Source organism: Paenibacillus sp. SJS-P3 (assembly GCF_056711585.1).
The window spans coordinates 3,787,737-4,017,279 of the sequence record NZ_CM160043.1; the positions used below are offsets into that span (position 1 = coordinate 3,787,737).

Here is a 229,543-nt window from a genome sequence, read left to right on the forward strand (position 1 = left end):
ACAGGATGCCGACTTGAGTCGCTACCGTGCGGCGCAGCTCGCCGGCGGTGAGGCCGATTTTGCGCAGCGCCTGGAACTGGCTCTGATCCTCCTGCAGCTCCGTGAACTGCTTGAAGTAAAGCAGGCTGCCTGCGGCGACGAAGAACAGGATGCTGATGAAGAGGCCGACGAAGATGGTCAGGCCGATCGACTGCTTCATGTCGCGGTAGCTCTCGACCCTGTAGCTCTGGACAAAGCTCTTCTGCTCTTTCGTGAGCGCCTTCTCGAAGGTTTGGACGGCCGGCAGGGCACGCTCCCAATCGCCAAGCTCGAAGCCGTATGCATAGAGGCGCTCCGCCGACGGAGCCCCGCCCTTCCATGCTCCGAGCGTGGAATCGGCGACGACCAGCAGATAAGTCGCGTCATTCACGGAACTGAAGACGCTGCCGTACACGATCTTCTGCAGCTTCAGCTCGAAGCTCTTTCCGCCAGCTTGGCCGGAGACGGTTTCGTTCGGCTTCGTTTTGTTTCCCTTCATTTCCTTATAAGGAAAGCTGATGACGGCCTCGCCCTCGGCAGGCTTCACCGCTTCCAATCCAACCCGCTCGGCCAGCCGATTGTAGTCGGAAGCCGACACCGCCATCGCCTTGCGGGAATCGTCGGATGTCCAGCCAGCCGCCGCCGCGGCGAGACCCTTCGCCACAACGCCTTGGAGCTCCACCTGCTCGGCGATGCGGCCTCCTCCGTCTTCGAGCAGCTTGCGGGCCTGCGCCGGGTCCATGACCGGATGGCCGCCGCCGCGCTCCACATATCCGACCGTGAACGGAGTATGCTCCAGGATCTGATCGCGCTGCAGCTTCTGGAACACAAACACCGTGCTGGCCGCGCTCATAACGACCGCGCTCAGGATCGTGACGACGAACAGCACCCGCGCGTTGTCCTTGATCCGGTAAGACATCTGGGAGATGACCAGCATGTTCGTCCGCTTGTAGAAAATGCCCTTGCTCCGCTTGAGCAGATTGAGAACGGCCACGCTCAGCTGCGTGTAGAGGAAGTACGTACCGAGCGTCGTCAGGCCGATGATCGGAAGCGCGAAAATCAGAAAGTTCATCAGCGTCATCCAGCAGGCCAGCCCATAACCCGCAGCGAGGGAAGCCGCAGCGAGAACAGACAGCCAGGGCGATGCGGCAGGCGCCTTCTTAGGCCGCCTCGCTCCGCCGAGCAGCTCGACGATTTGCTGCCTGCCTACGGTCATCGCCGTAATGAGGGCGATCACGAAGAACAGCAGCAGGAAGCCTCCGCCCGTAAGCAGCACCGCCTGGGTAGGAATGGCGAAGCGAATCGGCACATCGCTCTGCAGCAGCACCTCCAGCGCCATCAGGAACAGCTTGCTGAGCAGGATGCCCAGACCGAGTCCCGCCCCGATGGAGAGCACCGAGATGGCCATGCTTTCGTAGACGACCATCTTGCGGAGCTGGCCGCGTGTCGTGCCGAACAGCGACAGCAGGCCGAACTCCTTTTTCCTTGTCTTGAGGAAAGCGGAGCTGGAGTACAGCACGAAGAAGAACGAGAAGATGACGATCAGATATTCGCAGAACTTCATCATCGGCTTGACCTCGTTGGCATGGACGATGTGGCCTCTTGCCACATCGGGATGCATGAGGAAGGAGGCGTACAGATAGAAAATCATGACCGAGAACACGCTGCTGAGGAAAAAGGCGGCGTAGGAGCGCCAGCTGCCCCGGATGTTGTTAAGCGCGAGCGAACGGAACGTCATCGAAATTCCCTCCCAACACGCTGAGCGAGTCCAGAATCTGCTGGAAGAACGCCTGCCGGTTGTCCCCGCGGCGGATCTCCGAGAAGAAGCGGCCGTCCTTGATGAAAATGATCCGCTGGCAGTAGCTGGCGCTGAACGGGTCATGCGTCACCATCAGCACGGTCGCGCCGAGCCGTTCATTGAGGTCCTTCAGCGACTCCATGACGTCCTTGGCCGACTTGGAATCGAGATTGCCCGTCAGCTCGTCGGCCAGCAGCAGCGACGGCTGGTGGATGATCGCCCGCGCGATGGCGGCGCGCTGCTTCTGGCCGCCCGATACTTCATAAGGGCGCTTCGCCAATATCGGAGCGATGCCGAGCAGAGCCGCCACCGGCTCCAGCGCCGCTTCGATCTTGGACGGAGAAGCGCCGTCGAGCACGAGCGGAAGCGCGATGTTTTCCTTGAGGCTGAGCGTATCGAGCAGGTTGAAATCCTGGAACACGAATCCGAGCTCGCGGCGCCGGAACAGCGCCAGCTTGCGTTCGGACAGGCCGGCCGGGTTGATGCCGCGCACCTGGATCGTGCCGGATGTCGGCTTGTCGATCGTCGACAGCAGATTGAGCAGGGTCGTCTTGCCGCTGCCAGACGGTCCCATGATGCCGACGAACTCCCCTGCGCCGACGTTGAGATCGATGCTTTCCAGAGCTTTGTAGCTGACTTCGCCTTTGGTGCTGTATATTTTGCCCAGCGAGTTGACTTCGAGTATGTTCATGTCGTTTGGATCCTCCCGATTCTATCTTGTCTCTGTATGTGGCTTGGTTCCAAGTATAGCCGGGAGGCCGGAGCCGGCCCATTGATTCAGCTTACAGCCCGCCTTACAAAGTTGTCACCTGACATGGAGATCCTTATGGATGGCTTCCCCGTGGAAGGACAGAGTCGCGGTCGTCCCCTCTCCCGCCGCGGATTCCAGCTCCAGCCCGACGCCCATGCGCGAGGCGACCTCCCGGGCCAGATAGAGGCCCATGCCCGTCGACTCCTCCGTCTTGCGGCCGTTCTCTCCGGTGAAGAACGGATCGAACACTCGGGGAATATCCTGCGCCGGAATGCCGATGCCTTCATCCTGGACGGAGATGCTTGTCCGTCCGCCGGCCTGGCCGACGATCGCGATGACCAGCTTTTTGCTGCCGGGCTTGGGTCGAGAGTATTTGACGGCATTGGCCACCAGCTGCGCAAGCAGGAAATGCAGCCATTTCTCATCGGTCTCGACCCAGCCCTCCCCCGTGACGCGGGGATAGACGCCGGCGGCGATGATCAGCCTCTTGTGCGCGTTGACCGCCGTGCGGGCGGCCTCGTGAAGAGAGACGCGCCTCGGATGGAAGTCCATCGCGAATTCGTCCAGGCGGGCGGTGTGCATCATCTGCTCGAGGCCGCGGGTCAGCTTGTCCGTTTCCTCCCGGAGGCTGGCCGAGGCATCCTGAAGCTCCTGGCCGACAAGGCCCGGCTTGCTGGCCGCGTTCTGCGCGATCAGATCGATGACGGATACCGGCGTCTTCATATGATGCACCCATTGGAACACGAAATGCCGGTGCAGCTCCCGCTCGCGGTTATGCTGCTCGAGCCGGTCCTGGCTCTGATGGCCGAGCACCGAGATCAGCTCGGCCGTTTTTTTCTGCTCCGCCGTGACCGGCGACAGCAGCGGCTTCCAGCCGGCCGGCTGCCCGATCATCCGGAGCAGCTGCTTCAGGTAAGTCCTCTGGCGCAGGTAGCCGAGCGTCAGTCCGGCTCCTGTCACGCAGAGCGACAAGAGCAGGAAATAACCAAGAACCGCCCAATCGACGCCGGCGGAAGACATCACCCTTTCCAGGTACCAGATCGCCGCTCCGGTCAGCAGGGATGACGCCACGACGGCAAGACTGAACAACTGGCCGCGCAAATAAAGCAGCAGAGCCGAGTGCGACTTCATTCCTGTTTTTCTCCGGCAGTGGACGGACGGCCTGCTCCGGCTTCGCGAAGCGCGGCCTCATTCAGCCGGTAGCCCTGTCCGCGCACCGTTTCCAGCACGCCTCCAAGGCCGATCTCCTCCAGCTTGCGGCGGAGCCGGGTGACGTTGACCGTGAGCGTATTGTCATCGACAAAGCTGGTGTCGTCCCACAGATTTTCGAGCAGGCTGTCCCGGGATACGATCCGGCCTCCGCCCTCCATCAGGCTCTGCGCGAGCAGCCGCTCGTTTTTGGTCAGCTCCACGCAGCCGCCCTGCCATTCCAGCAGGCTGCGGCTCGCATCCAGGCCGAGAGCGCCCATGGCGACGGCTTGATCGGCATCGCCGGAGGCTGCGGCGTCAGCCGCAGTCGAGTACTCTCCGTAAGCGCGGCGCAGCGCGCTTTTGATTTTGGCCATGAGCAGATCCAGATGGATCGGCTTGGTCACATAGTCGTCCCCGCCGTTCTCGATCGCCATCACCTGATCCATCTCGCCCGAGCGCGCGGAGATGAACAGGACGGGAGCCTTGGAATGCTGGCGGAATTGGCGGCACCAATAGAAGCCGTCGAAATACGGCAGATTGATGTCCATCAGCACCAGATGAGGCGTGTGCTCGCGGAAGTCCTCGTTCAGATCCTTGAACCTGGCCGCCCGCTGCGGCTGGAAGCCATAACGCTCCAGCGCTCCCGCCAGCTGCTCGGCGATTTTGTCATCGTCCTCGACGATCGTGATTCGGTACATAGAATTCCCCTCCATATAAGGAAAGTTTACCACAAAGGGAAAAACCATGAGCCGGGCTTAGGTCGGGAGGTGAGAGGCCATGGAGAAGGCGGGGCGGAACCGACCAAGCGCAGCTCCCAAGAGAGGTCGATGGACCGGATGCGGCTTCTGATTCAAGATTGCTTTACAGTTTGGCATCTATTGGTTATGTTCAATGGTGAATGTTCGAGTCAGTTCCACCGGCAGGTTGGCAGGCCACATACAGAACGATTGAGTCAAACCCGTTCATGCTTGAAAACGCTTTATTCCGATATAGGGGGTCCATCCATGAACTACGACGTCATCGTAGTCGGAGCGGGGCTGGCCGGGCTCGCCGCCGTATCCGAGCTCGCCGCTGCCGGCAAGAAAGTGCTGCTCGTCGATCAAGAGCCGGAAGCGTCGCTGGGCGGGCAAGCCTGGTGGTCGTTCGGAGGGCTGTTTCTCGTTGATTCGCCTGAGCAGCGCAGGATGGGCATCAAAGATTCCCGTGAGCTTGCCCTTCAGGACTGGCTCGGCTCCGCCGGCTTCGACCGCGCGGAGGATGAAGACCGCTGGGGCCGCCAGTGGGCAGAGGCCTACGTGGACTTCGCCGCCGGAGAGAAGCGCGCCTGGCTGCGCTCCCTCGGCATCTCCTTCTTTCCTGTGGTGGGCTGGGCGGAGCGCGGCGGCTATCTTGCCGAGGGGCATGGCAATTCCGTGCCTCGCTTCCATATCGTCTGGGGCACGGGACCTGGAATCGTGAAGCCTTTCGAGGCCCGAGTCCGGGACGCCATAACGTCAGGGCTTGTCGATTACCGTCCCCGCCACCGGGTCGACGGCTTCATCAAGCAAGGGGCAGCCATCGCCGGGGTGCATGGAGCCGTGCTGGAGCCCAGCGTGGCCGGACGCGGCGAAGCGAGCTCGCGCGAGCCAATAGGCGATTTCGAATTCCATGCCTCAGCCGTGCTCGTGGCCAGCGGAGGAATCGGCGCGAACCACGAGCTCGTCAGGCAGAACTGGCCGGAGCGGCTCGGCCGCCCGCCCGCGACGATGCTGTCCGGCGTCCCGGCCCACGTCGACGGGCGGATGCTCGGCATCGCAGAGCAGGCGGGCGGCCGCATCGTCAACCGGGACCGGATGTGGCATTATACCGAGGGCATCAAAAACTGGAGCCCTGTCTGGGACCTCCATGGAATCCGGATTTTGCCCGGTCCATCCTCCATGTGGCTGAATGCCGAAGGAAGGCGGTTTCCCGCCCCCAATTTCCCCGGCTTCGACACGCTGGGCACACTCCAAGCCATCCAGGATACGGGGTACGATTACTCCTGGTTCATCCTGACCCATAAGGTCATCGGCAAGGAATTCGCCCTCTCCGGCTCGGAACAGAATCCGGATCTGACTGGCAAGAGCATCCGGGGCGTCCTGGGGCGGGCCCTCTCTTCCGTCCCCGGTCCGGTCCAGGCCTTCCTGGACCATGGCGAGGATTTCGTCACAGCCGGCAGCGTGGCCGAGCTGGCTGCAGGCATGAACCGGATAGCCGGCAGCTCGCTCATCCAATCCGCCGAGCTGGAACGGCAGCTTGTCGCCAGAGACCGCGAAATAGACAACAAGTTCTCCAAAGACCTGCAAATCGTGGCGCTCCGGGGAGCCAGGAGCTATCTCGGCGACAGGCTCATCCGTACGGCGGCTCCCCATAAATTCCTTGATCCGGCCCATGGCCCTCTCATCGCCGTACGGCTGCGGATCGTCAGCCGCAAGACACTGGGAGGCCTCCAGACCGATCTGACCGGGCGGGTGCTCGACTCCGAGGGAGCTCCCGTTCCCGGCCTCTACGCCGCAGGCGAAGCGGCCGGCTTTGGAGGCGGCGGCGTGCACGGCTACCGAGCGCTGGAGGGCACCTTCCTCGGCGGCTGCCTGTTCACCGGACGGCAAGCGGGACGGGCGCTCTCCGAGCAGCTTCATTAACAGAGCCTCAGCGGCCACATCAAGTTGGCGCACGGATTCAGCTGGCCGTGCTCTGGCTGGGCGTTCTCCTTTATCCTCTGAATATAAAAATGCCCCGGCGATCAAATCCGACGCCGGGGCTTCCTTATGAGTTCGAACAAAGATCATGACTGCAAGCTCGGCCCGTCCGAAGAGCACTTGCTTGCAAACGTCTTCGGGCCATGTGCCGTCGCCTGGCTGTTGGAACGTCAGTTGAACGTCCGCTGCTACCCGCGGCTGACGAAGAAAGGCAGCTTCTCGATGCCGGCCAAGCGCAGATAGACGAACAATTGGCCTTTATGGTGAATCTCATGATCCTTCGCGTTCTGAAGCAGGACATGTCCCGGCATCGCGTTTCCGAAGAAATCGATTTCCCGCTCCAATTGCTCCCCGCCGATCGAGCGAAGCAGCTCCTCCGCCTGTTCCGTTGCAGCTGCGGCAAACGCCCGAAGCTCATCGGCCGTATGGATTGGGTTCGGTTTGTCTCCCGGCTTGAAAGAGCCGTTCGCAACCGTCGCGGCAAACATGGCCATCGAGCCGGCGATGTGGACGACGAGCTCGGACAATGACATGGCCTGCTCCCAAGGCTTCATGCCCAGCTGCTCATCTGTTACCTGTTCCAGCATTTGAGGCAATACGTTGCGGTGGCTGCGCCACTCGGCGATAAATCCATTGATGTCAGTCATCTCATGGTTCTCCTTAGGTGAATGGGATTGGTCAATGATGAATAATTGCATTTCTAATTATAACGGACTGCAGCAGGCATTTCATCATGCGGCGCCTGCGCCATGCAGCTGCAATCTCTTAGCTGCGCTTCTTACACTCCATGGCGCTTCTTCCCCTATAGGTCCAGACAGAGCGGCACCGGCCCTGAACCTTGACATCCTGCAAGGGAACAAGCAAACTAAACATAAATGACTGACATTCATTCATAAGTGAAAAGGATCGTGCTTCCCTTGGATAAACGACAGCTTATCATCGATGCCGCCATTGCGGTCTTGCAGGAGAAGGGCATGGAAAAAACCAAAATCTCCGACATTGTAAAAGCGGCAGGAATCGCCCAAGGCACCTTTTATTTGTATTTTCCTTCAAAGCTGTCGGTCATGCCCGCGATCGCGGAGGTGATGGTCCAGAACATTCTCGTCCGCTTGCATGCGATCGATGACGGCGGCAGCGCCAGAGAGCAGCTGGACGGCATGGTGGAAGCGATCTTCGAGGTTACCGAGCAGCATCAGGATTTGTCCACACTGATCTACTCCGGCATTACGCAGACGGAGCATGTCCGGGAATGGGAAGTCATTTACGACCCTATTTACAAATGGATCACCGGACGGCTGGTCCAGTTCCAGCAACGAGGCGAAATACGCCCCTCCCTCGCGACCGGCTACGCAGCCAAGCTTGTCCTCGGGCTTATCGAAACCGCCGCCGAGCAGAATTATTTGTACGCCGCCACGGACAGCGCAGTCGTAGAGGAGCATGTTGCGGAGCTTAAAGCGTTTCTGGCCGCTGGGCTGGGAGTGAAATGACGGCTGTCCGTCTTTTCACAGCAGATAATGACTGACGTTCATTCATAAAAAGATTTTACTGATATCAGGACTTCATTCCTATGACGATTCATTCGTTTCACCCTTTTATTCGTTTAACCGTTTCATTCCTAAATGATTTCATTCATCTCGAAAGGTGTGTCTATCATGCATGCGCAACAAATCAAAGCCGCCAAGCCGCAATTAGGCTGGCTGTTCGTCGGACTGACCTGCCTCATGGAATGGATCTGGGTATATGGCTTCCATACCGCGAATCTGCCTTGGCACTTCGTCTTGATCGCCGCTCTCATCGTCATCGACTTCTACTTCCTTTATCGGGCTTGCCAGTTCATCCCTACCGGCACCGTTTACGCCCTGTTCGCCGCAGCCGGAACCATCGGCACGGCATTGATGGACGTCACCCTGTTCGGGGGCACCTTCAGCGTCGCCAAGAGCCTGTTCATGATTATGCTGCTGACCGGAATCGTCATGCTGAAGCTGGCGGACGGCAAAAGCGCCGATTCCTCCCCCAACAGCTAAAATAAACCGGCAAGCATCCAATGGCCGGTTCAAAGCATTTATAAAGACAACATGGAGGTTATCATCATGGGCTGGATCTTAGTTTTTTCCGCCGCTGTCTGCGAAGTGACCGGAGTCGTAGGACTCAGCCGCTTCTCCAAGCGCAAAAGCTGGCTGAACGCCTTGCTGTTCGCCGGAGGCTTCGCGGCATCGTTCATCCTGCTGTACGCTTCGTTTCAATATCTCCAACTAAGCGTTGCCTACACGGTATGGATCGGGCTCGGAACCTCGCTTGCCGTCCTGGCGAACATGATCTTTTTCGGCGAATCGAAAAGCAGGATGCGGATGCTGAGCCTGCTGCTGATCGTGATCGGCGTGAGCGGTCTGAAGGCGGTATCTTGAACTCAATTAAAAAAGCCCGGAACGAGAGGACTCGCTTCCGGGGCTCCAGTCGATTCAAAACCGCTCAGGTACTTGGCACTGTCGTTGCCCACAACGACCATCACGCCGTTGGCTGCTCATCGTCTTCGGAGTTGCGGGAATCTTTTTATTCGATTTTACGAAGCTTTCGAGATTTTAAAAGCGAACTCCCATGTCGCGGTATTTCCTGAATAGCGGCCGCGATTCTCGACGACGGTCACTTTAATTTTTTTTGTCACCGTGCCCTTTATATTAGACAGCTTGATGGTCGCGCTGCCTTGTCCGATGTCGGGAATCTTGTCCTGTTCCTCGACGTCCACTTTCAGCTTTGTGGTTTCGCTGCCTTTTAACGTCAGCGTGACAGAATGGCCCTCCTCAATCTCCTTGCTGCCCGCCCGGGCTTCATACCACCATTCGTTGCCGACATGATTGTTCTCGACGAGCTTCGCGCTTACGAATGTGACTTTGACGCTTGCAGCTTTGGGGGCCGCCAATAGCGGTTGGGCGGTAAAAGCAAACAAGAGCAGCAGAGCAAGCAGAGCACCTATTCCTTTTCTCTTCATGGGCATCTTCCTTTCCCTTTTGCCTAAAGATTATCACAGCATATATATGGATGGTATAAATATATCCATAAATGGAGATCTCGAAAGAACAATAAATATCTCCGCTGGAGGACCTATGACGCGGTTAAATGTCAGCCTCGGTATATCATCTCTTTTCAAAACGACTTCTGGTTGGAACTATTTGCTGTTTTCTGTTCAACACAAAAAAACCTCCCGAGTATGTATGTGCAACATACATACTCGGGAGGTGGAATTCACATCCCATAATTGTCGTGACGCGAATTGATAATATCAATCCAACAAATCGCGAATTGTTAAATTTCTAAATAACAATTTACAACTCTTGTGAAGCTCTTCTCGCACTATCAACATGCAGACCTTGGAACACTTATTTCCTGCTCAAGAGTCTCAGAGCCTTGTCTGCAAAGCTCCTCAGCACTCGTCCGGCTTCGGCTTGCCGGCGTCGCTCGCCGTGCGGAAGCTTGAGCCGCAGCCGCAGGTAACGGTGGCGTTGGGGTTGTGGATGGTGAAGCCGCCGCCCATGGCGCCTTCCTTCCAGTCGATCTCGAGGCCGCGCAGGTACTTGGCGCTGTCGTTGTCCACAACGACCTTCACGCCGTTGACGTCGAGCTCCTGGTCGTCGCTCTTCTGCTCGTCGTCGAAGCCCATGCCGTAGGAGAAGCCGCTGCAGCCGCCTTCCTTGACGCCGACGCGCAGGAACAAGTTCGCTGCTTCTTCGGCGGCGAGCATTTCTTTTATTTTATCCGAGGCCGTTTCACTGATCTCGATCATATCGTTTTCATCCTCCTGTCAAAGCTGGCGATTGATTCAAGTATACTCCTATTGCACCCGGGGCTCAAGCAAGCTGGAGCGGAAACAAGCGTCCGTCCGGCGCGCGCGGCGGTCAAGCCGGGCATGAGCCTGCACGGAACAGATGTCCGCGGGCGCTTTACCTCATTACCGCGTCCGCCCAAGGCGGACAACCCGTCTCCATAACTCCCTTGAAATCACTGATCTTTTGCCGTTTTCCTGTTGAAGCTTAACAACTCAAGGTTTATAATGAATACGATTTGTTTGCATACGACGCACGAATAAGTACTTTTTTTCACAAAGCAGGACGCTTGACCTGCAGCTTCCCACAACCGCGGGCCGGACCCGCCGAGGTGGCGCACGGGCCGCAGGAACTGGAACGGACAAGGAGGTCCTATTCATGAATATCATTACTCCGACGGAAGCCTCCGTCATGCAGGGCATCCGCGAGAAAGTAGCCGCCGGCGAGCGCCTGACGCTTGAAGACGGCGTGTTTATGTACCGCTCCGACGATCTGCTCAGCATCGGACAGATGGCCAACGAGGTCAACCTGCGCAAGAACGGCAAGAAGGTTTATTTCATCGATACGATGACGCTCTATTTCACCAACGTCTGCGAAGCCCACTGCGCCTTCTGCAGTTTCCGCAAGGATGAGGGGGACGAAGGCGCTTATACGCTCACCCCGGAAGAAATGATCCAATACGTCGACCAGCATATTACGCCAACCGTGCGCGAGTTCCACATCGTCGGCGGCCATAATGCCCATGTTCCCTTCCAATATTATGTGGATTCCCTCAAGGCGCTGAAGGAGAAATATCCGCATGTGACGCTCAAGACGTACACGGCGGCCGAGATCGATTTCTTCTCCCGCATCAGCGGCCTCAGCTATGAAGGCGTGCTGAAGGAGCTGCGGGACGCCGGCCTCGAATCCTTGACGGGCGGCGGCGCCGAAATCCTGTCGGACCAATACCGCAAGAAGATGAGGGTCGAGAAAGCGGACGTGAGCCAGTATCTGGACGTCCACCGGACCGCGCATAACCTCGGCATCAAGACACATACGACGATGCTGTACGGCGCCGTGGAAACCCACGAGCAGCGCATCCAGCACATGATGTCGATCCGCGAGCTGCAGGACGAGACGAACGGCTTCCTCGTGTTCATCCCGCTCTCCATGCAGCCGGCCAGCCCAAGGGCGGGCATCCGCCGCCGCAATTCGGCCTTCGAGGACCTCAAGACGATCGCGATCAGCCGCCTGATGCTGGACAACTTCAATCACATCAAGGCCTACTTCATTAATATCGGCCCTCAGCTGACCCAGGTATCGCTGGCGATGGGCGCATCCGATGTGCACGGAACGCTGGTTCGCGAGCGCATCAGCCATGCGGCTGGCGCCCTGACTCCGGAAGGTCTGTCACGTGAAGACCTGATCTGGTTAATAAAGGGTGCGGGACGTATTCCGGTCGAACGCGACACCTTCTACAATGAAGTCAAGGTATTTGAGTAAGAAGAACGGCTGGCGAGCATATTAGGTTCACATCAGCTGAATAGTGAAACAAGGGTTGGGATATCATGAAACGTTTTGTCATTTTGGGCGGCGGCTACGGCGGCATGGCTCTGGCTCAGGAACTGCTTGACGGGGACATTCCGTCCGATACCATCATCGTCCTGATCGACCGCATGCCTTTCCAAGGCCTCAAGACGGAATATTACGCGCTGGCTGCCGGCACTTCGCCGGAGATCGAGCTGCGCGTCGCGTTCCCTAACGACCCCCGTCTGCTGATCACCTACGGTGAAGTGACGGGTATCGATCTGGAGAACAAGCACATCCTATTGGAAGGCCAGGATCCCGTGTCGTACGATTGGCTGTCGATCGGGCTTGGCTGCACGGACAACTATCACGGCATTCCCGGCGCGGAGAAATATTCCAGCAGCATCCAGACGTTCTCCGCGACGCGCAGGACGTACCGCAGGATCGGAGACGTCAAGCCTTACGGCCAAGTATCCATCATCGGCGGAGGCCTCAGCGGCGTCGAGATCGCGGCTGAGCTGCGCGAGAGCAGAGGCGATCTCAACATCCGCATCATCGACCGCGGACCGAGCATTCTCTCGGCATTTCCGACGAAGCTGAAGACGTACGTGTCGTCATGGTTCCTGGAGCATCATGTGGAAATGAGGGGCAACGTCTCCCTCAAGCTGCTCGAGGGCGGCATTCTGCATGACGGCAACTCCCCGGAGCCAATCTATACCGATGCGACGATCTGGACGGCCGGCATCCAGCCGGTCGATGTCGTCCAGGATCTCAATGTGCCCAAAGACAACCAGGGCCGGCTCGTCGTGAACGAGCTGCATCAGCTCCCGGACCATCCGGAAGTGTTCGTCATCGGCGACTGCGCCTCGGTGCCGTTCTCTCCCAGCGGACAGCTGGCGGGAGCGATGGGCAAGCAAGTGGCCGACGTCATGCAGGCCGTATGGAAAGGCCGCACGCCCAAGCTTGGACAGATAAAGCTCAAGGGCACGCTCGGTTCGCTCGGCAAAAAAGCCGGTTTCGGCCTCATGGGCAAGACGGCCATTATGGGCCGTGTGCCCCGAGTGCTCAAAACCGGCGTGCTGTGGCGCTCCAAAAATCATTTCGGCTAAGCTCTATAAATCGTCGATCAGCTTGTCCAGCGCGGCGCGCTCGGCGGCGCTGACGGCGATTTTTGCTGAGATGGCGGCTTCAAGCTCCTCGACGCTCCCCGCGCTCACGATCTCTCCATCCACCATGGCGAACGGGAACAAATAGCATTCGCCGCAGTTGCCGAGACAGCCGTATTCGATGACTTCAAGCTCGGGATCGAGCTCGTATTGCTTCATCAGCCGGTCGGTGCCGTGATGCATATTGCTGGAGCAGAATTCGATGATCGGTTTCAACATGATGTCGTTTCACCTCTTTGCTTTGCCGTCCATTTTCAATTGAATGGCTTTGTATTATAATAGATAAGAAAGGAGTTGATTGCAATGAGCGAAAACGCACAAAGCACGATGTATGATGAGGTACTGGACGTTCTTGACAAGCTCCGTCCCTTCCTGCAGCGCGACGGCGGCGACGTTGAACTCGTCGACGTGGAAGACGGCATCGTCAAGCTTCGCCTGATGGGCGCTTGCGGCAGCTGCCCCAGCTCCACCATCACGCTGAAGGCCGGCATCGAGCGCGCCCTGCTTGAAGAAGTCGAAGGCGTGCAAGAGGTCATGCAAGTCTTCTAATTGCCCGCATCCATCATCATCGCGATATACAGACGAGCGGCCGATTGCCTCCTTGGAGGCGATCGGCCGCTCGTGCTTTTGTCTCAGGGCTGGACCGGCTTGATGCTCGTGCGAATCGGATCGAAGCCGCCTGTCACATCGATGATGTTGCCGGTCAGGAAGTCCGATTGCGGCAGGCAGAGGAACGAAATGACCCTTGCCACGTCTTCTCCGGTGCCAGGCCGGCCGAGCGGCGAATCCGGATCTCTCATTCCGTCGACGTCGGCAATGGACTTCTCCTTGAAGTCGCCCCGGATATCGCCGGGACAGACCATGTTGACCGTTATGCCATGCTCGCCTTCCTCGACGGCAAGCGTCTTGGTGAAGGAGACGAGGCCGGTCTTGGCCGCCGCATAGACGGCACGATGCGGCCACGCCCTGCCTTCCATCGCATGGCCGAACCCGAAATGGATGATGCGTCCCCAGCCGCTCTTGCGCATGCCTGGCAGCAATTTGCGGTCAAGCAGCATTGCGCCAAGCAGATTGCCATGAAGCAGGGAAATGATCTCCTCATCGTCATAATCGGCGAATACTCTCCGCTCCCGGATGAACGGGCCGGCATTGTTCACCAGAATATCGACGCTTCCGCTCAGCTTCAGCGCCTCCTCGGCCAGCCTGCCCGTGTCGCCGGGGTCGGCGATGTCCGCTTCCACCGCGGTCGCGCGCACTCCGTATTGCTGTGCCAAGCGCCGAGCGAGCTCATCGGCCTCCGCCCCGCTGGAACGGTAGTTCAGGACGATATCGCATCCCAGCCGGGCCAGCTCAGCGGCCGCCCGTTTGCCCAGCCCTTTGGCGCTGCCCGTTATGAGCGCCGTTTTTCCATGCAGCTCCACGCTTCTCCTCCTTGCCTCGACTCACTTGCTTACGGCAGGCTTCAATAGAGACAAAGCATAATCGAACACGAGATGGACGGTTCCCGCCGCCATGTCCAGGCATTGGGCCAGATCCTCCATCTGGCTGTTGATATCCTCCAGCTTCACTTCGTCTCCGAAGTTGAGATGCAGCTGCATCAGATCGTCCTGCAGCTCGGAGTTCATGCTGTGGATCTCGACATTCCGCCTTTTCCGCAATCGGACGATCGGCTCGTCATACTGGTTCTTGATATCCGTGAGCGGACCGGCAAGCCCCGGATGAAGCTTTTTGTCCCTCATCCGGTGCAGCACCGTAAAGTAGGAGAACTGCCTCTTGAATTGCTCCGTTTCCAGCGACAGCATGTCATTGAGCAGCGTGCCCAGCTTGTCCAGCAATGCGAACAGCCGGATGAAGGCATTTTTGTCGAAATAGACGTAGCGCCTGTAATTCAGCCGTTCATCCGGGCCCATGTCCTCGACGCTGGAGCTCGTGACCATCGCGCAGAAGCGTGATGCCGCGTAGCAGCTCTGCTCCAGCTCATCAAGGGAAGCGATCAGGCCGATCGTCCATACCTCGTAAGTCCGCGCCTTATGATTGCGGTCCTTGCCTTCCTCCACGAGCTTGTGGAGAAGGGAGGCATAATCGGCCATCGCTTGGACCGCTTCGGCCATCTTGCCCTCAGGCTTGGCCGGCGCTTCCCCGAACAACATTCTCAGCATGGACCTTCCTCCTCCGGATTTTCTTAGCTTCTGTGCAGCAGAGCCAAAAACCTTCAGGCATTCAGGATTTAGGGAAATATTCCTTCCATCTGCCGTCGACCAGAGAAACGATATCCTCCCGAGGGAACAGCTCGTCCGGATACCCCGGCTTCATGCGGGCATCGATGATGATCGGAAGGCGATAGGCCATATGATGGCGCCTCGCTTCGGACAGGGCATAGATATCGTCCGCGGGATTGAACCGGGTGAATACCGTCCACAGGAACGGCGTCTGGGCCGAAGCGACCGAGCTGGCGTCGTCCACCAGGACGATCAGCGGCCAGTCGGTTCCTTTCTCGGCGGCTCTCTCCAATACTTTGGACGCAAGCTCCGGATCCGAAGCATAGTCCGCTCCGGAGACGGTCAGGCAGCCGCGGCAATAAACCGCGATGTCGCTGATTTCGGCGATCGGGCCTTCCGTATACTCATGCGGCAGTTCACGCACAGGCTCGCCGACGCCCATCAAAAGCGCCTTGCTGCCATGGTTGAGCTTGCCGCTCGTGTAATCGAGCGTATCATGCGATGTGTTGTCGAAGACGAACAGGTCGGTCTCCGGGCGGAAGCGCTCCAAAATCGTCTCCAGCAGCATGTCGAAGCGGGACAGGTCGACCGGCTGGTCGGTCAGCATCAGGAACTTGGTCAGCGTCAGCTGGCCTTCGCCAAGAATGCGGAAGCCGGTCGCAAGCGCCTCGCGCGAATAGCTCTCCCGCACGACAGCGGCGGCCAAGGCGTGGACGCCGGTCTCCGCGTAAGCCCACAGATCCTTCACGCCAGGCATGGCCATCGGGAAAGCCGGGCTGAGCAGCCGCTGCAGATATTCGCCCAGGTAGTAGTCCTCCTGCCGCGGCTTGCCGACGATCGTCGCCGGGTAGATCGCATCCTTGCGGTGATGCACATGGCTGACATTGAATACCGGGAAATCATGCTGCAGGGAATAATAGCCGAAATGGTCTCCGAACGGGCCTTCGGGCCTGCGCAGATGCGGCGGCACGCTGCCGTGGATCGAGAACTCGGCTTCCGCCGGAATGCGGTGGCGTCCCAGCGGATCCTGGGTGACCGGGAGCTTGCTGCCGAGAATGAGCGATGCGATCATCAGCTCCGGCAGATGCTCCGGAACAGGAGCGATCGCCGAGGCGATCAGCGCCGGAGGTCCCCCGAGGAATACGCTTACCGGCAGCTCCTGGTTGTTCCTCTCCGCTTCGTGATAATGGAAGCCGCCGCCTTTGTGGATCTGCCAGTGCATGCCGGTCGTCGAGTCGTCGAAGATCTGCATGCGGTACATGCCGACATTATGCTTCTTCGGATGGGACGGATGCTCCGTATACACGAGCGGAAGCGTGACGAAAGGACCGCCGTCATCCTGCCAGCTGGTCAGGAACGGCAGCCCCTTCAGCGGGTTTTCCCTGCGGACGGCCTGCATGACCGGCGCGGCGCTGTTCGGAACGTTTTTGAGTCCTACCTTGAGCAGATCCTTCACCATGCCTCGCTCGCCCCATACGGCTCCGAGCGTTGGCGGCAGCAGGCGGTCCATCGCGCCGACGACCGTCTTCATCAGCTCCTCGGGCTTCGTGCCGAACGCCAGATCGACGCGGCGGGCGGTGCCGAACATATTGGTCAGGACGGGGAAGGTGCTGCCCTTCACGTTCGTGAACAGCAGGGCAGGTCCTTCCTCTTCGATCACGCGCCGGTGAATTTCCGCCAGCTCCAGATTCGGATCCACCGGAGCCTCGATGACGGCCAGGTCGTTGTCCTTGCGCAGCGCTTCTACGAATTGCCTTAGGTTTGCAAAAGTCATGATCGGCTCCTAACGTCTCTTCCGGGCTTGGACACCCAGGTCTATAAGGATGGAGAACAAGATCGTAATGATGAGATTGTGGACCATATTGGTGAAGATGAACCATTGGTCGTTGCCGATGGTCGCGGTCAGCCATGCGCCGCTGAAAATCTGGCAAATGACCAGAATGAGCACCCAAAGGGCAGAGCGCGCGGCCGGGTCGGCGCTTCCGGCTTGCTTGCGGACATGAAGGAAAAGGCCGAGAAGCACGAAGAAAAGAATCAGTCCGGCGATCCGGTGGACGAAGACGATGCCGGTCGCTCCATTGATCTCCGGAACGAGCTCGCCGTTGCACAGCGGCCAGCCGAGGCAGCCCCCTCCAGAGTCTGTATGGCGGATGAAGGCGCCGAGGTAAACGACGACGTAACAATAGATCGCCGCAGATAAAACCCTGGTATACACGGAGCCTGGAAGCATCGATGCCGAGGCGGGATCATGCCCCTTGTCCATCCGCCTCACCCACAGGACGAGCAGCACCGTCGAGGCGACCGCAAGCAGCGAGATGCCGAAGTGGAGCGCCATGACGGGAGGGCTCTGGTACCAGACGACGGCAGCGGCGCCCATCAGCGCCTGCACGATCGTGAAGAACAGCGTCAGGCCAGCGAACCAGAGCGGCTCGCGGAAGCGGCGGTAGACCATCACGGTCATGACAAAGGTAGCTACGACGATGATGCCGACCAGTCCGGTCACGACGCGATGCGAATATTCTATGGCTGTCTCGAGGGTAAAGGCGGGAATGAACTTGCCGTTGCATAGCGGCCAGTCATCGCCGCAGCCCCTTCCGGAGCCCGTATTGGTCACGAGAGCGCCTGCAAGCAGGACGAGGAACATGCCGATGCTGGACATCCATGCAAGCAGGCGGTATAGGCGGGAGATCATCGTTTGTTAGTCACCCCTTCGATGGATACAACCCTCATTATAGCGGCAAAAAAATGCAAAAGCCATGTTGAAAATGTGACGATAATGGCATCATTCCGCGTCGGATCAGACATGATTTGTACAAGCATTCCGGCGTTATTTTGTCCCGCTGAAGCTGGCAGCTTGCATGCCCTTAACGGGGAATAAATAACGCATGCAGCATAAAAGCCCATCAGAGAGTGGCCCCTGATGGGCTGGCTGCCAAGCCGGGCTGCGCCGAGGCTTACAGCGCGGCGGATACTTCGATCGCGCGGCCGAGGAACTGCTCGATCTCGTCCCTCGATTTGCGCAGCTTGCTGACGAAGCGGATGACTTCCTTGCCTTCGCGGAAAGCGATGAAGCTCGGAATGCCGAGAATGTTCAGCTCGGAGCATAGCTCGGGCAGATCGTCGCGGTCGATCTCGATGAACTCGATCTTGCCCGCGTAGTTCTGCTCGATCTCCGGCATGAACGGATCGATGAAGTGGCAATCGGGACACCAGGTCGTCTTGAAGACAGCCACCGTGACGCCGGAAGAGGCGACGGTTTCGCGGAACTGTTCGTCGGTCGTTACTTTGCGCATGTCAATCACCCTTTTTGTATGGATTTACTCTATCGTACCGAGTTTGAACCGTTTTGTAAAAGTCCTGCCGCCTAGCCTCCGGGAGGATCATTATCGGGAACCGTGCGCTTCCGTCTCCCGGCGCCCGAAGCGGCGGACCAGAGGAAGCAGAATCTTGCGCAGAGGGCCAGGGAAGGAGCTTGCGTCGGCTTCCCTGATGACGCCGAGCGCGATGAGCAGGAACAGGTAGAACATGCCCATCACGGCGCCAGTGGCGATGGTGCCGGCAAAAAAGACGAGCTTGGAAGGGAGAATCGAGCCGAGCACGCCTCTGACGGTCATGTCGGTCCCGTAGCCTGCCCCGGCGGCGATGACGATCGTCAGCAGGTATGCAGGCCAGCGGCGGCCGAGCACGTTCAGCTTCACCTTGTTCTGGATCGCCCTCATATTCAGCCAGGTGATGATCATGAAGCAGAGCATGGAAGCGATGATGAAGCCGTAGCCGCCCAGCAGCGGGCCGAGCGCCAGGCTGCCGACGATCTTGACGGCGTAGCCGATGATGGCGCTGATCATCGCCGGACGCGGATTGCCGAGTCCGAACAGGATCGAGTTGCTCGTCATCATCGTGATCTGGAAGATCGTGCCGATCGTCAGAGCGGCCACGACGCCGCTGGCGCCGGGATCCGAGAACAGGAGCCCGTTCACGGAATGCGCTCCAACCGTCAGCACCAGGGCGACAGGCACGCCGGTGAAGACGACGATGCGCATGACGAGCGAAGCCTGCTTGCGCACTTCATCCAGCCGTCCGACGGAATTGGCGGCGGACAGCACCGGAATGATCGACTGGCTGAGCGCGATCGCCAGAATCGGCGGGATGCCGGCAATCGACTGCGCGTTGAAGATGAGATAGTCGCGGATGCGGCTCGCCGTATCATAGGCGCTGTAATAGCTGTCCGTCCAACGGATGAAGAAGGTCGAGTCGATCAGATAGATGAACTGAACCGTCATCGCCGTGACGACGATCGGCACCGACATGGCGAAAATTTCCTTGTAGATGCTGCGCAGCCGCACCGGAGGAGCCGCTGCCTCGGACGCTGCCGCGCTCTCGCGGGCCGCCCGGCCGAGCGAGCGCTCCTCCTCCATGTCGGAGCGCTTCAGCTTGCGGGCGTAATACAGCATGACGAGGAAGGCGCCGATGCTGCCGAACACGCTGCCGAAAGTCGCGGCGGCGGAAATCCAGCGGTCCGTCCAGCCGAGATTGAGCACGATGAGCGCAAGTCCGATGCCGACGAGCACACGCGCGATCTGCTCGACGATCTGGGAAATGCCGCCTGCCGACATCATCTGCCTGCCCTGGAAGTACCCGCGCATCATCGCGATGATCGGGAACAGCAGCAGCGCCGGCGCGATCGCCCGGATCGATGAGGAGGCTTCCGGCGTGCGGACGAAGCTGGAGGCGTAGTAAGGCGCGAATATGTACAGCAGCGTCGACAGCAGGACGCCGGTGACGGCTCCGAACAGCAGCGCGGCGCGGTAGATCCGCTGGGCTTCGCGCGGCCTTCCGAGCGCGTAGCGTTCCGAAACCATCTTGCTGATGGCGCTCGGAATGCCGGCCGTGGCGATGATGAGCAGGTATAGATAGACCGTATTGGCGATGCCGAAATACCCGTTGCCGGGTCCGGAGAACATATAATCCAGCGGAACCCGCTGGAACAGTCCGAGCACCCGAGCGATGAGCGCGGCCGCCGCCAGAATCAGAGTGCCCCGGATGAGGGAGTCTTTTTTGACCATGTTGTCGGGTTCCTTCTTCCTTCACGAATAATACGAATGACCCTGCTAGTGTACCACAAAACGGTTCCCCCCCACACCCGTCCATCCCGAATCGGCCATGCGCTGCCGCGGCAATAAAAAATCCCGCAGAGAAATCTGCGGGATCGATGGGCTCTGCTGCAGCCGGGTTTGCCCCGCTGCTGGAACTATACGTTTTTAGGCGAGATCGGCTCCAGCGAAGGCACGCTCTGGCCGCGCACCGGAACAGCCGCTCCGGATGGTGCCGCCCATTTGACGGAGTTGGAGATGACCTTCAGCACGTTGGCATCGTAGTAAGTCGGATGCGTCTCGTGGCCCGGACGGAAGTAGAAGATCTTGCCTTGGCCGCGGTGGAACGTGCAGCCGCTGCGGAAGACGTTGCCGCCTTCGAACCAGCTGACGAACACAAGCTCGTCCGGAGCCGGGATATCGAAGTGCTCGCCGTACATTTCTTCCTGCTCCAGCGCGAACTGCTCCGGCAGGCCGGCTGCGATCGGATGCGCGGGATCGACGACCCAGATGCGCTCGCGCTCGCCGGCTTCGCGCCATTTCAAGTCGCAGCCCGTGCCCATGAGCTTCTTGAAGATTTTGGAGAAGTGGCCGGAGTGGAGGACGATGAGGCCCATGCCTTCCATGACGCGCTTGTGGACACGCTCCACGATGGCGTCCTCGACGCGGTCATGCGCCATATGACCCCACCAGATCAGGACGTCGGTGTTGTTCAGGACGTCTTCGCTCAGGCCATGCTCCGCTTCCTCGAGCGTTGCCGTCTTGATGTCGAGGCCGGAGTCTGCAAGCCCTTTGGCCAGCGTGTTGTGGATTCCGTCCGGATAGACGTTGCGGACTTCCTCATGTTCTTTCTCGTGGACGAATTCGTTCCAGATCGTCAGTTTGATCATTGATGGTGAACTCCTTTAAGTAGATATTGGGAAGATGGACATCAGAATGCGAGCCAGAGGATGAACAGGATGATCATGGCGAGCTGCAGGACGATCTTCACGGCCGTGCTCGACAGCAGGCCGACGACGGCGCCGATGCCGGACATGAAGGTGCGCTTCAGGATCGGTCCCGATACGGGCTCCTTGTCCATGACGATCTTGTACAGCTCCCCGATCATCGCTCCAGCCAGCGGGCCGATGATGAGGCCGAACGCCGGAATGACGAACGGGCCGACGATCAGCCCGATCGTGCTGCCGACGACGGATGCCCGGGAGCCGCCGAATTTCTTGACGCCCCATGCGCTCACGGCGTAATCGGCGATGAACAGGACGACGACGATGAGCGTCTGGATCGTCCAGAACATCCAGCCGAACGGCGAGAAGCTGATGAAGAGGCCGTAGACGAAAAAGGCCGCGTAGATGGCGAGCGCTCCCGGAAGGATCGGATAGACCGTTCCGGCCATGCCGACAAGGAACAGGATGACGACGAGAATCCAGCCGATAATTGCTAGCGTCATCGCCGGCTCACCCTTTCAGCAGCATGTCGCGGATGACATGCGCGACTCCATGCTCGTTGTTGCTCAGCGTAACGGCGTCAGCCGCTTCCTTGACCGCTGCCTGGGCATTGCCCATGGCGACGCCGAGCCCGGCTTGGCGGATCGCCTCGATATCGTTGAGGCTGTCTCCGACAGCGACGGCCTGGGACATCTCGATGCCGAGCACGCCGCACAGCTCGCGGATGGCGGTCGCCTTGTTCACTCCGGCGGGATTGAGCTCGAGATTCCACGGAGACGAGTTGGTGATCTCCAGCGAGCCCCAGCTCTCGACCTCGCGGCGGATCTCCTCGCGGATGGAGTCGTTCTCGGTATGATAGCCGAATTTGAGCCAGTGGAAATCATCGTAGCCGTCGGCCGGCTCGATCCACTTTTCCTTGTTGAAGACTCCCTCGACGGAGTACCCCCAGAACCAGGGCTCCGCATGCTGGACGGCAAGCCTGTGCAGACGCTTGATCTCCGAGGCGTTCATGAGCGTCCTCCGGTAGAGCACATGCGGCTTGCTCCAGATCTCGCTTCCGTTCACCGTAATCATCGGGGTGTCCAGCCCGAGCTGCTCCGCGAACGGCAAAGCTCCCTGGAAGCCCCTGCCGGTCGAGAAGCAGACGGTTATTCCCGCCTCCATCGCCCGGCGGATCCACTCCGCGTTCTCTTCGCTTATCGTCTGCTCGTCCGTCAGCAGCGTCCCGTCCATATCGAGGGCAAGCAGTTTGTAATCTCTCATATGTTCCTCCCTGCCAGATGGTGTTGCTTGATATTTTATCATATCGGACAAGGATTCCAAATGCGATTCAGCCGGCTGGATTCATTATACGCCGAGGCGCTGCGGCCGCGCGCCTGCCTATTTTGGCGCATCTGCATGGTATTTTGGCTACGGAGCCGCTCTTTCCGTCTGCGCAAATAAAAAACATCGACGGCATGCCGGCATCCAGCCGTCAGCCATCGATGAAAGAAAGAGCGGAACGAGAAGGCGGAATCCGCTCAGGCGGCTCCCTCCAGGCTTCTCCGCCTCCGCCGCAGCCGTCCCGCCATGAGGCCGTGCTTCGGCGAAAGGACGAATGCAGCCGCGAACAATGCCGCGGCAGCCGCCACGATGCAGCCGGCGATGGAAGCGTCCAGCCATACGGCGAGCAGGAAGCCCAGGAACGTGGAGAGCACGCCGCAAGCCGCGCTGATCGCGATCATCCTGCCGAGTCGGTCGGTGAGCAGATAGGCGGTGGACGGCGGGATGACGAGCAGTCCGACGACGAGAATCGCGCCTACGCTTTCGAAGGAGCTCACCGTCGTGATCGATACGAGGCCCATCAGCAAGTAATGGAACAGGGCGGCCGGAATGCCTAGCGCCGCCGCCAGCAGCGGATCGAACGCGCACAGCTTGAACTGCTTGTAGAACAGTCCGATGACGGCGAGGATCAGCGTCAGCGCTCCCCCGAGCAGCCATACGGAGCGCGGCCCGATGCCGACCCCGCCGATCTCGAGCGTATTCCAGGCCGCATAAGCGATCTCCCCGTAGAGGACGCAGTCCAGGTCGAGGTCGACCTGCCTGGCGTTCAGGCTGATGAGCACGACTCCGATCGCGAACAGCGAAGTGAAGATGACGCCGATCGAGGCATCGCTCTGGATTCCCCGCTGGTTGAACCATTGGATGAGAAAGACGCACAGCAGCCCCATGAAGGCAGCGGCGATGAGCATCAGGATCGAATCCCGCGATCCGCTGAACATATAAGCGATGACGATTCCCGGCAATACGGAATGGCTGATGGCATCTCCGATCAGAGCCATGCGGCGCAGGATGAGGAAGCAGCCGAGTACGGCGCAGCTCACGGCGGCCAGGGAGCCGGTCAGCAAAATCCAGAAATCCATCATGTCAGCCGGCCTCCTTTGCCTTGCTTGCAGACGTTGGCTCCAGGCTGCGCCGCATGCCCCTGCGGGTCAACGCGACGACAACGAGGCCCTTGCGGCTGCCGAAGGCCACGGATAAGAGAAAGATCGCCGCTGCCGCCAGCACGCTGACCGGGCCGGTCGGCAGCTGATTCACTTGCGAGCTGATCCACGCTCCCAGCAGGCCGCTGACCGTCCCGAACAGCCCTGACAGGAAGATCATCCGCCCGAGCCGCTCCGTCCAGAAGCGGGCCGATACGGCCGGGGTGATGAGGAGGGCGGCGACGAGCACGACCCCGACGGCCTGGATGCCGGCGACGACGGCCACGACGACGAGCGCCTGCATCAGAAAATCCAGCAGCCCTGTGGGGAATCCCGCTCCCCTGGCGAAGGCGGGATCAAACGAAAGAAGCTTGAACTCCTTGAAGAGCAGCGTGCATACGGCAGCCAGCAGCAGGCAGACCCCGGCCATAAGCCGCACGTCGCTGCCCACCATGGAAGCCGCCTGGCCGAACAGGAACTTGTCGAGGCCGCTCTGGCTCCCGTCTCCGCTGTGCTGGATCATCGTCAGCAGCACGATGCCGATTCCGAAAAACGAGGAAAGCACGATGCCCATCGCCGCATCCTCCTTGATGCGCGAGCGCGAGGTGATGAGCCGGATCGCCAGCGTGCCGGCGATGCCGGCCGCCACGGCGCCGAGCATGAATACCGGCAGCGACTTGACCCCCGTGAGCAGGAAAGCGACGCAGATGCCGGGAAGCGCGGTATGGGCGATCGTATCGCCCATCAGGCTCTGCCGGCGCAAGTAGGCGAAGCAGCCGATCATGCCGCTGCTCAGGCCGAGCAGCATGCAGCCGAGCGCGATCCAGCGCAGGTTGGGATCTGAGGCCAGCGCCTCGATGGAAGCCCATAACCCGGTCATGGCCGCCCTCCTCCATGAAGGGTAGGGACGGCTTCCTGCCGCGGAGCCGGATCAACCTGCCGCGGAGCCGGACCAGCCTGCCGCGGAGCCGGATCTGCCTGCCGCGGAGCCGGATCAGCCTGCCTCTGGCTGGCCGGTGCGGCAGCGCCTGCCCCGGCAAATCCAATCCGGCCTCCGTACGTGCGATGGAGGTTCTCTTCCGTGAAAGCCTTGGCGGTAGGGCCGAAAGCCTGGACCGTTACATTCAGGAGCAGCACGGAATCGAAATACTCCGGAACGGTTGCCAGATCATGGTGAACCACGATGACCGTCTTTCCGTCCGCGCGCAGCTTGCGGAGCAGCTCGACGATCGCTTTCTCGGTCGCCGCGTCGACGCCGGCGAACGGCTCATCCATGAAGTAGAGATCCGCATCCTGCGCCAGCGCCCTCGCCAGGAACACCCGCTGCTGCTGGCCGCCGGACAGCTCGCTGATCTGGCGCTCGGCGAATGCCTCCATGCCGACTCCCCTCAGGCACTCAAGAGCGATGGCCCGCTCCTTGCGGCCCGGACGGCGGAACCAGCCCAGCCGCCCATACCGTCCCATCATGACGACATCGAGCGCATGCGTCGGAAAGTCCCAGTCGACCGACTCGCGCTGCGGCACGTATCCGATCCGCTTGCGGGCGGCATCAATGGTCTCGCCGAATGCCTTCGCTTCCCCTCCAAGCGCCGGCGTAAGGCCGAGAATGCTCTTGATCAGCGTCGACTTGCCGGCTCCGTTCGGTCCGACGATGGCGACAAGCTCCCCTTCCGGAACCGCGAACGAAACCTCCCGCAGCACGGAACGGTTCCGGTAAGCCGTGCTCAGCCCTGCCACTTCGAGGACAATGCGCTTCGGCTTGCCCGCATCTCGAATGCCGTTATCGGCTGCTGCCTCTTCGTATACGTTCATAATTCGCTCTCTCCCTTCAAAGCTTCTGCGATCGTGTCGACATTATGGCGGAACATGCCGATATACGTTCCTTCCGGAGTTTCCTTCTCTCCCAGCGCATCGGAGAACAGCTCGCCCCCGATGACGACCTTATGGCCCATCCGGCCTGCCCCTTCTATGACCGATTCGATCGACTTTCGAGGAATGCTCGATTCGACGAAAACGGCGGGAATGTCGTTGTCGACCAGAAAATCCCGCAGCGCGGCGACATCCTTCGATCCAAACTCCGATGCCGTGCTCATTCCCAGCAGCCCCTTCACCTCCAGCCCGTAGGCCCGGCCGAAATAGCCGAAGGCGTCGTGGGCGGTCACGAGCACCCGCTGCCGCTCCGGAATCGAAGCGAGCTTGTCGGACGCATACTGATGGAGGCTCCGCAGCTCCGCCAAATAAGCGTCGGCCCGTTCCTTATAGGCCTGGGCATGCTCCGGATCCTTCGCCGCAAACGTATCCCGGATCTTCTCCACCGCATGCATCCACAGCTCCGCATCGAACCAGACATGAGGATCCGGGCTGCCGGGCTGGGTCTCCATCACCATGCCCTGCGGAATCCCGTCCGTGACGGCGACAACCGTCCGGGATCGGCCGAGCTTATGCAGCACCTCGGTCATCTTTCCTTCGAGATGCAGGCCTCCGTACAGGACGATGTCCGCTTTGTCGAGCTTGACCATGTCCCCATGCGAAGCCTTGTACAGGTGGGGGTCTACGCCCGGTCCCATCAGCGCCGCCACGCGCACCCGATCCCCGCCCACCGCCTCGGCCGCATCCGCGATCATTCCCGTCGTAACCGTCACGGCCAGCTCGCCCCCGCTCGCCCCGGTTCCGGCATCGCCGGCGCCCGAACAGGCCTGGGCAATCATGAGCACGGACAGAAGCAAGCCTGTCAGAGCCAGCCTCTCCCATTTCCATCTCCATCTCCCTGCCTTCAAATTCCTCTCCCCCTCGACGGCACAAGCCTTCGTTGTTGATTTCTTCAGTTGGGCTTAAGACTTATTTTTTATAGTATACAATAAAGTTTCCATAGTGCAACATATTTTTGTTATACCAACAGATATTCCGGCACATGAAAAAAAGCACTCCTAAGGAGTGCTTGGATACGAAAAACCTTTTATTTATCAAGTCATTTTCCGAATGCAAAAATGTTTACTTCCGAACCACTTCAAACCTTCCTGACATGGGTTTTGTCAAAGTCCGCCGTATCGAACCAATCGCCGGTCGAAGCCCAGGTCGCATCAAGCGGAATCCATTTGCCGCCTTCATCCGCCAGCTTGACCTCATTCCAGGCATGGCTGCCGAACCCTCCGCGGCCGTCGGCTCCAAGGCCCGTCACGACCCGGACTTCCAGTCCGGCCGACCGCGCCATGACCGCGTACAGACGAGCCGTATCGATGCACACGCCCTTGCGGGACTTGAACGTCTCCTCCGGCGTCTGCTCTTTCCATATGCCCTTGGACGTGTAATTGTCCGCCTTGTCCCAATCATAGGCGATCCGCTTGCCGAGCCATTCGTAGAGAAGCTCCGCCTTGTCCCGGTCACTCACTGCACCGGCTGTGACCTGCCTTGCGGCGTCCCCGATATCGGCCGGAATGTTGGAGTCGATGATCTCGTATCTCCGCTGCAGTACCTGCTGGAACTCACTGCCGACCGCTTCCGTAATGACCGGACCGCTGCCTTCGAGCAGCCCTCCGGCAACCGGCTGCAGCAGCTTGTCCGCTGCCTGGCGGTAGACCGGAGAGCTCTCGATGTTCCCGGCCAAGGGAGCTGTTGGAAATACCGATACATAGAGAAACAGAAGAGCAAGCAGCACGAGCGAGCGGCCGACCCCGTGCAGGCCGCCGATGACGGCTCCCGCAGCCCGGTTGGCCGAACGTCTGCTGCCGGCTCCGGCCTCTCCCCCGACTTCCTCTGCTGTACGGGCAGGATAAGCCGCGGCTCCGAACGCTCTCCACGCAAGAGGAGTCAAGGTCGACAGCAGCAGGCGAAGCAGCGCATAGCCGATCAGAAACAAGACGCCGAAGCGAAGCAGAGGCAGGTCCCTCACGCTTGTAAGGAAGGTATACCAGGCCTGCTCCAGGCCGGCCATCTCTTTCTGCGGAAGATGGACATGGGCCTGAAGCCAGCGGCTGGCGGGAGAGGAGAGCAGCTGCGCCAGCTTGGCCGCTCCGGCCAGAGCCGCGATCAGCAGCACTCCTTCCCAGATGAAATGAAACAGCCGCTGCGAGGAATTCCTCGCCCCTCGTCCGAATCCTTGAAGCAGGGAAACGGCGATGACAAGCAGCACGGCAAGCGATACCGGCTCCATATCAAGGAGCGGCTGAAGACTGTTCTGGATGATGGCCATAGACATATGCATGCCCCTCCCTTGTTGTCCTTTTACGTCGAAGTCCTATCGTTCTCTGCGGCAAAGAGCATCCGCTCTCCCTGCTCTCGCCGTCCTCCCGGCTACTTTCCTCGGGCGCCTTCGATCAGCGCTCTGATCGTGCCGTCTATGCTCCATGTTCCGAGCGGAGCCCCCTTGAACGACACATTCACCTTATCCTCGCCCTTCTTTCCTTTGAGCTCCAGATTGTCGGTCTTGACCGTGTAGGTGCCGTCGCCGTTGTCCATGTACTCGGCGCTGCCCGCTTCCCCGGCCATGGCGGTCACCGCCTGATCGCGGACCTTGCCTCCGAGACCCTTCAGATCCTGCAGGTTGTAGCCGCTGTACAGCACGAGACCGATGACGATGACCGCCGCAAGCGCCCATTTCGCCACTGTCCGCACGATGCCGATGACCAGCAGCAGGATGACGAGTCCTACCGCGAGCACAAGCCAGTTCTCCTTGAAAAAAGTGCTCCATGTCTCATAGTCGTAACCCAAGCTATCCATGACGCGCCATGCCCCCTGTCGCATATCCGCGTTCCCCGGGCCGGCATCCGGCCCCGCGGTCAATAGTCCCATTATAACCGACGCTGCCGGGAGCGTAAACGCGGCCGGAGAGGCGGCGATAAAGCATATCCTGTCCCGCAAGGGCGTACAAGTAGTAAAGTCCTGAACAAGCCGAGTCCGCAAGCCTGAAGGAGGGCAACAACGTGAGAACCGCCATGTGGCTGTACCTGTTTTTATTCGTCGCCTTTTTCGATCTGCATGCCCAGTACCCCATCCTGACTCCGTACGCCGTCTCGCTGGGGGCCGCGCCTTCGTTCATCGGGCTTATGATGGGCATGTACTCCCTCACCCATCTGCCGGGCAACATCATCGCCGGCTTCGGCATCGACCGCTTCGGCAGCCGCATGTTCATCGTGTTCAGCCTGCTCGGAGCCGGCGTCATCCTCCTGCTTCAGGCTCAGGTCACGAATCCATGGCAGCTGCTCGCTCTCCGCTCGATCAGCGGTTTCGTCCTGGCTTTCCTGTCCCCTGCCTGCAGCGCCTTGCTGGCCAGAATGGCGACGGACGCTCTCCAGCAGGGCAAGCTGATGAGCGGCAGCGGCTTCGTCCACACGCTCGCGTCGGTCGTCTCGCCCGCGGCGGGGGCTTTTCTTGTAGCCCGGATCGGCTTCTCCAGCGCCTTTTACCTGCTGGGCTGGATTTTGATCGGCACCAGCATCTGCGCGCTTCTGTTCATCCGCGACCGCAAGGAGACGGCCATGCTCCCGGCGGGTCCCCGGTCCTTGAGCCACGCTCCGCCAAAAGCCGCGCTCGCTTCGGTTGCGGCCGTCCCCGCCGGCGATTCCGGAGGCTTTCCGTGGATCGTCTTCCTGCTTCCCGTCGCCATCAGCTGCTCGCAAGGCATTCTCAGCTTCGAGCTCCCGCTCATGTCCACCACTTCCGAGGGCATGATGCGTACCGGATGGCTGTTCTCGGTCGTAAGCGCGGGAGGTCTCATCACCCTGAGCATGCTGTTCCTGAACCGCATTCCGGCTTTCCGCCGCACGCTCTGGGGCGCTTTGCTGCTGGCCATCGCCTATTTCGGCATCGCAGCCGGATTCAACGCCCCGCTCGTGTCGCTGCTTCTCGTCGTCGGCATGGCCAAAGGCGTCATCTTCCCCGCCCTCTCGACGCTGCTCATCGAGCTTAGCGGAACCGAGCGCTACGGCCGCACGTTCTCGATCCTGTCGATCGCCTTCTCCATCGGAGCTTTCCTCGGACCTATGATCGCGGGCCAGGTCCGGCATTTCGTCTCGCCCTACTATATTTCCTTCGTCTTCCTCATGCTCGCTCTCGCCGTGCTTCCCTTCCACGGAAGGGGAGGCCGGAACCGGATTCCTGCAGCGCCATCCGCCCAATTGCCGAGGACTGGGTGAATGCACAGGGCGCGCACCATGCAGGTACATACATTGAACAATGTCTGACGGACCGCCAGCTCGTTGCCCGCGGGCCGGCGCCCGGATGACCTCACCAAGCAGAAAGGGGTGACCAATACAATGTCTTATGTCGAAGGTGCAGGTGTAGGCTATGCTCCCGTAGGCGGAGTGGGAGGAGTCTGGACTTCCACTGGCGCAATCCTCGTTCTGTTCATCCTGCTCGTTATCATCATCAGCAGCTTCTGCTTCTAATGATATGAGAACTGGTTTCCCGCTCTCGTAAAACTTGAGGCCTGCCGAATTCGGCAGACCTCCTTTTTTTGTGGAAAAGACAAACGAGCAGCGTTGAATAACCGGCGGTCCAAGGTTAATCTTAGTGGATAAGGAGGCGATTCCCGTGGAAGAAGCCGTCATCATCGTCGAAGGCAAGAACGACCGGAGCCGCCTCCGGCGCGTGCTGTCGGAAGAAGTTCCGATCCTGTGCACCTTCGGCACTCCGGGCTCGAAGCAGCTGGAGACGCTGCGCAAGCAGGCCGGCGGCAGCCAGGTCTACATCTTCACCGACAATGATTCATCCGGCCGGCGCATCCGCGGCATCCTGCGCGATGAATTCCCGGACGCCGAGCATATCTATACCCGTCGCGGTTATCCCGGCGTCGAAGGAACTCCCGAGGAATATTTGCTGGAGCAGCTTCTCAAGGCAGGCTTCGAGTCCGAGCTTATCTTCCCCGATGCGGGACCGGAGCCGCGATGGTCCAAAGAGGACGGGCTCTAGGAACAAGAGCCATGCCGGAGCAGTTGTCCCTCCCCCATATAGCGAACCGGCCAGGAGCTGCTTTCTTGCAAAAGGCGCCATGCCTCAGCGGTCTCGCAAGCTCTTGAGCACAGCGGGCTTGCCTTTCCCAGCGGCCAGCGCGGTCAAGCTGTCAGCAACGTCCAGTTGCATGGCAGCTTGCCCTTTCCCCCGCTGCCTAGCCAGCGAAGGCGGGCCGCCGCATCCGGAAAAGCGTCAGCGGTCGCCTTTGAAACCGGGTTCCTACCGCTTTGTCGCCAAGTTCAGAGGAACCCGGGTTCAACAGCGATTGGAGGAGCGGCGGCTTGCCGAGCGGTCTTGAGCGCAGCGGTTTTGCCTCAGCGGCTTGCCTCAGCGGGCTTGTGCGCAGCGGTCTTGCGGCAGCTTGTCTTGCCTTTTCCAACGGCCAGCGCGGTCCAGCCGCATGGCCGGTTTGCTCCTGCCCCGCTGCATAGCCAGCGAAGGCGGGCCGCCGCATCCGGAAAAGCGTCAGCGGTCGCCTTTGAAGCCGGGTTCCTACCGCTTTGTAGCCAAGTTCAGAGGAACCGGGGGTCAACAGCGATTGGAGGAGCGACGGCTTGCCGAGCGGTCTTGAGCACTTGAGCGCAGCGGGCTTGCCTCAGCGGGCTTGAGCGCAGCGGTCTTGCGGCAGCTTGTCTTGCCTTTTCCAGCGGCCAGCGCGGTCCAGCCGCATGGCCGGCTTGCTCCTGCCCCGCTGCCTAGCCAGCGAAGGCGGCCGCTGCATCCGGAAAAGCGTCAGCGGTCGCCTTTGAAACCGGGTTCCTACCGCTTTGTCGCCAAGTTCAGAGGAACCGGGGGTCAATAGCGATTGGAGGAGCGGCGGCTTGCCGAGCGGTCTTGAGCGCAGCGGTTTTGCCTCAGCGGCTTGCCTCAGCGGGCTTGAGCGCAGCGGTCTTGCGGCAGCTTGTCTTGCCTTTTCCAGCGGCCAGCGCGGTCCAGCCGCATGGCCGGCTTGCTCCTGCCCCGCTGCCTAGCCAGCGAAGGCGGGCCGCCGCATCCGGAAAAGCGTCAGCGGTCGCCTTTGAAACCGGGTTCCTACAGCTGTATCCGCCAAGTTCAGAGGAACCTGGGTTCAACAGCGATTGGAGGAGCGGCGGCTTGCCGAGCGGTCTTGAGCACTTGAGCAGTCTTGAGCACTTGAGCGCAGCGGCCTTCAGCACAGCAGCCTTGAGCGCAACGGCCTTAAGCGCAACGGCCTTGAGCACTCAAGCTTTGGCAGCCAGCTAAATCTGAAGCAGCGCAATGACCGCCGTCACCGTGCCGATGCTCAATATCGTAGAGAACAGCACCGCCTGCGAAGAGAACTCCGGCTCGTTGTCGAACTCGACCGCCAGCAGCACGCTGCTGAGCGAAGTCGGCACCGCCGAGCTCACGATGAGCGCCTTGGCCGCAAGGCCGTCGATGCCGAGCAGCCAGACCGTCAAGGCGGCCAGCGCCGGGCCCGCCGCCAGGCGAAGCGCCAGGGAAAGCCCCAGATCCGCCGTCTTCCCCTTGCCGCTGCCGCGCTTCATGCTCCCGAGCTGCACGCCGAGCGTCAGCAGAGCCGTCCCGATGAAAGCATTCGCCACATAATCGAGCGGCGTCGCGAGATAGACCGGAATGCCGACACCGAAGCCGCGCAGCGCAAAAGCGAGCGGGATCACATAAATGACCGGCTGCGACAAAATCGTGCGCCGGATGTCGCGGAAGCTGCTTTTATGCGCATTGACGCTGTAGATGCCGTATGTGTTCGGAAGCAGCGACTGCATCATCATGATCAGCACCTGGATCGACAGCGTGAACGGATTCGCAGCGAAAGCCAGCTGGTTGAGCGGAATGCCGTAGTTGGCGCTGTTGTAGAACAGCACGCTGTTGCGCATCGCCGCCTTCATGCCCCCCTGAAATCCCCTCAGCCTGATCACGATCTCCACAAGCGCGTACTGGAACGCCATGAACACGCCGAAAAACAGCAGCACCTGGCCGATCAGCGAAAATGGAATATCGGTCGTGTACAAAAGCTTGAAGATGACTGCCGGAGAAAAGAGATAAAAGTTCAGCTTGGACAGCGTACGGATGTCCAGCACGAATATCCGCTGCAGCACGACCCCGATCAGGATCATGACGCATAGCGGAATGATGTTATGCAGCAGGATCGAGCCGAGCAATGCCATGAGTGCCACTCCTTCCCTCATGTCCAAAAAAAATTCCTGCAATTTCTTGCAGGAATGGACAACCTGTCTGCCTCTCGGAAGAGGCTTTATTTTTTGAGCAAGCTTTTGACGGCTGTCACGATGGAATCCGCCTTTTGGTCCGGTGTCATCGATTGATCCATGCCGCCGGTAATGTATTTGCGTATATTGCCCTTCTTGTCGATCAGCGTGAACACGTCGTTATGGCTGTAATTGCCATCGGTATCCTTGAGCAGGGACAGGCCGTAATCCTTGACCAGCTTGGCCGTGGCCGCTTCGTCCGGATTGCGCAGGAACAGCCAGCCCGCAGGGTCGGCATGGAACTTGGAGGCGAAGGTCCGGATGGCCTCGGGAGTGTCGCGCTCAGGGTCGAAGGTGATGGACATCAGCTCGACTTTGTCGCCGAACAGCCCTTCCTCCTTCAGCTTGTCCTGCACCTTGGACAGAATGAAAGTCGTAGCGGGACAGACGTCCGGGCAATGAGACCAGTAGAAATAAGCGACGCGGACTTTGCCGTCCGAATCGGCAAGCTTGACTTCCTTTCCGTCTTCCAAAGCGTTCTGAAGCGTGAACTCAGGCGCAGGGCTGTTTTGCGGAAAATTGACGGCTTGCGTGCTGTCGGCCCGGCTTGATACGAGCAGGTAGATGCCCATGGCGGCGCAAAGCGCGAACAAGGCGATTTTGAAAGCATGCTTGCGGATGAATGGCAACGTTTACCTCTCCTCTTATGTAAGTAAAGCCTGTCCGGGCGGACAGGCATGCAAGACGATCAAGGCAGGATGCTTGAAATGAACGCCGCGCCAGGCTCTCTGTACGTGTTGGCGATCATGAGCAGGAAAACGACAAGCAGGTAGTTGACGGAGATGAGGAAATTGACCTTGGCCCATTTCTCTGTCTCCTGTGCGGTTTTCGCGCGCATGCCTGTCAAGGTGTGAGCGAACCAGATGACGGTAAGCAGCCCGGAAACCCACAGGAACCATTGGCCCGTGTAACCATAGGTGTAGAGCAGGATTACGGTCGGAATGAGCAGCAGCACATAAGGAATCATCTGCAGCTTGGTCCGCTTGATGCCTTTCACGACCGGCAGCAGCGGATAGCCCGCAGCGCGGTATTCCTCTACGCGGCGAATCGCCAGCGACCAGAAGTGTGCCGGCTGCCAGAGGAATAGGAAGGCGAAGAGCAGCCAAGCTCCGGCATCCACTTGGCCGGTGACGGCGCAGTAGCCGATGACCGGCGGCATCGCTCCCGATACGCCGCCGATGGACGTGCTCCAGGTCGAGCTCCGCTTGAGCCAGATCGTATAGATGACGATATAGACGAACCAGCCTAGCAGTCCCAGCCAGCCGGATAGAACGTTCACCAGGGTAAACAGCACGGCAAGGCCGGCAATTCCGAGAATGATGCCGTAGGTAATGACGAAGCCCGGCTTCAGCCGCCCTGTCGGCAGCGCGCGGTTGCGTGTCCGCTCCATCTTGAGGTCGAGCTCGCGGTCCCAGTAATTGTTAATGACGCAGGCAGAAGCCATCGTCAGAGAAGTTCCGATCAGCATCCATAGCAGCTTCAGCCAGTCGATGCTCCACTGGGAAGCTACCCAGAATCCTCCAAAAGCCGCAAAAGCGTTCATGCGAACGATTCCTGGCTTGGTAAGGGCAATCAAGTCTTTCCACACAGTCGTGCGCCTCCTGTTTTTGGAGCGCAAAAGCGCATCGCGCCTAAGGGCTTCAGTAGTCAACGGTACTAATGATACCGAAAATGAATGCTTGTGACAATGTAAGGAAAGGCAAGTTCATGAATTCGACATGTCAATGAAGACTATTTGTTGACGAATGCTGCCGGGCCTTGCCTCCCAGGGCTTGCCTCGCCTTTCATTTTCAAGTCGAAAACAGGCACATCTCGCGGTCCCCGGCATACAGTAAGGTGTGGTCAGGAGCCCAGGCGGGAGGGCACCGCAGCAACAGCAGGCCGCAGGCTCCCGCAAAAGGAGCGTGAACAGGAATAATGGCTGTCATCAAGACCAACGATGCGAACACCAGGCTGCTTGCCCGGCTGATGCGGGCGGAAGCGGAAGGCGAAGGCGATCTCGGCATGCTGATGGTGGGCAACGTCGGCGTCAACCGGATACTTGGCAATTGCCTCGATTTCCGCAATATACGGTCCATTCCGGACATGGTGTACCAGAGTCCCGGAGGATACGAGGCGGTCCAGAAGAGCTACTTCTATCAGAAGGCCAGGGACAAGGAAATCCGGCTGGCCAAACGCGTCATCGGCGGGGAGCGCCAGCATCCTGCCAGCAACGCCCTATGGTTTTTCAGGCCGTCGGGAGATTGCCCCGATACTTGGTATGACCAAAGTAACACCGGGCGCTTCAAAGCGCATTGCTTCTTCGCGCCGACCCCCGGCGACTGCCCGGACGTGTACTGACCGAAATCAAGCATCTATCCAGAGAGAGCGGGGAAACCTTTCATGTCGAATGCTTATGACTTCGATTACTATCGTTCTTATGGCGCCTACGGCCATCCTTCCGTCGGCGGAGCCGGCGCGGGCTATGGCCATCCTTCCGTCGGCGGCGCCGGCATGGGCTACGGCCATCCTTCCGTCGGCGGCGCCGGCATGGGCTACGGCCATCCTTCCGTCGGCGGCGCCGGCACGGGCTACGGCCATCCTTCCGTCGGCGGCGTCAATGCCGCCATGTACAGCCATGACGGCATGATGATTCCGGGAGCCGCCTTCATGCAGATGCCTCCGAACGTTCCGAGCGGATCCGTCATCACGCCCAATGCCGGAACGATCACGACCGTGCCGGCCCGCGAGGAATCGTATGTCGAGAACATCCTTCGCTTGAACCGCAGCAAGATGGCGACGTTCTATATGACTTATGAGAACAACAAGGAATGGAACGCCAAAATTTTCCGCGGCGTCATCGAGGCGGCAGGCCGCGATCATATCATTATCCGCGATCCCGCCACGAATATGCGCTATCTGCTCCTGACGCTGAATCTCGACTATGTCACCTTTGACGGTCCGATCGCCTACGAGTATCAGTTCCAAGGACAGACGATCTCCAATCTGACGCCTGAGACGGAACGCTAAGCCAAAGGCTGGCGTCCAAGCGACGGCTTGAACGTCCACGCATGGATGCGGGAACGCCCCCCGGCGACCATCCCGCCAATGCCAAACCATGGGGAACGCTCCGAGAGGCGTTCTTCTTGGCATGCCCGCGCTTCCTCCTCCGAGGCTGCCGGCCAAATTTCGACGAACAAATTCGGCTGATCCGTACCCTCGTATAGAGATACCCGCACCCCGCCTTCAGCCAGCCGCCCGATAAAGGCCAGGTAGTCCGCACGGGCTTCCTCCTCGATGCGGTATTCAACCATCAGAGCATAGGCATTCATTCCGTTTCCTCCTCGCGACATCAAGTTTCTCCATCCTAGCATGACCCGGGCTCTCAGCCCAAGCCCGACATAAGAAACCATCGACGAGGGCATAATGGAAAGACCGGGAGCGGGGGCGTTTAGGCCGTCTAGGCCGCTTCCAAAGCCATTTGAAATCTTCAGGAGGTGCTTGGACTGGATACAGGAACGCATCTGGTCGCCGGACTGGGACTCGCCGGGCTGTCGACCGTCGATCCGGCCGTCGCGGGAAACCCGAGCCTGTTCGCGGCCGTCCTGGCGGGCACGATCATCGGATCGCAGGCTCCGGATCTGGACGGCTTCCTTCGGCTCAAAAGCAATGCCGTCTATATCCGCAACCATCGCGGCGCCTCGCATTCCCTGCCCGCCGTCCTCATCTGGACCACACTGATCACGGGAGCGATCGCTTGGGCTTATCAAGGCACGCTGCCGTGGCTGCATCTGGCCGGGTGGGTGCTGCTCGCGGTATCCGCCCATGTTTTCTCGGATTGCTTCAATACCTACGGAACCCAGGCTGCAAGGCCCTTTACGGCCAAATGGATCTCGTGGAACATCATCCACATTTTCGATCCGACTATTTTTGCCGGCCATGCAGCCGCTTTGCTGCTCTGGGCTTTCGGAGTCTTCCAGCCGCAGCTCATCTTTCCGGTGTTGTACGGACTGCTCGTGGTCTACTACGTCTGGAGAACGCAGGTCCATCGAAGCGTGGCGCGGAAGCTGCCTTCGCTGGACGATTCCCATGCTGAAGGGGATAGCTATATTCTCATCCCGACGATAACGCTGAACAATTGGAATGTAGTCAAGCGGCATGAAGACGGAAGCTTCATGATCGGCGACTTGCGCAACGGCGAGCTCAAATGGTCCGGCAGCGCGCGCTGCATGGATCATCCCGCGATAGACCAGTCGAAGTTCGACGCATCCGTCAAAGCGTTCCTGTACTTCTCCTCGTTCGCCTGCTCCGAGGTGCTGGAGCATTCGTACGGCTACGAGGTGCGATGGTTCGACGTGCGCTACCGCCATCGCAAGCAGTACCCGTTCGTAGCGGTCGTTCTGATGGACAAGGATTACGCCACGCTCGGCTCTTATGTCGGATGGCTGAGCGACGATAGGCTGAAGAAGAGGCTGCGGATGAACACCTACTGAGCTTGCTTCCATTAAAAGAGCACCCCGAAACGGTTGACCGCAGAAGCCCCTTGCTTCACAATAAGAGGGGCTTTTTAATTTGTTCTCGCAAAATGAACAGCAAAAAAAGGAAGCCCAAGGTTTCCCTTGAGCTTCCTCTTGTTTATCTTCCCGCTATTAGCGGAGTTGTTGGCCTTGGCCCGACAGTTGTTGCTCGGCGATTTGCACGAGTTTCTTCGTGATGTAGCCGCCGAGGGATCCTGCATCGCGGGTTGCTACGTTGCCGTAGTATCCGTCTGCTGGAATTTGTACACCCAGTTCTTGTGCTGCTTCGAATTTCATTTGCTCAAGGGCTTGTTTTGCACCTGGGACGATCAGTCTGTTGCTTCCGCTGTTGTTGCTTCCGCTGTTGTTGCCTGCCATTGTAGTTGCTCCTTTCGAAGTTCGCACTGTGATGTGTGTTGCAAGCTTGCCAGCTTATTATGTTCCGTTCCGGAAGTTCTATTCTACGGCTCTTCAAAATTTCTTCCTCATCCTAATCTGAATCGGGAGGCATTCCGCCATGTCCAAGCCCCTTGCCTTGATCTACTCCCTGCTGTCCTGCGTTCTCATGGTAGCCACCGCAATCTCCATCAGCTTCAGCGCCTGGCTGGCCATTACGCTGGCCATCGTTACGACGGTGTTCATCGGCCTCGGCTTCATGCTCAAGTCGCGTCTCAAGCGTTCTTGAACGGCCGGATATAGACAAAGAAAAGGGTGCCCCCGGACAAGCTCCGAGCGATGCACCCTTTTTGCATTTCCTTCGACCTTCAGCTCACGGCTTCAGGAACCCCATTCTTTCCTTGACGCCTGCAACGATGACGTCGGCTTCGGCCGATGCTCTCTCTGCGCCGCGGCGCAGCACTTCCTCCAGCTGGCCGGAGCTGCGGATATCGCGATAACGCTCCTGCAGCGGCTCCAGGACGGCAATGATCTGCTCGGCCAGGTCTTTCTTGAACGGACCGTAGCCCTGGCCTTCAAACTTCGCTTCTACTTCTTGCAGTGACAAGCCCGACATCTGCGAGTAGATTCCCATCAGATTGCTGACCTCCGGCTTGGCGGAAAGGTCGTACTGGACTTCCCTGCCCGAATCCGTCGTGGCGCGGCTGATCTTTTTGCGGATGACGTCAGGCGGATCCAGCAGCGCGATGAAGCTGCCCGGATTCGGATTGCTTTTGCTCATTTTTTTGGAGGCGTCGTCGAGCGACATGATGCGTGCGCCTACCTTCGGGATATAGGGCTCTGGCACGGTGAAGAAATCGCCGAAGCGGCTGTTGAAGCGCTGCGCCAGATCGCGGGTAAGCTCCAGATGCTGCTTCTGGTCGTCTCCGACCGGGACGAGGTCGGCGTTGTAGACCAGGATGTCCGCCGCCATCAGGGACGGATAGACGAACAAGCCTGCGCCAACGGAATCCTTCCCGGCAGCCTTGTCCTTGAACTGCGTCATCCGCTCCAGCTCTCCCATCGAGGTCAGCGTCGTCAGAATCCAGCCCAGCTCGGCGTGAGCGCGCACGTGAGACTGCATGTAGATGGACGCGCGTTCCGGATCGATGCCTGCGGCCAGGTAGATCGCGGCGATCGACTTGGACTGCTCGCGCAGCGCTTCCGGATCTTGAGGCACGGTGATGGCGTGGAGATCCACGACCATGAAATAGCATTCATGCGTTTCCTGAAGCTTGACGAAGTTCTGCAAAGCGCCGATATAGTTGCCCAGCGTCAGCTGACCGCTAGGCTGAATGCCCGAGAGGACTTTCTTCATTGGAACCACGCCTTTCTTCAGTGGATTGAAAAAAACAAAAAGACCCCTCCTCCGCAAGGGACGAGAGACCGTGGTGCCACCCTAATTCGCTGGATAAATCCAGCCTTGGATCCGATAACGTGGATTACCCGGGGAGACTGGCTCCCGGCTCCAGAGTCCATTCGGCGCCTTCCGATTCCGCCGGCTTCTCAGCTGCCGCCGGCTCTCTTGGGGAATCCTCGCTTACAGCGCCTACTTGTTTCTGTTCACAGCCATTTGCTTACCCCGATTATAGCCTCCTTCCCCCAAAAGTCAAGGGCGTCCGTTCTGCTCCTCGGCCGCCGCGCATACATTGGTACAGGCCGCGCCGGCTCTATCATCGGACCGAAGAAAGAAGGCTGTCCATGTCACCTCACCGCCTTGTTCCCCTCCTGACCGCAGCCGCCTCCATCGGAGCCGCCGCTGCCGCCTTTGCCGTCATCCGCAGGGATGCGGGAATATGGGCAGCCGATATCCAGCCGTTCAAAACGGTCTTTACCGGCATCATCCTCGAGGCCCTTCCCTTCGTCCTGCTCGGAGTCCTCTTCTCCGCCATCCTGCAGGTGTTCGTGCCGGACGAGCTGATCCGTCGCCTGATCCCTTCGCGGCCGCTTCCAGCCATTCTGATCGCCGGGCTGGCCGGCATTCTGTTTCCGCTGTGCGAATGCGGCATGATTCCCGTCGTCCGCCGCCTCATCCGCAAAGGCATGCCTGCGAGTGCAGGCATTACGTACATCCTTGCCGGACCGGTCGTGAACCCGGTTGTCTTCTACTCGACGTTCAGCGCCTTCGGGAGCGCGCCGGCAATGGCCCTCGCCCGGATCGGGCTCGCTTTCTCCGTGGCCGTCCTGACTGGGATCATCGCCTGGAAATCCATGCGCGGTAACCCGCTCAAGGCCGACCTCGCTTCCATGTACGGCACTGCGTCGATGCAGCAGGATGAACTCCCCAGGCCCCCGGGCAATAGGCTGATCAGCATGATGACCCACGCCTCGGACGAGTTTTTCGATATGGGCAAATACCTGATCTTCGGCGCCGCGCTTGCCGCCCTGTTCCAGACCGCGGTCAGCCGCTCCATGCTGGAAGAGCTCGGAGGCAGCCAGCTGTACTCGCATTTGTTCCTGATGGGGCTTGCCTTCCTGCTGTCGCTCTGCTCGACATCCGACGCCTTCGTCGCCGCTTCCCTCGGCGGCAGCTTCGAGCATGGCGCGCTGCTGGCCTTCCTCGTTTTCGGACCGATGATCGATCTCAAAAGCCTGATGATGCTGCTCGCCTCGTTCCGCATCCGTTTTGTCCTTACAGCTGCCGCTTCAGCAGCCTTGCTGGTCCTGGCCGGTTCCTGGATCGTCGAAGCCTTGTTTCTGTCCTGATGTGAAACGCTTGCGAGAGGAGGCTGATCTTATTTGCAGCCGGAATACCGTACGAAAGCATTCCACCAGCTCGCGCGCGCCCTCATCATGGGCGCGTTCGCTCTCTACATGACGGGTCTAGCCAAGACGGACTCGCTCGGCCAGTTCGCCGCATCCGGCGCATTCGCGGGAATCAAGCTGTCTGCGATCGCGCTGTATGCCATGGCCGTATGCCAGCTGTACGCCGCCATGGCCTTGCTTCAAGGAAAGGATATCCAGGCCGACTGCGATTGCGGCGCTCATTCGCCGGGAAAGGCGGGACCGCTTCAATGGGCGATGTACGCCCTTTTCCTCCTCCCCCTTCTGCTCGGCATGCTGCCCGATCAAGGCAGCCCCGCAGGCTGGCAGCAGGAGAAGGGAATCCACGATCACGGCGGCAGCCCGCCCCCCTCCTCCCCATCCGCTCCTGTTCCCGAAGGAAAATCGGCCCTGCCGCTGCCGTCGCCGCATTCGCGTTCTTAATGGAAGTCGCCTTCTTTATTGAAAGAAAGACCGCGTGGAAATTTTCCATGCATATATTTGGAAACAATGTGCGCATACTACCTCCAGACCACTTAGGAGGTGAATTCCATGGCAGGATCCCGCACCAACCGCCTCGTCGTTCCAGGCTGCCAAACAGCGCTCGAGCAAATGAAATTCGAAGCTGCGCAAGCACTCGGCATCCAAATTCCGCAAGACGGCTACTACGGCAACATGGCTACCCGCGATGCCGGTTCCCTTGGCGGCTACATAACGAAGCGTCTCGTTGAAATCGCCGAGCAGCAGCTCTCCGGCAACGCCGGACGCATGCGCTGATCCGTACGAGCTCGGACGCGCCGCATTCCGGCGCGGACTCCATTAGAAAAGAACAGCCTTTGTCCAATGAGGACAAAGGCTGTTCTTTTGGGGGCGTTGCGATCAATTGGATTGAAGAGCGGTTTACGAGATTGTCCATTCGTTCTGCATTCATTTTCATTACCTGCATGGGAAGGTCATACGGTTTCATTGGAATGTCCGCGCAGCATCGTTGAAGGGAATAGTCCGCTCGATTGCAACGGATTGTCAAGATGGCTACTCTTCGGCTGCTTCCTTGCGCTCGTACAGCTTCGGATGCTTGGGCTCGAACCGGAACGGGGAAGTCGCCAGATTGTAGTTCGACTCGCAGAGCATGCTGGCGGACCAGCTCGATGCCGTTCCTTGACGGACCGAGAAGTCGTACAGGATCTCTCCGTGGGTCCATTCCTTCTTGTGCTTGAGGGCTTCGACGGCCATATGCCGGAATTCCTGCACCTGGGCTGCCGTCAGCCCTTTCGGCGAGAACGAGGCGGAATTATTTTTTAGCTCGATGGGGTTATGCCTGATGCCGTATTTGCCGACAGTATTATTACGGATATGGATAAGCACGGTCCCTGAGGATGCATGCGTAAGCTCCGTCTCCAGCTGGCGAAATACATAATCGACTTGTCTGGCCAGCGGCGCAGAACCATATGGATTCATTAATGTCACCTCCCTGTCGTGAATTCCATTCCCCTGTTGCTGGGGCATCTTGGTCAAAACGCTTCTAGGAGGCCTGTAGCGACATTATAGGACATCCATTTCCAGCAATCAACTAAATTTTTACAAAATATGATAAAATTCTACGATTATCCGGGTCTATATTCCCTGTTTTTCAATAGATATTCGACAATTATAGACCTTTTCCCAGACACAATGTTATAATATGGATAATACAAAAGACCTAATTTATTCCGTTTTCCCTTTCAAGCTTACATACATTGTCTTCATTTCCTATCAATAAGGAGCGATTTTCATGGAATGGTACAATTCTCTTTCCGTCAAAAGCAAAATCCAGTACGCCTTGTACGGCATGGTCGTTGCATTCAGTCTTGTAAGCCTTGTTTTCGCGCTGATTGCCGGTTCCGCCTTGTGGCCGGTCCTCGTCACGATCGTCATCTGCGCAGCCGCCGCATTTCCGCTCTCAAAGGTCATCGAGCGCTCCCTGATGGGCTCGATCGAAGAGATGACCGCCGTCGCCTATCGCATCGCAAAGGGCGACTTCACGCAGAAAGTCGACGTCTCCGGATCCTCGCTCGGCGAGCTCGGCCACTCCTTCAACAGCATGATCGAGAAGCTCAGGGACATCCTTGTCGACACCTCCAAGATCAGCCGTACGGTTGGCGAGACGAGCACCGGCATCTTCGAGAAGAATCGCCAGGTCAAGAACGTCATGGAGCAAGTGGCCTCGTCGGCGGGCGAGCTTGCGACCGGAGCCAACGAGATCTCTGGCGAAGTCGGGGACATGACGGATTCCATCCGCGACATCGAATTGAAGGTTTCCGCCTATGCGGAATCGAGCCGCCTGATGAACGAGCGCTCGGAAGCCGCGATGCGTCTGGTAGAGAAGGGGCGCCACTCCGTCGAGACCCAGGCGAAAGGAACCCGCCGGACGGAAGAGGCGGCGACCCAGGTATCGGCGGCCATCAGCAAGCTCTCCGAAGCAGCCATAGGCATCTCCTCCATTACGAGGACGATATCGGATCTGGCAGAGCAGACCAACCTGCTTTCCCTCAATGCTTCTATTGAAGCGGCGCGCGCAGGAGAACACGGACTCGGCTTCGCGGTCGTCGCCCAGGAAGTCCGCAAGCTGGCCGAGGAATCGACTGCTTCGACCAAGGAAGTCTTCCATCTGGTCAAAGGGATCGAGCAAGGCGTCAAGGAAGCGGCGTCTAATATAAAGATCAACGAGCAGGCCGTCCAGCTTCAATCCGAGATGATCAAGGAAACGGAAGAGATCTTCAGCCAGATCGTCTCCAGCGTGCAGTTCATTACCGAACAAATCCACACCTTCTCCAAAGAAAGCGAAAGCATGCAGGAAAGCGCCCGCCTGATCTCCTCCGCCATCCAGAACATATCCGCCATTACGCAGCAATCTGCGGCCGGAACCGAGCAAGTATCGGCGGCTATGAACGAGCAGATCGAAGCCATCCAGACCGTCGTCGAGGAAACCGGGCGAATGCAGCAGATGGCGTCCCAGCTTCAGCGGACGATTCAAGTGTTCAAAGTCTAGCCGTCTCAAGCCTCCGGGAAATCCGGAGGCTTTTTTTGTCCCTCCGTCCTGTCCGCAGGAATGATCCAACCTTCCGCAGGGAATCATGTACCGGCAGGAATCCCAAAGCTTGAGCGGGCTTACCGCCCATCAGTCCGGAAGGAGAGATGATGCTTGAAGCGAAGTAAATGCCGCTTGGACTCGTTCCGCAAGATGCGGCCGATTGCTCGGCCTGCGGCAGCATGCCTCGTTCTGGCGGCCGCTCTGCTGATGCAGGCGCCGGATTCGGCGGATGGCAGCCTTTCCTCTTCGGCCGGGATCAAGGCCGCCGCGGCATGGAACGCAGGCGCTGAAGCCGGCATCTCCCATTCTGATGCATCGTCCAAGAAGCGCAAACAGCGGCGATCCGCTGTATCGTGGGCGGCTCTGTCCAGCCGTTACCCGGGGGCATTCGCCACAAGGGGGCCGGCTGCTCCGAAGCGGGCCGCGCTTACTTTCGACGACGTGCCCGACAACTATTATACGCCTCGTGTGCTCGACATCCTGGCACGCGAGCATGCCAGAGCGACCTTTTTCCTAGTCGGGCAGCGTGCCGCAGCCCATCCGGATATGGTGCAGCGGATCCGAATGGAAGGGCATGCGGTGGGAAGCCATTCCTACAATCACACTTCCTATGCCCGGCTGTCCGTGGAGGAATTCATCTCGCAGATCCGCCGGACGGATAAAATCCTGCTTCCCGAGCTTGGCTTCACTCCCCGCTTCATGCGTCCGCCGTATGGGGAAATCAAGCCGGAGCAGCTCGGCTGGGCGCAGGGACACGGTTATTTCGTCGTGAACTGGAACGTCGACACGGAGGACTGGAAAGGGCTCGGCGCCGATGCCATCATCCGCAATGTGAAGCGTACGCTCGTGCCCGGAAGCATCATTCTGCAGCATGCGGGAGGCGGAACGGGAGAAGATTTGAGCGGAACGCTGGATGCGCTGCCCCGCATGATCGCCATGCTGCGCCAGAAGGGATACGAATTGGTGACGCTGCCCGAGCTGCTCGGCGAATCGGAGGCTGTAGAGGAATTCAAACTATACGATAGAAGCCGCGAGCCTCAGCATGAAAAGCAAAAACCGGCTCCATGAAAGGAACCGGTTGATCTCGCTGCTATTTCAGTACATGCACCTTGACATATTGGAAGCCGAAGTTTTGGGCTTGCGCCGTCGTCCCCGGCACGAAGATGTCGATGCGCTGGCCATTGATGGCGCCGCCCGTATCTGAAGCTGTCGCAATCATGCCTCCGACTGGAAGGCCTTCGTAATTGTAGCCCGTAATGTACAGCTTCGTTCCCAGCGGAATCTGCTTCGGATCAACGGCGACTGTTCCGACCTTGAGCGGGTTGCCGAAGTAGTCGACTGCTCCCCACTTGCCGTTTTCCGATGCGGCCGACGTATAAGCCGTCGCTTTGATGTTCAAGGTTTTCGTCACCTGATAGGAGTTTCCGTTGGGGGCGATCACTTGCTTGGCTCCGTCTTCCTTGGAGAGCAGCTGAATGCCTCCGGCAGCCGCATTGGCCTTCTGCGCGGCTCCGGCGGCCGCATTGGCCGTCTCGGTGGCAGGTATCGAGAGCGTAAGTCCGGCATAGATATTCGTGGCCTCGACGTCTTGGTTGAACGACATCAGCTTGCCTAGCGGAACGCCGAATTGCTTCGACAGGTTCCAGAACGTGTCGCCGTCCTTGGCGATGTAATCCGTGGCGGCGAATGCAGGCGAGGCGCTGGTCCAGATCACGGCTCCTGCCAGCAAAGCGGCAGCTGTCCTTCCGATCGGGCGCAGCAGGGATGTCATCTGTTTTTTCATCGTCATCGTCATCGTCATTATGTCCTCCAGTTCGGCGGTTCCCCATGAAGCTTGGAACCGTTATGTGAGTTCGCGGCAACTCGTCGGGACTCAGAATAACACAGCCTTCCGCGCCGGGGACCGTCCAAAAACTGACAGGAAGCAATTATGAAAGGCTCTCATTTTTGCCTGAGGAAGCGTGATCCCATGCGGCAAAAGGGGATCGGCGCATCGGCGCCGCCCGCCTTCCCGGCGGAATGAAAAAATTCTAATGGAGGTTGCGAAGGGCGAAACAGGGCTTTTCCTGATGGCGTCGGCCGCTCGCAAGTCAACTGTTCTTCTTTTAGGGAACCATTCCGCCAAGCACAAAAAAAGCCCCCCGTCAGGACGGGGAGCCCGCTGAATGGCCGGTAATCAGCCTTTGAATTCCTGAACCCAGACGCCGTTGTAATAAGCGACGCCAATTTTGGTGAAGTTCGACTTCAGGATGTTCGCCTTATGGCCTTCGCTGTTCATCCATGCAGTCATGACCTCTTGAGGCGTGCGCTGTCCTTTGGCGATGTTCTCTCCCGCATAGTTGTACGTGACTCCGTAAGCCTTCATCATATCGAACGGGGATCCGTACGTAGGCGACGTATGGGAGAAGTAGTTGTTCACGTACATGTCCTTGGCTTTGTCGAGAGCGACCTTCGTCAGCTGCGTGTCGCTCGTAAGAGCTCCGAGGCCTTGCTTGGCGCGCTCCTGGTTCACGATGGTGATGACCTGCTGCGCAAAAGTGGACGTATCGCTCGCTCCCTGCTGGCCGGATCCCGGGTTGGCAGGAGCCGGAGTAGGCTTCACGGTAGGTGCCGGCGTCTTGGCCGGTGCCGTCGGCGCTGGCGTCTTGACCGGTGCTGGCGTCTTGACCGGTGCCGGCGTCGCCGCTGGCGCAGGTGTCTTGGCCGGTGCCGGAGTTGCCTTCGGCGCCGGAGTTGCCGTCGGCGCCGGCTTCTTCACGACGAAGCCGCCTTGCTGCAGTTTATTCAGAAGATCCTCAAAGTCTACTCCGTAAGAGCTGAGCATTTGCTGAAGGGTATAAGATGCGGGCTTGGCCGCGGCAGCCTGGGCTGTGCCGGCATATCCGGCCGTACCGGAAAAGGCGACGCCTGCTGCTACTGTTATGGCAAGAAAAGTGCGTTTGTTCACGTAAATTCTCCTCCTGATTTTCTCCGCGTTGGCGAAGATTCTAGTTGGTGTCGTCCCGAGCTTGCCGGACAACCCTATCCTAGCACGCCCTACTTCAGGTTTGGCTAGTAAGATTCTGGGAATCTGCACTCCGAGCATCCGTCCGGGCAGGCGTTCTCATGAGGCCTGATCGAGCCGGCGCGCGGCTTTCAGGCCTTTTCGAAACCGCTCTATGAGAGCCGGATGAGAAATTTCTAACCGACGGAAGCAGCGTTGCCGAGGGCATGAAAAAAAGCCGTCCGGCGAATAGCCGGGCGGCTGCAGCATACAGATTGGATCAGAGATAATCGGGGAGCGTATCCGCTTTTTTGAGATTGCATTCGGAGCAGGCGCACACGCAGTTGGCCGGGGTGCTGAGGCCGCCCTTCGACTTCGGAAAAACATGGTCGATCGTATCGCCGAACCGGCCGCAGTAATGGCAGACATAGTTGTCCCTCTGGAGGATGAGCAGCCTGAAATCGCTCTTCGTATAGAGCTTGTGGATCAGCCTGGGATGGAGAATGCCGGCTGCTCCTTCCTGCACCATGCGCACGGCGATATCGCGGTCGATCTCCGTATGCCAGCGTTTGCCGCTTTCCCGTCGGCCCCGAAGCTGGATCATGCCGGTGCCCCGATCGTTCAGCAACGAGGGATCGTACGTGAACGAGCCTTTGAACGGCTTGATGGCTTTGAACGGCAGCCGAGTGCCGGGAGTGTGGGAATGTGCCGCTACCGCTCCCTTGCGGGTTTTGCGCCGCCGGCGCCGCTTGCGCTTGCGCTTGACCAGCCCGCCTGCCTGCTCCGCTGCCGCGGAAGACGTCTCCACCGGGGCATAGGTCTCCACGGAAGGAGTCATTACGATTGAGGGAGACAGCACCGGCTGGGACGGCAGGATGAGCGAAGCGGGAAGCGCCTGCCTGGCGCTGCCGCTCTCGTCGGCTCCGCGCTTGCGCCGGCGCTGGCATGCGCGGCAAGTGCCCCTTCTGCCGTTTCGGCCGGTACGCTTGGGAAAGGCCCCCTCGGGTTTATCACGGCCGCACGCGGCGCATTGTTTGGTGTCCATGAATGAATACGCTCCGTTCGTACAACTATCTATCCAAAGCATACCATAAACGGTCACTTGCGTTAAATATGCCTGCAGCAAGCCTGCTCCTAATTTCGATTTTCTGAAGCGCCCCGGCTCCATTCCCCTTCTATAATAGGACTTTCAACCTATTATCTCTTGCATTCCTTCCAAGAGCTTTCCCTTGAAGCCAAGCCCGCATTCTCATCATTCATTCCGAATACGGCCGTGATTACGGATAATGCATAGGATAAATTGAAAAAACATAGAACCGATAACGGTATCCCGTATCTTATAATCGCTTTATGAACAGTGACTATAGTCTTACTATCATGATTCCAATGACCTATTTTCCTAGGTGCATGTTGCCGCATGCCATGCTATAATGAAGTTAGTAGAGTACATAGAATCGTCATGCACTTTTAATATGGCTACGAATACTTGCAGCCTCGGCAGCTCGACAGGGTCATATTGTCCTTAAGGGGGATGGTGAGAAATGTTCGCGAAACGACTGAAGCAGCTGCGCAAGAAGAGAAAGCTGACCATGCAGGAAGTAGCCGATTACGTCGGCGTAGCCAAGAGCACTTATGCGGGTTATGAATCCGGCTATCGCCAGCCTACGCTTGAATCCATCCACACCATCGCCCGTCGGCTGCAGACGACATCCGACTACTTGCTTGGACTGACCGATTTCTCGGAGCCTGCAGAACCGACCAGCAACGCCCGTGAATGGCTCAATCTCCAGCAGCTTCACTGGGACGGCATTCCTCTCGAGACCGAGGACGTCGATCTGATCCGACTTCTCATTGAAAGAGTCGTAAGGGAACGCAGCTTTCGAAAAGACGAAACCGGCAATGGCTGATTGCAGCCTGCCGGTTTTTTTGCTTCAAAAGACGATCGGCGTCGACAGTCCGGAGCGGTACCCGCTTCGCCGATCATCCGCCTGCCTGCTTCAGCCCTTTCAGCCGCTCCGTCAAGCCGGCTCTCAAAAGCTTGCTGGAGGCCTCATAGCTTTCTTCCCATTGCTGCCGCTTCCCGGATGATACGGATGCCTGCTCAGCCTCCTGGATCAGCGCTTTGAAGCGGGTGCCGCAGGATGATTGCGCCTCGTCCATTTTTTCGTTCAACTCGCCGACGGCCTTAGCGGCCCCCTCCTGGTCGAGCTCTCCTCTGCGGACCGCGTCCGACTTCGTTCCAGCGAGCTCCAGCACGCTTCCCGCCTCGCTTACGCACTGCTTCTGAAGAGCAGCCAGCCTAACCTCAAAGGCGCGGACTTCTTCATCGGAAGCCGCCAAGGCCGCAGCCGCTCCATGACCATCGGTCGTCTTATCAGCCCCCGGCGATGCGGCCGGAAGAGGCTCCTTCTTTCCCGCGGCTGAAGATCCCGGCTGAGGCGGCTCCGTCATCGGCGAGGGAGACATTTCCGGCGCAGGCGAGGCCGGGCGGCTTCCGGCCTTGCTGCTGCCGCTGCCGGTTCCTGCGGATGCCGGATTCTTTTCTCCAGGGAGAAGAGCCTGCCCGCTGGAGAGGCCAGCGCCCGCCGGAGCGGGGCTGTCCGGTTCCCGGTCCATCGGGAGCACTTCCGACGGGCTGTCCTTGCTTGCTTCCAGCCGAGGAGCGACAGCTGTCTCTCCAGCGCCTGCACCCAGACTTCGATGATGCATGTATCCCGTTACAGCCGGCACCAGCGCCGCAGCCATGACGGCTGCCAAGGCAAGCTTTCCGAGGCTCCAGCTTCGAGACTTCCTGCTTTGGCGCCGGCGCTTCTTCCTTTTCTTCTGCATTTCCATGCCTTCCACTCCTTCCATGCCGGAGATGCGGCGATCAAGGCTTCTGCATCATGCTGTCGAGCATTTTCACCCCGATAGCCTTCTGCTCCTCGTAAATATTCCGGTAAGTGGCGAGAATCGCTGTGGAATATCCGCCTGCTTCCAGCTTGGTTCCCGTGTCCGCCAGAATGGATTCGAAGCTGCGGTCGCAATCGGCCAGCGCCGCTTCTCCTTCCGCGCGGATTTTGCTTTTCGCCTCCGCGCTGCCGGACTGCATGTACCGGAACGCGGCATCCATCAGCTTGTTCTGGCACTGCACCAGCAGGCTGTTGAGCTTGTCCTCCGCCGCATTCTGAATATCCTTCTGGGGCACGGAGGGCTGCGGCGCAGGAGTCGGCGCAGGAGGCACGGTCACCGGCGGATTGCCAGAACCCGGCGGTATCGTTGGAGATGGTGCTGGAACAGAAGGACCGGGATCGGGAACAGACGGCACTCCGGGTATTCCCGGTGCTCCAGTTCCCGGAACTGCCGGAGTCGGCACGCCTCCCGGCGACGTTTCGGATGCCGGAGGAGACTCCGGACTCCCTGGAGCCGAACCCGGGGTGTCCGGAGAAGCTCCGGATGAGCCTTCGCCAGGTCCGCTGAGGCCGCCTTCCGAACTGCCGCCCGCCCCGCCTGCGGCTGCGGCTGGCAGCGACAATTCGATCAGTTGGCTTGAGGATGTCCATTGGACGGCTGCGCCCGACAGCTCCGCCAGAAAACGCAGCGGGACATAGATCGTGTCTGCGGCGATATAGGCTCGCTGTTCCTTAGGCAATACAGCCGCCTTGCCATCGGCGGAGAACGATGCCTTCGCATCCGTCAGGCTGAGCTTATGGCCGGCTGGGGCTGATGGGACCGTGTAGACCGTCCCGGCCTTTCCTTTCACAGCTTGTTGCTGACGCACGGACGGCGTCCACAGCGACACGCTTCGGGACTTGGAATCCCATTCCACCCTGCATTCAAGAGCAGCAGCTGCGACGCGCAGCGGAACGTATACCCGGCCTCCTTCCATTAAAATATAAATTCCTTCCTTCAACTTCTGCAGCTTGCCGTCGACGACCAGCTTCGCTCCGATGGATTCCGCCTTCACCGCCGCCTGAACGGCAGCTGCAGCCGGCTTCGCAGCGGCTGCAGCCGCGCTGCCTGCCCCTGTCCCCATGAGCAGCAGAGCCGCTGCCGCGGCATAAGCCGCCGCTTTTCTCCTTCCAATCCGTTTCATCCTTCGTTCCCCTTTGCTTGATATGGATCGCCCGCTCAGCGCTTGACCTGCTCCGCCTTGCCTCCGCCGCCCGCTCCAGCCTTGAAGGCGAGCGCCGAGAGCCGGTTGTAGTCGCCCGGCGCCAGCTGCTCCAGCAAAAGCTCCTTGACTTCCTGTTTCTCGTCCTTGCTTAGTCCTCCCTTAGCCAGTTCCTTGAGGACCGTGATTTCCTTGCTTCCCAGGCTTCCCGTCAAAATACGGAGCACTTCCGCCTTCTCCGACAGGGACAGCTTCTTCCCTGCTTGCCTGGCCTTCTCCACCGACAGTCCCCCTCCCCGGTCTACCGACGCTCCGGATGAAGCCTTGCCGACTGCTGAAGCCGATTCCGCTTGAGCATCCGGAACAGAGGGAGGACCGGAACGTCCGGGAGATGCTTCGTCCGTCCGGATACCTTGATGTCCGGCATCCGCGTGCTCGGCTCCGGAGAGAGACGGGGTGGCCCCTGCCCTGGCACCCGCCTCCTCCTGGATACCGGCAAGCGACGGATCCGCAAGCAGTCCGAGCGCCTTTTCCCCAGCCCAGCCGATCGAGAAAAATGCAGCTCCTCCGAGCAATCCGCAAGCGGCCAGCACGGCCGCGATTCGTCTGGTTCTCATACCATGCCCTCCTGGTTCGCGATTTCCTTGCCGAAGCGCAAAACGGCTGTCCGCCGGCAACTGCCGGCGAAACAACCGTAGAGGCCTCAATCAGGATTGAAGCTGCTTCAGCGTCCGATAGAGAATGACGGCTGCCTCAGCTCTTGATGCCGGCTTCGCCGGCTGAAGAACGCCGTCGCTTCCGACGATGCCGAGCTGTGCTGCGAGAGCGACGCCGGGGCGCAAGGAAGCCGCTACCGCTGCCTGGTCTTTGTAGGCTGCCAGCGCCGCATCCGGGTTCGTCAGAGCCGGGTAGCCGCCTGCCGCCTGCATCGCCCTCGTCACCATCACAGCCAGCTCCTGCCGGCTGACCGGAGCGTTGGGAGCGAAGCTGTCCCTGCTCCGTCCGTTCGTAATGCCGCTTGCGACGGCAGCAGCTACATACGGAGCGAACCAGTCGGTCGCCTTCACGTCTTTGAACGCGATATCAGCCGACGATCCTTCCAGATTGAATGCTCGGACGATCATCTTGGCGATCTCCGCCCTCGTAACCGACCGGGAAGGGTCGAACTTGCCGGCAGCTACGCCAGTCATGATTCCTTTGGCGGCTATGCCTTGAATGGACGCCTCCGCCCATTTGACCTTCGCCAAGTCGGAGAATTCCACTTTGTTTTCGACGACGGCATAGACCGCCGCCGAATCCAGCACATCCGCTTCATATAACGAGGATACCGTGCCGGCCTGGAAATCGACCGCGCGTCCCGAACGGATTCTCACGAGCCCGAGCAGGTCGCTGCCCGCACTGTCCGCCGACACCGGCAAGGAGAGCCGGAGCGGTTTGGCGCTCGTTGCCGAAGCCTGTCCATTCTGGCGGACTTTGAACGAATATCCGCCCGAGGCAAGCGGAAGATCGGTCGCCTTCCGGACTTCGCTGTCGGCCTCATGGGTCAGGCTGATATGCAGGTCGCCGCTGTGCCCGTCTACGGGAACGGACACTTGCGCTCCGCCGCCGGCCAGTCCGATGTACTGGATGCCGGATGTCTGCGCAGCGGTCAAGGCTTCCCGGGGAACTTCCAGCGACCAGCTGCTGCCGGCCGATCCGGCATCGAGCAGAACGCTGACGCGCAGCTTCTTGGCGAGGTCGGAGCCGGATCCATCCAGTCCGTCCAGCGCGCTCTTGACCGAAGCCGCCGCCTCGGACACAGCCGCAAGGCTGGCCAGGGCATCGGCGGAGTCCCACTTGATGCCGGATAGGCCGGCCGAGTCAGGCTCCTGCGCCGTCGGGTTGATCTTGGCGATGGCATCCAGCGCTTCCTGGGCAGCCTTGAACGCCTCGCGGATGAGCGCGATCCGCTGCGCCGGCGTCGGAGAAGCGGCCAGCTCCCTGCGGATCGCCTCGATCCTGGCGAGATACTGCTCGACGATCGAGCGGATCCGCTCGGCGATGCTTCCCGGACCGGCGTTACCCGATTCGGAGCCGGATCCGCTGCCGCTGCCCGGCGTTCCTCCGCCAGGGAAGCCTCCTCCCGGAAAGCCCGGGAATCCAGGGAAGCCTCCGCCGGTTCCAGGATCCGGCGTCGGCGTAGGAACCGGCGTCGGACTTGCCCCAGGATCCGGGCTTGGGCTCGTTCCCGGACTCGGAGTCGGGCTTGCTCCTGGATCCGGGCTCGGCGTAGGAACCGGTGTCGGACTTGCCCCAGGATCCGGCGTCGGCGTAGGAACCGGTGTCGGACTTGCCCCAGGATCCGGCGTCGGCATAGGATCTGGCGTCGGACTTGCCCCAGGATCCGGCGTCGGCGTAGGAACCGGCGTCGGACTTGCCCCAGGATCCGGGCTTGGGCTCGTTCCCGGGCTCGGAGTCGGGCTTGCTCCTGGATCCGGGCTCGGGCTCGTTCCCGGGCCCGGCGTCGGGCTTGCCCCAGGATCCGGACTCGGGCTCGGCGTCGCCCCCGACTCCGCCGTCAGCGTAATTCTTTTCTCGAACACGATCTTCTCCGGTCCTCCGTAAGGATTGATCAGCTTCGCCTGAAGAAGCGCGCTTCCCGCAGCCGAGTCGTCCGGAATGGTGACCAGCCCGTTCACGAAAACACGCACATCGGCATCGCCTTCGATTTTATACCAGCGGATCGCTCCCTCCGGAGCGGCGATGCCGTTCAGCAGCAGCGAATATTGATGCATGCGCCCGCCATTGCCGACCTTGACGAGCTCAGAGCTCGTCATCCTCATGAGCGCGACGAGCAAAGCCGTTCCCGCAGGCTTTTCCAGCTGCAGCCGCTCCTGGGCATTGCCGAGCACCTTCACCAGATCCGCGCCAGTAATGCCGTAGGCCTGCAGCATGCGGCTGAACGCATAGTCGCCCGTGCGGCCGAGCATGTCCGTCAGCACCCGCAGCATGAGCTCGTTGCGCTTCTCCGGCATGAACAGCAGCTGCATCAGCTCAGCCTGGCTCAGGCGGGACACGAACTCCCGAATCGTGCCCTCGACGCCGCGCTTGTCCGCGCCGTTCCCGTACATGAATTCGACCACCTCGTCCATCGTCAGGTCGTCGATTCCGCCCGCGCGGACGATCGGCACGAGCGCGCGGCGGTAATCCGCATTGGAGCGGATCGCCTGAAGATCGGAGGCCTCCGGCGCGTACAGCAGCGCTATCGTGTCCCGCATGAGCAGGAACAGATTGCTCTTGATGAACTCCAGATCCTCGGACGCCGCCAGCTTCGGCTGGATCTTGTCCCACACCGGAGCCGCGATGGCGAATTCCGCCGCAGGATCGAGGGAGCGAAGCTCCTCGCGGAAATTCAGCACATCCCGGTAATCGGCCGGATCTCCGGCCAGAAGAGCGGCGTGAAGCGCATACAACTGGGCCAGCGCCTGGTCGATCGTGCCAGGCTGCGGCAGGCTGTCGGCCGCATAGGCATAACCGATCAGCCCGGCATGGGCTGCCGGACGAGGAGGAACAGCCGCAGCAGCGCCTGACGCCAGGATGGCGGCCAGTGTGGACAACGTCATCTTTTTTTTCCATGTCATTGCATCTTCACCTCTTGGAATAGTTTTCTCCATCGCTTGTCAAGCGTTGAATGATGCGAACGGATGGCAGCGGAGACCGCCTGGGAATCATGCCTTCCTCCCAGCTCGTCCTGCAGCTTCGCCCGCCCGGGCTTGCCTGGGCGGGCTGCAAGAGATCAATAGCTCAGCTCGGGAATCGGATCCTTCACTCCGCGGGTCATGCCGGGGCGTCCGACCGAGTAGTACACGAAGTCCGTGCCTGCGAGATCCTGCTCGCGGAAAGCATTGCGGCCGTCGATCAGCACCGGCTGGCGGAGCATCGCGCGAAGCTCGGCAAGGTCGATGGAAACGAATTCCTCCCATTCCGTCAGCAGGCAGACCGCATCGGCTCCCGCGGCGGCTTCCAGCGCGCCGGAGCACCAGTCCACCCGTCCCGCTCCGCCGCCGAAGTGGCTGCGGAAATTGTCCATTGCGATCGGATCGTAGGCCCGGACCCGGACTCCCCGATCCAGAAGCTCCCCGATGATCTCCTGGGCAGGAGCTTCCCTCACGTCATCGGTTTCAGGCTTGAACGCAAGCCCCCATACCGCGATCGTCCGTCCTTCCAGATCGCCGAAGATCGATTCGAGCTTGCGCACGATATTGAAGCGCTGGCCCTGGTTCACCTCGACGACGGAGCGCAGCAGCTTGAACTCGTAATCGAAATGCCCTGCGATCTGGATCAGCGCTTGCGTGTCCTTGGGGAAGCAGGAGCCTCCGTAGCCGATTCCCGCCTTCAGGAACGAGGAGCCGATCCGCTTGTCGTAGCCCATGCCTTCGGCGACCCTCGTCACATCCGCTCCGACTTTCTCGCAAATGTTCGCAATCTCGTTGATGAAGGAGATCTTGGTCGCCAGAAACGCATTGGATGCGTACTTGATCATTTCGGCGCTGCGGATGTCCGTCACGACAAAAGCGCCGCCGAGACCGACGTGCAGCTCCCGCAGCAGAGCTTCCGCACGCGGAGAATCCGTGCCGACGACGATCCGGTCCGGATGCATCGTATCCGGGACGGCGGAGCCCTCGCGCAGGAACTCCGGCAGCGAGACGCTGTCGAACGGGCATTCGGTGCGGCTGCGGATCAGGTCCCGCACCTTTTCATTCGTTCCGACAGGCACCGTGCTTTTGATGGCCACGACGGGGTTGCCTTCCATCGTATCGGCGATCTCCTTGGCAGCCAGCTCGATGTAGGCGAGATTCGCTTCGCCTCCCGGCAGCGGCGGCGTTCCGACTGCGATGATGATGAGATCGGCGCCTTTGACTGCCGCATCCAGGCTGGAGGTGAAGCTCAGCCGGCCAAGCTCCGCGTTGCGGACGGACAGCTCCTGAAGCCCCGGCTCATAGATGGGAATATCCCCGTTTTGCAAAGTGGCGATTTTCAAAGGATCCTTGTCCACGCAAATGACGGAATGCCCCAGCTCCGCATAGCAGACCCCCGACACCAGCCCGACATATCCTGTCCCTACTACCGTAATCTTCATGGCTTCCACTCCCGTTATGCGAAATTTGGCGTTCAGCGTTGCGATTCGATCTTTTCCCCGAGAGCAGCCTTGACGGAAGTCCCTTCCTCATGGGCGGCTTCCATCAAAGCCCAGCCCAGCAGGCGGGCCGCGATGAGCCCTGCCTCGTCCGGACGGCCTCCCGCGGCAGGCGGACCGGCAAAGGCTGCTGATTCCAGCCAGTGCAGCAGCCGGTCGCCGAGATCCGGCCGCATGAGCTGGTCCTCGCTCATCGCCAGATGGGGGTGAAGCCCGGCCAGCGCCTCCATCGTACAGCGGTCTTCGCGGAACAGCGGCCTCTCCAGCAGCACAAGCGGCTTGCCGAAGGCGACGGCTTCCGCCACGGTGCCCCATCCCGGCTTGGTCAGCACCAAGTCGCTCGCGGCGACATAGAGCTGGGATTCGGTCGCCTCGGCAGGAATGCGGACGATAGGCTCCAAACCTTCGGGCAGTTCCATCGTTGAAGACACGATGGGCAGCCATCTCCGGTCGCTCAGCAGCGGCAGGCTTTGCAGCAGATCGACCTTGCCCGTGTCCTTGCCCGGGAACAAGCAGATCAGCTTGCGATCCCCGCTCGGATCCAGGCGCTTCCTTAGCTGAGCCGCCTCGGCGGTTCCCGCCTGCCGGGAGAAGAATCCGGCATCGATGCTCGGCTCTGCGGCCCACGCCGGCTCGCGCGCTCCAGGAAGGGCGATGAACCGATCCATGTCGAGGTAAGCTTTGGCAAGAGGTTCCAGCAGCTCCGCAGGCAGCATGTCCTGATAGGCGGTATACCAGGTGAAATTAGAGATGCCTGCGGAGGGAATGCCCACCTTGGAAGCGGCAGGGAACGCCTCGGGGACGATATCCGAGACGACCAGCCGGATGCCCGCTTCTTCCAGCCATGCGGCTTCTCTTGTGATCCTCCGAGGCATTTTATCGATATAGGGGATGTAAGCCTGCCGCAGCAGCCCGACATCTGCTTGGCAGGTGCCCTGCCGCAGGGCATAGCCCGGACCCGATTCCATGAAGCGCAGCTGAAGGCGGTGTCCTTCGCAGCTCCCCGCTTCGAACTCTGCCCGCAGCGACTGCTCCAGAAAAGGAAGCGCGCGGCCGCTGACCAGATGAAGGTTCAGCGGCAGGCCCTGCTCCGAGGCTTGCCGCAGCATCGACCTGATCACCGCGATGCTGCGGGCGGCATGGCCGTATCCGTAATCCGAAATGTAATAGGCGATCGCCACGGCCATGCCGCATCCTCCTTCAGGCCTCTGCCGGCTGGCCGGCCGGAGGTCCTTCCTTCCGGCGGCCTCGCCGAATTACGCTCTCATGCAGTTCTGCTGGATTTCCTCCCAGCTGCTGTACAGCTCCATGATCGAGTTCTCCTGCTCATGGCGGCCGGTCTGGACCGAGATGAACTCGAGATCGCTCGTGGCGCGGATGCCATGCAGCGTCTTCATCGGGATATGCAGCACATTCCCTGCCTTCACCTGCATGTACGTGCCGTTGCAGATGAACTCTCCCTCGCCCTTGACGATCGTCCATACTTCCTCCCGATGCTGATGCAGACGGTACCCGATGCTCTGGCTGCCGCCGATGCCGACGCGCTTGGTCAACACGCAGGTTCCGTCTGCATACAGGCTGTCGTCGAGAACCCTGACCCAGCCCCAGCGGCGTTCCTCGTACATGGGCCGCTGATCGTGGCCGATGAATTCCTTCAGCCTCGTGCTCGCTCCTTTTTCGGTGACGAGAATGCCGTCCGGGCTGGCGGCTACGACGATGTTCGAGAGGCCGAGCACGGTGACCGGAATATCCGTTTCATTGATCAGATGCGTATTCACGCAGTCTCCGCTGACGATGCCGCGTCCCATCTTGGGATCCCTCATCTCCTCGGTCAGCGTGTTCCAGGTGCCGAGGTCCTTCCAGTACCCGTCGTAGGCGACCGCCGCGATGTTGCGCGCCCGCTCCACGACCTCGTAATCGAAGCTGATGCTCTCGAGGCTGGAGTAATCCTGGACGAGCTGGTCGTAGACGAGCGGAATGCCCTTGGATTCCATGATGGCGAGCATATAGTCCAGCCGGAATGCGAAGACGCCGCAGTTCCAGAGCGCTCCCTGCTCCATGAGGCCGGCCGCCGCTTCTACGGAAGGCTTCTCGCGGAAGCCGCCCACGCGGAACGATTCGTCTCCCGGCGAGGCAGGCTGTTCCGGCACGATGTAGCCGTATTTCTCGGACGGATAGCTCGGCTTCACCCCGATCAGAGCCAGGTCCGCACCTGTGCTCCTGAGCACTCCGTCCAGGCTGGCTACGGTTTCGAAGAACCTCTCCTCGACATAAGGATCGACCGGCAGCACCGCTACCGTCTCGTCCGGGCTTACTCCCTCGACGGAGAACAGGTATGCGGCCGCGAGAGCGATCGCGGGGAACGTATCCCTGCGGGCCGGCTCGACGATCATGGGCACATCCGGTCCGAGCTGGCCGCGGATGAGCTCCGTCTGGCTGCTGCCGGTGGCGATATAACCGGAACCGCCGAAGCCGGCCGCCTCGATCTGCCCCCAGACGCGCTGGACCATGGAAACCCGGGAGCCCTCTTCATCTTCCAGAACCTTCAGGAACTGCTTGGATCTCAGATCGTTGGAAAGCGGCCACAGCCGCTTGCCGGAGCCTCCGGACAAAAGAACGAGCTTCATCGTATTCCTCCACCTTTCTCCTGCTGCGGCCATGCCGCTGAATGACGTGCGCCTGTACAGTCCATGCTTGCTTCTTGCCGGCTTGGAGCCGCTTGCCCCGCTGCCGGATCTCATCGTCCCGCCGGCTCCGCCCGGCTCGCCGCTCCGCTCTCGGCCGGCGTCCGCCGCAGCTCGGCGAGCGGAGCCGAAGCGACGCGGACCCGACGCCCGCGCCGTCCGCCGCTGCGATGCAGCGAGAGCAGCAGCTGCCGGTACTTCTCCAGCGAGAGGCTGCGCCGCAGATGGCGCTCGAGGTAAGCTCTCCCGGCGAGCCCTCGCCGCGACAGCTCCCCGCGCCCCATCGCATACAGCTCCGTGAGCTGGCGTACCGCATCTCCGTAACGCTGCGGCTCCGAAGAGCTGCCGCAGCCGCTTTCCACGATCAGGCGATGGGCTTCGCTGCCTTCCTCCAGGACGCCCATGACTGCTTTTCCCGCGGCCATGACGCCGTAGATCTTGCTCGGAACGGACACGCCCTTGATGCCCTTCTGATTGACGACCAGATGCACGTCGGCCGCGTTCAGCGAGTAGCGGAGCCTGTCCTTCGGCTGATATGGGAGGAAGAGCACGTTGTCGAGCCCATGCTCCGCGACGAACTGTTCCATGAGCGGCTTGACCGCTCCCTCCCCGATGAACACTAACATCAGGTCGGACATCTGCCGGAATTGCGGCGCGATGCGGATCAGATTCTCGAGATCGTAGTAGAGGCCCAGATTGCCGGAGTACATGACGACGAATTTATCCTCCAGCCCGTGTTCCCGCAGGAATGCGGCCACGCCGGGATCGTCCCGCCGCAGAGGTACGATGTCCTGCTCGTCCGTCCAGTTGTTGATGACGGTATGCGCAGGCACCCGGCGTCCGGCAAATCGGCGCTCCAGCGTCTCCTTCATGTCCTGTCCGACCGTGATGATATGATCCGACAGCCGGCAGTTCAGCTTGTCGAGCTCCAGCGCGGTCCGGTGGATCAGCGGATGGTTCATGAAGCCGACCGCCTGCGCCTGCTCGGGATTGAAATCCTGGATGTTGTAGATATGCTTGGCCCGCTTGAACAGCTTGCCGATGGTGCCGATCAGCCCGCCCAGAACGGGAGGCTGGGAGATCGTATAGATGAAGTCGACCTCGCGCTGGCGCAGCAGCAGCCGTACCGCATGGAAGAAATAGGATGCGATATACTTGAGGCGGCTTGCTTTGCTGCGCTTGTCCACCTCCGGCAGGCGGATCCGCAGGATGGTGATGTTCTCCAGCCGATCCTCGGCGAAGCGGGCCGCCTTGGCGTCCTTCTTCTCCCCGGCGTAGCCCGGCTGCTGCGCAATGACCGTAATGTCGAAGTCATGCTGCAGATGCAGGCACAGCTCTGTCAGCAGCTGGCCGGTCGAGGCGTAGTCGGGATAAAAGTAATTGATGACGAAAACGATGCGCGGCTTGCTCACTTTTCTCCAGGCCTCCCTTCTTGCGGGCTGGCCGGCGCTGCGGCCGGGCTCCCTGCTTTCTCTGGCCGGCTATCCGGCGCTTCTTCCCGCATAGCCGCTGTTTCTTGGCGGCAGCCCGCTGTCGGCGATGGCCGTGCTGCCCGCAGCGTTGTCCGCAGCTTCCTCCGCGAACCTGCGCTTCACGAATGCGGCCGGCGTGCCGGCATGCACCTCTCCGTCCGGAATGCTCCGGGTTACGGTGCTGCGGGCCGCGGCGACCGCCATCGTGCCGACCGTGACGCCGGGATAGACGAAGACGTCGCTCGCGATCCAGGCTCCGTCGCGGATGACGATCGGCTTGGTGATGAGGCCGAAGCTCTGATCCCCGATGTCATGCGAGCCGGTGCACAGATAGCTGCGCTGAGAGACGACGCAGTGGCTGCCGACCTCGATTTGATCGAGGCTGTAGAACTCGGCGTCGTCGCCGACCCAGGAGCAGTCTCCGATGCTGATCTTCCACGGGTAGGTGAAGCGGGCTGTGGAGCGGATCTGGACGCCGCTGCCGATGCGGGCTCCGAACAGGCGGAGCAGGAACCTTCTCCAGCCGTACATCGGATGCAGCGAATAGCGGAACAGGCTTCCCTGCACGAGCCACCAGAGCAGAACGACGGGACCGCTGCGGCCCCGGGAGTACCAGTCCTGGTTGTACCGATCCAGCCGGATGCGGTTCATCTCGTCATCTCCAGAGCGGCGCCGGCAGAGCGTCCTGCCTTTTGCCGTCCGCTCTTGCCGATCAGCTGCCGGTATTCCTGCTCCAGCTGCACGCCAACCTGGCTCCACTCGTAATATTTCTCCACGAGCTGCTTGCCCTGGCGCCCCATTTCGGCTCCGAGTTCCGGATTGTTCAAAATTTCCGACACCGCCTCCGCTACCTTGCCCGGATCGCATGGAACGGCGCGTCCGGCGCCTTCCTGCACGACCTCGCGCCAAATGTTGACCTTGTCCGAGATGACGACCGGCACTTCGCAGGCCATCGCCTCCACAACCGAGATGCCGAAATTCTCCGTATAAGAAGGGAGGATGAAGACATCCGCATCACGGAGCACGGCAAGCTTGTCCCTGCCGGTCAGCATGCCCGTGAAGATGACGAAGTCGCTCAAGTTCGCCTTGGCCAGCCATTCCTTGACCTTCTGGCCGTAGTTCTCGTCGTCCGGGCCTGTCAGCACCAGCACCGTATCCGGATGGCGGCGATGGATGTCGCGGAAGGCTTCGACCAGGATGTCGAGGCCCTTCTTGAAGTTGATGCGGCTGAAGAACAGCAGCATCTTCTTGCCGTCGAGCAGGCGGTAGCCGCGGCGGAACGATCCTTTCATCGGAAGGTCCGCGTATTCGGAGGTGTTGACGCCGTTCGGAACGACGAAGCCGGAGCTGCCATGGACATAGGGCTTGGCCAGCACCAGCTCCTCCTCCGTCGTGTAGTGGAGGGCGTCGGCGAGTCTAATGTTGCGGTTCTCGAACAGCGTCTCCATGATCCGCTTGCGGCCGCGGTGCCTGGCATGCATGACCGGATCGAGCGTGCCGTGCGGCCGCACGATGTAAGGCACGCCGTGCTTGCGGGCGAAATGCCCTGCGGCCATGCCGTGGAACAGGTACAGCGAATGGATATGGACGATGTCGAACTTCGGAATTTCCTTGTTCAACGCAAGCGCCATCGCCGGCGAGGTTCTCCAGAATTTAGGCTGGATGACCGGGAAATAGCGGATCGTCACCCCGTTTTTGACGACCGGCGTATCCACGGGCACGTCAAGGACGCCGTCGCCGTCCTGGTTCGTCGTGAAGATCGTCACTTCATGTCCTTTGGCCGCCAGCACGGCGGCCATTTCCAGCCCCGCCTTGGCCGGCCCTCCGTAACGGGGGGCCAGATTCGCGATGACATGCAGGATTTTCATCTTTGCTTCCCCCTTTTCAATGAATGGAGCTAGGCAGCCTTCCCGTATCCCGGTCTTGCTGTGGAATCGCAGGCTTGCCCAGCCGGTCCAAAATATCGTGGAGCCGAGCGGTGTAATTGCCGAACGAGAAGTAACCGAGCTCCTCCGGAACCTCGCCTTTTGGCTTGCTCAGCAGCCGCCGGATGCCTAGCTCCACTTCGGATGGAACCGAAGGATTCACCAGGATGCCCAGCTTGCCGCGCATGAGCGCCTCGCTGCTGCCGTCGGCCTTGCTCGCCAGCACGGGAATGCCGCAGGCCATCGCCTCCAGCAGCACAATGCCGAAGCCTTCGCCGTGGCTCGGCATTGCAAAGCCGTCCGCCAGGCGGTAGTGATCCGCCTTTTCTTCCTCCTTGATCATGCCGGTGAACACGACGGCTTCCTCCAGGCCGAGGCTGGCAGCCTTCTGCTCCAGCCGGCCGCGGTCGGCCCCGTCTCCCACGATGAGATATTTCAGCGATGGCTCGTCGCGCAGCAGGGAAGGCATCGCCTCGAGCACTTCGTCGAAGCCCTTGCGGCGCTGCTGGCCTGCGAGCCTCCCGAGCGTCATTACGATGCGATCGGACCGTTGCAGTCCGTATCGGTCGAGAAGCGCCTCAGGGGCCGGTCCCGGCACGAACAGCCCGGGCTCGAAGGAGTTCGGAAGCACGAACGATGGTACGCTCTCGAGGCCTGCCCAGCCTTGGAAGCGGTCCAGCGTCAGCTTGCTCACCGCGATGACTGCATCGACCTGGCGCAGCGAATAGCTCGTTCCCTTGCGGGTAACGGGATCCCATGCGTCGATCCCATGAATGACAAGGGCGAGCTTGGCCCCTGTCAGCTTTTTGGCCAGGACGGCGAACGGCAGCAGATTGATATGGCCGCATACGATGAGATCGCTCCTCCGTGCCCGGCCGATAAGGGAGCGAAGCACGGCGCTCAGATAGCGCCTTTTTCCTCCGAGCCCTTCCGTGACGTAATTCAAGTTGGCCGGGATCGGCTCGGGCGGGAACGGCATCAGCCGCGGAATCGCGGTCGCCTCCCGCAGTCCCGGATACGAGCTGAGCGAGGTCAGCAGATCCCGGTTGAACTTGGCGATGCCGCCATGTCCCCCGTATGCGTCGGACAGCAGCACAAGCGGCTTCATGTAAGACTCTCCTTCATCCGTCCGCTGGAGAGCAGGCTTTCCGTCCCGGAGGACGGATCCTCTTCCGCGAAGGCTTGTTGGTTCCGGCGGGCCAATACGGCCGCCGACAGGGCGAGCAGGAACAAGTACACGAACTGCTCCAGAATGTTGGTCGAGATGCACAGCACGACATTGACGACGAGCAGCACGTACAGCTGCATGGATTGCCCCCTCAGCCTGCGCAGCACGGCCGGCGCCGCCGCGATCGCGGCGGCGGCCAGCAGCGTCAGGACGAACAAGCCGTACTGGGTGAGGATCGAGTTGATGGTGCCGTCCATGATTTTATGCTCCAGATCCACGTCAAGCTGCTTGTTGAGATTCACGCCGCTGTTGGTGCCGTAGCCGATCCCGTCTCCGAACAGCACGACGGAGAATGGATTGTCCGTGAAGAAGCCCGTGACCATGTCGATCCTGCCTCCCTTGACCTGGGCTTCCACGATGCTGCCGCGATCCGCCATCAGCGTCGCGGCCTGGATGCCCGCCGTGAGCACCAGCATGGAGAAGCAGACGACAGCCGGCATCAGCAAGCCTTTCTCCGGAAGCTTGCGCCCGTTGAACGCTTTCTCCACCAGCAGGAAAAACAGGATGAGGAAGCAGCCGATAATGGCCGAACGCGTTCCCGAAATGCCGGCGATGCCCAGGCAGAGCAGCTGAAGCAGCGGAGACAGGCGAAGCATGGTCCTGTCGAGCTGTCCCCTCGCGGTATAGAGGAGAATGGAGCTGCCAAGCGCCATGTAACCCGAGATCGATATGCCGCCGAAGGTTCCGATCAGGCGCAGGGAGAACGGATTGACGACTCCGAACCTTCCCGTGAACAAAACATACTGGGCGATCAGCACCGCGAACTCGATGACGAGCAGCCATGCTGCGCAGCGGCACAGCCTGCGCACGAACGCGGGACGGCCCGCGTAAGCCGCTGCCTTCAAGCAAAACACGATCAGCAGGAGCGACCGCCCTCCCGCAGCGACCTGGTACATATTGAGGCCAGCTTCGCGGAAGACGAGAACGCAAGTGCCGTAAGCGATCAGCAGGAGTATCGGCAAATACCATTTGGCAAGCCGATAACGCTCCCCCTTCCGGGCATCCAGGACGAAGAACGCAGTGGTCATCAGGACCAGAATCACGTCCTTGATATACCGGATGTTCAGTCCGAACAGCGGCTCGTTCATGGAGAATTTGGCGTAGGAAATTCTGGCGTTCAAAATGTCGTTCAGCGCCTCGGGCAGATAAGCCATCGCCGCGAAGATCAGGTACAGCAGGATGCCCCTCTCCATCCACTTGCGTTCCGCCGGCTCCGGAACCCCGCCGTCCAGGACGGCGCCGGAAGCGGCGGCTGCCGGTTGCCTCGTCTTCATGGCAGCCCCTAAGCGTTCACGCTCATGGCATGAAGGTACGCGTTCTCCAGGCCGACCCGCTTGAGGTCCTCATCCACCATCATGGTGATGAGCTGCTTGAAGCCGACCTCCAGCTCCCAGCCGAGCTTCTCCTTCGCCTTCGTGCAGTCGCCGAGCAGCAGGTCGACTTCAGCCGGACGCTCGAATTCGGGATCGATGACGACATAGTCCCGGTAGTCCAGGCCGACATGGGAGAAGGCGACATCCAGCAGCTCCCGCACCGAATGCATCTCGCCGGTAGAGATGACGAAATCATCCGGCTCGTCCTGCTGCAGCATCAGCCACATCGCCTTGACATAGTCGCCGGCGAAGCCCCAGTCTCGGAGCGAATCCAGGTTGCCCATCCGCAGCTCGGCCGCCAGGCCCAGCTTGATGCGGGCAACGCCGTCCGACACTTTGCGGGTGACGAACTCCACGCCCCGGCGCGGCGACTCGTGGTTGAACAGGATGCCGGAGCAGGCGAACATGCCGAAGCTTTCGCGGTAGTTCACGGTGATCCAGTGGCCGTACACCTTGGCTACTCCATATGGGCTGCGCGGATAGAACGGCGTCGTCTCCTTCTGCGGCGTCTCGACGACCTTGCCGAACATCTCGCTGCTGGACGCCTGGTAGAACCGGGCCGACGGCTTCACGATGCGGACCGCCTCCAGCATGTTCGTCACCGCGATCGCGGTCAGGTGCGCGGTGGCAAGGGGCTGCGGCCACGATGCGGCCACGAAGGATTGCGCCGCCAGGTTGTACACCTCGTCGGGATCGGAAGCCCGCACCGCTTCGATCAGCGAAGCCAGATCCGTCAAGTCGCCCGACAGCCACGTGATGCTGTTCTTGATCCGCTCCACGTTCTCGTAATTGGGCGTGCTCGTGCGGCGGCGCATGCCGTACACCTTGTAGCCCTTGGACAGCAGCAATTCCGCCAGGTACGATCCGTCTTGACCGGTTACTCCTGTAATTAGCGCTCTCTTCATCTTCCGCATCCCCCAATAGTTTGTTAGATTAAGCCGTCCATTCCGGACGACGACAGTACGGTTCATGTCTGCTGGTTCGCTCCGCCATGCGCTTCTCTCGCGCTTCTGTGCGGCGGAGGCGCTGCTTCCACTCCCGGTTGATCAAACTCTCTGGCCGCCAAGCTCCCGGATCCGCGGCGGCCGTGCGGCAGGGCGCCTCGGAGGTCAGCCCAGCGCCGGTTCCGCTTGGCGGTAAGCGGCATAGACCTTGCGGATGCCTTCCCGCAGCGGCGTTCCCGCCCTCCAGCCGAGGCCGTTGATGCGGCCGGTGTCGACCAGCTTGCGCGGCGTCCCGTCCGGCCGCGAGGAGTTGAAGGCAAGCCGGCCTTCAAAACCGACGACCGAAGCGATCATCTCCGCCAGCTCGCGGATGCTGATGTCGTCCCCGACGCCGACGTTCACGATGTCGTCGCCTTCGTAATTCTCCATCAGGAAGATGCAGGCGTCGGCGAGATCGTCCGAATGGAGGAATTCCCGGCGCGGCGTACCCGTTCCCCAGATCTCCACCTCCGCAGAGCCCGTCTCCTTCGCCTCATGGATTTTGCGCAGCAAGGCCGGAAGCACATGCGACGTTTCGAGGTCGAAGTTGTCGTTCGGCCCGTACAGATTGGTCGGCATCGCGGAAATGAATTTCGTGCCGTACTGGCGGTTGTACGCCTGGCACATCTTGATGCCGGCGATCTTGGCGATCGCGTAAGCCTCGTTCGTCGGCTCCAGATCGCCGCGCAGCAGGCTGTCCTCCTGAAGCGGCTGAGGCGCCAGCTTCGGATAGATGCAGGTCGAGCCGAGGAACAGCAGCTTCTTGATGCCATGCCTGCGCGAAGCCTCGATGACATTCGTCTGGATCATCAGGTTGTCGCGGATGAAGTCCCCGCAAAAATCGTTGTTGGCGACGATGCCGCCGACCTTGGCTGCGGCGAGAAACACATAATCGATCGCCTGGCTGCCGAAGAAGGCTTCCACTTGAATCGGATCGCGGAGATCGAGCTCGCGGCTCGTGCGGCCGATCAGATTGCGGTAGCCCTTCGCTTCCAGAGCCCGCCAGATGGCGGATCCCGCCAGGCCGCGATGGCCCGCTACGTATATCGCTGCTTGCTTGTCCATATCCGTTCTCCTCCAGTAGGGGTTGTTTAGAAAGCGTCCTTGCTGCCCGCCAGCACCTTCACCGTCCGCAGCAGAATCCGGAAATCCATGCCGAGCGAGCGTTCCCGCACATAGCGCAGGTCCAGCTCCACCATCTGCTCGAAGCTCAGGCTGCTGCGTCCGCTGACCTGCCACAGGCCGGTGCAGCCGGGCGTGACGTCCAGGCGCTGCCGGTCATACGGCGTATATTCCGCCACCTCGCGCGGCAGCGGCGGCCTTGGGCCGACGAGGGACATGTTCCCGAGCAGCACGTTCACCAGCTGGGGAAGCTCGTCGATGCTCGTCTTGCGGATGAAGCGGCCGACGCGGGTGACGCGGGGATCGTTCTTCATCTTGAACATCGCCCCCTGCACCTCGTTCTGCGCCATCAGCTCCTTCAGCTTCTCTTCCGCATTCGATACCATGGAGCGGAACTTGTACATGCGGAACGGCTTGCCGTCCTTGCCGACGCGGGTCTGGTAGAAGAACACCGTGCCGCGAGGATCCTCCAGTTTGATCAGCAGCCCGATCAGGACGAATACCGGGCTCAGCAGCAGCAGGCCGGCCAGCGAGCAGCCGATGTCGACCGACCGCTTAAGCTGCTCGTAGATCGCCAGCTGCCGCGCTTGCGCCGGACAGCCCCCGCCGACCGCTTCCTCGCTTCTGTCGTGAAATGCCAAGTGAAATCATCCTCCGCTCATTTGGATTAAGGCTGCCGAAGACGCTTTTAGTTGGCCAGGGTTTCCGCCGACAGCTCGGCTCCGGGCACCCGATTCGTCCAGGCATTGTAATAGCTCGTATTTTTGCCGTAGGAATTGTCGAGCAGGACGCTCGGCTTGTCCATCAGGCAGGCGAGAATATGGCCGTGCAGCCTTGAAGTGACGATGCTGCCGTAGGCGCCGAATTCGCGGATCGCCTTGTTCACGAGGAACTGGGAGTACCGGTACCAGATCCGCTGCAGCGGCCCCCGCGCTCCGGGAAGACGGTAGAGCTTCATCATGACGACAAGCGCCTTGCGCTCAGCCGCCGTATAGAGGCTTGTCCAGTCTTTGGCCGCGCTGCTTGCTCCTCCCGACCGCTCAAGCCGCTCCTGATGAGGCGTCTTCTCGATGTCGTTCCGGAGAAAGAACAGCGTCTCGCCGGCAGGAGGCGAAGATGAGGCGATCGGATAGAGCTGGTGGGCCATGTCCGGTGACATGAACACCTTGATGTTTTTGAACTTCTTGCGGGCCATCTCGTAGCTGAGCGTGTCCCGCACGTACAGATGCAGGTCCCGGTGCCGGTTGAACACGGCCGCGGTCCGGCCGAAGTTCAGCTCGCTCTTGTAGAAGATCGTCTGCGGCAGCATGACGATCCGGTGTCCCGGGTACTGCTCCACGATTTTTTCCCGCAGCAGCTGATGCTTCGTATAGAGATCCCCGAAGTTGCCTCCTCCGTGCAGCACGAGAATGCAGCTCGGCGGAACCTTGAGCCCGTCCGGGAAGTCGAGCACGCTGTAGCGGGCGCGGACGCGGATGCCGTAAGCTTTGAAGAACGCCTCGGTGCCCTTCATGATGAGGATGTCCCCGCCGTTGCTGTGCACGGGATAGTCGATATAGATGATTTCAGAGCCTTTCGGGATGCTTCTCGTAATAAGCGAGAGCCGCTCCTTCAGCTGCTCCATCGAATAGGATTCAAGCTTGTTCATGCCTTCCTCGTTCCTCCTCCGGCGGCCGCAGCCGCCATTCTTCTTGACTGGATCCGGTTCAGGAGGAACCGGAAGTCCTCGCGGTCGTACAGGATGCGGCGCAGAGGAACGCCGAACAGCAGCCGCATCGAGGCGATGGACACCGCCATGCGGATCAGCGCCCCGCAGAGCAGCGCCAGCGCAAGTCCCTCAAGCCCCATCAGCGGCGTCAGGACGAAGAACAGCGCCACCGTTGCCGCAAGAGCGATGATCTGGCGGATCAGCACCATCCCGGGACGGCCCATCGCATTGAAAGCCGAGGCGAGAATCCACGATCCCCCGCCGATGATGCATTCGATCGACAGCAGATAGAACGTTCCGCTCGCTTCCAGGAATACGGGGCCGAATACAAGCCCGATCAGCCGACTTCCGATCAGCATCGCGGGCACGACTGCTGCCAGCATCAGCAGCATCGACAGCCGGAACGCCCGGCTGACGGTGGAGATGACCGCTTCCCGGCTCTCGCCCGTTACTTTGGGAAACACAACGCTCGTAATCGCCGTCTGCACGACGTTGAACATCCGGGAGAGGGCGTATACGACCGAGTACAGCCCGAAATCCCGGGGCGTGAGCAGCGAGAGGATGATGAGCTTGTCGAATTGGCCGTACAGCGTGCCGAGCAGGTCCGTGCCGAACACCCGGCTGCCGTACGACAGCAGCGGAGCGGCGACTTTCCGGTTCCACGCCTGTCTCCAGCTCATCGCGGCGAATTCGCGGCGCATGCCCATCGCAGCCAGCGCGATGACGGCCGCCGTCGTGACGAGATAGACGATGACGGCCGAAGGCACCGTCAGCCTGCCTGCCGCCCACAGGCCGGCGAGCCCGCCCAGATTGAGCAGCGGCACATACAGCCGAATGCCGTTGTACACCTGGAAGCGGCCCGCGCTTTGCGCCGCGGCCGCGATCAGATTGACGGCCAGCGCCATCGGCACGGCGATCACCGTGTACAGCCTGGCGGAAGCGACCGCTTCCGGGCTGTATCCGTCCATCCAATGGGGAAGGCCGATCCAGGCGACCGCTCCGGTAATGAGGCTCGCCGGCAGGAGCACCGCCAGACTGACTGCCAGGCTGCCCGCCATCGATGCGCCTCGCTTGACCTGATAGATCAGCGCTGTCGGCAAGCCGAAGCCGGTCAGCCCCGCCAGAAAGGAGGGCCAGAACAGGATGGCGGCCAGCTCCCCTTTCCCGGTCACCCCGAACATCCGGGCAGTCAGGATCGAGGTCAGCGTGCCGAGCAGCATGATCAGCATGTTCGTGCCGCTCGTCCTGGCGATCGTCGCCGCTATTCCTTTGCCTCTCAGTTGGCGCACCGCCTTGGCCAACCTTCCGTTCGGGGCGGGAGCCTCCTCGGCAACACCCGCGCTCACAGATCGACGCCTCTCTTTTTTTTCATTTTATTATTCATAACGCGACCTCCAGGGTAAAAAAAGAGAGTGCCTCTCCGATTACTTGTACAATCCGAGGCAGCCGGCGATATAGCCATTGCTGTACTGGATGCGGCGCAGCTGGACGATCGCTTTCCGGCGATCAGCCAAGGCGAACGGCAGCAGCAGCGCCGAGACCGGCACCTTCACCGCCTGCTTCAGGAGATATCCGGGGCCGCGCTGCTTGCGGGCGGCATCGCTTATGCCCTGCCAGTACACCCGGCGCAGAAACCATTTGCGGCTGATGCGGCTTTTGGCGATTTTATGGTCGACGACGGCATGCGGGGTGTAGCACACCTTATGCGTCGCCCGGATCCGGTCGATGAGCTCGCTCTCCTCGCTCGACAGCAGATTGCTGCCGACACGGCCGAGATCCTCGCGGAACGGGGCATGGCGCTTGAATACGTCCGCCCGGAACGCGACGTTCGCCCCGAATGGAATCCGCGGAGCTTCCATCTCCGTGACGCCCGGCGCGTAATCCAGCACCGTGTACAGAGTTTTGAACATGTCCGGAAGCCATTCCGGCTCGCCGCCTTCCCATACCGGATCGATCTTGCCGCCCACGCATCCGATGCCGGCATCCCGCTCGAATACGTCGATGATCGCTCCCATCCAGCCGGGCTTCGCCACGGCGTCGTCGTCCAGGAAGAGGATGTATTGACCTCTCGCTTCCCTGATCGCCCGGTTCCTCGCCGCCGACAAGCCGAGCGTCTCCTCCCGTACGCAGCGCACCCGCTCCGGTCCGACGCCAGGCATGCGCTGCAGCTCGAGCATCGTCTCCCAGGTGCCGTCCGTCGACTTGTTGTCCACGACGAGCACCTCGTACTGCGAGGAATCGAACTGCTGCCCCAGCACGCTCCATACCGCTTCCTTCGTGTCTGCGGCGCGGTTATGCGTACAGATTGCGACCGTTACCTTCATGCTCCCAACTCCGTTTCCGTATGTTCCTCCAGCTCCCGGGCAGCTTATTCGCCGCGTGCCGCCAGCAGCCCCCTGCCCAGCTCCCGCTCCAGCATCTCGCCCATCTCGGTGAGCAGCGGATGGCGAAGCTCAGGGTTGCGCATTGCGAACTCAAGCGTCGTGAGAATAAACCCGAGCTTCTCGCCGACATCATAACGGATCCCCTCGAAATCATAGGCATACACGCCCTGATGCTCGTTGAGCCGCTGGATCGCGTCCGTGAGCTGGATTTCTCCACCCGCTCCTGTCTCATGCCTGCCGAGGAATTCGAAAATTTCCGGCGTCAGCACATATCGGCCCATGATGGCCAGATTGGACGGCGCTTCTCCCGGAGCCGGCTTTTCCACGAACCGGTTGACGCCATGCAGCCTGCTGAGCGGGTGATCCAGATTGCCGATCGGATCCACGATGCCGTAGCGATGCGTCTGCTCGACGCCTACGGTCTGGACCCCGATGACCGATTTGCCGGTCTGTTCATACTGCTCGATCAGTTGCCGCGTGCAAGGCACATCCGACTGCACGATGTCGTCCCCGAGCAGAACCGCGAACGGCTCGTCGCCGATGAAGTTGCGGGCGCACCAGACCGCATGGCCAAGCCCCTTGGCTTCTTTTTGGCGGATATAGTGGATCTCTACGTTGGATGAGCGGCGGACCTTCTCCAGAATGTCCAGCTTGCCTTTCTCCTGAAGCGTATGCTCCAATTCGAAAGCGATGTCGAAGTGGTCCTCGATCGCCCGCTTGCCCTTGCCGGTGACGACGATAATGTCCTCGATGCCGGACTCGATCGCCTCCTCGACGATGTACTGGATCGTCGGCTTGTCTACGATCGGGAGCATTTCCTTCGGCATCGCTTTGGTTGCCGGCAAAAATCGCGTTCCTAGGCCGGCGGCGGGAATAATCGCTTTTCTCACTTTTTGCATGACGCTCACCCTATCTATTTGGAATGGTTTCGTTTGCTCGAATACTCGCAGGCGGATGGCCTTTCCGGATCATTGCAGCAAATCCGCTGCAGGTACGGATCATTCTTCCTTGTTCAGCAAACCCCCGCTGCAGGTACGGATCATTCTTCCTTGTTCAGCAAATCCGCTGCAGGTACGGATCATTCTTCCTTGTTCAGCAAATCCGCTGTAGGTACGGATCGTTCTTCCTAGTTCAGCAAATCCGCTGCAGGTACGGATCATTCTTCCGATCGCTGTTGAAGCCCGGATTCCTTGAACTTATTCCCTTTGGGGGAATCCGGTCTTCAAAGGCGAACGCTCTCGCTTCTCCAGAACGATTCCGTCCCTTCCGCTATCAGCTGTCACAAAAACCTACACATCGTTCTTCCGCTGTCAGCTGTCACAAAAACCTACACATCGTTCTTCCGCTATCAGCTGTCACAAAAACCTACGCATCGTTCTTCCGCCATCAGATGGCCATTCCGCCTTTTCATTTCCTCGCTTGAAGCACCTGATTTGCTCGCGACACTCGCCATTCGCCGAAACAAGTTTATATCCGCCGTGCTCGTTTCTCGCACAACTCCATTTCTCAAAGGCACCGGTGAAACCTCACCGGAAAAATCTCCAAACCAACACAGGGGGCATCCAACCCCGCCTCACGTCATGCCCTCGACGATGAACGTCTAAGGCCGCTGGCCCACAGCATGACCGAGTGCCTCCGGTGATAGAGGTGCAGGAGACATTACCTTGGCTTGATTACGGACCGCCTCGACCGGCTTGCCGGCCAGTCCTCATGGCTGATGGCGGTTCAAATTCCGCTTGCGGGAAAAATCCGTCCATCCTCCGTGCTCAAGCCTGCTCCTCGCTGCCGTAGTAGTAATAGTAGTAGCCGCCGTTCGCATCCCGGTCGACATTGTTGAGAACGACTCCGAGCATCCGCGACCCGGCATTTTCAAGCGTTTCCTTCGCTTTGCGCGCCGTATCGCTCTTGACCTTGCCGGAATCGATGACGAGCACGACGCCGTCGCATTTGCCGGCTACAATATGGGCATCCGTCACAGCAAGGATCGGAGGCGTGTCGACGATGACCCGGTCGTACTGCTCCTTGGCCAGCTCCAGCAGCGCGGCCATCGCTCTCGACCCGAGCATCTCCGAAGGGTTGGGCGGAGTCGGGCCCGCTGTCAAAATATCGAGATTGTCCACTTCAGAAGCTTGAACCCCCTGCTCGAGCGTGCTGCGTCCTTGCAGCACTCCGGTGAGTCCTCCCCGGTTGCTGAGAGCAAAGATATGATGCTGAGAAGGTTTCCGCATATCCGCATCGATCAGCAGCACTTTTTGCCCCGCCTGGGCAAAGGTGACGGCCATGTTGGCCGAAGTCGTGCTTTTGCCTTCTCCTGCCCGGCAAGAGGTGACCATCAGCAGGTCGACAGGATCGTCGACTCCGGCGTAGTCCACCCCGGTACGCAGCATCCGGTAAGATTCCGAGATCGGCGACTTCGGATTGCTGGCTGTTATCAGAGTCCAGTTACGCGTCAAGCGAGACATTGCTTTTCCTCCCCACATGGCCGGAAGCCGGTATCGTTCCCGTATTGTTCAGATTGCTGCCGCCCTTGGCCGTCGCCTCCCTCTCCTTGAACTTCGGGATCGCTGTAAGCACAGGCAGTCCAAGGACATCGCGGACATCTTCTTCGGACTTGATCGTGTCGTCAAGATATTCAAGCAGGAAGGCCAGCCCCAGACCCGCCAGCAGCGAAAGCGCGAACGCCGTGACGATATTGAGCTTGGCGTTCGGAGCGACCGGCGCGGCCCCGGCGGCAGGATCGGCTTGATTCAGAATCGAGACGTTGTCGACCTGCAGCAGTTTGGGTATTTCCTTGGAGAAGACGAGCGAGACGGCATTCACAATATTCGCTGCCCCGGCGAACGACTCGTCTCTGGCGGTAACCGACATGACCTGGGTGTCGTTGACCGATGTCACCGTCACCTTCCCGGCCAGCTCGCCGGCGCTTTGGTGGAGCTGCGGATACTCTTCGGCGACGATCTGCATGATGCGCGGCGTCTTGATGATTTCCTTGTAGGTCTTGATCAGCTGGATATTGCTGTTGATCATGCTGAGGTCGATGCTGGACATCAAACCGCCGCCGTCCTTGACCTGTCCGACGAGCAGCTTGGCCGAAGCCTCGTATTGGGGTTTGGCGTACCAATAGGAGTAGGTTGCGGCCAGCGAGCAGCTCACGATGACGATGGCTGCGATCAGCCATAGCCGCTTGCGGATGATGTAGGCATAATGTTTGATTTCCAAGATGTTCCCTCCAGTAAAAAATGGTTGAAAATACGAGAACAGGCTCCTATTCGAATTATTAATTTTCTTTAATTATTCAATTCGAGAACTTTTGAAGAAAAAAAAGAGCGGATTGCCTATTCGCTTTCCTCTATCTTTTGCCGGCTTGTTAACTTCTCTCCAGGAAATCATCCAGGCTTCCGCCGTGGAGGATATGCTCCATCAGATCCTCGAAGCTTTTATCGATGCCCTTCTTGTCCAGAAGAAGCGTCAGAAGCTCGGCCAGATCGATCCGCGGTTTCTGGTTGCACGGCTCATATCGGTTCTTCTTGTAATCGAACACGAATTCACGGCGGAGCGGATATTCCGTTACATACAGCAGCTCGGCAAGCGAATCGGCGTTATTGGCGGAGCCGAGGCTTTCATCCTCCGCGAGTACTTGAAGGAATTGGCGCAATTTCAGCTTTTTCTGCTCCATCTCCATAAATGCCTGCAGGCTCTCCCTTGTTCTCTGGATTTGCTCGTTCAGTCCCTCATATTCCGTGACAAGCGATAGTTTGCGGACCGCCATCCCGTTGTCCCTCCCTATATCGTCGCTTCCATTGATGCTCGCCATGCGTGGATGATAATCGCGTCTGTTGTCGGATGTAAGCTTCAGCATTCGGTATTTTCAGACACGGGCTGCCAGGGGATTGCAGTCAGCCTCACAGCAGATTCGCTGCTATTCAGCTTGTTGGTTCGATTATGACACAGTTCGTCGCAAAAGCTAGAGGGAAGAAAGATGTGTTTGGATTAGTCTTTCCTGTTCATTTTCAGTCCTGTTTTCAAGTACCCTGCTCCTAGTTTTCATGGTATGGATGGTAGAAATATTCAGACTTGTTTACGTTTTCATGTAAATGTATGCGTTATCGTCATCATCTATGGAAGCTTCCGTATGGCTTCCATGAAGCAGACTATTGTCGCAGGCGCGCCCATGTCCCTGAATGAACAAAAAACCGCTCTCTTGAGCGGTTTTCCTGTTCTTTGTTCTGTTGTTTCTTGTTTCGGCGCCCCCGCAGCAGTCCTACAACAGCTGACCGCATTCAGGGACTTAGGAACGAGAGAGCGAAATGATGATGCCGTTCAAGGTTTTTCCAGACCCGATTCGACAGAATTCGAGACTTTGGTCACATCCGGAGAAACTTCCTTGACGCGAAATACCCAATATTTATTGGCGGCAAATCCGGCTCCGGTCGCAACGACGACGGCAATTCCTTTCGCAATGAGTGTATTCCATCCCAATCCGCCGTGGAAAACAGCCAATACAGCAGTCGAAATTCCGAATGTGAACAGGTTCACGGTCAAAAACCGGAGCCATTCGCCTTTGCGTCCCGGTTCCGAGCTTCTGAACGTCCAGCTCCGGTTGACCAGATAGCTGTTGATTGTCGCGACCGCGTAGCTGATCGTCTGCGCGATCAAATAGTGGACTCCAAAAACCGCGTTCAGAAGGCCGAAAATCGCATAATCCAGAACCGTATTCAATACGCCGGTCAACGCGTATTTCATCAACATTCCCATCGTAATCCTTCCAATCCTTGAACGTCTCTATCGAAGCAGGCGATGACAACCGATTCAAGAGATGACCTCTTCAACCAAAAGGGCATTTCTCCCATATGTTATGGAATGCCTGTCATAGAGAAGGTATAGTGATACCTAGAAGAGTATCCCATGTATCTTTATCCAGTCAAGTCAAGATGTATTTCATCCGCTCCTTGATCGGGTAATGAATGGACTCAGGCATAGCTTTAGCGGAAACCATCCGAAAGAGGTGTCGTCAGCATGAAGAAATGGACATCCTTTATTATTCTTTCCATCTCCGTTCTGATCGTTGCAGCCCCCTTGTACTCCGGCGCCAAATCCGCTTTCGTTGCCGGACGGGACCCGGCCCCTGCCTGGACCAATGAAACTTTGGCCGCTCATGCGCTGGGCTCGGTGGACAACCATTTCTATACGAATTCGTATGAAGCCTTCCAACAGAATTACGATAAGGGCTACCGGCTTTTCGAGGTCGACTTGCAGCTTACGACAGACGGATATCTGATCAGCCGTCACGACTGGGGCTCCTATCTCTACGACCGCTTCCGCCAGGAGCTGCCCCGCCCGGAAATGGGCAAGCCGACAAGCCGTAAAACGATCCTCGATCTGCCTATCTTGGAGCGCTACCATGCGATGAGCTTCGAGCAGATCTGCGATCTCATGCGCAAGCATCCCGATATGTGGATCATTACCGATACGAAGGGCTCCACGGCCGAGGAAGCCCAGGCATCGTTCCGAGCTTTGATGAGAGCATCCGGGTCCGATACCGAAGTATTGAGCCGAATCATTCCCCAGATCTACAGCCAGGAAATGTACGGCTGGATCGAACAGGTTCATTCCTTCTCTTCCTATATATATACGCTTTATCAATCTCCCGATTCGGATAACCAAGTGCTTGACTTCGTCCGACGGACGGAATCCATCGATGCCGTCACGATGCCGGAGGAGCGTGCCGGCAAATCCGTCAAGCTGGTTCAGCAGCTCGCAACGCTCCAGGTTCCGGTGTATGTACACACCGTCAATGATCTCGAAGCGATTCGTTCGCTCCTTGCCACCGGCGTTCATGGCGTATACAGCGATTCCATGACCTATGCCCGCATGGCTGCAGCCGGCATCTCCGTCCCGAAGGTCAAGTAACGCCTTCTCGACAGAAATCTGTCAGATTACCGGGGAAAAGATATGTCCGCTTCCTCGCGTTTGCAGGCAGGAATGCGCAAGCGCATGAAGAACGTTTATCACGGAACCTTTTTAGCCATGAAATTTTGGGCTATGGGTTGCATCCAAGGCACTCAATGATTATACTTACTTTACTAAAGGATTAGATTGCATGCGATTTAAGAACGGAAAAGCTTGATTCCGGGCTAATTGTAACGAATTCATAACCCTTTTTTAAGAATCTATTAATCTTGATTGGGTACAATATACTCAACCATTCGAATTGATTGGAGTGATAAGAACATGAGAACTCTGATTTCCTTCCAAAACAAGAAGATTCCTGTATATATCGCCGAACAAAATAATAAAAAAGCGCTCGACAAGTTAGGCGAGGTATTGAACCGCAAGCTGTCCACAGGCAAAAATGCTCTTAAAGGCTCCATCCGTTCCCTGATCAGCGTCGAAATCTCGGGAAGCGAAGCCACTCTCCATACGATCAATGAAAAAGACACGCTTACGATTTCCCTTTATTGATCTCTTCCATGCAAATGCCGCCTGCCCCAGCAGGCGGCATTTTTGCATGGAGCTCCATTATGGTACAGTGGAATCAACATCCGTACATAGAAGTCGAGGAGGAAGCGCCAATGCTGTTTGTCGACAACCGGGACATGCATGATCCATCCCTTAACCTGGCTCTCGAAGAATATATTCTCCGCCATCTTCCCGCAGATCAGGATTATCTGCTGTTTTACATCAACGAACCGTCCATCATCATTGGGAAAAACCAGAATACGCTGGAGGAAATCAACGAAGACTATGTCAAGGAACAGAATATTCATGTCGTGCGCCGGCTATCCGGTGGCGGGGCCGTCTATCATGATCACGGCAACCTGAATTACAGCTTCATCACCAAGGATGATGGCGAATCCTTCCGCAACTACCGCAAATTCACGGAACCGGTCATTCAAGCGCTTCGCTCGTTAGGCGTGGAGGCCGAGCTCAGCGGGCGGAATGATATCCAGGTCGGCGAGCGCAAAATATCGGGCAACGCCCAGTTCGCGACGCGCGGCCGCATGTTCACTCACGGTACGCTGCTGTTCCAATCCGACATTACGCATGTCGCATCGGCGCTCAAAGCCAATCCGGAGAAGTTCAAATCCAAGTCGACAAAGTCCATTCGCAGCCGTGTCGCCAACATTTCCGAATTCCTGCAGAAGCCGATGACGGTGGAGCAATTCCGCTCCTATCTGCTTGAGACCTTATATGATGGCCAGCCCGTCCAAGCCTACGAGCTGACGGATGCGGACTGGGATGGTGTCCGCAAAATCTCGGAGGAACGCTATCGCAACTGGGATTGGAACTACGGGCGTTCCCCTGCCTTCAATATGCGTCAAGTCGAACGCTTGACTGCCGGCACCTATGATGTGCGGCTGAACGTCGCCGAGGGCCGAATCGAGCAGGCATCCATCTACGGAGACTTCTTCGGTACCGCTGAAGTATCGGAGCTTGAGGAGCTGCTGGCCGGCATCCGCTATGAACCCGGTTCCGTCCGGGAGGCGCTTGAAGGGGTCGATCTCGTCCCTTATCTCGGTCCGATGGAGATAGAGGAATTTATGGGACTGCTGTTCTAGCTTGTCCAAATCAGCGGTCATTGTAATAAAGCAAGTGAAGTCGAAGAACCTCGGAATGAACCCGATGTACATCGCGGGCGGATTTTTTTAAGAAAGGCGAGCTGGATATCCGCGGATATCCAGCTCGCCTTTTCGGTTCAGCTTATATGGGAAGACACTAGACCTGAGCGTCTCTCATCGTTTCGGCAGCAGCATACAAATAATAAGCAAGTCCGGTTTGTCGGAATTCGAGAAAGTCGATATTCGCCTCGGCAGCCATATCATAATCACAATAAGGCTCCCCTTTCCGAATCGCGCTTATCGTATCCGACAATGTCCTCAGCATGCTCTCCCAACGTTCGATACGGGAAGCAAGCAGCTCTCTTTGCTCGGCAAGAATTTCAAGTCGTTATGGTCGTCATCCAAATTGGATGACACGGTTATTGTCTCTTTCAAACCCTTGGTATCGGGAGCCGCGGAAGGTGAGCTTTCCGACATCCCCTTCAGCCAGCAAGCCGAAGTCCTTGCCCGTAACGGAAAATTCCATTCGGTCGCCGCTTTCGACTTCAAAGGTCGCATAGTAATCGGTCTGCGTCTGCTGATGCGAGCCTTCCTCGTAGGGTTGCCGGCTGCGCACTCGCGACCGCTTGCTGACCACGGCCGCCTTCACAGACAGCTGAGGCTGGCCGTTGTTGCGGCTCCAGCCCGAGTAGGATTTCAAGAGGCCCGCACCGATGATCACCGCAATGACTGCAATAAGAATCGTGAATGCCGTTCCTGCCGTGGAGAAGATCGATTCCATGCTCATCCCGGTCCCCATTCCCGCTCCCTCCCCAGATGTGTCCCTATGATGCATCCTTAGTCCCATTGTATGACGGCCGAGCCGGCTTATTCTCCCGGATTGGCGGATCTTGTCCTAACGGAGGGCTGGAGGTCGGGATATCCCATCGCCTCATTGAAGGCCGTTTCAATTGAATGCACATACGAAAAAAAGCCCCCGCATAGGGAGCTTTTTTTCTATTCATAGTGAATCTTCGATTTAACCCAAACGTCCGGAAGCCATGCGCTGCAGATCGCCTTCCTCAAGAAGCGGGAAATGGCAAGCTACTTGACGGCCAGGCAGCACGTCGCGAAGCAGCGGCTCTTCGGCCTTGCAGCGATCCTGCGCGAGCGGACAGCGCGGGTGGAAGCGGCAGCCCGATGGAGGGTTCGCCGGCGAAGGCACATCGCCCTTGAGAATGATGCGCTCGCGCTTGAGAGCCGGATTCGGCTTCGGAATGGAGGACAGCAGCGCCGCGGAATATGGATGCAGAGGCTTGTTGTACAGTTCCTCCGTCGGGCCGACTTCTGCCAGCTTGCCCAGATACATGACACCGACGCGATCCGAGATGTGGCGGACGACGTTGAGACCGTGGGCGATGAACAGGAACGTCAAGCCGAGCTCGCGCTGCAGCTTCGACAGCAGGTTGAGCACCTGGGACTGGACGGATACGTCCAGGGCGCTGACGGCTTCGTCCGCGACGATGAACTTCGGATTGAGCGCGATCGCGCGCGCGATGCCGATCCTCTGGCGCTGGCCGCCGGAGAACTCATGCGGATAGCGGTTGCGGCGGGAAGCGTCAAGGCCGACAAGCTCCATCAGCTCGACGACACGGGCGTCGATATCTTTTCCAGACATATTCGTATGCACTTTGAGCGGTTCACCGATGACATCGCTCACGCGAAAGCGAGGGTTCAGGGAGCCGAACGGGTCCTGGAAGATGATCTGCAGATCTTGACGGAGATCGCGAAGCTTGCTCGTTCCAAGCTCATGGATGTTCTCCCCGTTATAGACGACCGATCCTTCCGTGGCGCTCTGCAGCCGCAGAATTACGCGCCCGAGCGTCGACTTGCCGCAGCCGGATTCGCCGACGAGGCCGAAGGTCTCCCCTTTTTTGATTTCCAGGGAAATATCGTCCACGGCTTTGACCTGGCCGACGACTCGGCTGAGCAAGCCCTTCTTGATCGGGAAATACTTCTTGATATGTTTGACTTCAATCAAAGTTTCGTTGGACAGCTGCCTGCTCATACCGTTACCTCCCCTTGACTGCCGATGTTGATCCTTGGGGATAGCGGAGACTCATCGGAATGCTCCTCGAACAGCCAGCAGGCTGCTTTGTGGTCGTTGCCGAGCTGGAAAAATCCCGGCTCCTCGCGCCGGCAAATATCCATCGCATGCGGACATCTAGGATGGAAGCGGCAACCGGTAGGAAGCTGATTGATCCGCGGAATATTGCCTTGGATCGTGTAAAGCTCTTCATCCGTCTTCGCTTCAAATCCTGGAATCGACTTCAATAGGCCGACCGTGTACGGATGGCTCGGCTTGCTGAAGATCTCCTCGACGGAGCCCTCTTCCATGATTCCGCCGGCATACATGACGACGATCCGATCTGCAACCTCTGCCGCTACGCCCATATCATGAGTGATGAGGACGATGGACATGCCCGTTTCTTTCTGCAGCTGCTGCAGGAGATCGAGGATTTGAGCCTGTACGGTTACGTCGAGCGCCGTTGTCGGCTCATCCGCAATCAGCAGCTCCGGCCGGCAAGCAAGAGCGATTGCGATGACGACACGCTGGCACATGCCGCCGGACAGCTCATGCGGGTACTGGCGCGCACGAACCTCCGGGGACGGAATGCCGACCTCGCGAAGCAGATCGACAGCCATCTTCATGGCGTCCTTCGGGCTTTTCCTTTGATGGAGACGAAGGCTCTCGGCAATCTGCTCTCCGACCGTGAATACGGGATTTAGCGAAGACATCGGATCCTGGAAGATCATCGCGATCTGGTTGCCCCGAATACTGCGCATTTCATCCTGATCCTTCTCCGAAAGAACTTCACCGTTGAATTTGATGTCGCCCTCGAGAATCATGCCTCCCGCGTAATCAATGAGACGCATGACGGCTAGCGAGGTGACGCTCTTGCCGCTGCCGCTCTCTCCTACGATGCATAGAGTCTGGCCTTCTTCCACGCTGAACGAGATCCGGTCGGTCGCTTTCAGGATCTCCTTGTTCACGAGGAAGCCGGCACTCATTTCGTTGACTTCGAGAATTTTGCGCGCCATTTTTCCAGCCTCCTTGGAGAAAGATGCATTTTTTGACGAGGATCCAGCGCATCACGGATGCCGTCGCCGATGAAGTTGACCGCCAGCACGACGATCAGGATGCACATGCCGGGATAAACCCCTTGAATCGGATCAATAAGCATGAATTCCTGCGCGTTGCTGAGCATCTGGCCCCAGCTCGTCTGCGGCTGCTGGATGCCCAGTCCCAGGTAGGACAGGCCCGACTCCGCCAGGATCGCGCTGCCGACCATCAGCGTCGCGTTGACGATGATCGGGAAGCTGGCGTTGCGCAGCAAATGGCGGAAGATGATGCCCCAGCTGGAGACGCCGATTGCCCTGGCCGCCTCGACATACTGCATTTCGCGCAGCTGCAGGAAGTTGCCCCGCACGAGGCGCGCTACGCCCACCCAGCTCGTGAACGACAGGATGAGGATCATATAGATGAACTTGGTGCCGAAGATGGCCCCGATCAGAATGTTCAGGAACAGCGTCGGGATGGAGATCATGACATCGATTAGACGCATGAAGATGATGTCGATCCAACCGCCGAAATAGCCGGACACCGCGCCGATGATCGAGCCGACGATGACGGCCATCGCCGCAACGGAAAAGCCGACCAGCAGCGAGACCCGGCCGCTATAGATGAGGCGGGAGAAAATGTCCCGTCCCATCTCATCCGTACCGAGAATATGGTCGCCTGTGAACGGCTTGATGTTGGCGTTCATCAGATCCAGCTTGGCGGGATCATAAGGCGCGATGACCGGGGCCAGTATCGCCGAGAGGATGAAGATAAGGAGGACGGCGAGGCCGGTCATAGCGAACTTGTTGCGTTTGAACTTGTTCCATGTCTGGAGCCATGGCCCGATCGGCTTGTCCGCCTTGGGCAGCGCATCCGTTTGGTTCGGTACGATAGGGGTGCTTGTGGGCTGCAGATTCGCGCTCATCCTACTTGCCTCCTTTGCTTATCTGGACGCGCGGATCGACGATCGCGTACAGGATATCCGCGATCAGGTTGCCGACGACGACGAACACGGCGCCGAGCAGCGTAATCGCCATCAGGACGGAATATTCACGGGAGTTGGCCATCTCGACGAACAGACGGCCCATGCCTGGCCAGTTGAAGACGGCTTCCGTGAGTGATGCGCCGCCGACCAGGATCGGCAGATCAAGTCCGAACAGGGTAATGAGCGGAATCAGCGCATTTCGCAGCGCATGGCGGAAGATGACTTTGTTCTCCCTCACGCCCTTTGCCCTCGCGGTGCGGATGTAGTCCTGCTCAAGCACTTCCAGCATGCTGGAGCGCGCGTACTTCAAGTAGCCGGCCAGCATGCCGAGCGAAAGCACGGATACAGGCAGGATCAAGTGCATGATGAGATCCGAAATATCGCCTTCCTTGCCCATGGTGTACATATCCGACAAGGGAAGCCAGTCGAGCTCGAGAGACAAGTAACTTTGCAGGATGATGCCGAACCAGAAAGCGGGCATGGCAAATCCGATATAAGAGATGAAGGAAGCCGTCTGATCGGAGAAGCCGTATTCCTTGGTGCTGTTGTAGATGCCCCACGGGATGGCGATAATCAGCGTCAGAATCCACGATGCGCCCATCAGAATCATCGTATTCTTCACCGTCGGCCACAGGATGTCGCCGACCGGGATATTGTTTTTGAAGGTGGCGCCCAGGTCCCCGGTCAGGATGTCGCCCATCCATTTGAAATATTGGACCGGAATCGGCTTGTCGAGGCCGAGCTGTTGAGCCTTGATCTGGCCCGCTTCCACAGATAGTCCGGGGGATAGGAATATTTGGGTCGGCCCGCCCGGAGCGGCGTGGATCAACCCGAATGTAAAGATCGAAATTAGGAACAGCACGATGACGGACTGCAAAGTCCGTCGGATCAAATACTCGCCCATCAGGCTTACCTCCTTGAATACTGAATCCCAACCTGCTGGCAGCTGCCGGCTTTGCGCCGAGCAGAACCGTGGTGGGTCCCAAGCTGCAGACCGCCCGGTTATGCACAGGGCAAAACCGTCTTCCAACAGCATGAAGGGTGGATATGAGGAAAGGAGAAAGGAGGAAGGACGTCGCCTTCCCCCTTTTCTATGATTCTGTCTGAGTCACGATGTCTTATTTCGAATCCTCAAGCCACCATTTGTTGATTCCGAAGAATCCGCCATAAGGCAAAGCCGCTACAGGAGCGTCTTCAGCGTTGTACTTGACGCGTGGGCCGAGCACTTCAGGCGTGCCGTATTGGTACAGGAAGACGTAAGGCAGGTTGGTGGAGATTTGCTGGGCGACTTGTTTGTACACCTCTTTGCGCTTCTCTTGGTCCGTCGTCGTGTAGCCTTCGACCCACAGCTTATCCAGCGTCGGGTTGTTGTACCAGCCGGAGTTTTGACCGTTCGGCGGGAAGTACTTGGACGAGAAGACCGACTCGCTGTCCGGATCCGGACTGTTCAGCGACCATGCCTGCAGAGCGGCTTGGTATTTGCCTGGGTAGATGTTCTGCTCCAGCCAGGATGCGAAGTCGATGCCCTTCGTCGTGACCTGGATGCCTACTGCTTTAAGGTTGTCCTGGATGACCGTCGAGACGTTCTCGCGGCGGCTGTTGCCGGAGTTGTACTGAAGCTCGAAGGTGAATTTCTGGCCGTTTTTCTCCAGAATGCCGTCTTTGCCTGCTACCCAACCGTCTTCAGCAAGCAGCGCTTTCGCTTTTTCTACATCGTAGTTGTAGTTGACGGCTGCGTCGCCCGGATCTGCCCAAGTACCTGGCAGGAACGGCGCGTTCAGGGCTTTTCCCGTACCCTTCAGGATGTTGTCGAGAATGCCTTGGCGGTTCAGCGCGTAGGCGATTGCTTGACGGGTCTTCTCGCCGGCGAAGAGCGACTCCTTGCCGCCGAAGTTCATTTTGTTGAAGTTGAAGCTCATGTACTCGTACAGCGGTCCAGGAGCAAGCAGCACGTTCAGGCCTTTGGCTTTGACGGCTTCGACTTGCGTTACCGGAATGGCGCCCACGAGGTCGACGTCGCCTTTGAGGACGGCTTGTACGTTCGTGTTCTGGTCGGCATAAATCTTGTAGACGATCTTGTCGATGTTGACGTCGTTGACGTCAGCAGCCCAGTAGTTCGTTTCTTTTTCAAAGCTCAGGTATTGCTTTTGCTTCCATTCGGACCATTTCCAAGGGCCGTTCGTGACCGTTTTGGCTGGATCCTTGCCGTAGTCGTTCTTCTCGAGCTCCTTGACCGGGATGTCCTTCAGGATGTGGGAAGGAGCAATCTCGGATACCAGCGTGTAGATGAACGGAGCGAAGACTGTCTTCATTGTGATCTTGGCCGTTTGGGCGTCGACAGCTTCGACCTTGTCGACTTTGTCGTAGCTGCTGATGCCTTGGGAAGCGGCGTCAGGGTTCTTGATCGTGTTGATCGTAAAGGCGATGTCCTCGGCCGTTACCGGCTGGCCGTCGCTCCATTTGGCGTTGGCTTTCAGCTTCAGCGTGTACGTCAAGCCGTCGGCCGAGATCTCCGGCAAGCTTTCCAGCAGAGACCAAGGCTGTGCTACGATGTTGCCGTCCTTGTCGTAGTCCAGCATCTTCGCGAACATGAACTGTACCGCATCGCCCGAAGACGTATCGGATACGTAGATCGGGTTCGTGTTGACGATGTCGGAGAATGTGCCGATCGTCAGCGTGCCGCCCTTTTTAGGACCGGCCGGATCCGTCGCGCCTGCGTTCGTAGCCGTGTTGTCAGCCGGTGCTGTCGATGCCGGCGTATTTGTCTTTGCGCCGGAATTGCTGTTGCTGCCGTTGTTGCTGTTGCTTGAGCAACCTGCAACCAAAACCCCCATTACGGACACACCCACGAGCAAGGTTTTCCACTTGAATGAACCTGCCACTCCACATTCCTCCTTGGCTCTAGCCAAAACATGTCATTTCCGGTTCCAATTGTAGCACGGTTTTTAACGTCCGAATATAGATTGTTCTGAAAATAATTAAAATTTTATTAACTGCATAATTATTCATAGATTCTTTTTATTGGGGTAGCGCTTACAATCAAGCCGCTGTAAGGTCCGTGGCATCTTTAAAAAGGGAAGTGGATTTGTAGATAGTATGCGTTTTAGGGGATAAACAAACAAAATGTCTCAAAAAACGGGAATTTTTTTACCATTCGAAACCAGTCTGGATGAGTGCTTTAAACCATTATTTTTACCAATACTTTTTTATGATTTTCATTGTTTTTTGATGCAACGCTTTAACGCAATATATAATTAATACGTTAAACAATAATTGCGTCTCGATGGAATTATTTTTTCTATCTTACCTAAAATCCAGTCCCTCTTGATCGCAAAAAAGCCATCTCCCCAGTAGGGGAGATGGCATTCCAACATAGGGCTATTGATCTAAAATGGATTCAAAAGCACTCTTGTCGAGCTTCTGCACGAGCGCAAACAAAAGCTCCTTGGCTGCCGCATAATCATCGATGTGCATGATGGATGCCGCTGTATGGATGTACCGCGCCGGGAGTCCTATGACCGCCGAAGGCACTCCGATGCCGGACAGATGGACCTGCCCCGCATCCGTTCCGCCTTGGGAGAAATAATACTGGTAACGGATGTTGCCGTCCTCGGCCGTCTCGCGGATGAATTCGGCGAGGCCGCGGTGCGTAATCATGCCGGGATCCTGGATGCGCAGAAGGGCTCCCTTGCCCAACTGCCCCATCGCATTGCGGTCTCCGGTCGCATCCGCCGCGGGACTGGCGTCCAGCGCCAGGAAAAGATCGGGCTGAACGAGATTCGCCGCCGTGCGCGCTCCCCTGAGGCCGACTTCCTCCTGCACGGTCGCTCCGGCATAGATGACGTTCGGATGCTTCTTGCCCTTCAGCTCGCGGGCAAGCTCGATCGCGAGCCCGACCCCGTACCGGTTGTCCCAAGCCTTGGCCATGATCTTCTTGGGGTTCGCCATCGGCGTGAACGGACATACCGGCACGATCGCCTGTCCGGGCCGAATGCCGTAGGAGAATACTTCCTCCCGGCTGTCGGCGCCGATATCGATGAACATCGACTTCACGTCGACGACCTTGCTGCGGGAAGCGTCGTCCAGCAGATGCGGCGGCGTCGAGCCGATGACGCCGATGACCGGTCCGTTGTCGGACACGATCTCCATGCGCTGGGCCAGCATCGTCTGGGCATTCCAGCCGCCGAGCGTGACGAACTTGATCATGCCGTTGTCCGTAATGGCCGATACCATGAGCCCGACCTCGTCCATATGGCCGGCCACCATGATCCGCGGCCCCTGCTCGTCGCCGCGGAGAACGCCGAAGATGCTGCCCAGGCGGTCGCGCACAAGCTCGTCCGTGCAGGCGGCCAGCTGGCTTTCCACATAGTTGCGCAGCTCCTTCTCATGGCCGGGAACGGCGCGCATCTCCGTCAAAGTCCGGAACAATCCAAGCGTTTCTTCATTCATCTTTCCTTGCCTCCTGAATAACAGCAGAATGATTCCAGTATACCTGATTCGCCGCGGCATGCCCACGCGCGCATCAGCCATGCTGCTCCAGCAGCGTATGATCGGGCGCATCGAGGCTTCTTCGTGCCGGAATTCGGATCCGAATCGCCGTCCCTTGCCCTTCCATTCCGGTTTCGATCGAGATCCCGTAGCCCTCTCCATAATAGAGGCGGATCCGCTCATGCACGTTGCGGATGCCGTAGCCTTGCCGGCTGCGCCCTGTTTCCCTGAACAGCTCCTCCGCCAGGCCGCCCGGCATTCCGATTCCATCGTCGGCCACCTTGAATTCGATGACGGGATGAATGCCTGCCTTGAGCTCCGCGGATATCGAGATTCGAATCCGGTCTCCCTTCCAGGCATGCTCAAGCGCATTTTCCACGAACGGCTGGAGAATCAGCTTGATCGTCATATAACCGAGGAGCCGCTCGTCCCATTGATAGCCGACTTCGACGCGGTCGCCGTATTTGACCTGCTGGATGGCCAGGTAAGCCTGGATCTGATCCAGCTCGTCCGCCGCAGGAATGATGGTCTTCCCGTCGTTGAGCGACATCCGGTAGAAGCGGGCCAGATTCATGATCATCTGATGCTGCTTGTCCACCTCGCCGAACTTCGCCAGCCTGCTGATCGAAGAGAGGGTATTGTAGAGGAAATGCGGATTGATCTGAGCTTGCAGCGTCTCGAGCTCCGCCTCTTTTTTGCGCAGCTTCGTCAGGTACACCTCCTGGATGAGGTTGTCCGTCTGTGCGCCGAGTTCGTTGAGGGCATCGGCGATCATGGAATACTCGTCCTGGCCCTTGTACTGGATTCGGCGGCGATAATCGCCTCGGCGGAACGACTGGAGGACCGAGATGACCTTGCCGATCCGCTTCGTGAACGCGCGCGTGACGAACAGAGCGACGCCGATGATCGGCACCATGCTGATGCCGCAGACGAGCACGGTGAGCCAGGTGATCTTGCGTGCATCGGCCTGCAGGACATCCTCCGGTATGACCGCGATCAAGCTGTACTGGAGCCCCGGCAAAGGCTCGCGGATGACAAGGCTGCCCTTGCCGGCTTCCTGCGCTCCCGCCGCAGGGGCAGGCGCTCGGACGTTATCGATATCTCTCCCCGAAGCATGCAGCACCTTGCCCGCTTCATCGACAATATAGAGGCGGCTGCCGGGCATGATTTTCTTGGCGTCCACGCTGTCGAACAAATCGTTGAAATAGACGCTGATCCGGACCAGGCCGAGCTCCTTCAGATCGGAAGGCGTGTAGGTATCAACGATCCGGCGGATCAGCGAGATTCTCCCGAACTTGGCGTCGTCCCCGATCTGGACCCATTTCATCGTCACGTCGAACTGCTCCTTCGGAAGGGACTTGTACCACTCCTCCTTCTGGATGCGGGACAGATGCAGGATTTCAAAGGAACGGTTGTTGGACTTGAGAATATCCTCGCCGTCCTTGCTCAGATCATAAATCTCGTTATACACCTCGTTTTTGATGTACACCGACATTCTCATGCTGCGGTCCGTAGAATTGATCGCTTCCCAGAATTTCGGCAGCAGCACCTTCTTGGTCGCGTCGTAGTTGGCCCAGCCCTCTTCCTTGCTCTTGAGCGCCCTCACCAGCATGCTGTCCTGGTAGAGCATGTCGGTGATGCGGACGGTATCGTCGATCCGGTAGCGGACGTTATCCTCCATCTGCCTTAGAGTGCCGCGGATGTTGTTCTCCGTCTGGGAGCGGACGGAGCCGACCATGATGGAATTCGCGATCCAGCCGAGCAAGGCCAGAGGAACCAGAGTGAGCAGCACATAAGACGCGAACAGCTTCATGCCGAGCGGAATGAAGCCCTTCTGCCGCCTGCCTTTCATTCCTGCCTCCTGTATTCATTAGGCGTCACGCCGAACGTCTCCTTGAACTGACGGCTGAAATAAGGCATGTATTTATATCCGACGCGATCCGCGATTTCATAAATTCGAAGCCGGGTCCCCCTGAGCATCTCCCCGGCGATCCTCATCTTCCGGTCGATCAGATGCTCGCTGAAGTTGACTCCCGTCTCCTCCTTGAACAAGGCTCCCAAATAATTGGGCGAGAAAGCGAACGCATCCGCAACCTCCTTCAGCGTGATGTTCTCATGAAGGCGGCTCTCCACGTAGTGGACGACTTCCGCGATCAGCCTGGCGTTTTTGGACGGCTTGGAGGGAGCCGCAGCAGGCAGTCTCTGCTCCTGGTCGGTCGGTGGCTCCCGTGCCGGCGACGTCTGTGCCGATGACGCCTGACGCGCTGCCGCCATTGCCGCCTTCTCCCTGTCGAGCTGATCGGCCAGCTTCCGCAGAGCCTGCTCCAGCTCCGCATCATCCATGGGCTTGAGCACATAATCCCACGCGCGGAGCGACAGGGCCTGTTTCACGTAGTGAAAGTCCTGATAGCCGCTCACAAAAATGACCCGAATCCGTTCATGAAGCTCGAGCGCCTTCTCGGCAAGCTCAAGGCCGGACATGCTGGGCATATGCACATCCGTCACCAGAATATCGACCGGCTCCCGGGCAAGAATCTCATACGCATCGAAGCCGCTGTGCACCGCCCCGACGATCTCCAGTCCTAGCGATTCCCACGGAATAAATGTCTGCATGCCCTTCAGATCCAGCTCTTCGTCATCCACGATCAGAACCTTGTACATGTTGTCTCCTCCCTTGCCGGCTGGCAGCATGCCGCCATCTATTCAGCAGCGAGCGCAGTTGGCGAATAAGGCATGGGCCGCTCCGGCCGGAATGTAGAATTTAGCCGGCGGCTTGAAGAAAAAAGACCGCCGCCCCTCCGGGACGGCGGACCTGCTTTCAGTATAGCTTTCAAACCGATGTTTGGGGATGGAAATCAGCCGTTGCTGGCAATGATCTTCTGGTTCTCATGCCATTTGTTCGTTTTGTAGTCCAGCAGCTGCTGGTAGCCGATCGCCATCGCGTCCTTGTCGGCTTTGTCGAGGATGGCCAGCACTTCCTCGTCGCTTTTCGCATACAGGGCTTTGGCGCGGGATTCATCCCAGATCTCTTCCAGGCTCGTCTGGATGATGCCTTCCTCGGAGTTCGGCGCAGGATCAAGGTTGATGAATTCGGTGGCGTCTTTTTGCGTCTTCCACGTAATCGTGCTCTGGTATCTCGTTTCCCATGTCTTCTGGTCGTCAGGCAGAGTCGACTCGAACTTCATCTTCGATTTATCCATGAAGGCGGAGTTGCCGACCCATTGCAGGTTGACGGTCGCGTCCATGACTTTGGTGCGGCCTTCGACATCCGTCAGGTAAGTGTCCTTGAAGAGCGGCGATCCCTCTTCGTCGTGGCCTTCCCAGTACATGCCTTCCGGTCCCCACATCAGCGTGCGGGTTCCATCCGGTCCGGTCAGCCAATCCAGGAAAGCGAAGATTTTCTCCGGGTCTTTAGCGGATTTCGTGATGACGCTTACGTTCCAGCCAAGGCCCGTGTAGGTGCCAGGGAAAATCTTGTCTTTGTTCAGGCCTTCCTTGTGGATCGGCCAGATCATGAAGTAGCCGTCGTTCGGGTCCACCTTCTTCAGCTCGGCATCCCCGGCGGTACCGTACTCCGTCGGGCTTGCGCCTGCAAATACGGCGACCTTCCCGGTAAACGCCTTCTCCTTGACCTGATCCTTCTTCTGCGTCATGGCGTCAGGGCTCATGAGCTTCTCGCGGAAAAGCTTGGAGTTGTACAGCATCGACTCGCGGTAAACCGGATCCTTGAAGATCGATGTCAGCTTGTCGCCGGTGATGGCGGCGCGGTTGGAGATGGCGGCCAGATTGGCATCTTCTGCGAAGGCGCTGTAGATGACGTCAAGACCCTGTCCGTCCACGGCCAGATCCGGATTGAACGGCACGACCGTCGGGAACTTCTCCTTCACGGCCTTCAAATAATTGTAGAAGTCATCAGTCGTCTCGAGCTTCGGCGAGCCGAGCGCTTCATAATATTTTTTGTTGACCAGGTAGCCGGCATTTCCGAAAGGCTGGCTGCTGTACCAGTTCGGGAATTGATAGATTTTGCCGTCGCTGGAGCGAAGCATGTTGATGTTCTTCTCTCCGACCCATTTTTTGAAGTTCGGGTATTTGTCGATATAGTCGTCGAACGGCACCAGCATGTCGGCTTCGCGGAGCTTCTCGACATCGGCGCCTTTGTCGAGCCAGATGACGTCAGGAAGCTTGCCGGATGCGATCATCGTGTTCAGCTTCTGGGCGGCGTTGCCTCCCGACTGGATCGGCGTGACGTTGACCTTCATGTTGTCCATGATCCATTTGGAGGAGACGTCTCCTCCCCACTTGGGCATCGTGTACCAATCATAGTGGCCGTACATGCTGTACTCCAGCGGCTCGCTGCCTACCTGCCAGCCGGTCGCCTCCGGCGCTGTCGATGCGGATGGCGAAGGTGCCGTCGAAGCCGCCGGCTCCGGAGACGCGCCATTGTTCGCTGCCGATCCGGAATTGCCGCCCCCGTTGTTGCCGCCTGAACAGCCTGCCAGCGCCGTAGCCGCTACCATGGCGAGAGCCATGCTCTTGAACGCAGTCACTTTCCATTTGCTCAACTCGTTCATCCCCTTTTTCGAGCTCTAAGATATTTATTTTAAATGCACGGCCCGTTGCCGGACTTGTGTGCTCTTAAAACCAATCGCCGCTGCAAGGATACCCGGCTCAGCCTTTTACGGCGCCGACGAGCACGCCCTTCACGAAATAACGCTGCACGAACGGATACACGCAGATGATCGGGAGCGTGGCGACCATCATCGTCGCCATCGACAGCGATTTGCCCGTTATGCTCTTCATCGCGGACAGTCTGGCCTGAGCGGCGGAGTCGAGCTGCTGCATCTGCTCGGTCATGATGTTGGAGTTGAGGATCTGCTGCAGCTTCGTCTGGATCGGGATCAGGTTCTCGTTGTTGATGTAGATGCTCGGCATGAACCAGTCGTTCCAGTGGGTGATCGCCGTGAACAAAGCCAAGGTCGCGATGACTGGACCCGACAGCGGCAGCACGATGCGGAAGAAGGTTCCCCAGTAGCCGCAGCCGTCAATTCGCGCCGACTCGTCCAATCCGACCGGCAGTCCCAGGAAGAACGTGCGGAAGACGATCATGTTCCAGACGCTGATCAGCGACGGGATGATGAATACCCAGAAGGAGTCGAACAGATGCAGGCTGCGGATCAGCAGGAAGGTCGGAATGAGGCCGCCGCTGAAATACATCGTGATGATGCAGGCGACCATGTAGAACTTGCGTCCGACAAGCTCGCTGCGGGTCATGCCGTAGGCGAATATCGCCGTGCAGAGAATGGCGGATGCGGTTCCGACAATCGTGCGGAGCACGGAGACCAGAAACGCATGGAGGATCCGGCTGTCCTGGAACACGATCTCGTAGTTTTCCAGCGTGAAGGCGCGGGGCCATACCGTCACGCCTCCCAGAGCGGTGTCCATTCCTTCATTAAAGGACACCACAACCGCGTTCCAGAACGGATAAAAGCATGTGACGGAAAGCAGGATCAAAAACGTATAAATGAACCCGGTGAAAAACCGGTCGCCATAGCTGAGTCTGATTTTCAAGCCTCTCTTCCTCCTTCGATCCAAGATGTCATCTCACCACAGGCTGTTGCCGGATCGGCGCGCCAGCAGATTGGCTATGGTGAGAAGCGAGACGCTGACGACAGCTTTGAACAGTCCGACGGCGGTCGCATAGGAGAAGCGCTGCGATTCGATGCCCATCCTGTATACATAGGTTTCCAGCACATCCGCCACCGGCCTCAGCACAGGATCGTTGCCGATCAGGAGGATGTCCTCGAAGCCGGCCGTAAGCAGGTTGCCGACGGCTAGGATGAAGAAGATGATGATGACCGGCATGATCGTTGGAAGCGTGACGAGGAACATCTGCTTGAACCGGCTCGCGCCGTCCATGGAGGCGGCTTCGTACAGGCTCGGGTCCACTCCGGCGATCGCAGCCAAATACACGATGGAGCCGAAGCCGATTTCCTTCCAGACATTGGCCGAAATCAGGATGCTCCAGAAATGCTCCGGCATGTTGAGCCATCCGACCGGCTCGTCGATCAGATTGACCGACTGGAGAAGCATGTTGAGGCTTCCGTTCTCCGTGGAAAGAATGGACATGGCCAATCCCGAGACGATGACCCAGGACAGGAAATGGGGCAGGTAGCTGATCGTCTGGACGATCCGCTTGAAGTAGCGGCTGCGGACCTCATTGAGCATGAGCGCGAGCAAAATCGGTGCCGGGAAGCAGATGACCAGTTTCAGAAAGCTGATGACGAGCGTGTTGCGCATCACCCTGCCGAATACGGGGTCGTTGAAGAAACGCTCGAAATGCTTGAAGCCAACCCAGGGACTTCCCGATATGCCCTTGAAAATGTTGTAGTCCTGGAACGCGGTTATGGTTCCGTACATCGGAAGATAGAAGAAGATGACAATGAGGATAAAGGCTGGTATGACCATCAATTGCAGGTCCCATTGGCGCAGAAAGCGAATGATCGCGGGCCGCTCTTTGCGGCGTTGGTGCAGGTCGACTTCCAGTTGTGCCATGTTGTTCCCCCCTGCGTACATTGTACGTTCGGGATGGAAGCCATTTCTATGGGTTGAATCAACGAAATATGATAGAAATCAATGAAATGTTACTTTACATCACATAACTGATCGGAATATTCACGATTTAGAATTCCTTCTAGAAATGTATGCGCTATTCAATAAAAATGGTTCCGTTTTCATCTGACATGACTTTCTTCCCCTCGGTCTATAAGGGAAGTAACCTTACATTCTTTCCGCAAGGCAAGATCGCCTTGCAGCGACGAATGCCGTTTCGGTTCCTCTTGCACCGGCATAAGCTTATGGAGAGGTGGGATGGCTATGCGAACCGGCAAGCGAACAGGAAAAAAGGACTGCAACGCCACCAGACATGCAAAAAGGAAAAGCGTCCGCAAACCGCGGCCTGCTTCTTCAAGCCGCATTCTGAAGGTCAAGAGGATCTATTTCTGCGGCTTGTCCGACGGTATCTGCAGAGACTTCGGTCCGTCCCGCGGAGGCGCAGGCCGCATTCCCGCTCCCAGCCAGGTCAGCTGGTACAACCTCTATGTCAACCAGTTCATCCAGCCGCCATGCTTGTATCGAATCGGGCCCAACAGCCTGCATCTGCTGAGCCGGGACGTTCCTCCTAGAGGAGCCCCTGTCCTTCTGGAGAGCGTGAGCCTCCTGTTGTCCCGGATGCCGCGCAAAAGAAGGCGCAGGACAAAGGTCCGCCACAAGCAAATGCCTGTTGCCTTGAAGACAAGCCGCTCATATGCTATAACATCCGAATTGAAAGGAGATGAAGGCGATATGCCTCCGTCCTTGATCAAAGCCTTTTTTGCCGCTAGCAGCGTTATTAGCGGAACCGTGGATACGGTCACGTCGACCCACGTCGTCGACACGGCTACCCGGTTCAATGCCGCCGTCACCGCGCCGATGATCGATGCGGGAGCCGGAACGACGACGATTCCCGAGACGAGCTTCCTTGACGACGCCGGCAATCCCGTGCCTGTGGGAAGCTTGCCTGCCGTCGCCCCCGGCGGTTCCTTCGACGTATACGTCAACGGCATCCTGCAGCAAAGCGAGCTGTCTACGCCAAGCCCGACCGGACTTGTCCTGGCGACAGCCGATATCCTCCCCGGCACACCCGTTAACCTGGCCATCCACAATTATGACGGAACGACCTCCACCAGCACCTCCACCCCCTCATTGACGGTCACGACGACAATCAACTCCTGATCTCTCCGCGCAAAGAAAAAAATCATGCTCGACAATCCTTCCATTGCGCGACATCCATGCATGAGTCGTCCTGAGGGCGGACCACCCTTTCAAGGGCATGGAAAAGGGGTGCCCCTTGCAGCCTGGGCACCCCTTATCTTAGGTCTGGACATTTGGTTCTGAACGCAAAAAAGCCTTCCGTGAACGGAAGGCGTCATAATCGGATATGGTGCGGTAGAGAGGACTCGAACCTCCACGGGCGTACGCCCACTACCCCCTCAAGATAGCGTGTCTGCCATTCCACCACTACCGCACGTTTAGGGGAAAACCTAGGAAAAAATGGTGAGCCATGAAGGACTCGAACCTTCGACACCCTGATTAAAAGTCAGGTGCTCTACCAACTGAGCTAATGGCTCGAATATGGTGACCCGTAGGGGATTCGAACCCCTGTTACCTCCGTGAAAGGGAGGTGTCTTAACCCCTTGACCAACGGGCCATGCAGCTTGTCCTTCAGGGAAGAACTTTTCAAACAACATGAATGAATATATCATATGGGACGATTCCGTGCAAGCCCTTTTTCAAAAAAAATGGGTCCGGAAGGACGGAAAAATTCGCCGGCCTGCTGCCCGGCTTCAAACAAAAAAAGACCGGATACGGTCTCTTCTGTCCAGAAGAATGGCGGAGAGAGAGGGATTCGAACCCTCGCACCACTTACGCAGTCTAACCCCTTAGCAGAGGGTCCCCTTGAGCCACTTGGGTATCTCTCCGAATGGCTCCCCGAACAGGACTCGAACCTGTGACAACTCGATTAACAGTCGAGTGCTCTACCAACTGAGCTATCAGGGAACAATGAAATAAACGGTAACAAAATCTAATTTATCATGCCTCGCTGGCGCTGTCAAGCGCTGTCAAAACAAGCTTCCCCCTGCACTTTCCGCATCGGTAGCGAGCCGGATCCACCTTGCGCTTGCGCTTGTATTCCATGCGGCAGCCGGTGCAGACCAGCTTGTAGCGGAACGGAAGCGGCTTGCGCTGCTCCCTGTCGGGCAGAGGACGGCAATGCCTGGATCCTCCCGAACGAGCGAGCCATTCCTTGAAATCCGCATCGCGGTGCCGGTATCCCATCCCGAGCAAATGCAGATGATAATGGCAAAGCTCATGCCGGATAATCTTCTCGGTTTCCTCGGGGCCATAGATCTCCAGCTGCTTCGCGCTGATGTCGATGTTATGCGACTTCAGGAAGTAGCGGCCGCCCGTCGAGGTCAGCCTTCTGTTGAACGTCGCGCGGTGCCGGAACGGAATCCCGAACGCCTCCAGCGATACCCGCTCCACCCATGCTTGCAGCTCCTTATCCTCCATCACCTCTGGACATCCCTCCCTCTTGAATTGTAAAGCCACCTTGGGCTACACTGTCAAGTAGATTGCCGCCCTCCGCGGGCGGGAGAGGAGCAAGAACCCAAGCCATGCCTACCATGAAATATGTATTGTTCCGGCAGGAAGAGCAGCTTTCCATCGTCGAGATGCCCGCAACCCACGCCTACCAGCTGTCCGCCCTCAACCTTCGCCTCCACAAGGAGCTGGACAAGCTTACGGCCGCCAACGTTCCCAGCCTGCCCCATTGCATCGCCGAATTCTCCGAGCTCGAGCTGCATGACGGCGCGGTGCCGGTCCAGTCCGGCATCGACTATCTCAACGAGCTTGTAGAGAGCTTCCGCAACATCGAAGAGAAGGCCTATCCGATCAAGTCTTTGCGGACGGAGATGGTGGCGCTGCAAGCCCAGCTCGAGCAGTGGTACGAGGAAGAGTACGAGGACTAGGACGGAACGTTGCGGCGTAAGCCGGCTCGACCGGAAGTTGGACCTGCACGCTCCGTCAGCACCCCCCATATGCTATACGAACCATTCCTGGCAGAGGGGGGAAGATGCGATGCCGCAATGGCTGAGCAGCCAACTGATGCGCGCGTTCCAGCAAAAGGACCTCCGGCAGATCCGAATCCTGAACGACTGCTGGTTCATTTATCGCACCAAAGAGCCGCGCGACGATTCCGCCACGACCGTCTGATTCCGAGGCTTCTCTCCTGCCCTTCCGGCAGCGTGGAAGCCTCTTTGTCTTTTCCTTGTCTGCAGGCTTGTCTGGCAAGGTGATGGAGGAAATAGCGGAGTTTCACGCTGCCGACGTGCCATCAATGAAACCGTTCCATCACGGCTATGGACAAATAGCCGAACAAGGTGCCCTGCAGCCCGCAGGACACCTTGTTTGGCTTGGCCGGCTTCACGGGCGACAGCCGAGCTGCCGTCGATGCGAAGCTCCATGCGACAACGGGACCTGGCCCGGCCGGCAAATTATCCCGGTGAGCGCATGGTGAGGCCGACACGGCCTTTTTTCAAGTCCACATTCAGCACCCATACCGTCACGACGTCGCCGACCGCCACGACATCCATCGGATGCTTGACGAAGCGGTCGCTCATCTGGGAGATGTGGACAAGGCCGTCGTTCTTGATGCCGATGTCCACGAAGGCGCCGAAATCGATGACGTTGCGGACCGTCCCCTGGAGCTCCATGCCGGCCTGCAGATCCTCGATCGCGAGCACGTCCTTGGAGAAGACGGGCGCAGGCAGCTCCTCGCGCGGATCCCTTCCCGGACGCATCAGGCTATCGATGATATCCTTCAGGGTCGGCTCGCCCACGCCGAGACGTCCAGCGAGCGAGGATGCATCCGCCGCCGAGAGCTGCTCCCGCGCACGATCCGTTCCGATGGCGTCCATGCCGATTCCGAGCTCCCGGAACAGTCCGGCGACGACGGCATAGGATTCGGGATGGATCGGGGTCCGGTCGAGCGGGTTGGCCGCTTCGGGAATGCGGATGAAGCCGATGCACTGCTCATACGTCTTGGCGCCCAGACGGGGCACCTTCTTGAGCTCTGCGCGCGATCCGAACCTGCCGGTCTCCTCGCGATGCTTCACGATGTTCTTGGCGGTCGTTGCATTGATTCCAGCCACATAAGACAAGAGGGATGCCGAAGCGGTATTGGCGTCCACTCCGACATGGTTGACGGCAGATTCCACGACGCCGCCGAGCGTCTCGCCGAGCCGCTTCTGGCTGACGTCATGCTGGTACTGGCCGACGCCGATCGCCTTCGGCTCGATCTTGACGAGCTCGGCCAGAGGATCCTGCAGGCGGCGAGCGATGGAAACCGCGCTGCGCTCCGCTACATCGAGCGTTGGAAACTCCTCCGCGGCAAGCCTGGAAGCCGAATAGACGCTTGCGCCGGCCTCGCTGACGATAATGTATTGGAGCGTCTCAGCGCCCTTCTTGCCTGCTGCGGCCCGGTTTTTGATGAGGCCGGCGATAAAGCTCTCGGTCTCTCTCGAGGCGGTGCCGTTGCCGATGACGATGAGAGTAACGCCGTATTTGTCGATCAGTCCGCCGATGATCCGTTCCGCATCCGCGACCTTGTTGTTCGGAGGAGTCGGGTAGGTGACGGCGACTTCTAGCAGCTTGCCGGTCTCGTCCACGACGGCCAGCTTGCAGCCGGTCCGATAAGCCGGATCGACGCCGAGCACCACGTATCCGGGAACCGGCGGCTGAAGAAGCAGATTCCGCAAATTGGCGGAGAAAATGCCGATCGCATGCTCTTCCGCCTTATCCGTCAGCTCCGACCGGACTTCCCGCTCGATGGAAGGAGCGATCAGGCGCTTGTAGGCGTCCTCGATGGCGGAGACGAGCGCCTCCTTGACGCCGGGCGAGGTTCCTTGGCGCAGCGTGTGCCGGATCATGTAGTCGTGGATCCGATCGGCCTGAACCTCCAGGCTGACGCGGAGCACCTCTTCCCTTTCCCCGCGGTTGATGGCAAGGACGCGATGCGGAGGAAGCTTGCGCAGCGGCTCCCGATAGTCATAGTACATCTCGTAGACGGATTCCTCTCCGGCTTGCCGAACGACGGTACGAAGAGCTCCCTGCTCCATCGTGAACTTGCGCACCCATGCCCGTGTCCTCGCCTCGTCGGCCATCTCCTCCGCAATGATGTCCTGAGCTCCCGCCAGGGCATCGGCAGGCGTCTCGACGCCTTTGTCCGGATGAACGTAAGCCTCGGCTTGCTTCAGCGGATCTCCTTGACGGGGCTGCGACAGCAGCCACCGGGCAAGCGGCTCGAGTCCGCGCTCTCGCGCGACGGAAGCGCGCGTCTTGCGCTTTTGCCGGTAAGGACGGTACAGATCCTCCACTTCCTGCAGCTTCATGGAGCCGAGCACGGCCTTCTCCAGCTCCGGAGTCAGCTTTCCCTGCTCGCCGATCAGCCGCAGCACTTCCCGCTTGCGTTCTTCCAGGCTGCGGCGGTAATTCAGCCTCTCCTCGATGGAGCGCAGCTCGTTCTCGTCCAGCTCTCCGGTCATTTCCTTGCGGTAGCGGGCGATGAAAGGAATCGTGTTGCCTTCGTCGAGCAGCCCGACAGCCGCCTTCACCTTGCTAAGAGGAAGGCCGAGCTCCTGGGCGACGCCCTTCACGATGCGCTCCTGTTCGGCCGCCATCTCCTCCGGCGAAAGCGCTGGCCGCGCTTCCCCTTCTTGCCTCGCGTCCGTATCCGTGCCGATTCTATCCGCCAATCTCATTGCCGCCTCTCCATTGCTTGATAGGAATCAAAAGCTGCCGAAGGAAATAAAAACCGCCCCTTCCGCGGAAACAACCGGGCGGAAGGAAGCGGACAATCGCTCTCAGCCGATTCGTACATAAGGGTTATTCTGCATTTCATGCCCGATCGTCGTCGCCTGCCCGTGGCCGTTGTGGACCTTGACCTGCGGATCGAGGCGATAGAGCTTGGACCGGATGGAGTTGTACAGGTCCGCCTCGCGTCCGCCAGGCAGATCCGTGCGCCCGATCGATTGCCGGAACAGCACGTCTCCGGAAAACAGGTCCGAGCCATGCAGGAAGCTGACGCTTCCGGGGCTGTGGCCCGGAGTGTGCAGGACGCGGAAGCTGAATCCCGCCAGCTCCAGCTTCATGCCCTCGTCGAGGGCGTATTCGGCCGGGTCGGTCACGAGCGGCGGAGTCATATGGCTCCATCGCAGGGATCCGTTCTTTGCGGGATCGGTCAGCCAATCCGCCTCTAGATCGTGGATATAGACCGGGCATCCGAATGCCTTGCGAACCTCGTCCACACCGCCCATATGGTCCAGATGGGCGTGCGTCAGGAGGATCGCCTCCAGCTTGAAGCCTCCGCTGCGGATGCGCTCCACGAGACGCTTCGGTTCCATGCCGGGATCGATGACGACCGCCTGGCCGCTCTCTTCGTTGATCAACAGATAACAGTTCGTCTGGATGGGGCCGAGCACGAACTTCTCGATCTTCATCGTGCTCATCAGATCGACGAGAACAGCTCGCGCAGCTCGCGAACGACTTCTCTCTGATAGGCAGCGTCCTCACCGTAGCGGCGCATGATCTCCTTGCGCGTCTCGGCCAGGTTATCCTGATAGCCAGGCGCTTCGCGGTCGGTGTTCTCCTGCTTGAACCGGACCATCGGCTCCTGGATGCGGGCCGGGCGCGGGCCCCATTGCCCGAGCACATGGCCGCCGGTGTCGGCGACGATGACAATCGGCACCGAGCGCCCTCCCATGGTGAGGAACTGGTCCATCGTATCGAGATGCTCTTCCATGATCAGCACTTCGACGGGCACGCCGCTGTTCTCCAGCGCGCGAAGCACGGCCGGAATGTTGCGCACGACGTCGCCGCACCAATCCGCCATCAGGATCAGCACCCGCAGATCATCACGGTTGTTCAGCGATTCGAAAAACTCACGGTCGTCCTCGCTTTCCCATTCGAAGCGGTCGTACCAGGAATCGAAAGCTTCCTTGTTTTTCGTCATGCCTTCGCGGAACTGCTGCGGCGTGATTCCCTTCGACAGCTTGTCCGCTATTTGCTTGGCCATAGGTTATCCACTCCTTGTCGCCTTGCCGCCGGCGGCGGCTTCAGGCGCATTTCCATCTATTGTACCAAAGGTCCGGACTGCGCCACAATCAGACCGTGCGGCTGCGGGAACGCAAGTATTTGAACAGCACGTATATGATCAGCACCGCGGCGGCGACCAGAATGGCCGGCATCGTGTAAGGAGCTGCCTTGTCCTTGATCTGTTCCCAGTTGCTGCCCAGGCTGCGGCCGATATAGACGAACAGGATCGACCACGGAAGCGAAGCGATCGCCGTCAGAAGCGTGAAGGTGGACAGCGGCATGCGGGCCATTCCCGCAGGAATGGAGATGACCTGGCGCATCACCGGAACGAAGCGGGCGGTGAACACCATGCCCGGACCGTAGCGCTGGAACCAGCCTTCGGCGATATCGATATGCTTTGGCTTGATCTTGATGTATTTTCCGTATTTGTCCAGGAACGGACGCCCCCCGTACAAGCCGATCGCATACAGGATCCACTGCTGCAGGATCGCGCCGACCGTCCCGCAAAGAACCGCGCCCCAGAAGGTCATGCTGCCCGTGGATACCATATAGCCGGCATAGCCGAGCACGATCTCGCTCGGGATCACTTCCATGGCAAGCCCCAGAATGATGCCGAAATACCCGAGCTTCTCTACGATGCCGAGCAAATAAGTGACGAGTTCATGAAAAAAGTGCATGCATTCCACTCCAATCTCATAATGCGGCGATACTTTCGCCATCGGTGTTTTGTCCCGGTAATTCTATCATAGGCTTCCCGAATGGTGCCATAGGACAAACGGTCATGGCAGCCGAAACGGATGCATAGAATGTATTGATGACATGGACAAGAAGGGGTGGACCGTAATGAATGCCATTATCGTAACGAGAAAACAGCTCCGGTTCGCGGCTCTCGCGCTCACGATCGCCATTCTTGCCGTCGCCTGCTGGAGGCTGTATCCGAGCGTTTCCGGCGAAGCGGCGTCGGCGACGGCAGCGGCGAATTCGCAGGTATTCGAGATGGTCACCGGCGAGTTCAGAAGCCAGACGGCAGACGGCAAGGAAATCGAAGTGTATCAATGGAGCCCGAGCTTCCTCACAGTGAAGAAAGGCGAGCAGGTCACGCTGCGCATCACCGGCGTCAACGGCGCCAGCCACCCGTTCGTCATTGAAGGGCTTGGCGTAAAAGGAGAGGTCAGAAAAGGGGCGGTGACGGAAGTCAGCTTCACGCCGGAAAAAGCAGGCACCTATCCGATCATCTGCATGACCCATACGGACCTCAAGCACGGCGGACCGATGGTCGGATACATCCACGTCCAGTAGGCTGGCCGGGACCGGACATGCTTGAAACGATCGGAAAGCCGAAAAAGCTGCGTTCCCTTCTTGGGGGAAGCAGCTTTTTTTCATGAAGTCTGAGGGCGGATCCCGCCCCAAGCCGGAAACGGAGATGAAACTATCGGCCAAACGTGGCCTTGACGTCCCGCGGCAGCAGGAAAAGGCGAAGCAGGAAAAGGCGAAGCAGGAAGCAGCTATGGAGGGCCTTTTGCCGGAAGCTGTTCCGGGGAGAAAAAGCGGATTGCTTTTGCCGGAGACTGTTCCGGGGAGAAAAAGCGGCGGATCTCTCGCTTGGAACCGATCCGGCTGGAAGCTGCGGTCGCCTTCGAAAAAAAACGTTCCGGGTGAAGAAGCGGCCACTGAAAAAGTAGCGTAAGGCGCGAAATCGTTCTGGAGAAACGGATGCGGTCGCCTTTGTCCCCGGATTTCAACCGTTAAAAGCGGTAGAAATCAGAGAAATCTGGGGACAACAGCGATCGGAAGAATGATTTCCGTCTGCAGCGACACATTTTCAGTGGCCTCGGTGAAGAAGCGGATGGTCTTCGGCTTGCGCCGGCCTGCACATCCTGCCTGCCCGAACATATATTGTGGGGAAAGGAGTGGGCTCGATGAACGGCATGCCAGGCAGCAAGCATCAGCGTGAGCTCCCTACCGCCCGCAAAATCCGGCGCGCCTGCAGCAATGAGCTGTACCGGACCGCCAAGCGCCTGAAAGGATATATTTCCAAGGAGCAGATGGAGCAGGCGGAAAAGCTGTACACGCGCAAGGTCTATCTCAATCTCGTGTTCGTCCACGAGAACCGCGACAACCGCAAAAAGCTGTGCGACTGGTGGGACGACAACGTCGCCGCCGAAATTGCCGAGCTGTGGCAGGCCGACCCGGAAAAGCTGAAGACGGCATTCCGCGATGCCTTCGGCGGCTGAAGGAAATCCATGCCGCGGCGCGTAAGCTGCGGCTGCCCGAGCTCGGAACCAAGGCAGCGGGCTAAGGAATGACTGCTGCCACCGGCCAGCCGTCGAGCAGCTCCGCCAGCGAAGCGGCAGCGGCCGCAGCTTCCGGCATCATGCGGAAGCCGCGGCTGTTCGCCGGCGTCCCGAGGAGCGGTGCCTGCCGGACAAGCTCCGCATAGTCCGCATACAGCCCGAGCGCCCGCCTGGCTGTGCCTCGGGCCAGCGCAGCTTTTCCTTGCCGGAGCTGCAGCTGCGCCAGCTCGAGCAGCAGCTCCGGCACGGCCGCCTGCCTGGACGCGTTCCACTTGTCCAGGCGCAGCGCCGCGCGCAGCCGCGCTTCCGCGCGCGGCGCATCCCCGAGCTCGGCATAAGCCATGCCGAGCTCCCACTGCAGCGGAGCGGACTGCGGCTCATAGCGCAGTCCGTCCGCCAGCAGCGCCGTCCTCCCGCGAGGCGGGAGGAGAGGCGCCAGGTCGAGGCGGACCCGGGTCCATGCCGGGTCCGCCTCGACCGCCGCGCGCAGCAGCGCGATGCGCGCGGCGCCGGCCGCGCCGGAGGCGGCTTCGCGCAGCCGCACGGCGCGGCCGGACTGCTGGCTGGCGGCGGCAGCGGCCGCCAGCCAGCAGGCGAACAGCAGCAGCGCGGCCCGGCGCGCGATGCTTGGCATTTCGCGCCGATTCATAATAGGCGCCCCTCTCTCTTTTGCCGGCATGATAGAGACATTGCATTCCAGCAGCGTTTCCCTCGCGTCCCCTTCCGCTCCCATCGAGGCGCTTCCGGCAGCCAGGAAAATAAGGAAGATCCAGAACAGTCCGTACGACATATCGATGTCCGCCGCGGCATGCAGAAGCAGCGCCGCAGGCGCCGCGGCACCATCCTTTCTTCCCGAAGCGGCCAATGCCAGCACGACGGCTGCAAACAGCAGCATCAGGAGCAACCCTGCGGCTCCATGATCCATGAGCTGGTCGAGGTAGCCGCTATGGACTTCGCTTCCCGTATACGGAACTCGCTGCACAGAGCGGTACAGGCTCCGCCACGAATCCCCTCCTGTCCCTAGAAAAGGAGCTTTCGCCGCGATGCTTAGAGCATCCAGGTAATACATCAGCCGCGATGACCCCGTCTCATGCGAAGCGGCCGCCCGATGGACAGGACTCAAAGGCAGCCACAGCAGCGCTGCCGCCAACAGGAAGCCTCCTGGTGCGAGCAGCCTCCAAATCAAAGGCTTCGTAAAAAGCCGGCTCCTCCAACCTCGCTCCCCCCGGCTCGAAGCAGCTTCGATGCGAGATTCGGATAGATTTTCAGCCAGAGGCTTGGAAATAGGATCGGATGGAACCTCTCTCCGGCACGTAGAAACCAGCTGCAGCATGAATAATGCGCCGACAGCCAGCACAGCCGGAGCAGCTGCCCAAGCCGCCGCCTCGCTTAACCGCGTTTCGGCGGAGGGAATGCCCCAGGCGGCAGGCCCGAGGCGGTAGGCTAATCCCGTCAGCGCCGCTCCCCCCGGCAAAGTCCCGGCGGCAGACACCAGCCACCGCCATCGGATGTCTCTTGGAGCGAGCAGCATCCCGAGCAGCAAGCCGGCTCCGGCAGCCGCCCATGAGCCTCGCGACTCCGTCAGCACCAGCACGGCTAAGCAAGGCGCGGCGAGAAGCGCAGCGCTCCAGCGGAGCAGGCGATTGCCGCCGGCGAGGATCATCCACTGGAACACAAGGAGCGACGCCATAAAAGCCCCGAGGGAATTGCTGTACTGCAGCCAGCCCGCCAGTCTCATGCCTGATGAGGACAACCGTTCATCCGCCGTGAACATAATATAATCGGTTCCGCGAATCCAGCCGAACCACGCAGCGATAGAGACGGCAACAGCGGCAGCCGCGAACAGCTGAATGCCGGCAGCCACACTGCGGCTTCCGGCCAGCCGAGTTCGCAGCAGCACGATCAGTGCGGCCAGCACGCTCCAGCGGAGCGCTTCATTCAGGCTGCCTCGCACCGAAACAGGCGAGAAAGCAAGCCCGACAACGCAAAGCACCGACAATGCCGCAGCAAGGAAACAGGCCGCTGTCAGCAGCCTGTCCATCCTGCTCGCTCCCCGCCTCGGCCCCGGCCGTATCTTTCCCTGCGCTTGCCGCCTAATCCCTGCACCGAGGAGCGAAGCTGCCGCCGCTAGGCAAAGCATCGTTTGCAAGCCGTAGTAGCGCTCATCGAAATACATTCCCGCCCGGCTCATCACCCAGACAAGCAGCGCTGCGCAAGCCGTAGCTCCCGCCGCTCCGCGCAAGGATATCCCGTTCATCCGGATGCGTCCAAGCGCATTCCGGCCTCTTTTTCGCGCAGGAACTTCCTCCGATTGCTGGACGCTTTTTCCGCCGGATTCCGAATGCATGCGGCAGCCCCCCTTCTGCTCCCATTGTTGCCGCTCTCCCGGCCTCCATACCTTCTTTTCAGAGAATCCCTTTTTGAGCCCTCTCGTTCAAGGAATCCATGGAGCTGCGTTTGTCTTCGTCTTTGGCAAAAACAAAAAAAGCCTGCAGAGCAGGCTTTTGGCGCAAAAAAATCATCCCGGCTTCTGCAAGCGGCAGCACCCGGGATGATCTCAGGCAATCCTATTACATAGTCCCATCCTCCGAACCTTGCCGTCCGGCTCTGCGGGCCAAATAATATTGCTTCATCTGCTCATGGACGATGAAAGCGCGGAGCTGACGGGCCGCTTCCGGCTCCAGCGCTCCCAATCTCGCTCCATAGGAGGGAGCGCCTGCGGCGTCCTGCCTCCACAACACCTCAAGCCTGCAATGAAGCTCGAACCCGAGGTCAAGGACGGCCTCCACTTCGCCGGAGCAGGGCAGATCGATTTCCTTCGACGCCCTGAATCCCACGCCCTCCAGGCTGATGTTGCATACCGTGATTTCGGCCAGCGCCGCCTTCTTGCGGCGAAGCTCGTCCTGCTGCTCCAGATGGGAAAGATCTTCCTCGTCCATCAGCTTTTCCAGCTTCTGCAGCAGCGCCTCGTCGAGCCCGTTGTGGCGAAGCTCATCCGACCATTGGAAGCGGAGCAGATCCGTGCGGGTCGGCTTGCGGTTCCCGCTCCGGTCTCCGACCAGCAGTCGGCCGGCGCAATTCACTTCGATCCGCGGATGAATCCTCTTCTCTTCCGGAAGCAAATACCGCTCGTAAGGAAACAGCAAGGCGAGGGAACCGTCGCGGCGTCCGATCACCCGCGAAGGCATCCGATACATCCCGGAAACCGACTCCACGCTGAGCCAGACGGATTTGCCCAGCACGAACAGCTGGGGATTTGCAACTCCGACCTCGATGAGGTCGCCCTCCATCAAAGTAAGCGTTCCTTCCTCGATTAAGCCGTCTTGCTCGACCATCGTCCGGCTGCCGAGCAGAAGCGAAGGGATCAATGTCTGCTCCAGCCAGGTGCTGTCTTCTCCAGACTGCCGATCCGGTTCTGCTTGAGGGGATAGCGATGATTCCGGCATTTGCATCATGGAACATTCCTCCTGAGCCTGTAGGGTGCCTTGGCAAAAACTAAATTTCCCGGATTATGGTCAGATGCAGCTCGGTCCGCAGGTCGATATCGTACGGTACGGACGGCTCCGAGCCGTCTGCTTCCTTGATGAGGCGAACAATCGGACGATGCACGGCGACCTGGAAGTTTTTGGAGACGACGCCGATCTGCCCCGTGTTCAGCTCCACCGTCGTGGAGACGGGATACATGGAAATATGATTGCAGAACAGTCGGACCAGATCAAGATCGAAGTAGGTGTTGCCGGATGCGAATAAAAATTCGATCGCCTCGGAAGGCGTGTATCTTTTGCGGTATGGCCGTGACGCGGTCAGCGCATCGAACACATCGGCGATGCCGACGATCTGGGCATAGATGTGAATCTCGTCTTTCTTGATCCCTCGGGGATAGCCGCTCCCGTCATAACGTTCATGATGCTGAAGAGCGCAGTGCGCGGAGAGCAGGGACACGTCATGCTGCTTGCGGAGAAGATCGAAGCCTTCCACGGTATGGTTCTCGACGATCTTCCGTTCCTCCGCTGTCAGAGGCCCCGGCTTCTGCAGCAGCGGCTTCGGTACGCGCGTCATGCCGATGTCGAACAGAAGCGCCCCGATGCCGAGCTCCTCGAGCTGGTTGCGGTTGAACCCTTTGGCAATGCCGATAATGCCCGCCAGCACGGCCACATTGATGGAATGCTGGAACAAATAGGAATCGTGGGTATGAATTTGTCCGAGCTCGACGAATACGTCCTCCCGGGTCTGGATATCGTTCATGATATCGCCGAAGACGGATCGGAACGTCCTGCCCATCTCCGGAAGAGCGGCTCTGCCCCGAGCTTGCGGCTGACTGATCTGGACCGTCATCAGCTTGTGCATCGCTTCCGCGGCTTTCCGCCTTGTGCTGTCCCGGATCGTCTCGATCGGCTCGATGCCCTCGGTAAGCGCATCCTCCACGAATATGATGTCGATGCCAAGCTCGGTCAATCGCTGGATGTACCGGCTGCTGAGCTCCATGCCCACTCCGAGCAGAATGTTGCCATCCTCGCGAAAGATTGGCCTTGCGAGCTTTGCGCCCGGCTGTACGCTGCTAACTAGTACTTTTCTCATGACTTACGGCTCCGCTTTTAGAATATCATGCCTTCTTGCAGCTAAAATTGAACTTGCAGGAATTGGTTCTATTCTATCAGAAAATTCGCGGTCGTGTCATGCCTTTAAGGGGGTCATCTGTCCCATAAGGCCGTCAAGCGAGCTTGCGGCCTACGATGCAATTGCGCCCGTTGTTCTTGGCCTCGTACAGAGCCGCATCCGCCTGCTCGAACAAATGCCGAATGTAAGCCGTGGATTCCCTTGCATCCGAAGGAGTCTGGCGGCCCTCGACGGACAACACGCCTACGCTGATCGTAACCGATATGGAAAGTCCCGATTTTCCCGTCATGATGCGGTTGCTCTCCACCGTCTCCTTGAGCCGTTCGGCCAGCTTCTCCGCCTGCTGCCGGTTCGTGTGGGGCAAGTAGATGGCGAATTCCTCCCCTCCGTAGCGGGCCAGAAGATCGGATCTGCGAAGAATGCCCTTTACCGCCTCCGCCGTGCCGAACAGCACTTCATCCCCGATAATATGGCCGTAGCTGTCGTTGATCTGCTTGAACAGATCGATGTCGAACATGATGACGGCGAAAGGAATGTGATAGCGGATGTTGGCCGCCATCTCATGCTCCAGCCTCTGCATCAGGAACCGCCTGTTGTAGCAGCCGGTCAGGCTGTCGGTCGTCGCCATCTGCTCCAGCTTCAGGTTCGCTTTGAACAGCTCCTCCTGAATTTGGACGAGCTCTCTGTTGCGATGCTGCAGCATCTCGTTCTGCCTGTTCTTTTCTTCCACCAAATAACGGATCTCCGTCACATCCTGCATGGAGATCACCCTGCCGAGAAGCTCTTTCGTCCCGGAGAGGATGGGGGAAGCATCCAGAAGGACATGCCTCATTCCGAAGGCATCCGGTCCTGGGATGGCCAGCTCCATCTGCACCCGCTCCGGTATGACGGATCCATATTTGGCCATGAAGGCTTCCGTTTCCGCGGTGTTCGTACCGCATTCTCGAAGGAATGCCGCCAGATCGACCCGGTCCCCCGTCTTTGCCGGCATGTACGATTCCAGCGAACGGTTGCATTCCAGCACCACGTCATGCGCATCGATGACGACCAGACCGGCTGCAAGCGAATCCGAGATATCTTTCTGTGCGATCCGCACGATATCGAAAACGCGGTAGCGCTGGATCGACGTGGTGAAATATAAGGCCGAAAGAGCGAGTCCAAGCGAGGTAATGCCGGGAATATCGGGGAAGTACTCGCTGAACAAGACATTGACGAGGAGATCGGCCCATCCGAAGGCCAGGAAGAGCAGCATTCCCTTGAGCGCCATCCCTACCTGGCTCCGATGCCTGGGGGTCACCCCCTTGCGCAGCGCTTTCACGACACAGATCATGGACAGTAGGCAGAGCAGGACAATCTCGGCGATCATGAACCAGAAAATGGGGCCGTACTCCCTCTGCGACCATACGTCTCCGCCTGTCCGGACGAACATCCCCCTCGGATTGGCCATTATGCCGATCACCGTCAGGGCGACGGGGACGGCCAGTGCTGCGGATGCCCTGCGGGTAAGCAAATACGATTGGCCTGTAAGGAAGAAGGTGAGTACGAGCCAGCCGGCTCCCTGCAGCGAAAGGGACGAGAAGGAAGCCGAAATGTAGAAGAGCTGGAAATGGGGATTGTCCGTCGTCTTGGCTCCGAATTGAGTCAGCGGCCAGAGCATCATGGAGAAGTGAAAAAGCAAATATACCTTATGTAGTCGCGTCATAGGGTTATGGAGAAAGAGATAGAAAAATAGGCCAAGCATAAACACGAACAAACTGAAATCAGCCCATATCCATGATTCCAATTGCTTCACCCATTCGCTTAAAAATCCATTGTCTTCCATTATATCACAGGCGGCAGGGTCCGCTACCCTCAATTAAGCGCGACAGAGAACCCTGTTTCGATAAAGAAACAAGGTTCTCTGTAGATATCGATAATAGGAAGGGAAGGATCTATAGTGAAGGAAGCCTTCCGGCCGCCGCAAGCTCCCGCTCGAGAGCCGGATCCAGATTGAGGCTGTCCCGATAACGGCGGTATTCCAGCAGCTTTTCCCTTTCGAGCTTGCCGCTTGGCGAGCTCTTTCTGCGGACCGCGCGGATCATCAGGTTTTTGGGCGTATGCTCAGGATCGATGAACTCCAGCACCTGAGTCCGATAGCCTGCCGCTTCCAGCAGCGCCGTCCGGGCCGCATCCGTCGCCAGCGCCGCGAACCGCTCCTTCAGCAGGCCATGCCCCAGGAGCGGAGCCAGCTCCTCGCTGCGTATTTGGCCGAATGCCTCGTGCTGGCAGCATGGCACCGACAGGATGACGGAAGCATCCCAGCCGACCGCCTTGGCCAGCGCCGCATCGGTTGCCGTGTCGCAGGCATGCAGCGTGACGACCATGTCCGCGGCCGACAGCTCGCCGAAGCGGCCGATGTCTCCCACCTGGAAGCGAAGCGACTCATAGCCGAGCCTGTCCGCCAGCGAGGAGCAGAAAGCGATGACATCCTCCTTGAGATCCAGCCCGATGACGGAAATGGAGCGCTTCTGCTCGATCGCGAGCAGGTGGTACAAGGCAAAGGTGAGATAGGACTTGCCGCAGCCGAAGTCGACGATCTTCAGCTCCCGGCCTTCAGGCAGCTGGTCGGCCACATCGTTCACCATTTCAAGGAAACGGTTGATTTGGCGATATTTGTCCTGCTTGTCCGCTTTCACCCGGCCTTCGGCAGTCATGATGCCGAGCTCGACAAGGAACGGCGCCGGCATGGAGCCTTCAAGCATCCGCTTTTTCGTGCGGTCATGGGAAGCCGGTCCGCCCTCCGCCATCTTCGCGGTTGCCGGCTTCCGGAGCAGCGCCGCTTTGCCCTTTTTGTTCAGCAGAAGCTGAAGATCGGCCTCCGGCGTCTTGAAGATCGCCTGACGGTAATGCTCCTTCATGAGCAGGACGATGCGCGCAGCTGCGGCCTCCGGCTCGAGATTCTCATGAAGCACCTTGGTCTTATGATGGCTCTCGAACTGGTAGCGGAAGCCCGACTTCAGCTTGACCGGCCTGACAACCGTTCGCGGCGCGACCTCGTCCGAGCTTTTCCTCAGGCCGCTCATCGAAGCTTGAAGAAGCTCCCCTCTCTCGGCTGCTTCGCCTATCGCCTGCTCCCAGGCGGTCGTTTCCTCTTGCTTGTCCATGTCATCCATAACTCCTTCTTGAATCGTTTCCGCCAAGCGGGGCCCCGCTCCGGCGACAGGCCGGTGCGGGGCCCCGCTTGGGAGGATCCGAACTGCTCGTGTGATTGTTAGGGCAGCTTCCTTCCTGTACCTTGGAAGCGCCTATCCTATACGGTCTTCCTTGAGAGCCGCAAGAAGCTCAAGCCGGGTAACCCCTCCCGCAGCGAGCCGCCGATCGTCGTGAAGCAGCAGCCTGCGGTAAAACGCCTCGTTCTCTCCCGGCGCCAGCTCCCCGTCCTCCTCAAGCTCGAACATCAGATCCTCGGCGCCGGCAAAATTTCCCCGCTGCTCCATCCAGCGGGCTGCCAGCCGCTTCGTATCCGGGGGCAGCTCATAGGAAGCAAGCGCCTCAAGCTGGCGTTCGGCTTCTTCGTCCGGATCCGCCACAATCCGTTCCGCGCCCATCAGGGACAGCCTCATGAACAGATGGATCGATTTGATCCTGAGCGCGAAGGCGGCGGATTCCTGTCCAAGCTCCAGCAGCAGGTCCGCTTCCTCGCGGAGCAGGACGGCAAGCACCTGCAGCTGGGCATGATCCGGATTCCCGCTGCGAGACAGCATGGCGACGAGATCCTCGTCGGACAGGCTGCGCAGCAGGCGCGAGTTGAGCCGGAACTGCTTCTCCAGCAGCTCCTCGATCGCCTGGAGCGCCTCGGCATGCCTCAATTCTTTTTTGAGCCCAAGCACGGCCGCAGCTACCTGTCCGAGCTGCTCGATCATCCGCATGATATAATCCCGCTGGAACATGAATTCCTTCCTTCCCGCCGCCGGAATATCCAGCCTGGCTGTTTATTCGCTGGCCGGGAAGCTCTCCCGCATCCAATCATCGATCGCTTCCGCCAGCTTCTCCGGAGCTTCCATCATCCCCATATGCCCGCTGCCTTCCAGTACGATCGTGCTGGAACGGCTGCCGCGCGCGGCGAACACCCGCTCCGGCGGAACGACGCCGTCCTTGGCTCCGGCGACGAGCAGCACGGGCAGCTCCGACTGCTCCACGACACCGCTGCGGTCGGAACGGGCTTTCATGCCGAGCGCTACGGCAGCGGCGCTCTCCGCCGACGTGCCGTAGCCGATCTCCTTCGCCCGTACAGCAAGCTCGGACTCGGCCCGCTCGGGCGCGAACAGCTTCGGCACAAGGCCGTCCACGAAGGGCTTGATGCCGTCAGAGCGCAATGCCGCAGCCGCCTTGTCGCGCCCGGCTTGCGCTTCGGCGCTGTCCGGCAGCGGCGTGGAGTGGACAAGTGCGAATCCTTTCAGGAGGGCTGCATGTCTTTCGGCCAGAGCAAGCGCCGCATATCCTCCGAGCGAGTGGCCCAGCACGACAGCCGGCCCAATTTCCAGCGCATCCAGGAGGGCGGCGACATCCTCCGCCAGCTCCTCCATGCCGAGCACCGCTTCCCGGGCTCCCGAAGAACCGCCGTGGCCGCGCAGATCCGGCGTCAGCACCCGATACCTTTTTTCCAGAATCGGAAGCACTTTCTCCCAATAGGCGGAGCTTCCGCAGAAGCCGTGCAGAAGAACAAGCACATCCTCTTGTCCCGCTGCGCCTCCATTGTCTCTATAGGCCAGCTCCGTGCCGTTGCTCAGCGTCAGCTTGCGGGTTGCAAGCGATCGGTCGGACATCTTCGATCATTCCTTTCCTAATCCTGATAAGTTGAACTCGGAATTCGAACTTCGCTTCTCCAGAATCCTTCCATCCGCTCCGCCGGCTTGTGCACATCAATGGTTCATCATATAAAAGCCGGCATCAAGAAGCGTCATTGCCCCTGCGACTGCCCGCCGACCTGCTCGCGAAACCGAATTGGCTGTCCGCTCCGCCCTCCGCGGGCATGTCCGAGGGAGCCGCAGGCCAGGCAGCCGCAGCTGCGTCCGCGATTCCCTGCGCCATGCCGATCACGCGGTAAAGGCTTGTCGTCTGGATGATCCAATAGGGTTTATGCCCCTGAGTATTGACGACAGCGGCGACGCTGTAGTCTCCTACTGGCGGCAGCTGCTGCCCGATGGCTTGTCCCGGCTGAAGCGGACCGCTGCGCACGAGATAAAGCCCCGTCGATTCCGAGCGGCCGAGGCAAGCATCGATGGCGATGACGCATGCCGCCTCGCTGAGTGTCGCCAGAATCGGACCGACCTGCTCCGAATCGCATGGCTGCTCAAGCGTTCCCGTTACCCGGGGAAAGCCTTTTTCCCGCAGCATGGAGCCGGCGAGCGGTCCCAGCGAGTCGCCCGTCGAACGGTCGCTTCCGATGCATAGAAAGACGACCTCGTCTCGCAAGGGATGTTTCTCGGCAACCGATTCAAAAAACGTTTCCAGACCCCGCCCGTCGACCCTTGCCCACTTGGCCGCGTCTTCCGGACGGATTTGCTTCAGTTCCCGCTTCATATCCGCGCCCCCATTTTGCGCTGGCAGTTTAGTTTGCTTCTATTGTACCGGAAGCGCAGGCTCCGTTCAATTTGCGGCGGGATGGCGCAGCATGGGAAGGCAACGGCTTTCATGGTACAATGGTTGAAAGCCATATATCCGCAGGAGGTTTTCCATGACTGACCTTAGCCAGCCGACCCAGGAAAATGTAGAATTCATGATCGAAGCCATCAAAACCAAGCTGAAAATGGCCACAGCGGCCGCCATGCAGGCTTCCAGCTTCGGACCGGGCTGCTATGAGGATATCCGGGAACTCTATGAAATCGTATCGTCCAAATCCAACTTCAGCATCAGCGAAGTGGAAGCTCTCGTCTCCGAGCTCGGCAAGCTCCGCGCGCCGCGCTGATCCCTGTCCGGGCCGCAGGGCCGCAAGGCTCCGGAGAGCAAAAAACACCCCCGCATGCCATGCATGCGGGGGTGTTTGGCTTGTCGCCGTTTAGACGGCTTCTTTTTCCGGTGCAGCTTCGCTTGCAGCCGCTTCTTCGGCAGCCGCTTCCACGGAAAGCTTCACGCTCACGAGCTTCTGCTCGCCGCGAAGGAACTGCGCCAGCCGCTCGAGCTTGTCGGCCAGCTCCGGTCCCGTAAGAGATACGTTGAGCTGATAGCCGAATTGGTCGGCCGGCAGCTTGATCTCGCGCGGCAGGTAAGCGAATTCGCCCGCTTCCGTGTTGGAGCCTGCCAGCTGGTCCGGATAGAACTTGTCGGATTTGTTGACCACGCGCTCGTAAATGCGCAGCTTCTTAAGGAGCATGTAATATTGAGCGGAATGCTTGAAGCCCCAAGCTTCCCGGATATCTTTCAGCGTGTAATCCGTCTTCCAGCGCTTAAGTTTCTCAACTTGCTCATCGGATTCCAGCTTCAAAAATTCATCAAGCGGCATAATCGGCATCAAATTTTACCCCTCCAAATATCATGATGTGTCTCATTATCATTTATTAATTAACGAATATACATTAAAAAATACCATAGAAATTTGACTTATACAATTATTTTTTTGCTTGAATGCGTTAATTTTCATCTTATTATTCGCCATTATTGAACATATGCTTCTACCCTTTCGAAAAAATGTTCACCTTTTCCAGCCAATTCGACATCGTTCGCGCTCTCTCTTTCATTTGGCGCATAAAAAAACGCAAAACGGCTTGAATACCGTTCTGCGTTTTCGTGCAGCCATGTCCATCGGCCTCCATATGTTCCGCTCAGCCGTTGACCGGCTGCAGCTCCGCAGCGGCGGCAAACCGCTTGAACGCAGCGCGGCCCTCAGCCGTCCGCTTATAGACGCCCGCATCGGTCAGCACCTGCAGGAACTTGTCTCCTGCGGAATCCAGAACCGCTTGCATAGCGGCTTCGCGATCCATCGTCTTGCCCCATTGATGCTGAAGCTCGGCGAACCAACGATCATGCGGAGCCATGGCCGCACCGTCCGCACCCGCTGCGACATCATTCCATTGCAGCGATCCGGAGAGGCAGGCAGCGATGATTTCCATTTCCGCCTTGAGCCGCCCGGGCAGCACGGCCAGCCCCATCACTTCGATCAGGCCGATATTTTCCCTCTTCAGATGATGGAGATGGCGATGCGGGTGGAAGATGCCTTCGGGATGCTCCTCGCTGGTCCGGTTGTTGCGAAGCACGAGATCAAGCTCGTACACTCCGTCTTCCCTGCGCCTTGCCACCGGAGTAATCGTATTATGCGGAATGCGCGTTCCACCCGTCTCCGTATAAGCATGGATCTCCGCCTCCGGATCGCTGTACCCTCTCCACGCGTCGAGCACATCCGATGCGGCTTCGGCGAGCTGCCGCCGGTCTCGTCCCGCCAGCCGCAGCACGCTCATCGGCCACCGGACGATTCCGTAGGAAATGTCCGGCCGGGACGAATGGGAGAAGCTCTCCTCTACGGGCGCCTCTTCCATCGGGAAGACATGCCGTCCTCCCTGGAAATGGTCATGGCTGAGGATCGAGCCTCCGACTATGGGAAGATCCGCGTTGGAGCCGACGAAATAATGCGGAATCTGCTCCGTGAATTCCAGCAGCCTCCCGAAAGTGCGGTGCGTGATCGACATCGGGCTGTGCTCGGCCCGGAAGACGATGCAATGCTCCTTGTAGTACACATACGGAGAATATTGAAGGAACCAGGACTCGCCGCTCAGACGCAAGGGCAGGATCCGGTGGTTCTGCCGGGCCGGATGATCGGCTCTTCCGGCATAACCCATGTTCTCCTTGCACAGCAAGCACTTCGGATAGGCCGAAGGGGGCATGCTTCTGAGCATGGCGATCTCGGCTGGATCCTTTTCCGGCTTGGATAAGTTGACGGTCATTTCGAGCGGTCCGTAAGCCGTCGGATGGATCCAGTTCATATTGAGCGCGACGCGGTCGAGACGGATGTAGTTGGCATCGATATTGAGCCGATAGAACTCATCCGTCGCCTTCCGGATGCCGCGCTCCGCTGCCGCAGCCCGGAAGCGGGCATGCGTCTCGGATGGCCGCGGCATAAGCAATCCCATCAATCGAGCATCCAGCAAATCCCGCTCTGTAGCGCTGTCCCGGATCATGCCGGATGCGGCGGCATAGTCGAGAAGCGGCCGCAGCAGCTCCGGCGCCTCGGCTCCCGTTGCCGGCAAGCCTGCCGCCAGCTTGGCCCTGTCGGCGTCATTCGGCGCATCCAGCAGCCCTTGCTCCCAGGACGGAAGCTCTTCCGAGCCTGCCGCTGGAGCAGCCAGACCGTACAGGTCAAGGAGCGAGTTGCGCGCCGAGCCTGCGTCCAGCGGCTCCAGCATGCCCCTCTCCAGCGCGTAGGCGACCAGCCTTCCGATTGCTTCCGAGACATCCTGCTCATGCGGAATAAGTGGAATTTCATTCATGGAAATGCTCTCCTCTCGGGAATACGGCCTGTCTTGACAGCCGTTTAGCTGTTGTAGCCTTGCGGCTTGGCCTGGTGCCACTGCCAAGCGCTGGCGATGATGTTCTCCAGATCGCTGCGCTGCGGATTCCATCCCAGCTCACTGCGGGCCTTCTCGGAAGAAGCGACCAGCACAGCGGGATCGCCGGCTCTGCGCGGCTCGATCACCGCCGGAATCTCGCGTCCCGTAATCCGGCGAGCGATCTCGATGACTTCCTTCACGGAGAAGCCGTGTCCGTTGCCCAGATTGTAGACGGCGCTGTCCGCTCCTTGACGCAGGCGCTTGACGGCGAGCATATGGGCGTCGGCAAGGTCGCTGACATGGATGTAATCGCGGACGCAGCTGCCGTCTGCCGTCGGGTAATCTTCTCCGAATACCGAGATATGAGTCCTCTGGCCCAGAGCCGTCTGGAGCACGATCGGGATCAGATGCGTCTCGGGATCATGATCTTCCCCGATGCGCCCGCTCTCGTGAGCGCCTGCGGCATTGAAATATCGAAGGGATACGAACCGGAATCCGTGCGCCCGGTCGAACCAGCGGATCATTTTTTCCATCGCCAGCTTCGTTTCCCCATATGCATTGGTCGGCTCCGTGCGGTCCAGCTCGGAGATCGGCACCTGCTCAGGCTCTCCATAAGTCGCCGCCGTGCTGGAGAAGACGATCCGGCGCACGCCGGCGCGGTTCATCGCTTCAAGCAGGCACAGCGTTCCATAGACATTGTTATGGTAGTATTTGCCCGGGTCCTTCATGCTCTCCCCGACCAGGCTGCTCGCCGCAAAATGGATGACCGCGTCGATGGAGTTCTCGCCGAATACCCGGTCCAGGAACCCGGCATCCCGCAAATCCCCCTCGTACAGCTTCCCGCCGAGCACCGCCTCGCGGTGGCCCTGCTGCAGGTTGTCGACTACGACAACCTCCTCGCCATTTTCCAGCAGCGCGGCTACTGCATGCGAACCGATATAACCGGCTCCTCCCGTTACCAATACAGCCATGGTTCTCTCTCCTCTCGAAAAGCTCGTCTATTATGCTGCCTACTGAATCATACGACAAATTCCGCCGCTTGGGCATCCGGCTTGGGATGCTGGTTGTCCAAGGGCCGGAAGCTTCATTGTCCGGCAATCGCAGCGATCAGAACGGAGCGTCCAGACGGCCGGCGCCGCCGCCGATCGAGCAGACGTAGAAGTCCGGGATCAGCCCTGTCTTCTTCGTATAATTCTCCGCTACAGCGGCTTTGAAGCCGTCCACGCTGTCCTTGCGGACCAGGGAGACGGTGCAGCCGCCGAAGCCGGCGCCTGTCATCCGGGAGCCAAGCACGCCTGGCACCATGCGAGCCGCTTCCACCATGGCGTCAAGCTCCGGACCAGTTACTTCGTACAGATCCCGCAAGGAATCGTGGGATGCGTTCATCAGGGCTCCGAATGCGTTCAGGTCGCCCTTCTCGAGCACCTGCACCGATTCCAGGACGCGGGCGATTTCTTCCACGACATGCTTCGCGCGCTTGCGGACCGTATCGCTCGCTATCCGTCCGGACTCCTGTTCCAGCTGCTCCGGGGTCAGCTGCCCCAGCAGCGTCAGGTCCGGGAAGGCGGAGCGGAGGTCTTGCACAGCCTGATCGCATTCCGCCCGTCTTTCGTTATATTTGGAATCGACGAGGCCGCGCCGCTTGTTCGTATTGCCGATGACGAGGACGCAGTCTCCCGAATCGAATGGGACATGCCGATGCTCCAGCGTATCGCACATCAGGAGGATCGCCTCGTTCTCGCGGCCGTTCGCCACCGCGAACTGGTCCATGATGCCGCACTGGACGCCGTTGAACTCGTTCTCGGATTTCTGGGCCAGGAGCGCAAGCTCCGTCCTGTCGATGTCATGCCCGCCTTCGGCCAGCAGCGCGTAGGCCGTCAGCACTTCGATGGAAGCGGAGGAAGAAAGGCCGGCTCCGTTTGGAATCTCTCCGTTGTACAGCATGTCATAACCGTGGGCAGGCCCTTTTCCGCGGTTCTGAAGCTCCTTGACGACCCCTTTCGGATAGTTCATCCAGTCGTCCTCCTCGCGGTAGGCGATGGAGTCCAGATCGATCTCTCCCGTCAGCGGGAAGTTGGCGGATGCCATCCGCAGCACCCGGTCCCCGCGGGGACGAAGCAGCAGCGTCGTGCCGAACGTCAGCGCCGCCGGGAACACATAACCGCCGTTGTAATCCGTATGCTCTCCGATCAGGTTGACTCGGCCCGGAGCGTAATAATAATGGATGTTTTGCCCGTTCTCGCCGAAAGCTTGCAGGAATTGCTGGTTCAGTTGAAGCAGATCCGCCATTTTGATCATCCTGTTCATAAGGAATTTTGGAGCCAGCCTTCGGCAAGCTTCAGCTGTCGCCGGCCGCTTCTCTTGCTGTCATCTATAGGTCCAGTATAAAGCTGCGGGAGCCGGCATGGTATGGCATGATGTGCGGTTCTTATGGATTTTTGTGACACAAGCAGAACGACCTTGCCAACTGGATAGTTGGCGGTCGTTCGCGCAGAGAAGGAAAGACGGGATGGGTTCCCCGCATCCCTCTTTCCTGACAAGCAGATCGACCTTGCCGGCCAGGTAGTTGGCGGTCGTTCGCGCAGAGAAGGAAAGACGGGATGAGATCTGCACATCCCTCTTTCCTGACAAGCAGAACGACCTCGCCAACTGGATAGTTGGCGGTCGTTCGCGCAGAGAAGGAAAGACGGGATGGGATCCGCGCATCCCTCTTTCCTGACAAGGGATCGATTTTGCCGGTTCCTGACAAGCGATCGGCCTGCCGCAATAGATAAAAAGCGGCCGCCACCCGCGGAAACGGTGACAGCCGCTTGATCAGATCCGATTAGAGCCGAATCGCTCCTATGCCGGAAAAGCTAGAAAATAACGATGATATGCTCCGAATTGCTCTGGGCTCCCCGGTTGTCGGTCACGGTGAGAGTCACCTTGTAGATGCCGGCCTTGCTGTACTTATGGACGGCTTTGACTCCCGATCCGCTCTTGCCGTCGCCGAAGCTCCAGCTGTAGCTGGCGATGCTTCCATCCGGATCGCTGGATGCGGATGCATTGAACGTAATGTCCTTGCTCTTTTGTCCGACGGATGGAGCGCTGATTTTTGCGCTAGGCGGACGATTCGGTGTTGGTGTTGGTGTTGGCGTTGGTGTCGGCGTTGGCGACGGTGTCGGCGTTGGCATTGGTGTCGGCTTTGGTGTTGGCGTCGGCTTTGGTGTCGGTGTAGGCACTGGCGTTGGTGTCGGTGTCGGTGTTGGTGTTGGCGTTGGTGTCGGTGTTGGTGTTGGTGTTGGTGTTGGTGTCGGCACCGGTGTCGGTGTTGGTGTCGGCGTTGGTGTCGGTGAAGGCACCGGCGTCGGCGTTGGCGTCGGCGCCGGAGCGCTGACGTACAGCTTGCCCGGAGCCTCCGTTACGGCAGTGTTGCCTGCCGCATCCTTGGCCGAGAGGACGATGATGCCGCCCTGCAGCTGAAGAGCGGAAGAAGTCTGATAGGTTCCCGCGTAATGGCCTGGCGACGTCTCCGTCAGCGGGAAGCCGCTGCGGGCCGGCGAGCTTGCCCCTGCGGGCAGCTCGATCGTGAACGAAGCCGTCAGTCCCGGGCTGCTGTCGAAAGCAATCGCGACCGATTGGCCGGATTGGATATGGACGTCCTGCGCAGGCTGGATATTCGTGAGCGCCGGCAGCTTGCGGCTGACATAGACGTTGCGGACGACCGTATTCTCGTTGCCGGCCAGATCGGAGGCGATGACCGTAATGGCATTCGCGCCCTCTTCGACCAGCAGCTTCTGCGTGAAGCTTCCGTCTGCTTTCGGCTGAACCTTCTGCCCGTTGACGGTGAGCTGCTTGAAGAATTCATCCGCCGCAGTGCCGGTCACCGTCACGGCCTCCGCGTTCGTCACGGCGCCTTCGGCAGGGGATGTCACGGCCAGAGCCGGAGGCGTCCGGTCCAGAATGACCGTCACCGGCTCCGAGCGGTCCGTCGCCTTGCCTTCGATCACCGCTTCCGCCGTCAGCACATTCGCTCCGGCATGGAGGGTGACGGGAACGCTGAACTTCCTGCCCGCTACCGTTCCCGTTCCGCTTGGCTGGCCGTCGTTGTAGACCCGGATCTCGGCGCCGTCGGCCGCCGATGTGCCGGACACGGCAAGCTCGGCATTATTCGTATACGTATCCGCTGCCGGAGACGTAATGACAGGAGCATTTACAGCATAGCGCACCTGCGCCCGGATCATATAATTGCCTTCCTCCACGGGAGACGGGCTCCAGACGCCGTTGACCCGCTGCCAGCTGCGCAGCGCGTTTTTGCCGCTTTCGTCCGTTCCGAGCCCCGGAGAACTGAGACCTGCATTGGATTGGATATACACGATGTAGAAATCGCCTGATACCGTGATAGGCTGGGCAAGCGTCACTGTCGTCCACTGATCGTTGCGCAGGGCGGTTCCATCATAGGGTCCTGCCAAAAGCCTGCCCGGCGCTCCTGCGGAGCCCGATGCGTCGTATACGGCATACTTGAAAGCCGTTCCGCCCGGATTCGGGAATTCCGTGTTCCAGAATCGGAGCGACGCTCCCGTCACCTGGGCGGCTCCGCCTTCCGGCGTGAAGCGTACCGCCCAGGCGTTGTTCGCGGCGTTGAACGCCCTGGCGTTCTCGGCCGTTCCGTCATCGTAGGCGATTTCGCCCGGGAAGCCGATGAACGGCTTCAACTGGACGGCAAGCTCCACCGCCTTGTTGCCCGGCACAGTGACCGAGACCGTTTTGCTGTAATAATCTCCGCTCTGAACGGAAAGGGTGTACGTCCCTTCAAGCAGGTCGAACGTAAAGGTTCCGTCGGCTGCGGTGCGTACAGGCGCAACGGCCGCATCTTCCAGGACGGCGACAACGGCGCCGGAGATCGGCTCCCCGCTCCGCTCGTCGCGGACGACGCCATGGATTTGCCCATGCGGGATCGCTTCCAGGCTGAAGCTGGCCTTGGCCGTGCCGCCGTCCGTGATCTCGACGGGCTTCGTTTGCGGATAGTAGCCGTAGGCTTCGGCTTTCAGCGTGTAGCTTCCAGCCACATGGGAGAAGGAGAATTTGCCGGTGGCGGGATCCGTCTTGACCGAGCGACCCGTCTCCAGCACGGTGACCGTCGCGCTTGCCGGAAGGCTCTGAATGCCGATGCTTCCTTGGTCGGCCTGCTGCTGAGCTTGCGGCTGCGCCTGCGGCTTGAAGCTGGCTGCGTCCGTATGGCCGACCTTCAGAAGCGGGCCTTGGACCGAATTCTTCTGGCGGCCCGGAATCGCCGCTGCTGCGGCATCGCCTTGCGTCTGCAAGGAGGCTGATGTATCCAGAATGCGGAAGTCGTCCAGATACCAGCCCGCCTTGACGACGCTGCTGTCCGACTTGAGCCGGAACCGGATCTGCACGGTCGAGCCTGCATAAGCATCCAGATTGTAGACGACCGGCGTCCACTGCTTGCCTGCGGTGTTGTCGGAGAAGCGCAGCAGCTCCGTCCAGGTGGCGCCTCCATCGCGCGAGGCTTCCACAAGGCCGAAGTCATAGCGGCCCTCGATCTCGTACCATTGATTGAACGTCAGCGACGCATGTCCTGCCCCGGTCAGATCGATCGGCGGCGAAACGAGCGAATAATCGGCGCTCGACTCATAGGTCGAATCCAGATCCGTCCCCCACACATTTGGAGGCGAGGCTGCCGCTGCTGGTCCCAGAGCCGTCGGAATGCCGCGCTCCCACTCGTCCTTCGTGCCGGAATGAGTCCAGCCGTTATCCGTATCCCCGTCGAAGTCATCCTCGTACAGGATGCCGGCCCTGCTGACCGACACGGTGACCGGATCGGATTTCGGACCGATATTGCCGCTGTAGTCCTGGGCCGATACGGCATACGAATAGGTCGCTTGCGTCGCCGTCACCGTATCGGTGTAGGAAGCCGCCGGCGCGACGCCTATCTGCTCGTACGAGGCGCTTCCCTCCGCCGCGCGGTAGACCACGAATTGCTTGAGGTCCTCGTCGGCGGGCGGCGTCCACGTCAGGCGGACATTGCCGAGCACGTCGGCTTCGCCTGCAAGGCCTGTCGGCGCTCCGGGAGCCTGGCTGTCCGGTCCGTCGATGGAGATGTCGTCGAGATACCAGCCGGCTTTGTTCTGGGTATTGTCGCTCGACAGATTGAAGGCGACCAGAACCTGCTGGCCTGCGTACGGAGCCAGGTCGATATGCTGGGTTTTCCAGCCTCCGCTCGCTCCGGTGAAGGAAACGGCCGGCACGAATTCATTGTTCGTGCTTGCAGCGGAGATATAGACGGTTCCATTGTCATAGTTGGTCTCCAAGTCGTACCAGTGCTTGAAGCTCAGGACGGCGCCCTGCGGGCTGTCCGTCAGGTCGATCGGAGGAGCGAGCAGATAGGAGTTGGAGTTGGAGGCATAGGTGCCCGTCAGATTGGTCGCGGCGACCTTCTGCCCCGAAGCGGCTCTGCCCGGTCCGCTGACCGGCACGCCCCATTGCCATGGAAGGCCTTCGCCTCCGGTCGAGAAGCCCGTCCAGCCGCTCTCGAAGTCCTGCGCGTAGCCAGGCTTCACGCCGTCGCTGACTTCAACGGAGTAGACCGGAGATTGAATGCCGTTATTGCCGTAATCGTTGACCCGGATGTAATAGTCGAGTCCGGCTTTCGTCACGAGGAATGCGGGAATCGAAGCCGAGTAGATCCCGTCCTTGTAATCGCCCGACACTCTCTCGGCAGGAAGGTACACGTACGTCTGGGTTCCTTTTGCCCGCGCGAATACTTCGACCGAGCTCACGCTCACATTGTCGTAGACATGAGCGGTGATCGGAACGTCGAAGCCGGTGAAGGCCGTCGTTACGGGCACATGCTCCAGCACGGGCTCCTCCAGATCATCCCCGCCGGTCACGACTTTGCCGGATACGGTTCCGATGCCTTGAAGAACGGAGCCTACGGCGTCCAGCGCGTTGATGACGCCATGCCCGTAGCCGTTGTTGGGACTGTTCGGATAGGCACTGTCCGTTCTCGGAGTCGCCGTATTCATGATGATGGACTCCAGCTGGTCGACTGTCAGGGAATGGTTCGCCTGCAGCAGCAGCGCGGCCAGAGCGGTCGTATGAGGTCCCGCCATGGACGTGCCGTTCCAGCCTCCTTCATATCCGCCCGGAATCGAGGAGCGGATATTGACGCCCGGCGCGGACACCTCCGGCTTGATCTCGCCGTAAGGCGACGGACCCCGCAGCGAGAAGTCGGCCAGGTTGTCGGAGATGTCGGTCGCTCCGGTCGCGAACGATTCCGGATAGTTCGCCGGATTGGCGACCGATCCCGGTCCGCCCGGGTTCGTCAGCGTCGTGTTGCCGGCCGAGAACTCGGGGAAGATGCCCGCGCTTCTCCATGCCTGCACGATCGGCCGGAACCACTCGTCGATGCCGGCTCCTCCGCCCCAGGAGTTGTTCACGACGTCCGGCGCCAGCTCCGGATGCAGATTGCCTTGCGCATCGACCGGAGCGAGCAGCCATTGGCCTCCGTCCAGAATGATGCTGTCGGTCGTTTCCGGATCGAAGATCCGGACCGCGATCCATTTCGCTCCCGGCGCCACGCCGATCTGGTTGGAGCCGTCCGCTTCCGAGCCGACCATCGTTCCCATCGTATGGGTTCCGTGGCCGTCGCCGTCAGAAGGCAGCAGCGCCCCGCTATGCGGATCGTACCAGCTCAGCTCCGGATGGACGACGGCGCCGGATGCGTCCAGGCCGCGCCATTTGCGCTGCAGGGCGGGGTGGGTATAATCCACGCCCGTATCGAGGTTGGCGACGACGATGCCGGTCCCGTCGATGCCCTGGGCCCATACCTGCGGAGCGTTGATGCGGGCGATGTTCCACTCCACGCTGCTCGGCGCGGCAGCCGGCACGGCTACAGCCTCCTTCTGGACTCCGGCGGCCGGCTGCGCCGCTGTTCCGGCGCCGGGCGCCGTCACGTCCGGCTTCACCTCGGTCTTCTGCAGATAGCGGGTTTCGTCGGGCAGCACCTTGTCGACCCCCGGAAGCTTGGAGAGCTCCTCCATGACCTCCTTCGTGCTCGTGACCGCCAGCGCGTTGACGATGAAGTAGCTTTTGTAGCTCTTCACTTTTCCGCTCTTCTGCGCTTTCTCCAAGTAGTCGTCCAGCTCCGATTGAGTCTGCAGGGCAGTATCTCTAAGCGTGCTGACGACCGCGCTGCGGGCGGACAGCTTCGCCGCGGACAGCGTCGCCTTTTGCAGGGAAGCCTTCTGCAGCGCCTGCTTGGACACCGATGCCGTATCGACCTGGGCTTTCATTTTGACGAGATAAGTGACGTATTCCGACTGCCCGAACTGCTTGAGCAGCTTGCCGTCCACCTTGGCGGCCGCGGCTTTCTGAATGGATGAATTGCGGTCAAGCTTGTCCGAAGCTGCGGAGCCAGCCGCATGGATCGGTTCCAGAAACGAGAATGCGAGCAGGACGGCCATCAGGACAGCCATCGGTCTCTTGCTTTTCTTTCTAAAATTCAAACTTAACCACTCCCTATACTTGGTTTAATGGGATCAGCGTTTCTGCTGCCGCCGCCGGACGGCGGTCGAATTCATCACCCCCTTCAAAAGGATCGGATTGGCCCACCCTGCAGTGCCCCTGCATCGAGTAGGATGATAGCTGCGGGAGCCGATGACAGGAAGCAGCGCTGGAACGGGAGCGGCTGCGGGGAATGCGGGAGGGAGGCGGATCAAGGGCTGGCTGCAGTGGCTGCGCGAGCGAAATGCGGATCTATCCGAATCATGCCGATTGGCAAGGAATCTTGTCTTAGAATAAAGCAAGTATAGTCTCGTATTTTCGGATTCACAATCGAAATTTTTGGAATTTTCTTACTAAAATTAAAATTGATTCCCAAGTCCCTCTCCCTCTAGGAAATAGAACATAGGCATCATTCGACAAGGCCGGGATCTCCAGCAAAGCCGAAGGCCGATATGCCCATCCTTCTTTCCGCGAGCGGCCAGGCAGGCATGCCTCCTTCGTACCGGTCCTCTATCGCTCGCGCCCGGCGCAGAATTCGGGTACACTTTCGCTAGAGAGCATGCGGCTCATGATCGGAGACGGGGAAGGAGAATCGGCGGATGGAGAAGAGCTTTTACTACAAGGTCGTTCCCGCTTCCGAAGAAGGCGCGGAGATGCCGCTGGAGGTTTTGTTCGCAGGAGAGAGCCAGACGAAGCCCGGACATCGATTGGGGCCGAAGGTGCATGATTTCTATCTGCTTCATCATGTGCTGTCGGGAAAAGGGGAGTTTCTATGCCGCGGCGCCGTCCATCGGCTCGAAGCCGGCCAATCCTTCCTCATCGAGCCCGGGCAGCTGGTCTCTTATCAAGCTGATCCAGCCGACCCATGGTGCTACCGCTGGATCGCCTTCCAAGGACCATGGGCGCCGCATGCCGCTGCGGCCGCCGGGTTCGACGTCGCCTCTCCGACAGCGGATACGGGACGCTGCAGCCGACCGAGGCTTGCGCTCAAGCGGAGCATGCGCTATCTGCGGCAGCCGGCGGGAGCTCAGCTCGGCGCCGTCGCTTGCCTGCATGCCGTGCTGGCCGAGTTTGCCGCCGCGCGCGGCAGGGAATCGAGGCCGGAGCCCGGCGAAGGCTCCGACGACGGAGGCATCGCTTCCCAAATGATCCGGTATTTGTCCACTCAATATGCGGAGCCGATCAGCATGGAGGGGATGGCGGAATCGTTCGGCTACAGCCGAGCCTACCTGTCCCGGGTGTTCAAGCAGCATGCCGGCATGTCGCCGGTTTCGTTCCTCCTGCGGCTGCGCATCGACAAGGGGCGGCGCATGCTTCGCGAACGCCGGGATTTGACTGTCGAGCAGATCGCCTCGTCCGTCGGCTTGCAGGATGCCCTGTATTTCTCCAGACAGTTCCGCCGTTTCCACGGCGAATCTCCGACCGATTACCGAGAGTCGGTATGGCATTCCCTGCGGGAGCCTTGACCGGCCGTAAAAAAAAAACGGTCTGGACCGAAAAGGTCCAGACCGTTTTTATAAATAATTGCCTGCGCTCAAGTCCATTCCAGCTTGAGAACGGCTTCCCTGCGTCCGGTCGCCGTACCCATGTCGTTGATCATTTCCTCGGGATAGGCTTCTCGGATCTTCCTGGCCGCTTCCGTCAGCTTCGCGGCGTCAACGCCGCGAAGGCGGGCCGCTTCATCTCCCGCCTGCTCCAGCACGGAGGCGGCTATGACCGGCCATGCGCTCTCTCCGCCGTCCAGCACTTTGAACGCGACTCCGAGACCGGCTTCGGGAAGAGCCAGGGCGAACACTCCCTGCGCTCCGCTTTTGGCCACGATGCCCGAGGCGAGAAGCACGCTGGCCAGCCTGCCCTGTCCTTCGACCAAGTCGGGATAAGCAAGCATCGCGGCCGAGATCCGCCGGGCTGCGCTGCGCAGCGGCTCATCCGCCCAGTCGTCGGGTGGACTCGCCAGCCGGGCGTAAGCCAGCGCAAGCCTCTCCAGAGGAACGATGAACACAGGCAGGCCGCAGCCGTCGACGGCGCTTCCGATGGCGCTCTCATCCAGATCCGTGAACAGGGCGATATGGCGGAGCAACTCCTGCTGCAGCGGATGATCCATGGCCGTATATCCTTCCAGAGGCCAGCCGTTCATCCGGCAAAAGGCGAGCAAGCCGATATGCTTGCCGGAGCAGGTATGGTACAGCTTGCGCGGCGGCAGCTGCCTGCGCATGACATCATCCCGTTCGTTCCGCCCGAGCGGATAATCGGGATGGAAAGCAAGCTGTTCCTCGCGGACGCCGGTCAGCTCCAGCATCTTTTCCAACAGCTCGACATGCTGCTCCCCGCCCCGGTGCGATGCGGACATCAAGGCGATCGCGCCTTCCGGGAGCCCGTAATGCTCCATCAATCCCGCCGCTATGCCTGCAGCGGCCTGCAGCGGCTTCGCCGTCGAGCGCATGAAGGAGACGGACCCGGCATCGCCAGCGCGCGCGGCCGGCGCGCCACCCGCATGCCGCGCAGCCAGATGTCCGGCATGGCTGTTCTCCTTCCAATCCCCTCGCGTCGTCATCGACAGCTCCACGCCGTCACGGAAAGCTTCGTTACGTTCTTCCATCCTCAGCATCCTTCCCGTCCCCCCGCGGCCGGAGTTGCCTGCCTGCGGGACATTATCCTACCTTCATATTCTGCCGGCTCTCCGCAGGTTCAAACCGTCCGGCTCCGGCAGCGTTCAACATGACGATTCATTATACCAGTCCGGGGAGGCCGTTCACCACTCCTTCCAAAGATAACCTCCTGCCGCCGCCCGCAATTAAGGTTTCAACGGACGTGCAGACGTTTATAAATTCAACAACAACCACTTGAAGGAGATGAACGGATATGGCAAACGAAACAACGGCAAAAAGCGGTGGAATGACAAAAGGACTTTTGATCGGCGGCGCGATCGGCGCGGCGGCGGCACTGCTGTTCGCACCGAAGCCAGGCAAGGAGCTCCGCTCCGATCTCGCCCGCAAATCTTCGGATGCGGCTGATTACGCCAAGCGTCAGGGAGCCATGCTCACCGAGCAGGCGAAGGGCGTCGCAAGCACGGCGGGAGAGAAGGCTTCCGCCCTCACCTCCAAGGTGCAGGAGCTGGCCGCCAAGGCCAAGGATGCAGCGCTGATCCAGCAGGATGTCATCAAGGAAACGGCCGCGACCGCGATCGCGGAAACGAAGGATGCCGTAACGGACGTGAAGGACCATGCGCAGAAGGTCGCTTCGGAAGCTACCCGGCATGTGGACAACATCAAGAGCGAAGCTTCCGACAACCACGACAAGGCGATGAAAGACACGCCGTCCATCAACAAATCCAACTCCAGCTTCAACAACTAAGGAGGCCGATGGCCATGAGCGGAGGCAGCCGGGAGGAATTCCCCCAGCCTGACGGCCAGGCCGGCAGCAAGCACCGGGATATCGAGGATGCGCGCAACGGCTCCATGGTTCAAGACGAGCAGGATATGAAGCGGCTCGGCAAGGACATGGAAAGGATGCGCACCAATTCCGAGCTCGAAGAGGAAGGGCTCGTTCCCGATCCGGCCCAGGATTGATCGTCTCAAGCAGCGGCGCCGTCCATCAATGATGGACGGCGCCGCTTTTTGGCTTGCCCTCATGAATTCAGGGTGATCGCTCCATAATAAGTCGGGAGGTGCACCACTATGAAAGACCATCACGCGGGAAACCTATATTGGCCGCATACGCTCGCCGCCGTCCCTTCCTACCCCGCCCTTGAAGGCCATGCGAAGGTCAAGGCCGCCATCATCGGGGGCGGCATGTCCGGCGCGCTGTGCGCGCTTCTTTTTGCCAGGAGCGGCATCTCTTGCTGCGTGCTGGAAAGGGATGCCGTAGCAGGAGCCAGCACTTCGGCCAATACCGGCCTGCTGCAATTTTCCAACGACATCATGCTCTGCCGTCTGATGGAACAGATCGGCAAGCAGGATGCGATACGCTTTTACCGAGCATGCAAGGAATCGTTGGAGCACCTCGCCCTGGTGGCAGGCTCGCTTCCGGCGGACACCGGCTTCCGCCGCCGCAGCAGCCTCTACCTCGCTTCCGCGGATGAGGACCTTGCGGGCGTGCAGGCGGAGTATAAAGCTTTGCATGAAGCAGGATTCCCCGTCGATTGCTGGAGTGCCGAGGATATCCGGTCCCGCTTCCCTTTTTCCGGTCCAGGAGCGGTCGTGACCCGGGGCGATGCGGAAGTGAACCCGTTCCGCTTGGTCCATGCCCTGGCCGCAGAAGCGGCAGCGAACGGAGCGGTCGTCTATGAAGGAACCGAAGTGGCTCGGCATACGACCGGTACCGATGGAGTCCACCGGCTGGAAACGGCAGGCGGCGCGATTGTCGAGGCCGACCATGTCGTCTATGCCGTCGGCTATGAGCCCGAAGAGCTGAGGGGAAAGCTTCTCAAAGCGGAGATCAACCGCTCCTTTGCCGGTGTCACGCCGGTGCAGTCATCGTTCGGCGCGTGGCACGAGCGCATGATGATCTGGGAGACTGCCCGTCCTTACCTGTACGTCCGCACGACTCCCGAGGGGAGAGTCGTCATCGGCGGTCTGGACGAGCCGTCAGCCGCTCCCGTCCATGACGAGCAAGCGCGCCTGCGCCGAATGGACAAGCTGTCCCGCAGCCTCGCCTCCATGTTCCCCATGCTGGACAGCACGCTCGAATACGAATGGAGCGCGGCGTTCGGAGAGTCGCTGGACAATCTTCCTTTCATCGGCCGCGATCCAGCCTGGAGGAACGTCTATTACTGCCTCGGTTACGGGGGAAACGGAACCGTATACAGCATGATGGGGGCATCCATTCTCCGTGATCTCATCCTCGGCTTCGAGCATCCGCTGGCCGACCTTGTCGCCCTTGACCGCCCGGGGAGAATATAACGCAAGAAACCTCCTTTGCCCGCGGACGGACAAAGGAGGTTTCTTCGGTTTCTTTATTGCTGCGAGCTTGCCGCCGGAGTCTGGGAGGAGTCGGCCGGCTTCGCGGGACTGTCCGGAGTTACCTCGACATGCGGCTGCGTCTTGCGTATGAAGAACGCCAGCACGAGCGCGGCCGCGGATATCCAGGTCGCAACCAGGAAGGCCAGGTTGATGCCGTGGATCGTCGCTTCCTGGGTGATGTGCAGGACGGCTTTGGCGTTCGCCGGGTCTTTCGGATCGAGTCCGGCGGCCGTAATCATCTCGGCGCCCTTGCTCTTGGCGCTGCTGCTCATGATCGACACGAGCAGCGCCGTGCCGAGAGCTCCGGCAACGGTCCGCAAGGTGTTGGACATCGCCGTTCCGTGCGCGATCATCCGCCTTGGGAGCTGGTTCAAGCCCGCGGTCATGATCGGCATCATGAGCATGGACATGCCGAACATACGGGCGGTGTACAGCCAGATCAGATGCGTGTAGCTCATGTTGTCGGTCAGCCTGCTGAATTCGAACGTCGTCACGACCGTAATGGCAAGGCCGGTGACCGCCAGCCAGCGGGCTCCGACTTTATCGAAGATGATGCCGGTGACAGGGCTCATGATGCCCATGAGGATCGCGCCGGGGAGCAGCAGCAGGCCCGCCTTCATCGGAGAGAAGCCCAGAATCTTCTGCAGGTACAGCGGAAGCAGGATCATCGCGGCGAACATGGCCATCGTCACGAGAATGTTGATGATGGTCGTCAGCGTGAACATATCGAATTTGAAGACGCGGAACTCCAGAATCGGATTTTTGATGACGAGCTGCCGCCATACGAGCAGCACCAGGCTGACGCCTCCGATGATGAGCATCCAGAGGACGAGCTGGCTGTCCCAGCCTTTCGTGCCGGCTTCGCTGAAGCCGTACAGAAGGCCGCCGAAGCCGGTTGTCGACAGGACAACGCCCCAGTAATCAAGAACGGGCTTGGACTGCGGCAGCACGTTGCGCATGCGGAACATGCCGAGAACAAGCGAGACGAGAGCGATCGGCAGGACGATGTAGAAGAGCACCGGCCAGCTGTAATGCTGAATGACCCATCCGGACAGCGTCGGGCCGACGGCAGGCGCGAAAATCATCGCGATGCCCATCATGCCCATCGCCTGGCCCCTCTTCTCGACCGGGAAGATCGTCATGAACACGACGTTCATCAGCGGCATCAGGATGCCGGCGCCGGCAGCCTGGATCAGGCGGCCAGTCAGCAGGACCGGAAACCCTCCCGCGACGGCGCAGACGACGGTGCCGATGCAGAAAAGAACCAACGATAAAATAAACAGCAGCCTCGTTGAAAAACGGGCGACCAAATAAGCGCTAAGCGGAACGAGGATGCCGTTGACGAGCATGAAGCCCGTCGTCAGCCACTGGGCCGTGTTCGTCGTGATGCCCAGATCCTCGGACATTTGGGGCAGGGCGACATTGATCAGCGTCTGGTTGAGCAGGGACACGAAAGCTCCTATAATCAATGCAGCCACCAGAGGAGCTCTTTTGAATCCAGCTGCTCCTCCCGCAGCGGTTGGACTTGCGGTACTCATACGGTTTTCACCACTCTCGCTTTCTCTCTATATCCAGGCTATGGCCCGGAAATTAACTCAATTAATTAAATTTTACTTCTAAAACGTTTGGAGCGTCAAACCGGCTGAGCCGCCGCCTACCGGACTATTGTCCGCAAAAGAGGCCTCCTGCTTCCGTTTAGGCTTGTTTTTGACCTCGCACAGCATCTGAAGGGCTGTTTCTTCTATATAAATGTAAATCTGTACGAACGCAAAAAGCCGCCTCGCAGGCGGCCGCATCGCATTGCTTCTTAGGTCAGAATCGTCGTGGCGCCATTGGAACGGAAGATCGTCTCGGCTCCGGCCAGCGAATCCTGGGAAGGACCATCCGCCTCGTAGACGCTGTCCGATCCGTCCTCGCGATCGGCGATCAATACGATTCCGCCTTCCGCGACGGCGTCCCTCGCCTCTTCGGCCAGATTGTCGCTGAGCCCAAGCTCCTTGAAGATCGACTCGAACGGCGTATCTCCGCCGATGACGTCGTCGGCAAGCACGTATCCGCCGGCAAAAAACGGCGCTCCGCCGCTGGATATGGTATTGCCGCCGAATGGCGCGGCGCCGACGACAAAGCCCGTTCGATCCAGCGGGTAAGCTCCCGAGTCGTTGCGGCGAGCTTCCTTGATGTCCTGGAGCTCGTCGGCATGGACATCGGTATCGGATTCGATGAAGCGGATCGAGTCGCGGTCGCGTCCGAGCACCTTGATCTCATCCGGGGCGAATCCTCCGTCACGGAGCGCCTGAACCGCCTTGACGGCATTTTCCTGATTGTCGAAAACAGCGATCGTCTTGCTCATTCTGACTTCCTCCTTCAGTACGGAATTGTAAGGCCAATTATCACTATTCCCTCGCGGTGTCCGCCTCATGCGGACCGCGCCGTCATGGCGCATGCCGGATCAGAACATGGGGATGATATAGCGGATCAAGAAGTACAGCACTCCGAAGAAGATGATGATGTAGGCGGCATATTTGATGAATGTGGCGGCCACCATGCTGGAGTCCGATTTATGCTCGACATGCCGCTCTTCGACCTGTACGTTGCGGTTATCCATGTGCGGTTCCTCCCTTCGCTTGCGATTTTCGCTTAGGGTTCATTACCCATGCCCTTGGAAGGAAAAACCGGCTCTGGAAAGAATATATTTCAGGATGAATCGGTTCAAAAGCTGTTTCAGATATCGGCGGACAGGTTATTTATCCTGTATGACCATTTAATGAAATCATTTTTGTCATGACACTTAATCAGGAGAGGGATCTATGAACCAGAACGAGAAGTTCCAACTGCGCACCGAAACTCAGGAAGGACGCTGCATCGTCTACCTGAGCGGAGAGCTTGACCTTGACTCCGCGTCCCAGCTCAGAGCCGCCATGGCTCCCCTTATGGAGCTGACCGACCGCGAGCTGATCCTTAACCTGAGCGACCTTAAATATATTGACAGCACGGGAATCGGCATCTTCGTCTCCGTGCTCAAAGCCCGTCATGCCAAGAACGCCCCGTTCGAGGTCGAAGCCATTCCTCCGGGTATCCGCAAGCTGTTCGACATGACCGGAATCACTCCTTTTTTGACCAAATCCTAAGAATTCCGCCTGCGCCGAGAAAGGACCGAAAAAAGATATGAATCCTGCTGAAGAAAAAATAGTTCTACGCCTCCCGGCGAGATCCGAATATCTGGATCTGATTCGTCTTACCTTGTACGGAGTCGCGACCAAAGTCGGATTTACGTATGAAGAAATCGAAGATATGAAGGTCGCCGTATCCGAAGCTTGCAACAACGCTGTGCTCTACGCTTATGCTGGGCATTCGGACGGAGCCGGTGAAATGGAGATCCGATTCGTCCGCACCCCCGATGCGCTGTCGATCATCGTCAAGGACGAAGGGGCCAGCTTCGACGCCGCTTCCGTCGCTCAAAAAGCTGAGCCTCTGCATGGCAAGTCCATCCATGACATTCAGGCAGGAGGACTCGGCCTCTATCTGATGCAGGCGCTTATGGATGAGGTCGAAGTGCGCAGCGAGATCGGGACGGAGGTCGTTCTTACCAAACGTCTGGTAAAAAGTGGGGAATTGGCATGACCATGAACCCGGCTAGCCAATCGCCGCAAGCGGGCACAGCCTTGATTTTGGAATATCAAAGCAATCCCAACAACGATACGGCTACGCTGCTTATCACCCATTACGAACCGATGGTCAAGATGGCAGCCGGCAAAATCGCGCGGAATCGGCCCGATCTATACGAAGACTTGTATCAGGTAGGCCAGATGGCCCTGCTTCGATTGTTCGCCCAGTTCGACGCTTCGATGGGGGTGCAGTTCGAGCCCTATGCCATGAAAAGCATCATCGGCCATATGAAGAACTACCTGAGGGACAAGTCCTGGTATATTCAGGTTCCGCGCCGGATCAAGGAAAAAGGGATTGCCGTCCAGCAGGCTATCGACGAGCTGACCATACGCCTGGAGCGTTCTCCCCGGGTAGAAGAGATTGCGGAGCGGATGGATCTTACGACCGAGGAAACGCTGGAAATACTCGGCGGCCGCGACTTGTACCATTATATTTCACTCGATACGCCGATATCGGAGGACGAGAGCACGACGACGCTCCGCGAGCTGATCGGCTCGCAGGCGGACGACTTCGACTCCGTCGACAAGAAGATGGACCTGCAGGCCGCTCTCCAGCAGCTGAAGCCCGAGGAGCAGCAGGTGTTGATGCTCGCATTCGAGGAAGGCATTCCGCAGCGTCTCATCGCCGATCGCCTGGGCGTCTCCCAGATGAGCATCTCGCGCATCCAGAGGAGAGCCATCGACAAGCTCAAGCGGCTCCTGTCGGAAGACGGACAAGCCTATGATGAAGCCTGATCCGCGCCTCTTGCCCTCATATCGTCTTTCACTGGCCGCATCCGGCTTGCCGGATGCGGTTTTTTCATCTTGCCTGGAGTCCGGTTGTAAGCAGAACCTCTTCGGGGTATGATGTTGAAGATCAATTCATCATGGAAGGAGGCGCTCCGATGATTCACCGCATGCTCCGTTATGCGGCAGGCTGGGAATGGCATATCATTCAGGAGCAGCGGGATTCCGCATTCCCGGGAAGCACGGATGAAGCGCCTTCTCCCCCTCTCGGAAGCCGCAAGTCGCGAACACCGACGCCAGCTCCCGGCCCCTCGGCCGAAGCGGAAGCTGCGGCCGAGGAAAGCCGCGCCGAGCAGACGGCCAGGCTGTGCGGAGAGCTTCCTTTTTGCAGCTCATGGATTCGGGAAGCCTCGGATCGCCGTCACAACCTCGTCTCGTACACGGAGGAGAGCGGCGGCGTCTCCATCCTCTCCGGCACGCTGATGATCCAGCTGTCGGAGCAAGGGCGCGACACCCGCCCTCTTCACTTCTGGCTGCAGGAATCGCGCCTCGTCACCTGGCATGAGGATCTGCGGCTGCCGCTGCGGCTGCAGACATCCGCCTGGTCCGAATCGCTGGAGCGCTGCGCCACCGCACCCGAAGGTTTCGCGGTGCTGCTGAGCGCCGCCCTCGAGGTGTTCCACAGCGGCCTCGACGAATTCGAGCGGCGGCTGACCGGACTCGAGAATGCGGTGCATAACCGCAACCGGACCGCATTGCTGCCCGTCATCTTCGAGCGGCGCCATGACCTGCTTCATTGGAATCATCTGTTCCTCCCCGTCCGCGAAGTGCATGACGCCGCCAAGGAAGCGTTCATGGACGGAATCGTGCAGTCCGCCTCCTTCCAGCGGCTCAGCTACAAGCTGGAGCGGATCGACTCGCTGCTGACCCATTACACGTCGGAGATGGACACGCTGATCGCCATGGACGACGCGATCGCGAGCTTCCGCGGCAACGACATCATGAAGACGCTGACTATCTTCACCGCCCTGTTCGTTCCGTCCACCATCGCCGGAACGTTGTGGGGCGTGAACTTTCTCCATCTGCCCGGCAGAAATTCCGAGTGGGGCTTCATCATCATGTGCGGCGCCGTCGTCGCCGTGACTTGCGCCCTCTATGCCTGGCTCTGGCACAAAGGCTGGACCGGCGATCTGCTCACCGACCGCCCTTCGACTCCTTCTGGCGATTCCTCGGCTTCGCCGAATTCCAGATCGGCCGCACGGGCTCCCGAGCGCCGCCAACGCCGCAAGTCCGGGAAAGCCCCTTTCGCGGGCGGGCGAAGCCGGCGGCCTTATCCGGGGTCTCCATCCGAAGAAGAATAAACCTCTTTGCTCCATGCAAAGCGTTTATTCTTTTTTTGATTCCGATGAACGTTTCGTTGCCGACAGGCGACAAATATAAAACTGCCGACAACAAATAAGCCGGTGAGGGACATACGACGCCGGAAGGTCAGGATGGAACGAAGATGACGGAATCAAGCAAGCTTGCTGCAGGCGCTCCTCTCGGCAGCCGGGAAGCTCTCGCGCGCAAGGGCAATCCGGATGCGCTGGCTTCGCTGCTTCACGAGCACTATCTCTTTTTGAAAAAGTATCTGATCAAGCTCACGTTGAGCCTTCCTCATGCCGAGGATTTGGCTCAGGAAACGGCGATCCGCGCCATTGAAGGCATAAGGAACTATCGGGCGGAGGCGAAGTTCACGACCTGGCTGCTGCAGATAGCGACTCATGCGTTTCTCGACGACAGGCGCAAGCAGGACCGGAGAAGCCGCTGGCTGAGGGCATACCGGGACACCGAACGGCTGCGCCTGCAGCAAGCCTGTCCCGGCTTGTCCATCGAGCTGCTTGAGGCGCTGGAGGCTCTGTCGGTGGAACATCGCGCCGCCGTGCTGCTCAAGCATTACTACGGCTATTCGTACGAAGAAATCGGAACGATGACAGGCGTATCGCCGGGGACGGCCAAGTCGCGCGTCCATCACGGTCTGGCCCGCCTGCGGAAGGAGCTGGATGCCCATGAAGGAATCTGATGAGAAGGAATCGGCGAACGACATGGAAACGGATGTCGAAGCGAGACTTGTCCGCGAGCTCAGGCAGCTGGACCGGGAGCTGCCGGATGAAGGGGGTCCCGGACTGAACGAGCTGGAGGGGCTTGTACGAACCGTGCAGGCAAGACAGCGCCAGGCTTTGCTTCGCGATCTTCTCCTATTTTGGGGTGTCGCCGCGCTCGTGCTCGGGGTTGTATTCTGCGCGGCAGCGTTCGCGCTCGTTCCTTATCTCGCCACCCAGCTTCTCGTTGCCGTCGGAGCGGTTGTCGCCTGTGTGCTCAAGCTTGCTTCGGGAAGAAAGGCTGCCGCACATGAGCAGGAATAATCCTTCCATCAGCGACGTTCCGATCTATGTCTGGATCCTCGTCCTAACCGTGCTGCTGGCCCAGAGCACCTGGCTGTTCATCGATGCGGGGCGCCGGGGACGCAACCGCTGGTTTTGGGGAATCTGGGGCCTTCTTCATTTCCCTACCCCCCTTCTCGTCTACTTCGTCTGGTACAAATGGATCAAGAAGCGCTGAATCGGATGCAAATAGGCTGCAAGCTCGTCATCCGCGGATGACAGGCCTGCAGCCTTTTTCATTGGATCGTCAGCCAAGCGCCTTCAGCTGATCTGAATCCGGACCAGACAGCAGTCATCGGGCCGATCCAGTCCTTCCTCTCCGCCCACCAGATCCTGTAGGGATCCGGTATGGCGCACCGTGCCGGCCAGATGGTCCAGCAGCGTATCCAGCCGGCTCTCTTCCGGGCCGCTGACGAGCTCGATCAGGCCGTCGGTGAACAGCAGCAGCTGATCGCCCGGCTGCAGCTTCAGGACATGCTTGGTGAAGGCGACGTCCTCGAACATTCCGACCGCCATGCCGCCGCCGGACAGTCTCTCCAGCGGGAGGCCGGCATCACAGCGGACCAGGATGCCAGGCGGGTGCCCCGCATTGACATACTCGACGGTGCCGCTGGCCAGGTCCACGACAAGATAGAGAGCCGTGAAGTAATACTGGATGAGCTGATCGGCGAACTGCAGCTGCAGCGCCCGCCGGTTGAGCTCCTCCATGACGCTGACCGGCTCTACTCTCGTTACCATCGCGTCTCGCAGGACGGAAGCGATGAACATGCAGACGAGAGAGGAGGAGATCCCGTGGCCCATCGCATCGATGACGGCGATGCCGTAGCGGTTCTCATCGATCCGGTTCCAGGCATAGAGGTCTCCGGAAAGCTCCTCGGATGGCTGATAGAGCGCGTCGATCTGGATGCCGCTTTCCTCTAGACGGGCAGGCAATGCGGCCGACTGCACTTCCTTGGCGAGCTGAAGCTCCTCCCGGATCCGCCTGTCGCGCTCCTTATGCCAATCCTTCTCCTGCTTGAGCCGCAGCGCCACGCGGATTCGGGCGAGCAGCTCGATCCGGTTGATCGGCTTGGTGACGTAATCGATCGCGCCGGCATCCAGCGCCTCGGCCAGCTTCTTGGAGTCTCCCATGGCGGTCACCATGATGACAGGGATATCCCTCAGCCGCTCCGATGCCTGAACGGCCAGGCATGCCGCGATGCCGTCGATGCGGGGCATCATCATATCCAGAAGGATCAGATCGACGCCGGGATCAGGCGCGACTTCGCTCATCTCTTCTCCATTCTCGGACAAGCCGAGAATCGAGAACAGCTCCATACCCGAGGAGGCTGCCCGGATATCCCTGTATCCGGCCCGCTTGAGCATTTCCTGAACGACCGTTATATTCATCGCGTTGTCGTCTACTACTACTATGCGCATGTTAATGTAATCTCCCCGGAAATCATGGCAAAAGCAGGAAGGTTTATCCCCCTGCCGCCTTTTTTTCTGTCCTTATGGTAGCCCATGTTGCCGATAAAGTCCAGCCGGCGGAAGCCTTCCGCCGACCAGCCGCTTGCTTACGCCTTGCTCTTGCCTGCACGAAGCAGACGCGCCGCTTGAATGCCTACATCCAGCCAGCCTACCCATGCCGGAGAAGAAGAAGCTTCATCCGCAAGAACGGGCACCTTGCGTGGGCGTTCTCCCGTCGCCGGCGTACCGGACCGCAGCGGGACCGCCGTTCCGGCATAGGCGGCAGCCGCGCCGCTGAGAGACTTCTCGGATGCTGCCGCCGCGCTTGCCGCGCCTTCTTCCAGCTGAGAATGGACGGCCGACTCATGCGCCTTGCGGCGCAGCTTGCTGGTCCAGCCGGAGGAGAACTCCCGCGCGGCCGACGCCACTTCGTGGACCGTCTTGCCGACTTCGCGAACCGAAGCCATCAATGGATCGACGGCATCGATCTGATGGTTGACCTGGTTGGTCAAATCCTTGACGCTCACGACGAGGGCATCCACATCGCCCTTCCATTCCTTGACGGCCCCTTGCACCTCGCGGATCGCTCCGCTTGCCGCTTCCAGCGAATGCTGGGCTTTGCGCAGCGTCTGAACCAGAAATCCGACGAGAACGGCGATTGAAAGGGCGATAACCAGTACGCTGATCTCCAAGATCATGCTCATTTCATTTCCTCCTTGGCGGTCATGCGACTGCCCGCTTGATTTTTACGTCTTTACCCGTCAGGCCGCCGATCCAATCAAGCCGTTTGCTTCTTCTCTCCTATCCGTGGCTGCCTCCGTTCCCTCCCATGCTGAAGGAGATATCCATCCTTGCCTCCGAAGATGGATATCGCGCCTCCCGCCTTGATCTCTTGTTATATCTCGTACTAGATGTAGGAAAATTTAGGCTTGCCCTCTGTTGTTTCGGCCCCTGCAGGCTCGGTTAATACTGCTACAACAGCGGACGGCACAGTCGTCCGGCGGGTTTGACAGAAGGGCAGGCATCAAGTCCTGCCCGGCTGTCGAATCCGTAAACTAACCTAAGAAGGGTACGGTGAATCTCATGTTAAAATGGGCAGTTATTTTCCTTGTCATCGCCATCGTGGCGGCAATCTTCGGTTTCGGCGGCATCGTCGGCGCAGCGGCAGGCATCGCCAAGGTCCTCTTCTTCATCTTCCTGATCCTGTTCGTCATCTCGCTCATTACGGGCCGGAGAACAACCCCTTAACGGGGAGGCTCGGACAGATTAAGCGGCAAGCCGGAGCTCGTCCGATCCCGGACGAGCCTACGCTGGAAAGCTTTCGCTTCCCTCGGGAAGCGGGGGCTTTTTTTGCGTGCCGGAACAAGGATTCTATTGAAGGAATCCGAACGAGGGTAAGACAGCTATAGAAGCAGCAACATTTAGAAGGAAGGGATGACCATGAATCTCGCAACCGCGCAGCAAATGCGCCGCCTGGAAGAAAAAGCGATGGAAGGAGGTCTCCTGACGGCGGCGACCCTGATGGAGAACGCTGGCCGCGCATTGGCCGAGGCGGTATGCCGATTCGCCCTCGGCCATGAGCTTGAAGGACCGTATGCCCTGCGCTTGCCGGGAAATCCGGACATAGGCGCAGGCTCCAGCCGCTGGTCAGAGAAAAATGCGATAAACAAAGGCCACCGCGGCGGGATGCGGCCATGGGCCGTCTTGACGGGCAAAGGCCGCAACGGCGGCGACGGCTTGGCGGCGGCCAGGCATCTGGCGCTTCTCGGATTGCCGGTCCGCATCATCTATTCCGCTCCTCCGGAGCAGCTGGACGAAGAAGCCGTCCGCCAGCGCAAGCTGCTGCACAAGCTTCCGGGCGCCCTGCAGCCGGATGAACAAGTCTACGCGCCGGGCGCAATCGAATGGAACGGGTTCGGAGGCATCGTCGATGCCCTGCTCGGAACCGGTACGGTCTCCGGCCCGCTCCGCGAGCCCTTCGCCTCGCTGATCCGCGAAGCCAACGGCAGCGGCTTGCCGATCATCTCAGCCGATCTGCCGAGCGGCGTCGAACCGGATACAGGCGCCGTATCGGATCCTTGCATCCAGGCTTCGGCTACCGTTGCCTTCGGCCTTGCCAAGATCGGCCTGGCTCAATATCCAGGCGCCGGAATGGCCGGCGCCGTCCTCGTCGCTCCGATCGGCGCCTCTCTCGATCCTGCAGCTATGGGCTTGCCAGCGGTCCATATGCTATCGGAACCGGTGCTGCGGAATGTGCTGGGCGAGGAGTCGGATGACCGACGCGAGGCCGACAGCAACAAAGGGACGTACGGCCATGTGCTGTCCGCGGCAGGAAGCAGGCTTATGAGCGGCGCCGGCTTGCTCTGCGCGACCGCCGCCCTGCGCTCAGGAGCCGGTCTCGTCACCTGGGCGCTGCCGGACCGCATGGCGGAAGCCGTCATCGGCCTGCGGCCGGAGCTCATGCTGGCTGCTCTAGAGGATGGCGGCACCGGCGGCTGGCAGGATGTCGATCCCGTCGAGCTCGCCTCCGCCGCTGCCCGGATGGACTCGCTCGTCATCGGCCCTGGCCTCGGCAAGCTTCCTTCCGGCTGGCTGCGCCGGCTGTGGGAAGCTCTGCCGGAATCGCTGCCGATCGTGCTGGATGCCGATGCGCTGAACCAGCTCGCCGCAGAAAAGGACTTCGCTTCCTGGCCCCGCCGCCAGGGCGGCGTCGTCCTCACCCCTCATCCCGGCGAGATGGCCCGGCTGACCGGATTGTCTACGCCGGAAGTGCAGCGGAACCGCATCGAAGCAGCTCGCCGATATGCCTCCGAGCATGGGGTCACGCTTGTTCTGAAAGGAGTCCGCACCGTCATCGCGGCTCCGGACGGGACCTGCTTCGTGAATCCGACCGGCAATGCGGGCATGGCGACCGGCGGCACCGGCGACGTGCTGGCAGGCATCATCGGCGGCCTGCTCGCCCAAGGGAAGAGCCCTGCAGCCGCAGCCGCTCTCGGCGTCTGGCGCCATGGAGCGGCGGGAGACCGCGCCGCCGCCGCACGCCGCTCCCCGGCCTCCCTGATCGCCGGAGATCTGATCGAGCATCTGTAGACCCATCAGAAGCACGGGAGGTCCTTCCGGACTTCAATCCCATGGCAGCCGCTCTTGCGCTATTATCCGCTCACAGCCCCCGTCCATAGGCGCATATCCTTGACCGTCCGCATATAATGCATACACAAGCATACAGCGGCAAAGGAGTTGGAAGCGTGAGCAGAGAGGTCAATCTGAGCAGCGCCTCCCCGGAGATGGATCCCCGTACTGCCCTGTTTCTCGCGGCGATGTGCGGGCAGACTTATATGCAGCTCCAAAGCATGGGAACAATCCGGCTTCCGGAGGAATATGAGCTTGTCGGCACCTTCCAAGCCGGAGGCTTGAACGGGTATTCCCAGCCGTTCGGATTCGTCGCGAAGTCGGCCCGCACTTCCATTCTCGCTTTCCGCGGCACCAGCTCCACCTTGGAATGGATCACCGACTTCATGGCCGATCAAGTGGACTTCGATCTCATCCCCGGAGGCGGGGCTACTCACCGCGGATTCACGGAACTGTACCGCAGCGCAAGGCCGCAAGTCATGGAGCTGCTGGGCGAAGTTCCGCCCGGCAATCCGCTGTTCGTAACCGGGCACAGCCTCGGCGGCGCGCTCGCCGTCCTGGCGGCGGTCGATCTCGCGGAGAACAGCGGTTTCTCCGCTCCCGTCGTGTATACGTTCGCAGCCCCCCGTGTCGGGAATCCGGAATTCGTCGACGCTTACAACAAAGCGGTTCCGCAAAGCTTCCGCATCGCCAACAAGGACGATATCGTCGTTCACCTCCCTCCGCTCGTCTATCAGGATCCGCGGACCAAGACGATCTATTATTACTCGCATGTCCGCCATCCGAGCGAGCTTGATTTCAAAGGCGGCGGCATATCGGGGAATCATGTGCTGAGCAGCTACTTCCGCGCGCTCGCGCTGCAGGAGCCCGGATTCGTCGACGCCATGTGCATGGATCCGATCGGCTGGTGTCCTTCCCCGAGCCTTCCGGGCGAAGGCGGGAAATAGCCCCTCTCAGCCGGGCCGGATCCGCCCGCCGCCGGAAAAAGCATGAAGGCGGAGCATGCCGATCCATTGCCGCATGCAGTCGCAAGTCTGCCTGTTCTCCGGTACAATAGAAAAGCGAGCGGCCGTCTCTCCGAGGCCACTGGAAAAGTAGCGTAAGGCGCGAAATCGTTCTGGAGAAACGGATGTGGTCGCCTTTGTCCCCGGATTTCAACCGTTAAAAGCGGCAGAAATCAGAGAAATCTGGGGACAACAGCGATCGGAAGAATGATTTCAATCTGCAGCGACACATTTCAGTTGCCTCCGTCTCCCCGGCCGCCTTTTTTCGATCGGAGGAATGATTGCGTCATGTCCAAGCCTGACCACCCCGTCTCCGCTCCGGAGCCGGCTATCGGAAGCCGGCTCCGGGAGCTGCGGCTTCTTCGCGGATGGACGCAGCAGCAGCTGGCCGACGTGCTCGGAATCGCCAAGTCGACTGTATCCCAATACGAGAACAACGTGAACGAACCGGATCTGCGGATGCTTGCCCGCCTCTGCCGGCTGTTCGATGTCCCCTCTGACGATCTGCTCGGACTGAAGGCGGCCGCCGGTTCCGATTCGTTGACCGGCGGACTGCAGGCGCTGTCTGCCGATGAACAAGCCTTCCTGCAAGCAAGCCTGGACGCTTACCGCATGGCCGTAAAAATGAAAGACAGCAAGCGCGTAACGTAGGCCTCTGACGTAAGCCGCCCGGAGACTTGCCAGGCAATAGCAGGCAGGCATTATTACGCCTGCTGCCGTCCTCACAGCCAGATGAAAATCGCCGGGAGCCTTGCATCCCGTACATCCAGCCGCTTCGAGCTGGCGATATTCGCTCTCCCCTCTTTATATCCAAAGAAGCAAAATAAACCGTCCGGAAAACCGGACGGTTTATTACGCTTGGATCAAACCTTGGATGAACGTGAATCCAGCTGGCTCAGCCTTTCACAGCCGGCATCGGCTGGAACATCATCGTAATCGGCAGGTTGCTGCCGGAGGCGATCATGTAGACAAGCTCCACCGTTTCCTGCGTGTTGCCGGATCGGTAGATGACGGCCGCTTCGTTCTGATCCTTCAACTGGTCATTGTTCGTGACCGGCACCAGCTGCCCGTTGACGAGGAAGCCTCCCGCGTACAACCCTCCCCGTGGATTGAGAGAGACGATCGTGCGCGGCGCCAAAGTCACTTTCATTTTGTACAGCACGCCGAAATTGCCGACATTGTACTGCAGCGTTCCGGTCGTGTTGTCATAGCCGTCCAGATAGGGATCCAGCACGTTGTCGCCGAGCACGACGCGCTCTTCCTTCGTGCCGAGGACGCCGTCGATCTGGATGTCGCGGGTCGTATTGTTGAAAGAGCCCCGCGTGTGAATTCCGTCAGCCGGCATCAGGTCCAGGAAATCCAGGTTCTGCAGCGGATCCTTGCCGTCCGCGACAACGACGACGCGGAAGCGCAGCGTCTGGTCGGCGGCGACATCCGCATAGGCCGAGTACACCATTCCCGGCTTGATCGCCGACTCCGATATTTGCGGCAGCACTTTGACCGACTGCCCCGGCCTTACCTGTGTCGTCACCGCTGCGCCATTGGCCTGCAATGCACTCAGGTAACGCACCGTAGAGAGTTTGCCGGTGCGGATCTCGGATGGATCCGGTCCGCCGGTGCCGACCGCTCCGACACTGAAGTTCGCCGGCATATTGCCTTCGTTCGTCACGACGAGGTACATGCGGACATTGTAGCTGAGCGTATTCTTGTTGTGGAAGAGGAAGCGGATGTTGCCCGAGAACTGGTCGTCGTATGCGATGCCTTCCTGCTTCCACAGCTCCGGGCTGTTGCTGCGGATCATCCGCGACGGCTCCGACTGAAAATCATAAGACAAAGTCGGAATGCTGAGCACGGCCCCGCCGTCCACCTTGTACTTCTCTCCGACAGGGGTATACAGCATGCCGAACTCGGTCTCGTTATAGAGCACTTCGTCCGTAATGGTGATCGTCTTGCTCACAGTCGAGGTGAGGCCTTGCGTATCCGTTACGCTCAGCGCGATCGTCTTTTCTCCCGGCTCGAAATAGCCCAGCTGGCGCCCGGTCCATTTCGTCTTGGCCGGATCGATCGCGTTGTTGTCGTCCGTGCTGAGATCCGTGAACTGAACCTGCTCGCCTTGACGGTAGACCGTCTTGTCGGTCGAGAAGTCCGCCACCGGCGGCATGTTCACCGGAAGGACCTGCACAGTCACCGAGTACGGGTCGCTCCAGGTGCCTGCGGAATCCTGGACCCGCCTTGTGACCGTATACGTCCCCGCCACGGCGAATACATCCTGGCGGCCGGTCCACTCCTCATTTTGCATTGGCAAGCCGGCAGGAGAGGAGTACTGGTCCATGTACTGCACGGGATCGCCAGCGTACAGCGGCTGCGGCGTCACCTGGAAGGCCGCGCTGGGCATCGACTGCTGCCAGGTCAGCGTGACCGTCTTGCCGGAGAAGGCGATCTTGCTCTCGGATATGAGCGCCCAGGTCCGGATCGGAATCATGAGCGATCCTTTCAAGGAGTAGGCGGGCGCTTCTCCCGTCCATTTCGTCCCGTTGACCAGGATATCCTTCGTGTTCATCTTGAACCGGATCTCGCCCTTGGCGCTGATGGCGATGGATTCCTTCGTCTTGGCATCGTACGAGACTTGATAGCCGTACAGCTTGGCGAGCGAGCTGAAGGCGGCGTAGGAGTAGTCCTTGCTGATCGTAAGCGGCTGCACCGCGTTGTAAGGTGCGCCGTTGATCATCATTTTTGTGCTGTTTTTGGTCAGAACGAGCGTCTGGGCACCGTCCTGAGGACTGGCATTCGCGCTGCCGCCGTACACAGGAAGCAATAACAAGGAAAGCATGAGCAGCCATTTCATCGGTTTCATGGATCGGGTCTCCTTTGATTCTAATCGGTAAAGAACGGCCGAATCGCTTATCGCACTTAGAATAAAACGCAGGTCCGATGGAAATGTTGCGAAATTTGGGATTTTTATCAATGGACGCAAGCAAGAAGGCCCGCCGTATGGACAGGGAAAAACGGCCGGGCATTCCTCGGACAGGCAGCCCTCGATATTAGTACTAAGTCCTAATACCTTGATATATAATGGCTGAAAGAACCGTCAGTTTATGGAGGCGATAGGGGATGGAGGATAGCAAACCTGGTCTGAACGCAGCAAGAGAGCTGCTGCTGCAGGAAATTTCAGCTCTGACCGAAGACGAGTTCAATGAGATCGCGGAAAACCATGCGTGGAGCATCGCTCAAATTTGCCAGCATTTGTTGAAGACGGAAATCTTGTTCCAAAAAGCCCTTGCATTCGGCCTGCGCCAAGAGCAGCAATCCCGACCACAGCGGCAGCCCATCGAAATCGTGTCCGATCGCTCCATCAAATTTCCAGCCCCCAAGGTTTCAGAGCCCGATGATGGCCCCTTTCAAATTCCGCAAATCGTCCAGCAATTGAACGGCGCCAGGTCAAATTTCTTGGCATTTCTGGATTCGATCGAGGATAAATCCGTGTTGAAGGAAGCAGCCGTGCATCATCCCCGCTTCGGCGATCTGCCTCTGGATCAATGGGTGGAGCTGCTGCATCTGCATGAGCGGCGGCATATTGAACAAATCATAGAGCTGAAATCGGTACTGAAGCAGAATTAGAATCCAATCGAGGCTTTTCAAAATGGCCGCGGCAAGTCAAAAAGGACAGCTCCGCCAGCAGAGCCGTCCATCACATCAAGTAGGCGCCCTTCGCATTCCACATTCAGCCCGGCCTTACTCCCGCCCCGCCCATCCGACGATCTTCAGGTCGGAATCCACGTATACGCCGATAAGTCCCTCCATGAGATCTTTGTCCGTCGCGAAATCGACCCCGCATACGCCTTTCTCGACCGTCGGCGTGACAGGAGCCTCCTTCCAGCTGCCGTTGTTCCCGCCGCATCGCCGCTTCCCGCCATGCCTGAACTCCTTCCGAAATCCAATGACCGCCGCAGGAGCATCGCGATCTCCGCCTCATTAGAGCATGTCCTTCATTTTCCCATATACGAAAAACAAGGAAGCATCCTTGCATCCGCTTCATTCGGATCAGGCCCGGAGCTTTACAATCGCCTTTTCCCGGTCCTTGCTGGCCACATAGAACCGGTACTCGGTAAGGCTGCATCCAAGCAGTCCCTGATCGTAGCTTAGCTCTTGCAGCCGGAATGGAATCGCCGCTTCCTTCAGCCTCTCCAACACGGCATCGGTGCCGGATGCTTCCGTGGAACACCAGACGCAATGCCTGAATTTCGAGGTCATCCGCGCCGCGGCGCAGCGAAGCCAGCTCTCGATGTTTCCTGTCATGCTTCCTCCACCTCTCCCGATCAGGCCATCCTTTCTAATGAACTATGCGGCAGGAGCAGGGTGCAGAACATGGACCGATTGGCGGGAATGCAAAAAAAACCTTGAAGGCCCGGGGGCTTTCAAGGTTCGGCTCATTGCAGGCCGGGTTCTACAGCACTTTGGAAAGGAATTCGCGCGTGCGCTCATGCTGCGGAGCGGCAAACACCTCGCGGGGATTGCCTTCCTCTACAATATAACCGCCGTCCATGAAGATCAGGCGGTCGGCGACTTCGCGGGCAAAGCCCATCTCATGGGTGACGATGATCATCGTCATGCCCTGCTGGGCGAGCTTCTTCATGACGTCGAGCACCTCCCCGACCATCTCGGGGTCCAGCGCGGATGTCGGCTCGTCGAAGAGCATGACATCCGGCTGCATGGCGAGCGCGCGGGCGATGGCGATGCGCTGCTTCTGGCCGCCGGACAGGCTGTCGGGACGAGCATCGCGCTTGTCCTCGAGACCGACCGTCCGCAGCAGCTCCAGCGCGATCTTCTCGGCTTCTTCCTTGCCGAGCCCCTTCACCTTGCGCGGGGATACCGTCAGGTTGTCCAGAACCGACATATGCGGAAACAGGTTGAAGTGCTGGAACACCATGCCCATCTTCTGGCGGATGGAGTTCAGATCCTTCTGGGCGCCCGTCACATCGCGGCCCTCGAAGCGGATCATGCCGCCGGTCGGCTCCTCGAGCCGGTTCAGGCAGCGCAGGAACGTGCTCTTGCCGGAGCCGCTCGGGCCGATGACGGCTACGACCTCGCCCTTGCTGATGTTCGCGTTGATGCCCTTCAGCACCTCGTTCTTGCCGAACGATTTGCGCAGTTCTTGAATTTCGATCATCGCTGGCCCATCCTCCTCTCAAGCAAGATAAGCAAGCGGGACAGCGTGAAGGTCATGATGAAGTAGATGCCGCCTGCGACCAAAAGCGGCTCGAACGAGCGGAACGTCACGCCCTGGATCGTCCGGGCGTTATACAGCAGCTCGGCGAGGCCGACGACCGAAATCAGCGAGGAATCCTTGATGATGACGATAAGCTCGTTGCCGATGGCCGGCAGCATGTTGCGGAAAGCCTGCGGCAGCACGATGAGCCGCATCGTCATGCCGCGGGACATCCCGAGGGAGCGGGCCGCTTCGGTCTGGCCTTTGTCGATGGCCTGGATGCCCGCCCTGAATACTTCCGCCATATAAGCGGCGCTGTTGATCGTCAAGGCGACGACGCCTGCGACGAACGCCGGCAGGTTGATGCCGACCGTAGGCAGCGCGTAGTAGATGATCAGAATCTGCACGAGCATCGGGGTGCCGCGGATGATCTCGATGTACGTTACCGCAAGGAATTTGAGCACCCAGATCCGGGAAAGGCGGACAAGGGCAAGCAATACGCCGAAGACAGTGCCGAACAGCACTCCCAAAACGGAAAGACGGAGCGTAAGCCAGGCTCCGTCCACAAAGTAAGACCAGTATCCGTTGAGTGCGGAAAAATCGAGATTCATTTTATTCGCACCATCCGTCCCTTATTTTCCGACCAGTTCATTGGCTTCGACGACGAAGCGGTCGATCTCTCCGCTTTCCTTCAGACGGTCGATCGTTTTGTTGACGGAATCGACAAGCTCCTTGTTGCCTTTCTTGATGGCGATGGCGGAACCTGCTTCGTCGGCGGACTGCTCGATCTTCACGTTCGTCAGCGCGACCGTATCCTGTGCTTTGACGTACTGGTCGGCAACCGGCTTCTCCAGAATCAGAGCGTCCACGCGGCCGGAATTCAGCTCCAGGATCAGTTCCGGAATCTTGGCGATCGAAGTCAGCTTGGCGCCTTCGATTTCCTTGGCGATTCCTTCTTGGATCGAACCTTTTTGGACGCCGATTTTTTTGCCTTTCAGATCGTCCAGCGTGTTGAAGCTTCCTTCGTTTCCTTTTTTGGCGAGCACGCCTTGATCGGCCAAATAGTAGATCTTCGAGAAGTCGACGGCTTTGGCGCGCTCCTCGGTCGGCGTCATGCCCGAGATGACGAAATCGACTTTGCCCGTATCGAGCGACAGCAGCAGGCCGTCAAAATCCATGTCCTTGATTTCCAGCTTGGCGTTCATATCCTTGGCGATTTCCTTGGCGATCTCGATATCGAAGCCGACGATCGCGTCTTTGCCGTCAACCGTTTTGTGGAACTCGTATGGCGCGTAGTCCGCGCTCGTGCCGAGCACCAGCGTTTTCTGCTCCGTGCCCGCATTCGTATTCTCGGCCGCGCCCGTATTCGCGGCACCACCCGTATTGCTTTCGACATTGCCCTTCTGGCCGCATGCGGTCAGCACCAGCATTGCCGCGATCGCTACTGTCCAAACCTTCTTCATGATCATCTCTCCCGCCTCTATTTAATCGATGTGGAGCGGGCTGGAACCCGTCCGATGGCTAGCAAAAGTAAATATGCGAAAAAACGAATAAATAATTACGAATGCCAGTATAACACCGATAATAAGCAATCACAACGTTTGAAGCGCAAGTTTCAAAATGATGCCATTTACGTCTTTTTAAGATGAAGTTATTTACGAATAAAGATATTTTATCATGTACTCTTGCTAGTAATGGTTAAAAGCAAGAAATGAACAAGGAAAGAACTGTTCGGAACAGTTCTTTCCCTCTTTCATTTCAATCCATCAGGATGCGTGGAGCAGCCGGCTGATGATGACGGCAGCCTGAGCGCGGTTGGCCTTGCCTTTCGGCTCGAATCCGCCGCTTCCCGTTCCCGTGAGGATTCCTTTTTCGCTGAGCAGAGCTACGGAAGATTTGGCATAGGAAGCGATCTTGCCGCTGTCTTTATAGGCTGCAAGCGCCGCAGACGAATCCGCAGCTGCGATGCTGCCAGCCAGCTTGAACGCATTCGCCGCCATGATCGCCATTTCTTCCCGCGTGATCGCCCGGCCAGGCTCGAACTTGCTCTCGCCCGTGCCTTTGGCGATGCCTGCCGACACAGCGGCAGCGACAGCGTCATAGTACCAGGCATTCCGGCTCACATCGCCGAACGACATGCTCGCCGTCCCGCTCGGCACGTTGAGCGCCCGCACGAGCATCGTCAGGAACTCGGCGCGGGTTACTTCCTTCTTAGGACCGAAGCTGTTTTCGTCCAGTCCTTTGACGATGCCCTTGGCGTACAGCTCTGCGATCGCATCTCCAGCCCAAGAGCTGACGGAGTCGAGATCGCGGAAGCTGTGAGCCGGCGCCGGCGTCGGAGAAGCCGAAGGCTGAATCGACGGCGATGGCGCAGGCGTCGCGGTCGGTGCAGGCGTAGCCGTCGGTGCTACGGTCGGCGCCGGTGTCCAAGGCGAAACCGACGAGGTCGGGATCTCGCCGTCTCCATCGTCCATGGAAGCGGCTGCCGCTGCAGGCGCTGCCGCGTAGATGGCATTGGCGAGCAGACGGTATTGAGCCTGAGGATGGGCCTTGTTGGTCAGCTCGGCGGCGAAGACGGTCACGTTCAAGGCCGCGTTGGCCAGTTTGAAGCCCATGACCTTGCCTTTGACGACGTCATGCCCAGGCCACCAGCCGGCGATGAAGAAATCTTCTGCAGCGCTTGCCGAGGCCAGAGTTTCGGCGCCTTCCGGCACGGATTTGATATAGGATCCGGATTGGGTGTACAGATAATCATCTCCCAGATATGGAGCGGAGATGACGCTGTCCTGGTTCAGGACCGCTTTGATCAAGCCTTCATGGGTGCTGCCCGTAGTCGCGAAATCGAATCCCGGAAGCAGTCCCGTCCCCTTCAGCGTATTCATCGCCGCTCTTCCATATGCGATGAAAGGCTTGCCGGCTTCAATGAAGGCTTTGCTGCCGGCCGTATTGACGAGCACATCCGCTGCGGCCTGATCGGCCGCGATCTTGAAGCCGAGATCCTTGAGCGCGAATGCCGGAACGCCGGATGCGGATACGGCAGCGGACTTCAGCAGCTTGCCGCTTGGGACGGAGCTCGCGGAATACCAAGGAATGGTAACCAGGGAATACTTGTCCTTGACGAGCTTCAGGTTCGCATACGAGACGAGGTAGTCGCCCTTCTCGTAATCCGGTCCCCCTGCCGTAAGGAGCGTAACCGCCTTGCCGGCAGCCGTCAGCTCGTTGACCGCCCGGATCGCATCGTTGTTGCTGCTGCGGATGACATAATGGGCATAAGAGCCGTTGATAACCGATGCGGGCTTGTCTGCTTTCGCTACCGCTTCAGTTTTGCCGGCGAACGCGTTCTTGACGTAGACCGCGTAGCGGTCGAAACCTCTCATATAAGAGAAGCTCTGTACGATGTCGGCATACATTTCGCTGAAGTCGGAAACGTCGATGCCGTCATACAGGACGAGATTGGCGAAGCTGCGCTTGGCTTGATGCATAGGAACAAGATAAGTGCCGGCAGGATACGTCCTGCCCTCAATCGTTGCGTAATCGGTCGTCTTCTCGACCTTGATGCTGTTGCGGATCAGGTAGTTCACCATATTGACCGCTTCGAGAGCGTTCTTCTGGTTGGATGCGTCGACCGGAAGGACATAGTACTCCGGGAAGAAGCTTTTGCCTTCGGCGCGCGGGCGGCCGATGGACTCATGCTTGGCATTGACCAGATACTTGTCGACAGTCGGACTGTCCACGTTCCCGATGCCGCGCTTGTACACTTCCAGCTGGTTCAGGAACAGCTTCTGCTTGTTCGCCATGACGTAATCCGTCGAAGCAAGCGCGGTATACAGCAGTGCCGTCGTCGAATCTTCATTCAGCTCGGGAATCTCGATCGTATGGCCGAGAGCGCCCTGGTGCATGGCGAATACGGCTGTGTAGGCAGGCGAAGCGTCGTCCCAGCCCGTCGCGTTGGCGATCGGCTTGTAGCTCGGGTCTGCAGCCGCTTTTTCGGCTTCCAGATAAGGGATGTGGTACACATCGTACTTCGTGTTGGCGACAGCGGCGCGGCCCATCGCATCGGCTTGCTCCACCATGCTGTCGATCAGCAGATCGTAGTCGATGTTCGGATCATGGGGAGGCGTGCACGGCTCGATCAGGAACTGGCCGACGAACCCGTGGAAATCCAGGAAGGACAGCGGCGACCACTTGGCGATCTCGCTGGCGACGATCTGCGTCTCCGGCTGCGTCTGGTACGAGTTGTCGCGGTTCAGGTCGAAGCTGTTCGCATTGGCCCTCGTATTGAGGTAGCGGCCATCCGGATTCTGCGTGTAGTTCAGCAGGAAGATGACGTCATCCAGCGCATCCGCCACATCGAAGCTTACCTGGCGCGCGGCTCCGGAGCTGTCGGTCGTGCCGTACTGGATCGTGTCCTTCTTGGTCATTTCCTCAAAGAAGTTCAGGATCGCATCCACGCCCGGAGCTTCGTCCGGATGGATGTTGTTGATCCAGACCGGCACTTTGTAGTCCGTCAGCTTGCCGCTGCGGATCTTCTCCTGCAGCCCGGCCGGATCTTCGATCATGGCGGGCAGCGTCTCGTTCACATACTGGTCGACGGACGCCTTGTCCTTGGCCAGAATCGTGAAGTTGATGTCGCGGCCCTGGACGGACTTGCCGAGCACCCGGGTCTCGATGTAGCGGCCGCTCTTCGCGCCAGCCGTTATGCGGTCGATTTCCGGCTTGATTTCGTCATAAGTGCGGTAGGTGTCATAGACGTTCAGCTTGATCGGCGCCGAAGCGACCGGTACGCCGTCAGTATCGGATACCATCAGCACGTTCGTGCCGAGCAGCTTCGGATACAGCTGGCGGTAGGGGCTGCCGGACACGTTGACGCGGTCATAGGGCAGGTCGAACGTGATCTTGGCGGTAAGATGGCGTCCGCTTACAACGGGCTTGCCTTCCAGATAGATGAAGGGAGCTCCGGAATAATCGCCTTTCTGCGCATTGTACTTCTTCCAGTCGCTGAGAGGCTTGCCGCCATAGGTCCAATTCATATAAACGGCATCCGTCGCGGAAATTCCGGACGGAAGAGTCATATCGACCGTAATCGTGCGCTTCTCGGTGATCGAGGCCTTGTCGCTGCTCAAGGTCAGCTTGTCGGACGGCTCTTCGATTTCCAGCAGCAGGTTCGTCAGCACGGACGCGAAGGTGCTCAGCCTTTCTTCGACCCTGCCGGGATAATTGGCGTTCAGATAAGACAGCGTATCTTTGGCTGTATGCCAGATGGCTCCGTCCTTCTCGGTCTGGGTGTAGCCGTCCTTGTCGCCAAGCGCCCAATTGGTCGCTTCCAGATAAGCGTACGGAATGCCGGCGTTCTTGAACGGAGCATGGTCGCTCCAGTCGCCGGTCGTCCCGGCAGGATACTCGGGATTGTCCCCGTTCTGAGTCTGCAGGTCCAGTCCGAGCGTGCCGGCGATGGCCAGCGCCTGGTCGCGCGCGAAGCCGCCCTTTCCGGCAGATCCGTAGACATACATATGGTCTCCGGCAGCGAGGCTGTCCAGGTTGATCATGGCCACGGTATTGGCCTTGTCGGCCTCGGACATGGCGGCTGCATAGGCTTTGGAGCCCTGCAGGCCGGCTTCCTCGGAACCGAAGGCAACGAATTTGATCGTGTATGGAACCGTCTGCTGCGATACCGCTTTAGCAGACTCAAGCATGACGGCGACGCCAGAGGCATTGTCGTCCGCGCCGCGGCTAGGCGCCTTCACGGAATCGTAATGAGCGCCGACGATGATCGTGCGCGGAGATGCGCCATGCTTTTCGGCGACGACATTGTAGCTTTTGCCGCCGTTCTTGGAGTTGTAGACGAACTCGGTGACGGTGGGGCTGTACCCCATTGCGGCGAATTCTTCCTGGATATAATCCCGCGCCTCATTTTCCTTGGCGGAACCCGCCGGCCGCGTGCCGATCGTATCCGTAAGATTGATCATGTATTGGTACGCCTCGTAGCCAGGCGCTCCCTGCACTAGAGATCCGTTGAGCGGCACACTCGTTTGTGCATCCGTTGTTTGGACGGTCGCCGAATCATAAGCGCTCGGCAGCGCGGCGGATGCCGCAGGAGCCAGCAGCGATGCAAGCATCGAACCGGCAATGACGGCAGACAACAGCTTTCTATTCAGCTTCAAGCGGCTGGACAAGATTTCATTCCCCCTTATTATGTATACAATATACTAAAGACTGTATAACGTATGGTAGGAATTATAACATTGCGATCCTATTCTCTCAATCTATCTTTTCAATTATTACGATTCGGTATATTCCTTGACAGCAAACGACTTTTTTCATGGTTTTGCTCGTTGAAATGAACCAAACAGCAACCAAACAAACGATAAAATCAAGCTTAATGCAAAGGGCTGCTCCGTATAATCATGCAGCAGCCCGGATCGCAACCTTTCCGCCTATAAAATACGCTTGCCGAGCAAGGAAGCCGCGAGCTCAACCGCTGCCCTGGCCGTCCGCCGCGCAGGATCCAGCACCGGATTCACCTCTACCAGCTCCATCGAAGTGACGATTCCGCTCTCCGCCAGCAGCTCCAGCGCATAGTGGGCTTCCCGGTAGCTCAGTCCTCCGGGAACCGGCGTCCCCACTCCCGGAGCCTGCAAGGGATCGAGACAGTCCAGGTCGAAGCTGATGTGAACGCCGTCGGCATCCCGCCCGGCTGCGGCGATCGCTTTTTCCATGACCGCATGAATGCCCATCCGGTCGATCTCATGCATCGTGAAGCAAGTTATGCCGGACGAGCGGATGAACTCTTTTTCACCGGGATCCAGTTCCCTCACGCCGACGAGAACGACATTCTCAGGACGGATCAACGGCCCTGCTCCCGGAATGTCCGCGAGCGTGAAGGAGCCGTGTCCGACCGCTGCCGCCAGAGCCATGCCGTGCATGTTGCCCGAGGGGGTCGTGCCTTCGTGGTTCAAGTCCCCATGCGCATCGAACCAGATGACTCCCAGCTTGCCGTAATGTCCGCTGAGGCCGGCCAGCGTTCCGATGGCGACGCTGTGGTCTCCGCCGAGCACGAGGGGAAAAGCCCCTGAACTGACGCTGCGATATACTTTCTCTCCGACCAGGCCAGCCATTTCCGCCACTTCGGCCTTGTGCTTCATCAAGCATCCGGAAGGGGCCGGCTCCACCGCATCTCCCGGCACGTCGACTTCCCATTCCTCCGCCAGCTCCAGCTCCATCGCCTTCAGCTGCCGCTTGAGTCCGGCCTCGATGATGCTCTCCGGTCCAAGCTCCGTACCTGCACGGCCCCCGCCGAGCCAGAATGGCACTCGAATCAGCTGAATCTTGCGCTGCCCGTTCCGCTGCCGCTCATTCATGTCCGTCGTCATCTTCATCATCGCTACCGTCTCCTTTGTGGTCGATGTCGGCTTCAAGCACTTCCGCCAGTCTTTCAAGCGCCCAGTCGAGCTCCTCCTCGGCAATGACGAGAGGCGGGGCAAGACGGATCGTCGTATCATGCGTTTCCTTGCACAGAAGGCCTTTGGACATCAAGGCTTCGCAGTACTCTCGCGCGGGACGGTCCAGCTCGATGCCGACGAACAGCCCGCGGCCGCGGATTTCCCGGATGCGGGGACTCCGGATCGCATGCAGCCTTTCCAGCAGATAAGCTCCGAGACGCTCGGAACGCTCCGCCAGAGCTTCGTCCTCCAGGACGTCCAGCGCTGCGGAGGCGACCGCGCAGGCAAGCGGGTTGCCGCCGAATGTGGACCCGTGCGATCCCGGCTCGAACACCCCGAGCACGCCTTCATCCGCCGCCACGGCCGAGATCGGCATGATGCCGCCGCCCAGCGCCTTGCCCAGCACGTACATGTCCGGCTCCACCTCTTCCCAATCGCAGGCGAAGCGCCTGCCGGTGCGGCCGAAGCCGGTCTGGATCTCGTCGGCGATCATCAGCATGCCTCGGCGGCTGCACAGCTCCCGGATTCCGCGCAGGTAACCGTCCGGAGGAATGACGATTCCCGCCTCTCCCTGGATCGGCTCGATGAGCACGGCAGCGGTATGCTCCCCGACCGCCGCCTCCATCGCCTCCAGGTCGCCGTAAGGAACGAGCTTGAAGCCCGGCAGGAAAGGACCGAATCCTCTCTTGTATTCCTCGCTCGAAGAGAAAGAGGTGATCGCGAGGGTTCTTCCATGGAAGTTGCCCGTGCAGACGATGATCTCCGCCTGATCCTCCGGAATTCCCTTGACTGTGTAGCCCCAGCGGCGGGCGGCCTTCAGCGCCGTCTCCACCGCCTCGGCGCCCGTATTCATGGCCAGGATTCTCGGCTTGCCCGTGAAGTCGGCAAGCTTGCCGTAGAACGCAGCCGCCGCGTCATTGTGGAAGGCCCGGGAAGTCAGCGTCACCTTGGCAGCCTGGTCCTGCAGCGCCCGGATCAGCACCGGATGGCGATGGCCATGGTTCAGAGCCGAATAAGCGCTCAGCATATCCATGTAGCGTTCGCCTTCCGGGCTGTGCACCCAGACGCCGGAGGCCTTCTCGATGACGATGGGCAGAGGGTGGTAATTGCGGGCGGCATGCCGCTCGGATAAAGCGATGGCTTCTGCGGATTGCATGTTTTTTCTCTCCTTTAAATGCATATTGTATTTTGTATACAATATGACGGATAAAAAATCCCGGATGCGGGAAACATCCAGGCGCCCTGCCTCCACCCGGCCAACAGAGATCCGGAGGGTTAAAACACGCTTCATTTGTATACAATATTCTAGTATGGAAGCGCTTATCGCGTATGAAAGGAATAATAACATAGAAAATGGAATCTAACAATGATTTTCTTGATTAATGGAATTCATGTGCATAAACCGAACATGCAACTGTCATCATTATTCTTTTTATGCCCTTGATGAAGCTTAAAACCGATGATAATATGTGTCATATGGAGTATTTATACAAATAAATTGCATATCCATGCACGATAACCTAGCAACGCTTCAACAGAGGAGTGAAGGCATGCAGCCGAAGTACCAGTCCCTCAAGGATCATGTCTATGAGTACATCGCCCAGCGGATCCAGGAAGGAACGCTGCTTCCCGGCTCCAAGATCAACGAGGCCGAAATATGCAAGAGGCTGGACATCAGCAGGACGCCTACCCGCGAGGCTTTGTTCCAGCTCAGCTCGGACAACCTGCTCGATTACCTGCCTCGACGGGGCTTCACCGTCAAAGCTTTCGACCAGAAAAAAAAGGAGGATTACTCCCTCCTGATCGGAACGCTGGATTCGCTGGCCGCCACGCTGGCTGTCGATCACTTGAGCGATAGGGACCTTGAGGCTCTCGACGATCTGGTCGCGGCGATTCAGGACGATCTGGATGCCTATGACTTCAGCCGTTATTACGAGCATCAGGCGCAGTTCCACGAATACTACCTCCGCAGATGCGGCAACTCCACCCTGATCGAGATGCTGGATTCCCTCAAGAACGGATTCCTGCGGCAATCCTATGCCAGCGAGGACAAGGAAAGGCTGGTTGCCCTCCTGCAGGAAATCAACGGCGAGCACCGCCTGATCGCCGAGCTGTTCCGCAGCCGCGACAAGGAGAAGCTGGAGCAGGCGGTACGCCTCCATTGGCGCATCATCGATTCCGATATGCTGTAGCAGGCGAAGTTTTTCGTCCGCAGAGCAGGGATAAGCGGGAAAAAGCGAAGAGGCTGCCCCCAGTCATTTTCATGACTTATGGGACAGCCTCTTTGTTTTGCCTCTATGAACGGCTGACAGCAGCCGAGCCGCATACGGCGGCATCAGCTCCAGGGAAGCACGTAGAGCAGGATCGCGAAGAAATGGACGGCCGAGCCGGCCAGCACGAACAGATGCCATACCGCGTGATGGTACGGGAATCCCCGCCATACATAGAAGACCGTGCCGACCGTGTAGAGCAGACCGCCGGCAATGAGCAGAGCGACTCCGCCGGGAGCGAGGCGAGCCGTAAGGGGGCCCCAGGCAAATACGATCAGCCATCCCATCGCGATGTACAGGATCGTCGAGGTGAACAGGAATCTCGTCACGAAAAACGATTTGAACAGCACGCCGAATATCGTGATTCCCCAAATGATGCCGAACAGCGTCCACCCCAGCTTGCCGCCGACCATATGGAACAGCAGAGGCGTGTATGTGCCTGCGATGAACACGTAAATAAAGGAGTGGTCCAGCACCTCCAGAACCTGCTTGGCCCGCCCCTCCCGGAAGCTGTGCACCAGCGTCGAAGCCGCATACAGCAGCAGCATGGCCACTCCGTAGATCGTGAAGCTGACGACATGCAGCGCCGTTCCCTTCTCGGCCGCGAACACGATGAGCAGCACGAGTGCCGCGACGCTCAGCGCCGTGCCGATTCCATGCGTGACCGCATTGGCCACTTCCTCTCGCCGCGTATACGTGTACGTATTTGCCATGATTCCCTTCCTCCTTCCTCATTCCCTATCCTATGAAATCGCTTGCTGGGCGGTTACACCTTCTCGTTGGAGTAGGCTACCCGGGAATCCACCTCGAATACCGCTTCCTGCATCGCCGGATCGTACACATACGAAGGCCTGTCCAGGTCGTACAGCCAGAACTTGCGGATAAGTCCGGAACCATCGTCGCTTACGAAATGAAAGAAGTTCAGCTGATCGATATTGTCTCCGATGTAGGACGCGTCTGCAGCGGCCAGGTTGGACACCGTGATGATCCATCCCCTGCCGCCCTCTTCCACCTGGAAGGCAAGCGAATGCGCCCCTGTATCGAGGAGGGTCCGGCCGATGACAAGCTTGATCAGAAGCCGCTCGTTCATGCCGGATCGCCTCCCTTGACTGGAGCCATGTCGATCAGCAGCAGCCGCGTCCCGTCCGGGCCCGCCTTCAGCTCCAGCTTGTCGAAGCCCGAAGCCCGGAGCATGTCGCCTTGGGCCAGCTCGCCGTCGACGCCTTCCGCGCCAAGGCTGCCGTCCAGCACGAAGACGGCCAGCAGGCGCTCTTCGCGCGTGTAGTGGATGATGCCTTGGCCGCCGCCGAGCTCGCTCAGATACAGATTCACATCCTGATGGATGCCGGCAGCGCCGGGTCCCGCCGCATCCCTGGAGACGATCGGCAGCAGCTGTCCATGGATGGACTTCGGATCGAAAAAGCTCGTCTCGTAGGACGGCTCCAGCTTCCTCGTCTCGGGAGTGAACCAGATCTGCAGGAAATGAACCGGCTCGTCCGGGTCGGGATTGACCTCCGAATGCACGATGCCTGTCCCGGCCGTCATGCGCTGAACGCCGCCGTAGGTCGTCTCGGCGCTGCCGCCCGAGCTGTCTTCATGCTTCAGCCTGCCGCTGAGGACGACGGACACAATCTCCATCTCGCGATGCGGATGGGCGCCGAAGCCTCTGCCGCCGGCGACGATATCTTCGTTGAACACGACCATGGAGCCGAAGCTGCGGTTGCTCTCTTCATAATAATCCCCGAAGCTGAAGCTCTGGCTGCTCTTCAGCCACTCGTTCTCGCGATGGGAACGGTCCGCGTTGCGGCGAATCTCGTACATGGGCCTGCCCCTTTCTCTAATCGAATTATATTTACTTACCTTTTTGTAGTTTAACGGAAGGCAGGTCGCCTTTCAACCAGTCCGCCACGGCGCTGATCGTCTTGTCGAGATTGCTGCGGGAGTCTCCGTCCACATAGGGAAGCTGGTGGCGGAAATAATTCGTATGCCCGCCGATGACCGGCAGCCCCTTCACATAACCCGGCGCGTAGCGCATCCGGTTCCAGGCTGGAATTCCGCCAGGCAGCCGCAGCCAGCCTCCCCAGCTCCCTAGCCGCGTCACGGGATCGTCCGGCCGGCCTCTGCCGTCGAGCGCGTAGAAATACGCGCTGCTCTCCTGCAGCTCATCCGGAACCGGCACCCGGGGAGACCCGATCTGGACGACCCGGATGTCATCCGCCGGAATGCCTTGCTCCAGCAGCAGCCGCGCGGCCCGGCATGCCGCGACTCCTCCGCCGCTGTGGCCGAGCAGCAGCACCGGTCCGCCCGCATAAGAGCGCCCGAGATCGCGGATCATCGCGCGGGCTCCGATCCGGCTCGGGAACAGCAGCCGGGTCAGATCCGACCGGACCTCCCATACTTGCCGCCACAGCTTGCGGGAATAATCGCCGTAGGGAAACAGCACCTCCATGGACACCTCCGTGCCCTGCTCGCCAAAGAGCCGATCCAGCATGCGCCTGCATTCCTGAAACGTGGAAGGATAAGTCGCGACGCCGGCGACCAGATAGACCGTCAACTTGGAAGGCTGCCAAAACGCCACGTCAATCGCCTCCTCTAGAGTTAAATTGTAGCATTAACCGGGGAAGCAGCGCCAATACGTCTCCCGCCGCAACTTGCGTGAAGCCCGAATTCACCGTGCCCCGCCGCGGATGCGGGAGGCTTTGGACCGGCCGGCCCCAGTGTCGCCGGCAAGGAATTTCTGCGGATGAAACGGCGCTGGAAGGCCATACTTTAACTACCACTTCAGGAATCGGGCGGAGGTTGCGTGCCATGATTGTTATCAAGAATGTCAACAAGAAGTACGACGACGGCTTCCATGCCCTCAAAGATATCAACCTCGAATTCCGCAAAGGCGAGATGACCGTCCTCATCGGACCGAGCGGCTGCGGGAAATCGACCACGATGCGGCTCATCAACCGCCTTGTCGCTCCGACCAGCGGCTCCATCACGATCGACGGCAAGGACATCGCATCGATCGATCCCGTAGAGCTGCGCCGCAGCATCGGCTACGTCATCCAAAGCGTAGGGCTGTTCCCCCATATGACGATCGCGCGCAACGTGGCCACCGTTCCGCGCCTCAAGCATTGGGACAAGGATCGGATCGCGAGCCGCGTCGACGAGCTGCTGGAGATGGTCGGCTTGAATCCCGACCAATACCGGGACCGCTATCCTTCGGAGCTGAGCGGCGGCCAGCAGCAACGGGTCGGAGTCATCCGCGCGCTGGCGGCAGATCCGGACGTCATCCTCATGGACGAGCCGTTCAGCGCCCTCGATCCGCTCAGCCGCGAGCAGCTCCAGGAAGACATGGCGCGGCTGCAGCAGGAACTGCACAAGACGATCATCTTCGTCACGCATGACATGGACGAAGCGCTCAAGATCGCCGACCGCATCGTCCTCATGAAGGACGGAGAAGTCGTGCAAAGCGATACGCCGGATCGGATTCTCCGCCACCCGGCCAACGACTTCGTCCGCACCTTCATCGGGCAGAAGCGTCTGGACGCGGGTGTCGGACAGGAAGAAGCGCTGCAGCTTGAAGGAGCGAACGCTTCGGTCGACTCCCCTTCCGCTTCCGTCAACGACGTCATGGTCACCCAGCCGGCCATCACGTATCCGAACCGCGGATTGGCCGAGGCGATTCTGACGATGGAGCGGCGCAAGGTGGATTCCCTGTACGTCGTGGACCGCCAGCGGCGCCTGCTCGGCAGCGTGTCGATCTACAACGTTCTGGACCGGTACGGCGAAGAGGAAAAGACCGTGTCCGACGTCATGATGCCCGTGCGCTACGTCGTCCAGTCGGGCACTCCGCTGGCGCAGGCCGTCGAGCTGCTCGCCAGCCACCGGCTGCACAACGTCGCTGTCGTGGACGAAGGCGGACGCTTCATCGGACTTATTACCCGCGGCAGCGTCGTCCGCCACTTGGCGGAGCTGCTGCCGTCGCTCGGCGATGGAGGCGACGGAGAACGGGATTGGGATACCGGAACGAGTGGCTACGGCGGTTCCGCTGCGGACAGCGGCTCCGATTCCGGCGGCCAAGGAGCTCGCGGCGATGCGGAGAGAGACATTGATGATGATGACCAAGGAGCCCGTGGCAGAGCGGGAGGAGACAGCGGAGAAAATTCCCCAACGGATAGCGGCGGGACGGCGCCGGAGCGTACTGACGACGAAGGGAAGGATCCTTCATGATCGGCTTCTTTTCTTTTGTCCGGGACCGCTTTCCCGACATCCTGACCGCGCTGCGCGAGCATCTGGGCATCTCGCTCGCCGCCGTGCTGCTCGGCTGCGCCATCTCGCTGCCGCTCGGCGTGCTGCTCGTCTACAACCGGATCCGCTGGCTGAACAGCGCCGTGTTCTTCGCGGCCAATCTGCTGCAGACGATTCCGAGCCTAGCGCTGCTCGCCATCCTGATTCCGCTCATGGGCATCGGCGTCAAGCCGGCGGTGCTTGCGCTGCTGCTCTACTCTATCATGCCGGTGCTCCGCAACACTTATGAAGGCTTCCGCAGCGTCGATCCCCATGTGCTGGAATCGGCGCGCGGCATGGGCTATTCGTCCGCGCAGCGGCTGCTGCGCGTCCAGCTGCCGCTGGCCGTGCCGTACATCATGTCCGGCATCCGGCTGACGACCGTCTACGTCATCAGCTGGGCCACTCTGGCGACCTTGATCGGTGCCGGCGGCCTCGGACAGCTGATCGTCTCCGGCATGGGCGTCAACCAGCCCTATCTCATCGTCGCCGGTGCGCTCGGGGCGATCGCGCTGTCGCTGGCCGCCGATCTGCTGCTCGGCTGGATAGAAGGCGCCCTGACCCGCCGCTTCGGCTTGAGGGGAGGCGCAGCAGCGTGAGGAGCAGACATTGGACAGACATGCCCGTGGATTGGATGGCGCGCCTTACGGCGATAAGCCCGCCGGGGGACAGGTTCGCGGTCCTGAAGGCGATGAAGCGGGCGGCAGAACGGTTCGCGGTCCTGAAGGCGATGAAGCGGGCGGCAGAACGGTTCGCGGTCCTGAAAGCGATGAGGCGGGCGGCAGAACGGTTCGCGGTCCTGAAAGCGATGAGGCGGGCGGCAGAACGGTTCGCGATTCTGAAAGCGACAAGCCGGCCGGAGAAGCCGCAATACTCCGGAAAAGCCGGCCGCATGGCGGCGCTTCCGCTTCTGCTGGCGTTCCTCCTGCTCGCCCCGGGCTGCACGGGCAAGGCGGACCTCCGGATCGGCGCCCAGACCTTTACCGAAACGAAGATTCTGGCGGAAATGTACAAAGCCCTCATTGAACGCAGCACGGATCTGCAGGTGAAGGTCATTCCCGACCTGGCTGCCAGCCCGCTCGTATTCAGCGCGCTCGACAGGGGCGACATCGATCTGGCCACGCTGTATTCCGGCGAGATCTTCAACAACCACTTTCCCGTAAAGCCGACCAAGGATCGTGCCGAGGTGCTGCGCCAAGCCAAGGAAGGCTTCGACAAGTATTTCGGCTTCGACTGGATGGATCCGCTCGGCTTCGAGAACACGTATGCCTTCACCGTCCGGCGCGAAGTCGCGGAGCAGAAAGGCTACAAGACCATATCCGACATCAAGCCGGATGCCGCCTCCATGCGCTTCGGCGTGGACACCTCCTGGCTGGAGCGGGTCAGCGACGGTTACCCGGCTTTCCAGAAGGTTTACGGCATTTCCTTCGCCAAGTCCTATCCGATGGAGCTGAGCCTCGTATATTCCGCCGTCAAGAACAAGCAGGTCGACATCGTCCTCGCGTACTCGACAGACGCCCGGCTGAAAGCCTTCGATCTGGCCACGCTGGCGGACGACAAGCATTTTTTCCCGCCCTATGATGCGTCGGCCGTCATGCGCAAGGACATGGAAGCCCGCCATCCGGAGATCAAGCAAGCGATCGCCCCGCTGTTCGGCACGATGGACCGCGATACGATTGTGAGCCTCAACTACAAGGTCGACATCGAGAAAAAGAGCGAGCGCGAAGTCGCGCTCGCCTACCTGAAGGAGAAAGGATTGATTCCATAATGCCTGAGCAGCAAGAAACGCTTGCCGACTTCTGGGACTACCTGTACCGCAACCGCGGCCTGCTGTCCGAATATTTCATCCAGCATGTGCAGCTGGTGGCGGCCGGCGTGCTGCTCGCGCTTGCGGCCGGCGTGCCGCTCGGCATCCTGTGCACCAGGAGCAGGCCGCTCGCCCGGATTATCCTGGCGATCACCGGCATCCTTCAGGTCGTGCCGAGCCTCGCGATGCTCGTCCTGCTCATGCTCTGGATGGGTCTGGGCAACACGACCGTCATGGCCGGCCTCTTCCTGTACTCCCTCAACCCGATCGTGCGCAACACCTATGTCGGCCTGCAGCAGGTCGGCAGCAGCTTTCTCGAAGCCGGCCGCGGCGTCGGGATGAGCCGCTGGCAGCTGCTGTGGAGCGTGCGCGTGCCGCTGTCGCTGCCCTATATGATGACCGGCATCCGCATCGCGGCCGTCATCGCCATCGGAGTGGCCACGATCGCCCCGCTTGTCGGCGGCGACGGCCTCGGCCGCGAAGTGTACGCCGGCATCAACGGCCAGAATTCGCTGCGCATCTATGCCGGAGCGCTTCCAGCCGCCCTGCTCGCCATTGTCGCCGACATCGTGCTCGGGTATGTGCAGCGGCGGTTCGATCCGGCTGAGCGGGCTTCGCGCAGGCGGGGCGGCGGCAAGGCGGAGCAAGCGGTGCCGCCCGTGCCCAAGGCGCAGGGCTGATAAAGCTGGGCGTGCTTGGCATGCTTTGACGCTTGGCGTGCTTGGCGGCGCTGCAGCTTCGCCGTCTGCCTTCCCTGGCACCGCAAGACGGGGGCGAGGGTAAACTTTTGCAGGCCGGGGTAATAGTACGAATAACTTGGCACAGGCGCGCAAAGGAGAGGATTGCCGGATGAAATTGACACACGAGCAGGTCATCGCCCTTCACGGGTTCAACAACCTGACCAAATCGCTGAGCTTCAACATGTACGATATATGCTACACGCGCAACAAGCAGGAGCGCGAGGCCTACCTGGCTTACATTGACGAGCAGTACAATTCCGAACGTCTCAACCATATCCTCCATCATGTGTCGGATATCATCGGAGCGCATGTGCTCAATACGGCCAAGCAGGATTACGAGCCGCAGGGCGCCAGCGTCACGCTGCTCGTCTCCGAAGGCCCCGTCGTGCAGGTTCCCCAGGGCACCTTCGGCGAATCTCCGGGACCGATGCCTTCCAACGTCGTCCTTCAGCTCGACAAGAGCCATATCACCGTCCATACGTATCCCGAATTCCATCCCGACGAAGGCATCAGCACGTTCCGGGCGGACATCGACGTGTCCACCTGCGGCGAGATCAGCCCGCTGAAGGCGCTGACCTACCTCATCTCCTCCTTCGATACGGACATCATGACGCTGGACTACCGGGTGCGGGGCTTCACCCGCGACATTACCGGGCATAAGCTGTTCATCGACCACGATATCAGCTCGATCCAGAATTACATCCCGGACGAGGCGAAGGACCTGTTCCACATGATCGACGTGAACGTCTACCAAGAGAACATCTTCCACACGAAGTGCAAGCTGAAGCAGTTCGATCTCAACAACTATTTGTTCGGCTATTCGAAGGACAAGCTGAGCGAGGAAGAGCAGCAGGAGATAACCGAGAAGCTCAAGGGCGAGATGGACGAGATTTTCTACGGCAAGAACATGTATTGAAAAAAAAGCCTGTCCCGCGCCGGGTTTACCGGCTGCAGGACAGGCTTTTTCCGTTCTTTTCCGAATCGGTTTCTTTCCGATTGCGGTTTCTTTCCGATTGCGTTTTTTTTCAGCTGCGGTTCACTTCAAGCGGCGGTTTATTTCCAGCCGCTGTTCATTTCCGCGCCGTCCGGCTCCCTTGCTGAAGGGAATAAAGGTCCTCCTCCAGCGCTCCCATACGCTCGCGCACGGTTCGGACGGCATCCTCGACAGCCTGATTGCGGATGACCGGCGACAGCAGCGAGAGCATGAAGTCCAGCATCAGCTCCGCGGGCAGCTCCCCGAGCTCCTCGTCCCTTTCCATGAGGAAATAATGCTGCAGCTCTCCGATGAGCTGCTTCTTCTGTTCCTTCGGCAGCTTTGTTGTCTGCATCAACCGCCCCGCCCTTCCATTCTCGGATTTCTTGCCAAGCTCAGCAGCTGCAGCTGCTTCCGGCCTTCTTCTCTTCCTTGGAGACGGAGGCTCCCGATCTGCCCGCGCCGGACGCCGGCTTCTCCGGATCCCTGGAAAAGAGCAGAATGCCGTCCCGCTGCTCCCAGCCGGCCTTCGTCCAGAAGGCCGCTCCCCCGTCGTTGTTCTCCATGACCATGAGATAACAGCGCTCGATGCCGGCTTCTCCGAGTCCGCGCAGGCATCGCTCCGCGAGCTCGCCGCCTATGCCTCTTCCCCGGAATTCCGGGTCTACGGCCAGGTGGTACAGCCAGCCGCGCCTTCCGTCATGGCCTGCCATGAGCGTGCCGACGACTCTGCCTGCAGCAGTGGCGACCAGGCTCAGGCCAGGGTTCCGCTCCAGATAGGCCGAGATCGCCTCGCGCGAATCAGCCCCGCTCAGCACCAATCCGTCCATCCGCTTCCACAGAGAGATGGAGTCTTCGTAATGGCTGTCGTCCATCGGAATGTACCGTATCGGCCCCGACTCCTGCTCTCGCATTTGCTTCTGCTCCTGAATGCCGTCCATGTGGCTCGCTTCCCCTTTCATGAATGCCGCTGCCCTGTCCGTCCCGACTCCCGCGCTCCCGCTGCCGGCCCGAACGAAGGACCTGCCATCGTACAGCCTATGTATAACAGGAATAACTGTATCCGTCTAGTGGGCATGAACCCCTACTTCGTCGTTCTCATGCAGGCTTGCTTCCCGGTAATTGACGTAGACCCTCAGCTTGCCTGCAAGCTTCCGGTCGATGTCCCCGCTCTCGAACAAGCGCTGGATTTCATTGCGCTCGGCTTGGACGGCCTTCTGCTCCAGCTCCTTGCGCCCTTCCTTGGAGCCAAGCGGGCGGCCGAGCGCCGCCTGGCCGCTGCATAGACGGAGCTCCAGCTCGCGGTAATGCGCCACCATCGCAAGCACGATATCCTTGCTGTAACGGCCTTCCAGCTCCTTGATCCGTTCCCCGGCCGCCTTGACCGAGGCTTGCTTGAGCTCCAGATAGGCTTCCTTGCTCCGGGTTCCCTTCAGCTTGGCCTTGCGGTGCCTTCCCCGCTTGGTGAACAGGCGGAGGAACAAACCGTAGAGCAGCGTAGCCAGCAGCTTGATTCGGTTCGTCAGGGCAAGCTCAACGCGGTTGAGATAATGCTGGAAGGCCTCCTCCATGTCGGGCGTGATTCGGCCTTCCTCCAGCCATTCGCGGGCAACCTTGCGCTCCGCCTCGAGAGCATGCAGGCGCAGGTCGACGACGGCGCTTCTGGATTCCGCCTCCGCAGCAAGGCCGAGCCGCAGCTGCTGGATGCGCTGGACGTAGTCGGCGCGCAGATCAAGAGCCGCCGCCTGATTGTCCTCGCGCATTTCCCCTTGCACAGTCCTCAGTCCAGCGTCCAGCACCATAATGCGCGCGCGGCGCTCCGCTTCCTTGGACGCCGCCTCCATATCCTTGGTCTTGCCGTCTTCGGACGAGCGGGTCAGCAGCGGCAGCATGACGCTGGCGAGCAGCAGCGTGATCAGGATGACGCCGGCGCAGATGAAGAGGATCAGGTTGCGTTCCGGAAACACGGAGCCATCCCCCAGGAAGAGCGGAATGGAGAACGCGCCCGCCAGCGTCACCGCTCCCCGCACCCCGGACAAGGCGGTCAGCAGCGACGTCTTGAACTTGCGTTCATTGGCCCATACCCAAGCCATCCGGAGCAGGAGCAGCAGCGCCGTAATGGCGAAAATATACCCGATGACCTTGCCGTTGTTGTAATTCGGATCTTCCCAGACCACCTGGATGACATCCGGAATTTCAAGGCCGAGCAACATGAACACAAGGCCGTTCAGGCAGAAGATGATGACCGACCAGGTACTGTCGGAGACGACGTTGAGCTTGATCGTGGATGGACCCATCCGATCCCTCTCGATGGCATGGACGACGCCTGCGGCCACGACGGCCAGGATGCCGGAGACATGCAGATGCTCCGCCGCGAGATAGATGACGAACGGCGTCAGGATGAGGATCAGCATATGGACCGTGACGTCCTCCATTCCCCAGCGGCGCAGCCAGACGCGCAGCCAGACGACAGCGAAGCCGAGCGCGGCTCCGAGCGCCAGACCCCCCAGCGCGATGACGAAAAAGCTGCCGACGGCATTGGTCAGCGAGAAGTAGCCGGTCACTGTCGCTGCGATGGCGAAGTTGAAGGCGACGAGGCCGGAGGCGTCGTTCATGAGCGCCTCGCCCTCCAGCAGGCGCATGATGCTGCCCGGCAGCTTGACGCGGCTCGCGATGGAGCCGACGGCGACGGCATCCGTCGGGGACAGGATCGCCGCCAGCGCGAACGCTGCCGACAGCGGAATGGCCGGAATCATCCAGTGGATGAACGGGCCGGCCACGAGCACGGTCGTGAACACGAGGCCGAGCGCCAGCAGCAGGATGGAGGAGCGCAGCTTCCACAGCTCCTCGCGCGGCGTGATCTTGCCGTCATTGAACAGCAGCGGAGCGATGAACAGCACGAAGAACAGCTCCGGATTCAGCGGCACATGATGCAGCCACGGGAAATAAGCGGCCACGATGCCGAGCACGATCTGAATGATCGGCACCGGGACGAACGGAATGAAGCGGTTGATGATGTTGGAGACCCCGATCAGGACCAGCAGCGCCATCACCATGATGAAGATTTCCATGAGCGACCAAGCTCCTTATGTACAGTCTTGCCCCGATAGGGCGGAAATGCGTTATCTTCTTACTTTACCATAGCGCATCGGCTCATCCTAACCGAACTCCGTCGACCGCAAAAAACGGGCAGGCTGCGAATTCGAACAAAGAGCTGAAGCTGCTTTGCGCGGCCAATCGCAGGAGCTGACCGCCGCATCCATGGAACCGGCACTAAAAACCGGCAAAGAGCAAGGGCTCACGGAGCCAGTCTCTTTGCCGGTTTCTTTGTATTCCCATGGATTATTCAGCGATTACGTTCCCGGTATTCGGCAAGGGCTTGCTCTTTGCTCTTCCACCGATTGCGATTGCTGCCGCTGCGGACGATATTGAATCTTTATGCGGATGCGACCGACGGTACGATTAAACCGGCATTTCGAACAGCCCTCTGCCGATCAAGTTGGCCGTAACCGGCTCTTTTCCAAGCTCCCGCGACCATACAGACAATTGCCCGGCGTGATGGATTTCGTGGGCGATCAAATGCCGCATCACCTCGCCGTATGTATGGGGAACACGCTCTCCTTCATCCGTGATGTCGATCATGATGCGGTTTTCCATGCTGTCGTTCCAATCATGCACGAAAGGAGCGAGCTCCGCGTGGCAGGAGGCGGAGAATGCGGTCATTTGCCGAAGGCTCGCCACTTCTTCGAACGAAGGAATATCAACCTCTATTTCCTGGATTCCACCGCAAATCCAGCCATACTCGACAGCCACAATGTGGTACAGCGTCAGAAGAATGGATCCGATGCCGCCTGTCCGTCTTTTCATCAGCTCTTCCTCGTTTACCGTCTTGCACCAGTCCAGCCAATCTCGGCGAACCTGCCAGTTGTACTCGAACAGTTTACGAATTTTCTTCGCCTCCAGTCATTGGGCTTCGGCATTGTCCGCCGGCAGCCTCCCGATGTCGCTCCCCTGTCGTTTCGTTAGGGGCCGTTCCAATAACTTCGGCATGCTCTCCATCGCTCCTGCTAGGGAATGAGCCCAAGGAAATTCCGGGAAGATCACCGTTCAGCCTGTCACGGCAAAAAATAGCCCGCCGGAAAGCATCCTCTCCGGCGGGCTATGGTCCGATTTGCGTCCTTATCCGACAGGTTCAGCGTAACGGAATCTCAACCTCGCATGAGCCTGGATGGCTCATGAAGCGCTTCAGTTGACCGTAATCTTGAACGTCGAAGTCGTGTTTTTGATATTCGTGAAGTTGTTCGTCAGCTTCAAATTGTTGAACGTCACGGAGCCGACTGCCGGCCCTTGGCCCGGTTCCGGCATTTCATTGGCCCAGATGGCTACGCCGGACTTGGCGTCGTAGGCATCGCCGCTCTTCTGCGCGCCGGAGATCGAGACGTTCGTGAAGATCGTGTCGGTGACCGGGTTTTGAGGCTGGCCGCCGCTGTAGTTCGTCTGGAACATGATGCCGACATAAGTCGGGTCGATGATATCCACATCGCTCACCCGGATGCCTTGGAACACTTTGGAGGCCGAGAATACCCAGATGGCCGGGAATACCTGCTGTCCCCAGAAATGGCCGCCGGAGCGGACGACTGAAATGTTCTGCAGGTTGGTCGTCGGCGAAGCGCCGAAGCCGTTCATCGGATAACCGAAGTCGAGCGAGCTGATCGTGATGCCGGAGTAGCAGAGCGTGTCGGCAATGTAGATGTTGCGGAACGTGTTGCCGTAGCCGCCGTACACCGCCAGACCTGCAGCGCGCCAAGTAAGAATCGAGGTCAGGTTTTCAAAAATGTTGTCCTTCTCGTCCGCTCCGCCTGCGTCGATGGCCGAGAACAGCGCAAAGCTGTCATCGCCTGTCGCGCGCGCCTCGATGTTGGAGACGAGATTGTTCGTGCTGCCGTTGGTCATGTTGATGCCGTCGGCGAAGGTGTTGCGGATGCGGGAATTTTTGATCGTCATGTAATCGGTATTGGCTCCCCAGTACATGCACACCTGATGCTCGGTCCAGATGTTGTCGATCGTCATGTTCGCCACGTTGGAGAAGTCGAACACCTTGCCCGGTCCGTCGATTCGGCTCTTATAGTTGCCGAAGTAGGCGAAGCCGGAGAAGGTCGAGCCGTTCGCCGTCGCTTCGGCGCGGAAGCCGATGTCGGTATTGTCCTGGGTGGCCGGCGCCGTGAAGCGCGTATACCAAGGGCCTGCGCCGACGATTTTAACCGGCTTGCCGTAGACCTGGAACTTGTTCGAGGTCGAGTACGTTCCCGCCGGCAGGTAGACGCCTTCCAGCGTGCCGGTCGTGTCCATGCGGAATTTGTCCAGCGCGTTCTGTACGTCCTGATGCGAGAAGCCGGCCGGGACGACGTACTTGGCCGGGTTCGGGTTGGCGATCGGCGTCGCCTGCTCCAGGTTGATGAAGTCGACGGCGTAGTTCGTCGTGTTGGCCGCATCCTTCTGCAGCTTGATCGTGCTGCCCGCCGGAATCGTCGTGTCGAACATCATGTTGGCTTCGTCATAGATGTGCCGCGGACCGCCTGAAGAAGGGCTGTTGTCCGGGTTCGTTTCATTGCCGTACAGCCAGGCGTACTTGCTCGTCAGCTGGATCGCCTTGGAGAAGCTGCCGTTGACGTAGACGTTCAGCGTGGAATCGATGCCTCCTCCGCCGGGAGCGTCAGGGATGGAGAAGCGCACGACGAGCGTGTTCGTGCTCGCCTTGGTCGTGAACTGCACATAGCTGCCGGTCGAGTTCAGCGTGACCGCCTTGCGGCCGGAAGCTTCACCGGCGATGTCGCCGATGTTGCGGTTCGGCCCGACGACGGAGGCGCCGCCGCCCGTCACGCCGTCTTCGGCTTCGTACATGTCGTAAGGCATGTTCGCGCCGCGTCCGACGAAGAACGATTGCGTGCTCGTGTTGTTCGCCTGCTTGACCGGCAGCTCGTTGCCGTCGACGGCGATGACGGTCTTGACCGTGTATTTTCCGTTCACGGCCGTCCAGGTGCCGAGGCTGATCGGAGCCGTGGAAGCTCCTGCGGCAAGCGTGCCGTTGTAGGAGCCGGTCAGCGTTTTCAGCACAGCGCCGCTCGTGGCGTCCGACAGCGTCAGCGTAATGCCGTGAGCGCCTGCCGCGGATGCCGCCGTTCCTTGGTTTTTGAGGATGACGGAGAAGCTGACCGTGTTGCCGGCAGCCGGGTTGCCCGGGCTCCAGCTTACGCTGGAAGCGATGAGATCGGAGCTGGAAACGGGGCTGACAACAAGCGCCGAAGCGGCCGTGAAGCTGTTGTTGGTTTCGTTCAGTTCAATGACCGCGTTGTTCTCGTCGACCTTGGCGGTTACTTGATAGGAGCCTGCATCCTTGGCTCCGATGCTCAGCGGCACGTTGACGGAAGCGCCTGCCGCAAGAGCGCCGACATCGGCCGTTCCGGCCAAGGCGCTGCCGAGGTAGAAGTTGACCTTCGTGGCGGTAGAGGCTGCCGTTCCGATGTTGCGGACGGCTGCGGTGAGCGTCACGGAGTCCGTTTCCACGGGGGAAGCCGGAGTCCAGGAGAGGCTCGTTACGGTGAGATCCGGATTGGGAGCCGGCGTTCCGACGACCTGGAACTCGGCGACCTGGCCGGCGGGGGAGCCGGTGTTGGCCGTGAAGACGAGCTGCACGTCGCTCGCGGTGCCGGAGACGGGAATCGTCACCGTGTTGCCCGAAGCCGGATCGAAGACATAGTCCTTGGCAGCGGCGAGGCTCGTGAACGAGCTTCCATTCTGGGCTTTGCCCATCACCTGGATCGTCTGCGTGCGCTTGCCCCAGGACGAATCGGGGTTCAGCTTCAGCACGACGGAGCTGAGCGTTGCATTCGCCCCCAGGCTGACGGTCAGCGTGTTGGGATAGGAGCCACCGGCGCCTTCCCAGTAAGTAGCCGTGTTGCCGTCATTGGCGTTGGCCGCCACGAAGGTATAGACCGTCGAGTTGGCCGAGATAGGCTTGCCTAGAGCCAGATTCGAGCCGGGACCCGGGGTCGGGGTGGCTGTCGGCGTTGGCGTCGGGGTGGCCGTTGGTGTCGGTGTCGGTGTTGGTGTTGGTGTCGGTGTTGGTGTTGGTGTTGGTGTTGGCGTTGGTGTCGGTGTCGGTGTTGGTGTCGGGGCGGTTCCGCCGTAGATTTCGAATTCCGAGAATTGGCCCGCCGGCCAAGTCGTATTGGAGGTGACGGTCAGCTTCACGTAGCGCACGCTTGCTGCCGTGAACGAGACAGTGACCGTATTGCTGCTGGCAGGATCGAAGGTGTAGTTCGCGGCCGCTTTAAGCGTGGTATAAGCAGAATCGTTCGTACTGCCGGAGATGAGGATATTCTGTGTGCGGGCTTCCCATCCCGAAGGCAGCTTCAGGACGACTTGGCCGACGCTCTGCGAGCTTCCGAGGTCGATCCGGACCCATTGCGGCCAGGCGTTGTTGACGCTTTCCCAATAGGTCGATGCATTGCCGTCGTTGATGTTCGATGCCTGGTAGACATCCGCATAGCCGCTTGCTGCGACGGACTTGCCGAGCGCCAGGTTCGTCGCCGCCTCGGCCGCATTCGGACGCAGCGACAGCGATCCGAAGATCAGCGCCAATGCCAGCAGCAGCATCGAGGCGCGTTTCGTTTTTGCCATTCGTCAATTGCCTCCTTATTAATAGAAAGAATGATAGAAGACAAGCCGTAAACGCTTACAAATATCTGCGGCATCATGCCGCAGCCTTCAACCCTCCCCGCAGCGGTTTATTGCGATGACAGTCCGGGCAGCCTCGCAATCCCTTTCGGGATCATGCATCCCTGCAATCGGACGTGTCTTCGCCTATTTATTATGGCCTTCTCCGATCGGTTTAGCGATGTGCTGAATTACGGACCTCATGTTCATTTCTACGCTGGCAAGCCTTATCACAAAGCCTAGGCTTTTGGCGGTTGAGCTAGGCGACCACAACCGTTTCTCCATTACGATTTCTCGCCTTATCTTAATTTTCAGTCGCCCCTCCCGGAGGGTCGACATTTTAATGCACCTTATCATCAAGCCTGCTGACGTGAAAAACACCGTCCTTCCATTCATGAAGGGTATTGAAGCTGAATGTCGGAGGAGGACTCGAACGTTTCCTTGATTGCACAAAAAGCTTCCGGGAAATTTCCCGGAAGCCCATGAAGGTTAGGTCGAACTGATCAACCCAACCCAATTATCCAGCTTTCTTCTCAAAGTAGGAATGAAGGCGGTATTCACAAATCTCTTGCGTCCAGCGGTATAGAATCTCCCGATCCGACCCAGCGATGTCCAAGTTGAAGCCAAAACCGCGCTCATCAAAAGTCGCGAGTCCTTTGGAGCTCCCGCTCCATTTGGCCATCGGCATGTCTTCGATCAAGGCTGCGATCTTTTTCTCGTTATAGTCCAGCAACGCTTGCGACTGCTTGTCGGACATATCCACCTTGCGGCGATACTGCTTCTCGGTCAGATACCGATGGAAGAACGGTGCCGCCTCTACCGCGGCAATCGGCTGCGGCCAGCGCTCCGATCCTCTTTCGAGCATCGCGAGCAGCAGCACCATCTTGTAGGACTTCGTCATGCCGGTGCCCTCCGCTTCCAGCAGCCAATCCTTATAGCGTTTAAGCACCTCCTGCTCTTGAGGCTTCAGTTCCTCCGCCCAGCCAAGGAATGACGCGTAGGCGCCGAATTCCTGTTTGTACTCACGACAGTTCTCCCGGCCGTGCAAATGCAGTTCCAGATAAGTCGGCCGCCGCTGCTGATCATCCTTGAGATCCCGATATGCGGTCAGCAGCTTCTCCTTGCGCGGCTGCCGCTTGCGTGCCAGTTCCCTGAGTAGATCAATGACTCCAGTTTCGAAGTCGATCATGCATCCAGCGGGAACTGTCGGCAAGATACCGCTGGGCTTGCCTTTCCCCCCGCCAGCTCCCGTATCGAACAAACTCAGCTTGATGTCCGCGTTGCGGTAGTTGCCGATGAGATCGATGATCACGCAGCTGTCCTTGCCCCCATGCAGCCGCAGGCCGCGGCCCACCTGCTGGGTGAAGATCGTCAGCGACTGCGTCGGCCGTACGAACAGCAGCGTATCGACCGACGGGATATCGACGCCCTCATTGAACAGATCCACGGTGAAGATCACATCCAGCTCGCCATCCGCCAGCCTCCGGACCGCTTCCCGGCGCTGAGCCGGACTCGACTCCGAGCTCAGACTTACTGCGACCGCACCATGGCTGGAGAAATAACGTGCGAGAAAATTCGCCTGCGAGATCGATGAACAGAACCCGATCGTCCGCGTCTGCCGATGCTTCAGCCAAGCGTCATAGATGCGCTCCGCCATCTCTTCCCGCAGTTGGACAGCAAGCAGCTCCGCTTCGTCATATCCACTTCCAAGCCAGGTCAGCTGCGAATAGTCCGTATCATCATAGACGCCGTAGTAGCGGAACGGACTTAGCCAGCCCTTCTGAATCGCCTCGATGAAATGGATCTGGTAAGCCACATTGCCGTCGCATAGCGCATACACATCCTTGCCGTCCAGACGCTCAGGCGTCGCCGTGATGCCGAGCAGAAATCTAGGCTGGAAATAATCAAGCAGCGCCTGATACGACCTGGACGCGGCATGGTGGAATTCATCGATGACGATCAGGTCGAAGGCATCCGGCTCAAACAGCTCGCGATGACGCTTCGTTCCGAGCGTGTAGATCGAAGCGAAGATCAGCTCCGCCTCGCCTTCCTTGGCCATGCCGTTGTAGAGCCCGGCGGACTTGTCCGGCATGACATGGAGGAACGACTGCTTCGCCTGGAGCAGGATCTCCTCCCGATGGGCGACGAACAGCACGCGCCGAAACCGATTGCGGGCGAAGAATGCCGCCAAATAAGTCTTGCCGAGACCGGTCGCCATGACGACCATCGCCCGGCTGTAGCCTTCATCGAGCGCATTCTCCAGCGCTTCGAGAGCTCCGGCTTGCGCGGGTCGCGGAACCAGCGCGGACGCTTCGGATGAAGTGCCACCGTCAGCAGCATTGTCGGTATTTACCGCACCCCCGCTGACCGCAGCGCCGCCGAGATCGGCTTCCTCCTCCTCGACGATCTGCCGCACGAGCTCCGGGTATTTCTGACGATTGCGCATGTACTCCTGCTCATAGGCCGCGATCACTCCCTCGGTCAGCGCATTCGTTTGATCGTGGTAGAAGTGGCGCATGAACTTGTCCAGCGCTTCTTGGAATGTGAACGGCTCGAGCTGAGCGTTGACCGACAGATTCCACTCCAGTCCCATCTTGAACGCGGAACGGGACAGATTGGACGAGCCGACGATGAACTTGCCTTGGCCGTTCATATAGTCGAACAGATACGCCTTCGGATGGAAAGACGTGCCGCGGCTGCGCCACAGCCTCGCCTCGATACCGGGATGAATGCGAAGCAGCGCCCGCAGCGCCTCAGGCTGCGTGACGAACAGATAGTCTCCAGCGAGCAGCTTGACCTCGGCTCCCCTCTCCAGCGCTTCCCTCAGATGCGGGGCGAGGATGCGGACACCGGATTCCATAACGAACGAAGTCAGGATATAAATGCCCGAAGCCTGCTGGATACCGGGAATCAGCTCATCCGCCAGATTCTCGGTGATGAGCTTGATATTATCAGGCATCTTTGACCTCGATCAGGTAGATGCGCTCCCTGAATCCGCCCCGCTTGGAAGCCTTGTCCGCACGGATGCTCTCAAGCTGCTCCGGGGAAAGGCCATGCGTCGCAGCCAAGGCATGCAGCAGCTCCAGGATGTCAGCCAGCTCCTCACCGGCTTCAGCATCGGTCTCCGCAGCCAAGTATTCGCCGGTTTCCTCGGTCAGCTTGGTCCGGAGCTCCTGCTTATACTCCTCCTCGTCCAGCAGGCGTGTTTTCGGCTCCAACCCTTGTTTCAGGATGATAGCCGGGATCAGATCCCGAACGAGTTTATTGTAAGTCGGCATGGTTGCGGCTCCTTAACATGTGATTTTAACTTGAGCGAAAAATTTATATTTGATTAGTAAATAAGGCTTAAAGATTTATTCGTTCAACTTTCCTCAACATGAACACTCTCAGAAAGCATCAATCGCCTTAGCTCATCCAAAGATCTTTCTTCATCTTCGTATGACTGACTTTTAAGATGCCAACGTTCTAATCAATGCCCGCTCTTATTGATATTATCATGATGAGGGAAAACCAACGACAATCTCGAGAGCTCACTTAAAAATAAGCACGATGAAGGCATGCGAAGAAGCACTTTTCTTGACTGCCCTTGGCTATTCAAATGCTGACTTGAATTAAAGTCTTATCCTCATACGCAGTCGAACATTTATAGCCGAATTCAATGAATCTATACTAAAATAAGAGTAGTGATAATTAGGAAAGCACTTCAACTTCATCTAACTGCATAATCGGAGGTTACTTGAAATGAAAAAGCATATTCACGTCGTTGGGGCTGTAATCATCGAAGATGGAAAAATTCTATGCGCCCAGCGCGGAGAAACAAAAACTTTAGCGTATAAATGGGAGTTCCCTGGTGGGAAGATCGAGGAAGGTGAAACACCGCAAGATGCCTTGAAACGAGAAATTGAAGAAGAAATGGATTGCATGATTGAAATCGGAGAATGGATCGAAACAACTGAATATGAATACGATTTTGCCGTAATTCATCTGACGACTTTCTATTGCCAGTTAATCAACGGTAAGCCTGTTCTGAATGAACATGTTGCGATATCCTGGCTTCCGCCGCAAGAGTTAATGTCTCTCGATTGGGCTCCTGCCGACATCCCTGCTGTGACCAAAATCCAAAAAAAGATGGTCTAATGAAATGGAAAACACTCTCACACATTTAAACAACTCCTTGAGCTGGGCGTTTATCAATCAACAGCAAGAGTCAATCGATAAGTACAAACCCCAGCTGCTAGTTAACAACTCCGAAACGCACAACTACGTTCTTACCCCGTTGTTGGATGAGCTTCATCACTGCCAATCCTTCATTTTCTCTGTTGCTTTCATTACTGAGAGCGGCCTGGCTACGCTGAAGTCTCATCTGGCGGATCTCCATGCTCGGGGAGTTAAAGGGAAGATCTTAACATCGAACTACCTGAACTTCAATCAGCCAAAAATTTATCGTGAGCTCTTAAAAATACCAAACATTGAAGTTCGATTGACTGAACTGAGTGGCTTCCATGCCAAAGGTTATGTCTTCCAGCATGATGGACACTCCACGATTATTATGGGTAGCTCCAACTTGACGGCTGCAGCGTTGAAATCCAACTATGAATGGAATGTAAAGCTGACTTCATTTAAACATGGAGGTCTATTAGAGCAATTCCAAAAAGAGTTTGAACTGGTATGGAGCAAGGCTGCTCCTCTCTCGGAAAATACGATTCAGTTGTATCAGATTCTGTATGAAGAATTTCAAAAAGTTAATCGTCAGGTCTCTCAGGCACTGCCTACGAAACCTGAGAATCCACAAACACGCTTCGCTCCTATTCAGCCTAATAAAATGCAGCAGAAAGCGTTGCAAAACCTAGATACCCTACGCCAAGCAGGTGAGAAAAAGGGCTTGGTCATTTCAGCTACTGGAACCGGTAAGACATTCCTCTCTGCATTTGATGTCCGCAACTTTGCTCCAGAACGAATGCTGTTCATTGTTCATCGGGAGCAGATCTTGCAGAAGGCCATGATGGATTATCAACGTATCATTGGCGGTAGCGATAGCGAATATGGTATTTTATCGGGCTCTAGCAAAGATACAAATGCCAAATATTTATTCGCAACCGTACAGACCTTGTCCAAGGAATCTACTTTATCTAGCTTTGATCCTGTAATATTCGACTACATTCTGATTGACGAAGTTCACAAGGCTGGTGCCGTTTCTTATCATAAAATCATGGATTACTTCCATCCCAAGTTTATGCTAGGAATGACGGCTACTCCTGAGAGAACCGATGATTTCAATATCTACGAATTATTTGATTACAATATTGCCTATGAGATTCGACTGCAAGAAGCGTTAGATGAAGATATGCTCTGCCCGTTCCACTACTTCGGTGTGACCGACTTTGAATACAATGGTCAGCTGATTGACGACACCACGATGCTATCTCAGTTGGTCACGGATGAGCGTGCTTCCTATGTCATCGATAAAATAGACTACTACGGATTCTCGGGTGAATCCGTTAAAGGTCTCATCTTCTGTAGCCGTAAGGAAGAAGTCCATCAGCTATCTGAGATATTGAATGATAGAGGCTTCCGAACGGTAGCTCTAACAGGTGAGAACTCCCAGGAAGAACGTGCTGGCTGTGTCACTGACCTGGAGTCTGGAAACCTTGATTACATTCTTACGGTTGATATTTTCAACGAGGGAATCGACATCCCTTGTATTAATCAGGTCGTCATGCTGCGTCAAACTCAATCTAGTATCGTGTTCGTACAACAGCTGGGCCGTGGTCTACGCAAGCATCCTAATAAGGACTATGTCACCATCATTGACTTTATTGGAAACTATAAAAACAACTACTTGATTCCAATAGCCTTGTCTGGAGACAAAACTCAAAACAAAGATAATATTCGCAGACATATGAAGGACACGAGTTATATCAAGGGCGTCTCTACGATTAACTTCGAAGAAGTAGCTCGACAACAGATTTTCCGTTCAATCAATGATAGCAATTTAAATGCGCTCAAGATCCTAAGAGAATCCTATTTCCAACTCAAAAATCGGCTGAATCGGGTTCCTCGATTAATTGATTTCATTGAGAATAACTCTATCGATCCATTGATTTTCTCGGAGGAGCATGGCAGCTATTATCACTTTTTGCAGAAGATCAAAGAGCCTGTATCGCCATTATCACAGCAAGAGCAACAGTATCTCGTCATGCTCTCTGCGGAGGTTCTGAATGGCAAACGTCGTTATGAGATCATATTGCTTGATCTGCTGATGGTACATGGACAGATAACCTATGAGAAGTATGCATCTTCCCTGGAGCAAGAGGGATGCTCGACCGATCCCGCAACGATTGACTCTGTAAAACGAGTGCTTGATATGACCTTCTTCACAGAGCCGACGCGGAAGAAATATGGTGATATTCCCGTTGTTCACATGACGGAGAACCAACTTTTCTCCTTACATCCGACGATGTCTAGCTCCTTACAAACCAACTCTTATTTCAAAGAAATGGTTGCGGATCTAATCCAAACAGCAGCCGGTATCAGCGGGCAATACGAAGGAACCGAACCGCTTACCTTGTATCAGAAGTATTCGCGTAAGGATGCCTGCAAGCTCTTGAACTGGCATAGCGATGAGAGCTCGACGATGTATGGATATAAAACAAAGTATATGACCTGCCCTATCTTTGTTACCTATCACAAACATGAAGACGTCGATGCGAGCACCAAATATCAAGAGGAATTCAGCAGCTCAGAGGTATTGAAATGGTCGACTAGAAGCAGACGGACGCTGAATTCTGACGAAGTTAGAACGATTATCGAGGCTGATAGCCGCGGGATCGATCTCCATGTGTTCGTGAAGAAAAGCGATTCGGAGGGAACGGAGTTTTACTACCTCGGCAAAGCACATCCGGATCAAAACAGCGCTGTGGAAGCTACGATGTTCGATAAAAACGGCGACTCTATTCCGGTTGTTCACATGAATCTAGTGCTGGAAAACTCAGTGGAAAGCAAGCTTTATGGATATTTGACTGGGTATTGAAATAAAAACGGACCTTCCCGAAGAGAAGGTCCGTTTTTGTTTAATTTACAGAGACGGCGTATCCAGGCCGACCAGCTTAACCCGCTTGCGGACGAGCAGCTCCGCAAAGGCTTCGCTCAGCACCGGATAATACTGAAAATAGTCCGGTCCGAACTTCCGGTCATGTCCCGTATCAGGTGGTTGTTGCAGCCGTCGCGGCCGATCTCGCTGGACTGGATGAGGACCGTCTCCCGGTCGCCCGGATAGACAGGCAGCTCATATCGAACCGCATGGGTCAGATCAATCAGCATTCGCTGCTCCTCCCCGCCGGACCTCGATTTCCTCCCGGACGTTCCGGATCAGCTCCTCCATGCTCATGGAGCCGAGATCGCCTTCCCCGCGCCTGCGCACAGACACGCTGCCGGATGCAGCTTCAAGCTCGCCGAGCACAAGCATGTACGGAATCTTCTGCAGCTGCGCTTCCCGAATCTTGTAGCCGAGCTTTTCCGTGCGGACATCGCATTCGACCCGGATCCCGGCCTCCCGCAGCTGCTTTTGCATCCGCAGCGCATAATCGAGATGCTTGTCGGACACCGGCAGCAGCTTGACCTGCACAGGCGCCAGCCAGAGAGGGAACGCCCCCTCGTAATGCTCCGTCAGAATGCCCATGAACCGGTCGATCGACCCGTATACGGCGCGGTGGATGACGACCGGCGTATGCTTGCCTCCATCCTCTCCCACATAGGACAGGCCGAACTTCTCCGGCATCTGGAAGTCAAGCTGGATCGTGCCGCACTGCCAGCTCCGCTTGAGAGCGTCCTTGATGTGGTAATCGATCTTCGGCCCGTAAAAGGCGCCGTCCCCCTCGTTCAGCCGATACTTCACGCCGCGGCTCTCCAGCACCTGCCGCAGGGAACGCTCCGCCTCCTCCCACAGCTCCTCCGAGCCCATGGAGTCCTCGGGCCGCGTGGACAGCTCGATCTCGTAGGTGAATCCGAATACCGTGTACACATGGTCGATGAGCTCCATGATCGACGAGATCTCCCTCTCGATCTGATCCGGCCGCACGAACAGATGGGCGTCGTCTTGGCAGAACGTGCGCACGCGCGTCATGCCGCTCAGCGCGCCGCTGAACTCGTGGCGGTGCACTTGGCCGAATTCGGAGATGCGGATCGGCAGCTCGCGATAGGAATGGAGGCTGTTTTTGAACACCAGCATATGGCCCGGGCAGTTCATCGGCTTGAGCGCGAATTCCGCTTCGTCCACCTGCGCGAAATACATGTTGTCCTTATAGTGGTCCCAGTGCCCGGATTCCTCCCACAGGCGCTTGTTCATCATGAGCGGCGTCCGCACCTCGTCGTAATCCCGCTTGCGCTGCAAGTCTCGGGCAAAGTCCTCCAGCTCCGTGCGGATCGTCATTCCGTTCGGCAGGTAAAAAGGCATGCCCGGCGCTTCCTCGGAGAACATGAACAGGCCGAGCTCCTTGCCGAGCTTGCGATGATCCCTTTTCTTCGCCTCCTCCAGCAGATGCAGATGCTCCTCCAGCTCCGACTTCTTGAGGAAAGCCGTTCCGTAGATGCGCTGCAGCATCGGGCCGGCGGAATCCCCGCGCCAGTACGCTCCAGCCACGCTCTGCAGCTTGAACGCCTTCACAAGCCCCGTCGACGGAAGATGCGGACCGCGGCACAAATCCGTAAATTCGCCCTGAGAGTAGAGCGTGATCCGGACATCCTCCGGAAGTTCCTGAATAAGCTGGACCTTGTAAGGCTCCCGCTGCTCCCGGAAAAGGGCCAGCGCTTCTTCCCGCCCGATCTCCCTCCGTACGATGGGCAGGTCTTCCCGGATGACGGCTTCCATCTCCCGCTCGATGGAGGCCAGGTCATCGCTCGACAAGCTTCGTTCCATGTCGATGTCGTAGTAGAATCCGTCCGCGATGACAGGTCCGATACCGAGCTTGACGGCATCCCCGCCGTACAGCCGCTTGAGCGCCTGGGCCAGAATATGAGCCGTGCTGTGGCGGTAAACTCCAAGACCGTCCTCGCTGCCTAGCGTGACGATCTCGACGAGCGAGCCGTCCCGTACGGGGACTCCCAGATCCATCAGGCTTCCGTCGATCTTCGCCGCTACCGCCCGCTTGGCAAGTCCGGCTCCGATCGATTCCGCGATATCTCTGCCTGTGGTTCCTTGCGGGTACCTCCTTGCGCTTCCGTCTGCCAGCCGAATGTCGATGTCCACGATTTCTTCCTCCCTTTCCGAGTATTGAACGCATGCTTGCTGTTCACCGCCCTTTCAGGGGCGGCGGACGCTGGCGCCGGAAGGGAAAAGCAGCCGATAACCGCTTTTCGCCCAACAAAAAAACGCCTCCGTCCCTGGAAAGGGACGAGTGCGTTCAGCTCGTGGTTCCACCCTTGTTCGACAAGCAGACGCTAGGCGCAAAGGCGAAAAAATGCCCTGCGTGCGGAGCTGCGAGTCCTCATGGAATCCCATAACGGGGATCGGCCGGTGCCGCCTACCCACCCGCTGCGCGGGCTTCGGCGGACGGCTGCGAAGGGGTAATCCACGCCCGGTTCCCGGGGAAGCTTGCAGCCTGGGCTTCCCTCTCTGTGCCGTCCGGCGGCGGAGATCATGTCTTCGGTCATTGCCGTCTTCTATTCGATTAGGGATTATCTTACAAAGGCAGATCGGCAAAGTCAAGACATAATCGCGCCCAATGTTTGAATTGGGTCCGCATCCAATGTTTGAATTTGAACCGCGCCCAATGTTTGAATTGGGACCGCATTCGTTGATAGACTAGAATAAGAACCATCGTCAGCTGCGGCTGCATAAACCCGTTAGGAGATGAGCCCTATGCCAACCATGATTTGCCTGCACGGACTCACGCCAGACCTTGAACAGCAGGTGCGCGACGCCGCGCCGGGCTGGAACATCGTATTCGGAAGGCCGAAGGAGCTGGAGGACGCCCTTTTCCGTGAGGCGGAGATTGTCTGCGGCTGGAGCCCTGCGGTCGAGAAGGAATCGCTCGGCGAGGGCGGCAGCCTGAAATGGCTCCAGTCCTGGTCTGCCGGCGTGGAAAAAATGCCGCTGGACAAACTCGAGCAGGCCGGCGTCATCCTGACGACGGGCAGCGGCGTGCATCCGGTCCCGATGTCGGAGACGGCGCTCGGCATGATGCTGGCCTTTTCGCGCAAGCTGCATTTGTCCATCCGCGCCCAGACCCGCGGCGAGTGGCAGGAGCGCAGCGGCCATACTGAGCTGTACGGACGCACGCTGGCCGTCATCGGAGCGGGCGAGATCGGCACCGAGCTTGGCCGCATCGCCAAGGCGCTCGGCATGGAGACGATCGGAGTCCGCAGCACGGCCAAGCCGACTCCGCACATGGACGAGGTATATGCCCTCTCCGATCTCGCTTCCGTCCTGGAGCGGGCGGATTACATCGTCAACGTGCTGCCGCATACGCCCGAAACGGAGAACGTCTTCGGCAAGAAGGAGTTTGCGGCGATGAAAAGCTCCGCCGTATTCATCAACATCGGACGCGGAAAATCCGTCGATACGGATGCCCTCGTCGACGCTCTGCGCTCCGGCTCCATCGCCGGCGCCGGCCTTGACGTGACCGAGCCGGAGCCGCTCCCGCAGGGCCATCCGCTCTGGGAGCTGGAGCAGGTCATCATCTCCCCGCATATCGGCGGCGACACCGACCGCTACAAGGAGCGCATCGCCGCGCTGTTCATCGAGAATCTCAAGGAATATGCGCGCACCGGCAAGCCGGCGCGGAATATCGTGGATTACGGACGGGGCTATTGAGCCAAGCCGGATGCCAAGATTAATGCAGCAAGAGGCCGTTCCAAGTCAATCGTCGACTTGGAGGCGGCCTCTTTTCGGTGTTCCTGGAGTCGATTTGTCCTTGCCTTGCGCAGGTTTGGTGAATGCCTCTTGTCCGGCAACCATCCGGTTGCGCAGGACGCCCGGCTTCTCCGATTGCACTCGGCTTGTCAAGGCCGCGCTCGCGCCAGAAAGCTTACTCTCCGGATAGTCTCAGCTGACGCACCAGACGGGTCAGATGCTCCAGCGCATAGAGGACGCGCTGCTTGACCTTGTCCTGCTCGGGTTCGCCATCTTCGCCGAAGTTGCGGCTGTCTCCGCCGATGGACACCCATTCCGTGCAGTTGATGCCGTGCAGGTTGCGCACGACCGTCTGCAGCTGCGTCAGCGAGCTGACGCCGACAGCTCCGGCCGCGGAGCTCGCGACCAGCACCGGCTTGCCTTCGAACTGGGCGGAGCCGAGATAATCGAGTCCGTTTTTGAGCGTGCCGGAGAAGGACCCATGGTATTCCGGCGTACCGAGGATGATGCCGTCGGCGTTCTGCACCGCCGCCACCAACTGCTTCACATTGCTCTCGAAATACTCCATTGTCTCGGGAGAAGTGAAGATCGGAAGCTGCAGCTTCTGCGTAACCCCGGGCTGGTCCGCCGAATACAGCGGCAGTGGAAGCTTATGGAGATCGATGAATGTCACCTCGATGTCCTGCTTGCTCAGCTCCTTCTCCATGTACCGAAGCAGCAGCGTGCTGGTCGAATTGATCCGGTTCCCTCCGGCGATAACGGCAATATTCATCTTCTTTCAATCCCTTTCGTCTTCCATAGGCTGGAAGCTTTTTTTCTTTATTATACTCGATCCTCCTAGTTTCTCAAGTTATTTCTTTACATAGTAGTCAGACGGACTGCTTACGGTTGTCGTCTTGCCCGAATGACACCGCTTTGCTGTCCCTGTAACCGGCTTTGATCCGAAACGCGACTTCCGTTCCTTTGTCGAGCGGTTTCATATGGATGTCGCCGCCCATCCTCTCGACGAGATTTTTGCAGATGGCAAGACCAAGCCCCGTTCCTCCGTACAGACGGGAGATGGAGGAATCCGTCTGTCTGAACGGCTGGAACAGCAGATCGAGCTTATCCTCGTCTACGCCTATGCCGGTATCCGAGACCTGGAACTCCACCTCGATTTCCGAGCCGCTGCGTCCCGTCTCCCTGACCTTGACCGCAATCCCGCCTTCTTCCGTGAATTTCACCGCATTGCTGATCAAGTTGGTGAGAATCTGGCGCAGCCTCATCTCATCCCCGACCAGCACCTCAGGAAGCCCGGAATCAAGCTCCAGCAGTGCTTGCAGCTGCCGCTCGCGCATCTTGCCGATGAACAGCTGCATGGAGTCCAGCACGACGTCCCGCAGCGAGAAGGGATCGGAAGCAAGCGCCATATGGCCCGACTCCATCTTGGAGTAATCCAGCACGTCATCGATGACGGTCAGCAGGCTGACCCCGCTTCCCCTTATGATATGCAAGTATTCCCGCTGCTCCTCGCTAAGCTCCGTATCGAGCAGCAGGTCGCTCATGCCGAGCACGCCGTTCAACGGCGTCCGGATTTCATGGCTCATGACCGCAAGGAACTCGCTTTTGATCTTCAAGGCCTCCTCCGCCTCGGTTTTCGCCTTCATCAGCTCCCTCTGGGCCGCGTTGCGCGGGGTCAGATCCTTGGAAATCGTATAAATATCGGCTACTTCCGAGCTTGCTTTCCACGGTACGAATGCCGTAGACAGCTCGAGCTCCCGTCCTTCCTTCGTAATGATTCTGACTTCCGCCGTCTGGGTCAGCCCTTGCCTTGCACGCAGAAAGCTGCGGCTGACACGCATGGCGTCATCGGGATGGATCAGCTGCCAGAACGAAAGTCCCGCCAAGTCCCCGAATCGGCACCCCGTCAGCTTGAGGGCGGCCGGATTGAGACGGATGAGCTCGCCTTCCGGATTGAACAGGCACACCATATCGGGATTATGCTCGAAAATCGAATCGTACCGGCCGCGGCTTCCTCTCGCTTCTTTCCAAGCCGCGCGCTTTTCCAGGGAGAGACTAAAGCTGATCAGCAGCAGCGTGACAATGACCAGGATGAACATCCATGAGAACATGCCGATCCACTCATTCACAGCCAGCCCCTCCTTCCGTTTTCCATTGTTACAGGACATTAACCTAACGAATGGGAACATAAGCGAAAGCAGCTTGGAACCCGTTGAGGCGACAACCAAACCTAGGCGGAGTGAATTTCCCCTCCGACGAAGGCAATCCGTCCTCCCGGCCGCCCCTCTATTTGGGTTCTCGCAGAGGTTCATTCCTATCCGGGCAGGGTACAGGAACACGATGAATCCTTTTGAACCCATTTCATTTTCAGACAGGAGAGATTGACGAATGGCGAACAAGCTTGCAGGTGCCGAACTGGAAAAAAAAATCGTCGAAGCTCTGCACGAATACGAGTACGGCGTATTGTCCACGATCGAGGACGACAAGCCGCGTTCCCGTTACATGGCCGTCTTCCATGACGGTCTGAACGCCTTGTTCCTCGCCGACCGCAGATCCCACAAGGTCGATCAGCTGGAAGAGAATCCCCATGCCAGCCTGCTGCTCGGGCTCGAGGGCCGCAAGCAGCCCGGTGCGATCGTCGACATGCAGGGGTCAGCAAGCGTTAAAAAAGACGAGGGCATCGTCAAAAAACTGTGGAAAGACGACATGGGCGCTTATTGGGATGGCCCTGAGGATCCCAATATCGTCGTGCTGGAGCTGAAGCCCGAGACCATCGTTTATACGGAAGGCCATGACGGGGAGAGCGTGTGGAATCGGGGCTGAGCAGCCGGAAAAAGCGGAAATCGATCCATCTAAAAAGGCCAATCCGGGTGTTCCGGAGGCCACTGAAAAAGTAGCGTAAGGCGCGAAATCGTTCTGGAGAAACGGATGTGGTCGCCTTTGTCCCCGGATTTCAACCGTTAAAAGCGGCAGAAATCAGAGAAATCTGGGGACAACAGCGATCGGAAGAATGATTTCCGTCTGCATCGACACATTTTCAGTGGCCTCGATGTTCCGGATTGGCTTTTTCAGGAAACGATGACGGCTCCTCACTGCAAGAAAGGCTGGGCAAGGCAGAAATTCTGCCTTGCCCAGCCTTTTTTTGCCGGATGACCGCCTACCCCCGCAGGAACAGCGCGCCTACCGCCAGCGACAGCAGGATGCCCCATACGGCGTTCAGCTTCAGATATTGAACCATGATGAAAAAGACGGCCGCGATCAGAAACGGCAGGAAGCTGACGATTCCGTTCGCCGGCTTGAAGGCGAACTTGGAGAAATCATAGGCCAGCATCGCCATCATGACGAAGATGACGGGCTGGATGCCCTTGATCATTCCTTTGATGACGGGGTTGTCGCTCAGTTTGATCATGATGCCGGAGAGCGCGACCATGATGAGCGCCGTCGGCAGCACGACCGCGACGAGAGCGACGGCGCTGCCCGCCACTCCGCCGACCTTGTAGCCGATATAACCGGCAAGCTTGGTCGCGATCGGCCCCGGCAGCGCATTGCCGAACGCCAGCGCCTTGCCGAATTCCTCCGAGCTCATCCAGCCGTAGCGGTTGACGACCTGATCCTGGTAGATCGGGATGATGGACGGCCCGCCGCCGTAGCCGAGCAGCGTGGCGACGCCGAAAGAGTAGAACAAATTCCATAACGTAGCGATCATAAGACGAACTTCCTTTCCAAATTGAACCCATCCGGCCTACCAGCCGATGGCCATGCCATCCCCTCTTGGATCGGCCGCGCCGGTCAGCAGCCCATCGCCGCTGATGACGATGCCCTGCGACTGGCCGGTGACGCCGTCCCAGGCTCCGACGAGCTCGACCGCGTGGCCCCACTGCTCCAGCGTTCGGGCGGTCTGCTCCAGGCCGCGGTTCTCCAGCTTGAGCGAGTCGCTGCCCGAGCCCCAGGTCCGGCCGTAGATCCAGCGGGGCAGCGCCAGCGCTTCCTGGATGCTGCAGCCGTAGTCGAGCAGGCCGGTGATGACCGACAGCTGCGTCTGCGGCTGGCCCTCGCCGCCCTGCGTTCCGACTAGGGCGTAAGGCTTGCCGCCCCGCGTGATCATGGCCGGCATCAGCGTATGGAACGAGCGCTTGCCGGGCGCGAGCACATTGGGACGCGCCGGATCGAGCGAGAAGAACGAGCCCCGGTTCTGCATGAGCACGCCGGTCTCCTCGGGCATGTAGGCCGCCCCAAAATCATAATACAAGCTTTGGATAAAAGATACCGCGTTTCCTTCCCCGTCCACGACAGCCGCATACGCGGTATCCTGGCCCATCGCCGGAGACAGATGGGGAGCCGGATCGGGGAAGCTCCGGTCGATTTCCTCATACAAATGCCTGGCGTAGGATTTGGACAGCAGCCGCTCCAGCGGGATATGCGCGAAGTCGGGATCGGTCAAATAGCGGTCGCGGTCGCGGAACGTCTTTTTGACCGTCTCGGCCATCAGATGGTAGAACTCCGGGGATTCCCTCGGCACGGCCGACAGATCTGTATTCTCCAGCACGTTCAGCATCATGAGCGCCGAGAACCCCTGCGAATTCGGCGGCATCTGGTGAACGTCATAGCCCCGGTAATTGACGGAGATCGGCTTCACCCATTCGCCTTGATGGGAGGTGAAGTCCCCTTCCGACAGCAGGCCGCCGTCGCGCCGCATGCCGTCTACGATCCTCTGCATGACGGGGCCGGAATAAAAGGCGTCCCGGCCGCCTGCCTGCAGCTCCCGCAGCGTGCGGGCCAGCTCCGTCTGGATCAGCCGGTCGCCGATGCCGAGCAGGATGCCATGAGGGAGGTAAATTTCCGCGAGCGGAGCGCAGGCCGCAAGCTCCTTCCTGTTCGCGAGCATCCAGCGATGCAGGTTCGGAGAGACCGGGAAGCCCTTCTCCGCATACTGGACGGCGGGCTCCAGCAGCTCTTCCCACGGAAGGCGTCCGCTGCGCCGCCATACCTCCCACCAGGCGTCTACCATACCCGGCACCGTGATGGAGCTGCGCACCCCGCGCTGGGGAATGGCGCTCTCTCCCGCATCGAGGTAAACGCCGGGATGCAGCCCGCTGCCGGCGCGGCCGCTGCCGTTGTATCCCGCCAGCCCGCCGCTCGCCGCATCGTAGAGCATGAAAAAGCTGTCTCCCCCGACACCGGTCATATGGGGATACACGACTCCCAGCGACGCGCTGATCGCTACCGCCGCATCGGCGGCGCTGCCTCCGCGCCGGATCATGTCGCGTCCGACCTCGCTCGCGATGTAGTGGGGAGCCGCCACCATGCCCTGATAGCCCATCGGCATGACCGGCTTCATGACGCCGCCTCCTCATAAGCCTGCAGCGCCGCCTGCACCGCCGCTCCTGCAGGCAGGTCGGCCCCGTGGCGCAGCAGCGCAGCCTCCAGCGCACCGAGCAGCAGCAGAACGTTCCGCTTGCTGCAGCTGTAGCCCATCGTGCCGATCCGCCAGATTCTCCCCTTGAGCGGACCGAAGGAGCTCGCGATCTCGATGCCGAACTGCTCCAGCAGCATGGACCGCACCGATTCGCCGTCGATGCCGGCCGGTATCTCGATGCAGGTGACGACCGCCAGCTTGCAGGCCGGATCTCCGTAGAAGCGATGGCCCATGGCGCCAAGGCCTGCCATGAGCGCACCTTCATGGAGGCGGTGGCGGGCGAAGCGGGCTTCCAGCCCTTCCTCCAGCACGAGGCGCAAGCCTTCGCGGAGCGCGTACAGCATGGAGGTCATCTCGGTATGGTGGTTGAGCCGTGCCGGACTCCAGTAGTCCTGCAGCTGGCTGAGATCGAGGTAGTTGCTGCGGATGACGCTCCGCCCGCCCTCCGTCTCGGCAGGCTGCAGCAGCAAGGCCCGGCTCGAGGTGGCAGAGCTTGCGATTGGCGCGGACGGCGTAGACGTGGATGTCACTGACGCGGACGGCGTAGACACGGACGGTGCATAGGAAGCCGGCGCTTGCAGGCCGCGCTCCACCCTCTTGCGCGCGAGCAGCTTGCGCTCGGCACGGTCGTTATAGGTGACCGGCGCCATGCCGGACGGCACGGAGAGGCATTTCTGCGCCCCTCCGATGACGGCATCCAGGCACCAGGCATCCGTCTCGACCGGCACGCCGCCGAGCGTGGCGACGGCGTCCACGGCGATCAGGATATCCCGATCCCGGCAGGCGCGGCCGATCTCGGCGAGCGGCTGCACGCGGCCCGTCGACGTTTCGCCGTGCACGATCAGCACGACCTGCGGCTTGCATTCCTCGATGGCCGCGATCACTTCATTGGATTCAAAGACAGTGCCCCATTCTTTCTCTATCGTATAGACCTCCGCCCCGAGCCTCTGGGCGATTTCCTGCAGCAAATAGCCGAACCGTCCGAAAATCGGGACGAGCACCCGGTCTCCCGGCTCAATCAGCGCGGCCAGCACCGCTTCGATGCCGGATCTGGACGTGCCGTCCACCGGATAAGCCCAGCGGTTCGTCGTCCGGAACAGCTCCCGCAGCATCTCCATCGTCTCGTTCATGAGGCCCGTGAACTCCGGATCGAACTGGCCGAGGATGCCGTGGCTCATCGCCCGCAGCACCCGGGGATCGACCTCCACAGGTCCAGGCGTCATGATGATTCTCGGAGACGGGGAAAGGTCGGCATATCGTTTCATGGCAATCTCTCCTCATAAGCAAGCTCGTATAATACGTCCATCAAAACGGCCAGCCCCCGCTTCAGCGCCTCAGGCTTCGTATATTCCAGCGGGGAATGGCTGATGCCGCCGCTGCTCGGCACGAACAGCATCGCGGTCGGACAGATGCCCTGCAGCAGCTGCGCGTCATGCCCGGCTCCGCTCGCCATCCGGCGGCTGCTGAGGCCGAGGCCCGCAGCCGAAGCTACCAGCATGGCCGCAAGTCCGGAATGCATCGGAGCCGGAGCCGCATCCATCCACAGCGTGGATTCCAGCTTCAAGCCGCGGCGGTCCGCGATAGCGCCGAATGTGCGGAGCAGCCCGCTGCAAAAGGCGTCCAGCCCGGCCGCATCGTCATGCCGCACATCCAGCGTGAAGGCCGCCTCGCCCGGCACGACGTTGACCGTACCCGGCTGCACCTCTATGCGCCCGCAGGTCGCGACGAGCGGGTCTCCATGCGCCCGCGCCGCCTTCTCGGCAGCGAGCAGCATTTCCGCCGCTCCCGCCAGCGCGTCTCGCCGCAGCCCCATCGGCGTCGTCCCGGCGTGATTCGCCTCGCCGGTCAGCGTCATCCCGTAGCGCCGCTGGCCGACGATCGCCTCCACGATGCCGACATCGTCGCCGGCCCGCTCCAGCACGACGCCTTGCTCGATATGAAGCTCGACAAAGGCATCCAGGTCATGCCGCCGCGGATCCGGCTGGCTCTCCCGGCCGAAGCCGGCGCCAAGCATCGCCTCTTCCAGCGTCACGCCATCTGCGTCGCGGTATTTGCCCGCGTCCGCAGGACCGTACAGTCCGGTCAGATTGCCGGATCCCCAGTACGACAACGGAAACCGGCTGCCTTCCTCCTCGCACAGAGAGACGACCTCCAGCGTCCGGCGCGGCGGTCCGTAGAGCCGGTTGAGCGCATCCAGCGCGGCGATGCCGGCGGCGACGCCGTAAGCGCCGTCGTAACGGCCGCCCCGGCGGACCGTGTCCACATGGGAGCCGGTCAGGATCGTCCGGCCGCCATCCCTTCCGGGCAGCCGCCCGTACAGGCTGCCGGTCCGGTCCCAGCGCGTCTCCAGGCCGAGGCCGGATAACCGCGCCTCCAGATGGCGCTGGGCCTCCAGCCAAGCCCCATCGTAGAGCAGCCTCGTCACGCCGGGCTGGACTTCCGCCAGGATCGTCCGTTCTCCCGACTCGCGGGACAGGGCTTCCGCGTTGCTGGACCTTATTCTCGAATCGCCGAGCTGAACTCCCGTTAGGCTCGGCTGCTCTCCCCGGGCTTCCGCGTTGCTGGGCCTTGCTCTCGAATCGCCGGAATCAGTCTCCGCAGCAGCCGTTGGAGCGTGAGCTTCCGTGCCGACCGCCATCATTTCCGTCCTGGGCAGTTCCGCCCCGGCCTCTTCGGCCCCGATCACAGCCAGCTCCTCCAGAATATCCATCATGCAGGCTGCCGCCCCGTCCGCGGTTGCAGCCTCTCTATGTCTGGCCATGAGCCGGCCTCCTTTCCCATCCATCAAGCCTTGCCGGCATAGCTGCCGAGACCGGCGCGTATTCTCGCCCCGCCGCCGGGCAGAACGCCGCTCTCCAGGGAATAGACATGTTCGCCCCGCAGCAGCGTCCCGGCCACCCGGCAGCCGAATTCCATGCCCTCGTACGGACTGTGGGGATGCAGGTACTGCAGATGCCTTTTCTCGAGCGTATAGGGATGCTCCATGTTCACCAGCGCCAGATCGGCGTCAAGTCCGGGAACGATGCCGCCCTTGGCCGCGAAGCCGAAGCGCGCTGCCGGCGCCTGCGACAGCACCCTCGCTACAAGTCCGGCAGGCAGCCCCCTTTTCCGCACGCCTTCGTGGAGCAGCAGCTCCATCGTGCTCTGGGCGCCGGAGATGCCTCCCCAGCCGTCAAAGAAGCTCAGTCCCGGAGCTTCCTTCAGCTCGAAGGGAGAGGGGGAATGATCCGAGGCGACGAGATCGATCTTGCCCGCGGCAAGCTGCTCCCACAGACGGTCCCTGCTCTCGGCGTCGCGCAGCGGGGGAGCGCATTTGGCGACGGCTCCAAGCCTCGCCATATCCTCCTCGGTCAGCATGAGATAATGCGGACATGTCTCCACCGTGACGTCCATCCCGCTCGTCTTGGCGCTGTGGATCAGCTCTACGGAATCGGGGTGGCTGATGTGCACGAAATGGAGGCGGCAGCCGGTCCTGCCGGCGTAGAAAAGCGCCCGGTTGACCGCCTCGAGCTCCGCGATCGGCGGCCTCGACGCCGCAAAATCGAGAGCGCCCGTACGCCCTTCGCGCCGCATGGCATCTCCGAGAGCCGTCGTCATGCTGTCGTTCTCCGCATGCAGCGCCAGCACCCCGCCGAAAGAGGCGATCCGGCGCATTCCTTCATACAAGGTCCAGTCGTCGGCTTCGACGAAGCGGCCCTCGCCTTCGCCGCCCGGCTTGGAGACGAACGCCTTGAAGCCGACGACGCCCGCCTCGGCCATCGGCTCGAGCTCCTGCAGCTTGCCCGGCACAAGCCCGCCCCAGAAAGCGTAATCGACCGCCGACCTGCCCGCGGCCGCCTCCGCCTTCAGCGCCAGCGCCGCGGTGTCCACCGTCGCGGGCAAGCCGTTCAGCGGCATGTCCGCATATGCGGTGAAGCCGCCGGCAGCCAGCGCCGCGGAGCCGGTCGGAAACCCTTCCCAGTGGCCCATGTTCGGCTCATTGAAATGGACATGGACGTCGATACCGCCGGGCATGACCAGCAAGCCCCCGGCGTCGATGATTTCCGCTCCGGCCGCTTCCAGCCCGGTTCCGACTGCCGCGATCCTGCCGCCGCAGATGCCGATGTCCGCCTGCTGCGGCTCGTCATGGCCGGGCAGCGCGACAAGGCCGCCGCGCACGATCTTTTGGAATCCGCGTTCTTCCATCCCATCCGCCTCTTTTCGTTTGATGGTCAGCTTCCTCTATAGCTGCTGTATCCGCCAGGAGCGACGAGCAGCGGAACATGGTAATTTCCGCCCGAAGCCGTCACGGTGAAGCGGATCGGAATCTGCTCCAGAAACCGCTCCCCGGCCGCTCCAGTCCCTTCTTCCAAACCTTGCGCCGACGGCTCCAGGGATCGGAAGTAATCGCCTGCGAAAAACAGCAGCTCGTAAATGCCGGGCGTCAACGCTTCGCCTTCGAGCAGAGGCTGATCCAGCCTTCCGTCCTCGTTCGTGGCGTTTTCATGAAGGATGCCTTTGCCGCCGGCACCCGCCAGCCGTACAAGCTGCAGCTTCATGCCGGCGGCCGGGCCGCCATGGGCCATGTCCAGCACATGGGTCGTCAATTTCCCTGCCATTCAAGCTCCTCCTCGATTGCCCTTGTCTCCTTGCCCGAGCTCCCTGGCTCCCGGGGGCCTGTCGTCATTCCGAGATCAGATCAGCGAGCCGGAAGCCGGTAATGCGCGCGATTTCCCGCAGCGCCTGATCCAACTCCTCTCCGCGCTCCCTGGCCGCGCGCTCGGTCAGCGAAGAGAGGATGTCGTCCTTGTTCTTGCCCCGCACGGCCAAAATGAACGGAAAGCCGAAGCGGCCGACATAATCCCGGTTCAGCGAGCTGAAACGCTCGTATTCCTCCGCGCTCAGGCTGTCCAGACCCGCTCCCTTCTGCTCCGATACGGACAGGTCGCTCATCGCCAGCTTCGTGCCGAGATCGGGATGGCAGCGCAGCAGCGCCAGCAGCTTCTCTTCCGGCGCGCTCCGCGCGGCATTCACCATCGCCGCATGCAGCTCCTCCGCGGATTCGAACGGCCGCAGCGGCTCGACCGCCTCGGCTACCCAGGGAGAATGCTCGAAGATGCCGCCGAGAGCTTCCACGAAGGATGCGGCCGGCAATCCGTTCAGCTGTTCCATCGTCCACTCCGCGCTCACGACCAGTACCCCTCGTGGACGGCGACGACCGCTTCCTCGATTTCGGGGAACGGGCCGATGACCGTCACCGGCTTGCTTCCGGCTGCGAACACTTCCCGGCACGGCAGATCGAGCGTCGGATTCTGCTCGTCGTCGCCGGTCATTTCCAGCAGCCGCTTCTCGCTGATGCCGTAGACGACCGTCCCGAGATTGCCCCAATAGATCGATCCCGCGCACATGGCGCAGGGCTCGACCGTCGTGTACATGACGCAGTCCCACAGGAACTTCCTGTCATAGACGGCGGAGGCCCTCTCCATCAGCGTCGTTTCCGCATGTCCGGTGCAATTGCTCTCCGTAATCTCGATGTTGCCTTGCTCCAGCAGCACACGGCCTTCCTTGTCGACCAGAATCGCTCCGAACGGCGTGTTGCCCGCCGCCCTCGCCCGCTTCGATACTTCGACTGCACGCTGCAAATAAGGCAGATGGTCTCTTGGCTCCATTCCTTTTCATCTCCTGACTTCTCTATCGTTATAGGGCTGGTCTGCCCTTCCGGCTTGGGGCTATTCGGCGGGCGGTATCTCACCCTGTCCTTCCGAGGCTCTGCATACCGCCCGGAATATGCTTCCGTACCCGGTGCAGCGGCAAATATTGCCTGCCAGCGCCTCCTCCGTCTCCAAACGGCTCGGGCACGGATTATGCTCCAGCAGCGAAGAGACGGAGATGACCATTCCCGGCGTGCAGTAGCCGCATTGAAAGCCTCCTTCTTGCAGAAAAGCCGCCTTGACCCGGCCGGCCCGCTCTCCCTGCAGCCCCTCGATCGTCACCAGATCCGCGCCGCTGCATTGGTAAGCCGACAGCAGGCAGCTGTTGACCGGCTCTCCGTCCAGCAGCACCATGCAGGCTCCGCATCGTCCGATCTCGCAGGAGCGCTTAGTCCCCGTCAGGCCCAGATCCTCCCGCAGCACCGTGAGCATGCGGCGGGCGGGCCATGTCCCGATCGTCCGCTCTTCGCCGTTGAGGCGGAAAGTCAGCTCGAACGGCGGCTCCCCGCCGCCTTCCTCCTCCGCCGGCTCCGGCATGGAAGGCGCCGGCCGCCCGCTCTGTTCCGCTATCCGTTCATCCTGGATCGATGCCGCCGCCGAATGCCTTTTGAGCTCCAGCTTCGCCTCGCCTTCGGGATACCTCGGGCTGTTATTATCCGGCATCCGCTCCGCCTCCTTCCGCTTCCGCTTGCGTCTCTCCCAGGAAAGCTCGCTGGAGCAGCTCCGGCTGCACCGGAAGCTTCCTTGCTCTGATGCCGGTCGCTTGCCGGATCGCAGCCGCGATGGCGGGAGCGAGCGCGACCGAGCCGATCTCCCCGACTCCGCGGGGACCGTAGGCATCGTCCTCCGGCAGCTCCTCGATGGCCTCCACCGTCAACCGCCCGCTGTCCGCCGCCGTCGGCACGAGATACGTATCGAGATTGCGGGTCAGATAACGCCCCTCTTCCATGACGGCATCCTCGCTCAGCGCGAAGCCTAGCGCCATCGAGGCTCCTCCTTCGATCTGCCCGAGATAGCCTTGCGGATTGGCGACGGGGCCGGCGGCTACGGCGTGGTACTGGTCGGTCACCTTGACCCGGCCGGTCAGCAGGTCGACCTCCACCCGCGCCGCCACGGCGGCGTAAGTGTAGAGGAAGTGGGCTCCGACATGCTTTTTCGTCGTGACGGGATAATGGAACGTCGTCTCGCAGCGCAGCGTCCGGCCCGACGCGCAGAGGCGCTGCGACAGCTCCCGGTAAGACAGGATCAGACCGCCCTGCCGATCGCGGACTCCTCCCTCGCCGGTCTCCAGCTCATGCGTCTCGAGGCCCGAAGCATCGGATGCCTCTTCCTTGAGGCGCCGCGTCAGCTCCGGATGCAGCCTGCGCAGCGCCATCCACATCATGCTCGTCGCCCTGGAGGCCGTGCTGGAGCCGCTGTTCGGAACCTTGTCGGTGTCCCCGATGACGATGCGCACGTCGGCGGCCCCGAACCCGAACTGCTCGATCAGCATCCCCTGAAGCGTGGCGATCAGTCCTTGGCCGAATTCCTCGTAGCCGAAAACCGCCTCGATCACGCCATCCTCCGCCAGCTGCAGAATGCCTCCCGCCGGATCGGGAATGCCATAGCCGAGACCGGCTCCGTGCATCGTGATCGCGGCTCCGACGCCGGTCCGGATCCACGGCTTTTTGCCGAGGCTGTAATCTTTCCGCTCCAGCGTCTGCCTGCGCTGCCTCCAGAGCGGGCTGCGCTCCAACGCTTCCCACACCTGCCGCGCCCCGTCCGTCTGCGCGATCGGCTGGCCGAGCGGTCCGGGATCCCCCGTCCGGCGCATGTTGAGCCGCCGGAACTCCCATGGATCCATTCCATGCAGCTCCGCCAGCTCATCCATCTGCCCCTCCAGGGCGAAGATGGCCTGATTGCCGCCAAAGCCGCGGAATTCCCCGGATACGCCGTTATTCGTATAAACCGCCGAGCCCTCCACATCGAGGTTCGGATGAAGATAAGGTCCGATGACATGCTCGGTAGAGAAATTGAGCACCTCGGCTCCCAGCGTGGCGTAAGCCCCCGTATCGGATAAAATGCGCGCCCGGTGGGCCAGCAGCCTGCCGTCCTTCCCGATGCCCGTCTTCATGGAGATGATCATCGGATGGCGCTTCAGCCCGGCCCGGACGGACTCCATGCGGGAATTGTGCAGGCGCACCGGCCGGCCCGTCGCCAGCGCGAGCAGGCAGCCGTAAGGCTGGACGTTCAGCTCGTCCTTGCCTCCGAAGGAGCCGCCGATCGGGCTGGATACGACGCGGATCCGCTCCTCCTCCCAGTTCAGGATGCGCGCCAGCTGCATCCGGTCCATCAGGCCGTGCTGAGTCGCCGAATACACGGTCAGCCTGCCATCCTTCTCCGGAATGAAGAGGCCGCCCTCGGTTTCCATGTAGGTATGCATCTGGCGGGGAGTGGAGTAGACGTTCTCGACGATATGATGGCATAAGGCGAAAGCCGCCTCCGCATCCCCCGTCTTGTATTCCGTCCGATGCAGCAGATTGCCGTCCTCATGCAGGCGCGGGGCCTCCTCCTCGAGAGACTGCACAGGATCGCTCAGCACCGGCAGCGGCTCGTAGTCGACCTCTATGAGGGCGAGCGCGGCTTCCGCGAGCTCGTCGCTGTCCGCGGCGACCGCCGCCACAGCGTCCCCGATATACCGGACCCGGTCCTCGCAGAACACGGGCTGATGGGGAAAAGCGATGCCGAACCGGTTCAGGCCCGGCACATCCTTATGGGTAAGCACCGCATGCACGCCGGGCAATGCCAGCGCCTTGCCGATGGAGACCGACTTGATGGCCGCATGGGGATGAGCGCTTCGGAGCACGCGTCCGCACAGCGCGTCCGGAAGTTGCATGTCGGTCAAATACGTCAGCCTTCCGTTCACCTTGTCCGGACCGTCCGGCCGGGTCCGCCAGCGCTCTCCGCTGGACTCACGGTCAAGTATCATCGCGTCCCTCTCCTTCCGGTATCGTAAAATGGATCGCTAGACTGTGGAGCGGGCAGCCCGAACTCCGAAAACGGATGGCTCCTCCGATTCTGGAGCGGGCAGCCCGAACTCCGAAAACGGATGGCTCCTCCGATCGCTGTTGAAGACGGATTTCTTGATTTCCCACCCTTGATAAGGGGAAATCCGTCTTCAAAGGCGAACGCTGCCGCTTCTCCAGAGCACATCCGTTTTTCTCCGTATCCTTTCTCCAGCAGTTGCGGCTGCAAGCTCTCCGTACGAGCAGCGGCTTCGCCCGCTGCCCGCCACCCACATTTTCGGCTGAAGCCGGAAGTCAGCTTCCGCTCCAAGCCTCCCACACCGCTGCCGCAGCAAGATTGGCCGCCGTCCGCCGCCGGTAATCGGCATCCGCGAAGACGTCGCCGGCAGGCAGGAACTCGGCCAGCGCCGCAGCATGGACGGCAGCGGCGGCTTCGGCCACGCTCGCGCCGCCCGCAATGGCGCCGAGAGCGGCCCGCTCCGCGAGGCGGAGCCGCTGCGGGATGCAGGAGCCGCCGCCGGCGGCAAGCCGCAGCGCGGGCTGTCCGCCCTGCTCCGGCAGCATCGTTCCCGACGCGGCGAAGCTGACGAGCGACGGAGTGAACGACTCGCGGCGCCCGACCTTGCGCCAGCAATGCCAGCCGCCCGCAGCCTGCGGCTCCGCCCGGCTCTCCCGAAGCCGGATTCCGGCCAGCAGCCGCCGTTCCGGCTCCGCCGAGGAGCGGCGCTCATCGAGCCATTCATCGAGCGGCTGCTCGGCCAGCCCGGCTCCGTCGTACCACAGGAGTGCGGCTTCCAGCGCCAGCAGCGCCGGAAGCGAGTCCCCGATCGCGGAGGCGGCATTGCCGCCCAGCGTGCCGAGGTTGCGGATGCCAGGACCGCCGATCGTGCCGACAGCCTCATGCAGCAGCGGCCAGCGCTCGCGGATGGGCGCAGAACGCTTTACGGCTGCAAGCGTGGCCTGCGAGCCGACAAGGACCCCTTCGGAATCTGACGCGATGTCCGCTAGCCCGGGTATTCCTCTCAAATCCAGCAAATACGGCGGAAGCGGCGCCCCGTTTTCCCACTGCGTCCGCAGCAGGGATCCCCCGGCAACCGGCACGGCCGCCGCTTCCCGGCCAGCCCGGAGCAGCCAGGCTTCCTGCAGCGACATCGGCTTCAGAAGCGCCGGCTGCATGCCGGGCATGGATTGAACCGCCATGTCTTTTCCTCCTTCCGGCACGGAATGAACGCCGTGCCCCATGCATGCCTTTCGCGACCGAAGCCCCGACCCCTCAGTCCCGGACGTCCTTACAGACGCTGCTCCCGAATGTAAGGGCTGCCCAGCGCTTCGGGCGAGCCGGACGGCTTGCCGCGGTTGCGCCAGCCGAGATACATGAGCACGAGAATCGTGACGACGTACGGAATCATTTTCAGGAAATACGACGGGATTGCGGTACCCTCCAGCTGGATGCGGAAGCCGAGCGAGTCCAGCGCCCCGAAGAAGTAGGCGCACAGCAAGGCGCGCAGCGGATTCCAGCGGGCGAAGATGATGAGCGCCACGGCGATCCAGCCTCTGCCGGCCGTCATGCCTTCGTTCCAGACCGGCGAATAGACGAGCAGCAGATCCGCTCCGGCCAGCCCGATCAGGATGGCCCCCGCCGTGACGTACAGGCAGCGGGACAACTGGACGCGGATGCCCATGACGTCCGCAGTCGCCGGATTGTCGCCCATCGCCCGCAAATGCAGCCCCAACGAAGTCCGGTGGATGAGCAGATGCAGGAGGACGGCGAGCGCGAAGCTTGCCCAGGTGAACACATCCAGATGCGCGAACAAGTCGCCGAGCACCGGTACGCCGTCCAGGAAAGCCAGATTCACCTTCGGCACCGGAGCCGGCATCGGCTGGCCGCTGACCGGCTTGCCGAGGTAAGCGCTGAGGCCGGTGCCGAACAGCGTCATCGCGAGGCCTGTGACGATATGGTTGGCCCGCAGCGACACCGTCATGAAGGCATGGATCAGGCCAAGCGCAGCCGAGACGCCGGCTGCCGCCAGCAGCGCGAGTCCAAGGCTCCCCGTCCGCAGGTAGATGATGCAGGCGGTTACCGCGCCCATCAGCATGATGCCCTCGGTGCCGAGCTGGATGATGCCGGCGCGTTCGTTCAGAATTCCGCCCAGAGTCGCGATCAGCAGCGGTGTGCCGGAAGCGATGGCGGCTGCAAGCAGCATGATGAGAAAGTCCATAGGTCGATAGCCTCCCGGCGCGGTGTCAGGCGGTGCGGCGGACTCGGAACTTGGCCGCCATGTCGCCTGCGATGAGACAGAACAGGATCGCTCCTTGAATCATGGAAGAGATGGAGGAGGGCATGCCGATCGTCTGCACGCTGTAGCCGCCTACGATGAGGCCGCCGAAAAAGAACGAGGTGACGAGCAGTCCCGCCGGATGAAGCTTGGCGAGCCAGGCGACGATGATGGCGGTATAGCCGTAGCCCGGCGAGATGCCGTACATGAGCCGGTGGGCGACTCCCGACACCTCCGCCATGCCGGCGATGCCGGCCAGTCCGCCGCTGATGCCCATGACGATCAGGATATGACGGCGGATGTTGATGCCCGCTCCCCGCGCCGCATCGGGATTGGCTCCGATCAGCCTGAGCTCGTAGCCCCATCGGGTGTAGCGGATCATGACCGCATACAGGATGACGGCGCCGACGGCGAACAGCAGCCCGAGATGAAGGCGGGAATCGCCGAGCACCGGCAGCGACTGGTTGTCACCGAACATCGGCGTGCCCGGGAAGTTGAAGCCCTTGGGATCCTTCCACGGACCGAAGACGACGTAGTTCAGGCCGAGCAGGGCGATATAGTTCAGCATGAGGGAAGTGATGAGCTCGTTGACCTGGAAATACGTCCGCGGAATGGCGGTCAGCAGCCCCCAGAACGCTCCGGCGGCGATGCCCGCCGCCAGCATGCACGGAATCGACAGCCAGAGCGGCAAGCCCGGCATGTAGATCGTAACCGCGGTCGCGCCCATGGCGCCTGCGAGGAACTGCCCCTCCGCGCCGATGTTCCACACGGAGATCCGATAGGCGATCGAGACGCCTAGTCCGCACAGCAGCAGCGGAATCGCTTTGACGAGCGTTTCCGTAAGTCCGAATTCGGTGCCGAAGGCCCCACGGAACATTTTGGCGTATACGGTAACAGGGTTCATGCCGTTCGCCCCGATGAAGACGGCGCAAATGAGCAAGCCCATGAAGATGGAGACGACCGGCGTCCACCACGGCGAGCCCTTGCCCGCAGGATCGATCTCCAGCCGGAACGGAAAGCGCGGCTTATCCGTCCCGGGCGCTCCCGCTGCGCTCGAACTTCCTGGCGAGGCTTCGGGCGACCCAGCCGATCTGCCAGCCGATGCCGCCTTTATCGGAGCTGCCGGGATATAGACGATATCTCCCCCGGCGGAAGCCAGCATCTGCGCGCCCCTTGCCGGCGGCTGCTCTTGCTGCCGCTGCTCCGATGCCGCCCAGGCAGCCGCAGCACAGTTCGATTGCTCCAGCATCCCTTGCCGCCTCTGCGCCAAGTCCGATCCGCCGGTCGAAGCCTTGCTCGATTCCTCCAGCATCCCTTCCCGCCTCTGCGCCAAGTCCGATCCGCTGGTCGAAGCCTTGCTCGATTCCTCCGGCATCCCTTCCCGCCTCTGCGCCAAGTCCGCTCCGCCGGACGAAGCCATGCTCGGTTCCTCCGGCATCGCAGCGTGCCTCTGCGCCAATGCCGCCCCGGCGGCCGAAGCGCCGACAGCGATGAATTTCAGCCTGCTCATGCCAACGCCTCCTTCTTGCCGCCGTCCGGACTGCCTTCCTGCTCGGCTTCGGCGGCTGCAGCCGCTTCTCCCATCCCTGTCATGAGCATGCCGATGACCGCACGGTCCGCTTCATCATGCTTCAGCTCTCCGATGATCCGGCCGCCGAACAGAACGAGAATCCGGTCGGACAGCTGCAGGATCTCATCCAGATCCTCCGAGATCAGCAGCACGCCGCTGCCCGTTTCCCGCAGGTCCATGAGCATCCGATGCACGCTGTCCGTCGCGCCGACATCCAGTCCCTGCGTCGGATGGACGGCGACGAGCAGCTTCGGCTCCCTCGCGATCTCGCGGGCGAACAGCAGCTTCTGCTGATTGCCTCCCGACAGCATCCGGACAGGGGTATCGATGCCCGGCGTTCGGACGTCGAAGCGCTCCACCTGCTCCGCCGCCCAGCTCTTGTTGGCCCGCCCGCGCAGCAGTCCGAGACGAGAGGAGCGCTCGCTGTTCCGGTACGATTTGGCGATCAGGTTGTCCGTCAGCGCGAGGCTGCCCGCGAGGCCGCTCTTCATCCGGTTCTCCGGAATATGGGAGATTCCGGCCTCAATCGTGTCCCGCACCGAAGCGTTCCTCCATTTCTTGCCGTCGAACTCGATCTCGCCCGACTTCCACTCTTGAAGTCCGTTGAGCACCTCGGCCAATTCCTTCTGGCCGTTGCCCGCGACGCCTGCAATGCCTACGATCTCGCCCCGGTTCACCGTCAGGTCGAGTCCGTCCAGCGCCTGGCGCCCGCCGTGTCCGGCCGCCTTCAGGCTGCGGATGGCGAGCAGAGGCTCCGTTCCGGCCTCCCCGCGTTCCTTGCGCTCCAGCACGACCTCCTTGCCGACCATCAGGCGGGCCAGCTCCCGCTCGTCCGTGTCCTCCTTGGCGAGCGAGGCGATCATCTTGCCCTTGCGCATGACCGAGATGCGGTCGGCGACGCTCATGACCTCCTTCATCTTGTGCGTCGTGATGATGATCGTCTTGCCCTCGGCCCGCATCTGCCGCAGCGTCGCGAACAGCTGCTCCGCCTCGCCCGGCGTCAGCACGGAAGTCGGCTCGTCGAGGATGATGATGTCGGCGCCGCGATACAGCGTCTTGACGATCTCGACCCGCTGCTGCTCGCCGACGGACAGCTGCCATATCGGCCGGTCCACCGGAAACCCGAGTCCGAAACGAGCGGCAAGCTCCTCGATTTCCCTTGATTTCCGCTTCAGCCAGCCGCGCCCTCTCCAGAGCGAGCCCTTCTCTCCCAGCACCATGTTCTCCGCAGCCGTCAGCGTCTGCACGAGGCGGAAGTTCTGGAACACCATGCCGATCCCGAGCTGGGAGGCTTCCTTGGGCGAGCGGATCCGGGCAGGCTTGCCGTTCAGGCAGATCTCTCCCTCGGTAGCGCGGTAGACCCCGGAGAGCATGCACATCATCGTGCTTTTGCCGGCCCCGTTCTCCCCGAGCAGCGCATGGATTTCCCCCTTGGCCGCCTGGAAGTCCACATGGTCGTTGGCGGTCACGGAGCCGAACCTCTTTACGATTCCTCGCATGTCGACGGCTGGAATGGCATTCATCTCGGCAGTCCTCCTTCAGTAATAATCGTGGGTGCAAAAACGGCTCAGACCCCTTGGGGACAAGGGATCTGAACACGCCTGCTCCGGTTCGGATTATCGGTTGTCCTTACTTCGGAATCGTTCCGTCGACACCTTTGACGAGCCAATCCATGGCGAGAATCTCGTCGAGGCTGAGCGACTTGCCTTGCTCGACCTTGGCCGCTCCGGACTGATCGGCGATCGGACCTGCGAATACGTCCAGCGTGCCGTCCAGCAGCTTGGCTTTGGCATCCTCGACCAGCTTTTTCACCTCGTCCGGAATCTTCGCTCCCAGAGGGGCGAGGCCGACCATGCCGTCCTTCATATCGCCCATGTACTGATCGCTCTTCCACGTTCCGTCCATGACGGACTTGACGACCTTCGTATAATACGGACCCCAGTTCCAGGTCGGGTTGGTCAAATAGTTGTCCGGCGCAAACCGGCTCATGTCGGAATCGTTGCCGCCTGCGAACGCGCCCCGCTCGGCCGCCGCTTGGATCGTAGCCGGGGAATCCTGGTAGGCGAGCAGCACGTCCGCGCCTTTGTCCAGCAGGCTGACCGCCGCCTGCCGCTCCGCCGTCGGATCGTACCAGGTATTGGACCAGATGACGCTTACCTTGGCGTCGGGGTTGACGCTTTGCGCTCCGAGGGCAAAGGCGTTCAGGTTGTAGATGACCTCCGGAATCGGGAACGCCCCGACGTATCCGATGAGGTTCTTTTTCGTCATTTTGCCGGCTGCGATGCCGGACAGGTAGCTGGCTTCATAGTTGCGTCCGAAGTAGGTGCCCATATTGTCCGCCGTCTTATAGCCCGCCGTATGCTCGAAAATCACTTTCGGAAACTTCTTCGCCACGTTCAGCGTGTAGTCCATATAGCCGAAGCTGGTCGTGAAGATGATGTCATGGTCCTGCGCCAGCTCAGTGATGATCCGCTCGGCGTCCGCGCTCTCCGGGACGTTCTCGACGGTATCCGCCTTGATGCCGGTCTGCTCTTCCATATACTTGCGGCCTTTGTCATGCTCGTAGGTCCAGCCGCCGTCTCCGGGAGGCCCGATGTAGACAAATGCGACGCGAGGCTTCTCGATCGCCGGCTTGGCGCTCCCGCCCTCCGCCGTCCCTGCATTTGCCGCCGTGCCGGAATTCGAGCTCGAGCTGTTCCCGCATCCTGCCGTCACAAGCATAAGTGCCATCAACATGACCGTCGCTGCTTTGAACGAAATGACCCTCTTCATCTCTTATCCTCCTTCAGATCGGCTGCCTGGCCCGGGGCCGCGGCAGAGGCTTTCTGATCCCAACTATAAGATTCATGTTTCAGTTGCGTCAATTAACCTTACATACATTTGGAATCAAGGCTGGTTTGTATCGGTTTTCATTGTGCATGATGCACGAACAGGAGGCGGAAATGGTGCCGGGCGCTGCGCTTCGACTTGTCTCGCGTAACATGAATGTCACCTTTTCATCAGGCTGGCCGATCCTCCCCATGTCCTGCCTTTCCGCAATCAAAAAAAGACCCGAGCCTCCGAAACGGAGATTCGAGTCTTCTGTCCTATGGAAAATGCTGTACCTATGGCAACTGCGTGCTCCGGTCCGCCGCCGGCTTGCGATTCAGCCATGCCTCGCGGATCGTCTCCAGATCCTCGGGAGTATCTGCATCGTATAGGCTGCTTTCCGCCACATCCCCGAGGATTTCACCCCTGAAGCCCGCGCCGGCGAACAGCTGACGCGCCCCGCGGTCTCCTTCCAGCCTGGCCAGCGCGGAGAACATGGAGCCGCGCATGATCGCCGGCGGCATCGGAACGCCCTGCAGGCCGCATGCGGCCCAGTCGAGCTCCGGATTTCCAAGCAGGGCATCCGCCAGCCTGGCCAGCAGTCCGGCGTCGACGAGCGGCTGATCGCCGAGAGCGACCAGCACCGCATCGGGCGGCTCGCCGCGAGCACCGTCATTGGCCGCCGCCAGGCCGCAGCGCAAGGAATGTGCCATGCCCAGCGAGGCATCGCGGCAGGCCACGATCTCCACCGCCGCATTGCCAGCCGCTTCGCCGCGCCCATCCGGCAGCCAGGAGCAGTCGTCGTCCTCCCGCACGACGACAAGCACGCGCTGCAGTCCCGCATCCGTCATCGTCCGAACCGCAGAAGAACCGAGCGGCGTTCCATCCGGCAACAGCTGCCGCAGCTTCGGGGCTCCCATCCGGCGGCTGAAGCCCGCAGCCAGGCAGATTCCCGTTATTCTCAGCGGACGGTTCATCCCAAGGGTTTCCCTTTCTTCCGCATCTTCTCCCGCTGTCATCCTATCCTTCCGGGCCGAACCGGGCAGGCGAAGCCGGCTTCTCCTCCGGCTGAGCCAAGCGCAGCCGCCTCTCTGTCTCGAGGAAGAGGGACAAGCGAATGCCGCGGACGAATGGAGGCCCTTGCTGCCGGCTTCGCATCCCGCGCGGCCAGCCGCCGCACGGCGATCAGCTCGGCAACGACGCTGACCGCGATTTCCTCCGGACCGTCCGCTCCGATGTCGAGACCGACCGGCGCGTAGACGGGAGCTGCGGGCAGAAGGCCGTCAAGCAGCGCCGCCACCCGCTTGCGCGAGCCCAGAATTCCGATATATCGCAGCGGGCAGGGAGCGAGCAGCTCCAGCATCGCCCGATCCCGCTGAAGCTGATGGCTGCAGATGAACACATAATCGGCAGGACAGACGTTCAGCTTCCGCAGGATGGAATCCGCCGTTCCGAGCGCCAGCTGCGCTTCCGGAAACCGCTCCGCCGTGCAGAGCTCTTCCCGCCAGTCGGCCACGGCAATGCGAAACCCGGCCGCTTCGGCCAGCCGCGCAACCGGAAGCGCATCGGCTCCGGCTCCGAAGATGATCAGGCGCGGGCGGGCATGAATCGGAAAAGAATAGATTCCAGCTCCATCGCTCTCGACTCTAACGCCGGAAAAGCTCGAAGCTTCAAGCAGCCGGTATTCGATCATCCGCCCTTCCGGCTCAAGCACCCGCTCCAAATGCACGGCCGTCTCGCCGCTATGGGCCGCAGCCCTCCGGATGCAAGCGGCCAGCTCCCCTTCCACTCTTTCCAGGAGGACGGTCACCGTTCCGCCGCAGCCGATCGCCTCGCCCCACATCAAGTCGTCGGGCGATTCCATTTCGTACAGCACCCTTTCCCAAGCCGCTTCGGGGGACGAGGAGCCCATGTCCAGCAAAGCCTCGGCCCTCGCCTCGAGATCGGCCTCCAGGCAGCCGGGGCTGAGGCTGCCGCGCTTCCAGCCCCCTCGGCCCAGCAGCATGCAGGCTCCCGGCTTGCGGTAGGAATGTCCCCTTGCCTCCACAATCGTCGCCAGGACAGCCGGACGCTCGCCATCCCAGGATGAAAACACCACATGCGCATCCATGAGCATCCCTCCTCTTAGTCCTCCCCGACAACCATTCCATGCGGAACGTTCGCGGTTATCCCTTCCGGCCCTCTCCCTATTTCCTTCCGGCCGATCGCAGCGCCGGCCCTCTCTTTATTTCCTTCCGGCCGATCGCAGCGCCGCAGCCGGCTCCTCTCCTTTCGCTGACATGCCGCGCAGCTGGAAAGCCAGCTTCAGCCGCAGCAGATCGTCCGTCTTCTTGAGATCGACCTCTAGCAGCTCGCTGATCTTATCCATCCGGTAGGAAGCCGTGTTCCGGTGGATGTAGAGCTTCTTGGCCGTCTCGCTCAGCTGGCCGTCGTTGTCGAGGTAAACCTCCAGCGTCCGCAGCATTTCCTGCCTGTATTCCGGTTCTTTGCGCAGCAATCCGCCCAGCACCCGGTCGCAATAGGCCGTCATCCGCTCTTTCGGGCAATGCTCGAACAGATAGGCGAGCTCCAGCCTCCGGTAGGGCACGACGGGATCCGGCACTCCCCATTCGGCGGCAAGCCGCAGCGTCTCCTTGAGCTCCATCCATGCCGAAGCAAGCGACTGCTCCCCGCTCCTGCGTCCGCCTATGGCCGCTCTCGCGACGCAGCCGGCCGACTTGCGCAGATTGCCGGAGCATGCCGCGAGATGCTCCGCCAGCTCATCGGCTCCGGCTCCAACGGGAAACAGCGACAGGACGCCCTCTTCCATATCCAGATGAAGGGCTCCCAATGCCGACAGGACGGGATGGCTCCCGTATTCCTGGCGGATCCTCTCCATCCTGGCGCTGCGACCGGCAGCGTCGGAAGTTCCGCCCGGCGAGGTCAGAACCGGGATGTACGCTCCTTTCAACACGGGATTGCCGAAGCTCTCTCCGTAGGCGGCGAGCTCGGCGGGAGGCAAAACGCCCGCTAGACAGGCTCGGATCTGGTCCTCGTACTGCCTGCTGCGGTTGTCCGCGGATTGAATTCGCGCTTCCATCTGATAGGCGATCAGCTCCGCCGCCTGATGGAACAGTCCTTCTTCAAGCGTCGTGAAGAGAGGCTCGCCCGTGACAAAGCAGGCGTATCCCGCCGGCTTCGCCCCGCTGAGGAGAGGCACGCGATAGCATTGCCAGCCTTCCCCTTTCACCCAGGGATGCCGCCCCGTCCATGGCCATGCCCGCAGAAGGCTTTCTTCCGGCACGCCGCTGTTGTTGAACAGAGCTCTGCCTTCCCCGCTGACGACCGCGAGAGGATAGCCGACAACTCCGCTGATTTCCTCGAACAGCTGGAGAATGGGATCGCTTTGGAGGGCGAAGCGCATGAGACGCTTCTGCTTTTCCATCGCCGCCTGAAGAGCTTTCGTGCTTCGCTGCATTTCGGCCCTGTAAAGCCCGTTCATTTGATCGGAGAAAGTGAATTCGTACGGAAGCTGAATGAGGGGAAAGCCAAGCTTGTCGGCCATGAGGATAAGCGCGGGCGGAATCTGCTCCCAGAATCGGCCCAGCTTGATGCCGAGTCCGGAAGAGCCTCTGCGGTTCAGCTGCTCCAGCAGCCCCGCTCCGCCTTGAGGGTCGTCCTTGATCAGATAGCCTGTCGTGAACAGCATCTCGCCGTCCTTGATCCAGTCCCAGATATCCGGGGCGTCCATGACATTGACGGATTTGACGATACGGTTTTTCCCGGCTGCTCCCGCAACGAGCTTTCCTTCTGAAAGGGGATATACGGACAGCGCATCTTCGACGGTCAAATGCATTCGGATTCCTCCTCGCGCTGGCTTGATTCGCTCTTTGTGTTAGGTTATCTATCATTATATGTTGAGATCATCCATCCAACAATCCTTTTTTATTTGCTCTTCCGTCATCTCCCTCCCTATATATCTGACATCAAATTTACATGTGAGCGGCCAGCTTTCCTTTTGGCTTTTTCCTCTTTGACTTTTTTCCTTTATGGCTTTTTCCTTTATGGCTTTTTTCCTTTATGGCTTTTTTCCTTTCAACTTTCTTTACCTTTCGCTTTTCTTCCCGTTTCCCTTTCGGTTCTCTTTCGGTTCTTTTTCCATTCTCTTTTGGTTCTCTTTCCATTCTCTTTTGGTTCTCTTTCGGTTCCCTTTCCATTGAACTCCAGGCTTCGCTTCACGAAAATCGGCTATAACCGCAGAGCATGGCCAGCTATAGCTTATAAGCCTTAGTCTATAACCGAGCAATCGTGTTATGTTTCGTTTAAGGCAAGATCAGGACCGCCGCACATTTATTTTCGGGAGGATACGGAATGAACGCGATCAGCAGCAGCTTGGGCTATCCCAACATCGGGAACAAGCGTGAATGGAAGCAAGCGCTGGAGGCATTTTGGGCCGGCAAAATCGAAGAGGGTGAATTTCTCTCCCGCATGGAAGAAATCCGGATCGGCCGCCTGCGCCGCCAATCGGAGGCAGGAATCGGTCTCGTGCCGGTAGGCGACTTCACTTTCTACGACCGGGTGCTCGACACGTCAGCCATGTTCGGCCTTATTCCAGCACGCTTCGGCTATCAGGACGGCCCTGTGACGAACGATCTGTATTTTGCCATGGCTCGCGGCAGAAAAGACGCTACCGCTTGCGAGATGACAAAGTGGTTCAATACAAACTATCACTATATCGTTCCCGAGCTTCAGCATGCGGAAGCCAAGCTTGTGCGCAACTACCCGCTGGAGGCTTATCTCGAAGCGAAGGAAAAGCTCGGCCTGCAAGCCAAGCCGGTGCTGATCGGTCCCTTCACTTTCCTCAAGCTGTCCAAAGGCTACACAGCCGGCGAGTTCGACAGCTGGATCGCCAGGCTGGTCCCTCTCTACGGCCGCGTGCTCGCGGAGCTTCGCGATGCCGGCGCCGAATGGGTGCAGATCGACGAGCCGTCCGTCACGGGCGAGCTGGATACGGCGGATTGGAAGCGGCTGGAGAGCATCTACAGCGAGCTCGCCGCCGCCGCTCCGGAACTGAAGCTGATGCTCCAGACCTACTTCGATGCGCCTGCCGACTATGCCGCGCTTACCGCGCTTCCGGTCGCCGGCATCGGCCTGGACTTCGTCCATGACCGCGGCGTCAACCTGCAAGCTCTCCTCTCCGGCGGATATCCTTCCGGACGCGTACTCGGAGCGGGCATCATCGACGGTCGCGGCATCTGGAGAACCGATCTGACCAAGGCTCTGGCGCTCGTGGAGAAGATCGCTTCCGTCGTCCCTTCCGATCGTCTCCATATCCAGCCGTCGTGCAGCCTGCTGCATGTGCCCGTCAGCCTCAGCGGTGAAACCGGCCTTCCGGCAGGTCTGCGGGGAGCTCTCGCCGGCGCGGATGAAAAGCTGGAGGAGCTGACGCTTCTGACTGCTGCAGCTGCCGTCGGCTCCGCCGGGCTTGGCAACCCGCAGCTTGCCGGCGCAGAGCGCATCCGGGACGGCCTGGCGGCCAACCGCGCGGCGCTTGAAGCTCTCGAAGCCCTGCCTGAGCGCCATAACGCCGCTGTGCGCGAAGAAGCGAAGCGGCTTGCAGCGGCACGCACATTCCGTTCCAGCAGCTTCTCCGACCGCCGGCCGGTCCAGCAGAAGAAATGGCAGCTGCCCTTCCTGCCGACGACGACGATCGGCAGCTTCCCGCAGACTGCCGAAGTCCGTTCCGCCCGGGCGCGCTGGCGCAAAGGCGAGCTGCCTGATGCCGCCTATGAGGCCTTCATCCGCGAAGAAATCGCCAAGTGGATCTCTGTGCAGGAGAATATCGGCATCGACGTGCTCGTTCACGGCGAATTCGAACGTACGGACATGGTCGAATTTTTCGGCGAGAAGCTGGAAGGCTTCGCTTTCACCCGCAATGGGTGGGTCCAATCCTACGGCTCCCGCTGCGTGAAGCCGCCCGTCATTTACGGCGATGTCCGACTGACGAAGCCGATGACGGTCAAGGAAACCGTCTATGCCCAATCTCTGACGAGCCATCCGGTCAAAGGCATGCTTACGGGTCCGGTCACGATCCTCAATTGGTCGTTTGTCCGCCACGACTTGCCGCGCACGGAGGTTGCCTTCCAGATCGCCCTGGCGCTGCGCAAGGAAGTCGAAGCTCTGGAAGCGGCAGGCATCGGCATGATCCAGGTGGATGAGCCCGCCCTGCGCGAAGGCCTCCCTCTGAAGAAAAGCCTTTGGCCCGAAGAGCTCGAAGCGGCCGTGGACGCTTTCCGCCTCGTCACGACGGGAGTCCAGGACGAAACTCAGATCCATACGCATATGTGCTACTGCGAATTCTCGGATATCATCGACACGATCCGCGATCTGGACGCCGACGTCATCTCGATCGAAACGTCGCGCTCGCATGGCGAGCTCATCCACAGCTTCGAGGAGAACACGTACGGCAAGGGAATCGGACTCGGCGTCTACGACATCCATAGCCCGCGGGTTCCTTCCACGGAAGAGATGATCGCCATGATCGAGCGCTCGCTCCGCAACCTTGATCCGGAGCTGTTCTGGATCAATCCGGATTGCGGCCTCAAAACACGGGGACGCGAGGAAACGGAAGCATCGCTCGCCCATATGGTGGCCGCCGCGCGGGAAGTTCGCGCTCGCCGCTCCGCAGCGCAACAGTAATAATTTCCCATTTTTGGTTGGGCGTACATGCTTCCGCTCCAAATAAAGAGGCTCTTTTCCATTCTCCGGCAGGAGAGAAGGAATAGAGCCTCTTTTTTGTTCTCAAATCGAATAAGTTAAAATCGCTAATTCAAAAATAAATTTTACGAATGTTGATATAAATAGTGCAAATTTCCCGATTTCTTTCCGATATAAGAGTTAATTAGGTCAATGGACTCTTACATATACAGGAGAGGGAGTTTGCTATGAGCATTACCAGCACGTATGACAAAGCCACGCATCGAATCCAAAGCAATCTGGAAACGCTGATCCGCCAGTATTTCATTGATGAATCGACCAACACGCTTCTCCCCATCCGGTCCTACACCGAGCTGAGCAGCGAAACCAAACGCCTGTACAAACCACTCACCAAAGGCGCTCTCGCCCGCCTGGCCGGGGTTCGTCCCAATGTCATCACCGAGATCTGCCATCTGCAGCGCGGAACGCTCAACATCTACCATCTCAGTTCCATCGCGGAAGCGCTTAAGATCAAGGATATCAATGAAATCATCGAACTGAAATGACTGTCCCCGCCCCCCAAAAAAAGCTCCAAGCCATTGCTCGCAATCGGCTTGGAGCTTTTTTTGGTTCGTCCAGCCATGTACAGCCGCAGCCTCTGGAGCTTCTGCAGCTTGCTTCTTCCGACAGTTGTACTTGTCCTTTGACGACTACCTGCCCCGCTTGAAGCATCTCCCGCTTCGCTGCCACTAGAGCATCAAGCAATGAAGACGGTTCCGGCGAGCTGGCCGCATTCTTGCACAAAAAAAAGCTGCCCCCAAGCTCATGCGCTTGGAGGCAGCTGCAAGACCGGCCCGGTCCGTTTAGAAATTAAAGGTAAAGTCCTCGTCGCGAAGCGGCTCCACGTTGAGGGTCCGCACATAGCCGTTGCCCTTCTTGGAGAAGAAGTCATGCTGCTTCGTGCGGGTGCTGATGCCGTTGAACACGATCGGATTGACATCCTCTTCCTCGAAGAGCGGCTCGAGGCCGAGGTTCATCATCGCTTTGTTGGCGTTGTAGCGGACAAACGTCTTGACCTCGTCCTGAAGTCCGATGCCGCTGTACAGCTCATCCGTGTACCGGTCCTCGTTCTCATGCAGCGTCGTCAGGAGAGTCCGCAGCTCCTGCAGCGTCTCTGCCTGCTCCTGCTCGCTGAGGGAGGCATGGACCTCCTGAGCCAGCACGCCGACGTAGAGGCCGTGGATGCTCTCGTCGCGCAGAATCAGATCGATGATCTCGCCGCTGCTCGTCATCTTGCCTTGACCGGCCAGATAGAGAGGATAGAAGAAGCCACTGTAGAACAGATAGCTCTCCAGCAGGACCGATGCCGACATAGCCATATACAGCGAGCGAGGCGAGTCGATGTTGCGGTAATATGCCGAGATGATCGAGGCTTTCTTCTGAAGCAAAGGATGCTTCTCCACCCATTTGAATACCGCATCGATCTCTTCCGTGGAAGCCAGCGTCGTGAAGATGCTGCTGTAGGACTTCGCATGGATCTGCTCCATCATGCCCATGAATCCGAGCACCGCCTTGCGCTGCAGGCCGTCGACATGCTCCACGAGGCTCGGCATGCCGACTCCTCCCTGAACGGTATCGAGCAGGGTGAGGCCTCCGAGCACCTTCATGTAGGTGTCTCTCTCCTGGTCGTTCAGGTACATCCAGCTCATCTTGTCGTCGGAGAGCGGGATCTCCTCGTCGGTCCAGAACTGCATGAGGTTCTGGCTCCAGAAGGTAGCGGTGTAGTCGTCGTCCGGACGGTTCCAGTTGACGGCGCGCAGCGGAGCGGAAGCGGCGGCTTCCGTGTTCAGGCTAGAGGCAGAAGGCGTATCCTGCGTAGCGAGATCGATCGGTTTCATGGGGTTTCCTCCTTGTATATCGCGGCTCGGCGGCCTTAAGTAACGAGAGCCGCATCAATGCGGCTCTCGGAGATGGTCATGGAAAGATCAAACGGCGCAGCTGACGCACTCTTCCACCCCAAGGCGGTTCGTGCGGGTATAGTAGAGCGACTTGAGCCCTTTGTGCGCCGCGTACAGGTAGTAGCGGGCGAGCTCGCGCGTCGTCACGCTGCTGTTGACGTGAAGCACGGCGGAGATGCCTTGGTCGATATGCTCCTGAATCTCCGCAATCAGATCGATGACCTTGAACTGATCCATCGCATAAGCGGATTTGTAATAGAAGAAATTATCCAGCGACAGGAACGGCATCGGGTAGTAGGTCGTCGAGTTCGCATAGGTGCGGGTCTCGATCGGCTCTACGATCGGCATGACGCTGGAAGTCGCATTCTGCACGTACGAGATGCTCTGCGTCGGCGCGATCGCCAGACGGTAAGCATGGTACAGGCCTTGGCGGGCTACCTTCTCCTTGAGCTCCGCCCAGTCTTCCGGCGACGGGATAGCCATTCCCTCGAACAGTTCCTTGACGCGAGCAGTTGTCGGACGGTAATCGGTAGCCAGGTACCGATCGAAGTAAGTGCCCTTCGCATATTCGGAACGATCGTAGTCGCGGAAGCGCTCGTTCTTCTCCGCGGCGATGTCGGAGCTCTTCTCGATGGAATAGAAATTCATCATCATGAAGAACGTGCGGACGAAATCTTTGGCTTCCGGGCTTTCGTAGGCGATCTTGTTCTTCGCCAGATAGCCGTGGAGGTTCATCGCGCCGAGGCCGACGGAGTGCATCTCTTCATTGGCCTTCACGACGCCCGGCGCATTGGATACGCGGGTCATGTCGCTGACGGAAGTCAGGCCGGCGATTCCCTCGTGGACCGTTTCGCGGATTTTGCGGTGCTGCATCACGTTGGCGATGTTCATCGAAGCCAGGTTGCAGCTGATGTCGCGGCGAATCGTGTCCGCTTCGCCGAAGTCGCCGATCTCGGACGTCTCCTGCAGCTGGTAGATCTCCGTGCACAGGTTGGACATCTTGATGGAGCCGATATCCTTCAGGGCATGGTTACGGTTCGCGTTGCTCTTGTTCATAATGTACGGATAGCCGGATTCCAGCTGGATCGTGGCGATCTTCACGAGCATGTCGCGGGCGCTCATGACCAGCTTCTTTTTGACGGCCGGGTTGGCCATCAGCTCGTCATACATCTCATCCATGTCCAGATCGTCGAGATGGGATCCGTAAGCCTTGAAGACGGAATACGGGGCGAAAGCATGCAGCGGCTTGTTCTCTTCGGCCAGCTTATAGAACTTGTTCGGCACGATCAGGCCGATCGACAGCGTCTTCAAGCGGGTTTTCTCGTCCGCGTTGATCTTCTTGCTGTCGAGGAATTCCATGATGTCCCATCCGAAGATGTTGTAGTAGGCCGCTCCCGAGCCTTTGCGCTGGCCCATCTGATCGGCATAGGAGAAGGCATCCTCCATCAGCTTGAGCACCGGCATGATGCCCTTCGCTGCGCCTTCCACGCCTTTGATCGGCTCGCCGCGCCCACGCAGCTTGGACAGGTTGACGGCGACGCCGCCGCCGATCTTCGACAGCTGCATGCAGGTCGAGAGGTTGTAGTTGATGGAGTTCAAGGAATCGTCCATCTCCAGCAGGAAGCAGCTGACCATCTCGCCGCGGCGGCTTTTGCCGGCGTTGAGGAAGGTCGGAGTCGCCGGCTGCAGGCGCTGCTCCATCATGGAAACCGCCAGCGACTTGGCCAGCTCCGCGTCGCCTCGGCCCAGATGCAGAGCCGTGACCGCTACCCGGTCCGGATAATGCTCCAGGAACTGCGAGCGGTCGTTGCTGCGCATCGCGTAGTCCGTGTAGAACTTGGAGGCCGCCATATAGGAAGGGAATTCGAACTCCAGGCTGTGCGCCAGCTCGAATACGGCAACCGCCTCTTCTTCCGTATAATGGTTGTACAGATTTTCGTAATAGTCGTTCGCGATCAGATAATCGATCTTGTCCTTATGGCTTGCGAAGGCTGGGCTCTTCGCTCGCGCTTCCTCCATGAATGCCGCCACGGCCTCGCGATCCTTCTCCAACTTGAAGAATCCGTCCGCTCCGCGCTTCATAATCTCGTTGTTCAGCTCAATATGCCTCAAGGGGCTGCACCTCCCGCATGAATTGTTCGACGTCCCGCGTCGTGCCCGAAAGCTCGAATTTGCAAATGACCGGCACCTCGTATTGCTCGGACAGCATATCCGCGCTGCCCGCGAAGTTGGGTCCCCAGTTGCGGTTGCCGCTGGCCGACACGCCTCGAAGGTAGGAACCGCTGCGCTGCAGGAACGCATCCACGGCAGGCGGCACCTGGCCGAAGCCGGTCGTATAGGTCACGAGGACGAACGGCTCCTCCAAGGTTGTGGAATCGTCGATTTTCACGGCCGGGAATCCCAGCTTGCTGACGAATCTCTTCACATTGCCGGTACGCGAGGCGTAAGCGATCAGCATGGCGGTTCACTCCTTCGAAAAAATGTATGGCAACTAGATGTTGTGTCCGGAACCGGAACGGGTACAGAGAGCCCGCTCTGCCGATTACTGTCGAAAAGACAATAAAAAGGACCTGCTTGGAGTTCGTTGCTCTTGCTGCCGCTCCATCAGGCTGTGTCCGGTTGGTATGGTCATGTTGTCTGATCCTGTCTGTGTCTGGCTGCGGGTGTTGCCTCCCGCAAGCAAATCGCTCGGCCCGGACTCCCGATCGGGGCGGCGGCGGAAACGCTGCCGATGGCCCTCTCCGCAGCATCGCCCGGGGTGGCCGGGCCGTCTCCGGAGTCTCCGGAAGAAGCATATATTGGGTCTTGACAGCTTGTCCGCTTCATGCTTCAAACTGCTATATGTAGGTCTAGGTGTTAAATTTAACACCATATATTGTGGCTGTCAAGCCGTTGACACGTATATACCCTTATGCCTGCAAGTTGAAAACACCATCCCGGAAATGGACTTATTCACAGCTGTTGATAAGAACCGAAAGAGCCCGGGGAGAGTCTCCCGGGCTCTTGTTCAGGTAATTATCCACAAGATTCTGCACGCTTAGACAGGAAGATCGGGCTTGTCGGACGCAGAATTTTTTTTGCTTTCTCCCCGCCATTTTCGAACTCGCGAGCTCTTGGCCACCCGGCTTGCCAGAAAGACGATGCCGAGAATGCCGAGAAAGATAAAATACGACAAAATCAGCACTCGAAGATCCGCATCGGGAAAAATCAGCGAAGAGCTGATGATGCCGAACATCCATATATGGGATAGGTTTCCGACGAGGGACGACCACAGATAGGGTCCGAATTTGACCGGGGCGACGGCAGACATGAACGAGATCAGGTTGTTCGGCATGACGGGAATCGTGCGAAGCAGGATGACGAGCCAGGCGCCGTATTGGTCCAGGCTGCCCTGCCACCGCTCGTAGCGGTCCATCCGCGCCTGAAAGCGCCGCTGGACCTTGCCGTAGAAGAAATAGCGGAACAGCAAGTACACGACGAGCGCGGAAACCGTGCCGGCGGCCCAGCTGGCCGCGAGTCCTCCTGCAATGCCCAGGATAGAGATATGCAGCATGATGATCGTGGCAAAGGGAAAGACGCCGAACAGCCCTTGGATAATAGCTAAAGGGATCGTCAGAAGCAGTATATACGGCCCATCCAGGCCGCTGGCCGTGACCAGGGCGTCTATCCACCCGTTCAATCGATCGAACATGCTCTCACCGCTTCTTTATCGAATTAAGGGGTCCTTTAATATAGTACTTAACATTTTACGTTATGACACGCGCAAAAACAAAGACATCCTTTGGAAACATGGCCGTCTGAAGGCCGTTTTCCATGGCATTCCATGATTGCGTTTCCATCCCTGGAGCGATGCCGACATCGGAAAGGGACGCGGAACTGCCGGGCCCGACATCTCCATTATAAGCGCAAATGGCTCAACCCCGCTCTGCAGCATTTCGTCAAGCCGCTTGAGGACTCGCCCTCCGGGATCAGGAGCTCTGGAAGACGAAGCGGTTCTTCGTTGACGCTACCCGTCGAGGCCGAGGAGATTCCCGGGTCGGAGAAGAAAAAAAGACAAGAACCGGGAAAGCTTCCGCATCCTTGTCTTTTTTCGATCTGTGCCCCGCCGCCAATTGGTGCGTGCCGGCGGTCGAATTCACCTCAAGTCCTTCAGGTTCCTCTCCATCGGAATTCCGGTTAACCGAGCGCCAGCTCCGCTTCGATATCCGTCTCCATATCCATCGGCTCGACCGTAGACTCGAACCGCTTCACGACCTGGCCGCCGCGGCCGATCAGAAACTTCGTGAAGTTCCACTTGATGGAGTCCCCGTCCATGAAATGCGGAAATTTCTCCTCGATGAGGGCGTTCAAAAGCTTGGCTGGCGGATGGGTCTCATCGAAGCCGTCGAACGGCTTGGCCGAAGTCAGGTACTGGAACAGCGGATGCACGTCCGCATCGCGGACATTCACCTTGTTGAACATCGGGAAAGATACCCCGTAGCGCAGCGTGCAGAAGGCTTGGACCTGCTCATTCGAGCCCGGCTCCTGGTCGGCGAACTGGTTGCACGGAAAACCGAGGATGACCAGCCCCTGATCCTTGTAGCGGTCGTACAGCCTCTGAAGATCCTGGTATTGGTATGTGAATCCGCATTCGCTGGCGGTATTCACGATCAGCAGCACCTTGCCCCGGTATTCTTCCAGCGAAACTTCCTTCCCCATCATGGATACGGCCGAATAATCGTACACACTCATCTTCTGTTTCCCCCAAGCTGCTGTATTCCCCCACATTCCCTTCCTATTTTCGACATGAACAGGGAAAACGGTGAGGATACGGATTATTCACTTCGCGGAAAAAGAACAAGCCGCCCAGCCATCCGGGCTCCGGAAGGCTGGGCGGCGCTGCATGTTTATCAAGGCTGGCTCAAAGCCGCTTCGGCTGCTGTCAGCGTGGCCAGATTCGTAACTTGGCCCTTTTGCTCGTCGGTCAAGTGGTCATAGGCAGCTCGTGCGATTTCAAGGTAGGTTATACCATTTAAAGAACATCCTTACAATCGATTTCTTTCGCTTGCGGAATCCGTTTTTCAAGTCTGCTTCGAGTCCTGTTTCATGCATGCATATCCCTCCTCCAACCGAATGCGCTAAAAAAACAAAAAGAGACCGCCCCAGTCATGTTCATGACTGTTAGGGCAGTCCCTGAGTTCATAAGAGAAAGGATCAGACCGGCACGGCCGGCTCCTGCATCGCGTCGATGCTGGATTTGTTGCGGCCGGATATAGCGAAGTAAAGAGCGGTCAGAGCAAGCGCGATCGCCGCGTAGATGCCCAGATAACCTATTTGCGAGTAGATGACCGATGAGTCGCCGCTGCCGATCGCCGCTCTGAGCCCGGTGATGCTGTGGGACATCGGCAGCCATGGATTCACGGCCTGCATCCATTCAGGCAGCAGTTCCTTGGGGAAGGTGCCCGCGCTCGAGGTGAGCTGCAGAATCATCAGCATGACGACCAGATAGCGGCCGACCTGATCGCCCCAGGTGACGAGAGCCTGAACGATGAGCGTAAAGGTAAGGCTGGCGGCAAAGACGAGGGCGACGAACAAAGGCTTATCCGCGATCGTCAGCTTGAGTCCGTACATCAGGATCAGCGTCGCCACGACCGATTGGCTGATGCTCATGAGCACATACACCGATGTGCGGCTCATGAAGCGTCCGAGCCTGCCCGCGCTCTCCTGGAACGAATGGCGCGATGAAATGACGGTCGTGAAGAACAGCGCTCCGACGAACAGCGCCATCGAGATGAAGTACGGGGCGATGCCGACGCCGTACAGCTCGATCTTGCGCGAGCCGTCTTCCTTGATTTGGACCGGATCGGCGAACATATCCACCGTCTGCTGCCCGTCCTTGATGTCGGAAGTTTTGTCGGCGCCTTCCTTCAGCTTGGTCTGCAGCTCTCCCGAGCCGTCGATCAGCTTGGTCGTGCCGTCCTTCAGCTCGCCTGCGCCATTCTCCAGCTTGACGGTTCCGTCCGCGACGGAACCGACGCCGCCGGCGAGCTGGCCGAGGCCGCCGGCGAGCTGCGAGGCGCCGCTGCTGAGATCCTTCGCTCCGCTCGCCAGCTTGGTTCCGCCGGATACGGCGTCGCCGAGCTTCGCATTGAACTGCTGCAGGCCCGTCTGCAGCTGGCCGGTGCCGGCTTGCAGCTGCTGCGCTCCGGCCAGCAGCTGCTTCTGCGCGGCGCTGAGCGAAGTGCTTCCTTCCAGCAGCTGCTGCTGGGCTCCATTCAGCGACTTGCCGCCGTCAAGCAGCTGCTGCTGGCTGGCAGCCAGCTGCTTGCCGCCGTCAAGCAGCTGCTGCTGGGCTGCGCTCAGCTGATTGCTTCCCTGCGCGAGCTGCTGTGTCGCGGCGAGCAGCTGCTTCACCTGCTCGTTGTCCGCAAGCTCGGGATTCGCCTTGACGAGCTGCTCCCAGCCTGCCGCGACCTGCTCGGCTCCGCCGGCCACCTTCGCGCCCGCTTCCTCAGCCGAGGCCAGCGAATCCGCCAGCTTGGCGCTTCCGTCCGCCGACTGCTGCAAGCCCTGCTGCAGCTTGGCGCTTCCGTCCGCCGATTGCTGCAGCCCTTGCTGCAGCTTGGCGCTTCCGTCCGCCGACTGCTGCAGCCCTGCGGCCAGCTTGTCGGTTCCCTGCTTGGCCGCGGAAGCTCCCTGCTCCAGCTGGCCTCCGGCCGCTTGCAGCTGGCTGAGGCCGCTTGCGAGGCTTCCGCTGCCGCTGACGAGCGACTGCGTGCCGTCCTTCAGCTTGCCGGCTCCCTGGCTGAGCGGATCCATGCCGCTTTGCAGCTTCTGCGCGCCTTCCGCAAGCTTGGCGAGATTGCTCTTGAGCTTCGCCACTCCGTCATCCACCTTGCCGGCTCCGTCCTTCAGCTCCCCGGCGCCGTTGCTGGCCTCCGAGAAGCCGTCCGATATTTCCTTGACCTGGTCGAACATGCTCTCGGTATAAGCCTTCGTAATGCCGGAGCTCAGATCCGCGCGAATGTCCTTCATCGCGCTGTTGCCGATCTGGCCGGCAATGAAGTTGTAATCGCCGTTCGGCTCGAATATAATCTCGGCCCGCTCCGGATTGTCGTTCATCAAGGTCGTCGCTTTCGCGGAAAAGTCCTTGGGAACCCGGATCGTCATATAATATTCGTTGTCTTTCATTCCTTGTTCCGCTTCTGCAGGACTTACGAACTGCCAGTTGAATTTCTCGTTTTTTTTCAGCTCGTCGATGAAATCATGTCCTGCGTCAAGCGTATTCCCCTTGTACACCGCTCCGGCGTCCTCGTTGACGACGGCAACGGGCAGCTTCTCCAGATGGCCGTATGGATCCCATGACGCCTTGATCAGAAATCCGCTGTACAAAATAGGAACAAACGCAACGGCAATGAACGAAATCGCAAGCATCGGCTTCTTGAACATGACCTTCAGGTCTTTGCCGACGACGTTCAAGGCTTTCATTGTATTTCTCACCCTATCTTTCGTTTATCATTTCAGTCAGCTTGCGCATGCTAACCAGCGAGGATCCGCTGGATCACTGTAGCTCTCTCCTTCAAGTTCTGACCAAAAATCAATTTCGGTCAGTTGGTCAAAAACTACTTTAACATGCTCTCGGGCATCTTGCAAGAGCTCCTCCGAAGTGCAAGCCCTGTCTCTTCAAGTAAAAAATGAAACGGCCGTTGCGATTCTCCGTATAGAAAAGTTATGATTGGTATCAAATGACCAAAATACATTTTTCGTTCCACGGTCAATGAAGGGATGGCTGAGGAACCCCGATATAAAGGAGCGATCTCTTTCATGTCCATCGATCGGAGGACGGAAGTCGTCAACGCTGCAGCCAAATCCTTTGCCATGTTCGGCTATAAAGCCACTACAATGGATCAGGTCGCCAAAATCGCGCGAGTGGGTAAAGGAACGATTTATACTTTTTTCGATAATAAAGAGCAGCTGTTCGAGGAAATTATGAACAACTTCATCAAAGAGATCCTCGCCGTGGCGGAGGCTGCCATCGATCCGGACAAGCCGTTCGCCGAAAATCTTCACCGCTGCCTGCTCGACGTGCTTACCTACCGCCGCGAGCATGAGCTCAGCGTCCGCCTCTCCTTGGAGATGAAGGAATTCGGAAGCGCGGCGGCCGGCTTCGGCATCCGCATGACCGAAGAAGCGCTGAACGGCTTTGTCAGCGGCGCCGTCCAGGACGCCATCATCAAAGGCGAGATCAAGCCCTGCGATCCCAAGCTTACCGCCTATGTGCTGATCAAACTGTTCATCACGCTCGTCAGCGACTGGCCGGCCGCAACGGGACAGCCGATGAAGGAAGAAGAAATCATGAAATTGTTCGAGCTCTACTTCCTGAACGGAGTTTCCGCGCAGGAATAGCCCTGGTCCTGCACCATAATCAACGCAAACAGCCGCCCGGCATCATCTCGCGATGACGCCGGGCGGCTGTTTTGGGCATGCCGGTTAAACCTTACTGGAAGAGGGAAGCATACTCGCCGTAGCCTTCCTGCTCCAGCTCCGACTTCGGAATGAAGCGCAGCGCAGCAGAATTAATGCAATAACGGAGACCGCCCTGATCCTTCGGACCGTCGTCGAAAACATGGCCCAGATGGGAGTCGGCGCGGAGGCTGCGGACTTCGGTGCGGACCATGAAATGGCTCGTGTCCGTTTTCTCGTTGACGCCCTGCTTGCTCAGCGGGCGGGTGAAGCTCGGCCAGCCGCAGTCGGAATCGAATTTATCGAGGGAGCTGAACAAAGGCTCTCCCGAAACGATATCGACGTAGATCCCTTCCTCCTTGTGATCCCAGAACTCGTTGCGGAACGGAGGCTCCGTACCGTTGTTCTGGGTCACCTCGTATTGCATCGGATTGAGCCGCGAGCGCAGATCGTCCTCGTTTTTCTTCATCGTCCAGTTTTCTTTGATGAAGGCGTCCCGGCCGGAGCCTTTGCGGTACATCTTGTAGCGGAACGGATGCGTCTTGTGGTAGTCCTGATGATAGTCTTCCGCATCGTAGAACGTTGCAGCGGGCTCGATCGTGACGACGATCGGACGGTCGAAGCGCCCGCTCTCCTCGAGGCTGCGCTTGGATTCCTCCGCAAGCTTGTGCTGCTCTTCGCTATGATAGAAGATGACCGGACGGTACGAGTCGCCGCGGTCCGCGAACTGGCCCATCGCATCCGTCGGATCGACCTGCTGCCAGTAGATGTCCAGAAGCTTGGCGTACGGGAACACATCGGCATCGAAAGTGATTTGAACGGCTTCCGTATGGCCGGTATCGCCCGCGCATACTTCATCGTAAGTCGGGTTTTCCTTATGTCCGCCTGTGTAGCCGGAGACTACCTTGATAATGCCCGGCTGCTCCTCGAACGGAGATACCATGCACCAGAAACAGCCTCCGGCGAATGTAGCTAGTTGCTCGTTTGCCATAACTAAATCCCTCCTGGGGTATCGTAATCGTCGCATTCAATCATGCTGCAAGGACTCTATTACGGGCCCTTTCTACTATTATAACGAAAGCATGCCCTTCAAGTCCAAGCCTCTACTCCCGCAGCGCATCCTGCAGCTTGGTCGACATGGACGAGCCGCCGCCGCCCATTCTTCTGCGCAGCCGCTGCATCTCCGCCCTGAGCCTGGCGACCTCAGCTTCGAGAGAAGCCTTCTCCTGCTCCAGCCCGGACAGGCGGTCCCTCAGCTGCCCGTTCTCTTCCGCCAGCCTGTTCATGCGTACTTCATCGCTCATCTAGCTCCATCCTTCCTCCCGGACCATCAGCTCCGGACTCCGCTCCCTCAAGATCGAGTCCATGAGCTCCGAGCTCTCTTCGCCGCCTGGGGAAAACCCCGAATCCGCTTCGAATGGCATCCTGCTGCCTGCAGCGGCCAGCTCCCGCCGAACATAGGCGGCCGCCAGCCGCAGCGAATGTCCCGCAGCCGGAATCCAGCCCGGCATCATCGCCGTAAAATCGTGAATCATTCCCGCGTAGCAGCGGTATTCAACCGCGACTCCATCCCGCCGCAGACGCTCGGCATACTGATGCCCCTGGTCGCGCAGCGGGTCCAGCTCCGCCGTGACGACGAGCGCCGGCGGCAAACCCTCCAGCGTATCCGCCAAGAGCGGAGATACGGCTGGCCGGCTTCGATTGTCCTTCGGGGCATAAGCGGACGCGAACTGCTGCAGCAGCCGCAGCGTCAGCAAATACTGCCTGCCGTTTTCCCGCAGCGAAGGCTGTGCCGCGCTGTCGGCGCCGCCTGTCAGATCGACCGCCGGGTACAGCAGCGCCTGGCAGGCGATGTCCGGCCCTCCGCGCTCTTTGGCCAGCAAAGCCGTCACAGCCGCGATATTGCCGCCAGCGCTCTCGCCGGCCACGGCTATCCGGCTGCCGTCTCCCCCGAAGCCGGACGCATGGATCGAGGCCCAATCCAAAACATCGTAAGCATCCTCCACTCCGGCCGGATACGGATGCTCCGGCGCCAGCCTGTACCCGACCGACAGCAGCACGCAGCCGCTCAGCACGCACCAGGCCCGATTGTATCGGTGCCGGGCGGTGTGGTCGCCAAGAGCGAAGCCTCCGCCATGGAAATACAAAACAACCGGGAGCTTGTCCGACTCGCCTGCGCTCTCGGGCCGATACAGGCGAACAGGAATCAGGCGGCCGTCATGGGCAGTTACGGCCATGTCCTTCCAGACTGCCTTGCCTTCCACCCGAAGGGCTGCGGCCGCATCCAATCCCTTCATGAACAGCCGCATGCGAGGGCGCATCCGCCGCAATGGCAGGCCCGTCATCCAAGATCCGGCATGGACAATGCCAAGCAGCAGCCTGAGCGGCAGCGAGCGGGGTCCAATCGGACGCTTCGCGGAATCAGCGCCCTCCCGTTCTCGGCTTGACACGCTGGATCATCTCCGTCTTCAGGCTCCATAGCGACTCGCTGAAAGCAACCGGATACGGCTCCGGATGCAGCTTGCGCAGATGAGGCTGGCGGAACAGCTTCAGCTGCTCGGCGTGATAAGCTCGAATCTCATCCAATGCGGGCAGTGCTCCCGTCAGCTGACCGTCCCGGAAGACTGCTTTCAGCAGCGGAACGGCTGCATAATCCTCCGCCTCTGCCGTCACATATGGGTGGGCCGGATCGACCAGCTTGAGCATCGCTCCTTCCGTCGGCGCCGAATCCCCGCGCAAAGTCATGAAGTCGGCTACAGCCATGCCGCTTCGGCGATCGATCAGGCGGTAAACGTCCTTCACGCCCGGATTGGACACTTTATCTAGGTTGCCTGAGATTTTGATCACCGGCTCGTAGCGGCCGTCCTTCTCTCTGGCGACGAGCTTGTATACGCCTCCTAGGGAGGGCTGATCCGCTGCCGTGATCAGCTGCGTGCCGACGCCCCATGTATCGATCCGCGAGCCTTGAGCCTTGAGATTCATGATGATATGCTCGTCCAGGTCGTTGGAAGCGACGATCTTCACATCGGGAAATCCGGCTTCGTCCAGCATCCGCCTGGCTTCCCTCGACAGCACCGCCAGATCGCCGCTGTCGAGCCGGATGCCCTGAAGCTCCTTGCCTTCCTTCCTCAGCTCTTCTCCCGTCCGGATGGCATTGGGGACGCCGCTCTTGAGCGTGTCGTACGTATCGACAAGCAGCGTGACTCCATCCGGGAGCGCCTTGGCGTAATTCATGAAGGCTTCCAGCTCGCTGTCGAATGCCTGTACCCAGGCATGGGCATGGGTTCCCTTTGCCGGAATGCCGAACATCATGCCGGCTCTCATGTTGCTTGTGGCATGGAAGCCGGCGATGTAAGCCGCCCTTGCTCCCCATACGGCCGCATCCATTTCCTGGGCGCGCCGGGTTCCGAATTCGAGCAGCGTATCGTCTCCCGCCGCCTGCTTGACCCGCGATGCCTTGGTCGCGATCAGCGTCTGGAAATTGGCCGCGTTCAGAAGAGCCGTCTCCACGAGCTGGGCTTCCATGATTCTCGCTTCGACCCGGATCAGCGGCTCTCCCGGAAATACGAGCGTTCCTTCCGGCACTGCTTCAAGCGTGCCCGTAAAACGGAAGGAGCGCAGCTCGTCCAGGAAATCCTCTTCGTATCCTTCCTCCTGGGTGCGGAGATAGTCCAGATCCTCTTCGCTGAAGGTCAGCTTGGAGATGTATTCGACAATGCGCTGCAATCCGGCAAAAACAGCAAATCCGTTGCCGAAGGGCAGCTTGCGGAAATACATCTCAAAGACGGCTTTGCGGTTATGCGTGCCTATCTTCCAGTGGGCATACATCATATTGACCTGGTATTTGTCGGTATGAAGCGTTAGATCCTCGCAGTTCATCGTTGACCTCCTAGATGGACAAGCTTCGCCAATGGCAAAGGCTGCGCCGCTTGAACGGCGCAGCCTTTGGCTCGGAATTTATTCAGCCGGTTTCAACAATCCGTTGTCATGCTCCGCAAGCAGGTCCCGATCCTGGATGACGGGCCGGTCGGAGCTGTGCAGCGCCCGGGATTCATCCAGCTCTCTCTTCAATCCTTTGATTTCCCTTTGGAGCCGGTATTGGCGGATGATTCCGAAAAGCCCCGTGCTCAGACCGCCCAGCAAAGCCGAGATCAGGATGACCAGGATAAGCGGCGCGCTCGTCGTCGCGAACATGAAGTTGACCCGCACCGGATCGACGTTGATGACGGCGAATATGGCAATGATCAAGGCAAAAACCAAGCCGGATATTAACAGACCTTGCGTTTTCATCGGAAATCACCTCAAGCCTTCTCTTCATTGGATATTGTTCCCTTTTACCCGGACGCCATGCCCGTTCAAACCCTTTTTTTCTTCGGCATCCACACTTCGATCAGGGAATACAGCTGTTCGATCGCAATCGGCTTGCTGATGTAATCCGAAGCCCCTGCGGCCAGGCATAGATCCCGGTCCTGCATCATCGCCTTCGCGGTAAGAGCGATGACGGGAATATCGCGGTACAGGGGATGCTCTCGTATCTGTCTCGTCGCTTCATAGCCATCCATGACCGGCATCATCATATCCATCAGGACGACGTCTATATCCTCTCGCTCGTCGAGAAGCTGAAGCGCCTCCTCGCCGTTGTTCGCTGTCAGCACCTCGGCCCCTTCGATCTCCAGGGCATTCGACAGGCTGTAGACATTGCGGATGTCGTCATCGACGAGCAGGATAAGCCGGCCTGCCAGAGCCGGATGGCTGCCGCTCCGGTCGGATGACGCGGCTGCCTGCTGCTTGGCGGCTGCGCTCCTTCCCCAAGACGGCTCCGAATCTCTCCGCTCCGGCGTCGTCTGGAATTGATGCGATTCAGCCTCAGCCGCATCCTTGCTTGCGCCGCCGGCATTCGTCAAGGAGGCCAACGACGGAACATATAAGGTGAACGTACTGCCCGCTCCCGGGCTGCTGTCGAGCGTGATGAGCCCGCGCAGCAATCCGGCAAGCTCGCGGGAAATCGATAGTCCGAGGCCAGTGCCTCCAAATTGGCGGCTCGTCGTGCCGTCGGCCTGCTGGAAGGCATCGAAGATGACTTCCTGCTTGGAAGGATCGATCCCGATTCCGGTGTCGCTGACCCGGAAGGAGATGATCTCCTCTCCGCCGGCTTGCGGAAGCAGCTTCCTGGCTTCTTCGGCGGGGACGAGCGCAATTTCCAGAGACACTCCTCCCTGAGGGGTGAACTTGAAGGCGTTGGAAAGAAGGTTTTTGAGAATTTGCCTCAGCTTCCTCTCATCCGTGTACAGCAGGGAAGGGACATCCTCGCCGCAGTTCATCTTGAAGTCAAGCTGATGTTTGTGGGCAATGCCGGAAAATCCGGAGAACATGCTCTCCGGCAGCTCCGACATGTTGATGGCATCCACTTGCAGATCCATTCGTCCGGCCTCGATCTTCGTCAGATCAAGAATGTCGTTGATCAGATCCAGCAGATCCACCCCGGCAGAATGGATGATGCTGGCGAATTCCTCTTCTTTCTCGGACAGATTCCCGGCTGGATTCTCGGCCAGCATTTCCGACAGGATCAGCATGCTGTTGAGCGGCGTCCGCAGCTCATGGGACATGTTGCCCAGAAATTCGCTTTTGTAGCGCGAAGTCAGCTCCAGCCGCTCGGAATACTGCTTCAGCTCCGACTGGATTTGGCTCAGCTCGTCGTTCTTGTCCTCCGACAGCACGAACTGCCGTCCAAGCTGCTCGTTGGAGACGGTCAGCTCCTCCTGCTGGGTCTGAAGCTCTTCCGTCTGAACCTGCAGCTCCTCCGTCATCGCCTGAGACTCGCGAAGCAGGCTCTGGATTTGACTTTGCGTGAACAGCCTGTTGAGGGCGCTGCCCAGCATATTGGCGGCTTTCTCTGCGAATGTTTCCAGATGATGCTCGAATGGCTTGAAGGAGGCCAGCTCGAGCACGCCCAGCGTCTTTCCTTCGAACAGGACCGGAATCAGCAGCAGATGAGTAGGCGGAGCGCTGCCCAGTCCGGAGGAGATCCGAATATACGTCTCCGGCACGGCGTAGCTTCGCTTGAGCTTTTCGGCAGCCGTGCGTCCGACAAGCCCTTCTCCGAAGCCGAAGGAAGCGGGCGACTTCTCCAGAGCCGATCCGCCGCCCGATACGGACGCGGCAAGCGTCAACTTGGCTCCAGCGTGCTGCGGATCGGAAATATACAGCGCCCCGTAAGGCGCCTTCAGAGCCTCCGCGATGTAGCGGACCACCATGTCGGCCGTCTCGTCCAGATGCTCCGCGCCTTGCAGGCGGGAGCCCAGTTCTACGCTGCAGCGCTGGATCCAGCTCTCTCCTTCGAGCTTCTTCAGCAGCTTGTTCGTCTCGGCAGCAAGATCGGCCACCTCATCCGAAGTCGAGATCGGCACCCGGATCGAGAGATCGGCTGCGCTCTGCTCGCTTTCTCCGGACATGCTCTCCAGGCAATCCGTCACATTTTGGATCGTGCGCACGATGGAGCGCGACAGCAGCCAGCCGATCAGAGCCGACAGAAGGATGGACAGTCCGAGCAGCGACAGCAGCGTCATTCGAAGCATGCTGTTTCCTTCCTCCAGATTGGCAAGCCGTTTGGCGGTAAGGGTTTTCTCCGTGCCGCGGAACCCCTCGAACATTCCCCTGAGCTTGTCCATGTCCTGCTGGCCTCGGTCAATGACATAAAACTCGCGGATCGCAGCCTCGTCACCGTTTTGCTTGGAATCGATGACAGGCATCGTTATGGCCAGCCACTCTTCAATGACCTTCCGGATCGATTCCAATGTTTTCATCTGAAGAGGGTCGTCCGATATAAGCTCCATAAGACTGTCATAATTGATTTGCCAGTCCGAAAACCCATTTCGGTATGGCACCAGATAATTATCCTCGCCGGTAACAATGAAGCCTCGCTGTCCGGTCTCCATGTCCAGCATGTTTTTTTCAATCTTGTTCGTTAGATTATGCACTTCGATATCATGGCTCGTAATGTAATTCGTTTCCTGCTGTACTTTTCCGAGCTGGGTGAAGACGACAAGAATCGAAACCGCCAGGCATACCAATATGACGGCATAACCGGCGATAATCTTGGATCTGATCGTAATTCTCCGCTTCGATTGGCTCGACAACTTTCTATCCCCTGTTCTGGCCGGCGAAGGGCGCATAAGCTGGCCCTGCGCCGGATTATCCCTCAATGTTCGAGACGGATGTCGGAATCGACCTCCGGAATCAGGTCACGGGCGATTTGCCTCCGTCGATATTCAACGTCGTCCCCGTTATATAAGAAGCCGTATCGGAAGCGAGGAAGACGATCGCATCCGCAGCCTCCTCTGTCTCTCCGATCCGTCCGAGCGGGACGGCATGGCGCGGATCCCGGGCATACTCCTCCCAGCTGAGCGCGGGAGCGTCGCTTCTCCACTTCCGTTCGATCTGATCGCTGCGGATCATGCCGATGCAGACCGCGTTGACGCGGATGCCCTCGGCTGCGAGATCCCGGCTCATCGCTTTGGTGAGCGCGATTCCTGCCGCTCTGGTCACCGAGGAAGGAAGCGTAGCCGCCGCAGGGGACTTTCCTCCGATCGCCGTCACGTTGACGATGGCGCCGCTTCCGGCCCGCTTCATGAACGGCAGCGCTTCGCGGGTCATATGGACGGCTCCCATCAGCTTCAAGCCGATATCGGCCTCCCAGCTCTCGATGCCGACCTCCTCGAACGGGGCTGCCGCAGACGTTCCCGCATTATTTATAAGAATGTCGATTTTCCCGCCCCACTTCTCCGCAATGGCCGAGACGGCTTGCTTGACTCCATCGGCATCGGCAACATCGCAGGCCGCCGTCAGGACGCCGGCCCCGGTCTCCTGCCGAATCCGTTCCGCCGCCGCTTCGAGATCCTCTATCGTACGGGCGATCAGGGCAACATGAGCGCCTTCCCGGGCCAGCGTGAGCGCAGTGGCGTATCCGATGCCTTTGCTGCCTCCTGTGATGACGGCATGTTTTCCGCTCAGCTTGAGATCCATGGTCAACCTCCTTCGATGGTATCGAATCCATCCGGATCGCCTCTTGCATTTCCCGGGAAATCGAAGTCTGTGTCGTGTCTTGTCGTCCGGATCGGTCGTGCGGCTTAGCGGCCTACCTTGACATAGAAGCGGGCGCGCTCTTCCCAGATCTCGCCCGGTTCGAGTTCGAACAGCCCCATCTCCTCGGCTGGAAGGCTCATGTTGGGAGCATTGACGAGATTCACTTGCGGCTCCGGACAGAAGAACTCTCCCCGGCCCTGATTGTTGTACAGCATCCACTGCTTGTAGGAGGTTCCGACATCGTAGACGAGAGTGACTCCGCGCTTCGTGTCGGTCAATTCCATCCGGTTGCGGCCATTTTGGGGAACGGCTGTGTAATGGTGGTCCAACGCCGTCCAGAATGGATCGATTCCGTCTTCCTTCATGTTCTCTTCTTCGGTGCTCAGAGGCATGAAAGAACCGGTTGGCAGCATCCTCGGACTCATCTCCCAGCGCTCGCCGATCGTCAGCTTGAGCTTGCA

At 59.4% G+C, this 229,543-nt stretch carries 206 protein-coding genes, 5 tRNA genes and 2 pseudogenes (2 of these 213 only partly in view); 59 read left to right on the forward strand and 154 right to left on the reverse strand.

The window, feature by feature from the left end; genetic code table 11:
* The 4 genes from AC06G8_RS17425 to AC06G8_RS17440 all read right to left on the reverse strand — a co-directional run.
* A protein-coding gene (locus AC06G8_RS17425; protein ID WP_480283407.1) for an FtsX-like permease family protein crosses the window boundary here: on the reverse strand, positions 1-1,756 show its 5' portion. It extends 191 nt beyond the left edge of the window; the window shows 1,756 of its 1,947 coding nt (coding positions 1-1,756); the start codon lies at positions 1,754-1,756; its stop codon lies off the left edge, out of view.
* Positions 1,731-2,507 carry an ABC transporter ATP-binding protein gene (locus tag AC06G8_RS17430; protein ID WP_021880094.1) on the reverse strand — a complete coding sequence of 259 codons (777 nt, stop codon included), beginning with the start codon at positions 2,505-2,507 and terminating at the stop codon, positions 1,731-1,733. Before AC06G8_RS17430 ends, AC06G8_RS17425 begins: the two co-directional genes overlap by 26 nt.
* Before the next feature lie 114 nt (positions 2,508-2,621).
* Complete coding sequence (locus AC06G8_RS17435) at positions 2,622-3,698, reverse strand: sensor histidine kinase (RefSeq protein ID WP_480283408.1); 1,077 nt, start codon at positions 3,696-3,698, stop codon at positions 2,622-2,624.
* Positions 3,695-4,456, reverse strand: coding sequence for a response regulator (locus AC06G8_RS17440; RefSeq protein ID WP_480283409.1), 762 nt, complete (start codon positions 4,454-4,456; stop codon positions 3,695-3,697). Before AC06G8_RS17440 ends, AC06G8_RS17435 begins: the two co-directional genes overlap by 4 nt.
* Positions 4,457-4,762: 306 nt before the next feature.
* Here AC06G8_RS17440 and AC06G8_RS17445 point away from each other — a divergent pair, with 306 nt between their 5' ends.
* The gene (locus AC06G8_RS17445; protein WP_480283410.1) at positions 4,763-6,418 is read left to right on the forward strand and encodes an FAD-binding dehydrogenase; all 1,656 of its coding nucleotides are present in this window, start codon (positions 4,763-4,765) and stop codon (positions 6,416-6,418) included.
* 245 nt (positions 6,419-6,663) lie between these two features.
* Here AC06G8_RS17445 and AC06G8_RS17450 read toward each other — a convergent pair whose 3' ends face one another.
* Positions 6,664-7,122 (reverse strand): DinB family protein, encoded by a 459-nt coding sequence (locus AC06G8_RS17450; protein WP_480283411.1) that lies wholly within the window; start codon positions 7,120-7,122, stop codon positions 6,664-6,666.
* A gap of 261 nt (positions 7,123-7,383) precedes the next feature.
* On the opposite strand from AC06G8_RS17450, the gene AC06G8_RS17455 reads away from it, so the two are divergent.
* The 3 genes from AC06G8_RS17455 to AC06G8_RS17465 all read left to right on the forward strand — a co-directional run bounded on the left by AC06G8_RS17455 (position 7,384) and on the right by AC06G8_RS17465 (position 8,880).
* Positions 7,384-7,962, forward strand: a complete 579-nt coding sequence (locus AC06G8_RS17455; protein ID WP_480283412.1) for a TetR/AcrR family transcriptional regulator — start codon at positions 7,384-7,386, stop codon at positions 7,960-7,962.
* Between the two features lie 165 nt (positions 7,963-8,127).
* A complete protein-coding gene (locus AC06G8_RS17460) occupies positions 8,128-8,499 on the forward strand; it encodes a DMT family transporter (RefSeq protein WP_480283413.1) in 372 nt (123 codons plus the stop codon).
* 66 nt (positions 8,500-8,565) lie between these two features.
* Positions 8,566-8,880: a DMT family transporter gene (locus AC06G8_RS17465; protein ID WP_480283414.1), complete on the forward strand. Its 315-nt coding sequence runs from the start codon at positions 8,566-8,568 to the stop codon at positions 8,878-8,880.
* Between the two features lie 155 nt (positions 8,881-9,035).
* On the opposite strand, the gene AC06G8_RS17470 is transcribed toward AC06G8_RS17465, so the two are convergent.
* Positions 9,036-9,461 carry a hypothetical protein gene (locus AC06G8_RS17470; protein ID WP_480283415.1) on the reverse strand — a complete coding sequence of 142 codons (426 nt, stop codon included), beginning with the start codon at positions 9,459-9,461 and terminating at the stop codon, positions 9,036-9,038.
* 432 nt (positions 9,462-9,893) lie between these two features.
* Positions 9,894-10,253, reverse strand: coding sequence for an iron-sulfur cluster insertion protein ErpA (gene erpA, locus AC06G8_RS17475; protein WP_021882070.1), 360 nt, complete (start codon positions 10,251-10,253; stop codon positions 9,894-9,896).
* Between the two features lie 418 nt (positions 10,254-10,671).
* Between erpA and mqnE the strand changes: the two genes are divergently transcribed.
* Complete coding sequence (gene mqnE, locus AC06G8_RS17480; RefSeq protein ID WP_480283416.1) at positions 10,672-11,775, forward strand: aminofutalosine synthase MqnE; 1,104 nt, start codon at positions 10,672-10,674, stop codon at positions 11,773-11,775.
* Between the two features lie 65 nt (positions 11,776-11,840).
* Positions 11,841-12,908 (forward strand): NAD(P)/FAD-dependent oxidoreductase, encoded by a 1,068-nt coding sequence (locus AC06G8_RS17485; protein ID WP_447663911.1) that lies wholly within the window; start codon positions 11,841-11,843, stop codon positions 12,906-12,908.
* Positions 12,909-12,911: 3 nt separating this feature from the next.
* Here the strand turns inward: AC06G8_RS17485 and AC06G8_RS17490 are convergent, their stop codons facing one another.
* Positions 12,912-13,181 carry a YuzB family protein gene (locus AC06G8_RS17490; RefSeq protein WP_480285461.1) on the reverse strand — a complete coding sequence of 90 codons (270 nt, stop codon included), beginning with the start codon at positions 13,179-13,181 and terminating at the stop codon, positions 12,912-12,914.
* Positions 13,182-13,268: 87 nt separating this feature from the next.
* Between AC06G8_RS17490 and AC06G8_RS17495 the strand changes: the two genes are divergently transcribed.
* Positions 13,269-13,514 carry a NifU family protein gene (locus AC06G8_RS17495; protein WP_048744982.1) on the forward strand — a complete coding sequence of 82 codons (246 nt, stop codon included), beginning with the start codon at positions 13,269-13,271 and terminating at the stop codon, positions 13,512-13,514.
* 83 nt (positions 13,515-13,597) lie between these two features.
* Here the strand turns inward: AC06G8_RS17495 and AC06G8_RS17500 are convergent, their stop codons facing one another.
* From AC06G8_RS17500 to AC06G8_RS17570, 15 genes are all read right to left on the reverse strand, one after another.
* Complete coding sequence (locus tag AC06G8_RS17500) at positions 13,598-14,386, reverse strand: SDR family oxidoreductase (RefSeq protein WP_480283417.1); 789 nt, start codon at positions 14,384-14,386, stop codon at positions 13,598-13,600.
* Positions 14,387-14,407: 21 nt separating this feature from the next.
* Positions 14,408-15,124, reverse strand: a complete 717-nt coding sequence (locus AC06G8_RS17505) for a Cthe_2314 family HEPN domain-containing protein (protein ID WP_480283418.1) — start codon at positions 15,122-15,124, stop codon at positions 14,408-14,410.
* Between the two features lie 61 nt (positions 15,125-15,185).
* Positions 15,186-16,958 (reverse strand): UbiD family decarboxylase, encoded by a 1,773-nt coding sequence (locus tag AC06G8_RS17510; RefSeq protein ID WP_480283419.1) that lies wholly within the window; start codon positions 16,956-16,958, stop codon positions 15,186-15,188.
* 9 nt (positions 16,959-16,967) lie between these two features.
* The gene (locus AC06G8_RS17515; protein ID WP_480283420.1) at positions 16,968-17,876 is read right to left on the reverse strand and encodes a COX15/CtaA family protein; all 909 of its coding nucleotides are present in this window, start codon (positions 17,874-17,876) and stop codon (positions 16,968-16,970) included.
* Between the two features lie 262 nt (positions 17,877-18,138).
* Complete coding sequence (locus tag AC06G8_RS17520; protein ID WP_447663990.1) at positions 18,139-18,501, reverse strand: thioredoxin family protein; 363 nt, start codon at positions 18,499-18,501, stop codon at positions 18,139-18,141.
* Between the two features lie 66 nt (positions 18,502-18,567).
* Positions 18,568-20,247, reverse strand: a complete 1,680-nt coding sequence (locus AC06G8_RS17525) for a putative polysaccharide biosynthesis protein (RefSeq protein WP_480283421.1) — start codon at positions 20,245-20,247, stop codon at positions 18,568-18,570.
* A 185-nt stretch (positions 20,248-20,432) separates the two neighbouring features.
* The gene (locus AC06G8_RS17530) at positions 20,433-21,164 is read right to left on the reverse strand and encodes a ThuA domain-containing protein (RefSeq protein ID WP_480283422.1); all 732 of its coding nucleotides are present in this window, start codon (positions 21,162-21,164) and stop codon (positions 20,433-20,435) included.
* A 41-nt stretch (positions 21,165-21,205) separates the two neighbouring features.
* A complete protein-coding gene (locus AC06G8_RS17535; RefSeq protein ID WP_480283423.1) occupies positions 21,206-21,721 on the reverse strand; it encodes a DUF456 domain-containing protein in 516 nt (171 codons plus the stop codon).
* A 7-nt stretch (positions 21,722-21,728) separates the two neighbouring features.
* Positions 21,729-22,481 carry a Cof-type HAD-IIB family hydrolase gene (locus AC06G8_RS17540; RefSeq protein WP_480283424.1) on the reverse strand — a complete coding sequence of 251 codons (753 nt, stop codon included), beginning with the start codon at positions 22,479-22,481 and terminating at the stop codon, positions 21,729-21,731.
* A 257-nt stretch (positions 22,482-22,738) separates the two neighbouring features.
* Complete coding sequence (locus tag AC06G8_RS17545) at positions 22,739-23,623, reverse strand: metal ABC transporter permease (protein ID WP_076353703.1); 885 nt, start codon at positions 23,621-23,623, stop codon at positions 22,739-22,741.
* A gap of 1 nt (position 23,624) precedes the next feature.
* Positions 23,625-24,560, reverse strand: coding sequence for a metal ABC transporter permease (locus AC06G8_RS17550; RefSeq protein WP_480283425.1), 936 nt, complete (start codon positions 24,558-24,560; stop codon positions 23,625-23,627).
* Positions 24,557-25,492, reverse strand: a complete 936-nt coding sequence (locus tag AC06G8_RS17555) for a metal ABC transporter ATP-binding protein (protein ID WP_480283426.1) — start codon at positions 25,490-25,492, stop codon at positions 24,557-24,559. Before AC06G8_RS17555 ends, AC06G8_RS17550 begins: the two co-directional genes overlap by 4 nt.
* Positions 25,489-26,457, reverse strand: a complete 969-nt coding sequence (locus AC06G8_RS17560) for a metal ABC transporter solute-binding protein, Zn/Mn family (protein ID WP_480283427.1) — start codon at positions 26,455-26,457, stop codon at positions 25,489-25,491. The genes AC06G8_RS17555 and AC06G8_RS17560 overlap by 4 nt, the downstream gene beginning before the upstream one ends.
* Positions 26,458-26,687: 230 nt before the next feature.
* Entirely contained in the window at positions 26,688-27,875 is a 1,188-nt protein-coding gene (locus AC06G8_RS17565; protein WP_480283428.1) for a transglutaminase domain-containing protein, read from the reverse strand.
* 95 nt (positions 27,876-27,970) lie between these two features.
* Complete coding sequence (locus AC06G8_RS17570; protein ID WP_447663924.1) at positions 27,971-28,396, reverse strand: hypothetical protein; 426 nt, start codon at positions 28,394-28,396, stop codon at positions 27,971-27,973.
* A gap of 203 nt (positions 28,397-28,599) precedes the next feature.
* On the opposite strand from AC06G8_RS17570, the gene AC06G8_RS17575 reads away from it, so the two are divergent.
* The 3 genes from AC06G8_RS17575 to AC06G8_RS17585 all read left to right on the forward strand — a co-directional run bounded on the left by AC06G8_RS17575 (position 28,600) and on the right by AC06G8_RS17585 (position 30,586).
* Positions 28,600-29,811, forward strand: a complete 1,212-nt coding sequence (locus AC06G8_RS17575) for an MFS transporter (RefSeq protein WP_480283429.1) — start codon at positions 28,600-28,602, stop codon at positions 29,809-29,811.
* Positions 29,812-29,931: 120 nt separating this feature from the next.
* Positions 29,932-30,063 carry a hypothetical protein gene (locus AC06G8_RS17580; protein ID WP_447663926.1) on the forward strand — a complete coding sequence of 44 codons (132 nt, stop codon included), beginning with the start codon at positions 29,932-29,934 and terminating at the stop codon, positions 30,061-30,063.
* Between the two features lie 145 nt (positions 30,064-30,208).
* Positions 30,209-30,586, forward strand: coding sequence for a ribonuclease M5 (locus AC06G8_RS17585; RefSeq protein ID WP_048744971.1), 378 nt, complete (start codon positions 30,209-30,211; stop codon positions 30,584-30,586).
* A gap of 1,262 nt (positions 30,587-31,848) precedes the next feature.
* Here the strand turns inward: AC06G8_RS17585 and AC06G8_RS17590 are convergent.
* The 3 genes from AC06G8_RS17590 to cyoE all read right to left on the reverse strand — a co-directional run bounded on the left by AC06G8_RS17590 (position 31,849) and on the right by cyoE (position 34,462).
* Complete coding sequence (locus AC06G8_RS17590) at positions 31,849-32,775, reverse strand: AEC family transporter (protein ID WP_447663927.1); 927 nt, start codon at positions 32,773-32,775, stop codon at positions 31,849-31,851.
* Between the two features lie 86 nt (positions 32,776-32,861).
* Complete coding sequence (locus tag AC06G8_RS17595) at positions 32,862-33,503, reverse strand: SCO family protein (RefSeq protein ID WP_447663928.1); 642 nt, start codon at positions 33,501-33,503, stop codon at positions 32,862-32,864.
* A gap of 59 nt (positions 33,504-33,562) precedes the next feature.
* Positions 33,563-34,462 carry a heme o synthase gene (gene cyoE, locus AC06G8_RS17600; protein ID WP_447663929.1) on the reverse strand — a complete coding sequence of 300 codons (900 nt, stop codon included), beginning with the start codon at positions 34,460-34,462 and terminating at the stop codon, positions 33,563-33,565.
* A gap of 329 nt (positions 34,463-34,791) precedes the next feature.
* Here cyoE and AC06G8_RS17605 point away from each other — a divergent pair, with 329 nt between their 5' ends.
* Together AC06G8_RS17605 and gerQ are read left to right on the forward strand one after the other, a co-directional pair.
* Complete coding sequence (locus tag AC06G8_RS17605) at positions 34,792-35,214, forward strand: cell wall hydrolase (protein WP_447663930.1); 423 nt, start codon at positions 34,792-34,794, stop codon at positions 35,212-35,214.
* 153 nt (positions 35,215-35,367) lie between these two features.
* Positions 35,368-35,883, forward strand: a complete 516-nt coding sequence (gene gerQ, locus AC06G8_RS17610) for a spore coat protein GerQ (protein ID WP_447663991.1) — start codon at positions 35,368-35,370, stop codon at positions 35,881-35,883.
* Here gerQ and AC06G8_RS17615 read toward each other — a convergent pair.
* Positions 35,880-36,185, reverse strand: a complete 306-nt coding sequence (locus AC06G8_RS17615) for a hypothetical protein (RefSeq protein ID WP_447663931.1) — start codon at positions 36,183-36,185, stop codon at positions 35,880-35,882. The genes gerQ and AC06G8_RS17615 overlap by 4 nt on opposite strands.
* A gap of 174 nt (positions 36,186-36,359) precedes the next feature.
* Here AC06G8_RS17615 and AC06G8_RS17620 point away from each other — a divergent pair, with 174 nt between their 5' ends.
* Complete coding sequence (locus tag AC06G8_RS17620) at positions 36,360-37,346, forward strand: metal-dependent hydrolase (RefSeq protein ID WP_447663992.1); 987 nt, start codon at positions 36,360-36,362, stop codon at positions 37,344-37,346.
* 156 nt (positions 37,347-37,502) lie between these two features.
* Here AC06G8_RS17620 and AC06G8_RS17625 read toward each other — a convergent pair whose 3' ends face one another.
* Positions 37,503-37,748, reverse strand: coding sequence for an alpha/beta-type small acid-soluble spore protein (locus AC06G8_RS17625; protein WP_447663932.1), 246 nt, complete (start codon positions 37,746-37,748; stop codon positions 37,503-37,505).
* Positions 37,749-37,887: 139 nt separating this feature from the next.
* Here AC06G8_RS17625 and AC06G8_RS17630 point away from each other — a divergent pair, with 139 nt between their 5' ends.
* Positions 37,888-38,055: a DUF5325 family protein gene (locus AC06G8_RS17630; protein ID WP_447663933.1), complete on the forward strand. Its 168-nt coding sequence runs from the start codon at positions 37,888-37,890 to the stop codon at positions 38,053-38,055.
* Between the two features lie 84 nt (positions 38,056-38,139).
* Here the strand turns inward: AC06G8_RS17630 and trpS are convergent, their stop codons facing one another.
* A complete protein-coding gene (gene trpS, locus AC06G8_RS17635; RefSeq protein WP_447663934.1) occupies positions 38,140-39,123 on the reverse strand; it encodes a tryptophan--tRNA ligase in 984 nt (327 codons plus the stop codon).
* A gap of 383 nt (positions 39,124-39,506) precedes the next feature.
* On the opposite strand from trpS, the gene AC06G8_RS17640 reads away from it, so the two are divergent.
* From AC06G8_RS17640 to AC06G8_RS17650, 3 genes are all read left to right on the forward strand, one after another.
* Positions 39,507-40,511 carry a permease gene (locus AC06G8_RS17640; protein ID WP_447663935.1) on the forward strand — a complete coding sequence of 335 codons (1,005 nt, stop codon included), beginning with the start codon at positions 39,507-39,509 and terminating at the stop codon, positions 40,509-40,511.
* A gap of 33 nt (positions 40,512-40,544) precedes the next feature.
* Positions 40,545-41,012: a DUF1980 domain-containing protein gene (locus AC06G8_RS17645; protein ID WP_480283430.1), complete on the forward strand. Its 468-nt coding sequence runs from the start codon at positions 40,545-40,547 to the stop codon at positions 41,010-41,012.
* Positions 41,013-41,120: 108 nt separating this feature from the next.
* Positions 41,121-41,345, forward strand: coding sequence for an alpha/beta-type small acid-soluble spore protein (locus tag AC06G8_RS17650; RefSeq protein WP_447663937.1), 225 nt, complete (start codon positions 41,121-41,123; stop codon positions 41,343-41,345).
* Between the two features lie 255 nt (positions 41,346-41,600).
* Here AC06G8_RS17650 and AC06G8_RS17655 read toward each other — a convergent pair whose 3' ends face one another.
* Positions 41,601-42,026, reverse strand: a complete 426-nt coding sequence (locus AC06G8_RS17655; protein WP_447663938.1) for an O-methyltransferase — start codon at positions 42,024-42,026, stop codon at positions 41,601-41,603.
* A 313-nt stretch (positions 42,027-42,339) separates the two neighbouring features.
* Between AC06G8_RS17655 and AC06G8_RS17660 the strand changes: the two genes are divergently transcribed.
* Positions 42,340-43,596, forward strand: coding sequence for a methyl-accepting chemotaxis protein (locus tag AC06G8_RS17660; RefSeq protein ID WP_447663939.1), 1,257 nt, complete (start codon positions 42,340-42,342; stop codon positions 43,594-43,596).
* 153 nt (positions 43,597-43,749) lie between these two features.
* The gene (locus AC06G8_RS17665) at positions 43,750-44,706 is read left to right on the forward strand and encodes a polysaccharide deacetylase family protein (protein WP_447663940.1); all 957 of its coding nucleotides are present in this window, start codon (positions 43,750-43,752) and stop codon (positions 44,704-44,706) included.
* 22 nt (positions 44,707-44,728) lie between these two features.
* On the opposite strand, the gene AC06G8_RS17670 is transcribed toward AC06G8_RS17665, so the two are convergent.
* The 3 genes from AC06G8_RS17670 to AC06G8_RS17680 all read right to left on the reverse strand — a co-directional run bounded on the left by AC06G8_RS17670 (position 44,729) and on the right by AC06G8_RS17680 (position 47,666).
* Positions 44,729-45,439 (reverse strand): 3D domain-containing protein, encoded by a 711-nt coding sequence (locus AC06G8_RS17670; RefSeq protein WP_480283431.1) that lies wholly within the window; start codon positions 45,437-45,439, stop codon positions 44,729-44,731.
* A gap of 375 nt (positions 45,440-45,814) precedes the next feature.
* A complete protein-coding gene (locus AC06G8_RS17675) occupies positions 45,815-46,585 on the reverse strand; it encodes a CAP domain-containing protein (RefSeq protein WP_480283432.1) in 771 nt (256 codons plus the stop codon).
* 316 nt (positions 46,586-46,901) lie between these two features.
* A complete protein-coding gene (locus AC06G8_RS17680; RefSeq protein ID WP_447663943.1) occupies positions 46,902-47,666 on the reverse strand; it encodes an HNH endonuclease in 765 nt (254 codons plus the stop codon).
* 496 nt (positions 47,667-48,162) lie between these two features.
* On the opposite strand from AC06G8_RS17680, the gene AC06G8_RS17685 reads away from it, so the two are divergent.
* Positions 48,163-48,528: a helix-turn-helix domain-containing protein gene (locus AC06G8_RS17685; RefSeq protein WP_447663944.1), complete on the forward strand. Its 366-nt coding sequence runs from the start codon at positions 48,163-48,165 to the stop codon at positions 48,526-48,528.
* Between the two features lie 73 nt (positions 48,529-48,601).
* Here the strand turns inward: AC06G8_RS17685 and AC06G8_RS17690 are convergent, their stop codons facing one another.
* The 23 genes from AC06G8_RS17690 to AC06G8_RS17800 all read right to left on the reverse strand — a co-directional run bounded on the left by AC06G8_RS17690 (position 48,602) and on the right by AC06G8_RS17800 (position 75,524).
* Positions 48,602-49,456 carry a hypothetical protein gene (locus AC06G8_RS17690; protein WP_480283433.1) on the reverse strand — a complete coding sequence of 285 codons (855 nt, stop codon included), beginning with the start codon at positions 49,454-49,456 and terminating at the stop codon, positions 48,602-48,604.
* Between the two features lie 34 nt (positions 49,457-49,490).
* A complete protein-coding gene (locus AC06G8_RS17695; protein WP_480283434.1) occupies positions 49,491-50,696 on the reverse strand; it encodes a copper amine oxidase N-terminal domain-containing protein in 1,206 nt (401 codons plus the stop codon).
* Between the two features lie 35 nt (positions 50,697-50,731).
* Positions 50,732-51,331 carry a hypothetical protein gene (locus tag AC06G8_RS17700; RefSeq protein WP_447663947.1) on the reverse strand — a complete coding sequence of 200 codons (600 nt, stop codon included), beginning with the start codon at positions 51,329-51,331 and terminating at the stop codon, positions 50,732-50,734.
* A 90-nt stretch (positions 51,332-51,421) separates the two neighbouring features.
* Positions 51,422-54,334, reverse strand: a complete 2,913-nt coding sequence (locus AC06G8_RS17705; RefSeq protein ID WP_480283435.1) for an S-layer homology domain-containing protein — start codon at positions 54,332-54,334, stop codon at positions 51,422-51,424.
* Positions 54,335-54,489: 155 nt separating this feature from the next.
* On the reverse strand, positions 54,490-55,833 hold the full coding sequence (locus tag AC06G8_RS17710; RefSeq protein ID WP_480283436.1) for a UDP-glucose dehydrogenase family protein: 1,344 nt from the start codon (positions 55,831-55,833) through the stop codon (positions 54,490-54,492).
* 32 nt (positions 55,834-55,865) lie between these two features.
* The gene (locus tag AC06G8_RS17715) at positions 55,866-57,077 is read right to left on the reverse strand and encodes a hypothetical protein (protein ID WP_480283437.1); all 1,212 of its coding nucleotides are present in this window, start codon (positions 57,075-57,077) and stop codon (positions 55,866-55,868) included.
* A 69-nt stretch (positions 57,078-57,146) separates the two neighbouring features.
* A complete protein-coding gene (locus tag AC06G8_RS17720) occupies positions 57,147-58,517 on the reverse strand; it encodes a sugar phosphate nucleotidyltransferase (protein ID WP_447663951.1) in 1,371 nt (456 codons plus the stop codon).
* 110 nt (positions 58,518-58,627) lie between these two features.
* A complete protein-coding gene (locus AC06G8_RS17725; protein WP_480283438.1) occupies positions 58,628-59,986 on the reverse strand; it encodes a glycosyltransferase family 4 protein in 1,359 nt (452 codons plus the stop codon).
* A gap of 69 nt (positions 59,987-60,055) precedes the next feature.
* Positions 60,056-60,697 carry a WcaF family extracellular polysaccharide biosynthesis acetyltransferase gene (locus AC06G8_RS17730; RefSeq protein ID WP_480283439.1) on the reverse strand — a complete coding sequence of 214 codons (642 nt, stop codon included), beginning with the start codon at positions 60,695-60,697 and terminating at the stop codon, positions 60,056-60,058.
* Entirely contained in the window at positions 60,694-61,914 is a 1,221-nt protein-coding gene (locus tag AC06G8_RS17735) for a glycosyltransferase (RefSeq protein WP_447663954.1), read from the reverse strand. The genes AC06G8_RS17730 and AC06G8_RS17735 overlap by 4 nt, the downstream gene beginning before the upstream one ends.
* 16 nt (positions 61,915-61,930) lie before the next feature.
* Positions 61,931-63,079, reverse strand: a complete 1,149-nt coding sequence (locus AC06G8_RS17740) for a glycosyltransferase family 4 protein (RefSeq protein WP_447663955.1) — start codon at positions 63,077-63,079, stop codon at positions 61,931-61,933.
* Positions 63,076-64,473, reverse strand: a complete 1,398-nt coding sequence (locus tag AC06G8_RS17745; RefSeq protein ID WP_480283440.1) for a hypothetical protein — start codon at positions 64,471-64,473, stop codon at positions 63,076-63,078. The genes AC06G8_RS17740 and AC06G8_RS17745 overlap by 4 nt, the downstream gene beginning before the upstream one ends.
* A gap of 8 nt (positions 64,474-64,481) precedes the next feature.
* The gene (gene gmd / locus AC06G8_RS17750; protein WP_447663957.1) at positions 64,482-65,477 is read right to left on the reverse strand and encodes a GDP-mannose 4,6-dehydratase; all 996 of its coding nucleotides are present in this window, start codon (positions 65,475-65,477) and stop codon (positions 64,482-64,484) included.
* 204 nt (positions 65,478-65,681) lie between these two features.
* Positions 65,682-66,620, reverse strand: a complete 939-nt coding sequence (locus AC06G8_RS17755; RefSeq protein WP_480283441.1) for a GDP-L-fucose synthase family protein — start codon at positions 66,618-66,620, stop codon at positions 65,682-65,684.
* Positions 66,621-66,646: 26 nt separating this feature from the next.
* The gene (locus AC06G8_RS17760; protein WP_076353624.1) at positions 66,647-67,318 is read right to left on the reverse strand and encodes a sugar transferase; all 672 of its coding nucleotides are present in this window, start codon (positions 67,316-67,318) and stop codon (positions 66,647-66,649) included.
* A 47-nt stretch (positions 67,319-67,365) separates the two neighbouring features.
* Entirely contained in the window at positions 67,366-68,325 is a 960-nt protein-coding gene (locus tag AC06G8_RS17765; RefSeq protein WP_447663959.1) for a polysaccharide pyruvyl transferase family protein, read from the reverse strand.
* The gene (locus tag AC06G8_RS17770; RefSeq protein WP_480283442.1) at positions 68,322-69,731 is read right to left on the reverse strand and encodes an oligosaccharide flippase family protein; all 1,410 of its coding nucleotides are present in this window, start codon (positions 69,729-69,731) and stop codon (positions 68,322-68,324) included. The genes AC06G8_RS17765 and AC06G8_RS17770 overlap by 4 nt, the downstream gene beginning before the upstream one ends.
* Positions 69,732-69,809: 78 nt before the next feature.
* Positions 69,810-70,709, reverse strand: a complete 900-nt coding sequence (locus tag AC06G8_RS17775) for a glycosyltransferase family 2 protein (protein ID WP_480283443.1) — start codon at positions 70,707-70,709, stop codon at positions 69,810-69,812.
* A 44-nt stretch (positions 70,710-70,753) separates the two neighbouring features.
* Complete coding sequence (gene galU / locus AC06G8_RS17780) at positions 70,754-71,668, reverse strand: UTP--glucose-1-phosphate uridylyltransferase GalU (protein ID WP_447663962.1); 915 nt, start codon at positions 71,666-71,668, stop codon at positions 70,754-70,756.
* Between the two features lie 867 nt (positions 71,669-72,535).
* Positions 72,536-73,231, reverse strand: coding sequence for a CpsD/CapB family tyrosine-protein kinase (locus AC06G8_RS17785; RefSeq protein ID WP_447663963.1), 696 nt, complete (start codon positions 73,229-73,231; stop codon positions 72,536-72,538).
* A complete protein-coding gene (locus AC06G8_RS17790; RefSeq protein ID WP_447663964.1) occupies positions 73,212-73,988 on the reverse strand; it encodes a YveK family protein in 777 nt (258 codons plus the stop codon). The genes AC06G8_RS17785 and AC06G8_RS17790 overlap by 20 nt, the downstream gene beginning before the upstream one ends.
* 148 nt (positions 73,989-74,136) lie before the next feature.
* A complete protein-coding gene (locus AC06G8_RS17795; RefSeq protein WP_447663965.1) occupies positions 74,137-74,538 on the reverse strand; it encodes a hypothetical protein in 402 nt (133 codons plus the stop codon).
* A gap of 551 nt (positions 74,539-75,089) precedes the next feature.
* Positions 75,090-75,524: a GtrA family protein gene (locus tag AC06G8_RS17800; RefSeq protein WP_447663966.1), complete on the reverse strand. Its 435-nt coding sequence runs from the start codon at positions 75,522-75,524 to the stop codon at positions 75,090-75,092.
* A gap of 261 nt (positions 75,525-75,785) precedes the next feature.
* Between AC06G8_RS17800 and AC06G8_RS17805 the strand changes: the two genes are divergently transcribed.
* The 3 genes from AC06G8_RS17805 (at position 75,786) to lplA (ending at position 78,328) form a co-directional block, all read left to right on the forward strand.
* Positions 75,786-76,679 (forward strand): phosphatidylinositol-specific phospholipase C/glycerophosphodiester phosphodiesterase family protein, encoded by an 894-nt coding sequence (locus AC06G8_RS17805; RefSeq protein ID WP_447663967.1) that lies wholly within the window; start codon positions 75,786-75,788, stop codon positions 76,677-76,679.
* 321 nt (positions 76,680-77,000) lie between these two features.
* Positions 77,001-77,231 carry a hypothetical protein gene (locus AC06G8_RS17810; protein WP_021879285.1) on the forward strand — a complete coding sequence of 77 codons (231 nt, stop codon included), beginning with the start codon at positions 77,001-77,003 and terminating at the stop codon, positions 77,229-77,231.
* Positions 77,232-77,341: 110 nt separating this feature from the next.
* Positions 77,342-78,328, forward strand: a complete 987-nt coding sequence (gene lplA / locus AC06G8_RS17815; RefSeq protein ID WP_480283444.1) for a lipoate--protein ligase — start codon at positions 77,342-77,344, stop codon at positions 78,326-78,328.
* A gap of 397 nt (positions 78,329-78,725) precedes the next feature.
* On the opposite strand, the gene AC06G8_RS17820 is transcribed toward lplA, so the two are convergent.
* The 12 genes from AC06G8_RS17820 to AC06G8_RS17875 all read right to left on the reverse strand — a co-directional run bounded on the left by AC06G8_RS17820 (position 78,726) and on the right by AC06G8_RS17875 (position 93,453).
* The gene (locus tag AC06G8_RS17820; protein ID WP_480283445.1) at positions 78,726-79,127 is read right to left on the reverse strand and encodes a DUF2500 domain-containing protein; all 402 of its coding nucleotides are present in this window, start codon (positions 79,125-79,127) and stop codon (positions 78,726-78,728) included.
* 219 nt (positions 79,128-79,346) lie between these two features.
* Complete coding sequence (locus AC06G8_RS17825; protein WP_480283446.1) at positions 79,347-80,375, reverse strand: ABC transporter ATP-binding protein; 1,029 nt, start codon at positions 80,373-80,375, stop codon at positions 79,347-79,349.
* Entirely contained in the window at positions 80,372-81,409 is a 1,038-nt protein-coding gene (locus AC06G8_RS17830) for an ABC transporter ATP-binding protein (RefSeq protein ID WP_480283447.1), read from the reverse strand. The genes AC06G8_RS17825 and AC06G8_RS17830 overlap by 4 nt, the downstream gene beginning before the upstream one ends.
* Positions 81,376-82,353, reverse strand: a complete 978-nt coding sequence (locus tag AC06G8_RS17835) for an ABC transporter permease (RefSeq protein WP_447663972.1) — start codon at positions 82,351-82,353, stop codon at positions 81,376-81,378. The genes AC06G8_RS17830 and AC06G8_RS17835 overlap by 34 nt, the downstream gene beginning before the upstream one ends.
* Before the next feature lies 1 nt (position 82,354).
* Entirely contained in the window at positions 82,355-83,317 is a 963-nt protein-coding gene (locus tag AC06G8_RS17840; RefSeq protein ID WP_447663973.1) for an ABC transporter permease, read from the reverse strand.
* Between the two features lie 214 nt (positions 83,318-83,531).
* Entirely contained in the window at positions 83,532-85,295 is a 1,764-nt protein-coding gene (locus AC06G8_RS17845; RefSeq protein WP_480283448.1) for an ABC transporter substrate-binding protein, read from the reverse strand.
* Between the two features lie 496 nt (positions 85,296-85,791).
* On the reverse strand, positions 85,792-86,862 hold the full coding sequence (locus AC06G8_RS17850; protein ID WP_480283449.1) for a M42 family metallopeptidase: 1,071 nt from the start codon (positions 86,860-86,862) through the stop codon (positions 85,792-85,794).
* A 73-nt stretch (positions 86,863-86,935) separates the two neighbouring features.
* Positions 86,936-88,753 carry a sensor histidine kinase gene (locus AC06G8_RS17855; protein ID WP_480283450.1) on the reverse strand — a complete coding sequence of 606 codons (1,818 nt, stop codon included), beginning with the start codon at positions 88,751-88,753 and terminating at the stop codon, positions 86,936-86,938.
* Positions 88,750-89,562 carry a response regulator transcription factor gene (locus AC06G8_RS17860; RefSeq protein ID WP_447663977.1) on the reverse strand — a complete coding sequence of 271 codons (813 nt, stop codon included), beginning with the start codon at positions 89,560-89,562 and terminating at the stop codon, positions 88,750-88,752. The genes AC06G8_RS17855 and AC06G8_RS17860 overlap by 4 nt, the downstream gene beginning before the upstream one ends.
* 194 nt (positions 89,563-89,756) lie before the next feature.
* A complete protein-coding gene (locus AC06G8_RS17865; protein ID WP_480283451.1) occupies positions 89,757-91,472 on the reverse strand; it encodes an extracellular solute-binding protein in 1,716 nt (571 codons plus the stop codon).
* Between the two features lie 97 nt (positions 91,473-91,569).
* Positions 91,570-92,463: a carbohydrate ABC transporter permease gene (locus tag AC06G8_RS17870; RefSeq protein ID WP_480285462.1), complete on the reverse strand. Its 894-nt coding sequence runs from the start codon at positions 92,461-92,463 to the stop codon at positions 91,570-91,572.
* 39 nt (positions 92,464-92,502) lie between these two features.
* The gene (locus tag AC06G8_RS17875) at positions 92,503-93,453 is read right to left on the reverse strand and encodes an ABC transporter permease (RefSeq protein ID WP_447663979.1); all 951 of its coding nucleotides are present in this window, start codon (positions 93,451-93,453) and stop codon (positions 92,503-92,505) included.
* Between the two features lie 321 nt (positions 93,454-93,774).
* Between AC06G8_RS17875 and AC06G8_RS17880 the strand changes: the two are divergent.
* Positions 93,775-94,092: pseudogene (locus AC06G8_RS17880) on the forward strand (DUF4183 domain-containing protein); the annotation flags it as partial.
* Positions 94,093-94,242: 150 nt separating this feature from the next.
* Positions 94,243-94,671 carry a DUF4183 domain-containing protein gene (locus AC06G8_RS17885; protein WP_447663994.1) on the forward strand — a complete coding sequence of 143 codons (429 nt, stop codon included), beginning with the start codon at positions 94,243-94,245 and terminating at the stop codon, positions 94,669-94,671.
* Between the two features lie 206 nt (positions 94,672-94,877).
* On the opposite strand, the gene AC06G8_RS17890 is transcribed toward AC06G8_RS17885, so the two are convergent.
* The 6 genes from AC06G8_RS17890 to AC06G8_RS17915 form a co-directional block, all read right to left on the reverse strand.
* Positions 94,878-94,963: transfer RNA gene (locus tag AC06G8_RS17890), tRNA-Leu, on the reverse strand.
* A 27-nt stretch (positions 94,964-94,990) separates the two neighbouring features.
* Positions 94,991-95,066 (reverse strand) — tRNA-Lys (locus tag AC06G8_RS17895).
* Positions 95,067-95,071: 5 nt separating this feature from the next.
* Positions 95,072-95,146, reverse strand: a tRNA-Glu gene (locus AC06G8_RS17900).
* Between the two features lie 180 nt (positions 95,147-95,326).
* A tRNA-Ser gene (locus AC06G8_RS17905) sits at positions 95,327-95,417 on the reverse strand.
* Between the two features lie 3 nt (positions 95,418-95,420).
* Positions 95,421-95,496: transfer RNA gene (locus AC06G8_RS17910), tRNA-Asn, on the reverse strand.
* 33 nt (positions 95,497-95,529) lie between these two features.
* Positions 95,530-96,009, reverse strand: coding sequence for a SprT family protein (locus tag AC06G8_RS17915; RefSeq protein WP_447663995.1), 480 nt, complete (start codon positions 96,007-96,009; stop codon positions 95,530-95,532).
* A gap of 104 nt (positions 96,010-96,113) precedes the next feature.
* Here AC06G8_RS17915 and AC06G8_RS17920 point away from each other — a divergent pair, with 104 nt between their 5' ends.
* Both AC06G8_RS17920 and cmpA read left to right on the forward strand, forming a co-directional pair.
* Positions 96,114-96,467, forward strand: coding sequence for a hydrolase/acyltransferase (locus AC06G8_RS17920; RefSeq protein WP_447663980.1), 354 nt, complete (start codon positions 96,114-96,116; stop codon positions 96,465-96,467).
* A gap of 109 nt (positions 96,468-96,576) precedes the next feature.
* A complete protein-coding gene (gene cmpA / locus AC06G8_RS17925; protein WP_447663981.1) occupies positions 96,577-96,711 on the forward strand; it encodes a cortex morphogenetic protein CmpA in 135 nt (44 codons plus the stop codon).
* 281 nt (positions 96,712-96,992) lie between these two features.
* On the opposite strand, the gene AC06G8_RS17930 is transcribed toward cmpA, so the two are convergent.
* The 4 genes from AC06G8_RS17930 to uptA all read right to left on the reverse strand — a co-directional run bounded on the left by AC06G8_RS17930 (position 96,993) and on the right by uptA (position 101,267).
* Positions 96,993-99,176: a Tex family protein gene (locus AC06G8_RS17930; protein WP_480285463.1), complete on the reverse strand. Its 2,184-nt coding sequence runs from the start codon at positions 99,174-99,176 to the stop codon at positions 96,993-96,995.
* A gap of 183 nt (positions 99,177-99,359) precedes the next feature.
* Positions 99,360-99,995, reverse strand: coding sequence for an MBL fold metallo-hydrolase (locus AC06G8_RS17935; protein ID WP_447663997.1), 636 nt, complete (start codon positions 99,993-99,995; stop codon positions 99,360-99,362).
* Between the two features lie 8 nt (positions 99,996-100,003).
* The gene (locus AC06G8_RS17940) at positions 100,004-100,570 is read right to left on the reverse strand and encodes a thioredoxin family protein (RefSeq protein WP_447663982.1); all 567 of its coding nucleotides are present in this window, start codon (positions 100,568-100,570) and stop codon (positions 100,004-100,006) included.
* A gap of 88 nt (positions 100,571-100,658) precedes the next feature.
* A complete protein-coding gene (gene uptA / locus AC06G8_RS17945; RefSeq protein WP_480283452.1) occupies positions 100,659-101,267 on the reverse strand; it encodes an undecaprenyl phosphate transporter UptA in 609 nt (202 codons plus the stop codon).
* A 166-nt stretch (positions 101,268-101,433) separates the two neighbouring features.
* On the opposite strand from uptA, the gene AC06G8_RS17950 reads away from it, so the two are divergent.
* Positions 101,434-101,889: a cupredoxin domain-containing protein gene (locus AC06G8_RS17950; protein WP_480283453.1), complete on the forward strand. Its 456-nt coding sequence runs from the start codon at positions 101,434-101,436 to the stop codon at positions 101,887-101,889.
* A gap of 620 nt (positions 101,890-102,509) precedes the next feature.
* The gene (locus AC06G8_RS17955) at positions 102,510-102,824 is read left to right on the forward strand and encodes a dehydrogenase (protein WP_447663984.1); all 315 of its coding nucleotides are present in this window, start codon (positions 102,510-102,512) and stop codon (positions 102,822-102,824) included.
* A 61-nt stretch (positions 102,825-102,885) separates the two neighbouring features.
* Here the strand turns inward: AC06G8_RS17955 and AC06G8_RS17960 are convergent, their stop codons facing one another.
* The 8 genes from AC06G8_RS17960 to yyaC all read right to left on the reverse strand — a co-directional run bounded on the left by AC06G8_RS17960 (position 102,886) and on the right by yyaC (position 113,063).
* Positions 102,886-105,231: a hypothetical protein gene (locus AC06G8_RS17960; protein WP_480283454.1), complete on the reverse strand. Its 2,346-nt coding sequence runs from the start codon at positions 105,229-105,231 to the stop codon at positions 102,886-102,888.
* 223 nt (positions 105,232-105,454) lie between these two features.
* Positions 105,455-106,339, reverse strand: coding sequence for a hypothetical protein (locus tag AC06G8_RS17965; RefSeq protein WP_480283455.1), 885 nt, complete (start codon positions 106,337-106,339; stop codon positions 105,455-105,457).
* 40 nt (positions 106,340-106,379) lie between these two features.
* Positions 106,380-107,462 (reverse strand): HD-GYP domain-containing protein, encoded by a 1,083-nt coding sequence (locus tag AC06G8_RS17970; RefSeq protein WP_480283456.1) that lies wholly within the window; start codon positions 107,460-107,462, stop codon positions 106,380-106,382.
* A gap of 133 nt (positions 107,463-107,595) precedes the next feature.
* A complete protein-coding gene (locus AC06G8_RS17975) occupies positions 107,596-109,323 on the reverse strand; it encodes a histidine kinase N-terminal 7TM domain-containing diguanylate cyclase (protein ID WP_480283457.1) in 1,728 nt (575 codons plus the stop codon).
* Between the two features lie 109 nt (positions 109,324-109,432).
* Positions 109,433-110,644, reverse strand: coding sequence for a class I SAM-dependent methyltransferase (locus AC06G8_RS17980; protein ID WP_480283458.1), 1,212 nt, complete (start codon positions 110,642-110,644; stop codon positions 109,433-109,435).
* Between the two features lie 141 nt (positions 110,645-110,785).
* On the reverse strand, positions 110,786-111,430 hold the full coding sequence (locus AC06G8_RS17985; RefSeq protein ID WP_480283459.1) for a DUF6483 family protein: 645 nt from the start codon (positions 111,428-111,430) through the stop codon (positions 110,786-110,788).
* 42 nt (positions 111,431-111,472) lie between these two features.
* On the reverse strand, positions 111,473-112,306 hold the full coding sequence (locus AC06G8_RS17990) for an alpha/beta fold hydrolase (protein ID WP_480283460.1): 834 nt from the start codon (positions 112,304-112,306) through the stop codon (positions 111,473-111,475).
* A gap of 124 nt (positions 112,307-112,430) precedes the next feature.
* Positions 112,431-113,063 carry a spore protease YyaC gene (yyaC, locus tag AC06G8_RS17995; protein ID WP_447664960.1) on the reverse strand — a complete coding sequence of 211 codons (633 nt, stop codon included), beginning with the start codon at positions 113,061-113,063 and terminating at the stop codon, positions 112,431-112,433.
* Positions 113,064-113,217: 154 nt separating this feature from the next.
* Here yyaC and AC06G8_RS18000 point away from each other — a divergent pair, with 154 nt between their 5' ends.
* On the forward strand, positions 113,218-113,448 hold the full coding sequence (locus tag AC06G8_RS18000; protein WP_021879974.1) for a DUF1128 domain-containing protein: 231 nt from the start codon (positions 113,218-113,220) through the stop codon (positions 113,446-113,448).
* A 90-nt stretch (positions 113,449-113,538) separates the two neighbouring features.
* Here the strand turns inward: AC06G8_RS18000 and AC06G8_RS18005 are convergent, their stop codons facing one another.
* The 5 genes from AC06G8_RS18005 to AC06G8_RS18025 form a co-directional block, all read right to left on the reverse strand.
* Positions 113,539-113,991, reverse strand: coding sequence for a hypothetical protein (locus tag AC06G8_RS18005; protein ID WP_447665018.1), 453 nt, complete (start codon positions 113,989-113,991; stop codon positions 113,539-113,541).
* A gap of 310 nt (positions 113,992-114,301) precedes the next feature.
* Positions 114,302-115,960: a UDP-glucose--hexose-1-phosphate uridylyltransferase gene (locus AC06G8_RS18010; protein ID WP_480283461.1), complete on the reverse strand. Its 1,659-nt coding sequence runs from the start codon at positions 115,958-115,960 to the stop codon at positions 114,302-114,304.
* Positions 115,961-116,004: 44 nt separating this feature from the next.
* Entirely contained in the window at positions 116,005-116,991 is a 987-nt protein-coding gene (galE, locus tag AC06G8_RS18015; RefSeq protein ID WP_447664962.1) for a UDP-glucose 4-epimerase GalE, read from the reverse strand.
* A 136-nt stretch (positions 116,992-117,127) separates the two neighbouring features.
* On the reverse strand, positions 117,128-118,309 hold the full coding sequence (locus AC06G8_RS18020; protein ID WP_480283462.1) for a galactokinase: 1,182 nt from the start codon (positions 118,307-118,309) through the stop codon (positions 117,128-117,130).
* A 566-nt stretch (positions 118,310-118,875) separates the two neighbouring features.
* Complete coding sequence (locus tag AC06G8_RS18025) at positions 118,876-124,497, reverse strand: S8 family serine peptidase (protein ID WP_480285464.1); 5,622 nt, start codon at positions 124,495-124,497, stop codon at positions 118,876-118,878.
* 627 nt (positions 124,498-125,124) lie between these two features.
* On the opposite strand from AC06G8_RS18025, the gene AC06G8_RS18030 reads away from it, so the two are divergent.
* Positions 125,125-125,991 carry an AraC family transcriptional regulator gene (locus AC06G8_RS18030; protein WP_480283463.1) on the forward strand — a complete coding sequence of 289 codons (867 nt, stop codon included), beginning with the start codon at positions 125,125-125,127 and terminating at the stop codon, positions 125,989-125,991.
* Positions 125,992-126,059: 68 nt separating this feature from the next.
* Here AC06G8_RS18030 and AC06G8_RS18035 read toward each other — a convergent pair whose 3' ends face one another.
* Positions 126,060-127,124 carry an asparaginase gene (locus AC06G8_RS18035; RefSeq protein WP_480283464.1) on the reverse strand — a complete coding sequence of 355 codons (1,065 nt, stop codon included), beginning with the start codon at positions 127,122-127,124 and terminating at the stop codon, positions 126,060-126,062.
* Positions 127,125-127,387: 263 nt separating this feature from the next.
* On the opposite strand from AC06G8_RS18035, the gene AC06G8_RS18040 reads away from it, so the two are divergent.
* The 3 genes from AC06G8_RS18040 to AC06G8_RS18050 all read left to right on the forward strand — a co-directional run bounded on the left by AC06G8_RS18040 (position 127,388) and on the right by AC06G8_RS18050 (position 129,426).
* A complete protein-coding gene (locus AC06G8_RS18040; protein WP_447664966.1) occupies positions 127,388-127,879 on the forward strand; it encodes a YtxH domain-containing protein in 492 nt (163 codons plus the stop codon).
* A 14-nt stretch (positions 127,880-127,893) separates the two neighbouring features.
* Positions 127,894-128,094 carry a hypothetical protein gene (locus AC06G8_RS18045; RefSeq protein WP_447664967.1) on the forward strand — a complete coding sequence of 67 codons (201 nt, stop codon included), beginning with the start codon at positions 127,894-127,896 and terminating at the stop codon, positions 128,092-128,094.
* Positions 128,095-128,202: 108 nt separating this feature from the next.
* Positions 128,203-129,426, forward strand: a complete 1,224-nt coding sequence (locus AC06G8_RS18050) for an NAD(P)/FAD-dependent oxidoreductase (RefSeq protein WP_447664968.1) — start codon at positions 128,203-128,205, stop codon at positions 129,424-129,426.
* Between the two features lie 53 nt (positions 129,427-129,479).
* Here AC06G8_RS18050 and AC06G8_RS18055 read toward each other — a convergent pair whose 3' ends face one another.
* The 3 genes from AC06G8_RS18055 to AC06G8_RS18065 form a co-directional block, all read right to left on the reverse strand.
* Positions 129,480-131,024 carry a DHA2 family efflux MFS transporter permease subunit gene (locus AC06G8_RS18055; RefSeq protein WP_447665020.1) on the reverse strand — a complete coding sequence of 515 codons (1,545 nt, stop codon included), beginning with the start codon at positions 131,022-131,024 and terminating at the stop codon, positions 129,480-129,482.
* A 269-nt stretch (positions 131,025-131,293) separates the two neighbouring features.
* Positions 131,294-131,836: a general stress protein gene (locus tag AC06G8_RS18060; protein WP_447664969.1), complete on the reverse strand. Its 543-nt coding sequence runs from the start codon at positions 131,834-131,836 to the stop codon at positions 131,294-131,296.
* A 99-nt stretch (positions 131,837-131,935) separates the two neighbouring features.
* Positions 131,936-132,091, reverse strand: a complete 156-nt coding sequence (locus AC06G8_RS18065; protein ID WP_021880240.1) for a hypothetical protein — start codon at positions 132,089-132,091, stop codon at positions 131,936-131,938.
* A gap of 202 nt (positions 132,092-132,293) precedes the next feature.
* Here AC06G8_RS18065 and AC06G8_RS18070 point away from each other — a divergent pair, with 202 nt between their 5' ends.
* The 7 genes from AC06G8_RS18070 to AC06G8_RS18100 all read left to right on the forward strand — a co-directional run bounded on the left by AC06G8_RS18070 (position 132,294) and on the right by AC06G8_RS18100 (position 136,478).
* On the forward strand, positions 132,294-132,614 hold the full coding sequence (locus AC06G8_RS18070; protein ID WP_021880239.1) for an STAS domain-containing protein: 321 nt from the start codon (positions 132,294-132,296) through the stop codon (positions 132,612-132,614).
* A 37-nt stretch (positions 132,615-132,651) separates the two neighbouring features.
* Positions 132,652-133,107 (forward strand): anti-sigma B factor RsbW, encoded by a 456-nt coding sequence (rsbW, locus tag AC06G8_RS18075; protein ID WP_447664970.1) that lies wholly within the window; start codon positions 132,652-132,654, stop codon positions 133,105-133,107.
* Positions 133,104-133,886, forward strand: a complete 783-nt coding sequence (locus AC06G8_RS18080; RefSeq protein WP_480283465.1) for a sigma-70 family RNA polymerase sigma factor — start codon at positions 133,104-133,106, stop codon at positions 133,884-133,886. Before rsbW ends, AC06G8_RS18080 begins: the two co-directional genes overlap by 4 nt.
* A gap of 149 nt (positions 133,887-134,035) precedes the next feature.
* Entirely contained in the window at positions 134,036-135,238 is a 1,203-nt protein-coding gene (locus tag AC06G8_RS18085; RefSeq protein ID WP_480283466.1) for a magnesium transporter CorA family protein, read from the forward strand.
* 143 nt (positions 135,239-135,381) lie between these two features.
* The gene (locus tag AC06G8_RS18090) at positions 135,382-135,939 is read left to right on the forward strand and encodes a sigma-70 family RNA polymerase sigma factor (protein ID WP_480283467.1); all 558 of its coding nucleotides are present in this window, start codon (positions 135,382-135,384) and stop codon (positions 135,937-135,939) included.
* On the forward strand, positions 135,926-136,282 hold the full coding sequence (locus AC06G8_RS18095) for a YxlC family protein (RefSeq protein ID WP_480283468.1): 357 nt from the start codon (positions 135,926-135,928) through the stop codon (positions 136,280-136,282). Before AC06G8_RS18090 ends, AC06G8_RS18095 begins: the two co-directional genes overlap by 14 nt.
* Positions 136,269-136,478, forward strand: coding sequence for a sigmaY antisigma factor component (locus AC06G8_RS18100; RefSeq protein WP_447664975.1), 210 nt, complete (start codon positions 136,269-136,271; stop codon positions 136,476-136,478). Before AC06G8_RS18095 ends, AC06G8_RS18100 begins: the two co-directional genes overlap by 14 nt.
* Before the next feature lie 83 nt (positions 136,479-136,561).
* Here the strand turns inward: AC06G8_RS18100 and AC06G8_RS18105 are convergent, their stop codons facing one another.
* Together AC06G8_RS18105 and AC06G8_RS18110 are read right to left on the reverse strand one after the other, a co-directional pair.
* Positions 136,562-137,719: a PP2C family protein-serine/threonine phosphatase gene (locus tag AC06G8_RS18105; protein WP_480283469.1), complete on the reverse strand. Its 1,158-nt coding sequence runs from the start codon at positions 137,717-137,719 to the stop codon at positions 136,562-136,564.
* 137 nt (positions 137,720-137,856) lie between these two features.
* Positions 137,857-138,453 carry a DUF948 domain-containing protein gene (locus AC06G8_RS18110; protein ID WP_480283470.1) on the reverse strand — a complete coding sequence of 199 codons (597 nt, stop codon included), beginning with the start codon at positions 138,451-138,453 and terminating at the stop codon, positions 137,857-137,859.
* 379 nt (positions 138,454-138,832) lie between these two features.
* On the opposite strand from AC06G8_RS18110, the gene AC06G8_RS18115 reads away from it, so the two are divergent.
* The 4 genes from AC06G8_RS18115 (at position 138,833) to AC06G8_RS18130 (ending at position 142,533) form a co-directional block, all read left to right on the forward strand.
* The gene (locus AC06G8_RS18115; RefSeq protein WP_447665021.1) at positions 138,833-138,997 is read left to right on the forward strand and encodes a DUF1328 domain-containing protein; all 165 of its coding nucleotides are present in this window, start codon (positions 138,833-138,835) and stop codon (positions 138,995-138,997) included.
* 192 nt (positions 138,998-139,189) lie between these two features.
* Entirely contained in the window at positions 139,190-140,839 is a 1,650-nt protein-coding gene (locus tag AC06G8_RS18120; protein ID WP_480283471.1) for an NAD(P)H-hydrate dehydratase, read from the forward strand.
* 155 nt (positions 140,840-140,994) lie between these two features.
* Positions 140,995-141,825: a lipase family protein gene (locus AC06G8_RS18125; protein WP_480283472.1), complete on the forward strand. Its 831-nt coding sequence runs from the start codon at positions 140,995-140,997 to the stop codon at positions 141,823-141,825.
* Positions 141,826-142,170: 345 nt separating this feature from the next.
* A complete protein-coding gene (locus AC06G8_RS18130; protein WP_480283473.1) occupies positions 142,171-142,533 on the forward strand; it encodes a helix-turn-helix domain-containing protein in 363 nt (120 codons plus the stop codon).
* Between the two features lie 244 nt (positions 142,534-142,777).
* Here AC06G8_RS18130 and AC06G8_RS18135 read toward each other — a convergent pair whose 3' ends face one another.
* Positions 142,778-144,736, reverse strand: a complete 1,959-nt coding sequence (locus AC06G8_RS18135; protein WP_447664981.1) for a stalk domain-containing protein — start codon at positions 144,734-144,736, stop codon at positions 142,778-142,780.
* Between the two features lie 257 nt (positions 144,737-144,993).
* On the opposite strand from AC06G8_RS18135, the gene AC06G8_RS18140 reads away from it, so the two are divergent.
* Positions 144,994-145,500 carry a DinB family protein gene (locus tag AC06G8_RS18140; RefSeq protein ID WP_480283474.1) on the forward strand — a complete coding sequence of 169 codons (507 nt, stop codon included), beginning with the start codon at positions 144,994-144,996 and terminating at the stop codon, positions 145,498-145,500.
* A gap of 423 nt (positions 145,501-145,923) precedes the next feature.
* Here the strand turns inward: AC06G8_RS18140 and AC06G8_RS18145 are convergent, their stop codons facing one another.
* The 7 genes from AC06G8_RS18145 to AC06G8_RS18175 all read right to left on the reverse strand — a co-directional run bounded on the left by AC06G8_RS18145 (position 145,924) and on the right by AC06G8_RS18175 (position 155,683).
* Positions 145,924-146,178: a hypothetical protein gene (locus AC06G8_RS18145; RefSeq protein ID WP_447664984.1), complete on the reverse strand. Its 255-nt coding sequence runs from the start codon at positions 146,176-146,178 to the stop codon at positions 145,924-145,926.
* 148 nt (positions 146,179-146,326) lie between these two features.
* Positions 146,327-147,049, reverse strand: coding sequence for an amino acid ABC transporter ATP-binding protein (locus AC06G8_RS18150; RefSeq protein WP_480283475.1), 723 nt, complete (start codon positions 147,047-147,049; stop codon positions 146,327-146,329).
* Positions 147,046-147,699, reverse strand: a complete 654-nt coding sequence (locus AC06G8_RS18155) for an amino acid ABC transporter permease (protein ID WP_447664986.1) — start codon at positions 147,697-147,699, stop codon at positions 147,046-147,048. The genes AC06G8_RS18150 and AC06G8_RS18155 overlap by 4 nt, the downstream gene beginning before the upstream one ends.
* Positions 147,700-147,720: 21 nt before the next feature.
* Entirely contained in the window at positions 147,721-148,551 is an 831-nt protein-coding gene (locus AC06G8_RS18160) for an ABC transporter substrate-binding protein (protein WP_447664987.1), read from the reverse strand.
* 303 nt (positions 148,552-148,854) lie between these two features.
* Positions 148,855-153,261 carry a M20/M25/M40 family metallo-hydrolase gene (locus AC06G8_RS18165; RefSeq protein WP_480283476.1) on the reverse strand — a complete coding sequence of 1,469 codons (4,407 nt, stop codon included), beginning with the start codon at positions 153,259-153,261 and terminating at the stop codon, positions 148,855-148,857.
* Positions 153,262-153,522: 261 nt separating this feature from the next.
* Positions 153,523-154,467 (reverse strand): arginase, encoded by a 945-nt coding sequence (rocF, locus tag AC06G8_RS18170; RefSeq protein ID WP_480283477.1) that lies wholly within the window; start codon positions 154,465-154,467, stop codon positions 153,523-153,525.
* Positions 154,439-155,683 (reverse strand): ornithine--oxo-acid transaminase, encoded by a 1,245-nt coding sequence (locus AC06G8_RS18175; protein WP_447664990.1) that lies wholly within the window; start codon positions 155,681-155,683, stop codon positions 154,439-154,441. Before AC06G8_RS18175 ends, rocF begins: the two co-directional genes overlap by 29 nt.
* Positions 155,684-156,077: 394 nt before the next feature.
* Here AC06G8_RS18175 and AC06G8_RS18180 point away from each other — a divergent pair, with 394 nt between their 5' ends.
* Positions 156,078-156,719: a GntR family transcriptional regulator gene (locus AC06G8_RS18180; RefSeq protein WP_447664991.1), complete on the forward strand. Its 642-nt coding sequence runs from the start codon at positions 156,078-156,080 to the stop codon at positions 156,717-156,719.
* Between the two features lie 143 nt (positions 156,720-156,862).
* On the opposite strand, the gene trhA is transcribed toward AC06G8_RS18180, so the two are convergent.
* The 4 genes from trhA to AC06G8_RS18200 are packed head-to-tail and all read right to left on the reverse strand — an operon-like array spanning position 156,863 to position 159,375.
* On the reverse strand, positions 156,863-157,510 hold the full coding sequence (gene trhA, locus AC06G8_RS18185) for a PAQR family membrane homeostasis protein TrhA (protein ID WP_480283478.1): 648 nt from the start codon (positions 157,508-157,510) through the stop codon (positions 156,863-156,865).
* A 53-nt stretch (positions 157,511-157,563) separates the two neighbouring features.
* The gene (locus AC06G8_RS18190) at positions 157,564-157,887 is read right to left on the reverse strand and encodes a hypothetical protein (RefSeq protein ID WP_480283479.1); all 324 of its coding nucleotides are present in this window, start codon (positions 157,885-157,887) and stop codon (positions 157,564-157,566) included.
* Positions 157,884-158,618, reverse strand: coding sequence for a pirin family protein (locus tag AC06G8_RS18195; RefSeq protein WP_480283480.1), 735 nt, complete (start codon positions 158,616-158,618; stop codon positions 157,884-157,886). Before AC06G8_RS18195 ends, AC06G8_RS18190 begins: the two co-directional genes overlap by 4 nt.
* A 31-nt stretch (positions 158,619-158,649) precedes the next feature.
* On the reverse strand, positions 158,650-159,375 hold the full coding sequence (locus AC06G8_RS18200; RefSeq protein WP_076353496.1) for an alpha/beta hydrolase family protein: 726 nt from the start codon (positions 159,373-159,375) through the stop codon (positions 158,650-158,652).
* Positions 159,376-159,605: 230 nt separating this feature from the next.
* Between AC06G8_RS18200 and AC06G8_RS18205 the strand changes: the two are divergent.
* From AC06G8_RS18205 to speD, 5 genes and pseudogenes are all read left to right on the forward strand, one after another.
* Positions 159,606-160,775 (forward strand): annotated as a pseudogene (locus AC06G8_RS18205) (betaine/proline/choline family ABC transporter ATP-binding protein); the annotation flags it as partial.
* A 239-nt stretch (positions 160,776-161,014) separates the two neighbouring features.
* Entirely contained in the window at positions 161,015-161,674 is a 660-nt protein-coding gene (locus tag AC06G8_RS18210; RefSeq protein WP_480283481.1) for an ABC transporter permease, read from the forward strand.
* Positions 161,671-162,843, forward strand: a complete 1,173-nt coding sequence (locus AC06G8_RS18215; protein ID WP_480283482.1) for a glycine betaine ABC transporter substrate-binding protein — start codon at positions 161,671-161,673, stop codon at positions 162,841-162,843. The genes AC06G8_RS18210 and AC06G8_RS18215 overlap by 4 nt, the downstream gene beginning before the upstream one ends.
* Complete coding sequence (locus AC06G8_RS18220; protein WP_480283483.1) at positions 162,843-163,562, forward strand: ABC transporter permease; 720 nt, start codon at positions 162,843-162,845, stop codon at positions 163,560-163,562. The genes AC06G8_RS18215 and AC06G8_RS18220 overlap by 1 nt, the downstream gene beginning before the upstream one ends.
* Before the next feature lie 169 nt (positions 163,563-163,731).
* Positions 163,732-164,538: an adenosylmethionine decarboxylase gene (speD, locus tag AC06G8_RS18225; RefSeq protein WP_480283484.1), complete on the forward strand. Its 807-nt coding sequence runs from the start codon at positions 163,732-163,734 to the stop codon at positions 164,536-164,538.
* Positions 164,539-164,692: 154 nt separating this feature from the next.
* Here the strand turns inward: speD and AC06G8_RS18230 are convergent, their stop codons facing one another.
* From AC06G8_RS18230 to AC06G8_RS18260, 7 genes are all read right to left on the reverse strand, one after another.
* Complete coding sequence (locus AC06G8_RS18230; protein WP_480283485.1) at positions 164,693-164,950, reverse strand: DUF2164 domain-containing protein; 258 nt, start codon at positions 164,948-164,950, stop codon at positions 164,693-164,695.
* A gap of 40 nt (positions 164,951-164,990) precedes the next feature.
* The gene (locus tag AC06G8_RS18235) at positions 164,991-165,536 is read right to left on the reverse strand and encodes a GNAT family N-acetyltransferase (protein WP_480283486.1); all 546 of its coding nucleotides are present in this window, start codon (positions 165,534-165,536) and stop codon (positions 164,991-164,993) included.
* 126 nt (positions 165,537-165,662) lie between these two features.
* Complete coding sequence (locus AC06G8_RS18240) at positions 165,663-167,666, reverse strand: Na+/H+ antiporter (protein ID WP_480283487.1); 2,004 nt, start codon at positions 167,664-167,666, stop codon at positions 165,663-165,665.
* 391 nt (positions 167,667-168,057) lie between these two features.
* Positions 168,058-168,543, reverse strand: a complete 486-nt coding sequence (locus AC06G8_RS18245; protein ID WP_480285465.1) for a DinB family protein — start codon at positions 168,541-168,543, stop codon at positions 168,058-168,060.
* A 297-nt stretch (positions 168,544-168,840) separates the two neighbouring features.
* Complete coding sequence (locus AC06G8_RS18250) at positions 168,841-172,275, reverse strand: galactose-binding domain-containing protein (protein ID WP_480283488.1); 3,435 nt, start codon at positions 172,273-172,275, stop codon at positions 168,841-168,843.
* A 553-nt stretch (positions 172,276-172,828) separates the two neighbouring features.
* Positions 172,829-175,270: a DEAD/DEAH box helicase family protein gene (locus tag AC06G8_RS18255; protein ID WP_480283489.1), complete on the reverse strand. Its 2,442-nt coding sequence runs from the start codon at positions 175,268-175,270 to the stop codon at positions 172,829-172,831.
* Positions 175,263-175,589 (reverse strand): nucleoside triphosphate pyrophosphohydrolase, encoded by a 327-nt coding sequence (locus tag AC06G8_RS18260; RefSeq protein ID WP_447665004.1) that lies wholly within the window; start codon positions 175,587-175,589, stop codon positions 175,263-175,265. The genes AC06G8_RS18255 and AC06G8_RS18260 overlap by 8 nt, the downstream gene beginning before the upstream one ends.
* 463 nt (positions 175,590-176,052) lie before the next feature.
* Here AC06G8_RS18260 and AC06G8_RS18265 point away from each other — a divergent pair, with 463 nt between their 5' ends.
* Positions 176,053-176,448: a (deoxy)nucleoside triphosphate pyrophosphohydrolase gene (locus tag AC06G8_RS18265; protein ID WP_480283490.1), complete on the forward strand. Its 396-nt coding sequence runs from the start codon at positions 176,053-176,055 to the stop codon at positions 176,446-176,448.
* A gap of 4 nt (positions 176,449-176,452) precedes the next feature.
* Positions 176,453-179,341: a DEAD/DEAH box helicase gene (locus AC06G8_RS18270; protein ID WP_480283491.1), complete on the forward strand. Its 2,889-nt coding sequence runs from the start codon at positions 176,453-176,455 to the stop codon at positions 179,339-179,341.
* A gap of 45 nt (positions 179,342-179,386) precedes the next feature.
* Here AC06G8_RS18270 and AC06G8_RS18275 read toward each other — a convergent pair whose 3' ends face one another.
* Genes AC06G8_RS18275 through thrS form a run of 3 tightly spaced genes read right to left on the reverse strand, consistent with a single transcriptional unit; the run spans position 179,387 to position 181,555 of the window.
* A complete protein-coding gene (locus tag AC06G8_RS18275; protein WP_480285466.1) occupies positions 179,387-179,464 on the reverse strand; it encodes a hypothetical protein in 78 nt (25 codons plus the stop codon).
* Entirely contained in the window at positions 179,458-179,631 is a 174-nt protein-coding gene (locus AC06G8_RS18280) for a hypothetical protein (RefSeq protein ID WP_480283492.1), read from the reverse strand. Before AC06G8_RS18280 ends, AC06G8_RS18275 begins: the two co-directional genes overlap by 7 nt.
* A complete protein-coding gene (gene thrS / locus AC06G8_RS18285; RefSeq protein WP_480283493.1) occupies positions 179,621-181,555 on the reverse strand; it encodes a threonine--tRNA ligase in 1,935 nt (644 codons plus the stop codon). Before thrS ends, AC06G8_RS18280 begins: the two co-directional genes overlap by 11 nt.
* Before the next feature lie 612 nt (positions 181,556-182,167).
* On the opposite strand from thrS, the gene AC06G8_RS18290 reads away from it, so the two are divergent.
* Positions 182,168-183,121 (forward strand): D-2-hydroxyacid dehydrogenase, encoded by a 954-nt coding sequence (locus tag AC06G8_RS18290; RefSeq protein WP_447665009.1) that lies wholly within the window; start codon positions 182,168-182,170, stop codon positions 183,119-183,121.
* Between the two features lie 214 nt (positions 183,122-183,335).
* On the opposite strand, the gene AC06G8_RS18295 is transcribed toward AC06G8_RS18290, so the two are convergent.
* A complete protein-coding gene (locus tag AC06G8_RS18295) occupies positions 183,336-183,932 on the reverse strand; it encodes an NADPH-dependent FMN reductase (protein WP_480283494.1) in 597 nt (198 codons plus the stop codon).
* A gap of 97 nt (positions 183,933-184,029) precedes the next feature.
* Positions 184,030-185,289 carry a PAS domain-containing protein gene (locus AC06G8_RS18300; RefSeq protein ID WP_480283495.1) on the reverse strand — a complete coding sequence of 420 codons (1,260 nt, stop codon included), beginning with the start codon at positions 185,287-185,289 and terminating at the stop codon, positions 184,030-184,032.
* A 259-nt stretch (positions 185,290-185,548) separates the two neighbouring features.
* Between AC06G8_RS18300 and AC06G8_RS18305 the strand changes: the two genes are divergently transcribed.
* Entirely contained in the window at positions 185,549-185,983 is a 435-nt protein-coding gene (locus AC06G8_RS18305) for a pyridoxamine 5'-phosphate oxidase family protein (protein WP_447665012.1), read from the forward strand.
* Between the two features lie 334 nt (positions 185,984-186,317).
* On the opposite strand, the gene AC06G8_RS18310 is transcribed toward AC06G8_RS18305, so the two are convergent.
* The 19 genes from AC06G8_RS18310 to AC06G8_RS18400 all read right to left on the reverse strand — a co-directional run bounded on the left by AC06G8_RS18310 (position 186,318) and on the right by AC06G8_RS18400 (position 208,088).
* Positions 186,318-186,866, reverse strand: a complete 549-nt coding sequence (locus AC06G8_RS18310; RefSeq protein WP_480283496.1) for a chromate transporter — start codon at positions 186,864-186,866, stop codon at positions 186,318-186,320.
* 36 nt (positions 186,867-186,902) lie between these two features.
* A complete protein-coding gene (ggt, locus tag AC06G8_RS18315; RefSeq protein ID WP_480283497.1) occupies positions 186,903-188,498 on the reverse strand; it encodes a gamma-glutamyltransferase in 1,596 nt (531 codons plus the stop codon).
* Positions 188,495-189,841: a pyridoxal-phosphate-dependent aminotransferase family protein gene (locus AC06G8_RS18320; RefSeq protein ID WP_480283498.1), complete on the reverse strand. Its 1,347-nt coding sequence runs from the start codon at positions 189,839-189,841 to the stop codon at positions 188,495-188,497. Before AC06G8_RS18320 ends, ggt begins: the two co-directional genes overlap by 4 nt.
* Positions 189,838-191,337 (reverse strand): hydantoinase/carbamoylase family amidase, encoded by a 1,500-nt coding sequence (locus tag AC06G8_RS18325; protein ID WP_480283499.1) that lies wholly within the window; start codon positions 191,335-191,337, stop codon positions 189,838-189,840. The genes AC06G8_RS18320 and AC06G8_RS18325 overlap by 4 nt, the downstream gene beginning before the upstream one ends.
* 23 nt (positions 191,338-191,360) lie before the next feature.
* The gene (gene allB / locus AC06G8_RS18330) at positions 191,361-192,761 is read right to left on the reverse strand and encodes an allantoinase AllB (RefSeq protein WP_480283500.1); all 1,401 of its coding nucleotides are present in this window, start codon (positions 192,759-192,761) and stop codon (positions 191,361-191,363) included.
* Between the two features lie 26 nt (positions 192,762-192,787).
* A complete protein-coding gene (uraH, locus tag AC06G8_RS18335; protein WP_480283501.1) occupies positions 192,788-193,174 on the reverse strand; it encodes a hydroxyisourate hydrolase in 387 nt (128 codons plus the stop codon).
* Positions 193,175-193,238: 64 nt separating this feature from the next.
* Positions 193,239-193,745 carry a 2-oxo-4-hydroxy-4-carboxy-5-ureidoimidazoline decarboxylase gene (uraD, locus tag AC06G8_RS18340; RefSeq protein ID WP_480283502.1) on the reverse strand — a complete coding sequence of 169 codons (507 nt, stop codon included), beginning with the start codon at positions 193,743-193,745 and terminating at the stop codon, positions 193,239-193,241.
* Entirely contained in the window at positions 193,742-194,224 is a 483-nt protein-coding gene (locus tag AC06G8_RS18345; RefSeq protein WP_447665315.1) for a nucleoside deaminase, read from the reverse strand. Before AC06G8_RS18345 ends, uraD begins: the two co-directional genes overlap by 4 nt.
* Positions 194,225-194,284: 60 nt before the next feature.
* Complete coding sequence (locus AC06G8_RS18350; protein WP_480283503.1) at positions 194,285-194,929, reverse strand: (2Fe-2S)-binding protein; 645 nt, start codon at positions 194,927-194,929, stop codon at positions 194,285-194,287.
* Positions 194,919-197,234, reverse strand: coding sequence for a xanthine dehydrogenase subunit D (pucD, locus tag AC06G8_RS18355; RefSeq protein ID WP_480283504.1), 2,316 nt, complete (start codon positions 197,232-197,234; stop codon positions 194,919-194,921). Before pucD ends, AC06G8_RS18350 begins: the two co-directional genes overlap by 11 nt.
* 331 nt (positions 197,235-197,565) lie before the next feature.
* Positions 197,566-198,471, reverse strand: coding sequence for an FAD binding domain-containing protein (locus tag AC06G8_RS18360; RefSeq protein WP_480283505.1), 906 nt, complete (start codon positions 198,469-198,471; stop codon positions 197,566-197,568).
* 89 nt (positions 198,472-198,560) lie between these two features.
* Positions 198,561-199,490: an ABC transporter permease gene (locus tag AC06G8_RS18365; RefSeq protein WP_480283506.1), complete on the reverse strand. Its 930-nt coding sequence runs from the start codon at positions 199,488-199,490 to the stop codon at positions 198,561-198,563.
* Positions 199,491-199,515: 25 nt separating this feature from the next.
* A complete protein-coding gene (locus AC06G8_RS18370) occupies positions 199,516-201,057 on the reverse strand; it encodes an ABC transporter permease (RefSeq protein ID WP_480283507.1) in 1,542 nt (513 codons plus the stop codon).
* Positions 201,054-202,640, reverse strand: coding sequence for an ABC transporter ATP-binding protein (locus AC06G8_RS18375; protein ID WP_480283508.1), 1,587 nt, complete (start codon positions 202,638-202,640; stop codon positions 201,054-201,056). The genes AC06G8_RS18370 and AC06G8_RS18375 overlap by 4 nt, the downstream gene beginning before the upstream one ends.
* Before the next feature lie 106 nt (positions 202,641-202,746).
* Positions 202,747-203,889, reverse strand: a complete 1,143-nt coding sequence (locus AC06G8_RS18380; protein ID WP_447665308.1) for a BMP family ABC transporter substrate-binding protein — start codon at positions 203,887-203,889, stop codon at positions 202,747-202,749.
* Positions 203,890-204,221: 332 nt separating this feature from the next.
* A complete protein-coding gene (locus tag AC06G8_RS18385) occupies positions 204,222-204,944 on the reverse strand; it encodes a nucleotidyltransferase family protein (RefSeq protein WP_480283509.1) in 723 nt (240 codons plus the stop codon).
* Positions 204,941-206,035 (reverse strand): XdhC family protein, encoded by a 1,095-nt coding sequence (locus tag AC06G8_RS18390; protein WP_480283510.1) that lies wholly within the window; start codon positions 206,033-206,035, stop codon positions 204,941-204,943. The genes AC06G8_RS18385 and AC06G8_RS18390 overlap by 4 nt, the downstream gene beginning before the upstream one ends.
* Before the next feature lie 114 nt (positions 206,036-206,149).
* Complete coding sequence (locus AC06G8_RS18395; protein WP_480283511.1) at positions 206,150-207,760, reverse strand: PucR family transcriptional regulator; 1,611 nt, start codon at positions 207,758-207,760, stop codon at positions 206,150-206,152.
* A gap of 136 nt (positions 207,761-207,896) precedes the next feature.
* Positions 207,897-208,088, reverse strand: a complete 192-nt coding sequence (locus AC06G8_RS18400; protein ID WP_480283512.1) for a hypothetical protein — start codon at positions 208,086-208,088, stop codon at positions 207,897-207,899.
* A gap of 187 nt (positions 208,089-208,275) precedes the next feature.
* Between AC06G8_RS18400 and metE the strand changes: the two genes are divergently transcribed.
* The gene (gene metE / locus AC06G8_RS18405; RefSeq protein WP_480283513.1) at positions 208,276-210,603 is read left to right on the forward strand and encodes a 5-methyltetrahydropteroyltriglutamate--homocysteine S-methyltransferase; all 2,328 of its coding nucleotides are present in this window, start codon (positions 208,276-208,278) and stop codon (positions 210,601-210,603) included.
* Positions 210,604-210,848: 245 nt separating this feature from the next.
* Complete coding sequence (locus AC06G8_RS18410) at positions 210,849-211,166, forward strand: hypothetical protein (protein ID WP_021880059.1); 318 nt, start codon at positions 210,849-210,851, stop codon at positions 211,164-211,166.
* Between the two features lie 297 nt (positions 211,167-211,463).
* Here AC06G8_RS18410 and nrdF read toward each other — a convergent pair whose 3' ends face one another.
* From nrdF to AC06G8_RS18440, 6 genes are all read right to left on the reverse strand, one after another.
* Complete coding sequence (gene nrdF, locus AC06G8_RS18415; RefSeq protein WP_447665326.1) at positions 211,464-212,420, reverse strand: class 1b ribonucleoside-diphosphate reductase subunit beta; 957 nt, start codon at positions 212,418-212,420, stop codon at positions 211,464-211,466.
* Positions 212,421-212,585: 165 nt separating this feature from the next.
* The gene (gene nrdE, locus AC06G8_RS18420) at positions 212,586-214,670 is read right to left on the reverse strand and encodes a class 1b ribonucleoside-diphosphate reductase subunit alpha (RefSeq protein WP_447665303.1); all 2,085 of its coding nucleotides are present in this window, start codon (positions 214,668-214,670) and stop codon (positions 212,586-212,588) included.
* Entirely contained in the window at positions 214,657-215,016 is a 360-nt protein-coding gene (gene nrdI / locus AC06G8_RS18425; protein ID WP_447665302.1) for a class Ib ribonucleoside-diphosphate reductase assembly flavoprotein NrdI, read from the reverse strand. Before nrdI ends, nrdE begins: the two co-directional genes overlap by 14 nt.
* 579 nt (positions 215,017-215,595) lie before the next feature.
* Positions 215,596-216,249: a TVP38/TMEM64 family protein gene (locus AC06G8_RS18430; protein WP_447665301.1), complete on the reverse strand. Its 654-nt coding sequence runs from the start codon at positions 216,247-216,249 to the stop codon at positions 215,596-215,598.
* 485 nt (positions 216,250-216,734) lie between these two features.
* The gene (locus AC06G8_RS18435) at positions 216,735-217,289 is read right to left on the reverse strand and encodes a glutathione peroxidase (RefSeq protein WP_447665300.1); all 555 of its coding nucleotides are present in this window, start codon (positions 217,287-217,289) and stop codon (positions 216,735-216,737) included.
* A 462-nt stretch (positions 217,290-217,751) separates the two neighbouring features.
* Positions 217,752-220,025, reverse strand: a complete 2,274-nt coding sequence (locus AC06G8_RS18440) for a YhgE/Pip family protein (protein ID WP_480283514.1) — start codon at positions 220,023-220,025, stop codon at positions 217,752-217,754.
* Positions 220,026-220,361: 336 nt separating this feature from the next.
* Here AC06G8_RS18440 and AC06G8_RS18445 point away from each other — a divergent pair, with 336 nt between their 5' ends.
* Positions 220,362-220,943, forward strand: coding sequence for a TetR/AcrR family transcriptional regulator (locus AC06G8_RS18445; RefSeq protein ID WP_480283515.1), 582 nt, complete (start codon positions 220,362-220,364; stop codon positions 220,941-220,943).
* A gap of 91 nt (positions 220,944-221,034) precedes the next feature.
* On the opposite strand, the gene msrB is transcribed toward AC06G8_RS18445, so the two are convergent.
* The 8 genes from msrB to AC06G8_RS18485 form a co-directional block, all read right to left on the reverse strand.
* Entirely contained in the window at positions 221,035-221,991 is a 957-nt protein-coding gene (msrB, locus tag AC06G8_RS18450; RefSeq protein WP_447665297.1) for a peptide-methionine (R)-S-oxide reductase MsrB, read from the reverse strand.
* A 112-nt stretch (positions 221,992-222,103) separates the two neighbouring features.
* Positions 222,104-222,304, reverse strand: coding sequence for a hypothetical protein (locus tag AC06G8_RS18455; protein ID WP_447665296.1), 201 nt, complete (start codon positions 222,302-222,304; stop codon positions 222,104-222,106).
* A complete protein-coding gene (locus AC06G8_RS18460; protein ID WP_480283516.1) occupies positions 222,305-223,450 on the reverse strand; it encodes an alpha/beta hydrolase in 1,146 nt (381 codons plus the stop codon).
* The gene (locus AC06G8_RS18465) at positions 223,422-224,879 is read right to left on the reverse strand and encodes a nicotinate phosphoribosyltransferase (RefSeq protein ID WP_480283517.1); all 1,458 of its coding nucleotides are present in this window, start codon (positions 224,877-224,879) and stop codon (positions 223,422-223,424) included. Before AC06G8_RS18465 ends, AC06G8_RS18460 begins: the two co-directional genes overlap by 29 nt.
* A gap of 78 nt (positions 224,880-224,957) precedes the next feature.
* Positions 224,958-225,290 (reverse strand): LapA family protein, encoded by a 333-nt coding sequence (locus AC06G8_RS18470; protein ID WP_480283518.1) that lies wholly within the window; start codon positions 225,288-225,290, stop codon positions 224,958-224,960.
* 65 nt (positions 225,291-225,355) lie between these two features.
* On the reverse strand, positions 225,356-228,136 hold the full coding sequence (locus AC06G8_RS18475) for a CHASE3 domain-containing protein (RefSeq protein ID WP_480283519.1): 2,781 nt from the start codon (positions 228,134-228,136) through the stop codon (positions 225,356-225,358).
* A 100-nt stretch (positions 228,137-228,236) separates the two neighbouring features.
* Positions 228,237-229,022, reverse strand: a complete 786-nt coding sequence (locus AC06G8_RS18480; protein ID WP_480283520.1) for an SDR family NAD(P)-dependent oxidoreductase — start codon at positions 229,020-229,022, stop codon at positions 228,237-228,239.
* 104 nt (positions 229,023-229,126) lie between these two features.
* A protein-coding gene (locus tag AC06G8_RS18485; RefSeq protein WP_480283521.1) for an aldose epimerase family protein crosses the window boundary here: on the reverse strand, positions 229,127-229,543 show its 3' portion. The gene runs 588 nt beyond the window's last position; only the last 417 of its 1,005 coding nucleotides appear in the window; the start codon falls outside the window, past its right edge; the stop codon is at positions 229,127-229,129.

What these genes read in the sequence shown, in the direction of transcription:
- AC06G8_RS17430 (WP_021880094.1), bottom strand. Translation starts at nt 2,507, where the DNA reads ATGAACATACTCGAAGTCAACTCGCTGGGCAAAATATACAGCACCAAA.
- AC06G8_RS17435 (WP_480283408.1), bottom strand. Translation starts at nt 3,698, where the DNA reads ATGAAGTCGCACTCGGCTCTGCTGCTTTATTTGCGCGGCCAGTTGTTC.
- AC06G8_RS17440 (WP_480283409.1), bottom strand. Translation starts at nt 4,456, where the DNA reads ATGTACCGAATCACGATCGTCGAGGACGATGACAAAATCGCCGAGCAG.
- AC06G8_RS17445 (WP_480283410.1), top strand. Translation starts at nt 4,763, where the DNA reads ATGAACTACGACGTCATCGTAGTCGGAGCGGGGCTGGCCGGGCTCGCC.
- AC06G8_RS17450 (WP_480283411.1), bottom strand. Translation starts at nt 7,122, where the DNA reads ATGACTGACATCAATGGATTTATCGCCGAGTGGCGCAGCCACCGCAAC.
- AC06G8_RS17460 (WP_480283413.1), top strand. Translation starts at nt 8,128, where the DNA reads ATGCATGCGCAACAAATCAAAGCCGCCAAGCCGCAATTAGGCTGGCTG.
- AC06G8_RS17465 (WP_480283414.1), top strand. Translation starts at nt 8,566, where the DNA reads ATGGGCTGGATCTTAGTTTTTTCCGCCGCTGTCTGCGAAGTGACCGGA.
- AC06G8_RS17470 (WP_480283415.1), bottom strand. Translation starts at nt 9,461, where the DNA reads ATGAAGAGAAAAGGAATAGGTGCTCTGCTTGCTCTGCTGCTCTTGTTT.
- erpA (WP_021882070.1), bottom strand. Translation starts at nt 10,253, where the DNA reads ATGATCGAGATCAGTGAAACGGCCTCGGATAAAATAAAAGAAATGCTC.
- mqnE (WP_480283416.1), top strand. Translation starts at nt 10,672, where the DNA reads ATGAATATCATTACTCCGACGGAAGCCTCCGTCATGCAGGGCATCCGC.
- AC06G8_RS17485 (WP_447663911.1), top strand. Translation starts at nt 11,841, where the DNA reads ATGAAACGTTTTGTCATTTTGGGCGGCGGCTACGGCGGCATGGCTCTG.
- AC06G8_RS17495 (WP_048744982.1), top strand. Translation starts at nt 13,269, where the DNA reads ATGAGCGAAAACGCACAAAGCACGATGTATGATGAGGTACTGGACGTT.
- AC06G8_RS17505 (WP_480283418.1), bottom strand. Translation starts at nt 15,124, where the DNA reads ATGCTGAGAATGTTGTTCGGGGAAGCGCCGGCCAAGCCTGAGGGCAAG.
- AC06G8_RS17510 (WP_480283419.1), bottom strand. Translation starts at nt 16,958, where the DNA reads ATGACTTTTGCAAACCTAAGGCAATTCGTAGAAGCGCTGCGCAAGGAC.
- AC06G8_RS17515 (WP_480283420.1), bottom strand. Translation starts at nt 17,876, where the DNA reads ATGATCTCCCGCCTATACCGCCTGCTTGCATGGATGTCCAGCATCGGC.
- AC06G8_RS17525 (WP_480283421.1), bottom strand. Translation starts at nt 20,247, where the DNA reads ATGGTCAAAAAAGACTCCCTCATCCGGGGCACTCTGATTCTGGCGGCG.
- AC06G8_RS17530 (WP_480283422.1), bottom strand. Translation starts at nt 21,164, where the DNA reads ATGATCAAACTGACGATCTGGAACGAATTCGTCCACGAGAAAGAACAT.
- AC06G8_RS17535 (WP_480283423.1), bottom strand. Translation starts at nt 21,721, where the DNA reads ATGACGCTAGCAATTATCGGCTGGATTCTCGTCGTCATCCTGTTCCTT.
- AC06G8_RS17540 (WP_480283424.1), bottom strand. Translation starts at nt 22,481, where the DNA reads ATGAGAGATTACAAACTGCTTGCCCTCGATATGGACGGGACGCTGCTG.
- AC06G8_RS17545 (WP_076353703.1), bottom strand. Translation starts at nt 23,623, where the DNA reads ATGATGGATTTCTGGATTTTGCTGACCGGCTCCCTGGCCGCCGTGAGC.
- AC06G8_RS17550 (WP_480283425.1), bottom strand. Translation starts at nt 24,560, where the DNA reads ATGACCGGGTTATGGGCTTCCATCGAGGCGCTGGCCTCAGATCCCAAC.
- AC06G8_RS17555 (WP_480283426.1), bottom strand. Translation starts at nt 25,492, where the DNA reads ATGAACGTATACGAAGAGGCAGCAGCCGATAACGGCATTCGAGATGCG.
- AC06G8_RS17565 (WP_480283428.1), bottom strand. Translation starts at nt 27,875, where the DNA reads ATGTCTATGGCCATCATCCAGAACAGTCTTCAGCCGCTCCTTGATATG.
- AC06G8_RS17570 (WP_447663924.1), bottom strand. Translation starts at nt 28,396, where the DNA reads ATGGATAGCTTGGGTTACGACTATGAGACATGGAGCACTTTTTTCAAG.
- AC06G8_RS17580 (WP_447663926.1), top strand. Translation starts at nt 29,932, where the DNA reads ATGTCTTATGTCGAAGGTGCAGGTGTAGGCTATGCTCCCGTAGGCGGA.
- AC06G8_RS17590 (WP_447663927.1), bottom strand. Translation starts at nt 32,775, where the DNA reads ATGGCATTGCTCGGCTCGATCCTGCTGCATAACATCATTCCGCTATGC.
- AC06G8_RS17605 (WP_447663930.1), top strand. Translation starts at nt 34,792, where the DNA reads ATGGCTGTCATCAAGACCAACGATGCGAACACCAGGCTGCTTGCCCGG.
- gerQ (WP_447663991.1), top strand. Translation starts at nt 35,368, where the DNA reads ATGGGCTACGGCCATCCTTCCGTCGGCGGCGCCGGCATGGGCTACGGC.
- AC06G8_RS17615 (WP_447663931.1), bottom strand. Translation starts at nt 36,185, where the DNA reads ATGAATGCCTATGCTCTGATGGTTGAATACCGCATCGAGGAGGAAGCC.
- AC06G8_RS17625 (WP_447663932.1), bottom strand. Translation starts at nt 37,748, where the DNA reads ATGGCAGGCAACAACAGCGGAAGCAACAACAGCGGAAGCAACAGACTG.
- AC06G8_RS17630 (WP_447663933.1), top strand. Translation starts at nt 37,888, where the DNA reads ATGTCCAAGCCCCTTGCCTTGATCTACTCCCTGCTGTCCTGCGTTCTC.
- trpS (WP_447663934.1), bottom strand. Translation starts at nt 39,123, where the DNA reads ATGAAGAAAGTCCTCTCGGGCATTCAGCCTAGCGGTCAGCTGACGCTG.
- AC06G8_RS17640 (WP_447663935.1), top strand. Translation starts at nt 39,507, where the DNA reads ATGTCACCTCACCGCCTTGTTCCCCTCCTGACCGCAGCCGCCTCCATC.
- AC06G8_RS17650 (WP_447663937.1), top strand. Translation starts at nt 41,121, where the DNA reads ATGGCAGGATCCCGCACCAACCGCCTCGTCGTTCCAGGCTGCCAAACA.
- AC06G8_RS17655 (WP_447663938.1), bottom strand. Translation starts at nt 42,026, where the DNA reads ATGAATCCATATGGTTCTGCGCCGCTGGCCAGACAAGTCGATTATGTA.
- AC06G8_RS17660 (WP_447663939.1), top strand. Translation starts at nt 42,340, where the DNA reads ATGGAATGGTACAATTCTCTTTCCGTCAAAAGCAAAATCCAGTACGCC.
- AC06G8_RS17670 (WP_480283431.1), bottom strand. Translation starts at nt 45,439, where the DNA reads ATGACGATGACGATGACGATGAAAAAACAGATGACATCCCTGCTGCGC.
- AC06G8_RS17680 (WP_447663943.1), bottom strand. Translation starts at nt 47,666, where the DNA reads ATGGACACCAAACAATGCGCCGCGTGCGGCCGTGATAAACCCGAGGGG.
- AC06G8_RS17685 (WP_447663944.1), top strand. Translation starts at nt 48,163, where the DNA reads ATGTTCGCGAAACGACTGAAGCAGCTGCGCAAGAAGAGAAAGCTGACC.
- AC06G8_RS17690 (WP_480283433.1), bottom strand. Translation starts at nt 49,456, where the DNA reads ATGGAAATGCAGAAGAAAAGGAAGAAGCGCCGGCGCCAAAGCAGGAAG.
- AC06G8_RS17695 (WP_480283434.1), bottom strand. Translation starts at nt 50,696, where the DNA reads ATGAAACGGATTGGAAGGAGAAAAGCGGCGGCTTATGCCGCGGCAGCG.
- AC06G8_RS17700 (WP_447663947.1), bottom strand. Translation starts at nt 51,331, where the DNA reads ATGAGAACCAGACGAATCGCGGCCGTGCTGGCCGCTTGCGGATTGCTC.
- AC06G8_RS17705 (WP_480283435.1), bottom strand. Translation starts at nt 54,334, where the DNA reads ATGACATGGAAAAAAAAGATGACGTTGTCCACACTGGCCGCCATCCTG.
- AC06G8_RS17710 (WP_480283436.1), bottom strand. Translation starts at nt 55,833, where the DNA reads ATGAAGATTACGGTAGTAGGGACAGGATATGTCGGGCTGGTGTCGGGG.
- AC06G8_RS17715 (WP_480283437.1), bottom strand. Translation starts at nt 57,077, where the DNA reads ATGGCCGTGGCGATCGCCTATTACATTTCGGATTACGGATACGGCCAT.
- AC06G8_RS17720 (WP_447663951.1), bottom strand. Translation starts at nt 58,517, where the DNA reads ATGAAGCTCGTTCTTTTGTCCGGAGGCTCCGGCAAGCGGCTGTGGCCG.
- AC06G8_RS17730 (WP_480283439.1), bottom strand. Translation starts at nt 60,697, where the DNA reads ATGAACCGCATCCGGCTGGATCGGTACAACCAGGACTGGTACTCCCGG.
- AC06G8_RS17735 (WP_447663954.1), bottom strand. Translation starts at nt 61,914, where the DNA reads ATGAAAATCCTGCATGTCATCGCGAATCTGGCCCCCCGTTACGGAGGG.
- AC06G8_RS17740 (WP_447663955.1), bottom strand. Translation starts at nt 63,079, where the DNA reads ATGAAGCCGCTTGTGCTGCTGTCCGACGCATACGGGGGACATGGCGGC.
- AC06G8_RS17745 (WP_480283440.1), bottom strand. Translation starts at nt 64,473, where the DNA reads ATGAAGACGAGGCAACCGGCAGCCGCCGCTTCCGGCGCCGTCCTGGAC.
- gmd (WP_447663957.1), bottom strand. Translation starts at nt 65,477, where the DNA reads ATGAAGAGAGCGCTAATTACAGGAGTAACCGGTCAAGACGGATCGTAC.
- AC06G8_RS17755 (WP_480283441.1), bottom strand. Translation starts at nt 66,620, where the DNA reads ATGGACAAGCAAGCAGCGATATACGTAGCGGGCCATCGCGGCCTGGCG.
- AC06G8_RS17765 (WP_447663959.1), bottom strand. Translation starts at nt 68,325, where the DNA reads ATGAACAAGCTTGAATCCTATTCGATGGAGCAGCTGAAGGAGCGGCTC.
- AC06G8_RS17775 (WP_480283443.1), bottom strand. Translation starts at nt 70,709, where the DNA reads ATGAAGGTAACGGTCGCAATCTGTACGCATAACCGCGCCGCAGACACG.
- galU (WP_447663962.1), bottom strand. Translation starts at nt 71,668, where the DNA reads ATGCAAAAAGTGAGAAAAGCGATTATTCCCGCCGCCGGCCTAGGAACG.
- AC06G8_RS17785 (WP_447663963.1), bottom strand. Translation starts at nt 73,231, where the DNA reads ATGTCTCGCTTGACGCGTAACTGGACTCTGATAACAGCCAGCAATCCG.
- AC06G8_RS17795 (WP_447663965.1), bottom strand. Translation starts at nt 74,538, where the DNA reads ATGGCGGTCCGCAAACTATCGCTTGTCACGGAATATGAGGGACTGAAC.
- AC06G8_RS17800 (WP_447663966.1), bottom strand. Translation starts at nt 75,524, where the DNA reads ATGGGAATGTTGATGAAATACGCGTTGACCGGCGTATTGAATACGGTT.
- AC06G8_RS17805 (WP_447663967.1), top strand. Translation starts at nt 75,786, where the DNA reads ATGAAGAAATGGACATCCTTTATTATTCTTTCCATCTCCGTTCTGATC.
- AC06G8_RS17810 (WP_021879285.1), top strand. Translation starts at nt 77,001, where the DNA reads ATGAGAACTCTGATTTCCTTCCAAAACAAGAAGATTCCTGTATATATC.
- lplA (WP_480283444.1), top strand. Translation starts at nt 77,342, where the DNA reads ATGCTGTTTGTCGACAACCGGGACATGCATGATCCATCCCTTAACCTG.
- AC06G8_RS17820 (WP_480283445.1), bottom strand. Translation starts at nt 79,127, where the DNA reads ATGGGGACCGGGATGAGCATGGAATCGATCTTCTCCACGGCAGGAACG.
- AC06G8_RS17825 (WP_480283446.1), bottom strand. Translation starts at nt 80,375, where the DNA reads ATGAGCAGGCAGCTGTCCAACGAAACTTTGATTGAAGTCAAACATATC.
- AC06G8_RS17830 (WP_480283447.1), bottom strand. Translation starts at nt 81,409, where the DNA reads ATGGCGCGCAAAATTCTCGAAGTCAACGAAATGAGTGCCGGCTTCCTC.
- AC06G8_RS17835 (WP_447663972.1), bottom strand. Translation starts at nt 82,353, where the DNA reads ATGAGCGCGAATCTGCAGCCCACAAGCACCCCTATCGTACCGAACCAA.
- AC06G8_RS17840 (WP_447663973.1), bottom strand. Translation starts at nt 83,317, where the DNA reads ATGGGCGAGTATTTGATCCGACGGACTTTGCAGTCCGTCATCGTGCTG.
- AC06G8_RS17850 (WP_480283449.1), bottom strand. Translation starts at nt 86,862, where the DNA reads ATGAATGAAGAAACGCTTGGATTGTTCCGGACTTTGACGGAGATGCGC.
- AC06G8_RS17855 (WP_480283450.1), bottom strand. Translation starts at nt 88,753, where the DNA reads ATGAAAGGCAGGCGGCAGAAGGGCTTCATTCCGCTCGGCATGAAGCTG.
- AC06G8_RS17860 (WP_447663977.1), bottom strand. Translation starts at nt 89,562, where the DNA reads ATGTACAAGGTTCTGATCGTGGATGACGAAGAGCTGGATCTGAAGGGC.
- AC06G8_RS17865 (WP_480283451.1), bottom strand. Translation starts at nt 91,472, where the DNA reads ATGAACGAGTTGAGCAAATGGAAAGTGACTGCGTTCAAGAGCATGGCT.
- AC06G8_RS17875 (WP_447663979.1), bottom strand. Translation starts at nt 93,453, where the DNA reads ATGGCACAACTGGAAGTCGACCTGCACCAACGCCGCAAAGAGCGGCCC.
- AC06G8_RS17885 (WP_447663994.1), top strand. Translation starts at nt 94,243, where the DNA reads ATGCCTCCGTCCTTGATCAAAGCCTTTTTTGCCGCTAGCAGCGTTATT.
- AC06G8_RS17915 (WP_447663995.1), bottom strand. Translation starts at nt 96,009, where the DNA reads ATGGAGGATAAGGAGCTGCAAGCATGGGTGGAGCGGGTATCGCTGGAG.
- AC06G8_RS17920 (WP_447663980.1), top strand. Translation starts at nt 96,114, where the DNA reads ATGCCTACCATGAAATATGTATTGTTCCGGCAGGAAGAGCAGCTTTCC.
- cmpA (WP_447663981.1), top strand. Translation starts at nt 96,577, where the DNA reads ATGCCGCAATGGCTGAGCAGCCAACTGATGCGCGCGTTCCAGCAAAAG.
- AC06G8_RS17930 (WP_480285463.1), bottom strand. Translation starts at nt 99,176, where the DNA reads ATGGCGGCCGAACAGGAGCGCATCGTGAAGGGCGTCGCCCAGGAGCTC.
- AC06G8_RS17935 (WP_447663997.1), bottom strand. Translation starts at nt 99,995, where the DNA reads ATGAAGATCGAGAAGTTCGTGCTCGGCCCCATCCAGACGAACTGTTAT.
- AC06G8_RS17940 (WP_447663982.1), bottom strand. Translation starts at nt 100,570, where the DNA reads ATGGCCAAGCAAATAGCGGACAAGCTGTCGAAGGGAATCACGCCGCAG.
- uptA (WP_480283452.1), bottom strand. Translation starts at nt 101,267, where the DNA reads ATGCACTTTTTTCATGAACTCGTCACTTATTTGCTCGGCATCGTAGAG.
- AC06G8_RS17950 (WP_480283453.1), top strand. Translation starts at nt 101,434, where the DNA reads ATGAATGCCATTATCGTAACGAGAAAACAGCTCCGGTTCGCGGCTCTC.
- AC06G8_RS17955 (WP_447663984.1), top strand. Translation starts at nt 102,510, where the DNA reads ATGAACGGCATGCCAGGCAGCAAGCATCAGCGTGAGCTCCCTACCGCC.
- AC06G8_RS17960 (WP_480283454.1), bottom strand. Translation starts at nt 105,231, where the DNA reads ATGCATTCGGAATCCGGCGGAAAAAGCGTCCAGCAATCGGAGGAAGTT.
- AC06G8_RS17965 (WP_480283455.1), bottom strand. Translation starts at nt 106,339, where the DNA reads ATGATGCAAATGCCGGAATCATCGCTATCCCCTCAAGCAGAACCGGAT.
- AC06G8_RS17970 (WP_480283456.1), bottom strand. Translation starts at nt 107,462, where the DNA reads ATGAGAAAAGTACTAGTTAGCAGCGTACAGCCGGGCGCAAAGCTCGCA.
- AC06G8_RS17975 (WP_480283457.1), bottom strand. Translation starts at nt 109,323, where the DNA reads ATGGAAGACAATGGATTTTTAAGCGAATGGGTGAAGCAATTGGAATCA.
- AC06G8_RS17980 (WP_480283458.1), bottom strand. Translation starts at nt 110,644, where the DNA reads ATGGACAAGCAAGAGGAAACGACCGCCTGGGAGCAGGCGATAGGCGAA.
- AC06G8_RS17985 (WP_480283459.1), bottom strand. Translation starts at nt 111,430, where the DNA reads ATGTTCCAGCGGGATTATATCATGCGGATGATCGAGCAGCTCGGACAG.
- AC06G8_RS17990 (WP_480283460.1), bottom strand. Translation starts at nt 112,306, where the DNA reads ATGTCCGACCGATCGCTTGCAACCCGCAAGCTGACGCTGAGCAACGGC.
- yyaC (WP_447664960.1), bottom strand. Translation starts at nt 113,063, where the DNA reads ATGAAGCGGGAACTGAAGCAAATCCGTCCGGAAGACGCGGCCAAGTGG.
- AC06G8_RS18000 (WP_021879974.1), top strand. Translation starts at nt 113,218, where the DNA reads ATGACTGACCTTAGCCAGCCGACCCAGGAAAATGTAGAATTCATGATC.
- AC06G8_RS18005 (WP_447665018.1), bottom strand. Translation starts at nt 113,991, where the DNA reads ATGCCGATTATGCCGCTTGATGAATTTTTGAAGCTGGAATCCGATGAG.
- AC06G8_RS18010 (WP_480283461.1), bottom strand. Translation starts at nt 115,960, where the DNA reads ATGAATGAAATTCCACTTATTCCGCATGAGCAGGATGTCTCGGAAGCA.
- galE (WP_447664962.1), bottom strand. Translation starts at nt 116,991, where the DNA reads ATGGCTGTATTGGTAACGGGAGGAGCCGGTTATATCGGTTCGCATGCA.
- AC06G8_RS18020 (WP_480283462.1), bottom strand. Translation starts at nt 118,309, where the DNA reads ATGGCGGATCTGCTTCAACTGAACCAGCAATTCCTGCAAGCTTTCGGC.
- AC06G8_RS18025 (WP_480285464.1), bottom strand. Translation starts at nt 124,497, where the DNA reads ATGGCTGTCCTGATGGCCGTCCTGCTCGCATTCTCGTTTCTGGAACCG.
- AC06G8_RS18030 (WP_480283463.1), top strand. Translation starts at nt 125,125, where the DNA reads ATGGAGAAGAGCTTTTACTACAAGGTCGTTCCCGCTTCCGAAGAAGGC.
- AC06G8_RS18035 (WP_480283464.1), bottom strand. Translation starts at nt 127,124, where the DNA reads ATGGAAGAACGTAACGAAGCTTTCCGTGACGGCGTGGAGCTGTCGATG.
- AC06G8_RS18040 (WP_447664966.1), top strand. Translation starts at nt 127,388, where the DNA reads ATGGCAAACGAAACAACGGCAAAAAGCGGTGGAATGACAAAAGGACTT.
- AC06G8_RS18045 (WP_447664967.1), top strand. Translation starts at nt 127,894, where the DNA reads ATGAGCGGAGGCAGCCGGGAGGAATTCCCCCAGCCTGACGGCCAGGCC.
- AC06G8_RS18050 (WP_447664968.1), top strand. Translation starts at nt 128,203, where the DNA reads ATGAAAGACCATCACGCGGGAAACCTATATTGGCCGCATACGCTCGCC.
- AC06G8_RS18055 (WP_447665020.1), bottom strand. Translation starts at nt 131,024, where the DNA reads ATGAGTACCGCAAGTCCAACCGCTGCGGGAGGAGCAGCTGGATTCAAA.
- AC06G8_RS18060 (WP_447664969.1), bottom strand. Translation starts at nt 131,836, where the DNA reads ATGAGCAAGACGATCGCTGTTTTCGACAATCAGGAAAATGCCGTCAAG.
- AC06G8_RS18065 (WP_021880240.1), bottom strand. Translation starts at nt 132,091, where the DNA reads ATGGATAACCGCAACGTACAGGTCGAAGAGCGGCATGTCGAGCATAAA.
- AC06G8_RS18070 (WP_021880239.1), top strand. Translation starts at nt 132,294, where the DNA reads ATGAACCAGAACGAGAAGTTCCAACTGCGCACCGAAACTCAGGAAGGA.
- rsbW (WP_447664970.1), top strand. Translation starts at nt 132,652, where the DNA reads ATGAATCCTGCTGAAGAAAAAATAGTTCTACGCCTCCCGGCGAGATCC.
- AC06G8_RS18080 (WP_480283465.1), top strand. Translation starts at nt 133,104, where the DNA reads ATGACCATGAACCCGGCTAGCCAATCGCCGCAAGCGGGCACAGCCTTG.
- AC06G8_RS18085 (WP_480283466.1), top strand. Translation starts at nt 134,036, where the DNA reads ATGATTCACCGCATGCTCCGTTATGCGGCAGGCTGGGAATGGCATATC.
- AC06G8_RS18090 (WP_480283467.1), top strand. Translation starts at nt 135,382, where the DNA reads ATGACGGAATCAAGCAAGCTTGCTGCAGGCGCTCCTCTCGGCAGCCGG.
- AC06G8_RS18095 (WP_480283468.1), top strand. Translation starts at nt 135,926, where the DNA reads ATGAAGGAATCTGATGAGAAGGAATCGGCGAACGACATGGAAACGGAT.
- AC06G8_RS18100 (WP_447664975.1), top strand. Translation starts at nt 136,269, where the DNA reads ATGAGCAGGAATAATCCTTCCATCAGCGACGTTCCGATCTATGTCTGG.
- AC06G8_RS18105 (WP_480283469.1), bottom strand. Translation starts at nt 137,719, where the DNA reads ATGCGCATAGTAGTAGTAGACGACAACGCGATGAATATAACGGTCGTT.
- AC06G8_RS18110 (WP_480283470.1), bottom strand. Translation starts at nt 138,453, where the DNA reads ATGAGCATGATCTTGGAGATCAGCGTACTGGTTATCGCCCTTTCAATC.
- AC06G8_RS18115 (WP_447665021.1), top strand. Translation starts at nt 138,833, where the DNA reads ATGTTAAAATGGGCAGTTATTTTCCTTGTCATCGCCATCGTGGCGGCA.
- AC06G8_RS18120 (WP_480283471.1), top strand. Translation starts at nt 139,190, where the DNA reads ATGAATCTCGCAACCGCGCAGCAAATGCGCCGCCTGGAAGAAAAAGCG.
- AC06G8_RS18130 (WP_480283473.1), top strand. Translation starts at nt 142,171, where the DNA reads ATGTCCAAGCCTGACCACCCCGTCTCCGCTCCGGAGCCGGCTATCGGA.
- AC06G8_RS18135 (WP_447664981.1), bottom strand. Translation starts at nt 144,736, where the DNA reads ATGAAACCGATGAAATGGCTGCTCATGCTTTCCTTGTTATTGCTTCCT.
- AC06G8_RS18140 (WP_480283474.1), top strand. Translation starts at nt 144,994, where the DNA reads ATGGAGGATAGCAAACCTGGTCTGAACGCAGCAAGAGAGCTGCTGCTG.
- AC06G8_RS18145 (WP_447664984.1), bottom strand. Translation starts at nt 146,178, where the DNA reads ATGACAGGAAACATCGAGAGCTGGCTTCGCTGCGCCGCGGCGCGGATG.
- AC06G8_RS18150 (WP_480283475.1), bottom strand. Translation starts at nt 147,049, where the DNA reads ATGATCGAAATTCAAGAACTGCGCAAATCGTTCGGCAAGAACGAGGTG.
- AC06G8_RS18155 (WP_447664986.1), bottom strand. Translation starts at nt 147,699, where the DNA reads ATGAATCTCGATTTTTCCGCACTCAACGGATACTGGTCTTACTTTGTG.
- AC06G8_RS18160 (WP_447664987.1), bottom strand. Translation starts at nt 148,551, where the DNA reads ATGAAGAAGGTTTGGACAGTAGCGATCGCGGCAATGCTGGTGCTGACC.
- rocF (WP_480283477.1), bottom strand. Translation starts at nt 154,467, where the DNA reads ATGATGAAGATGACGACGGACATGAATGAGCGGCAGCGGAACGGGCAG.
- AC06G8_RS18175 (WP_447664990.1), bottom strand. Translation starts at nt 155,683, where the DNA reads ATGCAATCCGCAGAAGCCATCGCTTTATCCGAGCGGCATGCCGCCCGC.
- AC06G8_RS18180 (WP_447664991.1), top strand. Translation starts at nt 156,078, where the DNA reads ATGCAGCCGAAGTACCAGTCCCTCAAGGATCATGTCTATGAGTACATC.
- trhA (WP_480283478.1), bottom strand. Translation starts at nt 157,510, where the DNA reads ATGGCAAATACGTACACGTATACGCGGCGAGAGGAAGTGGCCAATGCG.
- AC06G8_RS18190 (WP_480283479.1), bottom strand. Translation starts at nt 157,887, where the DNA reads ATGAACGAGCGGCTTCTGATCAAGCTTGTCATCGGCCGGACCCTCCTC.
- AC06G8_RS18195 (WP_480283480.1), bottom strand. Translation starts at nt 158,618, where the DNA reads ATGTACGAGATTCGCCGCAACGCGGACCGTTCCCATCGCGAGAACGAG.
- AC06G8_RS18210 (WP_480283481.1), top strand. Translation starts at nt 161,015, where the DNA reads ATGATCGGCTTCTTTTCTTTTGTCCGGGACCGCTTTCCCGACATCCTG.
- AC06G8_RS18220 (WP_480283483.1), top strand. Translation starts at nt 162,843, where the DNA reads ATGCCTGAGCAGCAAGAAACGCTTGCCGACTTCTGGGACTACCTGTAC.
- speD (WP_480283484.1), top strand. Translation starts at nt 163,732, where the DNA reads ATGAAATTGACACACGAGCAGGTCATCGCCCTTCACGGGTTCAACAAC.
- AC06G8_RS18230 (WP_480283485.1), bottom strand. Translation starts at nt 164,950, where the DNA reads ATGCAGACAACAAAGCTGCCGAAGGAACAGAAGAAGCAGCTCATCGGA.
- AC06G8_RS18235 (WP_480283486.1), bottom strand. Translation starts at nt 165,536, where the DNA reads ATGGACGGCATTCAGGAGCAGAAGCAAATGCGAGAGCAGGAGTCGGGG.
- AC06G8_RS18240 (WP_480283487.1), bottom strand. Translation starts at nt 167,666, where the DNA reads ATGGAAATCTTCATCATGGTGATGGCGCTGCTGGTCCTGATCGGGGTC.
- AC06G8_RS18250 (WP_480283488.1), bottom strand. Translation starts at nt 172,275, where the DNA reads ATGGCAAAAACGAAACGCGCCTCGATGCTGCTGCTGGCATTGGCGCTG.
- AC06G8_RS18255 (WP_480283489.1), bottom strand. Translation starts at nt 175,270, where the DNA reads ATGCCTGATAATATCAAGCTCATCACCGAGAATCTGGCGGATGAGCTG.
- AC06G8_RS18260 (WP_447665004.1), bottom strand. Translation starts at nt 175,589, where the DNA reads ATGCCGACTTACAATAAACTCGTTCGGGATCTGATCCCGGCTATCATC.
- AC06G8_RS18265 (WP_480283490.1), top strand. Translation starts at nt 176,053, where the DNA reads ATGAAAAAGCATATTCACGTCGTTGGGGCTGTAATCATCGAAGATGGA.
- AC06G8_RS18270 (WP_480283491.1), top strand. Translation starts at nt 176,453, where the DNA reads ATGGAAAACACTCTCACACATTTAAACAACTCCTTGAGCTGGGCGTTT.
- AC06G8_RS18280 (WP_480283492.1), bottom strand. Translation starts at nt 179,631, where the DNA reads ATGCTGATTGATCTGACCCATGCGGTTCGATATGAGCTGCCTGTCTAT.
- AC06G8_RS18290 (WP_447665009.1), top strand. Translation starts at nt 182,168, where the DNA reads ATGCCAACCATGATTTGCCTGCACGGACTCACGCCAGACCTTGAACAG.
- AC06G8_RS18295 (WP_480283494.1), bottom strand. Translation starts at nt 183,932, where the DNA reads ATGAATATTGCCGTTATCGCCGGAGGGAACCGGATCAATTCGACCAGC.
- AC06G8_RS18305 (WP_447665012.1), top strand. Translation starts at nt 185,549, where the DNA reads ATGGCGAACAAGCTTGCAGGTGCCGAACTGGAAAAAAAAATCGTCGAA.
- AC06G8_RS18310 (WP_480283496.1), bottom strand. Translation starts at nt 186,866, where the DNA reads ATGATCGCTACGTTATGGAATTTGTTCTACTCTTTCGGCGTCGCCACG.
- ggt (WP_480283497.1), bottom strand. Translation starts at nt 188,498, where the DNA reads ATGAAGCCGGTCATGCCGATGGGCTATCAGGGCATGGTGGCGGCTCCC.
- AC06G8_RS18320 (WP_480283498.1), bottom strand. Translation starts at nt 189,841, where the DNA reads ATGAAACGATATGCCGACCTTTCCCCGTCTCCGAGAATCATCATGACG.
- AC06G8_RS18325 (WP_480283499.1), bottom strand. Translation starts at nt 191,337, where the DNA reads ATGGCCAGACATAGAGAGGCTGCAACCGCGGACGGGGCGGCAGCCTGC.
- allB (WP_480283500.1), bottom strand. Translation starts at nt 192,761, where the DNA reads ATGGAAGAACGCGGATTCCAAAAGATCGTGCGCGGCGGCCTTGTCGCG.
- uraH (WP_480283501.1), bottom strand. Translation starts at nt 193,174, where the DNA reads ATGGCAGGGAAATTGACGACCCATGTGCTGGACATGGCCCATGGCGGC.
- AC06G8_RS18345 (WP_447665315.1), bottom strand. Translation starts at nt 194,224, where the DNA reads ATGGAGCCAAGAGACCATCTGCCTTATTTGCAGCGTGCAGTCGAAGTA.
- AC06G8_RS18350 (WP_480283503.1), bottom strand. Translation starts at nt 194,929, where the DNA reads ATGCCGGATAATAACAGCCCGAGGTATCCCGAAGGCGAGGCGAAGCTG.
- pucD (WP_480283504.1), bottom strand. Translation starts at nt 197,234, where the DNA reads ATGATACTTGACCGTGAGTCCAGCGGAGAGCGCTGGCGGACCCGGCCG.
- AC06G8_RS18360 (WP_480283505.1), bottom strand. Translation starts at nt 198,471, where the DNA reads ATGGCGGTTCAATCCATGCCCGGCATGCAGCCGGCGCTTCTGAAGCCG.
- AC06G8_RS18365 (WP_480283506.1), bottom strand. Translation starts at nt 199,490, where the DNA reads ATGGACTTTCTCATCATGCTGCTTGCAGCCGCCATCGCTTCCGGCACA.
- AC06G8_RS18370 (WP_480283507.1), bottom strand. Translation starts at nt 201,057, where the DNA reads ATGAGCAGGCTGAAATTCATCGCTGTCGGCGCTTCGGCCGCCGGGGCG.
- AC06G8_RS18375 (WP_480283508.1), bottom strand. Translation starts at nt 202,640, where the DNA reads ATGAATGCCATTCCAGCCGTCGACATGCGAGGAATCGTAAAGAGGTTC.
- AC06G8_RS18380 (WP_447665308.1), bottom strand. Translation starts at nt 203,889, where the DNA reads ATGAAGAGGGTCATTTCGTTCAAAGCAGCGACGGTCATGTTGATGGCA.
- AC06G8_RS18385 (WP_480283509.1), bottom strand. Translation starts at nt 204,944, where the DNA reads ATGACAGCGGGAGAAGATGCGGAAGAAAGGGAAACCCTTGGGATGAAC.
- AC06G8_RS18390 (WP_480283510.1), bottom strand. Translation starts at nt 206,035, where the DNA reads ATGGATGCGCATGTGGTGTTTTCATCCTGGGATGGCGAGCGTCCGGCT.
- AC06G8_RS18395 (WP_480283511.1), bottom strand. Translation starts at nt 207,760, where the DNA reads ATGCATTTGACCGTCGAAGATGCGCTGTCCGTATATCCCCTTTCAGAA.
- AC06G8_RS18400 (WP_480283512.1), bottom strand. Translation starts at nt 208,088, where the DNA reads ATGGAAAGAGAACCAAAAGAGAATGGAAAAAGAACCGAAAGAGAACCG.
- metE (WP_480283513.1), top strand. Translation starts at nt 208,276, where the DNA reads ATGAACGCGATCAGCAGCAGCTTGGGCTATCCCAACATCGGGAACAAG.
- AC06G8_RS18410 (WP_021880059.1), top strand. Translation starts at nt 210,849, where the DNA reads ATGAGCATTACCAGCACGTATGACAAAGCCACGCATCGAATCCAAAGC.
- nrdI (WP_447665302.1), bottom strand. Translation starts at nt 215,016, where the DNA reads ATGCTGATCGCTTACGCCTCGCGTACCGGCAATGTGAAGAGATTCGTC.
- AC06G8_RS18430 (WP_447665301.1), bottom strand. Translation starts at nt 216,249, where the DNA reads ATGTTCGATCGATTGAACGGGTGGATAGACGCCCTGGTCACGGCCAGC.
- AC06G8_RS18435 (WP_447665300.1), bottom strand. Translation starts at nt 217,289, where the DNA reads ATGAGTGTGTACGATTATTCGGCCGTATCCATGATGGGGAAGGAAGTT.
- AC06G8_RS18440 (WP_480283514.1), bottom strand. Translation starts at nt 220,025, where the DNA reads ATGAAAGCCTTGAACGTCGTCGGCAAAGACCTGAAGGTCATGTTCAAG.
- AC06G8_RS18445 (WP_480283515.1), top strand. Translation starts at nt 220,362, where the DNA reads ATGTCCATCGATCGGAGGACGGAAGTCGTCAACGCTGCAGCCAAATCC.
- msrB (WP_447665297.1), bottom strand. Translation starts at nt 221,991, where the DNA reads ATGGCAAACGAGCAACTAGCTACATTCGCCGGAGGCTGTTTCTGGTGC.
- AC06G8_RS18455 (WP_447665296.1), bottom strand. Translation starts at nt 222,304, where the DNA reads ATGAGCGATGAAGTACGCATGAACAGGCTGGCGGAAGAGAACGGGCAG.
- AC06G8_RS18465 (WP_480283517.1), bottom strand. Translation starts at nt 224,879, where the DNA reads ATGAACTGCGAGGATCTAACGCTTCATACCGACAAATACCAGGTCAAT.
- AC06G8_RS18470 (WP_480283518.1), bottom strand. Translation starts at nt 225,290, where the DNA reads ATGAAAACGCAAGGTCTGTTAATATCCGGCTTGGTTTTTGCCTTGATC.
- AC06G8_RS18480 (WP_480283520.1), bottom strand. Translation starts at nt 229,022, where the DNA reads ATGGATCTCAAGCTGAGCGGAAAACATGCCGTCATCACAGGAGGCAGC.